A 230,686-nucleotide genomic window follows, 5' to 3' on the forward strand; every position below is an offset into this window, starting at 1 on the left:
TCCATACCTATGGGACAGAGCATATTTGTAGGTCTTGCGACAACCTCCCATAACGATGGGGTTCTAGCCGAGGCCGTTTACGAGAACGTACAGGTAATCGGCACGGTGCAAGAAAACGAGGCTCCTACGGCAGTGGCCACAGCTACTCCGTTGAGCGGAACCGCACCTTTACAAGTAAACTTTAACGGCAGTGGATCTAGCGACCCAGAAAACCCAAATGGACTTGTCTATGCTTGGGATTTCGGAAACGGCGATACCTCGTCTGCTACCAACCCGGTTTACACCTATACTACCGTTGGCAACTATACGGCCATACTTACGGTAACCGACCCGGAAGGTCTTCAGGACACCGATTCTGTTCCCATACAAGTGGATGAGGATGTGGTTGTTGACTGTACTCCGGTACCTTCTCCATGGACAAATTCCGATATCGGAAACGTTGCCGCAAATGGTGAGGCATGTTACGACAATGGCCGTTTCGAGATCAGCGCATCAGGAGCGGATATCTTCGGAAGTGCAGACGAGTTCCACTATGTATATCAGGAACTGCAGGGAGACGGTGAGATCATAGCCCAGCTAATGAGCCTGGAACAGACCAACGCATGGGCCAAGGCAGGGGTGATGATGAGAGGAGATCTTACTAGCAATTCAGCCATGGCCATGATGATCATGGCCCCCAACCCCAATAATACAGGGGTGCCAGCATATAGCTTCCAGTACAGGCCTACCAAAGGAGGGAACCTTGGCACTGGTAACTATACCGCCCCAGCACCGGCTCCCGGAGGGTTCCCACATTACCTAAGACTGGTACGTTCGGGCAATACCTTTACTGCCTACGTATCCGAGACCAATGGAAGTTGGGTTCAGGTAGGAAACACCTCCATACCTATGGGACAGAGCATATTTGTAGGTCTTGCGACAACCTCACATAACGATGGGGTTCTAGCCCAGGCCGTTTACGAGAACGTACAGGTCATTGGTGCCGGTGAAGAAAATAACAACTTTGCCCTAAGGATTAATGCAGGTGGTCCTGAATTGACCTTTGAAGGTAATGTATATGCCGCAGATCAGAATTTTGCCGGTGGCAAGGTGTACACAAATACAAGTGCACAGGTACCAAGCTTGTACCAGACCGAACGTAGTGCTTCCCCGCCAACCTTCAGTTATAATATTCCTTTGGAGGATGGTGATTACAATGTGACCCTTCATTTTGCTGAGATCTATTGGGGTGCTACGGGTGGCGGAGCAACAGGTACAGGAAAACGTGTTTTCGATGTAGTGATGGAAGGCACCACCGTACTGAACAATTTTGATATCAATGCAGAAGTTGGTCCACAAACAGCAGTAACCAAAACCTTTGCGATTACCGTAGCAGATGGTGTACTGAATATGAATTTCAATGCCAATGACGGCGTGGATCAACCAAAGATATCCGCTATAGAAATTTTAGCGGCTCCTGCATCAGCCCCATTAGGTCCTGTGACCGTGGAAGATTCAGAAGTAGGTATTCCAACAACACAGGCAACAGGCGCATCTAATAAATTTAGTATTACGCCCAACCCTACATCAGTGGAGACATCCCTAAGTTTTGAATTGCCGACCACCATAGAAATCATACATATCTATGATTTGTCGGGAAGGATCGTACAAACAATCAATGGAGGTATTATCGACGATAATGGCAGACCCTTGAATGTACAGGAACTGCCGGTTGGTGTCTATATTGTGAAAGCTAAGGACGAAGATGGCACGGAATACCAACAGAAATTGCTAATTACCGGCAATTAAGTTTACATCTTGATCATTCTAAAAAGGGCCGGCTGCAAAAAATGCAGCCGGCCCTTTTATTATAAACCAAAGGATGACTTTATTCCTTCCGAAGGAATGCCAATAATTACTTGGGTCAAATTTATCTAAATACAAAAAGCCTCGAGGGATTATCTTAGCATGAATTTATATTTGCACGGTGAATTCCACTAAAGTTCCTTACAAATACTATCGGCTTGCATGGTATCTGCAAACCGACATTGACTTTCCGTTATTTTTATAACTTTGGAGGGATGAATAATATAACCCAAATTCCGGCAAGTTTTATAGAGCAAAACACTAATTTTCTTAGCCTTATCAATGCATTAAGGGCTGCATTTTCCAATCAGGAAACCTTGGTTCCTATGAGACATCATCACGATTTCCCCAATCCCGAAGTACATGAGGATTCCACCTTGTTATTGATGCCTGCTTGGAAGCCCGGAAAACAGGCTGGCGTAAAAATTGCCACTGTGAGTCCCAAAAACGGTCAATTTAACCTACCGGCCATTCAGGGTACGTATATTTATTTGGATGCCCTAAAGGGCAGCATCCTTGCACTTTTGGAGGCCAAGAGTTTAACCGTAAAAAGAACTGCCGCTGCATCTGCTTTGGCATCACAATATTTATCGAGGGATAATTCCAGCTCCCTATTAATGATCGGCACTGGAGCCCTTGCTCCCAATTTAATAATGGCCCATGCCAGTGTACGTCCAATTGAAACAGTCTATGTTTGGGGCAGGGATTATTCCAAGGCGGTTAAACTTTGCGAAGAACTAAAGAATGCACCCTTCCAGTTACAACCCATACAGGCAATTGAAGATACAATTTCTAAAGTCGATATTATATCTTCGGCCACCTTGTCCAAAACGCCCCTTGTTTTGGGAAAATATCTACAGCCTGGTCAACATGTTGATCTGGTAGGAGCTTACAAGGTGGATATGCGGGAGGCTGATGATGAAACAGTTAAAAGACCGGAAGTGTATGTTGACACCTATCAAGGCGGATTAAAAGAAAGTGGGGATATCGTTATTCCTTTAAAAAATGGAGTTTTGAAGGAGACGGATATTAAGGCCGATTTGTTTGAACTAGCTTCCCAAAAGAAAACTGGAAGGAAGAACGACGAGGACATTTCAATGTTTAAGTCGGTCGGACATGCCTTGGAAGATCTGGCCGCCGCCACCTATTATTACAATATGTACCAAAATAAATGATAATCGTATAGGCAAGAAAGTACAGCCCAAATCAAGCAAAATTAAAATATGTACCACGTTGTTTAACAACCAAAAAAAACGCGAAAAATACATTCGTAAATTAGGAACATCCAAAAAATGAGTAAAACTTTTTATTCGGCATTAAATAAGTCAAACGTCGTGCTTTTACTTTTAGCAATGACCGTCTCGGGGACACTGAAGGCCCAAAAATTACCTCTCCCTCCACGTGCAAATGATGCTATTTCCGGTAGCACTTTTAAAAATCAGATCGAAACCCTAAATTTGGAAGACAGGGAAAAGCACATTTACCAACAAATTTTGAGCGGAAATGTGCCTAACTTTTTACGCGAGCTGACTCCCATTTCATTTTCAAAAACCATCAAGGATTCCACATATGTTGTAACCTATTTTGTACTTCCAGATTATTTGGCTGTTGGCTCAGATGCCGATTATTTCCTTATGCCAATGACCCCTATTCTGGCCCAAAAAATAGCCGAGGCTATCGGTTTCACCCTCCCAACCAAGCAAATAGTAGATCAAATTTGGACCAACGCCCAAGTAAAACTGGCTCCCTCTCCCATTCCTCCCACTGCCCAAATGACAACCATTCCGGTTATGTGGGAACACAATAATAGACTAAAAGGGCAAAGAAAAGTAACACTTAAACAGGCACCATTGAATGTTTTGGTGGCCGGACAAAAAAAGGATGTTATAATCTCGAACAAAATCTATGAAAAATCGTCCAAGCCAGTTGTAATTTACGGCTGGCATTACCAAAATGGAACCCCCATCCAACCCGTCTACTCCGGTCATAGTGATACTTACGCAGATTATAGTCACGGTATAAGATTAGTACAGGACAGTGTCTTGATCAATAACAAAGTCCATCTTATTACAAAGGTCCTTCAAGATATTCAGAAATCTTCCTTATTTAGTGATGAAGGGGTTATTGGGAAGCCATTTTATCCTTTAGACAAAGCACAGTAGCGACTTTCCCGAGTTTTTTTGATTGGATCAACTAGAATCTTTGCATAAACACACCAATTGGCCCGGATCCAAGATAATTTCGAACATATAAAATTCAATCCAAGGTGCTTTTAGGCTCTAATTCCTTATTGAGATATGTTATTTATACGTTTTTAAGGCATTGGCACTATATACTTTATCAACTACAGAAACAGGCAACCCTAAACCTTTGAACTTTCCATTTACCTTCCGAACCGTCATCCATTCATTTTCTGTAAAATATTTCATGTGGTTTTGATATCTCTCATTCATGTACTGGATCAGAACATCATCTGAGAGACTATTATCTACCACAATATCAGATCCATAAATAATACGGTCCTGATAAGTGATAAAAAAATCATATATCTTTTTCCAATGATCAATTGTCTGGTACTGCAAATGACATATCCTTTCGGCAAGGTCTACCATAGCATTAGGAAATTGATCTAAGAAAGCTCCTACTTCGTTGGTGTCCCATTCCTGACTTGCCAAATGCAACCCAACAAATCGTAAATTTGGATGTCTTTTTAGTAGATTATTCCTGGCCCTAAGTTGTGCTTCATAATTAGGTATTTCAGGATGATGAAACATATGATATTCGGGATGAGCCATAAAATAAGCCTTGTCCGACTCCACTGTCATATCCTTCGTTGGCAACCAACAATTTTTAGGCTCTCCATTGTGCCCTAAAAGAAGTATATTGTTATCTTCTAAAAATTGAAAGATCGGCTCAAAGGATGGATGGTCGATCATTACATAATTACCTTTATCATCTTTTAAGGACATTCCTATATTCTTCCAAACCTTGACTCCAACTGCCCCCAAATTCATGGATCTGTCTATGTTATCAAGGCTTTTTGAAAGCCAATCGGAACCTCCCCAATCTTTACATGAAAAAGTAGTAGCAAAATCAATTTGGCCCGGATAAATCTTCTTTATTTTTAATATGGTGGTAAGCTGATCTTTTACGGAAGGAAAAAACGGCATATCCGTAACAATGGATAGAAAGCGCATCTCATTCTCGATTCCATAATTGAGAAACGATTCATTTAAAGAATTGAAATGTACATGTGCATCAAATCTCATTTTAATAAAAAACATTGGGATAAAATACTACGGCTAAATCGGAATGGTAGTCCAATAAACATTTATTTGAAAAATCTATCAATTCAATATACAAATATTTCATCACATTGTAATGGCGCGTCTTAAATTGAGTATAATGATGGCTCAATCTCAAAAGTTGTGTGTGAATTGAAAAAGGAATCCCAACTTTAAATGAACACGCGCGGTATTGGAATTATCTATACAAATTTAAAGAATATATAACCTACCCCGTTATTATAAACAGTTTAAAAAGCAATTGTTTTTTTGCCGTGAACTCCTCCCGTAAAGTGGCACCTTCCATGACCGGAAACAATGGGCTATTTTCATTTACCTCAGCTATTGATTATGGACATACCCCTTGATCGTACTGTGCGCTAATGTTCGAATTAAAACAGGTGCAATTCCGTTTCCAGGTATTAAATTTTTTGTATTTTTAGAAAGAAAGAATGCATCTATAATTAGGCAATCGTTCTGAAAAAAGCCGCTGATACTTTCCAAATTAGGATTGTTAGACAGTTTAGATTTATTTGATCAAGTTCCTCCTTGATAATAACATTTTTCTTTTAATTCTAATTAGATGACACCATCATCCCAAGCCCATTTCAAAAAAGTATTTTTCTTGCTCGCCCTCTTATTGGTAATAAGTTCAATGTGTTTTGGACAGATTAAAATCATTTATGAAACGGATATGGAAACTGACTGTGATGATGCAGGGGCTCTTGCCATGTTACATGCGCTTCAAGACAATGGTGAGGTAGATTTACTCGCCGTGATGCACAACACCTCCGACGATTTTAGTGTGGGCTATATCGATGCGGTAAACACATATTATGGTCACCCTGATTTGCCAATTGGATCATATAAAAAAGATGATACTTATTCTAGGGATATTGCTATCCTATTAAAATGTTGCACGGATTATACACAGCAAATTGTCAAGGATATTCGCTTCGTACATGATGTTGACACAAGAAAGGATGTACCTGATGCTGTGGACCTGTACAAAGAAATATTACAACAACAACCCGACAGCTCGGTAGTTATCGTTTCCGTTGGTTATCTTCTAAATCTAAAAAATCTCATCAAAGATGATTGGGGGTTGCAATTGGTTAGAAAAAAAGTAAAGGAATTAATAATTATTGGTAGGACTTGGTTTCCCAAAGACACCATGTTACCGCTTAGCATGAACTTAGGCGGTCAGCAGATTAACCATACTGCCGGCATGGCTTCTATGGAAGTTTTTGAACATTGGCCTACGCCGATCCATGTCGCCGGTAATTTTATCACTAAACCCTATCATAGGGGAAAGGAATTGATAAATACGCCTGAAAATAACCCTGTTAGGGAGGCGTATAGAATTTATCGGGAAAGATATGGAGATTGGGACCATCATCTAGCCGATTTGGAAACGGTGTACTATGCCATTTACAGGGATCAAAAAGCAGAATATTTTTCTTTGGGAACAGCAGGCACTCCAAAAATAGGGTTGCATAGTGAGCCGAACGGAATCCGGTATTTTTACAATCTATGGGATACCTCCGAAGATTCCCACCATGTATATTGGTTGACCAAAGAAGATAAATTCTCCGAAATTTCGGAGCGAATTGGTGAGTTGATGGTTCAAACTCCAAAACAATAAGAACCGCACAGTGAACGACCTATTTCTGAAAGTATATACCTATCTCGGTTTAGTAATAGTTCAATGCATCTAAATCCCTATTAGACACTGAACTATTGGGGAAATTAATTCAATTATAAATCACTCTGCAGAAAACGAAAAAAGCCCTCAACTTGCGTTGAAGGCTTTAAGCGGTCCGGACGGGACTCGAACCCGCGACCCCCTGCGTGACAGACGATTAAAATCCATTTTCATGTAGCGCTATTTATCGTCATATAGTCTGATTATCAACACTTTATGATTTTTTATTTTGCAGCAAACTTCTTTAATTATAACTTTAAGTGTCCATTTGTTGTACCTATGTTGTACCCATTATTGAACTATTATGTCAAGTATCAAAACAGTTTTAAGAAAAAAAGCATTTTCTGATGGCACTTATCCAGTTTGTTTGAGGGTGACCAAAAATAGAAAAACCAAATACTTTAATACCATATTTAGGACCGCTGAAAATGAGTGGAATTTTTCTTCCGGTTGTTTTAATAGAAAGAGTTCAAATTACATACAAAATAATAGGTTGTTGCTAAAATTTAAAGACCGTGCCTTAAAAATATACTCCGATCTTCAAATGGAAAAAGAGTATTTTAATCTTGACGATTTTAGTAAACGTTTCCGAGTAGACAACAATCCGACAAATGATTATGTATTTCCTTTCTGGGAAGAGATAATCTCAGAAATGAAACTAGGAGGTAGAATGGGAAATGCTACCATGTATGAAGAAACAATGAAGTCTATAAAACAGTTTTGCAAATTTAGAAAAATAAGATTTCAGGATATTACAAATACCTTCTTAAATAAATATGAGGCATGGCTCCGCTCTAGGGGTGGAACGGATGGTGGAATCAGTATTAAGCAGCGAACATTAAGAGCATTGTACAATAAAGCCATTGAGCGGAACATCATAAGAGACATCAACCATCCATTCAAGACGTATAAGATTTCAAAATTAAAAGGTCAGGGCATCAAAAAGGCATTGGATTTTGATCAGGTAACCAAAATCATCAACTTTGATATATCCGAATATCCACAATTAACGGATGCCAGAAATTATTTTGTGTTCAGCTTTTATACCAGGGGAATGAATTATACGGATATGATGGTTCTCAAATGGCAAGATGTTGATGCCTCCACCATTTCCTATATTCGAAATAAAACTAAGGGCAGGTTTGTAATTACTATTCTTCCGCCAGTGCGAGAAATCCTCAATTATTACAAGCAACATTCTTTACCTACTAAATACGTGTTTCCCATACTATTAAAGGATGGTCTAACTCCGGCCCAAATTGATAATCGCAAAAAGAAGACCCTGGCCAAATATAATAGGGACTTAAAAGAAATAGCCCGCCTCTGTGACATAAACAAATCTTTGTCAAGTTATGTAGCACGACATAGTTTTGCCAATTGCTTAAAACAAAAGGGAGTAGCTACAGATGTTATTGGTGAATCATTGGGGCATAAAGACTTAACTACTACTCAAGTCTATTTAAAGGAATTGGGGAGTACCGTACTTGACGATGCAGCGGCTTTGCTGCTTTGACCGATTTTGATTATGTAGCTAGCAAAGTGAATTCAAAGACATGTATTAAAGTTGAAACGAATTGTCCCAAATCTTACCCTTAAACTTTGCGCATGGATCCTGTCCGATTTTTGTAGTGTTCGGGAAGATAATCGTAAAGCAAAAATCGGACAGGGCGCACTTGCTTAAGTAAATTTGGAACGGCATTTTTTTGATCCATGGCAATAACCGAGCGTTGGCAAGGATAAAGGCATGGGGCGTTTTTTCTAGGCCCCATGCTTTTATGAGCGGTTCCGAGGAGGTTGTAAAATCCAGAGGTTTTTCAACTTCCACAAGGATTGGATTTGTTTTACGGAATCATCCAATAGGGCAATTCTATTGCAATTCTTTTTCTATTTTTATTTTAAGCTTTTCGAACTCTTCAGGGCTCATGTCCAATTGTAACCTGGGCTTCCCAAATCTGCTCTTCACCAATTGTACCTTGTTCAAAAGGGCAATAAATTCTGCCCTGTTCTGCCTTAGGTCGCGTTTTAGATTGGTATATTCTCTTTCCATAACAAGCGCCTCCTCCACCTTTTTAAAAAACCTGTCCCTTTCTGGATCGTCTTCCCGACCCTCCAATAACAAGGGAGCTTGCCCCCGTTTCTTTCTTGGCGAGTGTTCAAATAAAAGTTCTATCATCGCCTTTGTCGGAAGTACTCCATTCTTTTCCATATTCTTCATCATGGCCGCCATCGCATCGAACCTTTTCTTTATCAGGTTAGTTATGGTCCTCCCGTTGGGACCAAGTGATTCCTTTGGGGAAATCTCGTTATAGATAAAGAAATCCAGCATTGTCTGCAAGGCCTCCGTATGGGTCTTGAAAGTCCTCCGCGAAAACGTCTGGAACTGCTTCGCTATATCTTTCTTAAAACGAATACCTATAAATGGTTTCATAATTTTCTGTTTTGTCGCAAATTCTCCCCTTAAAATGGGCGTTTACATGCCGTTTGTCGCAAATTTTTCCAGATTTAGAAGTAAAACAATTTTCAATTCATTGAAAATCAACAACTTAAAAATCGTAACGTGGCCTTGGCCCGTTACCCTCTTGCTATTCCTTTGCTCCGTTTTACTTCGCCGCGGAAGACCTTCCTTTAAACTTCTAAAAAGCTTCTCACTAGTTATGATTTTTTTAATGTCCTTTCCAAACGGTACATCCACTCCAATAGGTGCTCTTTTTTCTTTCACCAGCTATTTTCTTCGGCTCGGGCCATCCAACTTTAGCCGGTTGAACATCCTTACGGACCTATCCGATATCTGTGTTCCATAGCGATTCCCAATCTGGGAAAGGCTCAAATTGGTGGTGATATGTGTTTTTGTCCAAAGGGTTTCAAAGTTCCGCTAGCATTTGATCCGGATCTGAAGTGAGCAACCCTTTTTTAAGCGATATGATCCATACATTTTTAAATTCGGGATCTTGGTTCCGATACCTGTAAAAATGCCCTAAGAAACTCTTATTCGTTGCGTTCACTTCGAAATCAAGATCGGCATAGGCAACCTATTCTTTGCCTACTTAAAAAATCTATTTTTAAAAGCTCTGGAGCGCGTAGCGGTTTTGGCCCTGTTTGCTTTTCAATACATTGATCTGACCATCCCTTTTCCATATCACCCCTTCCAATATTGAATTCAATTTTCTTTCTCTCTGTTTAGAGCTAAATTGTTTTTTTATCTTTTTTTATTACTTGTTTATTATGTTGGACACTTATGTCCATGCCGCCCGGTCAAAAGTGTCCAGACTGCCATGAAAGTATTGTCTGGTCAGGGTCGCCAGTGTCATATTCAAAATACAACATACTTCTCAGGTAGCGCTTTCTTCCATTAAAGGAGGTTTCCTCTATCCAGCCCAAGGACTTTAGTTGGGAAATGTACCTGCTTACCTGTCGTTCGGAAATATTTAGAAAGGAAGCAATGTACTTGTTGGACATGTAACACTCCATACCGTTTTCGGTAAAACTGTGTATCTCCATGAACAAGATCTTGGCATACCAGTTCACCTCCGTGTTCAGATAGATCGATCTGGGTATCCAGATCCCCTGAAAATTTCTCTCAGTAGGTTTCATGACAGAGCAGTTATCTCTTGTTCTTGACTAGTGAATCATTGAAACGGTGTTCCAAGGTCTCGTCCGATAGATCGGGTTCCCCCAACAACCAGGCATCAATGGTATCTTTGTCAAAGAATTTCTGGCGGATATGGGGATTGTTCCCCATGGGAATCAACTTTAGCTGGGTCAGCTTGTAGATCTTGCTTTTGGAGAGTCCGGTGTATGCGGCCAGATCTTCCACGTTCATTGTTTTCTTGGTGTGGGACAACAGACCCTTGATGTCGGATAGCAGCCCCACTACGTTTTCGTTTTCTTCCATGATATTTGCTTTAAGATTTTCCTCAAATTAGTAGTGCGTTTATCACTAAAAGAAATCGAAGGAAATTTTAACGTTTGTAAGTGGTGTTTTTTGAAGAATTGTTGGAAGTTCGAACGATTTACTAAAAATAATTGAATAAGTGGTTTTAAGCCAATATTACAAAGTCTTATAAAACGTTGATTTTATGAAACTACCCCTTTCAATAGATTAATCAATCTAACTTCTTAAAGTCCAAACAGATGATTTTTGTCATTTGAATGCCATCACATATTCTCGATATTTGATACTAGTTTAAAACATTTTATACTAGTTTAAAACCTGAAGATGTCTAGTAGTTTTATTTTTAAATCCGCCATACAACTTGCCGAGCTTATTCGTAACGGAAAAGCTACTTCCACAGAGGTAGTACAAGAACACATCGCGCATATCAAAAAGCATAATCCCTCATTAAATGCTGTTATTCTGTTATTGGAAGAAGAAGCATTAAGAGAAGCACTGACTTGTGACGAGGAAGCAAAAAAAGGGCAATTTAGAGGCCCTCTGCATGGGGTACCCATGACCATCAAAGAACAATTTTGGCTAAAAGGTTACAAATCAACATTGAATAGTAATCGCTTAAAGGACTGGATAGCCCCGGAAGATGCTTTGGTTGTTACCCGCTTAAAGGAAGCAGGTGCAATAATATTGGGGAAAACCAATATTTCCAAGGAGATGTTGGACTACCAAGTTGATGGGGACATCTATCCCACATGTGTTAACCCGTACAATGAAGCCTATTCTCCCGGTGGAAGTTCAGGGGGTTCCGCGGTCGCTTTGGCCACAGGAATGGTTCCTATTGAATTGGGCGGTGATCTGGGAGGTTCAGTTCGTATACCTCCAAACTTTTGTGGTGTTTACGGTTTGAAGACCACTGAAAATACGATACCCACCCATGGGCTGATTCCGAAACCTGAAGCAGTCAAAGGTTTTCTGAACGATATGGCAGTGGTGGGGCCTATGGCGAGAACACCCCAAGACCTGGAGTTGTCATGGAACATTCTGAAGGGTGCAGATAAAACGGATAGAAGAATTCCTTCGATCCATTGGAAGATACACAATCAAAGGAGAATAAGTGATTACAAAGTGGCATGGGTCAATGGATGGAAAGATTATGACACCAGTAAGCAGACCAAACAAGTAATCGAGAAATTTATAAGGTTGATCAGGGACCAAGGCGGAAGTACTCGGCAATTAATCCCTAAGGAAAATCTTCATCGCCGAACACTTGAGTTGCATCAAAGGTTGTCATTCATGACCATTATGCAAGATCTTCCCTGGTTTGTGAAACCTTTAATGATAAAAGAATTGAAGAACGGATATTTAAAAGGCATGGAAAATATCCCTTGGAAATTCAAAGATACATTTTCCGATTATTCACAGCTCATAGGGCTAAGGATGCAAATTATCAACGAATGGGAAACCTATTTCGAAGAATTCGATTTTTTGGTATGCCCGTCCGGCTTTGGTCCTGCATATAAGCGATGTAAAATTGGAACACCAATTATTTATGAGGGAAAAACTATGAAATACATTGATTATGTATATCCGTACAATGCTTGTTTCAATGCAAGCGGTCATCCGGCTATAAGTATCCCATTGGGTCTTGGTAAAGAAGGATTGCCTGTTGGAGTTCAAGTGGTTGGCCCCTATTGGAGTGAAACTAATCTGCTATATTTTGCAAAATTGGTATCCAGACATACCGAAGGTTTTATAAAACACCACAGTTATTAAATACATTTTATTGACCCAACTTGTACTGTTTTAAGAGCTAGGTTTGTAACCAAACCGATACTACGGTGACTTCTATCGAATGGGCTACAAAAGGCTGATATCATCCCCTAATATCCAAAGCGTCCTGCATGTAACGCAGAAATTCCTGTTCGTATCGCAATAAGTAGTAATCCAATCCATAAAACGACCGGTTGATAGGACGGATTTGGAAATTGGAAGTGTCTTAAGAATATATCCTTTCCGGGAACTTTCTAAAAATTAAGATGTAATGGTTGAACGATGGCAAGTAGGGTTCCTCAAAAAAAGTTCATTAGACTGATATTCATCATTTTATAATTGATTTTTCGAAGTTATTTTAAACCTTAAAACTAACATATCACGGGAAAGTTCGTGCCATTCTTTTGTGTTTTCTTACAGGACATTATCTAGATTGCAACCGGATACCTACCTGCCCGTCTAATTAGCAATTAAACTGAACTAGTATGAAATACAATACTATTATCATCGGAGGTGGCTTATCAGGATTAACTGCCGGAGCTACCCTTTCAAAATTCGGAAAAAAAGTTCTGTTACTAGAGCAACACCACAAGCCTGGTGGCTGTGCCACTACCTTCAAGCGAGGCGATTTCATCGTTGAAGTCGGTCTGCATGAAATGAGCGGCGTACTGGAGAATGGTACGATTCCACAAATATTCGAAATGCTTGATATCGATCAAGAGGTCGACCTACTGAAAGTACCCGAATTCTATGCTGCCTATTCAGATCGTGGAAAATTCGTGTTCCCGCACGGCTATGATGCAGCGACCAAGGCGCTGATCGACAAATACCCCGAGGATGCAAAAGGCATCAAGCGCTTTTTGAAAGTGCTTGCAGGAATTCGAAAGGAAGGGACCAATCAACCGCGTTCTAAATTGGTAAAGAAGCTCATCTATCCATTGATGCCCTTGCTGTATCCGAATCTTGTCGAAGCCGATCGACATACCGTAGGATCTTGGTTGGATAAGTACATCACGAATGAAAATGCAAAGATCGATCTGGTAGCACACCTTGTGTATTGGGGCGACGATCCCTATACATTATCGATGTTCTACTATGGGCTACCCTTTTCTGGATTCATCGAGAATGGAGGTCATTTCATAAAAGGAGGGTCTCAACAGCTTTCCGACCATCTCGCAGCATACATTGAAAAGAAGGGTGGCACTGTTCTATTGGGAAAAAAGGCAGAGAAAATCGTCACTGAGAACGGCCGAGTGACGGGAGTCACCTTCCGGGATAGTTTCAATGAAAACCTGGATCCCGTCACTATTTCTTGTGATAATGCAATCGCCAACTGCGCCATTCCCGTAGTACCAGCTTTGCTGGATGAGCCCTTTGCCAGCTCCTTGAAAAAAAGCATCGGTGACAAAATCAATTCTTGCTCGCTGTTGTGTATATACCTCGGTTTCAGTCAGGATTTGGAGGAATTCGGGGTAAAACATTATTCAAATGTCATCGAGGGTGAAGACGTTAAATCATTAAAGGACGTGAAGCCCAACCACCAGGGCGATTGGTCGAAGCGCAGATTCATTTTCGTTGACTATGGCAAGGTAGATTCCCAACTGGCACCACCTGATAAATCAGAGGGAGTTATCTGTACGGTCGACTATATCGAGGATTGGAAAGATTTGAACGAAGATGACTACAAGGCGAAGAAGGAAGAAGTGGCCCAGATACTATTACAGCGATTGGAGAAGCAGTTTCCTGGAATTCGGGACAGCATTGAATACTACGAGGTTTCTACCTCTAAAACGATCCAGCGATATACCTCGAATCCCGGTGGATCGGTGTACGGTTATGCACAAACCAAGAAGCAAACAGGAGACAAGCGATTCAGAAACAATTTCTTGATTCCCAACTTGTATTTCGCATCTGCTTGGGCATTCCCTGGTGGCGGATTTGAAGGTTCCATCATGGCCGGCTTTTTGGCCGCTTTGCAAATGAACAAAGACAAAATATGGTCAGAACGTGATGATTCGAAGTATGTTGACCAGCGGATTGTTCCACTCTTGGGGCGTAAAAAAATCGATGCCAAAACGCTCGCATTGAGTTTTGAAAAACCAGAAGGATTCCAATATCAAAAAGGACAGTATGCCATTCTTAATCTCATGAATCCGAAAGTGACCGAATTGGATTTGCCCTATCGTTGGCTTCCTGTTGTTTCTTCTACGGAGGAAGAGAGCATACGGTTTCATATTGAACTTGATGCCAGCAGCTTTTCTAAAAGTTGTGAGCTATTGGAGATGGGTGATAAGGCTATTGTATTTGGAACCATGGGATAGTACAATTATGATTTTTAGGTCAAAAAAAGAGATATCATGCAATCTAATAAACTAATTGCTAGAATTGTCGGAATATTATTTATAGCAGCTACGGCTACTTCATCACTGAGCATTTGGATTACCGAACCCATTCTTGAAGCAACGAATGTACTTGAGGCATTTTCAGATAAATCAAATCAAATTTCAGGAGCAGCCATTCTCATGTTTATAGATGCTATTTCAGTGGTATTTATCGCGATACTCTTATTTCCTATTCTTAAAATGAAAAGTGAAAGGTTGGCGCTAGGATATGTTGGAATGCGAATTATGGAAGGTCTCCTATTCGCAGCTTATGTCGCTTTATTGCTAGCTGTTTTGTATATAAGCAAAGACTACTCAGCCAGTAATGTTCAAAAGGCAAGTAACTTCAACCAAATAGGTGAATCGTTTTTGATCTTAGCAGAATGGACATTCGACATCGGACTAGGCATCGTTTTTACTATTTCTGCCATGATATTGAATTATATGTTATATCGATTTTCACTCGTACCCAGATGGTTGTCAGCTTGGGGGTTTCTTGGTGCTCTTGTATCAATGATTATAGTACTCTTGAAATTTTATGATATTCAAGTAACTGAAGCCCTTGATTCTATAATAGGAATACAGGAAATGGTATTTGCAGTATGGTTGATTGTTAAAGGATTCAAAGAATCTGCAATGGTTTCGGAGCCTACCCTAACAGATAATTAATTCTGAAAAATGAAAAATGTAACCTCAAATATATTACATCATAGATCTGCAAGAATTGCGGGTTTTATGTTCCTATTTATTTTAACTACTATTTTGCTAAACTCATTTGTATTCTCAAAACTTATTGTCACAGAAAATGCCTTGGCAACTGCTGATACTATATTAACCAACACTTGGTTATTCCGTTTGGGAATTATAAACGAACTCATACTGTCGGTCTGTGCGATACTATTGGCACTTGCTTTATATATAACGCTTAAACAAGTAAATCGGCATCTAGCGTTATTGGCACTTTATTTAAAGTTGGTAGAAGGGATTCTATCGGCAGTAATTGCACTACTTAATTTTATTGGCTTACAGGTTTTACTTGGAAAGGACCAAATAACTACAATATCAGAACAATCTCGGGCATTGGTCGGATTATTTCTCAATATGCATGATACGCTTTATGCTATTCCGATGGTATTTCTAGGTTTGAACTTGGTACTGTTTTCTTATTTGTTTTTGAAATCGAGATATGTCCCAAAGAGTTTGGCTGTTTTTGGAATGGTTTCGTATGCATTGGTACTCGGATTCGCTTTAGTGAGTATTTTATTCCCTAAACTCTCCGCTTTGGCCTTAACAGTTCCGAGCATTCTTTTTGAACTAATAATTGGTGTTTGGCTGCTGACAAAAGGAATAAAGGAACCTGATATCATTTCAGAAGCTAATCAGACAAAGCATTAATAAAAAAACACGGTAAACAATTAAATATAACTATGGAAGCGCTTGAAGAATTTCTCGTTCCCTATGTAATTTCACAAATTGTAAGTATTGTGATACTCATTGTGGCATTAAAAAATACAAGAACCGCAAGAGGTATACTTTCAGTATTGTTTTTATGGGCTTCGGCAACCAATATGTATTATGGTTTATCAAAACCAGAAATTTATCTGGAATATGGGGATATGGCCTTACCATTTTACCGGGATTTTATTGAAGGTTGGTTTAGTCATAATAAACATATTCTAATCCCATTAATTGCTTTTGGGCAATTCTTTATTGGAATAGGGATGCTTCTGAAAGGTTGGTTCGTGAAATTGGCTTGCTTTGGAGCAATCATTTTTTTTATTGCCATATCACCACTTATGGTAGGATCCGCGTTTCCATTCTCAATTACAGTTTCCATCGCAGTCTATATAGTTTTAAAAAAAGATGGTCTTAATTATTTATGGCGCAAAAAAAGTACTACTAAAGTTAATTGATACCCATGAAAATAAAACATTTATAAGATGAAAAAATGTTTCAATTGCGATAAAAATGGTAAAAACATGTATGGCTATTCCATATGTGATTCATGCAGGTCCAAATTACGATTATTTACAAAGGACACCATAAAAAAATATTCTGAAAATCCTGAAAATTTCCCCAAGGAAATTCAAAGAAGATTAGATTTTTTAGATAAAAATTATATCAAAAAAAGAATTAAACTTCTTCATATTCAAGAATAAATGAAAACATTTTAAAGATTGTGAAACTTGAAGAAAAGAACAGTACTCTTCAAAACTATTTTAAATAAAAAGAGCTCAAATACCAATAAGTATGAATAATTATAGCAGATAAATTGAACAAAAAAAATAACGTATAACAATTTAAGGGATGAAAACTATAAAAATTATTCTAGTAGTATTAGCAATCCTAGTAATTGCTCTGGCTGGGTTTTATGCATATTATGGCGGATTTAAGAAGATTAACATTTCAGTTTCTAAAACCGGCGGAGACATCTTGATTTATGAAGAAATACAAGGAGATTATAAGCAAAGTGGTGTAATTATGGATAAGATTTATTATGCGCTGTTGAATGAAGACAACATTGAAACTTTTAAAGGTTTTGGTCTTTATTTTGATAATCCTCAGAAAGTTGAAAAGAGCAAGTTACGCTCTGAAGCAGGTTGTATACTTGAAAAAAAGGACATTGATAAGCTTCCAATTCTTGAAAACAAATATACTGTTCGAACATTTCCCGAAAAGGAATACCTAATAACAGAATTTCCATACAAGGGGAAAATGTCAATATTTTTAGGCATTATGAAAGTTTACCCTGCACTGAATAAATTCTCAAAGCTAAATGGATACAAAGAAGATAGTCCTGTAATGGAATTATATGATGTTCCAAATAACAAAATTTTATATCGAAAAGAAATGATTAAGGAATGAGGAAACAAGAACATCAAACAAAACCGTACTAAAGAAAAGACCACATGGGATACTATATTGATTTAAAAAGCATAAGTATTGATGCTTATAAAGACATTCTAAAAAATAAAACACTTATCCCCAGTTGGAAAGTTTTAGAAAATGATATTGATGAAAATCTGAGCATTCTAAAAACACACAACATTAATAATCTTGATGAATTATTAATAACACTAAAGGAAAAAACTAAAATTCAGGAATTTTCAAGACAAAGTGGTTTGCCAGAGAATTATTTAGCGGTTCTTAAAAGAGTTGTAAAAGGGTATCGACCAAAACCCAATAGAATAAAGGATTTCGCATGTATTGGTAAAGATATCGTTCTTAAACTTGAAAAAATAGGAATCAAAAACACATTAAAATTATATGATGAAATTCTGACTAATGAAAAAAGGAATCAACTTTCACGAAAATCAGGAATTAATGATAACGAAATAATGAAACTTACTAAACTAACGGACCTTTCTAGGATAAGATGGGTAAATCACACATTCGCTTATGTATTATTAAAAGCGGGGTATGATACTGTTGAAAAAGTTGCAAATGCGGATTACAAGGAGATGTATGATACAATAAAGAAACTTAATGAAGAAAGAAAAATATATAAAGCTCATATCGGAGCAAATGATATGAAAATGGTTATTGAATCTGCTCAAAATTTGGAACTTGAAATCGAATATTGAAGTTTTTACAGAAAACACAAAGACACAACAATGTAAATAGGAAACAGCATTAACATGAAAAAATATAATATCCCGGATACGATGACAGTGGTTGTTTTGAATTCTTATTCTGGTGCTGATGCCTTGAGTATCGAGCAACGACCGGTACCAACTCCAGGAAGGAACGAAGTTTTGGTCAAAGTTGCCTTCGCTCCGATAAATCCTTCAGATTTGGCAACTTTGACGGGTTATTATGGCTTTAAGGACCCCACGCCTATTGTTCCTGGTGGAGAAGGTTCTGGAGAAGTTGTTTCTTCCGGATCCGGATTTATGGCAAGGTATTTCCTCGGTAAAAGAGTTGCCTGTACGGGTTGGGGAACAGGCGGAGGCGTATGGTCGGAGTATGTGGTTAAAAGTGTTAAAGGAGGTGTATTGTCGTTGAATAAATCATTGAGTTTAGAGCAAGGATCAATGTCCTTTATTAACCCACTTACGGCCAGTGCATTTATAGACATTTCAAAGAAAGGTGGACATAAAGCAATTTTATTGACAGCCGCGGCAAGCTCATTGGGCCAAAAGGTGAACCGTCTGGGGCGAAGGGAAGGAATTCAAATCGTAAATGTTGTTCGCAGGGATGCACAAGTAGAACTTCTCAAAGCTCAAGGTGCTGACATTGTGCTGAATAGCAATGATGAAAGATTTGAACAACAACTGCATGAGGTATGTCATCAAACGAAGACACATCTAGCATTTGATGCGGTTGCAGGTCCATTAACGAATCAGCTATTAAAAGCTATGCCCCCAAACAGCAAGGTTACCGTTTTTAGCGCGCTGTCTCGTCAATCTGTTCAAGCGAGTCCTGACCTTTTAATATTTGAGAATAAGAGGATTGACAATTTCTGGCTTGGCCCTTGGATGAGCCAACAAAATTTATTAAAAACGATGCTGATGTGGAAACGTACACAAAAACAAATTCCAAACCATCTAAAAAGTGACATCAGAAAGATCTATCCGCTTCAAGAAGTGAAAGAAGCTATACACGATTATAGGAGCCAAATGACTGGAGGAAAAATTTTGTTAAGAATGTCTTGATGAAAATAGATGAGAAAATGGGAGTTAAGTCAACTAGAGTAAAAAATGAAATCTATCTTTTCTAAACATCCAGTACTTATTTACTTTGCGCTAGTATTTATCATTTCTTGGTCAATGGTTGTTCTATTGTTCGGGACTAAAGGTATTCCAGCTACAGGAGAACTTCAAGAATCAATTGGTATGACCATTTTATTGGGACCTAGCATTTCAGGCATTCTTCTAACATTGATCTATGATAAACGGAAAGGATTACAAATTATGTTCTCCAAACTGCTTAAATGGAAGATTGGATTAAAATGGTACTTCATTGCATTATTAACAGCACCGCTCACAACATTATTAGGAATTCTGCTTTTTTCATTTTTTTCAGAAAATTATAGTCCAAATTTCGTTACATCTGACGACTTATTCAGTCTGATTTCCTTAGGAATCATTGGAGGTGTATTTGTTGCAATTTTCGAAGAGTTAGGATGGACTGGATTTGCCATACCAAAATTAAAGAGTCGTTTTGGTGTTTTTAATACTGGAATGATTGTAGGGATTCTTTGGGGAGCATGGCACTTTATTCTCTTTTGGGAAAAGGACAGTTTTTCAAAAACGCTGCCTTTTTTATTATTGATTCTTCGTCTCTTTATATGGTTGCCCGCATATAGAATTATCATGGTTTGGCTTTATGATAACACCAGTAGCCTTCTAATTATAGTTTTAATGCATACAAGTCTAGTCGCAAGTTTAGTAATTATTGACCCTACGCTATCAAACACTGAACTTATGATTTATATTCTGATTAGGGCAATTATTCTGTGGGCTATTGTAGGATCTATTTTCCTTTGGAAACCAATTAAAAATAAAAAAACAATGAGTGAAATGGGCTAGCAAAATTTTGAAAAATCAATAACTAAAGCAAAACATTATGAAAGGTGCAATTTTCTTCTCAGGTAAGTACGGCAGTACGGAACAATACGCCAATTGGATCGGCAAGGCTACAGGATTGCCGGTATTCGACATTAAAGATGCCCATGCCGCCGATTTATCAGAATACGATTTTTTAGTATTGGGTAGTTCAATTGTCTATTTTAAGCTTACTATCCGAAAATGGGCAAGTGCAAATTTATCTAAACTTAATGGCAGATCAAAAATCTTATTCTCGGTCTCCGGTGCAGGACCCAGCGACAAACTCGAAAGATGGGTTGCCGCTTCCTTTCCTAGTCAATTATTGACACAAATGGAACATGTGGCACTTCGTGGCAAGTTAGACCATTCAAAACTCAGTTGGTGGCTTCGAAAAATCTTGTGGATGGGTTCGCTCTTTAACCCCGACCCTCAAGCCAGAAAGGAAGAACGTGGTGGATTTGACTATATGGACAAATCTAGTATTGAACCAATTCTAAAAATTATTGAGCAATTTCAATACAGTGGGCATAACACATGAATTTTAGCTAAAAAAGTACATCTAGTCTGATGCTGCCCCAGATTATATGCCAAAAAAGGTAATATACCAAACGAAGTGTCAACATCAATATAAAACCATACTGCTTAAAAGCTACTAACTGGACCCAATTGAATAGATACAAGTTCATCCAAACAACCATGGCTGCCCACAGGGGATAGTCATCCATAAACACTTGATAAGAAGGTTCGAGGAGCGCCACAATGCCCAGTACGATCCAAACTGGTTTTAGAAGTCCTATGGCCGGTAAGAACCTGTTAAGAACAATCATCAACACGGCCAAGGGCACTACATGAAATAACATTTCGACCAAAAAGGCGATGGCAGGATAGAACAAGAGAGATTCAGGAAGTAGGATGTTCATCCCTTGTGGAAATACAATGGCCAAGTCTACAAAAATTGCAATGGTTACGAATAGAAGCACAGTCAGGGAAAATTTTATGAAAATCTGAGGCTTTACTTTCCGGTGGATGTCAAACCATTTGTTGTAGAACAAGAAAGTCAAGGCCAAGCTTCCGGAAACTGCAGTGACCCCAAAAAGTGTCAATGGATTAAAATTTTTGAAAAACCTGGAAAATATATCATCGTTGAGATGGTACAAAGTGACCGTAATGATTGTAGATACAAACAAAAGAGTAAGAAGGATCACAAATTGTTTGCTTTGGGAAGCAAAGAGGGTCTTAAAATCTTTCATTTATTGACTTCCTTTGCGAGTTTTTAAATGACGTCTGGCTATCCAGACCACGATAACCCCGATTACTCCCAATATTGACATAATCGCTGCAAAATATATCCAAGTTCGGTCAGAATATTGCAACGGCCTGTATTCAGGTCGATAATCAAAGTCAATCCAAGGTCCAACTCGTCCCAATATAAAAATCAGTACCCGTATTGCGTGTAGTATAATCGCTGTAGCCGCGAGGCGCAATGTTATTTTAAGCCACTTTCTTTTATTGGATATCCACCATAGTATGGAGGAGAACAACCAGCCCAAATCAAAAAGAAACTCCATGAAGAGCAAAGCTGCCACCCAGCCTACCATGGATATCATTGAATTTTGCGATAACATAATGATAGTTCGGACAAGTAGGATGCTAGCTCCGGCGACGAAGAAAAAGGCGTCTAACCTATGCTTGAATGAAAAATTATCTTTCATGTTGCCAACTCTCCAAACAGCACCATATAATTTTGTCCCCTTTCCTTGGCACATTTTGGGCAATAAGCATAGTGTACATAGAAGTCTTTGACCTCTTTGCCCTCTTCGGCCAAATCTGCTTCCAATTGTTTCATGAACTTAGGTGTGTCCTTAAAGGGGCCATCAAATACGCGACTCTTGAATGTTCCTGAAAGGGTTATGTTTTGGGCATCGGGGACTATATCGGAGACTGATAGGTACATCTCAGTTTTGAAAGCTGTTGGATCCCTGAACAGCAGTAGTATTTCCTCCTTATTTTCAGCGAGTTTATTGGCAACTTCTGCTAAATTCATCATTTTGGTTACCCTTTTGCCTATCATGGGTGGCAAAGGAATATGAAACAGTGTGGGCACCGATGCTTTTATAAATTTTTTTCGATTCCAATTTAAGGTTTTGTTCTCCCACTTTTCAGGATAGAATGTGGGACAACATTCCTCTGTTACTTTTTTTGCATTTTGTATTTGTCTCATAGCAATAACTTTTTTGAATTTCTAAATCTTACTATTTATTTGTTCTTTCAAGATATTCCGAAAACGGGTGGCGCTGAGATAATGGTCTTCCAACAATTTACCATTGTGTAACAGACTGAACACGCCAAAACCAGAAGGTGCCATTTTTGCTTCTTTTACGGTATTTATTTTTGAAACTTTCAAATCAACATTATAATCCATCGCAACATTTAGTATAGCAGCAACAGACTTCTCGTTCCAAGGACACTGGTCAGCATAAAGTAGATGCCAGCCTTTGTAGTTTTTTTGTTGGTCCGTCCAATTGTAAAATTTAGGATAACCAGCATTGCTGTTCCATGTTTTCGATAAAAGTTCGAACCTGTCTTTAGTTTCAATTTGTTCAAACCCATTTTTCTCAAAAATGTTTTTATTGGCAAGCCAACCACCTTTACTTGTTATAACACATACACCATCCATACATTTGGCTTTTCCTTCTTTTTCCGCTTCTTCAATAAGTATAGAGCCATACCCTTTACTCCGATCATTTTTAGAGTAGATATAGGTACAATGAATAAACATATAATTATCGGCATCTATTGGTCGCCAAGCATTTTTGGCCGGAACATATTCAATAAAGCCGATCATCTTGTCTTCTTCGCTTTTCAAGATTTTGATTCTTAACCCTTCTTTATGACGTTTTATAAACCAGTTTAATTTATCCTTAAATCCTTGTCTTTTGGTATCCTTTATACAAAAGAAAGTTTCCTTGATTGCATTCTCCGGCGTAACCTCGACTATTTTCATTGTTTTTCTTTAACAGTTGTTATAATTTTCGCTGTATGAGCAATAGGTATATCCCAAGCTTCTTTAATCATACCGTCGATAATACACCACACAACAACTGCATCAATCTCGATTGGTTTACTTTCTAATGACAAAGAATCTATAACATGTGTAATAATTAGTTCATCTCCTATAGGCATTATGGATATGGGATTTACTTTAAAAGAACCCTTGGTGAGATCTTTTATTTTTTGGAAGAAATCCGTTAAACCAGAGAGTCCGAAATAGTCTCCTTCTAACTCGGATAGCTTAGGATTAATATAGTGCCAAACGAAATCTTCGGCTAACACCTCAGCCAAAGAATTAGGGTCTTCAGGGTTGAACCTCTTTAAAATACTGATATTCAAATGTTGTTTATTCACGATGTCAACTTATAACTAGCTGTTTTTTTAGACTAAATTACCTTCATTCTCCTTTAGGCAAAAAGAGACTATTGAGCAAAGTCACCTAAATTAAATTGCTATAGTTTTAACTTTACACTTTTAAGCTTCTAACACTAAATATACTGACCATCAATTACTTAAGAAATGACATAAATCACTAAAGATTTCTTATTTCGGTTACTTGCCAATCGCATTCACTGTTTTCACCTATTGAACATGCGAAATTATTAATGCACGTATAAAGAAAGTGTTTATCAGATTTATGTTCTGATCGATGATAACCCCATTTTCAATCAATTTCTCATCTGGAAAACCTATAGCACATCTTTTCATAACCATGCTTAACCTGATGAATATCATTGATTCGTTTTTATTTGAGAGATACATTTACTTAAGGACCATATAGTTAGAAAATTTTAAAGCGTTAGCGTCGTAGATATGAATGTGAATACTACTATAAGAAGGGCTAAGAAGAAAGTATAGATAAGGCTTGGTATAAAACTCATTTAGCGGTTTGCATTTCACTATATAACAGTAGAATATAATCATGTTGGAAAATCTAAAAATTAATGTGAAAATCAAGCTTGCTTTGTATTGGATAGCTCTGATGTTCTTATATATCTATAACGATATATTGTCTTTGTATCAGCCTGGTCATGTTGCAGAACTCGCAGAAGGCCACTCGCAAGGGGTGCAATTTACCCCGCCAATCTTGATTGGTGCGGCCGTGCTCATGGCTCTTCCAGGCATAATGGTATTACTTTCAGTAACGATAAAGGCGCGAGCAAATCGCTTGGTGAACATTATTATGGCCATATTTCATATTCTTGTGCTAATCGCCACACAATTTATTGGCGAGGGGGAAACCTGGTTGTATTGGCGGTTATATGAGATATTGGAATTGACACTTTTATTGCTGATTATCAGATTGGCCTGGAAGTGGCCACACACTACAAAGAACCTTGAATAAAAATGGCTCAAATTGAAATATATTTTATTCAATCGGAAAAGGGAAAAAAGTAAAGGTGAAAAAGCTATTATAGTGTGAAGCCCACAAGTAAAAATATGAAATATGAAAATTGGTATTCTAAATCTATCACTAAGAAAAGCAGCTGTAATCGTTGGCATTGCCTTCATCACTTCAGTTTTTATCGTAACTATAGTTGATGATTTTCTTTTAGCCAATTTTGTAGTCCCGGGCGATACCGAAGCATTAGCCCAAGATATTGAGGGTAATGGAAGACTATTTGGTTTTGCTGTTATAGGTTATCTACTAGTACTTACCCTTGATGCTATTATTGGTCTCGCCCTATATGTAGTTCTGAAACCGGCCAATAAGGATCTTGCGTCGCTAACGGCAGTTCTAAGGTTGCTCTACGCCTTTACTGTGATCATTGGAGTGTTTGCCCTGGCATTTCAAACAATCGATGTTTACGGCTATGCATCCCTAAAACTTGTAGGATACATATTTTTTACCTTACATATCCTTGTTCTTGGTTATACGGTTCTCAAGTCGGGCTATATCCCAAAAAGCCTTGGCATTTTGTTGGTTGTTGCATCGTTTACATATATTGTGTTTTTTGTAGATCTTCATCTACCTGAAACACTTAATTTAACAATAATGTTAATGATGTTTATGGCGGAACTTTCACTAAGCATCTGGCTTATAGTGAAAAGAAAAAGACTCCCTGAAAATTAATTTTAGTGAAATTACAATTAGAGCCTCGAGGTATTGTTAATTAGGAATGAAAAAAAACTTGATTGGTTTAAGTGAAAGTATGAAAAATCAAGAAAATAGCAGTTATCGATGAATAGGAGATATCTTTAAAGAAAAGCAAACGACATATAACACAGGCTTTTATGAAAAGCCTTATGTCAGTACCGTAAAACGGCCGTTTTCTGATACACTTTTCCCAGAGCGGAGCATCTTGGATGAGAGTGTCCCATTTCTGGTCTTTTTTAGTAGTCTCCTTAATTAGCATTTTATGGGACAACTATTTAATCAAGAAAGTGACAAAAGAAGTTATTCAACTAAGAAATTATCGTAATTAAAAAAATGAAAATTTGTTGTACCTATGTTGTACCCATCTGAAAACAAAAAGGCCTCCAATCTCTTGAAGGCCTTTGTTTACTAAGCGGTCCGGACGGGACTCGAACCCGCGACCCCCTGCGTGACAGGCAGGTATTCTAACCAACTGAACTACCGAACCGTGGCGTTTAGCGAGTGCAAATATACACCCCTTATTTAATTGCACAAACAAATTTTTAAAAATAATGCAAGTTTCTACATAAATTTTTGGCGCTCCACCATAAAGGTGTTCATTATCAGGGAGAAACTATCCTTTACATCTACCTCCACATATTTAATTTTATATTGGGCACATTTTAGTCGCAATTCTGAAAAATAGGATCCTACTTCTTTTTCATAGGCCTCTTTTACCGAATCGGCATAAAGATCAATATGATTCCCTGTTTCCACATCCAGAAAACGCTTGGGAGTATTTTCAAAATCAAAGGAGTATTCGGTTTCCTTGTCCATGATATGGAAAAGAATAACCTCATGTTTATTGTACTTTAAATGCCGTAAGGCATCGAACAATTGTCCGTCATCCCCAGAAGATTGAAACATGTCGGTAAAAAGTACAATTAAACTCCTTCTTTTTATCTTTTCGGCAATCTGGTGCAAATAGGTATAGGTCTCGGTCTGCTGAGCCGGTTTTGTTTCCTGACTAATCTCGCTTAATTTTGCCAACAACATTTGGTGATGCCTTTCACTACTCTTTTCCGAAGAATAGAAATTATATTGGTCGCTATAAACACTTAAGCCCACAGCATCGCGCTGTCTTTTAAGTATGTTCATCAATGAGGCAATGGCCAGGACCCCAAAACCAATTTTATTAAGGTTTTCAAGACTTAACTTACCAACCTCCGGGTAATACATAGAGGCCGAATTGTCCAAGATCATATGACATCGCAAATTGGTCTCCTCCTCGTAACGCTTTGTATATAGCTTATCCGTCTTGGCATACAGCTTCCAATCTATATGCTTGGTGCTTTCCCCATTATTATAGATTTTGTGCTCTGCAAATTCTGCGGAAAATCCATGAAAGGGACTTTTGTGAATACCACTGATAAATCCTTCCACCACTTGGCCTGCCAATAATTCCAGATTCTGGAACAAACTCGCCTTATGTAGTTCGGATTGTAGGTTCATTTAGCTAAGATAATGAAGATATCGACTTATTGGAAAATAGAAGCCCTCAAAAAAAGGCAGGCCATATAAAATAAGCTATAGTGAACTCCAATTTTCTGGAGTTTCAAACATTTTTTCGTTAGAAATTAGACATAAAAAAATCCCGCTAAAAGCAGGATTTTTTTATCATTTATATTCCCCTTCGGGAATCAGTGAAGACTAAAGTAATGCATCAATAGCATCGGTATATACCTTTTTAGGGGAAACACCAACCTGTCTGTTAACGATTTCACCATTTTTAAATACCAATACCGTAGGAATATTTCTTACCCCGTATTTCGCGGCAAATTCTTGGTTGGCATCCACATCTACCTTACCAACAACGGCCTTACCATCATACTCGGTACTTACCTCATCGATTATTGGACCTACCATTCTACAAGGACCACACCACGCTGCCCAAAAATCCACTACTACTGGTTTATCACTTTTTAAAACTACCTCATCAAAAGTAGCATCTGTTATTTCTAATGCCATGTTTCGTTGTTTTTAAATATTATACAAATTTAGACAATTATTTTGCCTTTTCCTTACTAAGACTATATTCGTTTTGACTATGGTTAAATTGATAAAACCTATTGTTTTTTAACATATTGGACTTTAGTGCAATTTCCAACCCTTACATCAGCTTTAAAACCTTTAGTTCAACTTGTAATGTACGTCTTTTTCATTGAGCTGAAGGAGTAATTCACTCGATATTTGAATTTTTTGTTTTCTACAGGTCATGTTTACTTTTATCTGCTCCTCCATCTCATATACCACAAAACTTAAGGGATGATCGCCCTTATGCGATACCAAAGTATCCTTAAGGTCCAATATGCTTTCCTCCTTCAATTGGGAAATATCCAACTTAATGGTGAGTTTTTTGGCAAAGGTTTCCATAACGTCCTGCAGCATCATAATCATATTAAACTGCATCCTGGGATCTCCTTTTTTTCCGGTATCACGGTTCATCCAGCCTTCGCGTACAAACACCTTGACGTATGCAAAAGAATTGATCATCAGGAAATGGCGATACTTCAAGTACTCTTCCCCGAACATTCTAAATTCAAAAGTGTCAGTATAATCCTCCATGGTGAACATGGCCCATCCTTTTCCATTTTTGGAAACCCTATGCTGCACATCGGTAATTACCCCAGCAAAGGACACCTCTCTATTTATTATCGTCTCCAAATCATTTAAAGCGGAAAGACTCGCATTGCAGAAGGCCTTTATCTCTGCATTATAATCGTCCAAGGGGTGACCGGAAATATAGATTCCTACTACTTCTTTTTCCCTTCGTAATTTTCCCATGGTACCCCATTCCTCACAGGGTGGCACCACAGGTTCTGGAATCTGAACGTCACTGGCCTCTCCAAAAAGACTTACTTGTGAAGAATTCTCATTCTCTTGAAATTTGGCCCCATACTTCACGGCCTTTTCCAAAAAGGTTATGCCGTCCCCCTCATCATAAAAATATTGTGCCCTATGGGTGTCCCCAAAGGAATCGAAACCTCCTGCAACCGCAAGATTCTCAAAAGCCTTTTTGTTGGCTGCCCTTAAATCGATGCGTTTGGCCAAATCAAAGACAGATTTATATGGTCCGTCTTTCTTTCTATTCTCTACGATGGTTTCCACCGCTCCACGGCCAACCCCTTTTACGGCCCCCATACCAAAACGGACAGCCCCGGCATCGTTCACCGCAAACTTATAGTAGGATTCATTCACATCTGGACCCAATACTTCCAGCCCCATGCGCTTACACTCTTCCATAAAGAAGGTAACCTGCTTTATATCGTTCATGTTGTTGGAAAGTACCGCTGCCATGTATTCCGCAGGGTAATGCGCCTTACAGTATGCGGTCTGATAGGCAATCCAGGCGTAACAGGTAGAGTGCGACTTGTTAAATGCATAGGCTGCAAATGCCTCCCAATCCTTCCAAATTTTCTCTAATTTGTCAACGGCATGACCTTTTTCAGAAGCCTGCTTTATAAACTGAGGCTTCATTTTATCCAGTACATACTTCTGCTTTTTCCCCATCGCCTTACGCAAAACATCGGCCTCACCCTTGGTGAAATCTGCCAGCTTCTGCGAAAGGAGCATCACCTGCTCCTGGTAGACCGTAATCCCGTATGTTTCCGCTAAATACTCTTCACAGGCATCCAGGTCATATATAATTTCTTCGGTACCATGTTTACGGGCAATAAAACTGGGAATATATTCCATGGGACCGGGACGGTACAAAGCATTCATGGCGATAAGATCCGCAAAAACGGTAGGTTTTAACGCCCGCAGGTGTTTTTGCATCCCGGGAGATTCATACTGGAACACCCCAACGGTTTCCCCACGCTGGAAAAGCTCGTAAGTCTTTTCATCGTCCAAGGGAAAATTCTCTGGATCCAATTCTATACCGTGTTTGGCCTTTACTATTTTAACGGTATCCTTGATCAGGGTCAAAGTTTTTAACCCCAAGAAATCCATTTTTAGCAAGCCGGCACTTTCTACCACAGAGTTGTCGAACTGGGTACAATACATTTCGGAATCTTTTGCCAAGGCTACCGGAACGAACTTGGTAATGTCATCAGGCGTAATTATTACCCCACAGGCATGTATACCGGTGTTACGCACGGAGCCTTCCAAAATATAAGCCTGGTTAAGTGTTTCCGATTCCAGACCATCACCTTCGGAAATAGCTAGCAGCTCATTGATCTTGATCAGTTCCTCGCTATTGAATTTTTCTTTTAAGGTTTTTTCATCGACCCCAATAATCTTTTTCAACTTGGACATATTGGGAATAAGCTTGGCCATACGATCCGCATCCCCAAGCGGCAGATCCAATGCCCGTGCCGTATCCCTGATAGATGACTTTGCCGCCATGGTACCATAGGTGATGATCTGGGCCACCTGATTGGCACCGTATTTATCGATTACATAATCCATTACCCTACCACGGCCTTCATCATCAAAATCAATATCGATATCGGGCATGGATACACGATCCGGATTTAAGAATCTCTCAAAAAGTAGATCGTACTTAATAGGATCCAAATTGGTTATCCATAGGCAATAAGCAACTGCGGAACCCGCTGCGGAACCCCGACCGGGACCAACGGACACATCCATTCTACGTGCGGCCCTAATAAAATCTTCCACAATCAAGAAATAACCCGGATATCCGGTCTTCTCAATTACCTTAAGCTCAAAATCGAGTCGCTCATCAATTTCAGGGGTAATTTCACCATATCTCTTTTTGGCCCCTTCATAGGTTATATGACGCAGATATTTATTCTCTCCACGTTTTCCTCCATCCAATTTATCCTCTTCGAACCTAAACTCCTCGGGAATATCAAAAGCAGGTAACAACACGTCGCGGGCAAGGGTAAATGTTTCTACTTTATCTATAACCTCCTGAATATTGGTAATCGCCTCAGGAATATCCTTGAACAGGTCCTTCATTTCATCGGAGGACTTAAAGTAATATTCCTTATTGGGCAAGCCATATCGGTAACCGCGACCGCGACCTATAGGCGTGGCCTGTTTTTCACCATCTTTTACACAAAGTAGAATATCATGCGCATGCGCATTCTCCTTTTCCTGATAATAGGTATTGTTGGTGGCAACCAATTTAACATTGTGCTTTTGCGCAAACTGTATCAATACCTGGTTTACGCGGTCTTCATCCTCCTGACCGTGACGCATAATTTCCATATACAGGTCATCCCCAAAAGTCTCCTTCCACCAAAGCAAGGCTTCCTCTGCCTGATTCTCCCCAACGTTCAACACCTTACTGGGCACTTCACCGTAAAGGTTTCCCGTTAGTACAATGATATCCTCTTTGTATTGCTCTATCACCTTCTTATCTATTCGCGGAACATAATACTTCCCATCTACAAAGGCAATAGATGACATTTTTGCCAAATTTAAATACCCATTTTTGTTTTTGGCAAGCATTACAATTTGATACCCATTATCCTTCTGGGATTTGTTGGTGTGATCTTCACAAACCTGAAATTCACAACCTATAATCGGCGTAATCTCCACCTCTGGTTCCGGAAGTTCCTGCAAGGGCTCTTGGCCTTCTTCCAAGGTTCCGTTTACAGTGGCTTCATAGCGCTTTAAATTTTCTTCGTTTCTAGCAACAACTCCCTTGTTATGGTTAATGACCCCATTAACAAAATGAAAGGCCCCCATCATATTCGCGTGGTCCGTCATCGCCACCGCTGGCATTTTAGCTTTTGCAGTTGCCGAGATCAAAGCGGGAATACTAATGGTAGATTGCAGAATGGAAAACTGGGTATGGTTATGGAGATGGGCAAAGTTTGCCGTTTCCAAAGTGGCCAAATTTTCCTTTATTTCTTCCTTGGATATTCCACCTGTATCCTTTTCCCATAGGGCATCGGCTATTTTTTTTGATGCCTTTTTTAGGTTGATGTGCTTTAAACCTATTAATTGTATTTCTTGCGGATTGGCCTCGGAGAAATTTTTAAAATAATCGGGCTTAACATCCAATTGCTCGGCCGTGAATTCCTTTTTACGAACCAATTCCAAGAAGCAACGGGTAGTTGCCTCCACATCCGCGGTGGCATTGTGCGCTTCTCCAAAAGGTTCTCCAAACAAGTATTGATGCAGTTCTGTTAAGGTCGGTAATTTAAACTTACCACCCCTTCCACCGGGAATCTGGCATAATTGCGCCGTATGCTCTGTACAGGTATCCAACACTGGCAATTCCTGCAAAGAGTTCTCTACCTGGTACCTGTGGAACTCGGCCCCCATAATGTTAAGGTCGAATCCCACATTCTGGCCTACAACAAACTTTGTTTTGGAAAGCGCCGTATTAAATTTTTCCAATACCTCCCCGATAGGAACCCCTTGTTGCTGGGCCAACTCCGTAGAAATCCCATGAATTTGTTCCGCATCATAGGGAATATTAAATCCATCCGGCTGCACCAAATAATCCTGGCTCTCCACCAAATTGCCCATGGCATCGTGCAATTGCCAAGCAATTTGTATACAACGCGGCCAATTGTCGGTGTCCGTGTAAGGGGCATCCCAACGTTTGGGTAATCCTGTGGTTTCCGTATCAAAAATAAGGTACATAGAGTGGGTTTATGTGATGGGATTGGAAGTGGTAAAAATAAGGAAATAGCCCATAAAGGGAAAGGGCATTTATCAGGAGTTATCAACGTTACAAAAAGCAAAGAACCAGATGTTTCCATCTGGTTCCTCTATATTAACTTTAAACTCTTGGATCTTATGCTATTCGTTCATGAATATTGGCCACGGTCAAGGAAGATCTTATGGCGTCCCTCTGCCTTATCAACATACTTTCCGTGGATGGCGGAAGTACAACTCCCTTATCATATAAAATCTCGTTATATTCCTCAAGACTTGCCTTTTCCCCACGCTCTACTTCTTCCAGTAGCTGTTCTTTTTCATTGGAGGCCACGGCCGCTTTAAGATTCATCCACGCTCTGTGCATGTCCCCTTTTATGCTTCCGTCCTCTTCCGGCAATTCCCCATATTGCAAAATTTCATTTTTAAGCTCTTGGGCAAATTCTCCACGTTGTGCCGCCCTGTCCTTTAAGAATGTATGGATCGTTGGATTGTCTATTTTATCCATTGCCAATTTAAATCCTTTTTCGGCATCATAATTTTTTACCAATAGATTATTTAATCCGTCTGAAATTTTTTCTGAATACTTCATATTATCTCTCTTCATTTTTAATTAGTTATTATGGGTAGCGACTTTCGCCAACCCATGTAATAAACTATAAAAATTGCAAACAACGCCAAATCTGAATGTAGCTTTAGCCCAAGTTTAACAGCTTTTCTTAAGAAATGTTAAACTATTTGCGGACAATAATTGAATTTTAGCCCAAATTTTTGATAACCACATAAAAAGAAATATTATATTTGCACCCGCTTAGGAAGAACCTAGCGAAAAAAGAATTAATAACCAAGGGTCGGGCACCCTACAAATTAATGTGATATGCCAGTTAGAATTAGACTACAAAGACACGGAAAAAAAGGAAAACCTTTTTATTGGGTAGTAGCTGCGGATTCCCGCGCTAAAAGAGACGGTAAATACTTGGAAAAATTAGGTATTTACAACCCAAACACAAACCCTGCAACCATTGAATTGGATGTTGATGGTTCTGTGAAATGGCTACAGAACGGTGCACAACCTTCTGAAACTGCAAAGAGAATTTTGTCTTACAAAGGAGTACTTTTAAAACATCATTTATTGGGTGGTGTTCGTAAAGGTGCCCTGACCGAAGAGCAAGTTGAAGAAAAATTCAATGCTTGGTTGGAAGAAAAAGCAAACATAGTTGGCTCTAAGGTAGATGGTTTGGCAAAAGCGGAAGCCGATGCTAGAGCCAAGGCCTTAAAAGCTGAGAAAGAGGTTAACGAAAAACGTATGGCCGCTGCTGCAGAAGCAGAAGCCCCAGCTGCTGAAGAAGTAATTGAAGAAGCTGCTCCTGTAGTAGAAGAAGTTGCTGAAGTGGCTGCTCCTGAAGTAGTATCCGAAGATACTGCTGCACCGGCTGAAGCTCCAGAAGAGACAAAAGAAACAGAATAGCTAATAGCAAACGATGACAAAGGAAGAGTGTTTCTACCTCGGTAAAATCGTTTCTAAACATAGCTTTAAGGGAGAGGTACTCATTAAATTGGATACCGACGAACCCGAATTGTACGAAAAACTGGAATCAGTATTCGTTTCCCTCGGAAGCAATCTGGTTCCTTTTTTTATTGAAAAAAGTCAACTTCACAAATCCAGCCTATTGCGCGTGCGATTTGAGGAGGTTGCCGATGAATCGGACGCAGATAAGGTAATGGGCTCCGAAATATATCTCCCCCTTAAATTTTTGCCCAAACTAAAAGGCAATAAGTTCTATTACCACGAGGTAATTGGCTTTGCCATGGAAGACAAGGTCCATGGAAATATAGGAAATATCCAAAGCATTAACGACACCACGTCCCAAGCCCTATTTGAGGTTGAAAAAGGGGACAAACAATTACTTATTCCGGTAAGGGATGAGATAATAGTTAAAGTGGACCGTGAAAACAAGACTATTTTTATTGACACCCCGGAAGGATTGGTCGACCTTTATTTATCCTAAACTACCCCCCATTTTAATTTTTCTCCCGCTATAAAACGAATGATAATTTTACCTATCTTTCTTTATTGCATTACTGATTGATCGGGCCAAATCCAAAAATATTTTACTATTTGGATTTAGCTAGTCAAATTGTTTATAGGAGGAAACTCTTTAAGGCATTATGATATGTAAATGGAAATAATTATTCAGTATTCACGAGATTATTTTATGCGTTAAAATGATTCATCCTAAAACAGAATTACAATTCATCAATAAGGAAATTGGCTATGGAGTAGTAGCCACAGAATTTATTCCAGCCGGAACCATAACCTGGGTATTGGATAAGCTGGACCGCGAATTTGCCCCGGCCGAATTGGAATCCTTGGAACCCCTTTATCAGTCCATTTTGGATACTTACACCTTTAGGGACAATAAGGGAAGATATATACTTTGCTGGGACAATGCCAGATACGTAAACCACAGCTTTAATTCCAACTGCCTTACTACGGCCTATGATTTTGAGGTGGCCATAAGGGATATCCATGTAGGGGAACAACTAACGGATGATTACGGATATTTGAACATTCCACAACCCTTTAGGGGAATTGATGAGGGAACAAAACGAAAGGTTGTATATCCGGATGACCTATTAAAATATTACAAAGTATGGGACAAAAAACTACAACTCGTGTTTCCGAAAATCCCAAAGCTGGACCAACCCTTAAAGCCCCTGATTACAGAAAATCTCTGGAATTTGATAAGCTCTATTTCCGAAGGCAAAAAAATGATGGACTCCATTAAAAACAACTATTACAACGGGGATTAGCGATAACTACGACCTCCCCTATACTGCACCGTTAAATGTTTGGTTTCGGCACTTTCAGCTATTAGGGCATAACATTTCAAAATATTATTTTAGCTTTATCAAATCTGTACTACAGACATTCATTTAAAACTAAAATAATGCACAAGAATCTACACTTGCTTATACTTTCTTTGGTTTTATTTTCCTGTACGGAAAAGAAAAAAGAATCGCAACCCAAAGTTCCACCCAATGTAATTTTGATTTTTACCGATGATCAAGGGTATCAGGATATAGGTACTTTTGGTTCGCCCAATATTGAAACCCCGCATTTGGACCAAATGGCAAAAGAAGGGGTAAAACTTACCAGCTTTTACTCCGCACAACCCATTTGTTCCGCTTCAAGGGCAGGAATATTGACCGGCTGCTACCCCAACCGTATTGGCATACACAATGCCTTGGGACCAGGTAGCCCCATAGGAATAAATGCATCGGAGATGACCATAGCGGAAATGTTGAAAAACATTGGATATAAAACCGCCATTTTTGGAAAATGGCATTTGGGCGATAGCCCTAAATTCTTGCCTACAAGACATGGTTTTGATGAATTTTTCGGCATCCCCTACTCCAATGATATGTGGCCCTACCACCCACAGCAGGGCACCGTATTCAATTTTGGGCCGCTTCAATTATTTGAAAATGAAACCGTACTGGACACGCTTACAGATCAGTCTCAACTTACAACCCAAATAACAGAAAAAAGTGTCGATTTTATCAACAGAAATAAAAACAATCCTTTCTTTCTATATGTGCCCCATCCACAGCCGCATGTACCGCTTTTTGTCTCCGACAAATTCAAAGGGAAATCTAAAAGGGGACTATACGGTGATGTCATTATGGAGATCGACTGGTCTGTGGGTGAAATACTGGCTGCTTTAAAAGAGAATGGACTGGAAGATAATACTTTAGTAATCTTTACTTCGGACAATGGACCCTGGTTGTCCTATGGCAATCATGCCGGAAGTGCATTGCCGTTTAGGGAGGGCAAAGGTACGGCTTGGGAAGGTGCACAGCGAGAGCCCTTTATTATGCGATACCCCAAAAAGTTAGCTCCTGGAAAAACCATAGACGTACCAGTAATGGCTATAGATATTTTACCTACCATTGCAGAAATTACCGGTGCCCGACTGCCAAATTTAACTATCGACGGAAAAAGCGCCTTGACCGTGTTCACAGGGGAAAGCCAAGAGAGTCCGCAAGAAGCTTATTTCTTTTACTATAGAATAAACGAACTAATGGGGGTCCGCTATGATAAATGGAAAATGTATTTCCCCCATACTTACAGGACCATGGATAGACAAGAGCCGGGCAAGGACGGACTTCCGGGAGAGTACCGAATGATAGAGATGGAAGAAATAGAACTTTATGACGTTACAACGGATATAGGCGAGACCAACAACGTGGCCGAAGAATACCCCGAAGTGGTAGATAAAATTAAGATCCTTGCGAATGACATACGCCACGAATTAGGCGATTCACTTCTCGATCTGGAAGGCACCAAAAACAGGGAGGCAGGAAAAGCAGAGTAAACAAACCCATCTTCCAACAGCTAACTAGAAATCCAAAATAAAAGAATTTTTATGGCCAAGCCCTTCCTATTTAAACAATTCCAAATACATCAGGATCGCTGTGCCATGAAAATAGGAACCGATGGAGTTTTGTTGGGAGCCTGGACCTCCCTACAGCAGCAACCGCAGTCTATTTTGGATATAGGTGCTGGGACTGGGCTTATTGCTTTGATGTTGGCACAAAGAAGCCATGCAGAAACCATTGACGCTATAGAGATCAATGAAGATGCCTATGAGCAATGTGTGGACAATTTTGAAAGCTCCGAATGGGCCGATCGCCTATTCTGTTACCACGCCTCCCTGGGTGAGTTTGTTGATGAAATGGACGACAAATACGACCTTATTGTTTCCAATCCACCTTTCTATTCGGAAATGGTTTCTAGTGGAGATGAATCCCGGGATATGGCAAGACAGAATCAATCCCTCCCTTTTGATGGTCTTCTGGGCGGAGTTGCCCAACTAATGTCCCTCAACGGAACCTTTTCAACTATTATCCCTTACAAGGAAGAGGAGGGCTTTTTGGAAATGGCCCAAAAGCTCGACCTTTTTCCAAAACGGGTAACAAGGGTGAAAGGAAATCCTAAATCAGAAATAAAACGCAGTTTAATTGAATTCCAGTTTGGGGATATAGCAGGTACTACTAGCGATCTAACTATAGAATTGGAGCGACATAAGTACACCCAGGATTACATTGATTTGACCAAAGATTTTTATTTAAAAATGTAACAACTATAGTTTCTGGTGTTATATTTTTAAATAAATCCTTTAATTGTTTATTTTTGATTCTAAAATTTATTCTATGCGACCCGATTTGTTTGAAGCTCCTGACTATTACAACTTAGACGACCTTTTATCCGAAGAACATAAATTGGTGCGCGATGCTGCCAGACAGTGGGTTAAAAGGGATATTTCCCCCATCATAGAAGAATATGCCCAAAAAGCAGAATTCCCTAAGCAAATTATTAAGGGCTTATCCGAAATTGGTGCTTTCGGACCCTATATCCCAGAAGAATATGGAGGTGCCGGTCTGGACCAAATTAGCTACGGGTTAATAATGCAGGAAATAGAACGAGGCGATAGTGGGGTACGTTCTACTGCCTCGGTACAATCTTCTTTAGTGATGTATCCTATTTTCGCATATGGCAACGAGGAACAGCGCCAAAAATACTTGCCTAAACTGGCCTCTGGGGAATATATGGGTTGTTTTGGATTAACGGAACCCAACCATGGTTCCAACCCTAGTGGCATGGAAACAAGGTTTAAGGATAAAGGCGATCATTATCTGTTGAACGGTGCCAAACTTTGGATTTCAAATTCTCCTTTTGCGGACATTGCCGTAGTATGGGCCAAAAATGAAGAAGGGCGTATCCATGGACTAATTGTAGAGCGGGGCATGGAAGGTTTTTCCACACCCGAAACCCACAATAAATGGTCATTACGTGCTTCTGCTACGGGAGAATTAATTTTTGACAACGTAAAAGTCCCTAAGAAAAATCTCTTGGCTGGAAAAAGTGGACTTGGCGCACCACTTGGTTGTCTGGATTCTGCCCGTTACGGAATTGCCTGGGGAGCCATTGGTGCTGCGATGGATTGCTATGACACCGCTTTGAGATACGCCAAGGAACGTATCCAGTTTGGAAAACCTATAGCTGCCACCCAATTGCAACAAAAAAAATTGGCCGAGATGATTACAGAAATCACCAAAGCACAATTATTGGCCTTCCGATTGGGGCAATTGAAAAATGAAGGAAGGGCCACCACGGCACAAATCTCAATGGCCAAGCGCAATAACGTGGAAATGGCGATCAAGATAGCCCGGGAAGCCCGACAGGTTTTGGGAGGCATGGGCATAACTGGTGAATATAGTATTATGCGCCATATGATGAATCTTGAAAGTGTCATCACCTATGAGGGCACACATGACATCCACCTACTGATTACAGGTGCGGACATTACCGGATTACCAGCTTTTCAATAGGCATGTTATGCCCCAATACAATAATTAAATTGGAAGCTCTGAGAAATCCCTTTACCCAGCTATGTAAATTTAGTTGTTGCTATACCCTATTTTGTTGGCCTAGGCTTCCTTACCAAACTATCCGCAGGATAAGTAGTCTTTAAATATGCCATTTGCGCCTTGGACCAATCCAAAATTTTATCCCGTTGTTCAGGGGTGAGCTTAGCCTCTGGATGAAGTCCAAAATAAGTATATGAGGGTATTGGCATTTCTTTTTCATCCACCATTTCTACAATTTCTTCGAATTTGTGGTATTGAATGGCCAAAGGTAACTTTGTGAAATTGGAAAAATTCAAATGTCTTTTACCGTCTACAACATGACTGTTTAAGAACCAAGCTGCTGGCTGAAAGTTGGAATACCAAGGATATTCTGTTTTATTGGAATGACAATCATTACAGGAAACTTTCAACAAATGGTTTACATCCCCAGGAACCTGGTAGTTCTTGGAAATGTCATAAGCATTGTCGTTCGATTCATTTTTTTCGGGTCGGATAAACTGGATCAGGATCAATACTACTCCCAGCCCTATCAAAATTTTTTTAAGCATAATAAAAAATATTGGTTAATGATTAATAAAGTAAATTATAAGTTGTAGGCCGTGTACTAAGGTAATATATTTTTGGTATTGACGCTCATTTCAGAAAATGGTTTAATAATTAATATTAAACTAACTAATTGAATATCTTATGATAACATCTTCAATAACATTAAAACTTAATTTTACCCTAACCTAATAAAGGATACGTTCTTATAATTTGATTTGAGTTAGCTACTCTAAACCGATGGTCTCATCGGTTTTTTTGTTTCCCAAAGTCAAGCTCTTTTTCTGGTCGAAAAATTCCGATGTAGTCATAAAACCTTTTCCAAAAAAAATGAAATCTGCTGAGCATTATTTAGAAGAAGACCTTTTAATACAAAATCTTTATGGAAGCCAGAAAATCGCTAAACCATTGTCCCGAAGACTTTATAATTCTTTTCTGATTTTCAAAATCGATATAAACCAGCCCAAATCTTGGGTGATACCCTTCGGCCCATTCAAAATTGTCCGTAAACGTCCATACAAAATATCCGTCTACCCTAAGTCCTTCCCTTTGTGCTTTGTGCACCTGCTTCAAATAAGCCTGTAGATAGGCAAGCCTTTCTTTGTCGTGTACCCCACCTTTGTAGATTTCATCTGCAAAGGCAGCTCCGTTTTCAGTAATTACTATTTTTTTTACTCCTTCATAGCCATTAAATCGTTTTATCATTTTAAAAATACTGGGCGGATAGACTTCCCAGTCCATTAGGGTAGCCCTAACCTTGCGCTTACTCGCCTTTACTATTTTAGCCCTGATATAGGGAACAAAATAGGAATGCTTTACTTTTTCGCGGGTGTAATTTTGGACCCCTACAAAATCGAAATCAAATACGGAATTTTCAGCGTCCCCCGGCAATATATATGGCTGTATACGTTTTAAAACTGGGATCGTATCCCAAGGGTACCCCATTCCCAAAGAAGGTTCTATAAAGAGTCGGTTGAGCATGGCATCTGCCCTTTCTGCCGCCTTAAGATCCCTGCTATTGTTCCTATAAGGTGATATTTGGGAACAGGAGAAGGTAGTGCCAATATTGGCATTGGCCACCAAATTGCGTAAAATCCTACCTCCTGCAGCCTGACATAATACAGCGTGGTGAACCGAGGGCAAAAAATTTCTTAAGCCTTTCCTACCCGGCGCATGTACCCCTAGAAAATACCCAGCACCCGTAAAAACCATAGGTTCGTTCAATACCATCCAATTCTTGACCCTATCCCCAAAGCTGTTGGCGCAGACGGTTGCATATTCCTGGAACCACCCCAGAATTTCACGATTGGTCCACCCCCCTTTTTTCTCCAGCGCAAGGGGCAGATCCCAGTGATATAAAGTCACCCAAGGCGTTATACCACATTCCAGACAAAAGTTGATAACATCATTATAAAACTGAATTCCTTTTGAACTTATGGTTCCTGTTCCATTTGGCAGTATCCGGGACCAGGACAAGGAGAACCTAAAGTGGTCAATATTCATTTTTCTCATCAAGAGGATATCCTCTTGAAACTTGTGATAAAATTCACAGGCATCATTACCGTGCTGATTTTGGTAGGTATTCCCTTTCTTTGAGGTAAAATCGTCCCAAATGGAGGGCCCTTTGTCATGAACATCATGTGCCCCCTCTATCTGATATGCCGCCGTAGCTACGCCCCAAATAAAATCTTCTCCAAAGTCATTTGCTTGTAAATCAAAATAATCTGAATTTTTCGACATAATATAGCTAAGATTGCTTAACCAAGAACGGCCTCTTCAAGCAACTGGTCAATAATCTGTTCTGTGATATCCGGATAGTCTACCTCTATTTTAGCCTCGCTATCTACCCACTCTCTTAATTTGTCCACATGCTTATTTTTTAGGGATTTGATTACGGGAATCCCCAATTCTTTCAAGGCAGCGGAATTGCACTGCTGTTCATATTGTCCCTTCATGGGGATTACCATCAACTTCTTGCCCAGGTACAAAGCCTCGGCAGGGGTTTCAAAACCTGCACCGCACAATATGCCCTTGGCCGTGACCATGCTATTCACAAATGCTTCGTTGGTTATTGGCCTAATACTTATATTCTTGCCAAAAAATTCTACCTTATTGTGTTTGGAAAAAACTTCCCATTTAATATTGGAAATCTCTGAAAGGGTTTTCAATATCCTACCATCGCTGTAAGACGGCAGATACACGGTATAATGATTCCCCTCCTTAGCCTCGGCCGTTCTAATATCCTGTCTTATGATAGGGGTATAGATCCTATCCCCATAGGCTCTAAAATGCAGACCATACTGTTGGGTTGTGGGCGCATAGTTTTTTAGGATAAATTTCCCCATTAAGTCATTTTTGTCCGGCTTAGGGGAATTGGGTGAAAGTACCGCCGCCTGATGGCTAAAACTTATGGAAGGCTTATTTTTCAGTTTACATGCCCAGGCAGAAACGGGCTCAAAATCATTTATGACCAAGTCATAATCCTCTATAGGTACACTCTTTATCTCTCGCTGCAATCTAGCGGCATTGGACTTGAGATAGGTCCTCCATAAATTAACATTTCCTTGTTTGCCAAAAATAAAACTAAGTCCTTGAAGCTGATACTTCACCGAATGGGGAATCTGAATATCTGCTTGTATTCCACTTACGAGTATATCCAATTCCAATCCTTTTTTCTGTAGTGCGGGAATAACATCGCGCGCCCTACTTAAATGACCATTGCCAGTTCCCTGGATGGCATATAGTACTTTCATATTATTAGTGTTTTAAGAGATCAAATGAAGAGGACCATCATTTGTTCTCGGCGGAAGTCAAAAATTGAAATTCCCTCACCAAATTTTGAAAAAGTTGGTTTTTATCCAGGATCTCCATTGGCTCCATCATATTTTCATCATCATTGATAACCAAAACATCCTCCATGTAGTGGTATAACTTCCACTCCCCATTATTATATTCCAAACTAGTTAAATTCTCTATCCAATCCCCTGAATTAAGGTACATAACAGAACCCTTGGAAGTAGATATTTCCCTCATTTCTGGCTGGTGAATATGCCCACAAACCACATAATCATATTCATTTTCTATGGCGATATCGGCCGCAATCTGTTCAAAATCATTAATAAACTTAATGGCCGATTTAACACTGTTTTTTATCTTCTTGGACATGGAAACCGGTCCTTTTCCCATTTTTTTACTGCAATAATTTATGGCACTGTTCAACAAAATCAACATATCATAACCTGTAGCGCCCAACCTTGCGATCCATTTGGAATGTTGCATGGTAACATCAAAAACATCCCCATGAAACATCCAGGCCTTGCTACCATTGATCTCTAAAACCACTTTGTTGACAATACTAAAAGAGCCCAACTTAAAGCCTAGAAATTTCCTTAGCATTTCATCATGGTTGCCCGCTACATAGTGCACGGGGATTCCTTCCGCCACCCATTGCATAATGATCTTTACCACCTTCATGTGCGATTTTGGCCAGTAGCGCTTGCTAAATTGCCATATATCAATAATATCGCCGTTCAAAACCACTTCTTTTGGTTTTATCGACTTTAGATATTTTACCAATTCCTTGGCATGGCATCCGTAGGTACCCAAATGCACATCGGACAAAACCACTAGTTCCACAGGTCTTTTTTTCATGAAGTAATATTTGGTCGGTTTATTATTCGAAACTTGAAAGGAGAGCAAAAGGACCTGGATCCCGCGTTTAATAATTGGACCATGGTGGTCAATAATGAATCAGAAATAATTTTCATGCACAGAAAATCAATATAAATTCAAAGATTGCCATTTCAGGCTGATAATAAACTAAATATGACTTTAAAATTAGGTTATATGATTGTTAACAGACTGTTTTTCAAAGAGGCTGAAAGTACAATTAAGCTCCGCAATTATCACAAAAAGTAGCATAATGGAAGTTGTAAAGAAGAGTAAACAACTAAAGTTCAAGATTAGGAAATAGGCCTCAGGACAAAAAAATGGGGCTAAGGATACTAAACCCGAACAAGATATTTGGACAAATTCTGTCTAAGTTTATCAAATGTTATTGGCTTGGTATAATAATCGTTCATCCCAACCTCTTTGGCTCCTTGGATTGTTTCCTTGGTAACATCAGCCGAGAAACCAATAATAATAAGGTCTTTTTGGGTTTTTCTTATTTCCTCCGTAGCCTCAAAACCATCCATTTCGGGCATATGGATATCCATGAAGACCAAATCGTATTGGTTTTCGGCCACCGCCGTTACGGCCTCTTTACCATTGCCCACCCAATAGGTGTTTATACCAAAAGCATCCAAGGTCTTTTTGAGTACCATTACATTTATCTTGTTGTCGTCCACGATCAAAACCTTAAACCCGGTCAAATCTATACTATTGGAAATGGGCGCATTTGTTTCTGGTTGCATCTCGGTAATAGGGAAGGTAAGCGAAATCTTAAATTCCGTACCAACACTTTCTGTGCTGTCCACCTCAATATGACCCTCCAGTAGTTCTATGAGCAGATAAGTAATATACAGGCCTAGACCACTACCCTCATGTCTTTTGGTTATACCGGAATCTATTTGTGTAAATCTATCAAAAATGGTTTTTAGTTTACTTTTCGGAATTCCGATTCCAGTATCCCTAATGCCTATACTTATGTTTAAGTCACTATTTAGTATGGTCTCTTCGTACGTAATATCTATTCCACCCTTCTCTGTAAACTTTAGGGCATTTCTTAAAAGATTGGTGAGAATCTGATCAAACTTACCTATGTCCGCAATAACGTGGGTCTTGGAATCCGAGACGACATCCAAATTAGCGTAAAGCCCCTTAGCCTCAATACTGGGCTTATAAATACTAATAATATTCTGCAACTCTTCCGATGGGGAAAAGATGTCCTTTTTAAAGCTTATTTGGCCCGATTCTATTTTATCTATTTCCAGTATATCGTTCACCAGTAGAAGCAATTTTTTGGAAGAAACGTCCATCAAAGAAAGATATTCATGTAGGGAACTATCTATTTTGGACTCCTTTAGCACCTCAATAAAACCCATAATAGCATTTAAAGGAGTTCTAATTTCATGGCTCATATTGGAGACAAACTCGGTTTTTGCCTTGGAAGCTTTCTCCGCCTTGGTTCGTTCTTCCCTCAAGCTTCTATTGGCTACACGGAGCTTAATATTTAAATCCCTAAAACGTGTGTTTTCATTTCTGGAAGTTTGATAAAAATATGTCAACAAACTCATAAGTAGGGATATTAGGATCCCAAAAATTAAAATACTGGAAGAAGACTTATTTCTTTCGGCCAAAACGTCCTTATTGCGGGGCATTAAGTAAAAGGTCCATACCTGTTTATCATCCTGGTCCACCTCATAAGACCTAACATAGACCAAATCATCGCTAAAGTCGCTGGGTGAGGGGTCATTGAGACTATAAAAAGTGGTTCCCTTATCATCCTTTATTTCAATGGCATAATTATCCATTCCAGCGGACAACTTATCAAACGTATTCGTAAAATCCATTCCAGCGGTTATGGTTCCCTGAAATTTACCCTCAAAAAAAACAGGTACATCGAGTAATATGGAACTTCCGCCCTGTATCAAAGGTATCCAAGAGGTTAAGTTGGTCGTGGTATCACGCACATGCCTTAACCATTCATCACGTCGCGGATGGTTGGATAAAGTTCTGCCTACCACGGCCTCGTTACCCTTATTTGGTACAATCCTTTTGATAACCAGAGAACTATCGATCCATTCTACGAATTTAAAAGATTGATCTTCTTTTAGGATAAGTCTGGCGTCCTCTTCCCAATACTCAAAATAATCACCATTGGTCATCTCCAGCCTCTCCATAAGATTCTCCAGGACTATAATGCTTTTTTGGCCCGAAGACAAAAATCCCTGTGATTGGATATTCCCATTCACCTCTATGTCTTTCTTGAGCAGTTCCCTATTGGAATCCAAAGAGTTCTTCCAAAGTGCAATTACCACAATCATCAATAGGACAAAAACAGAAAAAGGATATATTATTTCTTTCTTTGGAATCTTAATGGACATATTAGGGGTGCTCTAAAGCTTAATTAATACAATTAGCAGTTGATATAGTCAAAGATATCACAATAAATAAAAAACACGTCTTTTTATTCGGCTTATAATATAAGGGTATTTAAAAAAGGCTTACCCCGCAAAAATTTAATAATGGAAATCGGCCAATTACGTACTAAATCCTGTTAATTAGATATTTACAACTATCTGTTGAAAGAAAATTCCATTTTACCAAGGTTTTGGGCCATCAGGTAGTACCAACCTCAAGGCAAAAAAATACATGTCGGCAAGTTAAATATACTTACCCTTGAATGGCTTGGGCAAACTGCTCTTTTTGACCAAAATTCCTAACACTTAGCCCCATGGCCGCAAGCTTCGGGAATGAAACCCCAATGAAATAATTAAAGAAATTCATAAATAAACTTTTCTAAAAATTTATATTTGTTGTAAATAAATATTATGAATATGTCTTATGTTGATTTATATAGTAGTGGTGCGCACAGAAGAAATTTAGCGCATTTTGCATCCATTGCTACTTTGGCCGCCATTGACGGCGAAATAAACTCCAAGGAAAAGGAATTATTGGACCGTTTTGCCAATAAGCTTGATATTACGGAGGATGAATATAAAGAGGTAATGAAATCGGATAACAAATATCCTATTAATCCACCTGCCAGTTCTGAAGAGCGTTTGGAAAGGTTATTCGATTTGTTCAGAATTATTTTCGTTGACAATGTAATTGATGAAGAGGAAAGAGCCCTAATCACCAAATACGCCATAGGTTTGGGGTACAGGTCGGAAAGTGCCAATCTCATTATTAAAAGATCTATAGATATTTTTACTGGAAAAATAGATTTCGAGGATTATTTGTACCTTTTGAAACACTAGGGTATTCCGATTGATATAATTTAGAAAAGGAGCTTTTGGCTCCTTTTCCTATTTTGTAGCCTGCATAAACTCCTCGGCCTTTTCTACCATTTTTTTGCTTCCACAGAAAAAGGGCACCCTTTGATGCAGTTCGGTAGGTTTAATGTCCATAATGGCGCCAAACCCATTACTGGCCTTCCCTTTGGCCTGCTCGGCAATAAACGCCATTGGATTACATTCGTAGAGCAAACGCAATTTACCTTCGGCTGCAACACTGCTCTTTGGATATAAATAAATTCCGCCCTTGATCATATTTCTATGGAAATCAGAAACCAGGGAACCAATGTATCTTGAGGTATACGGCCTATCCCCTTCCTCCTTTTGGCAATATTTTATGTAATCCTTTACACCTTGGGGGAAATGCACATAATTACCTTCGTTCACAGAGTAAATTTTGCCTGTTTCGGGAAACTCCATATTGGGATGCGAAAGATAAAAAGTTCCCAGGGCCGGATTTAAGGTAAATCCGTTTACCCCATCCCCAGTGGTATATACCAACATAGTGGAAGTTCCATAAACAATATAACCGGCCGCTATTTGTGCCCTGCCAGGTTGCAAAAAATCCTCAAGGGCAACAGGGGTACCAATAGGGGTAACCCTTCTATAGATGGAGAAAATAGTTCCTACCGAAACATTCACATCTATATTGGAAGACCCATCCAAGGGATCTATCAACACAATGTATTTATTTTGGTGCTGGTTATCACTACTATTAATACTGATAAAATCATCTTCTTCCTCAGAGGCGATCCCGCAGACAATTTCACGATTAATCAAAGTCTGAATAAATTTTTCGTTGGCCAAAACATCCAATTTTTGTTGGTCCTCGCCCTGAATATTGGTATCCCCTGCGGCCCCAATAATATCTACCAGTCCCGCCTTATTTACCTCGTGGTTTACTACTTTTGCCGCCAATCTAATAGCGTTTATAAGTTTGGAAAGTTCTCCGGAAGAATATTGGAAAGAAGTTTGGTTTTCAATAATGAATTCACCCAGGGTGGTATTTTTTCTATGCATTACAAAAGCTTTGTTTATTTGAGCACAAATATCGGTTAATTTGTGAAACTACAACGTTTTCGTAAAATATTGATTTTTTAAATTTATAACTTTGTGTTTTATTTGTAACAATTATGAAATACATTATTCGAGATGCCGAAGCTAAGGACATGGCCCAGGTACATAAACTGATCAAGGAGTTGGCCGTTTTCGAAAAAGAGGACAATGCCGTAGAGGTTACGGTCGAGGATTTAAAAAGAGATGGATTTGGCACTGATAAATTGTTTCATTGCTATGTTGCGGAAGCTGGCGGGGATGTGGTAGGGATGGCCCTTTTGTACAGCAGGTACTCCACTTGGAAAGGCCCCATTATACACTTGGAAGATCTGATAGTTACCGAAGCTATGAGAGGTAGCGGTCTCGGTGCGGCCTTGTTGGCAAAAGTAGTGGAGCACGGATACCAACTTGGCGTTAAGCGTATTAGCTGGGAGGTCTTGGACTGGAACGAACCGGCCATTTCATTTTACGAAGGTAATGGCGCCAAAGTTTTAAGGGATTGGAATGTAGTTCATTTGGACGAAAAAGGAATAAAAACATTTTTAAATAAGTTATGAGGGTTTTTAAATTTGGAGGAGCATCGGTAAAAGATGCAAGCAGTGTAAAAAACGTTGTTAGGGTTTTAGAGGAAGTTGGTCACGACAACACCCTTTTGGTCGTTTCGGCCATGGGAAAGACGACCAATGCCATGGAAGATATTGTAAACGCCTATTTCAAGGATAAGTCCTTATTACCGGCAGCTGTGCATGAAGTTGTTCAATATCACAACAATATTCTGCACGACTTGTTTCCCAATGACCAGCATCCGGTTTTTACTAAGGTAAAAACACTTTTTGATGAAGTACAGGGGTTTTTAGTCTGGAACAAATCCCCCAAACACGGATTTGTTTATGATCAGGTTGTAGGATATGGCGAATTGGTTTCCACCACCATTCTAAGTGCCTATTTAAATGAAATTGGAATAGCCAATCAATGGCTGGACGTGCGCACTCTGATCAAGACCAACGATGATTATCGTGATGCCATTGTAAACTGGGAGAAAACACAAAAAAACGTTACTGAAAAAGTAGACAAGAGCAAGCTCAATATTACCCAAGGCTTTTTAGGTAGTGATGACAACAACTTTACCACTACTTTAGGACGAGAGGGTTCCGACTATACCGCGGCCATTTTAGCCTATTGTCTAAATGCAGAGGAGGTTACTATATGGAAGGATGTTCCAGGGGTTTTGAACGCGGATCCCAGATATTTTGAAAAAACGGAATTGTTGAACAAAATTTCATATCGCGAAGCCATTGAACTGGCCTTTTATGGGGCTTCCGTAATTCACCCAAAAACTTTGCAGCCTTTACAGAGAAAGGAAATACCATTACACGTAAAATCCTTCATCAACCCTAAGGATAAAGGTACCACAGTTGGAAAAGGCATAGGGATAGAGCCAAAGGTTCCCTGTTTTATTGTAAAAAAGAACCTGGTGCTAATGAAACTTTCTTCCCTGGATTTTTCTTTCATCGTGGAAGATAGTATTAGCGAACTATTTAAATTGTTGCACGATCATCAGATGAAAGTAGATCTGATCCAAAATTCCGCCATTAGTTTTTCTGTATGTGTTGATAATAAATTTGACAAATTACAGGAGCTTTTAAACCTATTAAAAAGCAGGTTCAAGGTAGTGCATCAGGAAGGCGTTTCCCTTTATACCATAAGGCATTTTGATACAGAAGCCTTAACAAGTCTACAAAATGGCAAGGAAATCCTGCTTGAACAACGCGGCAAGGAAACAGTGCAATTGGTAGTACAATAAGGAAATGAAATAATTTGTTGGAAACTATAAATAAGGTTAGCTGTAGCGATTTTCCTATCTTAGCGGTTACCAAATTACACTAAGGCATGGGTTTAGTAACCGCAAAGGAAGTAGCGCAGGCTATTAACTTGGATAAATACGGCTTTCTGGGAACGTTCATTGGATGGGTGCTTATGAAAGTAACCAAAATTTCCAGCATTAACCACTTTTACGACCAACACAAGCATTTGGACGGACTGGCCTTTTTGGATGCCATTTTGGACCATTACGAAATTAAATTCGAGATTCCCGAGGAAGATTTTAAACGTTTGCCCAAACAAGGTTGCTACATTACCATTTCCAATCATCCACTCGGCGGAATAGATGGCGTGCTCCTATTAAAATTACTATTACACCATAGATCCGATTTTAAGATAATCGCCAACTTCCTGTTGAACAGGATAGAACCTATGTCGCCCTATATACTGCCCGTAAATCCTTTTGAGACCCACAAGGATGCCAAGAGCAGTATTTCCGGGTTCAAGAGTGCCATGAAGCATTTACAGGAAGGCCACCCCTTGGGAATTTTTCCAGCCGGGGAAGTTTCTACCTATAGGGATGGAAAATTAATTGTGGACAAACCTTGGGAGGAAGCTGCCCTAAAACTAATACGACGGGCAGAGGTACCCGTGGTACCTATCTATTTTCACGCTAAAAACAGTAGGTTGTTTTATCGTCTATCCAAGATAAGCGACATATTCCGCACGGCCAAACTACCTTCTGAAGTAACCACTCAAAAGAACAGAATTATTAAGGTACGTATTGGGCAACCTATTTCCGTCCAAACCCAGAACGAACAGGAAAATTTAGCAGAATTTGCGGACCTTTTAAGGCGCAAGACTTATATGCTTTCCAATGCCTATGAGAAGGAAAGGCTATTGGACCAGATTCCAACCAGTTTAAAAATACCTAAAGCCCCAAGAAAAATAGCCACAGCCGTACGCACTGAAGTTATACAGGAGGAAATTGAACGTTTAAGGGAAAAAGACTGCAGGCTGTTGCAAAGCAAAAATTATGAGGTCTTTTTGGCCAAGGCTGGGGACATGCCCTTTATTTTAAAGGAAATAGGCAGACAGCGGGAAGTTACTTTTAGGGCCATAGGGGAAGGCACCAATAATGCTATTGATCTTGATAAGTTTGATAATTATTACCGACACCTCTTCCTATGGGACGACGAGGATAAAGTAATCGTTGGGGCCTACCGTATGGGTATGGGTTCGGAAATATTCGAAGAATACGGAATAGACGGGTTTTACTTGCAGGACCTATTTAGATTTGAGCCTGAACTTTACGGCATGATGTCCCAATCAATAGAAATGGGCAGGGCCTACATCATTAAGGAATATCAACAGAAACCAATGCCACTATTTCTTTTATGGAAAGGCATTGTTCATACTACCTTGCGATTCCCGGACCACAAATTTTTAATTGGAGGGGTAAGTATCAGTAATCAGTTTTCCAACTTTTCCAAGTCATTGATGATAGAGTTTATGAAAAGTAATTATTGGGATCCCTATGTGGCCCAATACATCAGGCCCAAAAAAGAATTTAAGGTGAAGCTAAACGATGCTGACAAAGACTTTATTTTTGATGAAACCGAAGCCGATCTTAACAAATTCGACAGGCTTATTGAAGAAGTGGAGCCAGGAAGTTTAAGACTACCCGTATTGATCAAAAAATATATTAAACAGAATGCCAAAGTAGTGGCCTTTAACGTGGACCCTTTATTCAATAACTCAGTGGATGGTTTAATGTACATTAAAATAGCCGACTTACCTGAAAGCACGGTAAAACCGGTTATGGAAGAGTTTCAGGCGGAATTGGAACGAAAATTGGCCGAGGGACAACAGGATGAAGGAAACCCAGCTTAAGGTTCTCTCCCTTAGGCAATCATTAAAGCGGCCGCACAGGCTTAATCCACGCCTACAACAGTACTTCTTCTCTCAAAAAGAAGATTATCCTTCCAGACATTATCCCGTTTGCCAACGCGCTCCCTTTTACCAATAAAACGGAACCCCATTTTGAGATGTAACTCCACACTCCCCTCATTTTCCGGAAATATTCCCGATTGCAGGGTCCATAGACCCGCTTTTTCACTTTCAACAATCAACTCCTGCATAAGCATTTTCCCTACACCTTGGCCTCTACTGCCCTGTCCTATATAAACACTCACCTCCGCCACTCCACCGTAAACACATCGGCTTGATACAGGAGAAAGAGCAGCCCAGCCCAAAATGCTATCCCCTTTGGCAGCCACCAATCTTCCTATCTGTAGATGACCTGCATCCCAAACCTCAAAGGAAGGGACCACTTTCTCGAAGGTAGCAAAACCAGTATCCATTCCCTGCTGGTATATTTGGGCTACCGATGGCCAATCGCTATTTTCCATTTTCCGAATCTCCATGAAAATACTTTTTAGAACAAACCTAAGTTGTATACAGACCCTTGGATTACCCTTTCAATTTATCGTAATATTACGATAAATATTGATAAAAATAAAGTCAGACCATAAAAATCTGACTTCATATTATTCTTAGAACCAAGGTTTCTTTCCTACCTGATAGGTATTGTAAAAATCCTCATCGCTTTTGGTAAGATAAATAATGCCTTCTATAACTCCAACTATAAATGTTGCCATAACAATAAAACTGCCAATTATAAAACACATAGTAGCGTAACCGACTACGGTTGCCACCAACATGATGATACCTTCTTTTTGATACCCAAGGATAAACTTATGGACGCCAAATTGCCCAAAAAGTATAGCCAGGACCCCTACCAATATCTTCTTATTTTCCCCTCCGGCACTCGCCAAACCTTCTTTAAATTCACTAGCTGACTTCTTGGCTTCCTCTTTAAAATCCTTGGCAGCTTCCTTAGTGTCTTCGGTAAATTCTTTGGCAGCCTCTTTGGTATCATCCGCAAATTCCTTTGCAGATTCCTTAGCTTCTTTGGCAAACTCTTTGGCAGATTCTTTGGCCCCTTTAGCAGCGTCTTTGGCCTTATCTCCTAAATCTTTATTTTCTTCTGACATGGTTGTATTTTAGTTGATTAATAATAGTACTAAATGTAATAATTATTTCTTAATCAAAGAAACGCTTTATCAATGGGTTCCCACAACTCCAGCTTGTTACCATCAGGGTCCAAAATCCAGCCGAATTTACCGTAATTGTACTCCTCGATTTCGCCTACAATGGTAACCCCTTCTTGCTCTAAAACTTTGAGGAGTTCTTCCAAATTTTCTACCCGGAAGTTCATCATAAAAGGGGATTCACTAGGCTTAAAATAATTGGTATCCTCTTTCATAGGGCTCCATTGGGTAGAGCAGTCCTGTCCTTCCTTGTCTTTCCACCAAAAAGTACAGCCAAATTGATCCGTATTAAGTCCTAGATGTTTATTGTACCATTGCTTAATTGCGTTGGGGTCTTTGGTCTTAAAGAAAAACCCACCCAATCCTGTAACTCTATTTTTCATGATCTTCTATTTTTGATACCTCAACTCCACTGGCAATTACCTGGAACAATAACAAAATGCCATTGTAGTTTAAAAGACCATTATCTGCGTTTACAGTCCTTGCTTAGCAGAATTTTTCCTTGATCTTGTCTACCACCGTCTGTGCTAATTTTATTTTACTCTCCACCGTCCATCCTGCCACGTGAGGAGTAAGCAGTACATTATTGGCCTTGATCAAATAGGTAAAGGCCTCTGGCAATTCTGACCCGCTGAACATATCTTCAAAAGATTTTTTTTCATATTCAAGTACATCCAAACCGGCACCGAGCACCTTGCCCTCTTTCATTGCAGAAACAAGGTCTTCCGTAACCACGCATTTCCCCCTTGCGGTGTTGATCAACCAAAGGGGATTCTTGAAATCTTTTAGAAAATCGGCATTGATCATATTAATGGTTGCAGGAGTTTGGGGTACGTGAAGACTAATAACTTGGGACCTTTGTTTAAATTCCATTATCCCAACCTGTCTGGCGTTCTCATCCCCTACACCACCAACAATGTCGTAGCATATAACTTCCACATCAAAGCCCTTTAATTTTTTGGCAAAGGCCTTGCCCATATTTCCATAGCCAATGATGCCTACCGTTTTGCCTTCCAGCTCTGTACCACGGTTACCTTCCCGGTCCCATTTCCCATTTCTTACCTCTATGTCCGCCTTGTTCAATTTATTAAAGAGCGACAATAGCATTCCCAGGGCGTGTTCCCCTACAGCATTGCGATTGCCTTCTGGGGCAGCCGCTAAAAAGATTCCCAGTTGCTTGGCATGATCGGTATCTATATTTTCCAAACCGGCACCTAAACGGCCAATAAACTTAAGGTTGACGGCCTTATCCAAAAAGGCCTCATCAATAGTGAACCTACTTCTGATGATGACGCCCTCATAATCCCCTATTTTCTTTTCAATTTCCTCCTTGGAGGAGGTATAATCTTCATCATTCTGAAACCCCAAGGCATTAAACTGTTCAATGATCAAGGGATGATTTACATCTAAATGGAGAACTTTCATAAACTAAATATTAAAAGACAAAGATACAAGTCCGCTTGGCTACTGGAAACAAGAAACCGGACTATTTTCAGGTTTAAATATAAAACTTTAGGACGTATTTGCACTAGGGATTGCAGCTGGCTACCGTGTAGCGCGGAAAGCCCGCCGCCGCCAAAGAAGGCGGAGTGCCCTAAATGCCCAAAATAACCTTGGCGATAGAAAAATATATCAAAATCCCGAAAATATCGTTGCTTGTGGTAATAAACGGTCCCGTAGCAATGGCGGGATCTATACCCCTTTTGTGCAGAAACAGCGGTATAAAGGTCCCTATAATCCCTGCCACCACCGTTACGGTGATCAAGGAAATGGAAATTGCCAGGGAGGTAAGAAAACTTCCTTTCCACAGCCAGGTAAAAAATAATAGTATGGACGCCAAAACGGTCCCATTTAACAAGGCTAGCAACATTTCCTTTATAAGTCTTCCACTAATACTTCCTTTTAGGTCGTCATTGGCCAATCCCTGCACCATAATAGCACTGGATTGCACCCCTACGTTCCCGGCCATGGCAGCTATTAGCGGGGTGAAAAAGAATAGCACTCCATAATCGCTCATCAGGGTCTCGAAGCCGCCCATGATAGCCGCAGCCCCTACACCTCCCAAAAGGCCCAAAAACAACCAGGGCAATCTGGCACGGGTCAGGTCCCAAATACTGTCGTCTGCCTCCACATCTTGGGAAATACCGGCAGCCAATTGATAATCCTTTTCTGCCTCTTCCCTAATAACATCCACAATATCGTCTATGGTAATACGGCCAACCAGCCTGCCAATTTCATCCACTACTGGAATGGCTTCCAAATCATATTTGGACATTATTTTGGCTACTTCCTCTGGTTTTTCATTTACGTTAACGGCATCTACCTTGGGAATATATACTTCACTGATATGGGTCTTGGTGGAGGTGGTAAGCAAATCCTTTAGGGAAAGTCGCCCTTTAAGTTTACCTTCATCATCTACCACATAAATGGAATGCACCCTAGTAACATTTTCCGCCTGTGCCCTCATTTCCTTTACGCAGGTAAGTACGTTCCAATTCTCATTGACTTTCACCAACTCCTTGGCCATTAATCCACCCGCCGAATTTTCATCATAGCGCAACAGGTCAACAATATGCTTGGCATGCTCCCTGTCCTCTAATTCGGAAATTACCTCCTGGACCATATTTTTTGGTAGTTCCCCAATGATGTCGGCGGCATCATCCGTATCCAACTCGTCCAATTCCCCGGCAATTTCCTTGGCAGAAAGATTGGCAAGAATAGCCTCCCTAACATCAACATCCAGCTCCGTAAGGGTTTCCGATGTTTTTTCGCTATCCAGAAGTTTAATTAGATAGGTGGCATGGTCCTCGTCCAATTCGTTGATGATCTCCGCCACATCCGCATAATGCACCTCAGCCAACAAGGCCGACAATTGCCCGTCCTGATGGCTGTCTATTAGCTGTTCTATTTCAGCTAAATATTCCTCGGTGAGTTTAAATGGTATCATTTGCTATCTTCTGTGTCAACGAAATGAAGTCCGCAACGCTTAATTGCTCCGGACGCAGGCCAAATATAGCATCTTCTCTGAGAACATCTGAAAGATTGAATGTTTTTAAACTGTTACGAATGGTCTTTCTGCGCTGGTTAAACGCTGCCTTGACCACCTGTTTGAACAATCTTTCATCTACGCCCAAATGAAAATTTTCCTTTCTGGTTAGTCGCAACACTCCGGACTGCACTTTAGGAGGCGGATCAAAAACTTGGGGCGAAACTGTAAATAAATATTCCGCATCATAAAATGCCTGTACCAAAACTGACAGTATCCCATATGCCTTGCTGCCTTCCTTTTCACATATCCTTTCGGCCACCTCTTTTTGGAACATTCCGCTGAATTCCGGAATCTGATCCTTAAATTCCAACATCTTAAAAACAATCTGGGTGGAAATGTTATAGGGAAAATTCCCGGTTATAGCGAATTGCTCTTCCCCAAAAAGGGTCCATAGATCAAACTTTAAAAAATCGGCCTCCAAAACCTTGAACTCCCCCTTGCGCTGCATTAAATTATTGTGCTCCAAAGGAAAGCTGTGATTAAGATAAATGATAGATTCCTCATCCAGATCCATAGCCACCAAATCGATATCCCTTTCCAACAAATATTTGGTGAGCACCCCGGTACCAGGCCCTATCTCTATAACATTGCGATATCCGTTCAACTTTAGTGTTTCCCCAATTTTTTGAGCAACGGCCTCATCTTTCAAAAAATGTTGGCCTAAATGTTTTTTTGCTTTTACCGGACTTTCCTCCTGCCAAGGTCTACTGAACTTTTCCTTCTTGGAATGAAAGGTTTTTTTCCCTTTTTTGCTCATAGCGCTGCGTATTTAATTAATGTTCGCTAATGATCGCCAACTCTGTCCTAAAGGCAACAAACTTGCCTGCAAAGAGTTCCATCACTTTTTTACGCAGTCTTTCTGCATCTTCGGCGTAATATTTTTGAAGGGTTTCTTTGGAATCGGTGGTATATTGAATGGAATAAGTAATTCCTCCCATCTCCTCCTCCACCAAAACCTGGGACATTAGAGCCTTGGTAAACTTTCCGGTTTCCAACATCTCGGGGATATGTATCTCCTTCATCCAGGACAGCCACTGTCCTTGGATCGATTCTTCAATATTCATGGTAACATTGTAAATATACATGCTTCGTCATTGCATTCCCAAACGGGAATATTTATATTCATTTATGGATGGGCCAGGGCATTAAACACTAATTAATACTGTCTCCCCGCAACATCCTAAAATTCCTTCTTGCCAGTGGAAAAAAATAACTATCCTGATAATTATAGATAATTTTCTCGTAATGCGCCTTGGCCTTTTCAGGCTGATCCAGGATGTTCCGATACAATTCCGCCAGGGCAAAATTGGCATCATCGGCCAAAATATCGTTGGCATAGAATTCCACTATTTTAAGGTAGTTAAATTCCGCCTTTTCATAATCCTTTAATTCGATTAAAATTTCGGCCTGTTTCAAAAGTGCCTCATCCTCAATTTTTTCCCCTTTATGATTTTGGAGTATGTCTTCCAATAGCTCCACTGCCTCCTTTTTTTTATTTTGATAGGCCAAAAAATCGGCACGGGCGTACTTCTTTAAAGCTGTTTGGGTAGAATCTTCCAAGGAGTTATCGGAAATTAACAGACTTAATTGCATGGCATCATTGGCAATCAATTGCGAGGTAGATCCCCGTAGTATCTTTAATTGCGTTAAAGCCCAATCGAAATCGCCTTTATAGAAACTAGTTTGCGCCACTTTAAAACGCGCATCCTGACCAAGGACATCATTTTTTAAATCTTTCTGGATCTGGGAAAAATAGATCAAGGCCTGATTAAACTGCCGATCATAGACCAAAATATCGCCCAAAGTACTTTTAATATAGGATTTGCTGTAATTATTTAGAGGCAGCTCCAAACTTTGACCTAATATCTTAATAGCGGGCTCGGGGTTATTCTTATTGAAGGTTAAAAATTTGGCGTAGGCTATCTGAAGCTGCAAGGTTTCCATTTCGTAACCGTAGACGCCCAATAATTCATCAAATTTCTTTTGGACCTTCTCCAGGACCTTATCATCGGCTTCCAACAAATCTATTTCAATAAGATTTAGCTGGGCATCCAGGGCCACTACGGCGTCTGCACTATTTTCGGATATATACATAAACACCTCTTTTGCCGTATCTACATCCTGTTCCTCCATGGCCATTTTTCCCAATCCTTGCAAACGTTGCAAAGAGGTCTCCCCGCCCCTTTTGTAAATAGCCTTTTCTTGGTTAAAGGCACTCTTAAATTGCTTTTGTTGAACAAAAAGCCAACTCAACAATTCGTTCCATAGTATATCCGGGCTTCTTTGCGCATTCTGAAGCAATACCTTTTTAAATTTAATGTTATTTGGGTTCTCCGCTTCCGAACTAATAAAATCGTTAATATTGCGCAGCACATTTGCCTGGGAAGCCTTGCCTTCACTTATTAATTTTAAATAGGATTCGTACATCTGCTCTATGTTGCCCTGCTCCCCATAGATCCTGGCTTTTTGAAAATTATAATCCAATCGGGGATTTAGCTCCATTGCGATGGAGTAAGCCTTTATGGCATAATCCAGCAAGGCATATTTCTGAAACCTATATCCAAGACCATAGCCAAAATTAGGGTTCTCGCTTATTTTTTGAAGCGCCGCATTGTAATACTCGGTCGCCTTTTCAGCTTGATCCTGTAAGGTATAATTGTACCCCAGCTCAATGAGCATAGTAGGATAAATATTTTGCTCGTTCACCGCCTTCAACAAGAATTCTTCGGCCTTATCATATTGTTCCAATTGCTGGTAACAGGCCACTAGACCTTCCCCATAATCTGTCCGCATCGGATTTTTGGCGACCAACTTTTCATAGAACACTACGGCCTTATCAAAAGCACCATCCTCAAAATACTGTTTCGCCAAAAAGTCTTCCTGGGAAAGCAACAGTTGGGAACAAGAAAAAATAAGTATGAATATAAGTAGTCGCAAAGATTCTTTTTTTTCAAAGATACATAGAATGTACAAAGTGGGTGTTAAGGCCAATATAAAGAATTTTAAGTAGGACAAACTTTAAATTCAGCTTAGATTTAAGGTGTAACTTTGTGTATTATTTTTTTTGGATGAAACTATTAATTGCAGAGGACGAAATTTCGTTACAACAATCCATTGTCACCTATTTGGAAAGGGATGGGAATGTTTGCGAATGTGCTTCCAATTATGAAGAGGCCATTTACAAAGTATCCCTATACGATTATGACGTAATTATCCTGGATGTTAATTTAGTCACCGGAAGCGGTCTGGAAGTCCTAAAGCAATTAAAAAAGGAAAAGAAAAAAGCGGGTGTAATCATTATTTCGGCCAATAATTCCTTGAACGATAAACTTGAAGGACTGGATTTGGGAGCAGATGATTACATAACCAAGCCTTTTCATTTGGCAGAGCTTAATTCGCGCATTAAAGCTGTTTTGAGAAGGGGCAAATTTGGCGGTGATGAAAACATTGTATTTAATGAAATAAGGGTAGATACAGGAGCAAAATCAGCCTATGTCCTGGACAAACCTTTGACCCTGACCCGCAAGGAATACGATTTATTGCTTTTCTTTATTACCAATAAAAACAGGATCCTCTCCAAAGAAATTATAGCAGAACATCTCTGGGGGGACAATAGCGATCTGGCAGATAATTTCGATTTTATATATGTCCATATCAACAACCTACGAAAAAAATTAACGTCTGAAGGCGCAAAATACATCAAGACAGCCTACGGAAGTGGTTATAAATTCACAGAAGAATAAAATTTGGCCAAAAAGAACATAAAAATACCTTTATTGCGAAAAGCGTCCAAATCATTTCTTTGGGCCAGCATGCTATTGATGGTCCTTAGTACCATTGCCCTATTCTTTTATGTACGATGGTTGCTTGAACAAGAAGTAGAAGAGGAATTGTTTTCAGCAGAAGCTAGAATAGAAAGTGCACTATCGGCAGGGCAACACCCCAGTTCTTTGGCCCCCATAATAGAGATTAATGAAGTAGACGAATTAAAAACACCTTTTACCAAGGATACGGTTATCTACGACCCTTCCCAAGATGAAATGGAATTGTTCCGGGAACTTTCTACCTATAAAAGAATCAACAATAAATCGTATAAGATATCTGTGCGCGTTCTTGTTGTGGAAACCAACCAAATTTTATGGGCCATAATTCTTTCCTATATAGTCATAATATTCCTGGTCTTTGTTTTCCAATTCTACCTTAACAAATCCAGTAACAAGAAAATATGGAATCCGTTCTTTCATAATTTGGAACAAATGAAAAAGTTTTCATTGTTGTCCAAGGAACCGATACAGCTATTGGACAGTGAAATCCTGGAGTTTTCCGAACTAAACAAAGAGATTGCCTTATTAACGGGCAAAGTCCGTGACGATTATGAAAACTTAAAGCAATATACAGAGGATGTTTCCCATGAACTACAGACCCCTCTGGCCATTATACAGGCCAAAATTGAAAATATAATTAACGACCAAACGGTAACGGAGGTACAATTTAACCAGTTGGCGTCCATACAAAAAGACATACAGCGACTAACACAATTAAATAAACGCTTGGCATTGTTGACCAAGTTGGAGAACCACCAATTCACGCACAGGGCGAATATTGATATCACCGATTTAATAGCCCAAATCATTTCCAATTTTAATGAGATTTCCACGATTAGCTTAACCTTCGAAAAAGCCAGTAACATCATGGCCAATATTGACCCCTATTTGGCGGAAATATTATGTAATAACATCATTTCCAATGCCATAAAACACAGCTCCCATAGAAAACCCATAAACATAGAAGCGAAAGACATGGTTCTTTCCGTCTACAATTACGGCCCCACTCCCATTGTCAATCCGCAATATCTTTTTACAAGGTTTTACAGGGAAAACAAGGAATTTAAATCGACCGGACTGGGTCTTGCCATAGTTAAGAAAATATGTGAACTTTACGGTTACGAAATTACTTACGCCTACATAAACGAGCATCACTGTTTTTCTATAGATTTTGGCTCCACCAAGTCTACAAGGAAATTGTCGAGCTAAGTTATCGGGCTTTAAATTCTCTTTAGATTGCTCCCTTACTTTTCGGGCAAAATTGAATTCTGACTACCAAAATGAACAAGAATATCACCTTCTTACTAACATTTATACTTTTCAGCCTTTCTATGGTTTCCGCCCAAAAATCCATTAGTATCACCGGGCAATTGCTAGACGCCTCCACCAATGAACCGATGCCTTTTGCCAATGTAGCTGTTAACCAGTTTCCGGATAATTCTTTGGTAACCGGAGGTATAACGGAAGAAGATGGAAAATTTTTTATTGAAAATATCCCTGTAGGCACCTACACCATTTATTTTACCTACATAGGATTTGCCTCCACCTCACAAAAAATTACCACCAGTGGTCTTAACACCGTTTTCGATCTAGGTCGGATAGAATTATCCCCGGACGCCGAAATGCTGAATGAAATAGAAGTAACGGGAAAACAGGCAACCACCAATTCTGAATTGAATAAAAAATCCTTTAATCTAAGCGATAATATTGCCCAATCTGGGGGCTCTGTCCTGGATGCTATGAAAACTATGCCCGGGGTAACCTTTGATCAGGACGGAAAGGTAATACTTCGGGGAAGTGACAAGGTAGTTATTTTAATAGACGGAAAACAATCCAGTCTCACAGGATTTGGCAATCAGAAGGGATTGGGCAATATCCCCGCGGCCAATATTGAAAAAATAGAGATAATTAATAATCCATCGGCCAAATATGACGCCAATGGTTTCGCTGGAATCGTAAATATCATTTATAAAAAGGAAAAAAAGACAGGATTTAATGGCGATGCCGGACTCTCCTTTGGTTTGGGGGCTTTGGGCAAAAAGAAGGAAGATACCAGAACCGATCTTGGGTCCTACTCCCTTAACCCCAAACTTATTCCCAGTCTAAATTTCAATTACAAGGCCAATAAATTGAACTATTTTTTACTGTCGGAATTTATTTTGCAGGAGGCCCTACCGAATAACGAATTTACCACGAGACACTATGACGACGGTAAAAATACCTTATCACAGGTGCCGGAAAACCGCAGGCAGTTCCGCGCCATTATAAATGGGGGCATAGACTGGGAATTAAATAACAATGATGCCATTACGGTTTCAGGTATGTACGACCGTGAAAAGCATATAGACACTTCACAGGTTGCCTTTATAAATTTGAACACCAATAGCCGGGAAAGGTATTACAATTGGCAGGAGGAAGAAGTTACAAGTTATATAAATGTGGCTGTAAATTACAAGCATAAATTTTCGAAGATAGGCCACACCCTTAGCGCAAATGCCCAATATACAAGGGGACTGGAAGATGAAAGCTATTTCCTGAACGACAGTTCTGCCATAAGGGTCGGACGGGATGCTACCAATATTTTGGCCATTGAGCATACAACCAGCCTATCTGCAGACTACTCCAGAGCCCTTAAGCATGGGAAAATAGAATTGGGATCCAAAGTAAGAATTAGAAGGTTGCCGGTAGAGTACACTATAACTCCGGGAAACAATAGTATTATATATCCCGATATGGGTACCTATTCCGACTGGGGCGAAAACCTCTACGCCCTTTATACCAACTATTTGCTTGAGAAAGAAAAATTTGACATAGAAGCAGGCCTGCGAGCAGAACATACCGATGTATTTTATGACATAGATCCGGCTAACAACTATTACCAGAACAACGACGCCTACAATTATTTTGAACTTTTCCCCAGTTTGCGCTTCACCTATAAATTAAATGATTACAATAGGCTATCCATGTTTTACAATAGACGGGTAGACAGACCAGGCGAACCCGAACTGCGTATTTTTCCCAAATATGATGATCCGGAACTCTTAAAAGTGGGCAATCCGTATTTACGCCCGCAATTTACGGACGCCGTGGAGGTTGCACATAAATACAGCTGGGGGACCGGTTCCCTTTTTTCTGCCCTTTATCACAGAATGATAAAAGATCAATATATGCGTATTTTTAGCATAGACGATTCCAATCCTGACTATGATATTGTAAACAAAATATATCAGAATACAGGTAATGCTACCAATACCGGTATTGAATTACTGATGAGTCAGGATATTACCAGAAATTGGAAACTATCCGCAAGTATAAATTGGTATGTAAACAGCATAGACAATTATACCGGCACTTTGTTATTCCCTTATGTACGGCCATTCTATATTGAAAAATCATCCGATAATGCTGGCGATTTTAAAATTAATAATGAATTTACCCTGCCCAAAAACTGGGCACTGCAGCTTACGGGTCTTTATTACTCGGACAAGAATATTCCCCAAGGCAAACAACTATCTCGATCCTCGATTGATGCCGGTATAAAGAAAATAGTTTGGGATGGCCATGGAGAGTTTACCCTCTCCGCCTCGGACATTTTTAACACCTTTGGCCTGCGGCAAGAAGTTGTAAGTGACGGCTTTACCGCTATGTATGAAAACTATTTTGAAACGCAGATAATAAGGGCCGGATTTAAGTATAAGTTTTAACTGGTGCAAAGACCCAAGTCCTTGATACTTTAAAATTTCTTTAGAATGTTATCCTAATATTGATTTATAATTATACATTTAAAATGTGGCAAAAACTTTTCCCCGACCGATTTGCACTGCTAAAAACCTTTATCTGCATTTTCCTAATACTGTCCTTCTTAGTTAGGACCGTATTTTTATTTTGGAGCTTTGGGGAAATTGACACCTCGATCACAACACTACTCTCCACCTTTGGTATCGGGTTTTTATTCGATGTAGGCACTGTTTCCTTCTTTGCTCTGCCCTACTCTTTATATTTACTGCTGATGCCCCAAAAATTTTACGGAAGTATCGTAGACAAATCAATCACCTATTTTGCTTATACCATAGGCCTAATAATATTCCTGTTTTCGTTCTTTGCAGAAATCACTTTTTGGGACGAATTTAAAAATAGGTTCAATTTTATTGCGGTAGATTATTTGGTCTATTCCTACGAGGTGGTCAAAAATATAAACGAATCCTACCCCATCCCCTATTTGGTCGGCCTGATTTTAATCGCAGTTGGGGTATTGATATTTATTACCTACAAAAAAGCGGCATTCAACAAAACATTTAAAAGCACCACCCCCTTTAAAGCCAAGTTATTACCCTTCCTTGCCGTTATATTTATTGCTATTATTTCTGGATTATTTATTAAGAACAAACAGGCAGAACAGTTTGCCAACAGGTACAACAACGAATTGTCCAAGGCCGGAATCTATTCCTTTTTTGCCGCCTTCAGGAACAACGAACTTTCTTTCGACGATTTTTATAAGACTATAAATACCGATAAGGCTTTTGATCTGGTGAAAGCATCCTACAAAAATGAAAAGGCAACTTTCCTAAAACCAAAAGACCATTCCATACTTAGAACAATTCAAAATACAGATTCATTAGCCAAGTCCATTAAGCCGAACATTATTTTCATTTGTATAGAAAGCTTGAGCGGCAAATATTTGAACACCCTTGGTGGCGATTACAACATTACCCCGACCCTGGACAGTTTGGCATCTAACGGCATATTTTTCACCAATCTGTATGCCACTGGAACAAGAACAGTCCGTGGTATGGAAGCCATAACCCTATCCATTCCTCCTACACAGGGAAGAAGTATTGTGAAAAGAACAGACAATATAGGACTATTTACTATTGGGGAAGTATTTAAAAACATGGGGTATAGCCGTAATTTCTTTTACGGGGGAGATGGTTATTTCGATAATATGAACACCTACTTTGGTGGCAACGGATTTAATATCGTAGACCGTGGCAGAGGTTTTCTACTGGACAAGGAAATAAAAACCACAAGAACCAACATTGAGGATGACGAAGTAACATTTGAAAATGCTTGGGGCGTATGTGATGAGGACATTTATAGAAAGGTGATAAAGGAAGCCGATATGGCCCACGAAAACAACAAACCCTTTTTCGATTTTGTGATGACCACCTCCAATCACAAACCTTACACTTATCCTGAAGGCTCAATAGATATCCCCTCTGGGACCAGCAGACAAGGGGCAGTAAAGTATACCGATTATGCTATAGCCCAATTCTTGAAAATTGCCAAGACAAGGCCATGGTTTAAGAACACTGTTCTGGTTATTATGAGCGATCATTGTGCCAGCAGTGCCGGAAGAGGGGAACTGGATATCAACAATTACCACATCCCGGCCATGATTTGCAATTTTCAGGATACTGCACCGCAAAAAATAAATAAGCTTTGTTCCCAAATAGATATGTTTCCCACGGTATTTTCGTTATTAAACTGGGATTACACCAGTAATTTGTTCGGAAAAAATATCTTTACCATGAAACAGGAGGACGAAAGGGCGTTTATTGGCAATTACAGGAAATTGGGCCTTTTAAAAGGAAATAAAGTAATGGTTTTGGGAGATCAAAAGAAGTTTAACTTTTACGAATGGAATTCCACCAATAATAACCTAACCCTAATTCCTACAGACAAAAATTATTTGGACACCACCATAGCATTTTACCAGGCAGCCAATTATTTGTACGCCCACAACGGGCTAAAGACACAGCAATAAATATTTTGAGAAATATTCATTTTATAATCAATCCAAAAGCCGGTTCCGGTAACAATTTTTTGGAAAAGGAATTCCTTAGATCTTACTTTAAGGAAACTGAATATCTCCTTTCCGTTAAATACTCCAAATATAAAAAACAGGCTATTTCACTTACCAAAGATTCCATCAAAGAAGGTGCCCAAACCATTGTAGCTTGTGGAGGGGACGGTACCATCAATGAGGTTGCCTCTTGTCTGGTTGGCACAAATATAATGCTGGGAATTATTCCTATAGGATCGGGAAACGGACTGGCCTCCAATCTTATGATTCCCTCAATAATTGAAAAAGCTATTGAAATAATTAAAAAGAACGATATAGTAACTATAGATGTTGGAAAAGTAAATGAATCCTATTTTTTCAGTAATACGGGAATGGGTTTCGATGCCAATGTCATAAAAAACTATGAAGCTTTAAAAAAGAGAACCCTAATTGGGTACCTAAAGGCCTCCCTTAGATCCTTTAACGAGTTTAAAAAAGGACGGGAAGTAAGAATATCCATAGATGAGGACCATACCATATATAACCCATTTTTAGTATTCGTTTCCAACTCCAATGAACTGGGATTCAACATTAGTTTAACCCCGAAAGCCTCTTTAATGGATGGCCAGTTGGACGTACTAATAGTTCCCGAACTAAGTAAATTAAAAATGTTGTTGTTCGGCGCATTAATGTTGGTCCGTAAGTACCATTGGCTAAAGGAGATCAAAACCTATCAAACCAAAACATTACAAATTTACAGGAATGACGGGTTATTTTTGGATTCGCAAATAGATGGGGAATTCCACAAAATGGAAGACAAACATATTAATATTTCCATATTGGAAAAATCCTTGGACATTCTTGCCCCTAAGAACATTGAACTCCGGCTTTAGTTTATCCTTAGATTCATTCATTTAATTTGGTTATTTGGTATGCCAAGAAAATCCCATTCTTTTTAACGCTCATAAAACATGGCTTCCAACTTAAGTCGGGGAATATTAAAACTCCATCACCATTTCAAAACCCTGTTATTTTTGCTGGCAATACTATTCAGCACTTTGCTGAAGGCCCAGGACAAAACAATTACTACATTGGGGGATGTTTTAATATTTACCATGCCCGCCACGGCCTTGGGCTCTTCTATAATCATCGGAGATCAAAAGGGAACATGGCAATTTACCAAGGGGTTCCTCTTGAACCAGGCACTGACCATTGGTTTAAAAACAGCCATAGATAAGCCCAGACCAGATTTAAGCAATAATTCCTCCTTTCCCTCAGGCCATACCTCCATCACTTTTCAAAGTGCAGCTTTCATCCAAAAACGCTATGGTTGGAAATATGGTGCTGCAGCCTATGCGCTGGCCGGTTTTACCGGTTATTCCAGAATACAGGCCGATAAACACGATGGTTGGGATGTTTTGGCAGGAGCCATAATTGGGGTGGGAAGCTCGTATATTTTCACTACCCCATATCAAAAGGAACATATGGAAATCACCTTTAACAGTAATGATGGCCACTATCTACTAGGCTGTAAATACAAATTTTAATACGGCTAGTTTTAGCTGATTTTATCAAAACCCGTATAAGGGACAAGGACTTCGGGAATTTGGATTCCATCCTCTGTCTGATAATTTTCCAATATTCCGGCCAATACCCTGGGCAAGGCCAATGAGCTACCATTTAAGGTATGTGCCAATTGACTTTTTCCATTTTCGTCCTTATAGCGCAATTTTAATCTATTGGCCTGGAAGGTTTCAAAATTGGAGACCGAACTAATTTCCAACCAGCGATCTTGGGCCGTTGAAAAGACCTCAAAATCATAGGTAAGGGCAGAAGTAAAGCCCAAATCCCCTCCACAAAGACGCAAGATCCTGTAGGGCAATTTTAGTTCCCTAAGTATATTTTTCACATGCTCTACCATACCATCCAAGGCTTCGTATGATTTAGCGGGATGCTCTACTCGTACAATTTCTACCTTGTCAAATTGATGCAAGCGGTTCAGTCCGCGCACATGGGCACCGTAACTCCCGGCCTCCCTCCTAAAACAAGGAGTATATGCCGTGTGGGTAATGGGAAAATCGGCCTCGTTTAGAATAACATCCCTAAAAATATTGGTTACCGGCACCTCGGCCGTTGGAATCAGATAAAGATCATCCTCGCCTACGTGATACATTTGTCCCTCTTTATCGGGCAACTGGCCCGTACCATAACCTGATGCCTCATTTACCAAATGGGGCACTTGAATTTCATTATATCCAGCAGCTGCATTCCTATCCAAAAAGTAGGAAATAAGGGCTCTTTGCAATCGGGCACCTTTTCCCTTGTACACCGGAAATCCGGCGCCAGCAATCTTTACTCCCAGTTCAAAATCAATAATATCATATTTCTTTGCCAATTCCCAATGTGGCAGCGCACCCTCTTTTAGGGTTGGGATATCCCCTTCCCTGAAGACCTCTTCATTATCCTCCTCCGTGCTACCTGCCGGAACTGACGTATGCGGAACATTTGGAATTTGGTACAGTAAATTTTGAAGATCGGTTGAGGTTGCGGTCAAGGCCTCGTTCAATTCCTTGGACTCCTCCTTTAGACTACCGGTCCTTTCCTTTAAAACGTTGGCTTCCGCTGCCTTTCCGCTTTTATAAAGATTACCGATTTCCTTTGAAATACTATTGGATTCGGCAAGTGTATTATCCAGGAGTGTCTGCAGGGATCGTCGCTTTTCATCCAATTGAAGTACGTTCTCAATTAGTGGAAGGGCCTCAATATTACGCTTTTTTAAAGCCTCAACAATTTGTTCCTTATCCTCACGGATAGCCTGTAACTGCAACATTTTTTTTGATTTTTATCGTGCAAATTTAACCTAATCTTCGGATTTTCGGCATAAATTTAGCCTAGATATAAAACGTAAATCTGAAAAATATGGTTTTTGAACACATCGCCTTAAACGTAAAAAACATCAAGGACATTAAGGATTGGTATGTTGCCAATGTGGGGTTGAAGGTAGTAAGCGAGCAAACGGAGGCTCCCTTCATGACTTTTTTTGCAGATTCATCCGGACGAGTAATTTTGGAACTATACTATAGATCAGACGAAGAAATTACAGATTTTAAAACAAAACATCCACTCACTTTTCATATGGCATTTGTTTCCCAAAACGCCGTAACTGATAAAATTAGGCTATTGGATAAAGGCGCCAGTTTTGTTGAGGAAATAACTAAGGAAGACGGCAGCCATTTGGTAATGCTCCGTGACCCATGGGGCATGCCTTTGCAACTTTGCCAGAGGACCAAACCGTTTTAGAAAACCTAGAATATTCCTATTCCTCTAATTTTTGGATGGGGAAGGCAAGATCCAATTGTTATGCTCAAAATAATTCCAGGACACACTGCCAAGGTCTATTTTTGGGTCAATAAATTCTTGGTATGGTTTTCCATTTACGCTCACCCTGGAATTTACAAAAACCGAGATATCCTCCCCCTTTTCAGCGTATTCCCTTTTTAAGCGTTGGGCAAACTGCCACATAAAATCCGGATAGGATTTAATTTTACTTTTCTGTCCCCTTGATAGATAATCGTCCAAATTTACCAGATAAGAATTTCCGCTGGTATGGTTCACTATTTTAAATGTTGTAATCCCGGTACGGCTCCTCAACATCATTCTCCAACTCATCCTATGCCCCTCTTCTGTCCATAAAACATCGTCTTTTATAAAATGATGACGTATCGGCAGGGCCAATTGGATCAAAAAATAAAGGGACAAAATTCCCAAAACCAATTCTCTTCGGGGAGGCACAACAAGAGAGTCCCCTTGGTAAGGTGCCTTTTTTTTAAAAAACAACCTCCGAATGGTTTCCGGTTCAAAAAAGAATACCGTAAAAGCCAAGGCCAAATAGGGAAAGATGCCTATCTGAAAAACAATTGAATTAAATAAGTGAAAAAACAGGGAAGCTACAAAAGCCCATTTTCTAGTAGGCTTCCACAAGAGGGCCGGCACAATAAGCAAATCGAACAGAATACCTGAAATACCTACCACCCTATGAACCAATGGTTCTTGAAGTAGTCCGCCAATGATGGGATAGGACTTTTTATTTTTAAAAAGAATCTCTATAATACTGAAATCCACCCAATCCCCATACAACTTGGCCACAGAGGCATAGGTATATACAATAAACAACTGTAAAATAATTATCCAATTTAAATAAGCGGACATATGATTGGTCCTTATGGAAGGATTTCTCCTGGCATCCAATGAATAATACCTGTTTGCCGGCATAAAAGCCATTATCAACGCAATCAATATCAGCAGGTAATAATGATTGTTGTACGCTGTTTTTTGCATAAGGTAAACGCCGGTCCAGAGCAAGGTAAAGGCCGCAGCGCTCAATCGGTATCTATATCCCAAGGCAATAAAAATCCCTAAGGTGCCCATTGCAATAAAGTACAAATACATACCTATTCCGGGCAAAGGCTGCAACCAATCGAAACCAATAAAATTAAAGGTAAATTGAGGATCTATCAGATTTTTTTTGACCCAACCTGTTGCAATGGCCCCATAGCATTCAAGGCTTATCAGAATGCCAAAAAATATCCTGAAAATTAGGAGCGGACTATTATCGATTTGCTTGAAAAGAAACCGATCCAACATTTACTTGGAGATTATGGAAAGGGAAGTCTCCCGATCTTTTTTCAATTGCGTCTTGAGGCCTTCCAGGGAATTGAATTTTTTTTCATCCCTTATGCGATCAATTATATCGATCTGAATTTTTTTCCCGTAAAGATCCTGATCAAAATCGAAGAAATTAATTTCGATACTTTTTGTCTTGCCATCCACGGTAGGGTTAAAACCTATGTTCATCATTCCATATACAGTTTTGTTGCCCAATACACTGCTCACCACATAGACGCCGTTCTTAGGTATTAGCTTATATTCTTCGGGAATGGATAAATTGGCAGTTGGAAAGTTTAATTTTCTACCTAATCCTTTTCCTTTTACAATACTCCCTGTTAGCATATAATTATATCCCAAATACATATTGGCCGTTTTCATGTCCCCCTCTTCCAAGGCCTTCCTGATTTTTGTGGAACTAACCGAAACGTCATCCACTTCTTGGGCAGATATCTCTTCCACCTCAAAATCCAAGGCATTCCCGAACGCCATTAAATCGTTTATATTGGCATTCCTATTTCTGCCAAATCTATGATCGTAACCAATAATGATTTTTTTGGTCTTTAAATCATTGACCAATATATCCCTGACGAACTGTGTTGCCGACAAGCGGGAAAATTCTTTGGTGAACGGGTGTACAATTAAATAATCGATACCCAATTCCTCCAAAATTTTAATCTTTTCATCAATGGTATTCAAAAGCTTGATAGAGACATCTTTTTGAAGCACCATTCTAGGATGGGGGAAAAAAGTAAGTACCGTAGATTTCAACTCCAGCACTTTGGCACTATTTATGAGACGTTCCAATATTTTACGGTGACCAATATGCACCCCATCAAAAGTGCCAATGGTAATGGCAGTAGGGTGCGCTTTATCGTAATTGGAGATGCTTTGAACTGTTATCACAAATTCGAATAATAAAAAAACTTATCTTTGAGTTTGTACAAAAACCCGCTTGATGGTTGTAAAATTACGTCTTGTTTTTTCAATATCCATATTTTTTCTTTGCTATTGCGGATTTGGGCAAGCCAAGTATTGGCAAAAAACCGATTCTAGGAGCAAGAAGTCCCAAAGACAAACGGCGGAGTTAAGGGTAAATCATGGCCTTACTTTTTCTTTGGAAAAAGACGTCTTTATCAATGAACTAAAGGCAACCCATATCCAAAAATCTTCAAAAATAGTAAGTTTTCCGGATGAAGACGGAGACCTGATACCTTTCGTTGTCCAAGAAGCTTCCGTACTTTCTCCTGAACTTTCCAAGAAATACCCCCAAATAAAATCCTATGTCGGCAGGGGTTTAAAGAATAAAAATGACAGGGTAAGGTTTAGTGTTTCCCAAAACGGGATACAAAGCATGATCGTGTATGGTGAAAGCAAAAATGCCACCTACATGCAGAAAGTGTCAGATTCCGACAATGAATATATAGTGTACAATAGGAAAGACGCCTTAATGATGAACACCAATTTCATTTGCGAGACCACTTCCTTGATCGAAAAGGACAAAGGACCCACCGCTTTAAAATTGGTGGATGGGCAAGTGTTAAGAAAATTCAGGGTGGCCATCTCGGCAACAGGGGAATATACCGAGTTCCACGGTGGAACCATACCGAATGCCCTAGCGGCGATAAATGCTACCATTACACGGGTAAATGAAATTTTCGAAACCGATTTGGGAATCAGTTTAGAGATTGTTACCAATACCGATCAGGTAATCTTCACCGACAAGGACAATGATCCCTATGGAACAAATCTGAATTCTGAAGTACAAAATACCTTAACAACGGTTATTGGTGCTGAAAACTACGATGTAGGCCATTTGTTCCAAAAGGATGAAAATGGGGGCAATGCCGGATTTATTGCATCTGTGTGTATAGATTCCAGAAAAGGCAGTGCCTATTCATCTGCCTTAGTTCCACAAGGGGACATATTTGACCTAGATTTTGTGGCACATGAAATGGGACATCAGTTTGGTGCCAACCACACCTGGTCCTTTGAATCCGAGGGCACTCTGGTACAGGCCGAACCAGGAAGTGGAACAACAATTATGGGGTATGCAGGTATTTCCGGCAACAACAATGTGGCCTTGAACGGAGATGACTACTTTCATTACTACAGCATATTTCAGATACTGGAATATATAAAAACAACGAGTTGTGCCCAGGAAATCTCCTTGCTGAACAATCCACCTGAAATTGTACCCACTGGCAACTTTACCATTCCGAAATCTACTGCCTTTAGGTTAAAAGGCAATGCAACCGATGTGGATGAAGATGATATAATTACATACAATTGGGAACAAATAAATGACGGCATAGTTACCCATAACACCTTTGGGCCAACAAATCTTAGTGGCGCCAATTTTAGATCCCTAAAACCAACGGTAACACCAACCAGGTATTTCCCTAGGCTCAGCAGCATCGTATCGGGCAATCTTACCCAAACCAATCCCAATGTTAATACCACTTGGGAAACCGTTTCCGATGTAGAACGCGAACTGGACTTTGCACTAACCGTCAGGGACAATTCCCTAGGGGGAGGACAAGTTACATCGGACTTGGTCAAAGTTATGGTCATAGACAATGCAGGGCCCTTTGTGATAACTTCCCAGGCCGCCAACGAGATTTATACTGCAGGGACACGACAAGAGGTTACCTGGGATGTAGCGAAAACAAATCAGGGTCCGGTAAACGCCCAAAAAGTAGATATCTTTTTTTCAGCCAATGGAGGCGCTTCCTTTCCCATAAAATTGGCGGATAGCGTACCCAATGACGGGCAACAGGACATATTGATCCCTGGATTTGCCACTCCTACAGGCCGAATAATGGTCAGCGCACACGACAATATCTTTTTGGCGGTAAACACTTCCAATTTTACGATATCACCATCAGATATAGTGTTGAACTTTGCACAATTGCAGCACGAAGTTTGCCAAGGCAACGATTTAATAGTCCCCTTCACCTACCAAACCTATAATGATTTTTCCGAGGAGGCCACCTTTTCCGCTACTGGTATGCCCCCCGGATTGGCCATTGATTTTTCACCTGCCTCCACCATGGTGAACGACACTCTGGTCAATATTACCTTTTCCAATACGGATTTGGCAACCCCAGGCAATTACCCCATAAATATAGTGGCCACTACAGAAAATGTAACCAAGGAGGTTGTTATAGATCTAAAGATATTGGAAACTGCATTTACGGATGTTGTCCTGCAATTGCCTACCAATGGCTCCACAAGTGCACGTATAACATCAGAATTGGAATGGGAATCCAATAGTTCCTATACCTCCTATGATGTTGAGATTGCGGATGACGCAGCCTTCACCAATATTATTGATACGGCCACTGTTATTTTCAACTCCTATTTAACCACCGATCTGGAAGAGGAAACCACTTATTATTGGCACGTTAAACCCAAAAACAGCTGTGGGGAGGGAACCTTTGGTCCCGCCTTTAGTTTTACCACCTTGGAATTGAACTGTGCATTGGAGGCCGCCAAGGATTTGCCCATTACCATACCAACAATCGGGGCACCCACATTAACTTCCACCATCACCCTTTTGAACGATCTGCCAGTGGCAGACATAAATGTTAATTTGGACATAACCCATACCTTTCTTGCCGATTTGGAAATAACCCTTATATCACCTGCCGGCACACGGGTAATTCTCGTATCCAATTCCTGTGGTGGAAATCAGGATATACTGGCAACATTTGATGATAGCGCAGAAGGATTCATATGCGGCACAACTCCTGCCATACAAGGCATTGTAAGGCCCTTAGGTGCTTTGGCAGCGTTTAATGGGGAATCTACCTACGGAGATTGGATATTGGAAGTCAAGGACATTGCAGCCTCGGATGGCGGAACCATAAATGCGTTCTCCATGGACATCTGTGTAGAAGGCACCTTTAGAGCGGACGAAGATAAAGATGGGGTTTTTGATGATGGCGATGACCTATGTTTAAACACCCCCATGGGGGCCACAGTGGATTTAAACGGCTGTGCCGTTTATATTTTACCTGCGGATAATTTTGAAGTGGAAATTAACAGCGAATCCTGCAGTAATCAAAATAATGGTTCTATACGTATCGTAGCCGGAATCAATATGGATTACGACTTTACCCTTAGCGGCAATGGAATAAATGAAAGCAATAGTTTTACCAATTTCTTTTTTAAAGAAGGCCTTCCGGCCGGTACTTATGAAATATGTATTATTGGAACGGAAGATGACAAGGTTTACGAACCGTATTGTTTTCAAGCTATCATTACAGAGCCCCCACCCTTAACCGTTACTTCAAAACTAACGGCCTCGGGAAGTCAGACCATATTGAACCTGGAAGGCGGCGACTTGTACAATGTGGAATTAAATGGTATTGTTACGCAAACCAAATCTTCCAGCATTACATTGGACCTTAAACAAGGTTCCAACCAACTTAAGGTGTCTACCAATCTGTCATGCCAAGGTGTCTATGAAGATCAATTGTTCCTTATGGACGAACCTGTTGTATTCCCCAACCCATTTGAGGAGGAAGTCAACATGTTTATCAATAATGGACCGGATACTATAAATGCCCAGATTTTTAACTATGTCGGCCAATTGATAAGCGATAAGGATTATACCCTTGACAGCAATGAAATTAGGATAAATTTTACAGGCTTGCCCTCGGGTATTTATATCCTTAAGGTTAAAGGAGAAGGTATAAATAGTAATTTTAAGGTAGTAAAAAAATAAACGGATGAAACCAATAGCCATAATTTTATGTTTTTTGGCCCTAGTGGGATGCGGAGGAAAAGACTCTCCCAAACCACCATTGTCCGCCCTGTTGGTCTATCCCCAAAAAAACTCGGAATGCACAACCGGCATAAATGTAACAGGAACCAATAATTCAAAAGTGGAATTTAGATGGCAAGCATCGGACCACACGGAATCCTATGAATTAAGGGCCACCAATTTGAATACCAACACCACCCAAACCATTGTGGTAGGCGGTACTTCGGCAAATTTGAATATTGAAAGAGGAGCCCCATATTCTTGGCTTGTAGTTTCCAAAAATACTGAGGTGTCACAAACGGCACGTAGCGAATCATGGAGGTTTTTTAATGCGGGGGTAGAAACCACCCATGCCCCATTTCCCGCAGAGGTTATATCTCCCAAAACAGGATCAAACATAGCTAGAGATATTAATAATGAAGTTCTTTTGGAATGGGAGGGCGCCGATGTGGATAATGACCTGGAAGGATACGAGGTATATTTTTCAACCGAAAACCCACCAACTACTTTAATAAGCACGTTAACATCTGGGAAATCTGATCTAAAGGTAAGTGTTGAAGCCAACACTGTTTATTATTGGAGAATAATTACCTTGGATAGGGAAGGAAATACCGCCACAAATAGCATTTCCGAGTTTAGAGTACGCTAAAAGCCTTAGGTTCCATTGTATTCGTTCATTGTCCTATTTACTCCAGAAAGCACAAATGAACGGATAAGCGCATTGACTCTTTCATATCGTTCAATCAAAGTATCCTTTTCCTCTTGGTTCCATTCTCCCAAGACATAATCTATTTGTTTGCCTTTTCCGAAATCCGATCCAACACCAAACCTTAATCTATTGTAATTAGTAGTAAGCAGGTACTGCTGAATATCCTTTAATCCATTATGGCCTCCGTCACTTCCCTTGGTCTTTAAACGGATAGTCCCGAAAGATAGATTAATATCATCTGTGATAATAAGTACATTTTCTAGGGGAATATTTTCCTTGTCCATCCAATATTTTACAGCTTTTCCGCTTCGGTTCATATAGGTAGATGGCTTAAGACAGATTATACTTCTTCCCTTAACCTTAAAAGTACCCACATCTCCCAACTTTGCCGTTTCAAAAGTGAAATCCTCCTCTAGGGCTAGGGAATCCAATATTTTAAAACCGATGTTATGTCGGGTTTCCGCGTATTCCTCCCCAATATTACCAAGTCCTACAACTAAAAATTTCTTCATGGCGTCTTTTTCATCCAACAATGCCCCGTTCATTTTAAAAAAAGATTCTAAAAACTGGAACATAGCACTATAATTGAAATTCATAAAAATACAAAAGCATCCCGCAGATACGGGATGCTTTTACACTTATTTTAGATAAAATCTATTCTTCACCACCTTCAGCTGGTGCTTCTGCAGCAGCTTCTGCTCCCTCTTCAGTTTCTTCATCCTCTTCCTCTGTCAAGACTGCATTACGTGCAGCTTTAACCTGAACAACCACAGTATTTTCTGGGTGAAGAATGGTAAACTCATCTTTCAACAATGTTGATACGGAAATATTTCCTCCGATTTTCAATTTAGAGATATCTATATCAAAGAAATCCGGCAAATTGCCTGGTAATGCCTTAATGGCAAGTTTTCTTTTCCTAAACAATAATCTACCACCATTTCTAACCCCTGGAGAATTACCCAACAACCTTACAGGAATGTCCATTGTAACTTCCTTATCCTTGAACAACTGATAAAAGTCCACATGTAAAATACTATCACTTACAGGGTGAAATTGAATATCCTGCATTACCGCATCGTACTTTTTACCACCATCCAAATCAACCACAACAGTGTGTGCGTTTGGAGTGTACACTAAATCCTTGAACGATAGTTCCTCTGCTGCAAAGTGTAATGGTTTTTCCCCTCCGTAAATAACGCAAGGAACCTTTCCAGCATTACGTAAGGCCTTTGTTGCTTTTTTGCCTACGCTTTCTCTTTCTGATCCTTTAATTGTAATTGACTTCATTGTATTTATTTAATATTAATTAAATTACTTTCTTGTATTATACCTCTACATTAGAAACTTGGAACTAATGGAAGTATTGTGATGTACCCTGTGCATTACATCGGCAAACAACTCGGCACAGCTTATTACCCTAATTTTTTTGCTTTCCTTTTTTAATGGTATGGAATCGGTTACAATAAGTTCCGATAATTTCGATTTTTCAATTTTCTCATAGGCATCCCCTGATAGAAGTGCATGTGTGGTAATTGCCCTTACACTTAAAGCTCCCCTTTCCATCATTAGATCTGCCGCTTTTGTCAAAGTTCCGGCCGTATCTACCATATCATCTACCAAAACCACATTTTTCCCCTGCACATCACCAATAAGTTCCATATGCGAAATTACGTTGGCTTGTGCCCTTTGTTTATAACATATAACCACATCGCAATTAAGTGCCTTTGAATAAGCATAGGCCCTTTTGGATCCACCCATATCCGGTGAGGCTATAGTGAGGTCTTTAAGGTTGAGACTGTTCAAATAAGGTAAAAACAAGGTGGACGCAAATAAATGGTCTACAGGTTTTTCAAAAAATCCTTGTATTTGATCGGCATGCAGGTCCATGGTAATGATGCGGGTAGCACCTGCTGCCTCCAACATTTTGGCTACCAATTTGGCCGCTATAGGAACCCTGGGCTTGTCTTTTCTATCCTGTCTGGCCCATCCAAAATAAGGCATTACTGCAGTTATGTGCCTTGCAGATGCCCTTTTTGCAGCATCCAACATCAACAACATTTCCATCAGGTTTTCAGAACTAGGATTCGTAGAACCAATAATAAATACACGCATTCCACGTATAGATTCCTCAAAGGATGGCTGAAACTCCCCATCGCTGTATCGGGAAAAAATAACATTGCCTAAATTGGAACCAAAATGCTCAGCTATTTTTTCGGATAGCTTGGTACTTTGGGTACAGGTAAAAATTTTAGGCTCCGGTACTTGATATGGCATTGTTAATGTATTGTTTATTAGTTTATTGGAACTCCTTTTTATAAGGAGGTGCAAATTTAGAAATTAATTTGGGTTGCTAAAGTATAAATGTTGTTATTTTTTTGGTGATATAAAGAAAATATTTTTTAGTTTTGCAGTCTCAAATGAAACCGGGAGTTAAAGAACAATCGGGGAAATTGAAAACTAAGAAATAATTACCTTGCTCGAGTGGCGGAACTGGTAGACGCGCTGGATTCAAAATCCAGTTCTTCGGAGTGCGGGTTCGATTCCCGCCTCGAGTACAAACAAAACCCCGTGAATCATATGATTCACGGGGTTTTTCGTTGTACACAACTACTGTACAAGCCGACCAGAGTTTTGATATTTTGTCCACAGTTCTTTATTTGGCATAGGCCCCTGAAGAATAGGTGAGCTCATAGCTATGGGTATAGACTTCAAACACTATCCCAAAGGGATCCTCTACATAACACATTTTATAGGGCTTGTCATTGGGATAATATTCCCTAATGGGCATTCTTTGCTTCCCGCCATTGGCCACAATCTTTGCTACAAGCTCCTCAATATTAGGATCCTGTATACAAAAATGAAAAAGACCCGTATTAAAAGGACTAAACTCCGGCGCCTCCTTAACCCCATGCGGAAAGGAAAACAACTCAATACCAATACCGTCCGAAGTTGCCAAATGGGCAATTTCAAATTCCTGCCAGTCCTCCCCAAAAACATCGATACATATTTGACCAATGGCTGTTTCCCTCTCCTTTTTTACTGTGGAGGGCTCCATAATTACGTACCAGCCCATAACCTCTGAATAAAATTTTGTGGCTTCCCTAATATTTGGAACGGTAATACCAATGTGAGAAAATGATTTTGGATAAGTTTTATTTGTTTTCATGTATTCTATTTTAGACCGCTAAATTAATTTATATTTGCCCAAATGGCAATAACTTACCCAAAAGTTATATAGTTGCCTAAAAGAGTATTTTAATGATTATCAACAATTTATACTACAAAAATGATTAAAAATAATTGCCCTTTGCAACATACCTTGAACCTAATTGGCACAAAGTGGAAGCCTTTAATACTGTTTCATCTCTTGGAAGGCCCTTTGAGATCTGGAGTTTTACAGAAGAAAATTTCAGGAGTATCCAATAAAATGTTTACCCAGACCGTCAGGGAATTGGAGCAGGACAAACTAATTGAACGGAAAGTTTTTCCTGTTGTCCCCCCCAAGGTGGAGTACAGCTTGACCCTGAAGGGAAAATCCCTAGAGAACATTTTAACAAGTATGGATAAATGGGGAGCTGCTTTCTACGAGGACTAAAACATTTTTATTGGAACAGTTTTATGGTATAGTCCAATAATTCGATTCCCCCAGCAATTCCGTGTCCCGGTATTACAATTTTGGCAGTAGGATATTTTTGCTTTAGTTTTCTAACGGTATTGGACCAAGCCATTATATTGGCATCCTCCAAATTGCCTTTGCTGGCATCTACTTCCTTTATAAGGCATCCACCGAAGATCGCATTGTCCAAGGGAACATAACCTACAACATTATCCTTAGTATGGCCCTCCCCAAAATATTGTACATATGCCTTTCCGCTCCCAATATTTAAAGAAAGGCTATCTGCGAAACCGATCATGGGTTTGGAGAAGACTTTGCCCTTGGTTCCCAACAATTCTATAGTATGATTGGATGCGTACGCTGGAATGTTGTATTTATAGAAGGTTTCCAACCCCCCTACACAATCCCCGTGAAAATGCGTTGGCACCACTGCTTTTATTTCAGAATTAAGATTTTTGGTCACATAGTTTATCAATTCCAGAGAACTTTCATCATCCGTTGGCGTGTCAAAAATAAGGGCTTCATTTTCATTTACGACCAACATCCCATTACAGGCTACCCTGCCAAAATCATTGGTATTTAAGAATGAAATATGTTGGTAGATATGGTTTGATAACCGATGTACAATTATATTATCTGTTTTATAAACTATAGTACTGTCCGCCAATGAAGCTTTAACGGTTTGATCGATAACTTTCTGATCAGTTTGGTTTCGTTTGTTTGAGACATTATTGCATGAAACGAGCATTAAGCCCACAAATGAAAAGATGACTAATGTGTATTTGGCCATAATGGAGATATATCGGAATATTCGAATAGAGCAAATATAGGATACACAATTTTATTATTCTTAACGGATGCCTTCTTTATGGCCTATTATTTTGCAATTTGGAACAAGTATTTTACACCAGATCATCAGACTGGTGGCAGGAGCTATATTCAAACCCAATCAGAATATAGATTGTTTTAACTGCACAACTCTAGGCTACTCTAAGTTCCTCCTCACAATTTCTTTTCCAGTTTCCCCAAAATATTCCGGGATAATTTTTTGCCACAGCACCATGCCGTTTTCAAAATTAGAAAACAATACCAAACCTTGTTTTGAGTTCTTTAAAAACATAGCAATTGTTTTGGTTCCGTAATCCCCAAGAGGTTCAATGGGGATAAACAACAAACCCAAAAAATAAATCGGTCAAAAACCCATCCTAGATTATCAATCTAGCAAAAAGGATTGTGGATTAATTTTTTATGGATAAAATTTTGACCTATATGCATTTAATGGAGGGGATTCCTGATTTTAGTGCTTATCTTAGGGCATATTGAAAATATGATTGTCCCATGGCATTAAAAGTAGCAATATCACATAAAACCGTTTATAAATATGATCGAAGGGTAAACCTTTCACCACATATTTTTAGGTTAAGGCCTGCGCCGCATAGCAGAACGCCCATTGAGGCGTATTCCATAAAAATTAAACCTGAAAATCATTTTTTCAATTGGCAGCAAGACCCTTTTGGAAATTACTTGGCCCGTATTGTTTTTCCCGAAAAAACCTCGGAACTATCAGTAGAGGTTGAAATTATAGCAGACTTAAAGACCATTAATCCCTTTGATTTTTTTGTAGAGGAATCCGTTGAGAATTTTCCGTTTACCTATTCGGAAGATCTAAAGAAAGAACTTCTGCCCTATTTGGAAGTAACGGAAAAGGGTCCGTTGCTACAGGATTGGTTGGAAAAGTTAGACCTAACTCCAGTGCGGAGCATTGATTTTCTTATAGGCCTCAATCAAAAATTATACACCTACCTCAACTACACCATCCGTATGGAGCCTGGCGTGCAAAGTTGTGAGGAAACCTTGGACAGGAAGTTAGGTTCATGTAGGGATTTTGCTTGGCTATTGGTACAGACGCTTCGTCATTTGGGATTGGCGGCCCGTTTTGTGTCAGGATATCTGGTACAGCTAAAGTCGGATGAAAAATCCTTGGACGGCCCTTCCGGCCCTGAGGAGGACTTTACGGATTTACATGCTTGGGCAGAAGTATATTTGCCAGGTGCTGGTTGGATCGGGTTGGATGCTACCTCCGGGCTTTTGGCAGGGGAAGGCCATATCCCCCTGGCATGTACACCTTCCTTTGAAAGTGCCGCTCCGGTGTATGGATTAACGGATCCCTGTGAAACGGAATTTGAATTCGACAACTCAGTAACCCGGATTTTTGAGTCGCCCCGTGTAACCAAGCCCTATACCGAAGATCAGTGGAAAGCCATTTATAATTTAGGCTTTGCCGTAGAAGAGGAGCTGCAATTAAATGATGTAAGATTAACTATGGGCGGCGAACCCACCTTTGTTTCCGTAGATGATATGGAAGCTGAAGAATGGAATACATCTGCCGATGGGGAACACAAACGCGCATTGGCAAGTTCCCTTTCCTTAAGGTTATTGGATGCCTTTGGCAAAGGAGGAATGTTGCACCATGCCCAGGGGAAATGGTACCCGGGCGAACCCTTGCCACGCTGGCTTATTGGCATTCATTGGCGCAAGGACGGAGAATCTATATGGAAAGAACCAAAATGGCTGGCTTCCTTTACGAAGACCTATACCATCCCAAAGGATATTACAGGTACCTTTCTAAAAACATTGACCAAATATTTGGCCTGTCCCAATGAAAGTATAATTCCAGCATATGAAGATGCTTTCTATTTTCTGTGGGAAGAAGGAAAACTGCCAGTAGATGTGGAGCCAAAAGATTATAACAAAAAAGACACGGCTTTAAGAAAGAAGCTTGGAGAAGTACTGGAGCAGGGCATAGGTAAAACCATTGGCCACGTTTTACCTTTAGCCAAAAACAATGACCAATGGATTACCAATCCTTGGGAGTTTAGGGGCAAACATCTGTTTTTAACGCCAGGAAATTCCCCAATTGGATTACGACTTCCTTTGGAATCCTTGCCCAAAGAACCGGAAGTACCTTCAGAGCCTACTGCAGAACCCGAGCTGTTCGAGGAGAAGCCTGTATTAAAAGCTTACGGAAAAGAATTACAGGATCGAATAGAGTCCAAGACATCAAAATCATCTGCCAAAAAACAACCTTTTGTACGTACTGCTTTATGCGCTGAGGTGCGGGATGATAAATTATTCCTTTTCCTACCCCCTTTGAACAGCGCGGAAGACTTCTTGGATTTAACAGCAAGTATTGAGGCAACGGCCAAGGAACTGGAAATTCCGGTAATATTGGAGGGTTATGAGCCCCCTAGGGACAATCGTTTGGAAGTCCTGAAAATTACTCCGGACCCTGGTGTAATAGAGGTAAATGTGCATCCCGCCAAGAATTGGCAAGAACTTACGGACAATACCTTGAAGCTATATGAAGAAGCAAAAAAATCCCGTTTAGGGACCGAAAAATTTATGTTGGATGGCAAGCATACCGGTACCGGAGGTGGCAACCATGTTACTTTGGGTGGGGCCACTCCCGCAGATAGTCCGTTGCTTCGAAATCCGCAACTGCTGCGTAGTCTACTTACATTTTGGCAGCACCACCCAGGGCTTTCCTATTTATTCTCTGGTGCATTTATAGGCCCTACCAGTCAGGCTCCACGTGTAGACGAGGCGCGATTGGAAAATCTCTATGAATTGGAAATTGCATTTTCCCAAATTCCTGAGGATAAAGAGGTACCTTTTTGGCTAACGGACCGATTATTTCGCCATTTACTTACCGATATTACCGGTAATACCCACAGGGCCGAGTTCTGCATCGATAAATTATATTCCCCAGATTCTTCCTCGGGCAGATTGGGCATCTTGGAACTGCGAGCTTTTGATATGCCACCCCATGCACAGATGAGCCTCTTGCAAATGTTACTAGTGCGCACTTTGGTGTCTTGGTTTTGGAAAAATCCATACAAACATGACTTGGTACGTTGGGGTACGGAATTGCACGATAAATTTTTGTTGGAACATTACGTAAAAGAAGATCTAAGGGATATTGTTGCCCAATTAAATGATGCCGGTTATCCCTTTAAGCTGGATTGGTTCGACCCATTTTTTGAATTCAGGTTTCCCTTATACGGATTGGTAGAGATCAATTCCATGCAGATAGAACTTCGCATGGCCATAGAACCGTGGAATGTATTGGGCGAAGAAATGTCCGGCAGGGGAACGGCAAGATACGTTGATTCCTCCTTGGAAAGAGTGCAGATAAAAGTGAAAAACTTTACGGAAGAGCGTTATAGCCTAACCTGTAACGGTGTAAAAATAGCCCTGAGCCCTACAGGTATCAAAGGCGAATATGTGGCAGGAGTCCGTTATAAAGCATGGGACCCTTGGTCTGCGCTGCACCCCACCATTGCGGTAGATGTACCTTTGGTATTTGATATTGTAGATATGTGGAATAAAAAATCCATTGGTGGATGCACCTATTTTGTAGCCCATCCCGGCGGACGTTCCTATGATACCTACCCTGTAAACAGTTACGAGGCCGAATCTAGAAGAATTAACCGATTTTGGGATTTTGGACACTCCCAGGGTGAGGCAACACCGATGGAAATGGGCCCTACAACAAATTTTTCCGGTAGAATGGTAGAACCTAAGTCTGCTTCCAATACATTTGTATACAAAGAGGTCCCAATAAATCCTGAATATCCACATGTGCTGGATTTAAGGAAGAAGTAATTCAAAAATTATTATGCCAATAACAAGTACCAGCTGGTTAAGTAATTATATTACAGAATATAAGAATGATGAAATGTTTACACCACAAAATGGTGTAAAGCCTTATTGGAACAAACTCCTTACGGAATTTGATAAATTGGGTTATGACGGATTAATGGCCCGCCAAAGGGATATAGATTGGCTACTTTCAGAAAATGGCGTTACCTACAATGTTTATAACGACCCTCAGGGATTGCACCGCCCATGGAACTTGAATGTGGTTCCTTTTTTGCTCCGCCAGGCCGAATGGCAAACGGTAGAGAACGGTTTAAAACAACGGGCACAGCTTTTAAATTTGGTCTTGAAGGATATTTATGGCGAAGGCAATCTCATAAAAAATGGTATTGTGCCACATGAAGTAATTCACGGACATCGTGGTTTTTTAAGACAATGTAGTGGTATTGAATATAGTACGGAAAAATTTCTTTCCATTTACGCTGCCGACCTTTCCCGCGGAACGGACGGTAGGCTTTGGGTAGTGAACGACCGTGCAGAAGCACCTTCAGGAATGGGATATGCCTTAGAAAATAGATCTACTACCAGTAGAATTCTCCCGGAGATGTATGCCAAAATGAATGTGAAGCGACTTTCTGGTTTCTTTAAAGAATTTAACCAGATGCTCGTTGATGCATCCCCTATAAAAAAAGATAATCCCAATATTGCCATATTGACCCCGGGATCGCACAATGAAACCTATTTTGAACATGCCTATCTATCTTCCTTCTTGGGCTACCCCTTGGTACAAGGGAACGACCTGGTGGTAAGGGACGGTTATGTTTGGATGAAATCCTTGCAGGGACTTAAGCAGATTGACGTTATTTTACGCAGGGTAGATGACGCATTTACCGACCCCTTAGAGCTAAGGGAAGATTCCCAGTTAGGAGTTGCAGGATTGTTGGATGTAGTGCGCAGAAAAAATGTTTCCATTATTAACCCGGTAGGTAGTGGTGTAATTGAAAACCCAGGCCTGATTCCTTTTATGCCGGCTATATCCAGATACCTTCTTAAAGAGGAGTTGATCCTACCACAAATTGCATCATGGTGGTGCGGACAGGAACAGGAAAGAAAATTTGTTTTGGAGAATATATCCCAATTGGTGATCAAAAGAATTGATAGGACCAATAGGGAAAGTATCCATTTCGCAGAGTTCATGACCACACTGCAGTTAAATGACCTGAAAAAGGAAATTGAACTAACTCCCTATCGTTTTGTAGCTCAGGAGAAAATAAGCTTTTCCACGGCTCCAAACTTAGTTGATGGAACTATAGAGTCTAGAAATTTGGTAACCCGTACCTTTTGTATTGCATCAAATAAAGATTACAGTGTAATGCCCGGTGGCCTGGTACGTGTAGCTCCGGACAGGGAAACTATTAGGGTTTCCAACCAAAGGGGTGGCACAAGTAAGGATTTTTGGGTATTGGAAGACAGCCCGGTAAAGGAAGATATAACTAGGCACTGGCAAAAACGGAGTTCCTTGGCGGCATCCGGTTTAAACGATCTGCCCAGTCTTACGGCCGAAAACTTATATTGGGCGGGACGTTATGTAGGCCGCACTTTGGTCAATGCCCGGTTTTTACGAATGGTTATGCGGCAAATGGCCTTGGTACAGAACAAAAATGAAAAACCAGATTCTGTTAAACTCCAAGTCCTGTTCAAAGCCGTTACCCACTTAACGGGCACCTATCCTGGCTTCGCCGAGAAAAGCTCCAAAGGCAAAATGGCTATGGAAGACCCAATGCAGGAAATGTTATCCGTAATACTGGATAAAGACAGACCCGGAAGTTTAGCGCATAACCTTGCCATGTTCGGTAATTCCTATTATTCCATCCGCAATCTGTGGTCTTCGGATATGTGGAGGGTTTTCGAAAATATTCAAAAAATATGGCAATCCTTTGAGGAAGGCCAGGACCGTTCCATTAATAAAATTTTAAAAGTACTCAACCAACTAATCACCCGTTTAATTGCTTTTATGGGCCTTATAGAAGAGAGTATTTTAGTACAACAGGGGTTACTACTCTATTTTATCGGCCTACAATTGGAACAGAGCATGTTGACCATTACCAAATGTCGCTCCCTGCTTACCATTAAATATGAGGAACAGGTAGAGTATGACCTTTTGGAATATTTGTTGACCAGTCATGAAAGCCTTAATATTTACAGATATAGCTATAGGTCCCACATTCAATTGGAGCACTTATTGGACCTGGTGGTGTTGGATTTGGAATATCCAAGGTCGTTGACATTTATGTTGAACAGGATCCAAAAAGACATCGCGCGTTTACCGCATTCCCGAAAGGACAATAATTTAAGTAATTATCAAAAATATGTTTTTGACGCTTTCTCCAAATTGCGATTGGCGGAGTCTTCCAATTTAGTAAAGACTAAATCCGATACCGATTATTTTAGGAAAGATCTTGATGAACTATTGGAACAGCTCTCAGAACTATTATACAAAACATCCCAATCCATAAGCAGTACTTATTTTAATCATACGGACAAACAAAATCAATTGGTTACCCAATCCTTTCCTTTTTGATATGATTTTTAACGTAAAACATACTACCAAGTACGAATACAATGCTCCGGTAATCTATTGTCACAATATTGCTACGCTGCGCCCAAGGGAATCTAAAGGGCAACAGTTATTGGACTATAAAATACAGATAACACCGCAACCGGCAGAAATTTCGGAACGCATAGATTTTTTTGGAAACTATATTACCCGTTTTTCCATACAAACAGAACATAGAGAGTTAAAAGTAACTACAAAAAGTAAAATAGTGCGGGATTATGCCCAATTCCAAGATTCTTTTTTTTCCGAGGCATGTAGGGGAATTACCTTAAACCAAACCCTTTTGGCATTAAAAAGTACGGATCCTGCTATATTGGATGCCAAGCAATACATCTTGGAATCTATTTTTATTAGACGTGCAGATGACAATATACGGGACTATGCCGAGGTTTCCTTTAAAAGAAATCGTTCAGTTTTTGATGCCGCCTATGAATTGATGCAGCGTATTTATACCGATTTTCAGTTTGTACCCGGGTTTACCACCATTTCCACTCCTGTTGCGGAAGTGATGAAGGAAAAAAAAGGGGTTTGCCAAGACTTTGCCCAAATAGCGATTGCCTGTATAAGGTCTGTAGGACTACCTGCCAGGTATGTTAGCGGTTATATAGAAACCGTACCTCCTAAAGGCAAAGAAAAATTGGTGGGGGCGGATGCCTCCCATGCTTGGTTCGCCATATTTATACCCGGCTTTGGATGGGTAGATTTTGACCCCACAAACAATCTTATACCCATGGATCAGCATATAGTGGTAGGCTGGGGCAGGGATTACTACGACGTACCACCTTTAAAAGGCGTAGTGTATGGCAGCGGCAAAAGCAAGCTTAAAGTGGCTGTAGATATAGAAGCTGCAATTTAAAGTCCATGGTGCGTTGCCAGCTGTTGCAAAAACAGACATTTGGATTTTCATCCCATAGAACGATCTTGGAACTTTCGTTATTCTATCAGCATATAACCCCACATTTAACCAGACTACTAAAGGATATCGTCATCTAAAATTGATTATGATACCACTCGGTTGTTGGAAAATGACTAATAAGGCTTTTGATTCCCTCCTTTGATATCGGCTTTACCAAATAACCCGAAAGTTCACTGATTTCTCTGGCCATGGCTATATCATTGGGGTTATTGGAGGATGTTAGCAGGTATATATTAATATCCTTTTTTATTTGGGTTTGAAGTGATTTATATTCCTTGAGAAACTCCCATCCATCCATAAAAGGCATGTTTACGTCCAAAAGGATAATATCCGGAAGATTGGTGGCAGCACCGAGATTCTGTTTAAGGAAATCCATTCCCTTTTCACCATCGGAAAAAAACTTAATCTTTATGTCTGGACTTATTTCGGCAATGGTATTCTTCATTATAAACTGAAAAATCTCATCGTCATCGATTAGAAAAAAACTTAAGTCATTCATAGCTGTCAAATATTATTTTAAATGTGGTTCCCTTTCCCAATTCACTGTTTACTTCAATATTGGCATTCAATGATTCCAATTGTGTTTTCACCAGAAACAACCCCATACCTTTACCGGATAGTCCACGATGAAATCTTTTATATAATTTAAAAATATCACTGCCATAGCGATTTAGATCCACCCCTACGCCATTGTCCTCCACTACTAAAACTTTCTTGTCGTCCTCCCATAAGGTACGGATAATAATGACGGACCTTTTGTTGGGATCCCTATATTTTATGGCATTGGATATTAGATTTTGAATCACACTCTGTAAATAGATTCTTGAAAACTTTATTTCGTTCCATGCAGTCAAATCTGTCTTCACTTCTATGGTTTCATTATCCAAAGTTTCAACATGCAGATCCAAGGTGGCCTCTAATAAAGGCTCCAATGCTATATTTTCCAATTTAACCTGGTCGTCATCGTTCAGAATCCTAACGTAAATCAGAAGATCATCCACCAAGGTGTTAATAGCGTGGGTTATTTTTTGCAATTTAGGAAAATAACTTTTAGACTCTTCATAATCCTTGGCTTCCTCTAACATGGATACCAAAGCAGAAATACTTGTAGTAGGAGCTCTTAAGTTATGGGCAACAATATTGTTATACTCCATAAGTTGGGCATTGCGCAGCTCCAACTTATTCTGTATGGCTACCAAAGCGTTGTTTTTATTTTCAAGCTCTGTGCTTTTGCTTTCCAGCTCCTTATTAATTACTTCAAGAGCCTGCATATACTTCTTTTTGGAAGTATCACTTTTCGCCTCAAGATATGACAGGCATAAAATAACAGCTATTGCCAATAAATTGATTAGGAATATTGAAAAAATCTCGCTTTTCAGCCTCGCATTTAAAGTATGTGAATCCAGATGTTTTAAAAGCACCCATTTATTATTGGTTTTAATATCCGCAAATTTATGCCGAAATAAAGGGGTTTGGGCAAGTTCGGTTTTAAAATCCAATTCGGTTTTTATCCACAGATCCCCGTTCTGAAACAAAGAAGTAGTTTCTTTCCTGCTCAATGAATCCACTAACTCAGGGTATTCCTCATAAAAGGTAATATTTCTACTATTTGGAATTAAATGGGCAAACTCTTTTGCACTATCCTTACTTACCAGATAATTGCCAAAACGATCCAACAACATAAAGGAATAATGGTTGTCCTTTTTCAGCAGCTCCAAGAACCTCTCTGCGCTAAAATTAATGACCACTATGCCCAATTTGTTGCCAAGAGCGTCGAATATAGGTGCTACCCCACGAATCATTGGTTTATATGGCAATTCCAGGATACCGTTTTCTTGATTCAGATTTAAGGGGGACAAATAAATTTGACTTTTCTTGAGATCAGTGGTAGTCTGATAATAATCCCTAGTGGCCTTATCCTGAAGAGCTATACTCTTTACTATTTTGCCATCGTCCTGTCTATTGAGTCTATATACTTCCTTTCCAGATAAATTGATAAGTCTGAATTGACTATAACTGTCCATTCCAACAACAAAATCCCTAATTCTATCGTCTAAGTAGGCATTCTTGTCAGGATCAAAGTCGCTTTCACTAAAACCATATTGCTCCCAATAATAGAGATTGGCTATCATGGGTTTTAAAAGTTCAACGATCAGTTGTTTTTTATTTGAGAGTTCATCTTGCTGTAAGGAAATCAGCTTTTTGTGTTCCATTTTATATAACCATAAAACAGCCAAAACGCTCAAAATGAGAATTGGGAGGTAGTATTTGACAAACTTTAATAGTAATCTTTTAAGCAAATTTTAAGCTATTAATGGTTAAAACCAGAGTTGGAATCCAAACACCGACCAATGCACATACAATCTTTTTGGGGGAAAGTTTTAATAGTCCAGTTTAGCAATAAACTGGAAATCAAATATAACTAAAATTAAAACTCAACAATCATTTTAAATTTTAATGTTACCAAAAAAAGCCTTCTATAGGCTCGATTAAACTTGATATCCTAAAATTCATTATTTAATAAAACCTAAAAGATAATATTGATTTATTGATGACCAAATTCCAATAATGTTTACAAAATGGAAATACGAATATTAGCCCGACTTCATAATTACCTTTAAAAGTTAAAACTAATTTCATACTTTTAATAAATACTGTTTGTAACAATGCTTCATTTTGCAATAATTAAGATTGATTAAAGCAATGAAGTTCAAGAAAATCCTTTCAAAAGCGTCTTCCCCGATACGTCCGTTAATTAGCTGAAAAGGAAGTTTTTGAATCGGATCTGATAGAACCTAAAGTGTAAAAGGCACGTTCAACCATAAATCAACGCCCATGAGACCATTGAAAAAAGAAGATATTAAACAAGAAGTTTTTGACCTTTATGATGACTACGCCCACAATAGGGTAAGCAGAAGGCTGTTTATGGATAAATTATCCACCTATGCCGTTGGTGGGTTAACGGTAGCTTCGCTGCTTAGCTTTATTTCCCCTGATTATGTGAAAAAAATCCAGATAAAGTCCGATGATCCAAAATTAAAATCAGAATATATCCACTACGATTCCCCCAAAGGAGGTGGTTCCATAAAGGGTTTGCTTTCTAGACCGGCCGATACCAAGGTAAAACTTCCAGGAATAATAGTGGTCCACGAAAACCGTGGACTTAATCCGCACATAGAAGATGTGGGCCGAAGGGCCGGCCTGGCAGGATTCATCTCTTTGGCCCCAGATGCTTTAACACCTCTGGGCGGTTATCCCGGCAATGACGACGATGGCCGTGAACTGCAAAGCAAGCGAAATCGCGATGAGATGTTGGAGGATTTTATTGCGGCCTTTGAATATTTGAAAGCCCATCCTGAATGCTCCGGTAAAGTTGGTGTGGTAGGATTTTGTTTTGGAGGTTGGATTTCCAATATGATGGCGGTAAAGGTTCCAAGTTTAGCAGCTTCAGTTCCTTTTTACGGGGGTCAGCCAACTGAAGATATTGAAAAAATAAACGCCCCTTTAATGCTTCATTTTGGTGAATTGGATACACGAGTAAACGAAGGGTGGCCGGCCTATGAAGAAGCCCTTAAAAAGTATGGCAAGGAATATAAGGCCTATATATACCCTAAGGCAAACCACGGTTTTCACAATGATACCACCCCGAGATATGACCGGGAAGCCGCTGAATTGGCCTGGGGAAGGACCATCGATTTTTTCAAGGAAAAACTCGCTTAAGACCAGGCTATAAATATTGTTCCAACATTCATTACAAAGATAGCGTACTAAACGATATCATGATATATAGCACAATGAGCACCACCAAAACCGATGCTACTATATCCCAAATAGTATAGCTCGACTTGTTGTCAGCCTTTTGTTTTTCCGTAACCGTTCCAAAGGTTAGTCCGGACAATTGCGCCTCAGAGGGGGCCGGATAAAACATACTTACAATCACTGCTATGGCCACACAGAGGGCAAAGAAATAGGCTGCAAATACCAACCAGTTCACGTCGGCGAGGTTAAAAAGAAAGCTTCCTTCGGAAAAACTGGATTTCATAATTTCCAAGGTCAGTTTGGAAAACCCTATGATCAATCCGCCTACCAAGGTAGCTATGGCCCCATTGGCATTAATTCGCTTATAAAAAATCCCTAAAAGAAATACCGCAGTAATCGGCGGGGAAATATAGGCCTGCACATTCTGCAGGTATTCGTATAATCCATCAGAAAGTCTTGTTATTACCGGAATCCACAGTAGACCCAAACCTACTACAAAAAAAGTGGCGGTTCTTCCGGTTTTCACCAATTCCTCCTCAGGTTTATTGGGCTTCAATTTTTTATAAATATCCAGGGTAAACAAGGTGGAACAGGAATTAAACACGGAAGCCAAGGAACTCATAAGGGCAGCCAGCAATCCTGCGGCTACCAATCCACGTAAGCCGGAAGGCAAAAGGTTGCTCATTAGTACGGGAAAGGCCTCATCAGGATTGTCCCAATGCAATTTCCCCTGCATTTTAAGTCCCAAGGCGACTACTCCCGGTATTAGAAATAGAAAAACGGGCATCAGTTTTAGAAGTGCCCCAAAAATACTTCCACGCCTACCTGCCTTGATACTTTTGGCAGTAAGGACCCGTTGTACGATTACCTGATCGGTACACCAATACCAGATTCCCACAATGGTACTGGTCAGAAAAAGGGGCAACCAGGGATAATCCGGGTCCGAATTGGGTCGCCACATATTAAAATAATCCACTCCTATGGTTTCCTTCAGCTCCCCCCAACCACCGACAGCTTCAAGCCCCATAAAACTCAAGATTCCGGCACCAAGGACCAAAACTATTGCCTGTATGGTCTCTGTATACACCACGGCCCGCATTCCTCCTAAAATAGTGTATAGTCCTGTAAGCGCAACAGTTGCAACCGCACCGACCCAAAAAGGAATTCCCAAAAGGGCAGATACCACTACCCCACCGGCGTATATGGTTACGGATACTTTGGTAAGTATATAAGCGATTAAAGAAACAATGGAAAGTACCCATCTAGAGCGGGCATCGAAACGCTTTTCCAAAAATTCCGGCATGGTAAATACACCACTCCTGGCGTAAAAAGGCAGAAAAACCCAGCCCAACATTAAAACTATCCAGGCATGGAGCTCATAAATCAATAATGGCATTTTATCCCCAGCACCATTGCCCGCCAATCCCACTACATGCTCAGACCCTATGTTGGAGGCAAAAATTGAAGCTCCTACCATAAACCATCCAATGTTTCGTCCGGCCAAAAAGTAGTCCTCCGTATTCTTTTGTTTTTGTTTTATTACCCACCAGGCAACCCCAAGCAATATCACAAAATAGGCGCTGATCACCACCCAATCCAATGTGTCCAATCCTTTCATTCTAACTTAATTTGGTTTCGTTGGTTTATATTATTCGCAATTTTCGTAGATAGATATGAATGAAACTTATATTAGGTTGAACTCTTAAATTGATAAGCAGGGAGTCCTTTATGGCCACAATTCCTGACTACAAATAAAGACCCTGCCAAGGGCTGTTTCTTCAGTTCCAATTCACTAAGCCCCTTCTTGGCAGAAGTTATATACAGATCTTCCATGGTCTCACCCCCAAAGGCGCAAGAAGTAACTTGGGCAACCGGCATGGTAATGGACAATAATTTTTTTCCGGTTCCAGGGTCGTAGCGGGCTACCTGCCATCCTCCCCAATGAGCTACCCATATCATTCCCTCGTTATCTATGGTCATCCCATCCGGAAAGCCGTCTTCCACGGCAATAGTGATGACCGTTCTTTTGTTGGCCAATTCCCCACTGGCCTTATCGTAATCGTAAGCTACAACTTTGCGGGTCGGGGAATCTATGAAGTACAATGTTTTATGATCCAAACTCCAAGCCAGACCGTTGGAAATGCTAATATTGGATTCCTTTTTCCCAACATTTAATGAAGCATCCAGCACATAAAGGCTACCAGAAGATTTATCTTCTGCAATGGGCATGGTCCCTGCCCAAAATCGACCTACAGGATCACATTTCCCATCATTAAACCTGTTTTCCGGCAAATCTTTCTCCGGATTGGTTATCATATCGACTTTCCCAGTTTTCCGGTTTACATAGCCGAATCCGTCCTTCATGGCAGCAAGGTAATTCCCATTGTCAGAAATCGCCATAGCGCCGATCATTTGGCCTACCGAAATGGTATTGGAAGTACCGGTTTTTGGAGACCATTCATGGATATTTCCATTTAAAATATCTACCCAACATATCTGTTTTTTGGAGTCATCCCAAAGCGGACCTTCCCCCAATTCGCATATAATTCCACTAACAACTTCTGGACCCATATCTTTTAGAATCTATTATAATTTATTGGTTACCGCAGGCATCATGAATATTCAATGAGCCCATTAATTTTTATAGGGAGAAGGGCTCACCGATGTCCAACCCCCATCGATCACCAAACTTTGTCCCGTTATGTGTTTGGAATTATCGGAAACTAAGAACAAAACAGCCTGGGCTATATCATTGACAGATGCCGGTCTACCCAAGGGCGTAATATTTTCCCAGGTTCCGAAATAGTCTTTATCCCTCAGGGTCCTCTCGGTAAGGGTGGCTCCCGGGGCTACCGTATTGATATTTATTTTATAGGGCGATAGCTCTATGACCAAGTTCTTGGCCAACATTTCCAATGCGGCCTTGCTCATCCCGTAGGCCGCTAAATTTTCATGTGCCTGATGCCCTGTTACCGAGGACATAAAAAGGATAGACCCGCCAAAACCTTGCTTTTTCATTTGATTCGCCGCTGCTTGGGCCAAAAAGAAACTCCCGCCCAAATTAACTTTCATCACCTCAAAAAAAGATTCCGGCGGATAGCTAAGGAATTCCCCAAAGAGGGTAATCCCCGCATTGGCTACCACTATATCCAATTTTCCAAATTCTTCAACCGCCTTATCCACCATTTGTTTTATGACCGCTATATCCCCTGAATCACCTGCAAAAGGAATACATTTTCCATTCTTCCGGTCCATTTTTACAACTGCCTCCTCAGCGAGAACGGCATCCAAATCATTCAAAATAACATTGGCCCCATGGGCCACCAACTGCCTACAGATTTCCAGGCCAATACCCTGCCCGGCTCCTGTAACAATCGCAACTTTATCCTTAAAATCCATAATAGAAGGTATTCGATTTAATGGGAATCCCTAGTGACCTCGCTCCCGGATTTTCCCCTTAAAAAATCCATGTCCGCTCCCAAATGGGCTTGCTGCACATGGTTTACATATAAATTAACATAGCCTCGGTCAACGATAGGAGGAATTACTTTTCTGTTTTTCTTACGCTTTTCCAATTCCTCATCCGAGATGGCTACGGTCAGACTTCGATTCTGCACATCCAAACTGATCATGTCCCCATTTTCTATCACCGAAAAATTTCCACCCATGGCGGCTTCTGGGGATACATGTAATACCACTGTTCCAAAACCGGTTCCACTCATACGGCCATCCGAAATACGGACCATATCCTTGACTTCTTTTTCCAAAAGTTTTTTGGGGAGGCCCATATTCCCAACTTCTGGCATTCCCGGGTATCCCCTGGGACCTACATTCTTTAGCACCAAAATACAGCTTTCATCCACTTCCAAAGCGTCTGTATCTATCCTGGCCTTGTAATCCTCAATATTCTCAAAGACTACGGCCTTGCCAGTATGTTTCATTAAGTGGGCACTTGCCGCCGAGGGTTTTATTACTGCTCCATTTTCGGCAAGGTTGCCACTAAGGATGGCCAAACCTGTTGCATCGTTAAAGGGCCGGCCCACACTTCCTATGACGTCATTGTCATAATTTTGCGCTTTCTGATAATTCTCCCCAACAGTTTTACCATTTACGGTAATTACATCATTGTTGAGGATGTCTTTTAGTTCCTTCAGCACTGCAGGCAAGCCACCGGCATAAAATAAATCCTCCATAAAATGCTTGCCTGAAGGTTGCAAATTGGCAATAAGGGGAATATTGGCCGAAAGCCTATTAAAATCTTCCAGCTTTAAAGGGACACCAATTCTTCCAGCTATGGCCAAAAGATGGATCACAAAGTTTGTGGAGCCTCCTATGGCCGCATTGACCTTAATGGCATTTTCAAAGGCCTTAATGGTCAAAATATCAGATAGTTTAAGATCTTCCTTCACCATTTCAACTATTCGGATTCCGCTCAACTGTGCCAATACTTTTCTTCGGGCATCGGCTGCAGGGATAGCAGCATTTTCGGGTAAACTAAGTCCCAGTGCCTCCACCATACACGCCATGGATGATGCCGTACCCATAACGGCACAGTGTCCGTCACTTCTGCACATGGCCGCTTCTATATTCCGCAACTCGGCATTCTCAAGTTTTCCTTCCCTAACATCGTCATGATAGCGCCAAATATCGCTGGTGCCAATATTTTTCCCCCTGTACTTTCCCGTAAGCATAGGACCTCCCGACACCACTATGGTCGGGATATCCACACTACAGGCCCCCATTACCAAGGAAGGGGTGGTCTTGTCGCAACCACATAGCAAGACAACACCGTCCAAAGGATTTGCACGTATGCTCTCCTCCACATCCATACTTGCCAAATTTCTATAAAGCATGGCCGTTGGTTTCATAATGGTTTCCCCCAAGGACATTACCGGAAATTCCACTGGGAATCCCCCGGCCTCCCAAATGCCTTTTTTCACGGATTCTGCCAGCTCCCTAAAATGCCCGTTACAGGGAGTAAGCTCTGACCAGGTATTACAGATGCCAATTACCGGTTTGTTGTTAAACTCGTAATCCGGTATTCCCTGGTTCTTCATCCAGGCCCTATAGATAAATCCGTCTTTACCTGTACGGCCAAACCAGTTGCTGCTTCGCAGCTTTTTCTTGTCATCTTTTTCCATTGGTCTTTTGGTTTTTATGAATCCGCTAATATTGAATTCAGCTAGGTTTACAAGGTAAAGTACAGATTTTCATATTAATATTTTTTTATGACCTATACACTTAATTTCAATTTGCAGGCATCAATATCGTGAACTTTTCCGAATTAAAAACTTCATTTTTTAAGGAATTTGTAATTATGATCTTGGGAAGACCACATTTATATGGATTATAAAGGTTAACAACTTTTTAAACCCAGTCCGCCGTCATGCATGTTCTATATCGCAAAATAAATTATTCTTTGGGCTTTCACTGGCCATAGAGGTCTCAACTACAATGGACCTAAAAAATTTCATAGGACAACTTCAATCAAAAACAATGTCCTAATTAGCATTAGGACTGGTATTTTTATACACCCAGCATAATTTAGTATTTGCAATTGACCCTTGTAAAACACCTAAGTTCAGTACTTAATTTTAAACATGACAACTGTCATGTTTTTATTTATCAATGGCAATTATTTTTGCCCCTATAAAGGACAAAAAAGTCCTTTATTTTTCAATATGCAACCAAAACAAAACATTATGAATGCAAAATCGACAAAAAAAATATTCCTCCTTCTCGTATTGATGGCAGGAATGGGCAGCCTTATCCTCTCATGTGCCAAAAAAGAAAAGATTGTTTATGAAAGCACCGCAGACATCCCTGCAAATCGCGAAATGATCGCAGAATTAACGGCACCTCCGCATGTCCCTACACCTGTTGGGGATAGAAAAGCGAAACTGCTAAAGGTAGATATGGAAATCTTGGAACAGGAAGGAGAAATGACCAATGGGGTGCGGTATGTATACTGGACCTTTGGTGGTTCGGTACCGGGCAGTTTTATAAGAACAAGAGTTGGGGATGAAGTTGAATTTCACCTAAAAAATCACCCTGAAAATAAATTGCCACACAATATCGACCTGCATGCAGTTACCGGTCCGGGCGGGGGCGCAGAGTCCTCCTTTGTAGCACCTGGTCACGAAAAGGTTTTTTCCTTTAAAACCCTAAATCCCGGCCTTTATGTGTACCACTGTGCCACTGCCCCGGTAGGGATGCACATTGCCAACGGAATGTACGGGTTGATATTGGTAGAACCAGAAGGAGGCTTGCCCTTGGTAGATAAGGAATATTACATTATGCAAGGCGATTTTTACACCAAAGGTGCCAATGGAGAAAGAGGTTTACAGCCTTTTGATATGCAAAAAGCAGTGGATGAAAAGGCAGATTATGTAGTATTTAATGGAAAAATGGGAGCCTTGACAGGAGACAATGCCATTACCGCCAAAGTAGGCGAAACCGTTCGTTTATTCGTGGGCAATGGTGGGCCCAACCTAGTATCTTCCTTTCATGTTATTGGTGAAATATTCGACAAAGTACATGTAGAAGGTGGCGATATGATCAATGAAAATGTGCAAACCACCCTAATCCCAGCAGGAGGAGCGGCTATCGTGGAATTTAAGGTTGATGTGCCAGGCACTTTTATCCTAGTAGACCATTCCATATTCAGGGCCTTTAATAAGGGAGCCCTGGGAATGCTTAAAGTAGAAGGTGAGAAAAACAAGACCATCTATTCCGGTGAACTGGAAGACGGTATTTACCTGCCTGAAGGTAGTGGAATTCAAAAAATGCCGTCTACAAACGGAGTTGTGGAATCTGAAATCCCTGCCAAATCTATGGAAGAAAAAATGACCTTTGGTAAAGCTACCTATATGCAGACCTGTTTTGCCTGTCACCAGGGAGAGGGACAAGGAATTGCCAATGCATTTCCTCCTTTGGCCAATTCGGATTACTTAAACGCCGATGTTAATCGCGCCATTGACATTGTTTTACATGGTAAAACAGGTGAAATAACTGTAAACGGACAAAAGTATAATAGTGTAATGACAGCACAGACCTTATCAGATGAAGAGGTGGCCAATGTACTTACCTATGTTTACAATAGTTGGGGTAATTCCAAAAAGGATGTAACCCCGGCTATGGTCAAAAGCGTAAGAAACAAATAAAATTAAAAAACAAAAAGACAATTATGGGTCCCTTCTTTAAATTAGCACTTACCCTTTTAGGCATTATTAGCAGCATTAGCAATTTTGCACAATCGGAGCAAATGGTTAGCGTAAAAGGAGGGACTTATATTCCACTTTACGGAGTAGACTCAACCGCGGTCACCGTAGATGAATTTACTATGGACGTATACCCCGTAACAAACAAGGAGTACTTAAAGTTTGTACAGGAATATCCTGAATGGAAAAAAAGCAAGGTCAAGAAATTGTTTGCAGATGGTAATTATTTAGTGAATTGGGAGGATGATGACTCCTATGGCAGCCAGTTGGCCGCCGATGCTGCGGTTACCAACGTTTCTTGGTTTGCAGCCAAGAAATACTGTGAATGCCAAGGTAAAAGATTGCCAACCGTAGATGAATGGGAATATGCAGCCATGGCCGATCAAAATAATCCGGACGCCCGTACAAAGGAAACCTACAATCAACTTATATTGGACTGGTACGAAGCTCCTAAAACATTTAATAATTCCATAGGTTCCACCTTTAAAAATTACTGGGGAATTTATGATCTGCATGGACTTGTTTGGGAATGGACCATGGATTTCAATTCGGTCCTTATTTCCGGTGAATCCAGAAAAGATGTGGATAAAGACAGTAATCTTTTTTGTGGTAGTGCTGCTGTTGGAGCATCGGACTTAATGAACTATGCCGCCTTTATGCGCTATGCATTTAGAGGAAGCTTAAAAGCAAATTACGCCATACGCAACTTAGGATTCCGATGTGTACAAACAACAGAATCGAATAATAAAAACCTAACTTATTAAGGATATGAAAAAAATTCTCAATACCGGATTGTTATGCCTTATGCTCATCAATCTGATAGCGTGTAACACCAAGAATTCCGACAAAACAACGGCGGAAAAATACCAATGTCCCATGCATTGCGAAGGTGGCAAGACCTACGATCAACCAGGTACTTGCAGTGTTTGCAAAATGGAACTTCAGCCACTGGCCCTAAACAACAAAAAAAAGGGGGAAATCTCGGAGCTATCCATTTATAATCTTCCATCCAAATGGACCAATCAGAACAATGAGGAAATACAACTTAAAGCCTTGCAAGGGGATGTCTTGGTCATGGTCATGATCTATACCTCCTGTCAAACGGCCTGCCCCAGATTGGTCGCCGATATGCGTGGCATAGAAGAGCAGATCCCTGCCGATAAGAAAGACAATGTTACGCTTGTTTTCGTAAGCATCGACCCACAAACCGATACCCCCCAACGCCTTAAGGAATTCGCAAAGGAAAACCAAATGGATACTGAAAAATGGGTATTTCTAAGGGGCTCCGAAGAGGACACCAGGGAATTTTCAGCGGTATTGGCGGTAAGTTATAAAAAAATATCCCCTATGGATTTCTCGCATTCCAACATCATCAGCGTTTTTGATCAAGGAGGGGAATTGGCATATCAACAGGAAGGCTTGGGAATTAACAATGAAGAAACGGTCTCTAAGATTATAGAATTGGTGAATTAGGACACATTCATTTTTTAAATCCTTATCATCTTTTGTAAAAAGGATAATCAAGGTTTATATTTGCATAAAAATTTACGGTTGACAAAATCTTCAATGTTACAACTGTTCGCACAGTCTCCCCAACTGGGAAAACTGAGGGCTACTATTGCCAGTTTCCAAGAAAATGCCGCTGCGACATCCAGACCAAAAACGAATATAAAAGGCCTAACAGGGTCTGCCCTGTCCTTCGTTATTGCAGAAATCTTCCATAAATCCGAAGCTCCATTTTTGTTTATTTTGAACGATAAGGAGGAAGCCGCTTATTATCTGAACGACTTAGAGCAACTCATAGGAGATAATGATGTCCTATTTTATCCCGGTAGTTACAGAAGGCCCTACCAGATTGAGGAAACAGATAATGCCAACGTGCTTTTGCGTGCAGAAGTACTGAACCGTATCAACTCCAAGAAAAAACCCGCCATCATCGTTACCTATGCCGATGCACTTTTTGAGAAAGTGGTGACCAGAAAGGAACTGGAGAAAAATACCCTAAAAATTAAATTGGACGATACTCTTTCCCTCGATTTTTTAAATGAAGTGTTGTTCGAATACAAGTTTAAAAGGGTCGATTTTGTTACCGAACCAGGTGAATTCTCGGTTCGCGGTGGCATAATGGACGTATTTTCTTTTTCTCACGATGAACCTTATAGAATTGAATTCTTTGGGGACGAGGTAGACAGTATCAGAACCTTTGACGTTGAAACCCAATTGTCTACCCAAAAGGTGAATAAGATCACCATCATCCCCAACGTGGAAAACAAGTTCCTGGACGAAAACCGGGAAAGCTTTCTTAAGTACATATCGCCAAACACCCTGATTTTTAGTAAAAACCTGAGCTTGTTATACGCTAGGTTGGATTCATTTTTTGAGAAAGCAGAAGTGGCATTTACCAAACTGTCCAAAGAAATAAAGCATTCCAAACCCCAGGAATTGTTTACCAATTCCGTTTTATTAAAACAAGAGCTGGCCGGTTTTGGCCTAGTGGAGATCGATGGTAGCACTAAAGCTTCGGGTGATCCGGAAACCATCGTTTTTAATACAAAACCACAACCATCCTTCAATAAAAAATTCGATTTATTAATCGAAAACCTCAACGATAATTACAAAAACGGGTTTACTAATTATCTCTTTTGCGCCACCGACCAACAGGCCAAACGATTTCACGATATTTTTGATGAGGTAGGAAAGGAAGTCCATTATAAGACCATTGTCCTCCCCCTTTATCAAGGTTTTTTGGACCACGATTTAAAGATTGCGTGTTATACGGACCATCAGATTTTTGAGCGCTACTTAAAATTCCATTTAAAAAATGGCTATGCCAAAAAACAGGCCATAACCTTAAAGGACCTGAACAAATTGGAAATTGGGGACTATGTTACCCATATAGACCACGGAATTGGAAAATTTGGAGGCCTCCAAAAAATAGATGTAGAAGGCAAGAAACAGGAAGCCATAAAACTGATGTACGGCGAAAGGGACATTCTTTATGTCAGCATACATTCCCTGCACAAAATTTCGAAGTTCAATGGGAAGGACGGTGCTCCCCCAAAAATATACAAACTTGGTTCCGGAGCATGGAAAAAAATCAAGGACAAGGCAAAATCGCGCGTTAAAAAAATTGCCTTCGACCTTATACAGCTCTATGCCAAGCGCAGATTGGAAAAAGGCTTTCAATATGGCCCTGACAGCTACTTACAGCTGGAATTGGAGGCTTCGTTTATTTACGAAGATACCCCGGATCAAAGCAAGTCTACTGAAGATATCAAAAAGGACATGGAAAGCGAAAGACCTATGGACCGACTCGTTTGTGGGGATGTAGGTTTTGGCAAAACGGAGGTGGCCATTAGAGCTGCATTTAAAGCTGTGGACAACGGCAAGCAGGTAGCCGTATTGGTTCCTACGACCATTTTGGCTTTTCAACACCACCGGACCTTTTCGGAGCGTTTGAAAGATATGCCGGTTACTGTAGATTACTTAAATCGGTTTAGGACGGCCAAGGAGAAAAAAGAGACCTTGGAAAACCTGGCTGCCGGCAAGGTAGATATCATCATTGGCACCCATCAGTTGGTAAACAAGAACGTAAAGTTCAAAGACCTAGGTTTGTTAGTAGTGGATGAGGAACAGAAATTTGGGGTATCGGTCAAGGACAAATTAAAAGCCATTAAAGAGAACGTAGATGTCCTTACGCTTACCGCAACACCAATCCCAAGAACGCTTCAATTCAGTTTAATGGCAGCTAGGGACCTATCGGTCATCAATACGGCACCGCCCAATAGATACCCTATAGAAAGCGAGGTAATCCGATTTAACGAAGAAACCATTCGCGATGCTATTTCCTACGAAATCCAACGGGGCGGACAAGTCTTCTTTATCCACAATAGAATTGAAAATATCAAAGAAGTTGCCGGAATGATCCAAAGGTTGGTGCCGGATGCCAGAATTGGTATCGGCCACGGACAAATGGAAGGTAAAAAATTGGAAACCCTTATGCTGGCCTTTATGAACGGAGAGTTCGATGTACTGATTTCTACGACCATTGTGGAAAGCGGTCTGGATGTTACCAACGCCAACACCATTTTTATTAACAATGCCAATAATTTTGGTCTTAGCGACCTGCATCAAATGAGGGGGCGTGTTGGGCGAAGCAATAAAAAGGCTTTCTGTTACTTTATTACCCCACCCTATGATGTAATGACCAACGATGCAAGGAAAAGAATTCAGGCCTTGGAGCAATTTACGGATCTGGGCAGCGGTTTCAATATTGCAATGAAAGATTTGGAAATTAGGGGTGCCGGGGATTTGCTTGGAGGCGAACAAAGTGGTTTTATCAATGAAATTGGTTTTGATGCCTATCAAAAAATATTGGCCGAAGCCATAGACGAACTTAAGGAAAACGAATTCAAGGAACTGTATGAGGAAGTTGGCGGTAAACAAAAAATATTTGTCAAGGAAACTCAAATAGATTCCGATTTTGAATTGCTATTCCCTGATGATTATATCAACAATATTACGGAACGCTTAAATCTCTATACCGAACTGAACCAGGTTTCAGATGAGGAAGGTTTACAAAAATTTGAGACGGAATTAATAGACAGATTTGGGGGACTACCAACCCAGGCCGAGGATTTATTGAATTCGGTCCGAATTAAATGGATCGCCAATAGTATAGGTCTGGAGAAAATAGTGATGAAGAAGGGCAAAATGATCGGCTATTTTATAGCCGACCAGCAATCCGATTTTTACCAAAGCAGTTCCTTTACGGCCGTATTGCAATTTGTTCAAAGCCATCCCAACCTGGCAAAATTAAAGGAAAAGCAGACCCGCAATGGTTTGCGTTTATTGTTGGTCTTTGAACATATTAATTCTATAGATAAGGCCTATAAATCAATGCAACCATTTAATTCAGTTATCCCTAAAACAGGAATAACAGTACCATAAAAAAAGCCCCTATATAGATGAATCCAAAAAACACATTTTTCGTATTAATCCTATGTTTTACTCTATTTTCGGAAGCCCAACACAGCGTTTCGGGAAGTTTATCCCCGGCCGACGAATACAAATGGTTAATTGCCTACAAATTAAATCCTGACCATCAGAATTATATCGTCGACACGGCTGTTAAGAACGGGACTTTCTCCTTAGATATTCCGGCCAATGCCCAACCCGGCATGTATAGGCTGGTATATGCAGTGCCACAGGAGGAGTTCTATTTTGATTTTATCTATAACGGCAAGGAAGATATTGCACTCTCCTTTGATTCCCAAAAAGGCCTGTCTTTTACATCCTCCACCGAAAACCTGCTATATACCAGGTACTTTAATGAAATACATGGGTTGGAGAAACAAATTGCTCAATTTTATTCGGAACAAAAGAAGGACCGAAGCCTACTTTTAAACCTGAACAAGAAATTGGCCGCTGTGCAACAATCATTCGAAACCCAATCTCAGGGTTTGTTAAGCGGACATTTTATTTCGGCAAATAGGCCTTATATCCCTTCGGATTATGAAGATGTTGCAACCTATGTGAAACATAAAAGGGAACACTATTTTGATGCCTTGGACTTTAACGATCATGTACTACAGGGATCGGACTTTTTAAAGGACAAAGTGGTTAATTACGTATTTACGGCCCTGCCCCATCATCAAATTGCCTCTAAAGAAAAGGAGCCGGAAATAATAGAGAATGTTAAGGAACTTGCCCAATTACTGGATGATGTAAGCGCCACCAACAAGGTGCAGTTATTCAACAGTTTATGGACACAGGCGTCCAATGATAATTTAAATAAAGTGGCCGATTTTATTTACGATTATTATCTAAAATCCCTGGCAACCGAAACCAATAAATCCGAATTAATAAAAAAGATCGAAATCCAAAATCGCCTTCGAATGGGAGCTGTAGCTCCTGAAATTACATGGAATGATGGCAGTAATACCAAAAAACTTAGTGGTCTTTCCGGAGCAAAAAATTATGTTATTGTTTTTTGGAGCAGTACCTGTTCGCACTGCCTACAGCAACTTCCTGAATTTCATAAGGCTTTAAAGGACATATCCAGCACAAAGGTCCTGGCCATTGGCCTAGAGGATGATGATGTAACTTGGAAAAAGGAATCGGCTAAACTCCCGGACTTTATTCACGGCATTGCCTTGGGGAAATGGGAAAGTCCGTATGCGGATATTTATGATATTCATCAAACCCCCACCTTTTATATTTTGGACAACGAAAAGCGCATAGTTGCCAGACCGGAGGATTACATAGGGGTCGTGAAATTTTTAAAAGAGGAGAAATAACACACTGCAATTGGAGTAATTGTGTTTTAAGATTACCCTATTTACCTATTAAGATATTGAAAAATTACTCCACTAAACACTTGGTAAATTTTCACATTAACCAATTGCTACACTTATTAATTGGTCCATTGTTACTTTCCCACATTACAAGGTTTTAAGGTCCTTAATAGTCTTAAAGGCCACATCTACCTGCTCATCGTTTACGATGATGGTAAATTCATTGGTTGTAGATATCACTTCGTATAGAACGATACCCTCCCATGCCAAACGTTGAAAAATAAAATAATAGATACCGGGTACGGAAACGTTTTCCGCCGGCAACTTTACGGTAATCGAGGAAAGGTTTTCGGCCTTTTGCGTACATTTCTCGTTCTTAAACAACTCTTCCACTGCCTCGTCCAATATATTGCTGACAACGATATTAAGTTCGTTGACCCCTCTTGACGAAGTATAGAAAACATCCTTATTCCTATTTACCTCATTCAACAAAACAGTCTGATTTTCCAAAATGGATTCGGATACCAAAAAGGTGAAATCGGTCAATGATGACCTTACCGTGATTTCTCCTATATTTTTTAAAACCTTAATAATTTTATGGGTAGCACGGAACTCCAAATCATCGGAAAGTCGTTTTAAGGCCATTACAATAGCGCCGTTCCGAATATCCTTCCCCAACTCACTTTCTATTTCCGGTTTTACGATTCTAGAAAGCGACGTTAAGTTTATAATACCTTGAGCCAAAGCACTTTGCAAAAATGGTTTCTTTTTAATGTAGTCTTCCACGACCGATGAAATAGTCTTCATTTTCTTAAACTTTTGGTAAAAATAACAAATTGTTACAAATAAAACAAATAATTAAAAGTGATAAAACGCATTTTCCAAATGTTCTATGCCAAAATTTGTCCCTTTTTTATGAATGGTAATGATATCGAACCTGGCCTCCACATCAAGATCCTTGCTTATAATATAATGATCGGCCGCCGAGACCAAGAGTTTTATTTTCTTTTCGGTAACCGTGTCGGCAATTGGTTGCATGTAGTCAGAGCTACGCGATTTTACTTCAACAATGGCCAAAATATCCCCTTTTCTTGCAATTATATCGATCTCTGCTTTCAAATACCTATAATTCCTATGAACTACCTTATAGCCATTTTCAGTTAAATAGTCGACCGCCAATTGCTCTCCCTTTTTCCCAAATTCGTTATGCTTTGCCATGCCTTTTCAATTCTATTTACCAAAAAACGTGCATTTTGTCGAAAAACCTAACATACTGTCGTCCAAATTTCTATAAACCACGTAATTTGTTATGCATTATAGCGAATATTTTGTAAGAGCGATAATTTCTTATTAAAATCTGCGTTATGCAATGACCCCTTACTAGTAACCTATCAAATGCGGAATAAATTATGGAATTTTTCATAAACTGTAATACTTCTAGTTTGGCCCCCTATACCACCCCATTGGATGGTCAAAGGGCTCAACATCTATATAGAAGATTGGGTTTTAGCGCCTCCGTTCAGACGATTAATCAAGCTATTGGCCAAACCGCCGGCAATTTGGTTGATTCCCTTATTCTCGAAGCGCAAAATATGCCCCCCTTGGCTGCCCCACTCTGGGCAGACTGGAACAATAGCAATTATCCTGAAGACGATGACCTGCGTGGACAATTAATGAGGTCGCAACAAGAAGAATTCAAGTTGGCCTATACCAATTCCTTACTTGACAATAATCTTCGAGATCGTCTTAGTTTTTTTTGGAGCAATCATTTTGTAACAGAACTGGACGTATACAATTGTAATTCTTTCCTTTATCATTATATCAACTGTCTACAGCGCAATGCTATTGGCAATTTCAAAACCTTTGTCAGCGAAATCGGCCTTACCAGTGCCATGCTCTACTATTTGGACGGCGTGTACAACAATGGTAACAACCCCAATGAGAATTATGCCCGTGAACTTTATGAGCTTTTTACCTTAGGCGAAGGAAATGGATATACTGAACAGGATATCATTGAAACCGCCAAGGCCATTTCCGGTTATGTTGAAAGAGGGGAACTAGGCTGTGAACAGGTAGTGTTCGATGCTTCCAAATTCAATACCGAAAGTAAAACAATTTTTGGGCGCACTGGAAATTGGGGATATGATGACGTTATCGATATTCTTTTTGAAGAAAGAGGTAACGAAATAGGCTATTTCATCTGTAAAAAATTATACGAATTTTTTGTACACCCGGATGCTACAGATGAAGCCAACAATGCAAAGACCATTATTGACGGCTTAACCGCAACCTTTATCAGCAGCGATTTTGATTTGGCACCAGTATTACGCCAACTCTTTAAAAGTCAACACTTTTTTGACGATGAAGCCATAGGTGTTATCATTAAAAGTCCGTTCGATTTATACCTTAACATCACTAAAGAAACTGGCTTTGCATATAACGACACTACTATTGGAAGTGCCATAAATTATAGTGGAATGCTGGGGCAAGATCTTTTTGATCCTTTTGATGTTGCCGGATGGCAACGAAACAGGGACTGGATCAATACCAATTTCATGATTGGCCGTTGGCTTACCATGGAGACCATTGTAGATGGTTTTTACCAAGACAACCCTGAACAATTCAGGACATTTGCCATGGACGCCGTTGGACCCGCCAACAGCAATACAAGTAACCCAGAGATTGTTGTAAGGGCTATCGTAGACAAAATTACGCCCAAGGGAATGTTTACCCAACAGGATTTTGACAATGCCATGTCGGCATTTAAAATAGAAGATGTACCGGAAGATTATTATGGCCCGGATTATATCCCCGGCGGACAATCGTTATGGATTTTAAGCGTAAGCCAAGAGGTTCCCTCCCAGGTTCATCTGCTTATAAGACACCTTACCAGACAACCCGAATTTCAACTTAAATAAAACCGACCATTATGTGCGATACTCATCATAAATCACCCCATAAAGGCAAAGACCATGATGGTCACGATTTGGAACATAAGACATGGAGTCGACGTTCCTTTCTTCAGGCCTTAGGTATTGCCGGTTCTGGATCCATGATGCTGGGCAGTAATTATCTGACCGCATCGGCCCCATCCCCTTTGACCTCGGCAATAGCCATGGCGGAAACCGATAATATTTTAATTTTAATTCGCTTGTCAGGAGGAAACGATGGTCTTAGTACCATTATCCCCATTGAACAATACGACATTTATGCCAATGCACGACCCAATATTTATCTACCGGAAAGTAAAATACTTAGACTAACGGATGAATTTGGGGTACCTACCTATATGAAATCATTGGAGCCCATGTGGGGCGAAGGCCAATTTAAAGCAGTTCATGGCGTAGGTTATGAAGGCCAAAGCCTATCCCATTTTACAGGTTCTGATATTTTTGCCAATACAGACCTTAGCACTACAGGTTTCAGTGGAAGGGATACCGGTTGGATGGGAAGGCATTTCGAATACCTTTACCCTGATTATTTATCGGATTTTCCCGGTAGCCGACCAGAGGGCCCTGCCGCTATCCAAGTTGGAAACTACGGCAGTTTGGTTTTTGAAGGAGAAGAGACCAATTACGCCTTTGTAACCAACAATATAGATCAGTTGGAACAGATTGCGGAAACAGGACTGCAATATTCTATAGAGGATTCACTATTTGATAATTGTATGTACAGCGATCAGATTAAGTTTCTTAGAGGTGTATCCAACGTAACCAACGAATATGCAGGTACTATACATGAAGCATATATGCGCGGTGCAAACCAAATTGAGTATCAAAACAATGGTTTTGCCAGACAATTGGCATTGTTGGCCAGATTGATAAAAGGAAACCTTGGCACCAAGGTCTACATGATCAGTATGGGAGGTTTTGATACCCATGGAAATCAACCTTTGGCACACGAACGCCTAATGACACAGCTGTCCATTGCCGTTGATAATTTTTATGATGATCTGGCCTTTACCCAGCAGGATGACAAGGTATTGAGCATGACTTTTTCCGAATTTGGTAGAAGAATTTTCGAAAACGGATCCAATGGAACCGACCATGGAAAAGCTGCCCCCACCTTATTTTTTGGTTCTGGATTAAATGGCAGTGCTTTTGTGGGCGACCATCCCTCGTTGGATGAGCCAAATGGCAGAGGTAACTTGGAATACACAATGGACTTTAGGAACCTGTATGCCACTGTATTGGCAGAATGGCTATGTGTAGATATTCCACTCGTGGAGCAACATATCATGGACGGATATACCTATACCCCTGTAAACCTAGGCTTTAATTGTAGCGGAGTAGATTTCCCGGATATAGTTTATAGTGACGGTGAACCCACTCCTCCAACACCAACAGATCCAATTATGGAAAATCCAACTCCGGATTTGATAAATGCCATTGTACACAAACCTTTTTACCCTACAGATTCAACTCCGCACATTTATTTGGAAATGCCTTTTAGTGCACACGTAGACATACAACTGTTCAACATTATGGGCCAATATTTGGGATCGGTGTTTAACGAAATTATGTTCGAAGGATCTGTTGAAATCAATATTAGAGAGCGACTTTCGACTTATTTGGCCTCTGGAAAATACATTTATAGAATACAGGTTCAAGATCAAAAACTTAGTAAATCCATAATGGTAGCTTAAAGTCACCCCCTACTTACTATGCGAGAAGGCCTTCGTAAATTCTGAATTCTTTTCAGGGTAACGAAGGCTTATTTTTTGAAGGAATACGCCAGCTGCAAGTAAAAATCTTTATTTTTGCAGCCTAATCCAAAAATAATGTCGCAGAACTTTCAGAAGCCAGCAAGATATACTATAACAGCAGCCCTTCCTTACACCAACGGACCTATACATATAGGGCATCTGGCAGGAGTTTATGTGCCAGCGGATATCTATGCCAGATACTTGAGATTAAATGGAAATGATGTGGCCTTTGTTTGTGGGAGCGACGAACACGGGGTTGCCATTTCCATGAAAGCCAAAAAAGAAGGTGTAAGCCCACAAAACATTATAGATAAATACCACGGTATTATTAAGCAATCCTTTCAGGATTTTGGAATTACCTTCAACAACTATTCAAGGACATCCGCGGAAGTCCATCATAAAACGGCCTCCGATTTCTTTCTAAAACTATATGAACAGGGAGATTTTATAGAGGAAACTACCGAACAATTATATGACGAAGAAGCAAAACAATTTTTGGCCGATCGTTTTGTAATCGGTACTTGCCCTAAATGTGGACATGAAGAGGCTTATGGGGATCAGTGCGAAAATTGCGGTTCCACCTTAAATGCCACCGACCTCATTAATCCAAAATCTACCATTTCAGGAGCAATACCCTCCCTAAAAGAAACTAAACACTGGTTTTTACCTTTGGACAGGTACGAAGATTTCCTAAGGACCTGGATTTTGGAAGGCCATAAAAATGACTGGAAACCCAATGTATATGGACAATGCAAATCATGGATCGATGACGGACTAAAGCCAAGGGCGGTAACCCGTGATCTTGACTGGGGAATCCCGGTACCGGTAGAAGGCGGGGAAGGCAAGGTATTGTATGTTTGGTTCGATGCCCCAATAGGCTACATTTCCTCTACCAAAGAATGGGCAGCAAGGGAAGGAAAGGACTGGAAACCCTATTGGATGTCCAAGGATACGAAGATGGTACATTTTATCGGCAAGGATAATATTGTATTCCACTGTATTATATTCCCGAGTATGCTAAAGGCACATGGCGATTTTATTTTACCGGAAAACGTGCCTGCGAACGAATTTTTAAATTTGGAAGGCAACAAATTGTCCACTTCCAAGAATTGGGCGGTGTGGCTGCATGAGTATTTGGAAGAATTTCCCAATATGCAGGATGTACTTAGATATACCCTGACCGCCAATGCCCCGGAAACCAAGGACAACGATTTTACCTGGAAGGACTTTCAGGCTAGGAACAACAATGAATTAGTAGCCATTTACGGTAACTTCATCAACCGTGTAGTAGTACTTACCAACAAGTATTACAATGGAATTGTCCCCACTCCTGGCACTTATAGCCAAGTAGATAAGGAAACTTTGGCCGAGCTTAAAAAATATCCCGAGATCATTGCCAGTTCCATAGAAAGATATCGTTTCCGTGAAGCGGGACAGGAAGTAATGAATTTGGCGCGACTTGGCAATAAATATCTGGCCGACGAAGAACCTTGGAAAGTAATTAAACAGGATGAGGAAAGGGTAAAGACGATTATGTTTGTCGCCCTTCAAATAGCATCTGCTTTGGCGGTGTTAAGCGAGCCATTTTTACCATTCACTTCAAGTAAACTTAAGACCATACTGGGAATTGATCCACTGGATACCGACTTAACATGGGAAACCGTGGCTACTAAAGAAAACTTACTTCCAGCAGGGAAAAAGATAAATGAGGCTGAGTTATTGTTCAGCAAAGTTGAGGACGAAACCATTCAGGCCCAATTGGACAAATTGGAAGCTACCAAAAAAGAAAATGAAAACATGAATAAAGTTGTTAGCCCGCAAAAAGACACCATTACTTTTGATGATTTCACTAAGTTGGATATGCGTGTAGGTACCATTATTGAAGCCGAGAAAATGCCGAAAGCAAAAAAACTTTTGGTTTTAAAAGTGGATACCGGCCTGGATGTGAGAACCATAGTATCTGGAATTGCGGAAAGCTTTTCTCCAGAGGACATAATTGGAAAAAAGGTAACTGTTCTAGTGAATTTGGCTCCTAGGGCCTTACGTGGCGTGGATAGCGAAGGTATGATCCTAATGACGGAAAATGCGGATGGCAAACTGGTTTTCATCAATCCTGACGAAGATGGGGTTGGGAATGGCGAGACCATCAATTAAGGTTTCGACTCCTCTGGACCTGACGAACATGTAGAAGGTTCAAATCATGTTGCTTTTGTATTGAAATAGTTATATTGAATATTGATGTCCGGTCGAACGCAGTTAAGACCTCCCTTAAAACAAAATGCCCCATGAATCTTATATCCTACATCACAAAAAACACCCAACTCCCATTAAAAGGCATAGAAAATACGGTGGCCCTATTAAATGAGGATTGTACAGTACCCTTTATTTCCCGTTACCGAAAAGAAAGGACCGGAAATTTGGACGAGGTGCAAATTGGCGCCATTGTACAGCACAAATCACAGTTTGAAGCTTTGGAAAAACGCAAGTCGGCCATCCTTAAATCTATAGAGGAACAGGAAGAGCTAAGCCCTGAATTGGCCAAAAAAATAAGTGATGCCGAGGACCTCACCACTTTGGAGGACCTATATCTACCCTTTAAGAAAAAGCGTAAAACCAAGGCGGAAACAGCTAAAAAAAATGGCTTGGAGCCCTTGGCTAAAATTATTTTGGCCCAGCGGACCGATGAAATCGATTTTGAGTCATCAAAATACATCAATGATGCCGTACCTAATGAAGATGAAGCCCTGGAGGGAGCACGACATATAATTTCTGAATGGATCAATGAGCGCAGTGATATCCGAAATCAGATCAGGACGCAATTGGAAAAATTCGCCCTTATTTCAACCAAGGTTGTTACCAACAAAAAAGACGATGAGAAAGCCCAAAAATTTAGGGACTATTTTGAATGGAGCGAACCCCTGAACCGATGTCCGTCGCACCGACTCCTGGCCATACTACGAGCGGAAAACGAAGGTTTTATACGTGTTAAAATTGAAATTGATGATGAAAAAGCCGTCTCCAATATGGAGTATAGGATCATCAAAAACAATAATGCAACCGCTCCCCATCTTCAAATGGCCATACAGGATGCCTATAAGAGGTTGCTATTCCCTTCCCTTTCCAATGAAATTCTAAAATCTGCCAAGGAAAAAGCGGATGAATCCGCCATTCAGGTATTTTCCAAAAACCTGAAACAACTCTTGTTGGGGTCACCTTTGGGCGAAAAAAGAATTTTGGCTATAGATCCCGGGTTTAGAAGTGGCTGTAAAGTAGTTTGCCTTAGCGCACAAGGCGATTTGGAGCACAATGAGACCATTTATCCCCATGCACCTCAAAACGACAGTACCGGCGCCATAAAGAAAATAAGTTCTTTGGCAGACGCCTATAAGACTGAAGCCATAGCCATAGGAAACGGTACCGCGTCCAGGGAAACGGAGCAATTAATAAAGCGGATTCAATTCAAAAACAACATCGAGGTGTTCGTAGTTAGTGAGGCCGGTGCCTCCATTTATTCCGCTTCCAAAATTGCCCGGGAGGAATTCCCCAATTACGATGTTACCGTTAGGGGTGCCGTATCAATCGGGAGACGCTTGGCAGATCCCCTGGCAGAATTGGTAAAAATAGATGCCAAATCTATCGGAGTTGGACAATATCAGCATGATGTAGATCAGAATCTATTAAAAAACTCCTTGGACACAGTGGTGGAAAGTTGTGTAAATACAGTGGGCGTAAACATTAATACGGCCAGTGTTCCCCTGCTAAGTTATGTTTCCGGAATTGGCCCCAAACTGGCGGAAAATATTGTAGCCTATAGGAACGAAAATGGTGCCTTTACCAGTAGGAGTGAAATAAAAAAGGTTCCCCGTTTGGGAGAAAAGGCCTTTGAACAGGGAGCGGCATTTTTACGTATCAGGCAAGCAAAAAATCCTTTGGATGATTCTGCCGTACACCCTGAAAGCTACTCATTGGTGCAAAAAATGGTGAAAGACCAAGGGGTTCCCCTTTCCCAAATAATAGGAAACAAGGAAGTCCTAAAAAAAATCGATCTAAAACAATACTGTACCGAAAATGTGGGATTGCCCACCTTACAGGATATTGTAAAGGAATTGGAGAAACCGGGTCTGGACGTTAGGGAAAAGGCAAAGGTATTTACCTTTAATCAGAACATAAGGACCATTTCAGATCTAAAAGAGGGACAATTACTGCCGGGAATAGTGAACAACATAACCAATTTTGGCTGTTTTGTTGATGTAGGCATCAAGGAAAGTGGACTGATCCATATCTCCAATCTATCCGATAATTTCGTAAAAGATGTGAACGAACATGTTAGCCTGCACCAACAAATTATTGTTAAGGTGCTGGAAGTGGACATTCCCAGAAAACGGATACAGTTGGCTTTGCATAAATAACTCCAAATCTTAAGTCAAGAGCTGGCAAAAAGAACCTTTTATTTGTAACTTTAGTTAAAATTTGAAACTTATGTTGTCCGAAAAATTAGAGAAAGCATTGAATGAACAGGTCCGTATAGAGGCCGAATCTTCACAAGTATATTTATCCATGGCCTCTTGGGCCGAAGGCAAAGGCTTGGAGGGTATTGCACAATTTATGTACACCCAGTCGGATGAGGAGCGTTTACATATGCTCAAGTTGGTAAAATACATCAATGAAAGGGGCGGGCACGCTTATGTATCTGCACTAAACGCACCAAAAACCGACTTTGGAAGTTTTCAGAAAATGTTCCACGAATTATTGGAGCACGAAGTTTTTGTTTCCAATAGCATCAACGAATTGGTACATGTAACCCTTCAGGAAAAGGATTATGCTACCCATAATTTTCTTCAATGGTATGTAGCGGAACAAATCGAGGAAGAGGCCTTGGCCCGTAATATTTTGGACAAGATCAATCTTATTGGAAATGACAAAGGCGGACTCTACTTATTTGATCGTGATATTCAGCAAATTACAGCCAACAGCGCTGCCATTACCCCGAAATAAGCGGCGTAAATTTAGTATAAGAGCTCTTTGATGGACCCGTACAGGCCATAGGTTATAGAACAACCCCACCTTTTTTGGAGGGGTTCATTTTATCATGACATTTCAATACCCCAATGTGAAACCCGAATAATTTTAACATTTAATCTTATTTAGATTTAATTAAAATAAATACTTTTGCCATGTTATCATTCTAATCTCCAGTGGGCAAAAAGAAGAAACAGGACAAGAAAGTTGAAAAAAAGCTGAAAAAAGCTTTAAAAAAAGAGCAAAAAGCGGCTCTTAAAGAAATGGTTCCACACGGCTGTAAAACCAAATGCTGTGATAAGTACAAAAAGTCGGAATCCAAAAGGTGCAATCGCTGTCCTTGTTTTGATCTAATGAAGAAAGTGGCGTAATAAGTTTTACTGCTATTGCTAACGGGGCTATCGAAAGACAAGTCAAATGAAGCAATCTCTCCATAGCATGCACCAAACCTTCAGATTGCAACATCACTAACGCTCCTCAGCACGAGGTTCCATAATTTAATTTATAATCCAACCTTCCGTCATTGGCAACTTGACTGTCCGCAGGCAGGCATAGTGAAGTAATCTCTTGAAGGGGGCATATATGTTTCTTATACTATTCGATCTAAATAAAACAACCATCCTTTAGCTAAATCCTTCCAATTTGGATTCTCCCTATTGACTAATTGTTCCTTACGCTTCCTGCTACCTGCCTTTATTTGTTTCTCCCTTTCAATAGCTTTGTGTATATCACTAAATTCTTCAAAATAAATCAGTTTATTACCATTATAACGAGAAGTAAAACCATGAAATATACCAGTTTTATGCTCATAAATACGCTTAACTAGATTGTGGTAACCCCGACATAGATGACGGTATTATTTTTATTAGTTAGTAAATATACATATGACTTTTTCATGATTTATATTTTGATCAACACTGTCAGACAGGAACAAAAAGATTGCTTCTTCACTTGCGCTCCTCCCAATGACGCCTCAATAGGACTGGTGAAATGCAAAGCTTTAACAACCATAGTTGCAGGTCATTGCGAACTTGACTGTCCGCAGGCAGACATAGTGAAGCAATCTCTTATTTGTGGGGCCAAAACAAACAGATTGCCACGTCACTAACGTTCCCTGTCTACCGATAGGCAGGCTCGCAATAACTTTTATAAATTCATTTGCAATTCTCAAATTAGTGGTCTCTAGGAAATACGCCCCAAAAAAGCAATAGAAGCAACCCCATAGATCCTGAAACTGACCAATAGGATTACTTCTTGCTACCCGACTATATCCGGTATAAACATCCGGATTTGATAAGCCGGTTTATTTTCCCAACATCAGGAGTTCATTACATCGAATTTCCGTGATGTACCTTTTTTCCCCTTCTTTGGTTTCATAAGACCGTGTGGTCAATTTACCTTCAACGGCTACCTCCTTACCTTTGTTGAGATAGTTTTCCACAATTTCAGCGGTCTTGCCCCAGGCCACCACATTATGCCATTGGGTATCCGTAACCTTTTCGCCTTTGGCATTCTTGTAGGTCTCATTGGTAGCAATGGCAAATTTGGCCAATTTACCACCCCCGTCTAGATTAATAATTTCTGGATCGTTACCCAAGTTCCCAATCAACTGTACTCTGTTTCTAAGTGCGTTCATAATACATAATTTTTAAATCCCGAATCCACTCCGGGAAAGGTTAAACAGTTAATGATTTTTGATGGAACAAACTTAGCTAGCCCTCCAAATGTTATTCGGTTGAAAAGTATTTAATTTCGTTTGTTATCGTTTGTAGTCGTTTGTAAATGTATATAGTTCCCCCCTAATGGTTCATAAACCCCTCCAAAATGCACTGACTTGCAACAACGATAAATCAATTGAATCCCCTATATTTAAAACAAAATAATCCTTTCAAAAATCAAAATATGGAGATCGTATTAAAAATCCTTATAGGCATTATAGCCCTAGAACACCTATATATTTTATATATGGAAATGTTTGCCTGGGAAACCCTGGGCAAAAAAACATTTAGAAAAGCACTTCCGGAGCATATGTTTAAACCAACCAAAGCCCTAGCTGCCAATCAAGGGCTATACAACGGATTTCTGGCCGCCGGGCTTATTTGGACATTTTTTATCAAAGACCCGGCTTGGAGCATCAATATCTCCATTTTTTTTCTAAGCTGTGTGGCCATTGCGGGCATTTATGGCGCTTGGTCCGCCAGTAAAAAAATATTCGTGGTGCAGGCCTTACCAGCTCTAATAGCACTTTTATTACAGTGGTTTGTTTCTTACTTTTAATCATAGAACCATGGACCAACTAAAATCAAAATAAGCAGTATCCTATTCCGCTAGTTATAATATTCTTTCCTTTGCACTTTCTTTCCCTAAAGATTATTTAATTGCCAAAAATTCGAATAATAGTATGAGCACTCCATTTATTTCGGACCAAACCTTTAAAGGAATCGACTTTACCTCCAAGCGCCTATCCAAAGGAGATTATGAAAACTGTATTTTCGACTCCTGTACCTTTTCCAAAGGAGATATATCCAACATCGTTTTTATGGAATGCATTTTTACCGATTGTGATCTTAGCAATGTAAACTTAAAGAATACCACCTTTAAGGAAACCGTTTTTAAAAGGAGTAAACTTTTGGGAATACGTTTTGACCATTGCAATGATTTTCTACTGTCCTTCAATTTCCATGACTGCACCTTGGACCTGTCCTCTTTTTATACATTAAAACTCAAAAATACTACCTTCAATAATTGCAAAATGATTTCGGTCGATTTTACGGAGTCCGACCTAACCCAAACAACATTCGATTCTTGCAATCTTGAAGGGGCCGTCTTTGAGCATTGCAACCTAGAGAAGGCCGATTTTCAGACGGCTTTTAACTTTACCCTGGATCCGGAAAGGAATAAAATTGCCAAAGCCAAGTTTTCCAAGGAAGGAGCCCTGGGTCTATTAAAGAAGCACAATATCCAGATCAGCTAAGGCACAACAAAGATTTATCGATTGTAATCGGATAATTTGTACCTTATTGGTCCTAAAACACCATCCAACTTCCTAAAATGACCTTAAATAAAGTACACCACATTGCCATAATTTGCTCGGATTATAAGAAATCCAAAAAATTCTATGTGGAAGATTTATGCCTGGAGCCCTTGCAGGAAATTTATAGGGAGGAACGGGGCTCCTACAAACTGGATTTGGCATTGAACGGTGAATACATCATAGAACTATTCTCATTTCCCAAACCACCCTCCAGATCCTCTAGGCCAGAAGCAACCGGTTTAAGACACTTGGCCTTTGAGGTGGATGATTTGGATACCAGCTTATTGGAATTGTCCCAAAAAGGGATTGAGGCAGAACCTGTTCGCACTGACGAGTTTACCCAAAAAAAATTCACTTTTATATTCGACCCGGACAATTTACCCATAGAACTATACCAAAAATGACCCCTATAAATACATACATAGCGCAATTTTACACCCATTTTCCCAGCCAGAAAGGAGTGCATCCCTGGGAAATAACCCAATCCATATCTTCCCTAATATCAAAGAAGATCCTTGAGCTTAATACTGACGATTATACCCTTGCAAACGGAATTGCGATCCATAAAACTGCCGTTATCGAAAAAGGGGCTATTTTAAAAGAGCCCCTCATTATATCCGGAAACTGCTTTATTGCCAGCCACGCTTATCTTCGGGGAGGAGTGTTTTTGGGCGAGGGGGTGCAAATAGGTCCGGGAAGTGAGATCAAATCCAGTATTATTGGTAATCATTCGGCCATGGCCCATTTTAATTTTATAGGAGATAGTATTATTGGTGAACATGTGAATTTTGAGGCGGGGGCACTTATTGCCAACCACTATAACGAAAGGCAGGACAAGACCATTTGGACCCAAGTAAAGGGCATAAAGACCAATACTGGCACCGTTAAATTTGGTGCCTTGGTCGGGGACGATTCAAAAATAGGCGCCAATGCCGTACTTTCTCCAGGTACCATATTGTCCAAGAGATCTGTAGTAAAACGATTGGAGCTTATAGAACAAAACAACTGAACGAACCATGGAAAAAAAATGCTTGGAATGCGGAGATAAAATTTTGGGCAGAATAGACAAGAAATTCTGCTCGGACTATTGTAGAAATGCCTACAATAATAAGCTGAACAAAGACAGTAAAAACCTGGTCAGGAACATCAATAACCGTTTGCGCAAAAATTACAGAATCCTGGATGGATATCCCCTAACCGAAGGCAAGACCAAAACTACCAAGACCAGATTAATGGACAAGGGTTTCGATTTTGAATATATCACCAATTTATATACCACCAAAAAAGGAACCACTTACTATTTTGTATATGATTTGGGGTATCTACCCTTGGACAATGACTATTATATGATCGTGAAAAGGGAATAGGGGCTAATTTAATAAAGAATGCCCTTGAACAATTGCTATAAGCTGTTCAAAGGCATAAAAAGTATGCGTGTCGTTGTTTTGTTAGCTATCAGCTTCCAAGGGGAAGTGAAAAGAGTTTCTACTTATAGTTATGTCCGCTTAATTTAAGGGCTGCAATTACAATATCCTTGCGACTAATTTGCCCTACCAATATCCCGTTTTTCATAACTGGCAATCTTCTTCTTTTATGCTTGTCAAAAATGCCGGCGGCATCAAAAATAGACATATCATGAGGTATGGTCTCTACCTCCTTTGTCATGAATCGCTCAACACTCTTATCCAAGATAGGTTGATTAAAATAGCGGCTTTCAGAAATCTGTTTCATACAATCCGCTTCGGAGATTATACCGACCAAAAATCCGTTGTTGTCCAATACCGGACCTCCGGAGATATGGTATTTGGCCAAATGCTCCATAACCGTTAAAATAGATTGATCAGGACTAAAGGTGATCAGTTTTTTTGTCATATAGTCCTCTACTAAAATGGGAGCATCAAATTCCTTTTTTACGACCTTGCGCACTCCCTGAAAACTTTTTATTCCCATACCGTTTATTTTTAGGTTAATCTGAAAGATAGCATTTTTTAGATAATTAAACAACTATTTAAGATTTAATCGGTTGTATTGACAATTATTCGTTAAAATTATTGCTTTTAATTGAATTCTGTTAAACCCTGAAAACAACAAAATATTGGTTATACTGCACTCTATAATGTAATACAGGGATAATTTCTTACTTTTAAGTTTTTACCAAATACTATGAAGCGATATTCTTCTGCCATCACCCTTCTCCTTGTTCTGCTTGCCATCTATTGGAGCTTCGAAGACTCCATGCCAAGCTACACTCCGGATGCCAATATTGAAAATATTTTATTTTCCACGGATAGGGCCCTTATCCATGTAAAAAATATGTCCGAAAAACCACATGCTGTTGGTTTTCCGGCACATTCCGAGGTTAGGGATTATGTTATATCGGAATTGACCAAGCTGGGATTGGAAACATCTACCCAACAAGGTTATACCGCTGGGGACTGGGGAAATTTTAGCAGTGCAACCAATATATTGGCCAGGATAAAAGGCAGCGATAAGGGAAAGGCCCTTCTTTTACTTTCACATTATGATAGCAATCCCCATTCATCTTTGGGCGCCAGCGATGCCGCCAGTGGGGTGGCAACCATATTGGAAGGTGTAAGAGCTTTCCTAGAACAAAACAATACGCCTAAAAACGATATCATTATTCTAATTTCCGATGCTGAGGAATTAGGACTTAACGGAGCGGATCTATTTGTAAACCATCATCCATGGGTAAAGGAAGTAGGATTGGTATTGAATTTTGAGGCACGGGGCAGTGGAGGACCCTCCTATATGTTACTAGAAACCAATAGGGGAAATTCCAAGGTTATAGATGAGTTTATTAAGGCCAATCCAAAATACCCTGCAGCCAATAGCTTGGTATATAGTGTTTACAAAATGCTTCCCAATGATACCGACCTTACCGTGTTCCGGGAAGACATGGACATAGAAGGGCTCAATTTTGCCTTTATTGACGACCATTATGACTACCATACCGCCCGCGATAATTATGATCGTTTGGACCGCAATACCCTTGCCCACCAAGGCAGTTATCTAATGCCCTTGTTGGAGCATTTTAGCAATTCTGACCTGACCAACCTGAAAAGCCCCAACGATTCCATATATTTCAATATTCCATTTTTTAGATTGGTCTCATATCCCTTCGATTGGATTTACCCTATGCTGGCACTTGCCATAGTAGGCTTTTTAGCACTTTTGTTCCTAGGATTTAGAAATAGTTCCTTGGAAATTAAAGAAATTGGAAAGGGCTTTGTTCCCCTGTTCTTAATTTTGGTTATTAACGGGCTGGTTGGTTATTTTGGCTGGACCATACTTAAAAATATCTACCCGCAATACCAGGATATCCTTCATGGTTTCACTTATAACGGTTATGCATACATAGCGGCCTTTGTACTATTTTCAGTGGCAGTCGGTTTTTGGGCCTATCATAAATTTGGAAAGGCTCAGACCCAAAACCTCTTAATTGCTCCTTTGTTGCTGTGGCTAATTCTGTGTATTCTTGTTGCAGTATATTTAAAAGGTGCCAGCTTTTTTGTTATCCCCGTATTTGCATTGCTCGCCTCCTTGCTTATCCTAACACACCAAAAATTACCCAGTCCCTACGTGTTACTGTTTTTGGCTTTGCCTGCCATATGGATATACACGCCACTAATTAAAATGTTTCCTGTAGGTCTTGGTTTAAAAATGATGATTACCGCTACCCTTTTAACCTCTTTGACCTTTTTCCTATTGCTTCCGGTTTTTGGTCCCTTAAAAAACAAAAACCGCTTGGCCTATTTATTTCTGTTGCTCTGTTTTGGTTTTCTTTTGTCCGCCCACTTTTCATCGGGTTTTAATAAAGAAAATGCGAAACCCACGAGTTTGGTCTATATTCTTGACGCCGACAAAAACACTGCGGAATGGGCTACCTATGACCATGTTCTATCCAGTTGGACATCCCAGTACGTAGATGTGAACAAGGCACAGCCCAAAAATCCAAGCTATGATGCCCTAAGCAGTAAATATGGAACAGGGTTTAGCTACACTTCTGAAGCTCCAGTAAAAAATATTGCTCCCCCAAAAATAGAAACGACCCTAGATACTATTATAGGGGGCCAAAGAAAATTAGAAATATGCATTACGCCCCAGCGCAATACTAACCGTTTGGAAATATTTACGAATGATGTAGAAATTATTAAGGCCAATATAAATAAAATTGAACTGTCTGACTTCTATCTTAAAAATAGGAAAAACAATAAGTTGGTTACCCACTATGTAAGCAATAACGATTATACCGAATTACAGATCACTATCCCCAAGGAGAGTGTTTTGGAGCTGACACTATATGAGGCTTCCAACGATCTATTGAACAATCCCTTATTTACAGTGCCCCCTAGGCCAGAAGACAATATTCCTATGCCATTTGTCCTAAACGATGCCATTGTGATTAGCAAAAAGATAGAATTTTGAACACAAAGATCGGCGTTCTAGGTTGTGGGTGGCTAGGGTTACCTTTGGCCAAATCTCTTATCGATGATAAGGAAACCGTCTTGGGAACAACTACCTCCGATTCCAAAATAGAGGTGTTGCAGAAAGTGAATATTATCCCATATACCATTAGTATACGAGAGCATGGAATTGAAGGACCCATTGAAAAATTTTTAGGGGAATTGGACCTCTTGATTATAAATGTTCCACCAAAGCTGCGTTCCGCTCCCAAAGAAAGCTATATTAAAAAAATGCTCCTTCTATTTGATAAAATAAAAAACACCCCCCTGACCCGTATAATTTTTATTAGCAGCACCTCTGTATATGGCGACATCAACGGACTGGTTACAGAAGACTCCCCCACCCGACCCAATACGGAATCGGGAAGGCAACTTTTGGCTGCGGAAAATGTTTTTTTGAACGATGGGGACCTCTATACCACCATTATAAGATTTGGGGGCCTAATTGGCCCTTCAAGGCACCCGGTAACATTTCTTGCCGGCAAAACCGAACTTACCAATGGCAATGACCCGGTAAATCTCATACATCTTTACGATTGTATTGGTATAATAAAAATGGCCCTAAATGGGAAGTGGGAAAATAAAATTATTAATGGCGTGTACCCCCTTCATCCTACAAAGGAGGCCTATTATACCTCTGAAGCTGTAAAAAGAGGTCTTTTGCCACCCAGTTACAGCAAGAATTCAGATAAAATAGGAAACAAAAGCATTGAAAGTAAGTATTTTAATGTTAAAATATACCCTTATAATACTTCAATTGTAAGTTAATTCACCACACTTTTTTGAACTTTCACAACAAAGTCACCTACTTTAAGTTAAATTACAGCCTTGATTATTAACCGTTTATCGATTAGTATGTACCTTTAAGTAAACGAATAAATTCAATTATCATGGAAAATTCAGGTCTAAAAACAAGAGTACTTACCGAAATTGAAAATTTAATTTCCATAAGCTGCTCCAAAAGCAAAATGTCCCAAAAATTTCAAAATCTGCATGTTGCAATATTGAAAAAATATTACAATGCCGCAGATGTATCTATCGACTATCACCGAAAGAGAGTCATTATGGATATTGTTATGGACGACAGCAGTTATGACCCCAAAAAAGTAAATTCCAGCCTTCCAATTCTTAGGGCAAATTTACTTTTTAAGAATTTAAAGGAGTTTTTAAGTTCTAGCTTGGACAAGGACAATGTGAGCATTGCATTTTATGCCAGACTTATTCGGGCATACGAAAACAGGAATGTTACGCTTACCGTTGTTTAAACAAGACCCAGACCAACCATATTAGAAAAAAGGATGCCGATCGGCATCCTTTTTTATTGCCTATCTAAGGTTTAAGACATTCCTTAACAAAAGGTTAGAAATAATTTACTAGTTTTGGCACACTAAAAATTAGAACAATGAAGAAAATTGTACTGATCCTGCTAGTTATGGTAGGATTTACAGCAAATTCACAGACAAAAAGTGAGTTGCTTAAACATTATGAGGCCTATTATGACCAAATGAGACAACAGGGGGATATAAATGGTGTAATTAGCGCCATAACCCACCTGAACATACTTTCCCCAAGCAAAGAGCGCAATGATACCTTGGCTTACATTTACACCACGGACAATCAACATTTACAAGCGTTAAACACAATTGGGATAGAAAAAAACGAATCTGACTCGGATTTGGCGGTTCAGGTAAAAGCTATTTCCTTAAAGGCGTTGAATCAGCCAAAGAGGGCCTTGGAACAGTTTGAAATTCTTAATAAGAGAGGACCAAATCCGTATTTAGCATACGAATTGGCCGATTTAAAAATTCAGACCGGCGACAATGAAGGTGCCGCTGCCAATATCGAATTTGGAATAGCCAATGCCAAAGACGATATGAAATATGCATTCTACGAAAGACAACAACCTTACGAAGTTGCTTTAAAGGCGGCGTTTATCCATTTGAAGGCCCTGGTAGAATTCAACAAAGATCAAAACGATATAGATGGTGCCCTGGCTACCATTGATGAAGCTTTAAAAATAGACCCCAATTTTAATTTGGCCAGTCTAAGTAGGCAAGCTTTACAGTCGAGAAAGGACAAACTTGAAAATAAAGAAACCAAGGAATAGTCCAATAATTTTCTACTCCAATTTATGAGCAAAAAAAAACCACTGTAAAACAGTGGTTTTTTTTGCTCTAAAGTATATACCCCCATTTTTAAAGAAGTCTATTGTTTAATTAAATTTTCGATAATCCTGTCGTCCTTTTCCTGTTTGATCAGGATTACCTCGGAGACATTTTCATTGGGAATTACAATAGACAACACATAATGCGCTATTTTCCATTCCCCTGACTCTTTCCTGAGTACCCCGGAACCGCGACATAGTTTCATCTGGGTATCCAATAATTCATCGAACCAGGCATAATCCCCCTCCTCATTGACATAAACATTTCGTTCCACGGCCTTAAAGTTCCACGCCTTGCCCTTATCAAAATGGGGCTTTGCATAGGCCTTAAATTCATCGATTTTCCAATTCTCGGAAGCATCTGTACCTATAAAAACGGCATCGGAAGTCATTAAATTAAAATAGGCATCAAAATCAGCGCTCCCTGCCGCTCTGTGCCAACTATCCAAAATGTTATCTACTTCCAATTTATCCACTTGTGTCTGGGAGCTGAGCTGAAAGGACAAAAGGACCGCCAACATAAACATCAGGGCCCTACTCACTTAAAATTAGAATAGTGTCCAACTTGCTATTGACTATAACATTGAACTGGTTCCTAAATGCGTTGTAAGCATTGATCATTTCTACGGTGGACGCTTTGGTACCCACCCTATACTCCAAATTTCCCTTTGTTTTAAGAATATAGGTCTTAAATACCTTTTGCCTGCTCTTAATCTGGGCCTTATCAAATGTTCCCGGATATGTAGATGCTTCCAGCGTTTTTTGTTTCTCGATCAAATCTTCAATGACCAATTCCAAATCCTGCCTATTCGCCACCCGATACAATGATTCAAAAGTAGTTTCCAATCCGTTGAACTCCTGCCATTCCTTTAAAATTGTCAGAGCCTGTTCATTGATTTCATTGGGCTTGGGGAGTGAATCTACACTGAAAAACTCCTCCACTTTTTCTTCAACGGCCGCAGTGCTTGCCTGCTGTTTACAAGATCCCAACAATATGAAAGCAATGAGGTAAAACAATATTCTTCCCATAGGGCGAAGGTACAAATTTTAATAAACGCTAGCTTTGGCAGCATTTAAATTTAACTAGGTTTTAATTTAAGAATCAGTCCCAATCATTGGGTCAAATAGCCAAATTGGGAAGGCATGAACATTGTCCACACCTTCCCAATTTATTCTATTTCCTATTAAAACTAGGGACTAGGAATTAAATTTAATCTTACTCTCTATAGCCCTGATCATAATACTGGCAATATCCTTGCCGGTAGCATTTTCAATTCCCTCCAATCCAGGGGACGAATTTACTTCAAGCAGCAAGGGGCCTTTATTGGAACGGATGATGTCCACACCGGCAACGGCGAGATTTAGTACTTTGGCCGCCTTTACGGCCAACTTCCTTTCTTCGGATGTTATTCTTATTATGGATGCCTTCCCCCCTTGATGCAGGTTTGCACGGAATTCCCCTTTTTCGGCTTGGCGCTGTATGGAGGCCACTACTTTTCCGTTTACCACAAAACAACGGATATCCTGGCCGTTTGCTTCTTTTATGAACTCTTGTACCAAAATATTGGTCTGAACACTTTTAAAGGCGTTGATAACACTTTCTGCGGCCTTGTTCGTTTCTGCCAAAACTACACCCTTACCTTGGGTACTTTCCAGCAATTTTATAATCAAGGGCGCACCGTTGACCATCCTGATAAGATCTTTGGTATCCATGGGAGATTTGGCAAATCCGGTAATGGGAATATGTATGTCATTTTTGGAAAAAAGCTGGGATGCAAACAATTTATCCCTGGACTGGGTTATGGCCTCTGCCGAATTTAAACAGTACACCCCAAGATTGTCGAATTGCCTTATCAAGGCACAACCGTAAAAGGTAACTGCAGGTTTTATTCTGGGTATAATGGCATCGAACTCATTTAATATGTTACCTCCCCTATATCTGATCTCCGGGGAATTGGCATCCAATTTCATATAGGCGTGCTCCACATTTAAAAACACCATATCATGACCCAAAGCCTCACCTGCCTCCATTATTCTCTTGTTGCTGTACAACAATGGATTACTGGCCAGCAATGCAATTTTAAGCCCTGTCTTTTCTTTAAAATGAGAGGCATATCTTTCATTTATTTCTGTTGCCGAGAATTCCCCCATATTAAAACTTATCGATGGGTTTACCACAAAACGTTCATTTAGAGCCTCCCTGCCCAAAAGCATACGGTATTCCATAGTATCCCTATTGGCCAAGGTGAGTTCTATTTCAAAAGTAAGACTGCCAACACGTACTGGGGTCTTTATCACAAAACGCTCCTCGGATATCCCTGAAGAACTCTTTACCGTTCTGCGGTCTACCAAACGGGCCTTGCAGTATATATTGATGCCCCTATTCTCCTGTAGGGGATTAACTTCGAACTTTACCCATTCGTGTGCCCCTTTGGTATACACTTTTATATTATTTGCCTGTATGGACGAGGTTTTTGCCCCGGAGTCTACCCTGGCCTTTATAGCAGGAATCTCCAAATCCTCAAATACACACCATTCCTCACTACCAATAATATCCAGGTCCTTATACTTCATTTCTGTATCTAAATTTCTTTTTAATTAACTGCAAAATAAAACACTTGACCCCTGGGAATCAAGAATAATTGATTATTAATTTAATAAATGACGTAAGGCTTTGTAAAACAATCCAGAAAATCAGGACAAGAACATCTCTTTTTGTTTTTTGAAACATTTAAATTCTACCATGTGCCCATTGGGATCCTGAATAAAAAAGGACTTATGCTCGCCTATCTTGTCCTTTAAAAATACGACCTCGGTCGTAAGTTCATATTCCGACTTGGTTAATTTGGCATGCAAATTATTCCAAGTGCTTTCATCCACAATTACCCCAAAGTGGAAAGATGGCAACACTGTATCTTCAAACTTATAGGTCTTAAAGGTGAAATTAAAAATGCCGGCTTTGGTAAACGTAATCTGGTTCCCAAAGAGATTGATATCCAGCCATCGGGAAGAGTGCCTTCCCAATTCGGCACCGATGACGTCTACGTAGAAATCTTCTGTTTTGCTTATGCTTAAGCAGGGCAATGACATATGGAAAGGTGCATTTTTCATCTGTTCATATTTAATTTTTAATAATTGAAGTCATCCCGACACCTATCGGGTGCAATTCGCCATTAAACATCCATTCCCGATAGTTATTCGGGTTTTTTAAAAGAATTATTATGGCTAATTTCATATGGCTTTATAATGGTAATGATCCTTTAACTAAGGTAGTAAAAAGATCAATTACAATTTACTCCACAATCTAAATACAAAAAGATCCAAAACCTCTACCAAAATCAGGATAATAATGACCCACTCCAATCTACTGCTTTCCCTATGGTCCCAGATATCTTTAAACAACTCCAGGTTTTCTTTAATGATCCCTAATTGCTCGTGTATATTTCTATACCTTATCTTTAGGTCGAACGTCTGTTTAAGTTCCAGGTTTAACCTGTTCAGCTGCTCATTTTCCCAAGTACTGTCCGGCTCATCAAAAATATATAGGTTTTCCGATATCTGATTTTTAATATTCAGTACCTTCCCTATAAACTGCTTGAGCCTAATTCCCGAAATATTTAGCTTACCCTTCTTTTCCAAATATTGGGTGTGTTCATTGGTCTCCTCCAATAGCTGTTGTGTAATTTCCGAATATTGGTCCAATGCCACCGATTGCGAAGTATTCAACATTACCAATCTAATAAACTCGGCATCAAAACTGGGCAGGATTACTTTATCGAAAGCCACCTTTTGGTGGCCTTCGATTATTTCTACTTGTATTGTATCTGTAAATTGGGGAGCAATTTTCTCCTTGGTAATTGCGGATAGGGCATCTAGAATCTTCGCTTTTTCATCCTCGGAATGATTAAAAAAGGATACTAGACCATATTGGAAGATATAGACGAATTTTTTTTCGCCGTTTTTCAAATAGAGCTCATCACTGTCCGAAAACAATATTTTTAAAGGCAATTGAGATTTACATTGCCTTATATTGATCGAAGAAGCTATATGAACGGCAGCGACCTCAAACATCACAGGTTAATCATCGTCATCATCTCCCTCCACTCCTTCCAGATCCACATCTGGAATGGCCTCTGGATCGTCATCGTCAAAATCCTCATAATCATCCTCATCGTAATTGGCCATAGTCTTTTCCAACTTGGCACTTATCTTGACAAGATATTTGGTGTCCTCGGTGGTTACCTCAACGGCCTCAATACGCTCCCCTTGCGCGTTCTTGAAGGAGATGATATTAAGATCGTCGTACCCATCCGGATACTTCTCTACCAATAGTTTCAAAACTTCGGGAGTAAGTTTTTTAAAGTCAACAATAACTCTTTTTAAATTGTCCATATATTACATGTCTAATAGGTACGCAAAAATTAAGGGCGCAACAATGGTTGCATCACTTTCAATAATAAACTTAGGGGTGTTTATATCCAATTTCCCCCAAGTAATTTTCTCATTTGGCACTGCCCCGGAGTAGGAACCATAACTTGTGGTAGAGTCACTGATTTGGCAAAAATAACTCCAAAACGGTGTATCTGTCCTTTCAAGATCCTGGTACAACATGGGCACTACGCAAATTGGGAAATCTCCGGCAATTCCACCACCTATCTGAAAAAATCCGATTCCTTTTTCAGAATTGGCGGTATACCAATCTGCCAAAAAGGTCATATATTCAATCCCGGACTTCATGGTACTGGCCTTTAACTCACCTTTTACCACATAGGAGGCAAAGATATTCCCCATGGTGCTGTCTTCCCAACCTGGGCAAACTATAGGTAAATTCTTCTCGGCCGCGGCATACATCCACGAATCCTTTAGATCTATCTCATAATATTCTTCCAAAACTCCGGAAAGCAACAATTTGTACATAAACTCATGTGGCAAATATCTTTCCCCGGCGTCTTCAGCATTTTTCCAAATTTCAAAAATATGCTTTTGCAACCTTCGGAAGGCTTCGTGCTCCGGAATACAGGTATCCGTTACCCTATTTAGTCCTTTCTCCAACAGATCCCACTCGTCCTGAGGGGTTAGATCACGGTAATTGGGCACACGCTTGTAATGGGAGTGGGCTACCAGGTTCATGATATCCTCTTCCAAATTGGCCCCGGTGCAGGATATGATATGCACCTTGTCCTGACGGATAACCTCAGCGAAAATCTTTCCCAGTTCTGCTGTACTCATGGCTCCCGCCAAAGAGACCAACATTTTGGAACCCTGCTTTAGTTGATCTTCATATCCTTTTGCGGCATCCACCAAAGCGGCCGCATTAAAATGTAAATAATACTTTTCAATAAAATTGGAAATCTCTCCTTTAGTCTTCGTCATCGTCGAATTTTGAATTATTGTTGCCTCCCACTTTGGAATCAACGTCATAAGTGTTGTCGTATTCGTCCTCTACGGCCTCACCCATAAATTTATAGCTAAGCATTTTGTAATATAATTTGGCTGCAAGGAAATCGGAAGTTTTATCCGCTTTATTGGGACAAAGTTCCACAATATCAAATCCTACAACATTTTTATCCTCGAACACCTGCTTTAGAAACTCCAAGGTCTCATAGTAAAACAAGCCACCAGGTTCCGGGGTCCCCGTAGATGGCATAATGGACGGATCCAATGCATCCAAGTCAAAAGTTATGAAGACATTGTCTGTCATAAGATCTATTACCTTATCCGTCCAATACTCATCGTTCACCATATCATGAGCGAAAAATGTTTTTTCTTCATCGATAAAGGTTTTTTCAATGGCATCCATACTGCGTATCCCAACTTGGATAAGGTTAGTGGTCTGACTTGCCTCATGAACAGCACAGGCATGATTGAATTTACTGCCATTATATGATTTCCTAATATCTGCATGAGCGTCTATATGCAAAACGGTAAGGTTGTCAAAACACTCATTAAAGGCCCTAATGGTACCTATGGAAATTGAATGCTCGCCTCCGAAAAGGGTAACAAACTTATTCCGTTTAATATACTCTTTGGTTACCTTGTGTACCGCATTTACCATAGCCTCTGGAGAACTGTCCTCCTCTATGGCATTTGCCAAATATATCCCTTGCTGATAGACCTCCGTATCGGTTTCTATATCATACCATTCCATATTTTCCGATGCTTCCAAAAAAGCCTTTGGCCCCTTGTCAGCGCCTTTTCCCCAGGTACTGGTTCCATCATAAGGCACAGGTATCAAAACTACCTTAGCCTTTTCCAATTGCGCAAACTCGTCTGGTATGCCAGCGTAATTGTTAGTTGTGTTCATTTGTTTAAAGTTTATTGATTTTAAAGGTCAGATTTAATTTGCTTCTCAGTGCTTTGGCCAACTTTGGCTTTGGCACTGGGTTTCATTTCATATCCCAAAATTTTAAGCAGGTCCTCTGCCTTTTGTTGTTCACTAAATAAATTGGTCGTTATATTTCCGTTTTCGTCCCTATCTATTAAAATATGTTTTGGATGAGGTATTAAACAGTGCTGCAACCCGCCATATCCTCCAATAGTTTCCTGATAGGCCCCTGTATTGAAAAATCCAATATACAGCGGTTTATCCTTTCTATACTTGGGCAAATAAATGGCATTCATGTTTTGCTCACTATTGTAATAATCATCACTATCGCAGGTTAGTCCACCCAACAATACCCGCTCATATTCATCTTGCCAGCGGTTAATGGCCAACATAATAAAGCGTTTGTTAATGGCCCAGGTATCCGGCAATGTGGTTATGAAGGAGGAATCGATCATATTCCACTTTTCACGATCGTTCTGCTGCTTCTGATATAGTATTTCATAAATGGCCCCACCACTCTCACCTACCGTAAAACTTCCAAATTCGGTAAATATATTTGGCACTGCAACATCCGCTTCCTGACAGGCGATATTAATTTGGTTAATGATCTCATCTATCATGTATTGATAATCGTAATCAAAAGCCAAAGAGTTTTTTATGGGGAAACCACCACCAATATTAAGACTGTCCAAGGATGGACAAATCTTTTTAAGCCTCACGTACACCTTTAAACACTTAACCAATTCGTTCCAATAATAGGCGTTGTCACGTATACCGGTATTAATGAAAAAGTGTAGCATTTTTAACTCTACCTTGTCATTGTCCTTAATTTGATTCTCATAAAAAGGTACAATATTTTTGTATCCGATCCCCAGTCGTGAGGTATAAAATTCGAATTTAGGCTCCTCCTCGGATGCAATTCTGATCCCAACTTTAAAAGTATCGTGGATAGCATCCGACAAAAGGTCTATTTCCTCGTAATTGTCGATAATAGGAATACAATTCTGGTGTCCCCCGTTTATCAGATTGGCTATATTGGTAATATATTGATCCCTTTTAAACCCGTTACATATGATATAGGTATTGTCCTTGATCTTACCCTTTTCCTTTAATTTTTCAACGATATTTATATCAAAGGCCGAAGAGGTCTCTATATGAATATCATTTTTTAAGGCCTCGTTCAGAACCGGTTTAAAATGGGAACTTTTGGTACAGTAGCAATAATGGTATTTTCCCTTGTAGTTATTTTTTTCCATGGCTATTTTAAACCACTCCTTTGCCTTGTTTATATTTTCGGAAATTTTAGGCAAATAGGTAAACTTCAAAGGACTACCGTATTCCTCCACCAAATCCATTAGTGGAATTCCATGGAACTTTAGGTTTTCACCCTCCAAAGTAAACTCCTCCTGTGGGAAATAGTAAGTTTGATCTATAAGATTAATGTACTTCGTGTTCATTTAAATAAATATATGAATTGTAAATAAGTAAATAGCATCGCCAAATGCAAATAATATTAGTAATTATAACTAAATCGCTAAACAATTATCTGCTTTTCAGTGGTGGGTATAAAAAAATAGTCGTGCTGACTGCACACGATAGAAGAAAAATTTGGAATACCAAGTAAATTTTGGCTACCTATACCTTTAAATTTCAGTTGCCTGAATCTTTCTGTTGCCAGAAGCCCAAATTTGTAAATATGGTTCATTGTACTCAACTAGATGCTAATATCAAGATAAAATTTAAGGCTAAATTGATGTGACAAATGAAAACAAAAAAAATGAAAAAACAAGCGTTTTGAAAAATTTTACGTTGAAGTAAAAAATGAATTCACCCAATGGTGAAAAATTAACTAAAAATTAAATTTAAACCGTTGATTTTTAACCTTTTCTTGACTATTTTTAAATAAAAACCAGATAGTCATGAAGCTTACAAAAATTAGTGTTTTTATTGGTCTTATTCTTTTCCTCTCTTTTTTTGATAAAATTACGGCCCAAATTCCGGCCAACGTATATCATTTTGAGGAAAAAAGCAAGGATGGAACCCTTCATCACGAGTTGAAATTGGACGCGGATTATTATGTGCATACCATCTATAAGGAGTCCCCTGCAGAATTTATAAAAACGATGGGGGGCTACTACAAGACCTCGGGCAATAACCTAATGGTTGATCTTGAATTTAATTCCAACCATAAAGAAGACAAAATTACCAGTTTAAATATACCCTATAAGCTAAAAAAAGGAAACTTGATTCTCGAAGGGGCCAAGCCCATGACTTTTACGCCCACTACTCTTGGCACCCAAGATCTTGACGGTAAATGGCTAATGAGCGGCCGGGTAACGGACCAGGGGGAAGAAAAAAGGGATACTTCCAGGCCAAGAAAGACTATGAAATATTTATTGAACGGACATTTTCAATGGATTGCATACAATACCGAGACCTTTGAGTTTTTTGGTAGCGGAGGCGGAACCTACGACGCTACCAATGGTAAATACACAGAAAATATAGGCTACTTCTCCAGGGACAATTCCCGAGTGGGAGCTGCTTTATCTTTCAATTACGAATTAAACGGCAAGGATTGGCACCATACCGGCAAAAGCAGTAAGGGCGACCCCTTAAATGAAATCTGGACAATACGGGACTAATTCTTAATCCTTTCCGCCCAAGAGTATATCATATAAAAAAGAGCAATCCGTATTCCGAAAGGTCTATTTTCCAAAATACAGATTGCTCTTTACTCGATAATCGAGATTAAAATGCTCAGACGCTTGCGTCGAAATCTAAAATAAGGGTTCTTTCAATGCTTCGCGGGCTTGCTCCGAAGTAGTTTACTAAGCCGACTAATAAAAACCTAAAAAATTAGGCCACCTGAGCCCTTTTAATGTTTGTTTTTAAAGCACCAGTGATGGCAGTATTCCATTTTTCGGCTCGGACAAGTTCATAATCCTCCATGTAAATACTGTTGATGTCATAAAAATTAAGGGTCATAGTGGGCTTTTCATGGTCTAAAAAGCTGATCTCCAAATCCAATTTCTCCAATACGGTCTCCTTCTTATTCTTTGACCTTATCTCATATGTTTTCTTTATGATTTTGGTTTTGGACACGTCATTAAGGTCAATATTTTCCAGCGCCACAACGCCATCAAATACTTTGGAAAAAACAAGCTTCTTATTGTTTGAATCCAGGGCGATGAACGAATTGCCCCAACTTTCCTTTAAATCGAATTTCAATTTTGATTCGATCATTATGTTTTTAATTTCTTTGGACATTATTTTCAAATCCCCTTTTCCTGATTTATTAAGGATTACGAAAGGTATGATGGTGCAAAGCACCAATAAAGCTGATACCAACAACATTGATATATTCATTGTGTATTTTTTAAATTATTCCATTTATTAATTACATCCCCACTTACCAAGTTTAATGTATGGCACGGGAAAATTTCCAAAATTGGTTATTCTGGAATTACATATGATTAAAGGAAAAATTTACAAAAAGGTGTGAAAGGGATAGATAATGGTAAGCGCGTCCAAACTAGCAATAATTTGGACCTCCCTTTTTAAGGACATAAGCTCCTTTTCCTTGAGTACGGAGAGGCAACTTATAACATTGGGATAAAATAAATTGAGATTTGGCCTTAGTTCGTTGACCGTTGGCAATTTATAATTGCCTTCTGCCAGGAGCATGGTATGCCCAGAGTTCGGCATCTCGTAGGTTAAATGATGGTCCGTTTGGATCTCACCATTAACCCCGGCTTTAACTTCTTTGACTTCCTTGGCGGTAGCCAACGAGACCTGGCCTATACCAAATAAGAGTATAAAAACCAGAAACCTCATAAAATGTAAGCACCTTGATACTTTCATACCACAAATATATATAGAGTTATTCTAAAATATTTGTTAAAAATTATAGGTGTGGATTATTCATTTGTACCAATATCCGACTTACCCCCCGTTTTCCTCAACAACCTAATATTTTGAATTTCAATGCCTTTGTCTATAGGCTTTAGCATATCGTACATATTTAGGGCCACTATACTTGCCCCATGCATGGCCTCTACTTCTACCCCGGTCTTGTAAATGGTCTTCACCGTAATCAATACCGTAATCTGCAGACCTTTTATGGAGTATGATATATCCGTGTATTCTATGGGCAAGGGATGACAGTCCGGCAATAGGTCCGCCGTCTTCTTTACTCCCAATAGCCCGGCAGCCTTGCTCATGGCGAAAACATCACCCTTGGGTACCGTGTTATTTTTTATGGCCAATATAGTATCCTCTGAACTTACTTGGACAATTGCTTGGGCAATTGCGGTGCGTAACGTAGCCTTTTTATGGGTAATATCTACCATTTTTATTTATTTACTTTCCATTGATAGGAATCATCCTTAAAAACTTCCTTACCAAAAATAGGAACCTGGTTTTTTATTTCCTCCACAACATGGTGTAAGGCCTCAAAAACTTCTTTTCGATGGGGCGAAGACACAAAAACAAACAGGCATATTTCTCCCGCGTTTACCCTTCCCAAACTGTGATATATATGCATACAGCTTAAGTTATATTTGGCAAAGGTAGCCTCCCTAATTTCATGAAACTTTATATTGGCCATTTCCTTATAGGCCGTATATTCTATTGCGGCCACTTCCTGCCCGTCAATTAGATCTGCCCGTACCTGGCCCAAAAAAATATCGTGGGCCCCAATCGTGGTTTTGGACTGGTGCTTTGCAATGGAATTGGCAATGAACTCCGGGCTTATTGCACCTTCTACAAATACATTTTTGATTTTGCTCTTTTCCATAAGCAGTAAATTTAAGAAAAACAACCCGTAGTAGTATCAATGGGCGACCTGAATCTACTCCTCAATACATTGGACAAATCCCTAGCTAATTCCAATCCTATGTGCGTAACCACAAACTCCATCTTATGTACAAACCAGGAGTTCATAGGACTAAGCCCTGGATTATCCTCTTTTCTATAATTGAGCTCTATACCTTGGACATCTTTGGGGTATCCAAATTTTGAGGAAAAAAGGAGGAAAGCCTTAACTCCTATAAACCTTGATATGCAAATTATTCGTCATCGTTTCATCAAAAAAAAGTATATGCCACAGGACCTCTTATTTGGTTAACCATTTTAGGAGGAAAATGATAAAAATCCTCATCTATTTCCCCTAAAACTACGTTTCAAGGACCCATGAGTAGACAAGAGCCGGAAAAGTGCCTACTAAAGCATTAGCCTAAGGCAAAAGACTTATATATTAACTACCGCTTAACAGGAGTTTAATTGTATGTTTTTAACTTTGAGACAATCTCAGAACCAATAATTTCTATTGACTTCATTAACATCTTATGGTCCGAAATGGCATCCATTTGAAGTGTAATTTTTTCTAGACCTCCTAAAGCTTCACTATGCCGCCATATTTTATCAACTATTTCTTGAGGGTCGCCCACTAATAAAGCTCCATTTAAACTATTTTGAGCATCAAATCCGGCTTTTGAAACCGGGGGGAAACCTCTTTCCTTACCTATTTTATCAAACATTTCCTTATAACTAGGGTAGAAATCTGAAACGGCTTCTTGTTTAGTTTTCCCAATATATCCTATTGAGTGCATTCCCACTTTCAGCTCGCTTTGAGCAAATCCTGATTTTTTGCCGGCTTCTCTGTATAAATCAACCAAAGGTCTAAAGCGATGGGTCTCTCCTCCAATAATTGCCACCATTAAAGGCAATCCCAGCCTACCTGCTCTTTCAAAAGAGGATGGTGTACCACCCACTCCTACCCAAATAGGCAATTTGTCTTGTTTAGGACGAGGATAAATCGCTTGATTATTTAATGCAGGCCTGTATTTTCCTGACCAGTTGACCACTTCATTATCTCTAATTCTTAAAAGTAGATTTAGCTTTTCCTCAAATAGTTCGTTATAATCTTGAAGGTTTAATCCAAATAATGGATACGCATCGGTAAAAGACCCTCTCCCTGCAACTATCTCGGCTCTTCCTCCTGAAAGCAGGTCTAAAGTAGCATAATTTTGAAATACCCGCACCGGGTCCGACGCGCTTAATACAGTAACTGCACTACCTAATCTTATATTTTTGGTCTTGGCTGCCGCTGCGGCCAAGATCATAGACGGGGCGGAGTCCAAGAAGTCTTTTCGGTGATGTTCTCCTATACCAAAAAAACTCAAACCTGCTTGGTCTGCTAGCTCTATTCTCTCCAACAGCTCTTGTAGCGCTTTAGAACCATCTTTGTGATTATTGGGCGATGCCGCAAAACTATCAATACCTATTTCCATATTTTGCTATTTCTAAAACTATAATAAAACCTACACATTGAAACTACCTTTTACTTTAAGCAGTTCTTGCTATTTGCCGTCTGATAAAGATAATAAGACTAACAATACCAATAATTTATTCTACAATAGTTGCTTTTAATAGGGATTCAGTAGGTATTCCATCAACTAATTTAACGAGCACTCGAGAAAGTCCGATAGAGTGATAAACTAAACTTGATGGTGTATTAGAAAAGAACTATGCTCTTTTTACTTTGCTAGAATTGGTGTTTTTTTACTCCTTCCCCAAGTGATAAATAGGGCAAAAGCAAGTAACACAATGTTCATTCCTATAGCCGTAAATTCACCTCTTGAAACATGAAAAATAGCAGCTAACACCATTATCACGGCAAGACCTATGGCTGCCCAAACAGTTAAAAAAGGTTTGAATCGAAAAATGGAAGGTATTAATAAACCTAAGCCCCCTAATACTTCACTTATTCCAATAAAACGCACCAATCCTACAGGTGTGGATGTTACCCACGGAAGTGATTCTGCCAACGCATCCAAGGGTTGGGAAGCTTTCATTAATCCTGCCATAATAAACATAGCGGCCAATATTCCTTGTGCAACCCACAATGCTATATGAATTGCTTTGTTCTTTTTATAATTTGTCATTTCTCTTTTATTTAATTGATGTACAAAATTCAATCTTTTAGAGAACCTATGCCTTGATGTACATCAAGAAAAAAAAATGACTATTTTCTATGGGAAAGTTCATTTCGAACACGACTCAATGCTTCGGGTGTAATACCTAAATAGGAGGCTATCATTTTTAAAGGAACCCTTTGAATAATGTTTGGATAGGTTTGAATAAAATGCTCATATCTATCTATGGCATTAGAACTCATTAACATTATAATCCTAGCCTGCATTGTATTTAATCGTCTCAATAGAGCATCAATGTCCGGACCTCTTTCCATTAATTCCTCTTTGGAAGCCACTTCCAGGACAGCGTCTTCAATGACGTCTATATAAAGTTGACAAGGGGTGTTGGTCTCGCAAATGTCGGCTACCAACCAATTTTCAGGTCCAAACATATAAATATGTTCCTTGCCTTTATCATCAATAGTATAGCTACGCAGTAAACCACTTTCAACAATATACGCTTTGGTGTTTATGTCCCCCTTGCGTTGTAAAATGTCTCCCTTTTTTACCGTTATTTTTTTCAATGGTAGTTCTATTTTTGGTCGGTCCAAAATGGCATAAGCCAATTTGATCATATACCAGTAACTATATATCTACTTTAGAATAACTAATCTAAGGGATTTTAAAGACTTTTAATAATAATTAATATAGAACATAAGAATATAGAACCCTGTTATAATCAAATAGCTCTAGCTATGATACATTACACAGTTCTTGCACATACGGCAAAAACTAAAATAGAAAAAAAAGATTATCTGAGAGCTTAAAAAAAGTAACTATAGCCTAAAGAAGTATTACAAAAAAAGTAAACGTATTACTTCTGCTCCACTAAGTTCAGGCTTCGATCCGAAAGCTATCGCTTTTTGTGCTGCGCACATTTGGTTCGTGACCTCACCAAGAATCACTTCGTCTCCGCTCAGCACAGGCTTCGATTCAAAAGCTATCGCTTTTGGTGCTGCGCACCTTTGGTTCGTGACCTCACCAAGAATCGAACTTGGATCTAAAGTTTAGGAAACTTCTATTCTATCCGTTGAACTATGAGGCCATTCGCAGTTCAATATTTAAAACCGCGGGTGCAAAAGTAAAATTTATTTGATAAAAAAACTCGATACTTTATGGATAGTTTTTGAATAATTGCAATGGACTGCGATTTTTCGATGTCTTTTTACCTTAAAACAGCTCGAAAATCCAGTTTTTAAGCCTCAAAATGCCGCATTTACTCACCAATACCCCCATTTGTTAAAATGTCAAATTTATAACAGGAGTATGGAGATAATTTTTTACATTGCTTGCTTAAACGTTTAAATTAATTTAAATAACTCATCCAAACCACTTATGCAAAACCGGAAATATACCCTTGGGGTCGACTATGGAACGGATTCTGTAAGGACCATGATAATAGATACCAGCAATGGTAAGATTATGGGTCAGGCAGTTGCCTTATACGAAAGATGGGGCAAAGGCATGTACTGCCAACCGGAAACCAATCAGTTTAGACAACATCCCTTGGATTACATTGATGGCCTAAAAAAAGCAGTTAAAGAGGCCATAGCTCCCCTTTCCCAGGAAGTCATAAACGGCATAGCCGCTATTTCCGCTGCCACCACCGGCTCAACTCCCATAGCTATCAACCAGGAGGGTACCCCCTTGGCAATGCTACCTGGCTTTGAAGAAAATCCCCACGCCATGTTTATCCTTTGGAAAGACCATACAGCCGTTGGGGAAGCGAAAGAAATCAACGAATTGGCACACCACGAAAATGGCATTGACTATACCAAATACAGTGGTGGGGAATATTCCTCGGAATGGTTTTGGGCCAAGATCCTACACACCCTGAGAGTTGATGAAACAGTTCGCCAAGCAGCCTATTCCTGGATAGAACACTGCGACTGGATTCCGGCCCTCCTTACAGGAAACACCGACCCCCTAAGTTTAAAAAGAAGCAGGTGCGCGGCAGGACACAAGGCCATGTGGCACCCCGACTGGGACGGGTTACCTCCCGACGCGTTTTGGACAGAACTGGACCCTCTATTGACCGGATTAAGGGATAGGTTATATGCCGATACCTACACTTCCGACCATGCCGTGGGCATAATTTCCGAAGAATGGTCGCAAATACTGGGCCTGCCCAAGGATGTCATTATTGGCACCGGTTCTATTGACGCCCATATTGGGGCCATTGGCAGTGCCATAAAACCATATCATATGGTAAAAGTGATTGGCACCTCTACCTGCGATATGATTGTTGCTCCCACCGAAGAAATAGGAAAAAAAGCCATCCGCGGCATCTGTGGACAGGTAGACGGATCCATAATTCCACATATGATAGGGCTGGAAGCCGGGCAATCTGCCTTCGGCGATCTTTATGCCTGGTATAGGGAATTGTTGCTGTGGCCCGCAAACAAAATTATTGGGGACAGCAACTTATTGGATAGGGAAACCAAATCAAAATTGTTGGAAGAAATGGCCGATGGCATCCTTACCGAATTGACTTTGGCTGCCAGTAAAATAGAAATCGACACTTCTGGAATAATTGCGCTCGACTGGATGAACGGCAGGAGAACGCCGGACTCCAATCAAAATCTTAAAGGAGCCATACAAGGCCTTACCTTGGGAACTACGGCCCCACATATCTTTAGGGCCCTGGTAGAAGCTACGGCATTTGGTTCCAAAAAAATAGTAGAACAATTCCAAGCGGAGGGTGTCCGTATAGACGGTATTATCGCGATGGGCGGAGTGGCCCAAAAGTCCGAATTCGTAATGCAGATCCTGGCCGATGTACTCAACTTCCCCATTCGCATAATTAAATCGGAACAGACCTGTGCCCTTGGTGCTGCCATGGCAGCAGCGGTAGCCTCGGGAATCCACAACACCTTTCTTGAAGCACAAAATGCTATGGGCAGCGGATTTCAAAAAGAATATTACCCCATCCCCGAAAATGCAAAAAAATATATGGAGCTATATGACAATTACAACGCATTGGGCCACTTTGTAGAAACCCAAGAATTAGAGAAAGCCTAAAAAAATAATAATTAATACAAGAAAATTTAAGTAATGCAAAACAAACACAACCATCTAGGAGCAATACCCAAAGTAGGGATAAGACCGGTAATCGATGCCCGTTTGGGCGGTATAAGGGAGTCATTGGAACAGACCACCATGGCCATGGCCCAACGAGTCGCCGATTTTCTTTCCAACAATCTAAGAAACTATAACGGAACAAAAGTAGAATGTGTCATTGCGGACACCACTATTGGACGCGTACCGGAAGCACAAAAATGTGAGGAAAAATTTCTTAGAGAAGGGGTAGGACTTTCCATCACAGTAACGTCATGCTGGTGTTACGGAACGGAAACTATAGATATGAACCCCACGCGACCAAAAGCCATTTGGGGATTTAATGGTACGGAAAGACCAGGGGCAGTATACTTAGCGGCCGCCTTGGCCGGACATGCCCAAAAAGGGGTGCCTGCCTTTAGTATTTACGGAAAAGAAGTGCAGGACAGCGATGACGAGAACATCCCTGAAGATATTCAAAAACTGTTATTGCAATTTACCAAAGCCGGATTGGCGGTGGCCATGATGAACGGTAAATCGTACCTATCCATAGGTTCTGTTTCCATGGGGATAGCCGGTTCCATAGTCAATGAAAGTTTTTTCCAGGATTACTTAGGGATGCGCAACGAATATGTAGATATGAGCGAGGTAAACCGTAGAATGCAAAACGGCATATTTGATCCGGAAGAATTTAAAAAAGCATTAAAATGGACCAAGGAGAACTGCAAGGAAGGTAAAAATTACAATGCAATAGACCTACAGAAATCCAGGGAACGCATGGATGAAGAATGGGAAACCGTTGTTAAAATGACCTTGATTTCCAGAGATTTAATGATCGGAAACCCCAAATTGGCCGAATTGGGCTTCGGAGAGGAAGCGCTAGGGCACGGCGCCATTGCAGCAGGATTCCAAGGGCAACGACAATGGAACGATTATATGCCCAATGGCGATTTTATGGAAGCCATCCTAAACTCTTCCTTCGATTGGAGCGGAATTCGACCACCATTTATGATGGCCACCGAAAATGACAGTTTAAACGGCATCTCCATGTTATTTGGTTATCTATTGACCAACCAGGCACAGATGTTCTCCGATGTAAGAACCTTTTGGAGTCCAGCTTCCATAGAAAGGGTTACTGGTCATAAGCTTAAGGGCAAAGCAGCCAATGGTATAATCCACTTGATCAATTCTGGATCTTCAACGTTGGACGGTACAGGACAACAAGAAATAAATGGGAAACCGGCTATGAAACCCTTCTGGGAGATTTCGGAATCAGAAGCTAAAAAATGCCTGGAAGCCACAGACTGGCCACCAGCTATGTACGAGTATTTTGGGGGAGGCGGATACTCCTCCCATTTTGTTACCAAAGGCGAAATGCCCGTAACCATGTGTAGGATCAATGTGGTAAAAGGATTGGGACCTGTAATGCAAATAGTGGAAGGATGGACGGTAGAACTACCTGAGGAAGTACATAAAACTTTAGATGAGAGGACCAATCCTACCTGGCCCACTACTTGGTTCGCACCGAGATTGAACCAAGATCAAGCATTTAAGGATGTCTATAGCGTTATGAACAATTGGGGAGCCAATCACGGCGCTTTCAGTTATGGCCATTTTGGGGACGAAATAATAACACTTTGTTCCATGCTCAGGATTCCGGTAAATATGCACAATGTTGAACCCGATCGTATTTTTAGACCAAAGGACTGGGCTTCGTTTGGCATGGATCAGGAAGCTGCCGATTACAGGGCATGTAAGAATTACGGCCCGCTTTATTAGGCCTGTAAAAAGTTATTGGGACTTTATGGAACGACCATATTTTATATATTGAAGGAAATTAAAATTATGACCTCATCCTAAAACTAAACATATGATTACCAATAAAGGCACCTGGATTATTGCGCTGCTGTACTTTTTCTTGACTCTAAATCTTAATGCCCAGCTGGCACAAGGATCGGTGAAACATGTAAAAGTTTATTATGAACCGGGCATGTTCGGTGGCTGGCCGGCCAATCATGGGGTGTGGAATTGGGGCAATGAGATTTTGGTTGGATTTTCCAAGGGTAATTACAAGGATATGGGCCCCGATCATCATAATTTCGACAAAGAAAATCCGGAGCTTCATGTGCTGGCACGAAGTCTTGATGGGGGAGAAACTTGGAAGTTGGAAGACCCTGGAGCTATAGACGGTGATCTAATAGTTCCTGATAACGGAAGTTACCATGGGCTTATAAGAAAAGATGTCGAGGCCCCGGAATTTATTCCTGCCCAAAAAATTGACTTTAAAAATCCTAACTTAGCATTTACTGTGCGTATGACGGACCACCACGGTGCCGAATCACGAATTTGGTATTCCTACGACAGGGGACATGACTGGGAAGGACCGTATAACTTGCCCAATTTTAATACGCCTGGTATTGGAGCTCGGACCGACTATATAATTGATGGTAAAAATGAATGTATGCTATTTCTTACTGCGGCCAAAGCCAACGGAAAAGAGGGTAGGGTTATGTGTGTGAAAACAGTTGATGGCGGTAAAAATTGGGACTTCGTTTCTTGGATCGGACCTGAACCAGAAGGATTTTCCATTATGCCGGCTTCCGTTAGAATATCCGATAAAGAAATTTTGGTAACTACTCGAAGAAGGGAAGAATCAGGCCGATATATCGATGCCTACCTTTCCCAAGATAATGGGTTAACTTGGAACCCCCTGCCCAACCCAGTGGAAAATTGCGGACAGGGCAATCCGCCCGCCATGGTAAAAATGAAAGACGGAAGAATATGCCTGATATATGGATACAGGGCATTGGAGAAGGATATCAAAAACAAGCGGGACAAAAGTGAGATCAGGGCAAAAATCAGTACAGACAATGGACGTACATGGAGCAAGGATTACGTGCTGCGCGATGACGGTTCGGGAAAAGACTTGGGCTACCCACGGGTAGTACAACGCGCAGACGGCAAAATAGTAGCCCTCTATTATTTTATGGACAAGGAAACAGGTCCCGAACGCTTTATTGCGGCCACCATTTGGGATCCTCCATCAATTGAAGAATAAAGTTCATTATTTTAAGCATACAAACTGAGTTATAAGTCCCCCATTTATTGATTGTCAAATAGGTAAAACAAAAATCACCATGAAAAGCATTTACTATTATCTAACAGTACTGACTTTTATCATTTTCTCCTGCAAGGATAAGGCAGAAAAAACCGCTCCGAACGAAGCGGTTAAAAGTGGCAACGACATCACCGGAAATTTTACCTTGCCTCCCTTGGCCCAACCAGGTCAAGGAGCCTATCTAAGTGGCGAGCTTATCTACCCCTTGGATAATAAACCCACTCCGGAATGCCATGCCTCTACCATAGTGGAAACACCTACTGGGCTGGTGAGTGCATTTTTTGCGGGTACCCATGAAAAAAATCCCGATGTCGGGATCCGGGTATCCAGAATGGTGGATGGTAAATGGACCTGGCCGGAAGAAGTGGTAAATGGGGTGCAAAACGACACATTGCGTTACCCCCTATGGAATCCGGTGCTATTTCAGCCCAAGGAAGGGCCACTCTTATTATTTTATAAAGAGGGACCGGACCCAAGGACTTGGTGGGGCATGTTAATAACCTCATCCGATGGCGGAAAAACATGGTCCAAACCGGAAAAAATGGGAACGGACGAAAAAATTGGCCACTTGCTGGGCCCCGTAAAGAACAAGCCTATACAGTTGGAAGACGGAACTATCATTAGCCCTACTAGTACAGAAATTAAGTTGGAGGATGGCGATGTGGATTGGATGGTACATTTCGAAATAAGCAAGGACAATGGTAAGACCTGGGAGGTAGTAGGCCCCATTAACGACGGGAAGGAGTTTGATGCCATTCAGCCCAGCATCCTTACCTATCCCAATGGGAAAATGCAGGTATTGTGCAGAACAAGGCAAAATGTAATTTCCCAAAGCTGGTCAGAGGATCATGGCCAGACCTGGAGCAAAATGACGGCTACAGAGCTTCCAAACCCCAATTCGGGAACAGATGCTGTGACCCTAAAAGACAACAGACAATTACTTATATACAATCACACCACAAAAGAGGGAGAAGAACCCAAGGGGAGAAATATGATCAATCTGGCGATATCCGATGACGGCATCAATTGGAAGCCTGTAATGACCTTGGAAAATGTACCGGCCGAATCAGGATATTCATACCCTGCCATTATTCAAACAGCTGATGGCTTGGTTCATATCACCTATACCTATTTAAGGCAATCTGTAAAACATGTGGTAATAGACCCAAAGCAGTTGTAGTCTGTAAATAGTAATTGGTCCAAAGAACAACTGACAAGATATTTGTTATAAAGAACACTTATGACATCCAAAAGATAAGCATGGAGAATTATAAAATATTTAAAAAGTGGCCGTCTATTGTTGTCATGTTGTTGATGTTCCTTATACCAATTACATTCTTTGGATGTAAAGAGGATAAAACCGAAGATTATCCGAATCCGGTTTCCAATCCCACATCTAATTTGATGCTGCAGGGAGAATGGCTCCATGATCCGCATAAAATAGATTTTGATAAACTGCCTAAAATCCCAGTGGAGCATGCAGTGGTAAGCGATGTTACCCCGGATGGGGTTAACCAACACAATTATTTGGCCTATCATGACAATCGCTATTGGATAATGTGGAGCGATGGCCCAGGGGTTGAAGATAGAGTGGGTCAGGTAGTTAAATATTCCACCAGCACCGATGGTCTGCAATGGGACAAACCAAAATTCCTAACTACATATCCTGAAGGCTCTGGCCCAGAATCCCCCAATTACAACACTAGAACAGATCAGGGCCTCAGGTGGATTTCGAGAGGCTTTTGGGAATACAAAGGTGAATTTTTGGCATTGGCCTCATTGGACGAGGCCAAAGGCTTTTTTGGTCCAACCTTGGCCCTCCATGCCTTTAAATGGAACAAAGAATCAGAATCATGGGAGCACCATGGCATAGTTATGGAAAATGCAATCAATAATTTTCCGCCCAAGAAATTGCCTTCCGGCGAGTGGTTAATGTCGCGCAGGTCTTTTGATTATGTTGAAAGAGGGGTCGATTTTATGGTAGGAGCAGAAAACCGTTTTGACCAATGGGAAGTCTACCCAGTTTTTGGAACAAGTACGCATCTGGAAGCGGAGGAACCCTACTGGTGGATCTTGCCCGACAATAAAAACCTGATGGCGCTTTTTAGGGATAATCGCAAAAGCGGGTACTTGTATCGCTCCTTTTCAACAGACAATGGTCGTACTTGGAGCTCACCTGTGCAAACCAACTTTCCGGATGCCCGATCCAAATTCCACGGCCTACGGTTACAAGATGGAAGATATGTTCTTGTTTCCAATTCCAACTATAAAAAAAGGGACCCTTTAACCTTGGCTATAAGTGACGATGGCATGGTATTTACCAAAATGGGGTACTTGGTCGGAGGTAGACACATAGATTACCCCCATGTGTTGGAGCATAATGGATATTTATTGATAGCCTTTGCCGGGGACGCCAAACAGAAAATAGAAGTAGTGAAAGTGAAGGTGTCTGATTTGGATAAAATCATGAGGGACAACAAATAAAATTCATCCTATAGTGTGCAATGTAATTTAAATCTCCCTGAGAAGCATTCCCTCAAAATAAACCCACTTTCTTTTGAAATCACGAAATAATTAATTATCATTGCTTAATCGATAAAGCAAAAACTAATAGTCTAAAAATCAGTTTTGTTTCTTGAGACCTATTGATCTATTATTTTTACTATTAAAGTAAATTGAGGATTTTACAATTAACCAACACTTAAGTAGAGCGAATATCCTACTTTTAGAGCTTATACCAAATAACCTAAATAGCCAACAATAATGAACAGTTTAGATTTAATCGTATTCTTCATTTACATAGGAGGAATAGCCCTTTTCGGAGGTTCGTTTTTTAAGAAAAGTAGAACTTCCTCCTCCTACACCATGGGCAACAACGATATCCCGGGCTGGGTAGTTACCATGTCCATTTTTGCCACCTTTGTGAGTAGCATAAGTTACCTGGCCCTTCCAGGAAATGCCTACCAATCCAATTGGAATGCCTTGGCTTTTAGCCTTTCCCTTCCCATTGCCTCCTTGATAGCAGTAAAATATTTTGTCCCCCTTTACAGAAAGATAAATAGTCCATCGGCCTACACCTATATGGAACAACGTTTCGGAGCCTGGGCGAGAATCTATGTCTCCCTTTGCTATTTACTGACCCAATTGATGCGGATCGGGACCATTTTATACCTCCTGGCCCTTACCTTGAATGCCATTGTTGGTTGGGACATGATCACCATAATTATATTTACAGGTCTGGTAGTATCCGTTTACTCCATGTTGGGCGGAATTACAGCGGTATTATGGACTGATGCCATACAGGGCATTATATTGATCGTTGGTGCCGTGGTCTGTGTTGGCTTTATTCTCTTTAATATGCCAGAAGGTCCGGGACAAGTTTTCGAAATTGCTGCAGAGAATGATAAATTTGGGCTGGGAAGTTTCAGTCTAAGTTTAACTGAACCTACCTTTTGGGTGGTGCTTGTTTACGGTGTATTCATTAACCTACAGAATTACGGTATAGACCAAAATTATGTACAGCGCTATATGGCCTCGAAATCTGATAAAGAGGCCCAGAAATCAGCCTTGATCGGTGGACTGATCTATCTGCCCATTTCTGCCGTATTCCTTTTTATAGGTACTTCTCTTTTTGCCTATTACCATTCCGCCGCTACCCTGCCCGTTGAGTTACAGGACATAAATAAGAGCGACAGTGTATTCCCTTATTTCATTGTAAATGCCCTGCCTGCAGGGATAACCGGACTAATGATCGCCTCTATCTTTGCGGCCGGAATGAGCACCATATCCACAAGTTTTAATAGTTCCGCAACCGTTTTTCTTACGGATTATTACAATAAATATTTTAAAAAGACGGCGTCCGACAAAGAAGGAATGCGCGTGCTCTATATTTCATCCGCTATCATTAGCGTAATCGGGATCGTTATTGCCATTGCTATGATCAATGTAAAAAGTGCCTTGGATGCATGGTGGAAACTCTCTTCAATTTTTAGCGGGGGCATGTTGGGACTTCTACTTTTGGGACTATTCTCCAAAACAAAAAATGTAAAAGGAGCCCTTGTAGGGGTATTGGTCGGTATTTTGGTCATTGTTTGGATGAGCCTATCCGGTACCATTTTCGGAGAGGATTCCCTTGGTGCTTCCTTCCACACCTATTTGACCATTGTATTTGGGACCGCTGCCATATTCATCGTGGGCTTCCTGATATCTATATTCAATAAAAAAACCGATGAAATCTATGAAAATTAAATAAGGAAGAAGCTTAATTGGGTTGAAAGGGCACAATAGGATTTTGTCTTCAAATACTAAATAATGACGAGTATCTCTGTTTAGTGTGAATTTCGTAATTTTAACATCTTGAAGATATTTACCTCTAAACCCTGTAACTTTCAGATTAACAACATATTACATACAAGATTGGCATTAAACAGCCCATTTTAACCCAAGACGAAGATGAAACCAAAAACATCATTAAAGGATATCGCAAAAATTGTTGGTGTTTCCATACCCTTGGTTTCATATGTTCTTAGCAATAAAGGCAAGGAGAACAGGGTATCCGAAAAGACCGCAAAAAGAATAAGGGAGGTAGCCAAGGAATTGAACTATCATCCCAATTGGAATGCGAGAAGCCTTAAAACCAATAAAACGAGATCCATAGGAGTTATTGTCGCCGATATTTCCAACCCCTTCTTTTCCAATTTGGCCCGGACTATAGAGGACGAAGCATTTTCCCAAGACTATACGGTAATATTTGGCTCCTCGGACGAAAAGGTAGAAAAATTCAACAAGGTTTTGGATTTTCTTAAAATGAGACAGGTCGATGGTTTTATCATCGCAGCCCCCGAAGGTTCCAAAGATATTATTGCCGATCTGGCAAAAGCAGGTATTCCCTTTGTTCTGATAGATAGATTCTTCAATGATCTTAAAACCAATTACGTCACCGTAGACAATTTTAAGGCCTCTATGCAAGCTACCAATTATTTACTGGGAAAGGGAAATAAGAAAATTGGGGCAGTACTTTACAACTCAACCTTGGACCACTACAAAGAAAGGCATCAGGGCTACGTAGAGGCTCTTAAACAGGCCGGCTTGCCCGTGGATACCGAATTGATAAAAAAAATTAATCACAGGTCCCTAAAAGCAGATATGAAAAGGGTCGTAAAAGAATTGGTACAGGATGCCGGAGTAGATGCCATCTATTTTCATACCAACACCTTGGCCGAGGAAGGATTAACGCAAATGTTGGGCTTGGACAGAAAAATACTTAAGAAGGTCGATGTGGTCGTATTTGATCAAAATTCGTCCTACAATTTCTTGGAAGACCCTATCCCCTATCTCCATCAACCTATAAAGGAAATTGGGCAAAAAGCATTGCGTATCCTTATAGATCAGATCCAGGAACCTACCCAGGAGCTGCAACAGATATCTTTTGATGCCAGATTGGAAAGCAGCTCATTGGAACCCTAAATTCCTTTAGGGTTCCAATGCCTACTAGTCCTATAAAACTCCTCAAAGAAAAGAACTCCTATGAAATAAGATGCTTTGGAAAGTCCTTTACGTCTTCACAACAAATCTGTTCCATTACCTGTTGTAGTTCTGTTTTTAAAAGTGAAATGGTATGGTCACCACCTTTGGCGCCCAGTGCCGCTACCCCGTACATAAAGGAACGCCCCATAAAAGTAAATTCGGCACCACTGGCCATGGTCCTGGCGATATCCGGACCACCCCTTAGGCCACTGTCCATCATTACCTTTATTTGGTCACCGTATTTTGCAGCTATTCTTGTTAAAGGCTTTATGGTAGATTCACCAGCATCCAATTGCCTACCCCCGTGATTGGAAACTATAATACCATCCAATCCGAGTTTAATGGCGCTTTCCGCATCAGCCTCATTCGCAACTCCCTTAATCACCAATTTGCCCTTCCACATATCCCTTATAGGTTTAATCTTCTCCTCATTTAATCTTCCGGAAAAGGTCTTGTCCATGAATTTGCCTAATTGTGCCAGATCCAAGCCTTTGGGCATATAAGGTTTAAGGGTTTCAAAGTTGGGCTGACCGTGTATTAGGGTCTGCATGGCCCAATTTGGCTTGCCCAATATCTGAAGTATATTCTTTACCGACATTTTTGGGGGCATGGCCAATCCGTTGCGTACATCCCTAGGACGGAAACCGAAGGTAGGCACATCGCACAAAATAACCAGCACCGGACATTCCGCAGCTTCGGCCCTTTTAATAATGTCATCCCTTACGGCATCCTCTGTAGGATGATAAAGCTGAAACCAAGCCTTTCCCTCGGTAATCTCACTTATGCGTTCTATACTACTGGTGGTTACCGTACTTAAAATAAACGGAATATTATGTTCAAAGGCCGATTTAGCCAATATTTCAGGGGCATTGGGCCACATTAATCCTTGGAGTCCCACTGGAGCAATTCCAAAAGGGGCATCATATACATGTCCGAACAATTCGGTCTTCATACTGGAACCGGTATGCTTGCTAAGGTAATAGGGCAATAACTCTATATCCCTAATTTCAGCAGTATTCTTATGTAGGTTTACATCTTCATTACAGCCTCCATCCAAGTATTCAAAAGCGAACTTGGGAATCCTTTTTTGGGCTCTCTTCCTTAAATCTACAACGGATGGATACTTGCTGTTGATCTTTATTTCTTTTTTTTTCTCCATGGCATTTTAATCTGCAATTGTTCTTGAATATTTATCTTTTATTTTTCCCCTCCCCATCTATCTAATACAATCTAAAGGGAGGAGATATTTTATTTATTATTCCCCAGATAATTCTTTAATGGACACCCCCAAAATTCCTTGAGCTAGCTTTTCCAACTCGTCCTCGTCACCTACAAAATGAAAAGTTTGGTGGATATGGCTACTGCTTTCATTGGCTTTTAGATCCATTGCAGGGGATGAACTTTCCAATTCATAGAATGGCCCTAAATCCCCACTATCGTTATAAGCATTTACCGCATCACCCGAATATGGAAACTCCTGTAACTCCCATAAAGAATTAACATAATCGGTAGCGCCTTCACGTAGACTAAATTTGGCAATGGTAAGTACTTTGCTCTTGGCATCGTAGCTTCCCATGACAGGCAGCGCCCTCTGGGGGGAAATTCCAATTTTACCACGCTCTTTACCGTCCGCCTTGAAGAATAGGACACTATCCCCGACCTGTAATCGCTCCTTTGGAATCTTCCCAAAATAATCGTCCGTTACCTTCTTGCCCAAAATGTCCTCATCCCCTTTTTTAAAAGGTACAATTATGGTGGTATGGTCCGAGGAGTTGAACATGCTCAATATCCAAATAGACATTAAGCCTGTTTTCTTATCCCAATCTTCCGGTCCTATATTGGTCAAGTTGTTTTCAGAGGCAAATCCTACCATTTTTAGAGTTTCAGGAATATTGAGTCCAAGAATTTCAGCGGCATCTTCCTTGTCCAAAAGAGTAATATTCCTTTGCACGCGTAAATCGAAAGTAGTTCCGGTATAATTCACCAATTTCATGTCCCTTTCAAAATACGCCTTATCTTCAGTTCTCCTCACCAAATTAAAGGCTTCGGTATCCAATTCCTGGGGTACGTACCAGTTGTCCAACTCGAAGTTGGAATCCTTTTCAAAGAAAAGGGAGTACTGTCCACCTTCAGGTCCCAACCAGAAACGCTCTTCACCCCCTGTGGGATTAAAGTGTTCTTTTATTTCTCCGGACTTAATGAGTTCATGGTTGATCCATCCAAAACTATGACCTTCGTCGCCAGAGGCCGTACTCGTCATAACACGGCCCTGAAGTTCCGGGGAAATCAAAATGCTCGACTCCCCATTTTCCAGAACCACCATGTTTTTGTAGTGTTTGGACAAAAATTCCCTGTCATATCCAAATGACCCCATGGAAAATGCTACCTCATCATTTGCCAAGGTATTTGCACTTTGTTCACTTTTAGTTTTACAACTCAAAGCACATAGGAGAGCACATAGCGCTATTGATCTTAGGACAGTTCCGGATCTAAAAATATTTACTATACTTTCCATGCTCCTATCATTTAGTTTTTGCCTGTTGTTTTTGGTTTTTACAATTGAAAAACCTTTTCCATGAGCATCCATTTTTCCCCAGGTTTTGCAAATGGTAGTGCCTGTTGGTATTTCCACATCAATTCCTCCCACTTTTCGTTTTCGGGATACTTGGCATCAATCTTCGCCTTTTTTTCAAAGGAAAAACTGTCATCCGCATCAATGATCATAAACATACGGTTCCTCACCCTATATATTTCCATATCCTGTATACCGGACTCCCTAAGACTTTGAAGGATCTCCGGCCATACTTCCTTATGGTAATCGTCATAAGCCTTTATCAACTCTGGATCATCCTTAAGATCCAATGCCAAACAATATCTTTTCATTACTTTACATTTTTTAGTTAATTATTAAAAACCACACAAAGGACCAATCCGATTCCTTAGGCCTGTAGTTCATACTTTTTAAATACACGCAATCCATACCATGCTATATATACAAAACAAAGCGCTGGAAGGATGAAGGAAAAATTCACTTCGGTAGCACCCATAATTTGTATGTCGTTCACGGCATTGCCACCGGCATCAATGATCATTCCTTGAAGCTTTGGCATTAGGGCCCCGCCTACAATTGCCATTACAAGACCGGCAGCACCAATCTTGGATTCCTCCTCATTAAGTCCATTCAAAGCAATTCCGTAGATGGTAGGGAACATAAGGGACATAAAAAAGGTAATCCCTACCAAGCAGTACAAGCCTATTATACCTTCAATATAAATAGTACCAATACAGCACAGCGTTGCAAAAACGGCAAAGTACATCAATAGTTTACCTGGGCTCATAAATCTCAGCATATAGGTGCCAATGGCCCTACCCACCAAGAACAGGATGAAGGCCGCGAACTGGTAATTGGCAGCATCCTCACTGGAAATCCCTATGGCCTCGGCATATTGATAAATATAGGTCCAGCACATAATCTGGGCACCAACGTAAAATATTTGGGCCACAACACCAAGCACATATTTCTTGTTCTTGAACAAACCGTTAAACGTATCCCCCAAACTTGGAATACCACCTTCATCCTTGGCCTGTGGCATTTTACTAATAACAATTAGAACAAAAACGGCTAGAATCACCAATCCCAGAATAACATAGGGGTCCCTAATCACCATTAGGTCCGTTGTCCTGATCAAGGCCTTTTGCGCCTCCTCCAAAGAGGAATAATCTGCTATATCATCCGACTGTAATTTTTTAAGAACAAATTGCTGTGCCACCAATAGGCCCAACAACAATCCCACTGGATTAAAGGCCTGGGCCAAATTTAAACGCTGCGTAGCCGTTTCTGGCGCTCCCATAGCCAAAATATAAGGGTTGGCAGTGGTTTCCAAAAATGCCAACCCAAAGGTAAGCACATAAAGTCCCAAGCAAAAGAACCAAAATTGTTCGGTTATGGCCGCAGGATAAAACAATAGAGCCCCTCCTGCATACAAGGCCAATCCAATTAAAACCCCTACTTTATACGAGTATTTACGCACGAAAAGTGCAGCTGGCAACGCCATACAAAAGTAACCGCCATAAAACGCCATTTGTACCCAAGCAGCCTGGGAATTGGACAGTTCCAATACTTTTTTAAATGCCTGTACCATGGGATCGGTAACGGCATTTGCAAAACCCCAAAGGGCGAAAAGGGAGGTAATCAAAATAAAGGGAATAAGCACCTTCTTAGATACTACTGGTGGTCTTTGGTCTTTCATTGAATTGTTGATTATTGTTAATTGATTATTATCTGGTTTACCTTGTTGTTTATTATATTTAAGCGATTAAGAAATTGACCTGTCCAAATGGGTATATCCGCCATCTACAAAGAGCAATTGCCCAGTGGTGTGACTAGACCTATTGGAAAGCAAAAAGGCCACCGTACTTGCGATTTCCTCTGCCGTAGTCATTCTTTGTCCCAACGGAATTTTATCGGTGATGCTCTTTAATTTTTCTTCTGGATTGTCGAAGGTCTTTATCCATCGATCGTATAAAGGGGTATAACATTCGGCCACGATAACTGCATTGACCCTTATATTATATGGCAATAGTTCCACGGCCCATTCCCTTGTTATTGCATTGCGCCCTCCATTGGAAGCAGCATAGCCCGAAGTACCCCCTTGCCCGGTTACCGAGGTCTTGGATCCTATATTTACAATAGATCCCTGGGTTTTCTTTAGTTCGGGCAACGCATAATGTGCCATTAAATAATAATGGGTAAGGTTTCGATTTATAGATCTTAGAAAATCTTCATAATTCCCATTTTCCAGCCCCACTCCGTCATTTATGCCGGCATTGTTTACCACACCATCAATCTTCCCATATTTTTCAACAGCAGTTTCCACTGCAAGTCTGCATTGTTCCGGATCTGTAAGTTCGGCCATTGAATAAGATGCTTTTCCACCATTGTTCTCAATATCGGCAACCACCTCCAACATACTATTTTCATCCCTTCCAATAATAACGGGGATAGCGCCTTCGGCCGCCAAGATCATACTTATACCGTGCCCGATTCCTTTGGAACCTCCAGTTACTAAAATTACTTTATCCTTGAGTTGTAAATCCATTTTGTTATTGTTTAAATTCCATTATCCTCAACAAAATAGGCGCTAAAATCCCTAATCTGCCATAAACCGTCCGAATCTATAATTTTTATTCGTAATCTACTTAATTTTACGGCATCAAATTTCTCAATTCTTTTATTCCCTATGCTCTCCCCATTGGCCAAAGTAATCCATTGACCACCTGAATACCCTTCAATTTCATATTTTCTTATACGTTCGCCCATGGCAATGTCCTCCCGAATTATTACATGGTTCACTGCAAGGGATTCCTTAAACTTCAATTCCAGCACCTTTCCTTTGCCCCTTGTGGATGCCAAAGGATTAGAAAATCTTCTTTTTATCTCATCTCCCCATTCCTTTAAGCGCTGCACATCCGGCTCTGGAAGTAGTCCGTCCGGGTCAGGGGTAAGGCCCATTATCAAAGTGGCGTTTCTTCCAACCGATTTATAGTACATATCCATTAAATTATCCAAGGGAAATATATGGTCCTCATCCCCAGGCTCCCAAAACCATTCGTGTCGGCCGTTATATCCCCTTAATGGGGCATCGGCCATGGCAGGCACCCAATACTTGCCCTTGGCATCCCCTTCTTTCAACAATTGAAAATTGTTTTCCGCTATATTCTTCTTGGCACTTTCTCCAGCTCCTGTAGCCCTGTATGGAAAGGTTGACCAATTGGGATAAGCAACTGTTCCCGATTCTGATCCTCCCCATCGGGCTTCTGCCAATTGCCCGTTATGATAGAACAAACAATTTGGTTGGTACTGCCTTACAATGGGCAAAACGTCCGGGGCACCATTTTTCGGATGGTCAGCACCACCATCGAACCAAATTTCGAACAATTCCCCATAGTTGGTACATATTTCCTTGACCATACCCTCTACCATCTTATTGTACCATTTTTGTCGATTTTTCTTAAAATCGCCCTCTCCATTTACTTTGAAGTCGTGTACCCCCAAAAATGAATTCCATCTAATCCCCAGATAAATGCCAGGTTTAATTCCATACTTTCTGCATGAGGCTACAAAATCTGCCACAACGTCCCCTTTTCCGTCCCTCCAATTTAGAGCCTTAACACTGTATGGGTTTACTTTGGATTGAAACAATGCAAAGCCAGTCTCATGGGTAGCCGTTAGAATGGCAAATTTGGCACCGGCATCCTTTGCAGCCTTTGCCCATTGATCGGTATCCAATTTTTCTGGATTAAAAATTTGATAGTCTTCTACCGGATCGATTCTATTGTTTCCCTGCCCATATTTTACCCCGTCAAACACATGCAGGTCATAATGAAACACCACACCGAGCTCTGCCTCCTGCCAGGCCAATTGCCGCTTGTTGGGGACCGGGAGTTCATTCTCAATAATGGGTATGAAAACGGTATAGGATTCCTCCCCTTTCTTTACCGCTACGGACAATACTTTAGGTTGGCCGTTCTCATGATAAACAAAGGGACGTTCCATTCTATCCGGACCGATGACCGTACCATCTTCCAATAAAATTTCTTTATTCTTAAGAACAAACTCATTGGCCTTTTCCCAGTCGGTTCCATTCACCGAAGTCACCAAGCCAATATAATTATGGGCATGGAAAACGCCATAGAACCTATTTCGATTTTCATCGTACCAAATAGACATATCTTCGGTGTCCATATAATCTATTACCGGTTTCTCCTGAATCTCAAAGGGGCCATCGGGATGTTCCGAAACCCCTACCGCCTGGTTCCTGATAAATCTTTTTTCGTTGGGCTTATCTCCTTTTATGATCAAATAATATTTGCCATCCTTGCCCTTGTCAATAGCGGGATTAACGGTAAGTGTGGCAATGGGTCCTGAGGGTTCCACCAAGGGTTTATCCATTCTCGTCCAGGGTCCGTTCAAGGAATTCGACACCGCCACCCCCGTACGCTGGTTCGGACGCAATATCTTCCAATTGGGATGGGCATAACCTGTTTTGGCGGTTTCTACCAATTCCCCATCGGTATAATCCTTGCCACCCATATTGGTCCCTATATAGTACAAATAATATTTACCTTCAAAATATTTGATTTTCGGGTTGTGCGCTGTTATGGCATCCCAGTTGCCCCGACCACTACCACTTAGTGCAGTTTCCTTATACTTCCATGGTCCGGCCGGACTTTTACTAGTGGCATGGGCAATTTCAGAGTGCGTAAGCCATCCATGAAACCCGTATTGTTTTTTCCAGCGGGAATAAAATAGATGGTATTTGCCATCCCTTTCCTTGATTATGGAACTTCCCCAATTATAATAACCTTCTGTTTTATAAATGTTGTCACTGGACACTCTTCCGAAGTTATCGAATAAGTATAAGTCGTCTTCCCCATTTTGGGCAAATGCCGAAACAAAACAAAAGCAACACAGTACAAACAATCTTAACTTCATATTCCTTTTAGCTTTTGTAAGTATTTAAAATCATATCCGGATAGGCAATCTGTTCCCCTGTATCTTTTCTGGAAGGTATCTGGGCCTCCACTTTCCTTAAGTAATCCGATAATATCTTGGCCAACTCCCTTGCTTTTTCTGGCTGCTCTTTTACCAAATTCCTGGTTTCCCCAATATCCTCCTTGATATTGAACAACTCCATACTACTGTCATTGTAGTAGTAAATAAATTTCCAGTCGCCCACCCTAGTGCTACTGGAAGCTCCGATTCCCGGTCCGGATGGCCCCCATTCATTGGGATAGTGCCAAAATAATGGTCTAGTAACACCACTAGTGTTCCCGGAAAGCGTTGGCAGAAAACTAACACCGTCTACCTTTTGTACCGTTTCATAGTTCTTAATGCCTGCCATTTCCAAAATGGTTGGGTAAAAATCTTCTATTATCACTTGCTGGTCTACCACCGAATTAGGTTTAATTTTCCCTGGCCACTTTACCAACATTGGCTCGCGGATACCCCCTTCATGAGCTGAACCTTTTCCACTGCTCAAAGGTTTGTTATGGGTGTGTTTTTCCCCTCCCCTGGCCACAGCACTCAGTCCGCCGTTATCCGACATGAACAGGATAATAGTATTGTCCGAAATCTTTTTATTATCCAGATAATCCATTATATCGCCCAAACTCTTGTCCATTCCCTCTACCAAAGCAGCGTATTTGGCCTCTGTGGAATCCAGACCTTTGTCATAATATTTCTGAACAAATCTGCGGTCGGCCATAATGGGCGTATGCACGGCATAATGGGCCATATACAAAAAGAAAGGTTTGTTTTTTTCCAAGGCAGCGTCCATGGCCAATTGCGCTTCTTGGGTAATGGCCTCCGTTAAAAATATATCCTTTCCATAATATTTCTCCAATCCGGGAACAGCCCAAACTTTCCTTCCTTCCTTTCCATTTCCAAAATTCTCGGTTCCCAAATAACTCCCGGGAGCCCCTGCTGCGTGACCGGCTATATTTATTTCAAAACCAAGCTTCAAAGGGTCTTCCCCTGGGGTACCGATAGCTCCCAAATGCGCCTTTCCGGAATGTATGGTAACATAGCCCGCCTCCTTCAAAACTTGTGGCAGGGGCGTGGCATATACCGCCTTGTCTACCCCGGCAACCGGACTCAAACCATTTACGTTCCACTCTGGAAATTTTAGGGTTTTGTGGTTGGTTTCCATAGGCTGTAATTTGTCCTTGTACAATGTCCAGTTGGTAACCCTGTGTCTGGCCGCATTCATCCCTGTCATTAGACTTACCCTGGTCGGTGAACATACCGCCGTGGAATAGGCCTGGGTAAATTTCATTCCTTCCTTTGCCAAACGCTCCATATTTGGGGTGTGGTAGCGATCATTATATAGGGTTCTTTCACTCCAAAAAGGGACTGAAGTATCCTGCCAGCCCATATCATCCACGAAAAAAAGTACAATATTGGGGGTCGCGGGTACATCAACGCCTTTAGGAATCACTTTCTCCTTACAGCCTAATGCCAGAAGGGCAATACTTAAACACCACAATACATATCCTTTCATCTGTGTACTTTTTCCAACAATGGCCTAATTACTTTCTATTATCGAGCCATCCTCGCGATATAGATCCACCTTACCATCTAGCATAACAGCCAGAACGGTCATGTTCTCGTCCAGAACATGTTCCGGCAACTTTATATAATTGATTCCTGGGTAATGGCTCCAATAAATCTTGCCAATAACCTGATGTGAGAGCTTGGTTCCCTCGCCCACTACATAAATGCGGTTGATCTTATTTTTAAGTCCACGTATAACTACCTCCCCATTCGAATTGCCTTTTACGAACAAATAAAGGATGTTCTGGTCTTCCGATAAGGTAGTAGGGCCATAAAAATGTTCTTTTGGAATCCCGGACCGGGTACCGTAAATAGCTTCCTTGTGCTTGTTTGTCCACCTGCCCATACCTTCCAAGATGGCTACCTGCTCTTCTGGAATACTGCCATCTCCTTTGGGACCTATGTCCAACAACATATTGCCCCCATTACCTATGACATCGGCAAAAATTCCAATAATTTGGTCCGTAGTTTTGTAGTTGTGATCATTTTTTTGAAAACCCCAAGAATCGTTCATGGTAAGACATAATTCCCAATATTTGTTCTTGGGCCTGGTAATCGGCATCCCCTGTTCCGGAGTGGCGTAATCCCCTTGTTCCCTCAGTCTGGAATTCAAAATGGTATTGGGATTTTTGTCAAAAAGCATTTGCCTTACCTTAGGCACTTGCCATTCCTCCGAATTGTGTTCCCAGTCCCCATCAAACCAATACAGATCGGGATTGTAATTATCCGAAAGTTCCTTTAACTGACCTTGATAGTAGTTTAGGAACTTGTTCCACCGCTTAGGTTCTTCTGAAATTTTATATCTAATGGAATCCCTTGTAAAGTGGGTATAATCATGGTAGGACCAATCGGGCAACGAATAATAAATACCCACTTTTAAATTATTTTTTCGGAGTTCGGAGACAAAAGGGGTTAACACATCCTTGTTGGCCGCAGAACTTTTAACAGTATTAAAATCACCAAATTTAGTATCCCAAAGGGCAAAGCCTTCGTGATGTTTGGAAGTAATTACCGAATATTTGGCGCCACTGCGCTTTATCAGATCGGCCCAAGCTGTTGGGTCGTACTTTTTGGCGGTGAACCCCTTGGTTTGATTTACATAATCTTCATGTGAAATATAGCCATTGTAAAACGACCAGGATTCATCTATTCCATTTACGGAATATAAGCCCCAGTGGATAAAAATTCCAAGCTTGGCGTCCTTGAACCATTGCATCTTTTGTTCGTTCTGCAAAACGGTATCCACAACCTGTTCCTGGGCAAAATTTGTCGTAATCGTCAATAAAAATAAAGAGGTAATAAGTTTCTTCATGTATAAAAAATATGTAATTTAAATTATTTCAATTCCCAATTGTCCGTCCTAAAAGCGGAGGCAGGCAAGCCCTCTGAATTGAATAGATTGGGCAATGCCCCATTGGTAAAAGCAAACCGAACCGCTGCCGGTTTTTTTACTTTTGAACAGGACACTTCTACCGTATTACCACTAATCTTGGCCTTGGCGGGATAAAATACCCCGTCCTCCGCGGCAATAAAAAATTCCCGTAGATCCTTGCCCTTTTGCATTAAACCCTTGTTGGCATGATCAAAACTGAGGATAATTTTTTTATTCTTAATTTCCTTTGACCTATATACAGGTCCTGAATATTCCAACCCATCCTTCCCATAGGTTTTACCCAAGGCCCAAAGTGCCAAACGATGTCCTACATCCTGTTTGTTAGTGGGATGTATGTTCTCCAGATTCCCGATATCATTGGTGACCACCATGCCCGTATTGTCCAAATTTTGCATGGTATACAATTGTGCGTCCCTTACATGTGCCGCATCAGTGTCCATGGGATCGTCATATTTATAAGGGGCTATCTGCACAAAATAAAATGGCAGATCCTTGCCCCATTCTTCCCTCCAGGACTCGATCATCAAGGGAAAAGATTTGTAATAGGAAACAGGATTTACCCTATTGGATTCCCCTTGGTACCAAATACAACCCGCTATATTAAATTTAGTAATAGGGTGTATCATGGCATTGTAGGCCAAGCCCGGATTGCTGGGCCACCAAGCAACCTCATTCAATTTTTTCGCCGCTTCCGCTAAATGAGTATCCTCGGTTATCAATTCCTTTTTTAACCAAACTTCCACTGGCGTACCTCCCCAACTGGAGTTGATAATACCCACAGGAACGTCCAAATTTTGATGTAGTTCCTTACCAAAAAAATAAGCCACAGAACTAAACTGGGCCATAGTTTCAGGAGTACAAACCTCCCATTTACCCTTTAGTTGGTCTTGGGGATGATCCGATATCTGCTGCGCCACCTGAAAGAAACGTATTTCAGGGAAATTGGCAGTTTTGATCTCTTCTTCCGCGTTGTCCAAACCATGTTTTGGAGTCCATTGCATATTGCTTTGTCCAGAACCCAACCAAACTTCCCCTATCAGTACATTTATCAACTCCAATTTCTCATGGCCTTCCACGATTACACTGTAAGTGCCCCCAGCTTTGGGAGTAGGCAATTGCAGGGACCAAACTCCCTGAAAGGCCTTGGTCGTTACTTTTTCATTGTTCCAAGTCCCATATACGCTAATATCCTCGCTAGTACTTGTTGTCCATCCCCAAATGGTGACATTCGAATCTTGTTGCAGTACCATATTATCCGAAAGAATGGAAGGAAGCCAAATTTCTCCATAAGTATTGGCTACGGATAGCAGTAGCAGTAATCCTAAGAATTTTTTCATATTATTTCTATTTAGTGGCTATAAAATAATTATCTCTAATAAATTTTCCCCAAACCTTATATCCTTCGGGTAATAAATGTATGCCATCCTGTGAAAACAAATGGGATTTCAAAAATCCCTTTTCATTAGAAAATTCATTAATCAGATTGTAATAGAATACATTTTTTTCATTTCCAAGATGCTTGATCAAGTCATGGATTTTATTGTATTTCTTCCTTCTATCCGAACTTGGATCCAAACCCGTTGGCAGGGGACCGAATAACATTATTTTTGTTCGGGCCGAAAATTTTTTCTTAGTCACCTCCAGTACCTTCCTTATGCCGTTGGCTATTTCGTCTGCACTGTTATCCCCAAAATTGTTGACACCAATAGCCAGCACCACCATATTTGGCCGAGCGGCTTCATAGTTTCCATTATTTAAACGATACAAAATGTGTTGGGTACGGTCACCTGAAATTCCGGCACCGACCCAATTTAAATCTTTAAAATATAGTTCTGCAGCTTCTTTACCTGGGGCATAAGTGACATTAGGTCTATTTCCACCCCAACCTTGGGTAATGGAATTCCCAATAAGTAGTAGATCAATTTCTTTTGATGCTAGGCACAGGGAATCAATATCATTGGCCTGGGCCCACCAACCCTTTCCTTCCTTCCAACCCGCAGCCGATCTAAATTCGGCACTCGGGGCTGGAATTTGAGCAAAGTTCACCTTTTGATGGGTTGCGCTTAGAATAAAGTCGACAATCGGAGTTGGATTTTCCAAACTATGGGGATGATGTCCCACACCCTCCTTATAAATAACGCTAATTGTACCCCCATTAGCCTTAATTGCTTCTTCGAAAGGTTTTGTGTTCTCCTCAATGGGCACTACCTCATCGGCAGCACCACAAACATGCATCATGGGGAAGCCTCCCTGCGCAATCGATTTAATTTTATGGATAGGATTCCCTTTAAAATCGGCAATATCCTTTTCACTTTTTAAGCCGTATATTGTTTTGAATACCTCCCAATCCGCTGCGCTTCCCTTCCCCTTCCATAAACCGCCAGGCCAACTTTTTCCATCCAGAACAGGAGCATCGGCATACACACAGGCCACTTTTTCCGAATTTTTCTCGGCCCAATTATAAATAATCAGTCCTCCTCGACTCATTCCTTCCAACACCACTTTTTTGGAGAGCCCGGCCTGGGTCATAAACCCATAAAAACGGTCCCATCGCTTCAACGCCTCAGGACCACCAAACAAATTGGCCACATCGCAATAAGCAATATGAAAGCCCCTTTCCAATAAGGCAATATCCGTTTGTGGTTCATGACCCCAAAAGCGTGCTCTCAATACCCATGGAGCTCCTGGAGCCACTTTTTTGGGCTTCACCACTTTGCATGTAATACCTTTATATTCAAAATCTGTGAGATCATAACCATAGAAATTTCCAGTTTCCAAAACTTTAACTTCCTTGGATTTTAGAATATCTATTTTTCCAATTTCATTTTGGATTACAGCTTCATATATTCTTTTGGCTATAACCGTCGCCCCAAGGGAGGAAGGGTGTATCTTATCGGGCAATAGTCCAGGTTGATCTATAAACAACTGGTAAAGATCCAACACCTCCGAATTTGTTTTATACGCGACAGTGCGGGTTATAGGGGTAATTTTATTTTTGATAACCTCATTCCAAATCCGCGTAGTATCGCTAGTAAATGCAGGAACTGGTAGCAAAAGAATTATTCTGGCATTCCTATTATCCTTTTTAAAGCTATTGATCAAGTCTATATAATCTCCCTCGAAATTGTCCAAATGAATCCGATTTGAAAGCTTACTATCATTGGTGCCCAATTTTATAAAAACAACATCGGGCTTAAACTCCAGCGCATTGGAATAGGCCTCCGTTTCTATATAAGGTCTGTCCCCATTTTTTAAAAGGGTACTTCCGCTGACCCCAAAATTCCGTACCTGATATGTGTTCCCAAGCATGGACTGTAATTGTTCTGGGTAAGCATTTTTTTCCCTATTGGCCACTCCCGAACCATAGGTAATACTGTTTCCTACGCAGGCAATTTTAATGGGGTCCTGAAAAGTGGTCCCCATGGATTCAGCTATTGAAAATAACCCTAAAATTAAAAGTATTAATTGCTTCCCAATCATATAATGCCGTTACCCACCGTATTTTTGGATGGATTTTATTTGGTTTTAAATTCCCAAGTCACCTTTTTGTTGTAGCCATATGGCTTCCCTTTTTCCGGGCTACCTATTGTGCCAACAAGTTTTCCTTTCCGGTCTTTTTTTACTCCTATTTTGACATTGGAAAATTGTCCCTTCTCAAAATCAAAACTCAACCCATCATCATCGTAAAGTGTATATTCCCCTTCCTTTGTCCCGTAGTGACGAATAATCAGGTCTACCTTTTCACCCATTTTTGGAGCCTGTCTCTGGATTGGGCGCATAGGAACAATACCCCCATCCCTAACAAATAGCGGTATTTTTTCTAATCCGGGAGTTACGGTAATTAGCTCGTTTTCCCCAACGAATTCCCCATTGTAGAAATCGAACCATTTTCCTTTTGGAAGGATTACCTTTCTCTCATCTTCACCTTCGAACATGGGAGCCACCAAAATATTGTCGCCCATCATATACTGATCCTTTATTTCACTTTTAATGGCTACTTTATAGGGATTGTCCGTGGAGTCCAGCTCCCCTTCCGCAACCTTTGGGTCATAAGAAAAGCCATCTACCAAGTTCATTGCCCTAAAGGGAGGCAAGCCCTCAAAATGATATTGGGAAAAAGTGGAATAAATATAAGGCAATAACTGCATCCTTAAATTGGCCACATCCCTGACAGCCTCTTCCACCTCGGGAAAGGACCAAGGTTTGGTACCGTCCGCCCAAGCATTGAGCATGGCCATGGGAGAAAAGCAAACAGATTGCATTCTTCTTAACCACTCCTCGGCAGTTTTTGAAGCACGGACCTCAGGTGTCCAGAGCACGCCAATAAAGCTACTATTGACCAGGGCCGTTATAAAATCCTTGTGACTGTAGTAATCATTGTAAATCACATAGGGCAGGGCACTGGCTCCAGCATTGGATGCCCTTACCAAACCATAGGTTCTCTGATTTTTTTCTTTGAACCATTTTGAGGTCATATCCTGAATTAGAAGGCCATAAACCTGCCGCATTTGCTCCCCACTATAGCCAGAGGGAAATGTGGCTACATCCGGCCATACCCAGAAGTCAAAGCCATCAACCTCATCTATCTTGTACCCACTGACTCCTATATTCAAATGATTTTGAACAAAGTGTTCCTTAAAAATATCCCGGGTTTCGGGAAGCATCAAATCGGGCACAATTCCGTTCCACACCGTATGGGAAGCGGAAAGACCTTTTAATTTAGGATATAAGGAACCTACTGGGGACACATAGGGATTCAACCATAAATTGGTTCTTATCCCATCTGCCAATAATTCGTTATTGAACTTTTTTGGATCTGGGAATCTTGTCTTGTCCCATTCAAAAGTACAGGGATAAGCCATACTATGCCAGCCTGGTTCCACTCCAATAAAATCTAAAGGAAAATCGTGATCTTCAAACTCCTGGGCTTCCTTGGCAATATCATCCTGACTGTAAAGCGTAGGTACTCTCTGGGTAAATCCAAGACCCCATTTCGGAGGAATATAACCACCACCGTTATATAAATTATAGCGTTGTACGGCCTCCATTGGTTTAGACCCTCCATATACATAAACATCGGTTCCCTTGGCAGGTACCAAAATTTCTACGGCATCGGAATAGGGTTGCGCCTGCCATTGGGGATCAGTGTTCCTGTCCCTCAAAACCGGTTTGTCGTCGGCATCTACCCTGATACCCGTCCCGGCATAAACGGTAATATATCTGGCGGCGTCTATCAACACTCCATAGCCTTTGGAAGACACATAAAAAGGAACTGGGGCGTGCGTACGACCATCATCGCGACCCCCGTAATGATCCACATGCAATTGCATTATACGGCCTCTCTGATGTACTGTTTTAAAATTTAGACCCAAGCCATAAATTTGTTCTTCCCTGCTTAACGGAAATTGCAAATAGGTCTTCCCATCCATTATTTTTGTCTTGATCCTATCCTTTGGAAAAGGAAAATCGGCGGCGGGAAGCCTGTTTAGAGCCGTCACCTTGGGCTGTATATCCGCAGCGCTTAGCAAGCTTATATCCTCTGGCTCCCCAACACTGGCTTTCCAAATTCCATTTTCAATCTCGGTCCACTTCAATTCTTGCCCATTAGCACTAGGACAATACATCGAAAACAGGGCGCATAAAACGATGAAACGGAATTTGGAAATCATGCCGGTTGGATTGGTTGGTTGGTTTAACTGCTTCTTATTTCCCGCTATAGGCCTTTGCCGTTTGCTTGGAACTACCAAGTCCCTCAATTCCCAATTCTACTACATCCCCAGCTTTTAAATATTTAGGAGGATTAAATCCTAATCCCACTCCAAAAGGAGTTCCTGTTGAAATAATATCACCTGGCAATAAGCTCATAAACTGACTGATATAGCTCACTACCTTTTGTACATTGAAGATAAAATCGGAAGTTGAGCTATCCTGTACTGTTTCCCCGTTTAATTTTAACCACAAGTGCAAATTGTTAGGGTCTTTTATTTCATCTTTGGTGGCAATAAAAGGTCCTACAGGAGCAAAGGTGTCACAACTTTTTCCTTTTACCCATTGTCCTTCCCTTTCTATTTGAAATGCCCTTTCACTGTAGTCGTTGTGCAAGACGTAACCAGCAACATGATCCAAAGCGTCAGCCTCTGATACATAAGATGCCTTTTTCCCAATAACCACGGCCAACTCCACTTCCCAATCGGTTTTTTCGCTTCCTTTTGGAATAACCACATCATCATTGGGACCAACGATTGCAGAGGTAGCCTTAAAGAACAATACAGGCTCCTTAGGTACTGCCATTCCACTTTCTGCCGCGTGCTTAGCATAGTTAAGACCAACACAAACAATTTTTGATGGTCTCACCAATGGTGCGCCCAAACGTACGCTATTGTCCACTTTAGGACAACTGCTTTCATTTTTTGCCAACCAAGTTTTTAGCTGGGCCAGGCCATCCGTTCCAAAGAAATCTTCGTTGTAATCCCTTCCAAAGGCCGATACGTCCAATCGGGTACCATTTTCCAATTGCACTCCCGGTTTTTCCTTTCCTACTGCTCCAAATCTTATTAGTTTCATTTGTTTCTATTTATTGAATTACTATTTATATAATTATTGTTTCAGGTTTCTAAAAATAAATGCTCAAATTAAACAATTTTCAAATATTCAAATCAATTGTAAAATACCTTCAATTGTTTCCAATCCTTACTGCCATAACCTTCAGGCTCGTTCTTTTGCTTTTCGCCGACCCTACTTCTGCCATTTTCAATATAGGTGACCATTAGTCTGGTCAGGGCGCTTTCCACTTCATGGAACTGACCATAAACATTATTCTTCTCCTGGGGATCCTTACTTAGGTCGTACAGCTGAAATTTCGGAAGATCCCCAATCCCTTCCGAATTCGGTTTGGGATCGCTCCATCCACCCGACCCTGGGCAAAAAATCATTTTCCAATTATCCTTTCTTATGGCAAAACTCCCATTGATGGAATGATGCACAGTAGCTTCCCGGAGATAATCTTTAGAAGTTGGATTGGTCAACAGCGGTAAAAAAGAAAAGCTATCCTCCCCTTCATCATCAGCCAATTCAGTCCCCACTATATCTGCGCAGGTAGCCAACAAATCTGTTGTGCATATGGTCTTATCAGATTTGGAATCCGGCTTAATTTTGTTGGGCCATTTCACGATAAAAGGCACTCGATGTCCTCCTTCAAAAATATCTGCCTTATGGCCTCTTAAAATCCCGTTGGGACTATGCCCTTTGGCCAACATTTCATCAATCTTGGCTGCAGGGGAACAACCATTATCGCTCGTAAAGATCACCATGGTATTATCTTCTATTCCTGCCTGCCTTATTACCTCGGTCAATTGTCCCATATACGCATCTATCATCATCATAAAATCCCCGTAAGGATTTAGATCACTTTTTCCCTTCCATTCCTCGGTTGGCAATATAGGCGTATGGGGTGAGGGCAAGGCCAGATACAAAAAGAATGGAGATTTACCTTTTGCCTTTTCTTTGATGTAACCGAAGGATTTTCTAAAAAAGTTCGGGGTAACATCATCAAAATCAAAATCCCGGGCGGTAGGCCCCTTGCGCCACCAACCATATTTGGTCTTGCTTTCGGTAACGGTATCCGGCACCATGGTCGGCATACCGTTTTCCACGTACACATATGGCGCCATATCCAATGAACCACAATGCCCATAGGAGTATTTAAACCCAAGGGTGTTGGGTGAATTCTTAACTTTTTTGGAGAAATCTATATTATCAAAATCCTCTGGATTCCAACCTTCACCAGATTCTAAAGCGGGATTCTTAAGTGCCCAGTCCCACCCCAAATGCCATTTTCCAATGAATGCGGTTTCGTAGCCCTCTTTTTTAAGCAAGGAGGCCACTGTAGTTCTGTTTTTAGGAATCAATGCCTTGGAATTTCCGGTAAGCACCGAACTTTTTAATGGACTTCTCCAATTATACCTTCCGGTAATAATTCCATATCGGGTGGGGGTACAAACGGCAGAAGAGGTATGGGCATCCGTAAAAATCATTCCTGCGGATCCCATAGCATCCAGATTGGGAGTTTTTATTTTACCTTCTGGATTATAAATGGCTATATCACCATAACCTAGATCATCAGCCAAAACATAAATAATATTTGGACGCTTTTCCTCAATAGTGTTTGTTTTAACATTAATGCCATAAATGGTTCCACCTATCAATACCGCAACAATAAAATACTTATACCAACCCTTCATAATTCTATTTCATTATTTTTTAGTTGTCAATGATATCTGCTTTTCTTTTTGATTCCTAAATATAGTTAGATTCAATTTCCCTTTCCAATTATTATTTTGGTAAGTTTTCATTAAATCTGCTACCGTATTTATTTCATCACCTTCAGCGGATATTATAACATCCCCTACCTCAAGCGGGGAATTTCCTATAACAGTCTGTGGCTCTATGGCCAATATTAGAGCACCTGCTGTCTTGTTTAGACCAGAAGCCGACCTCTCGGCCATAGTGGCAATACTTTTTATTTGCGCACCCAGCCATTCTACCACTGCATCCTTTTCACTGCTATCACCAAAAAACATAGTGGGAATGGTAGGGGTTTTGGCCATGGACTTTAGCCTAGTATTGGTAACCCCAAAACTATCCATAGCAATGTTTTTAAACCCTATTTTAAAGGCGGGCGATTCCTCTTTTACCGTATAGTTCCCAAATTTGGCATCAACAAATAATACATCACCAAAAATGCTATTATTATCCACCCCCTTTTTTTGGGTTGCCATCAGCGTCGCCTCATCCGGAAATAAATTATAATCTACTTCCTTGCCCCAATCCTCTAATCTTATATCCTTGTGCTCGGTGAAAACGATATTGTGCTTAAAAACGTCCCCACTGTTCTTAAACCATACATGTGGATGAAAACCGTTATTTATCATAATGTTGTTTTCCACGGTGCGATAAAATCCTTCACGCAATTTAATACCACCATTTAAACACAGATTGTTATAAATATGGTAATTGGAGGATCCGTCGTCCAGATCTATATCCCAGCCATGATCACAACGAAACCTATTATTTCTGATTACCGTAGTGTGGATGGCATCCAATTTGGGCATTTCCGGGTTGGCGGCCACTATTTCATTTAAAGTCTCACGATTAGGGTGCCAAAATCTGTCCCTTCCCCAAGAATTAAAGGCCCCATGATCTCCAGATTCCAGTACGGTATTAAAAACATCATTGTATTCAATTATATGTCCGCCCCAAGTGCCATCCCCAATATTGATCCCGGCCCTGGGAACATCATATATACTGTTGTGACTTACCGTAATATCCATGGCCATGGCAATCTGTACCCCAGCTGTTTGCTTTTCCACCCTACCTATGCGATAAATTAGATTATTCTCCGCTACAGAATTACTGGGATATTTGTTTGATTTAGGTCCGGGAACAGTATCCATTTTCGCCAAAGGAACAAATTCCTCATACTGAAACGAAGGTGACCGCACCGCTTCGGGACTACCCACAAAACTGATGCCCGATGCCCCGCAATCGTGTATATGATTATCAGCAATGTTTAGCTCCCTATTGAAGTTACTTGCCAATATAGCATTACCTCCTAAATTGGTAAGTTCACAATTTCTAATTTGCACATTTTGTGTCCCTTCAAGAAAAAGGGCCGCCCCTCTATAAATGGTCCAATCGCTTCTTAGCAATGGCTCATACTTTTCCATAAAAGTGCGCTTGGCATGTTCAAATCGTATTCCGCTTATTTCTATATCCCTAACAGGATTCTCCTCGGAGCCCACTATTTCCACCAAGTGTTTTTGTTGGACCCCTTCTACCAAGACATTGCCAATATCCGTCCCCTCGGTCGGCCAATAGAATAATTTATGGTCCCCATCCAAGAACCACTCTCCCGGGGCATCCAATTCTTCAAATACATTTTCTACCATACGGTACTTGGCATGCATTTTTGAGGGACGATTATTCTGATAGCCTCCTGCCAATATAAGCTCGCCATTTTCATCTACTCCTGTGGAAATATAGTGAAATCCACCCCACTCCCCGCTATGCATAGCATGCGCAATGGCTCCTTTGGGGTTGGTCCATGTTTTAACCCTTTCCGGCGCAATGGCATCCTCGGCATGACCCTGCCAGTGGCCTCCATTTTCATCATAATTGGGGTAACGTGCCAATATTTGTTTATGTCCGTTAACAAAGAGCTGATCAAAACTGTCCTCTTTCTGTAATTGCGCCACCCAAATATGGTCATTGTACTTTTCCCATTTAGGGTTGAGCAATTTGGATCCCTTAACTACGGACTTGCCATCACCTTCCCCAATAAGATTTAAAGATCCAAGTTCCGGTGTTATCCTTATGGGATCGCTAATCCTATATTCCCCTTCCATAAGATGAAGGGTCAGGGTATTTTTGTTGCCCTCCTTTCTCAGTTGGGCCACAGCGCTTATTGCTTCATTAATTGAACCAAAAACCAACTCCCCATTGTTATAGGCTTCTTTATTGGCTGTTATATAAATATCCGTGACTGTTGGTGAGCAACCAATCACGGATAGGGCAAATACAAAATAATACAGTGCTTTCAGTTTCATTAAATTTTAATAAGAATCGTATCTAGTCTGTTAATCCAATAAAAAATCCAATTCGGCAATGGCCGAAGTTTTGCCATTTCCGGCAATCACTTTAGATTCAATTCCGATATATCTGGCCTTGATCTTGGACTTGAACATATGGGTTCTGGTGGTTGGGTCGTTTATTAAGTTTCCAAACTGAAAATCTTCAACATTTTCCCAGGATTTTCCATCTGTACTTATTCTAACCACACCCCTTTCAATCATCCCTTCGGAAGAAGAAGTTTGTGGGGTGTAAGTAAATCCAGTTATGGCATATTCCTTTCCGAGGTCAATATTGATATAATTTTTTCTAGATTTATCAGCAGAGCTCCAGTAGGTTTCGGGATTACCATCAAAGGCGTTTATAGCAGCATGATCCCCCTCAAAACTATCCTCCCCTACAGGCTTCCAATCCTTTTTTACAATTCCGAAAAGCTCCGAAGTAACACTTCCCAATTTTCCATTTACCTCTGCTACCGCCTTAACCTCACCCGAAGGAATTATAAAAGATAAATTATAAATTTCTGAAGCTGTAGTAGGTTCGCTACCATCAGTAGAAAAACGAATGTTGTACCCCGAATTAATATTTCCTGCAATATCTTCCCCGTGCGGTTTCCAACCAAAGCTATCCTTTTTGGGAGATATGGTTACCGCCCCCTCTACCGATCTTTCAATACTGAGCTGCGGTGGCCTTGCCTTATAATAATGGGCGGATACGCTTGCAATAGCGGGGTGAAATCGGGATTCCAAGATTCTAATGCGCAATTTTTGGGTAGTAACTTCGGGGAAACGCAAAATTCGTTTATAACCAATATTGGTAGCTGCAGCTATTTCTTTCCAAGTATTGTCCACCCAAGCGTCCAAGGCATGCTTTTCCACACGTTCACTATGAGTGTTTATAGCTTCCTGAATTGCCAACCTGTTTAAAGTGATCGGAGCATTGGTTTCAATAACCACCTCTTGGGCACCAGGACCCAAAAGTTCAAAACTTGCTAGGTCATTGCCCAAGATTCCCTTAGGACCCTTGGCACCAATCAACAAATTGGAACCATAGGTTTCGCTGATCCTTTGACCAACTTCTTCCAATACTGTTACATCGGTAGGTGAAAACTCACCATCCCTATTAGGTGGAATGTTGAGTAGGAAAGTAGAATTCCCCCCTACTGATCTTTCATAAATATCAAAAACATCGTCCGTACTACGTACTTTCTGGTCTTCATCATCCCTATAAAACCAGCCTTCTCGGATAGAAGTATTGGTTTCCGCCTGTTGGTAATGAAGAAATTTGCCCTTATAAAGGTCCTCCCTATTCCCTAAGGATTCATCGGTCAAATCTGCAAAGCTGTTCATTTGATCGGGGTCATCCTGATAGGGAATTACATTCCATTCCGTATCCCTGGTCTTGCCGGCTTCGTTACCGCACCAACGAATATCCTCTTTCCCAAAAATAACCGCCTTGGGGGCTAAAGCCCTTATCAATTCCTTCCAGGCCAAATAATTGTAGGTCTGACCACCTTTCCTTTTAGGATGGGCACCATCGAACCAAACTTCATGGATAGGTCCATACTCGGTAAGCAGCTCAAAGAGCTGGTTTAAAAAATATTCATTGTAATCGTCCACTCTAAAAGTGAAAGTTGTTTTGTTTTCAAAAGGCCTGCCTTCCACTTGCCTTGGAATGGTTCTTTCCGTATAGTCGCTTAAATTTCCATAAAGGCCATCCTTGTTTTCAATTTGGAACAGATCTGCCGGGGATAGGTACACCCCTAATTTTAGCCCATATTTTTTACAGGATTCGGACAATTCCATGAGGACATCCCCTTTTCCATCTTTAAATGGTGAAGACATTATCCCGTGTTCTGTATAGCGGCTCTGCCACAATACAAAACCATCGTGATGCTTGGCGGTAAAAATCACCATTTTCATACCGGCATCCTTCATAGCCTTGCACCATTGATCCGTATCCAAATTCTGCAGGTCGAATATTTTAGGATCTTCCATCCCATTTCCCCATTCCATTCTGGTAAATGTATTGGGACCAAAATGAATGAAAGCTATAAACTCGTTTTGTAGTGCCTCGTACTGATTAGCTGTAGGCACCACATGGGCCGCCTTGAGCAAAATGGAATCGTTACTGTCCGTATTTGTGACTTCAATAGTATTGGACACCGGCAACACCAAAGCATTTGGCTCCGATTTTTGGGAACAGGCCGCCAAAAGAGATACCATGGCTACGTATTGAACTAATTTAATCATTGAGTAATATTTGTTTGAATATAATTCCAAATAATGCTGGAATTGGCGTTACTGGTTTCATAAAATGGAACTAAAGCATCAAATTGACATTTAGTTCCATTTTTATATCGGCCCAAAAACAGATTTTTAGAGCAAACCTATCCGTTTAATTTAATATAACCTCCATCAATAGGGAAATCGGTTCCTGTTATAAAGGAAGCCTCGTCCGAACAGAGATAAACTGCCAAGTTTGCCACTTCCTCAGGTTTGCCCATCCTTCCTATAGGTTGGGATTTGGATAATTTCTCGAACATTTCCGCTTCCTTACCAGGGTAATTTTTATTAATAAATCCGTCAACAAAAGGCGTATGAATCCTGGCAGGGGAAATAGTATTGCAACGAATACCCTTATCCAAATAATCCTTTGCCACAGAATAACTCATAGTGAGCACCGCGCCCTTAGACATGGAGTAGGCAAATCTGTCCGAAATACCTACAGATGAGGCAATGGAAGCCATATTTAAAATGACCCCACCTTTCTCCTTCATCTTGGATATAACGGCATGCATACAGTTATAGACCCCCTTAACATTTACATTGTAAATGCGATCCATATCGTCTACGGCCGTTCCTTCCAAATTTCCTACGTGGGCTATCCCGGCATTGTTCACCAAAATATTGATATACTTCTTGGCACTTATAGCGGAAATTATTTCGGCTACCTGTGCATTATTGGAAACATCACAAGCGTGAAAATTGGCCTTTCCGCCCTTGGCTTCTATTTCCCCCACAACACGTTCTCCATTTTCCGCATTAAATTCCAAAATGTGCACATGGGCACCTTGGCCAGCAAACGCTTTGGAAATAGCTTCACCAATACCACTGGCACCACCGGTAACAACCGCTGTTTTGTTTTCTAGACTAAAAAGTGACATATTATTCTTTAGATTAATTATCTTATTTACTATTATACTTTTTCACTACTATTTGGCCATTACCTCATCCTTCCAAATTACACCATCCGGAAAACTATAGTCCTCCAAAGATTGCTCTTTCATAGTTATACTGTAACCGGGCATGGACGGCGGCATATAGGCCCCATTTCTTATTACCACAGGATCATAAAAATGTTCGTGCAAATGATCCACATATTCTATAATCCTATTCTCCAAGGAGCCGCTTATAGCAATATAATCTATCATAGATAGGTGTTGTACATATTCACATAGTCCAACTCCCCCTGCGTGCGGACAAACAGGAATATTGAATTTTGCGGCCATTAAAAGGATGGCCAATATTTCATTTACCCCTCCTACCCTGCAGCTATCGATCTGACAAATACCAATGGCGTTTGCCTGCATTAATTGTTTAAACACAACCCTGTTCTGACAGTGTTCTCCTGTCGCCACTTTTATAGGATGAACGGCTTTCGCAATTTTTGCATGGCCCAAAATATCGTCCGGACTTGTTGGCTCCTCAATCCACCATGGATCAAACTTTTTAAGCTCCGCCATATTGGCAATAGCCTCATCCACATCCCATTTCTGGTTGGCATCCATCATCAGTTTTAAGTCGGTACCGATCTCTTCCCTGATAATTCCTGCACGTCGCATATCATCCTTTAAATCGGACCCAACTTTTATTTTCATATGTTTAAAACCAGAGGCCTTGGCTTCTTTGCAAAGTCTCCTCATTTTGTCATCCGAATAACCAAGCCATCCGGCAGATGTCGTATATGCGGGATATCCATCCTTCAAAAGTTTGTCTATGCGCTCCTGCTTGGAGGCAGCCTTACCCTTAAGAAGCTCCAAGGCTTCCGCAGGCGTAATGGCATCCGTAATGTAAGTAAAATCTACACAGGAAATCAATTCTTCAGGTGTCATGTCCGCCAAAAGTTTCCACAAAGGTTTCTTTTCCACTTTGGCATAAAGATCCCAAACGGCGTTGACCACAGCACCCGTAGCCAAATGAATAACACCTTTTTCAGGGCCCAACCAGCGCAATTGGCTGTCCCCAGTTATCATCTTCCAAAATGCCCCCATATTGGCAGTAAAACTCTCCAAAGATTTCCCCTTTACCAAGGGTGCCAATGAGTGGATGGCCGCAGCACATAATTCATTTCCCCTACCAATGGTAAAGGTTAATCCGTGCCCCTCGAGTCCGTCTGGATGGTCGGTTTTTAGTATTACATAGGCCGCGGAATAGTCCGGATCCGGATTCATGGCATCTGATCCATCCAACGACTTGCTCGTAGGAAATCGGACGTCTTTTACCAGAACATCCGTAATTATAATTTTGCTTTTCATTATTTATAATATTAATAAAACAAAACTAACTGCAAACCTTTTCTATAACAACCACAAGAATCACGAATTTAGATACTTTTTTTGCCAATATTAAGATTATTATCAATTTTGAGTATGAAGTTTAATATAATCGGATGGCGACATCCCAGTTATGGACTTAAAATGTCGGTTAAAATTTGAAATATTGTTAAACCCGGATTCATAGCACACCGGAGTAATGTTATTCTTATTCTCTATCAACAATTTACAGGCATAACCAATTCGTATTTCATTTAAATACCGGGTAAATGTTTTTCTGTGGATACGTTTAAAAAACCTACTAAAGGCAGAAGGATTCATTTTGGCTATTTCCGCCACATCCTTGGAGCCGATAGGTTGATTAAAATTTTTAAAGACAAACTCATAAATTTCATCCAACCCTTTATTATCCGTCTTATTAAAGGAATTCAAAAATCCTGGACTTGACATCAACTGATACTCCTCATGATTTGCCAGTTTGTACAAAATCTCAACCAGCTTTATAGTTTTTTCAAAAGGTTCATGGCTATGGAGTTTCTTAATTTTTTCGATAAGTTTAGCATCAATATTGGAAAACTTAACCCCTTGGGCAGCCCTTTTGATCAATTGCAGTATTGGTTTCATTTCTATGGCATTTAGAAATTCCAACCCTAAAAAATCTTCCTTAAAATGTATGGCAATTGCCTCCGAGACCAAGCCCGAATCAGCCTCAAAATAAACCTCGTCATTGAGCCACATATGTGGAAGGTTTTTACCGATCAAAACAAGATCCCCTTCGGAGAATTTCTCAATTCCATCCCCAATAAAACGGGTCCCAGTACTTTTGGCAATGTAAACCAATTCCAATTCCGGGTGGTAATGCCAAATTTTTAAAAAATGGGAATACTTGTTATGTGTAACGGTAAAAGAACTGTTCTGTAAACTGGCCCTATTAAGAAGGTGTAATTTCATAAAAAATAAATAACAAAAGACACAATTGAGATTTTAAATATACATCTTTTTTTATTCGGATAAGGAATTGGCAAAAAAAGTATTGCTAAATGTGTAATTTTTAGTTGAATTGAAAGAAATTACATCTTATTTTCGGACGTTAGCTAAAGAGGTTATTTTTTATAGTGGGAAATAACGTACCTTACATTGTTCTAAACAAAACTCAAATCATTTAATTGCTCACGAAATGTCAGGAAAACCCTTAGACCAGTTGATTGCTTCCTTGATTAAAGGAAACAGGGCGGCATTCAAGACCATATTTGAACTGTATGAAAAAAGGTTGTACTATTTCATACATTCAATTACTAAGTCGGATTATGCCTCCGAGGAAATACTTCAAGAAGTGTTTATAAAGATTTGGACAAAAAAAGAAACCATTGATGTAAGACATTCTTTTGAGGCATTTCTTTTTACTATTGCAAAAAATTCAACATACAACTATTTAAGGAGTATTGCCTGCCAAGAATCCTTAAAAAAGGAATACTATAAAAACATTAGTTCATTAAACGATGAAACGGAAAATAGTATTCTGCTTGCCGAATATGAAGATTTGGTAAACGATATCCTAGAAACTATTCCCACTCAAAAACGCAGCATTTTCATTTTGTCCAAACAACATGGAAAAAGCAATGAGGAAATAGCAGATCTTTTGGGAATAACACAGAAAACAGTGAAAAACCATCTGTGGAAAACCTTGCAAATTATCAGGACAGAATTAAAACCTCATATGGCGGACACCATATATTTTTTTCTAACATTCCTCCTGATTACGGCATAATTTATCTATTTCGTAAAAAAAACACATCTAATTTGGGACTTTTGCATTTTTGAGGTGTATTACTTATACAGCCCGTAATACGGCTAATAAAATACTTTAGATGCACAACGAGAACAAATTGGATAAACTCTTCCAGAAATTGGTGGACAATAACATTTCCGAAAAGGAATTGGATTGTTTAATGGAGCTTATCAATAGTTCTGATCCAGATGAATTTAAAAACGGGATATTGGCCAAGCACTGGGAAAACGTAAAAACAGGAAACTTGGCCATTAAGAAAAGAATAAAAGGCGATTCCGAAGTTTTATTACAGAAGATTTTATACAAAATAGAGGACATTGAAAAGAAAAAAAAAGTTAAAACATTTTTTCCACAACCAAATATTGGATTTTGGTCAGGTATTGCAGCAACCTTCTTATTGCTCGTGGGGATTTACTTTTACAATCAAAATACTGTAGAAATATCCAACACGCCAATTACCATTGAAAACGACCCGAATTCCGGGGTAATTACATTACAATTGAGCAATGGTACTGTTGAAACCATTTCCGAGAACGGGGAGCGAAAAATTACCACTGCCCACGGCAATTTGGTTGCTTCACAGCAGGGCAACACTTTGAAATATGCTACCGCCGAAGCTGAAGATAAATTGGTGTACAACACCCTTAATATACCGTTTGGGCGACAATTCGACCTGGTTCTGTCCGATGGCACCAAAGTAAAATTGAATTCCGGAAGCTCCATCAAATATCCGGTCCGTTTCCTTAAGGGACAAGACAGGAAAGTCTTTTTAAAAGGTGAAGCATACTTTGACGTTACCACAGATAAGGCACATCCTTTTATAGTAAATGCGGACGAAATGAACATAAGGGTTTTGGGTACTCAATTTAACCTCTCCTTCTATGCTGAAGATGAGGACATCAGTACCGTGTTGGTGGAAGGGGCCGTAGTCCTTTACAAGGAAGGAGCCGACGTAAATACAAATTCTTCCTCCCAACTGATACCAGGTCAACGGGCGGCATGGAACAAGGTCAACAATACCATGACCATTAAAGAAGTGGATACAAACATTTACACGGCATGGAAAGACGGCTATCTTTTATTCAAGGCCTTACCTTTCTACACCATTAGATCAAAATTGGAACGTCATTTCAACATTACCATCGAAGATAGAAGCGGCCGATTGGCAAACCAAATATACACAGCTACATTTAGAAATGAGACAATTGAAGAAATCTTGGAAGCTTTCAAAGAAGATACTCACTTTGAATATATACACGAAGGTTCCAAAATTACAATACTCGATACTAATATTAACTTAAAGAAGATGCCAATGAAAACTAACTGATAACATGAGCACTAGACGTATCACTTTTACAAAAAAACCGGAAAATGTTGGCGCATTCCCCGGCATAAGAAAGTGATATAAACAAACGAAATGTTTAATCACCAAACCTTTACAAAAGTATGAAAAAATTAAATTTAGTAGGGCCTTTCCATTCGGATTGGCTAAGCAAACATCATTTAAAGATGAAACTAACGACCTTATTATTAATAGTTTCTCTATTTAAAATTCAGGCCAATACCTATGGACAGAACACAAAAATCACATTAAACCTAAATAACGTAAGCGTTCAACAGGTTTTTGATGAAATAGAATCCCTTTCGGATTTTAGGTTTTTGTACAACCATGAAAAGGTGAATTTAAAGAGAACTGTTTCCGTAAATGTGAAGAAAGAACCTATTTCAAATATTCTGGACAGAATATTTGAAGCAACGGATGTTTATTTCACCGTTAAGAACAAGCAGATTATCTTAAATACTGGAAAATTGGATAAATCCGTTGTTCCAATTAAGAATACTGTTGACCAAAATACCGTAAGCGGAACTATTTCCGATGCGGATGGCAACCCCTTACCTGGGGCAAACATAGTGGAAAAAGGAACTACCAATGGGGTTACTGCAGATTTTGACGGTAACTTTACACTTGATGTAGCCAATGAAAATGCAACCTTGGTGGTAAGCTATATTGGATTTGCATCAAAAGAAGTGCCTCTTAATGGACAATCCTCTATTTCCGTTAGTTTGGAAGAGAGTGCTGCAGGATTGGATGAGGTAGTATTGATCGGATATGGTACTCAGAAGAAAAGTGACCTTACCGGTGCTGTGGGCTCTATTAAGTCCGAAGAATTGGCAGAAAGACCGGCAGCTTCCTTGAACCAGGCCATGGCCGGTAAGGTAGCAGGTGTAAACATAACTTCCGGATCTGGACGACCAGGTGGGAGAACTGTAGTACGAATCCGTGGTAACACCTCGGTAAGTATCGCCAATACACCACTTTATGTAATAGACGGTGTAATCCTTAATGCGACCGGATTATCTAACGGTAGTACCCCAATAGATTATCTGAACCCTAATGATATAGCATCCATTGAAGTTTTAAAAGATGCTTCCGCGACTGCTATATACGGTGCCAGAGGTGCCAATGGTGTAATTTTAGTATCTACCAAAAAAGGAACCACTTCTGGTGAAACCCGACTTAATTACGATGTGGATTTCAGTATAGGAACCTTACCTAAAAAGCTTGAACTGTTGAATTCGGAAGAGTTTCTTCGTGTTGAGGAAATTGCATATGCCAATGCTGAAAAATTTGACCCGGAAGGATGGGCCGGTGGAAGATATACCGACCCTAGATTAAAAAGAACCGACCCTAGACTCTTTGATGCCAGTGGCAACCCACTTTATGATACCGATTGGCAAGATGAAGCTATTAGGGACGCTATTACCCAAAATCACCAACTTTCATTTACAGGTGGTAACCAAAAATCCAATTTTGGACTGTTTATGGGTTTTAGAGATGAAGAAGGACTTATTGTGGAATCATGGCTGAAGCGCTATTCAGGTAGATTTACTTTGGATACGGAGGTTAACGATTGGTTAAAAGTTGGGGGTAGCCTAAGCTACAATGACCAAGACGAAAAGCAAGTAGATCAACTTGGAGGTGGTGGTATCACCACAATGCGTCAAGTTTATGAGGCCCTACCTATTATACCGGTCCGTTATGAAGATGGCACTTGGGGATCTAACATACACTATCCTGGAATGGAAGGTGGCGGCAGCCCAGTGGCGGTTGCGAACGATCGTAGGTATTACCTCAAGACCCAGACAGTTTTGGGTAGCTTCTACGGCAATATTGAATTCAATAAAAACCTGGTATTACGAACTACCTTAGGAACCAATATCATTAACCAAAGAAACGATTATTACGGAGGTAAGGACCTAAGATATATAGCCTTGCCCGATGGTGCCGCAAGTGTCTCAAACTCACGTTATAATTCTTGGCAATTTGAAAACTATTTGACCTATAACAAAGATTTTGACAGCAATAATTCCTTAACGGCCATGGCAGGACTTTCCTGGCAACATGTTGATCAATTCAGTTCACTGGCATCGACCCGAGGGTTTGCCGATGACTTTTATGGCTTTAACAACCTTGGTGCAGGGTCTAACCCCCAGACGCCAACTTCGAGCAAAATTGCTTACGGGCTAAACTCATATTTTGGGCGTGTCAACTATAACTATATGAACAAATATTTGTTGACACTTACAGGTAGAGCAGACGGATCTTCTAAATTTGGACCGGAAAATCAGTTTGCCTTTTTCCCATCAGCTGCATTGGCGTGGAGGGCTTCCGAAGAGGATTTTCTCTCGGCGAACGAAACCATTTCCAATCTTAAAATTAGAGCTAGTTACGGTACAACAGGTAACTCTGAATTACCAGCTTACCAAGGTTTAGCCGGCTTGTCCAATGGTTCGGTAATTTTTAATGGCGCCCGCTCCGCCTATACTGTCCCAGGTCGTATGGCCAATCCCGATTTGAAATGGGAAAAAACGGAACAGGTAGACGCCGGTGTTGAATTGGGTCTCTTTAATAATCGTATAGGGTTGGAGATTGATCTTTACCGAAAGTTGACTTCAGATATGCTCCTTAATGCTCCGGTACCCTCTTCAAGTGGTTTTACCAATGTATTTAGAAACGTTGGGAGTTTGGAAAACAAGGGTATCGAAATTAATTTGAATACTGTCAATTTTGATAATGAACTTTTTGGATGGAGCAGTAACTTCAATATTTCAATCAATAAAAACGAAGTAAAAGCTCTTTCAGGTGGTGCCGATATTTTCTTAGGGTCTACCTTGATCCGTGTTGGCGAACCCGTAGGTACTTTCTTTGGATATATTGATGAAGGTACATGGAATACCGATGAGGCAGCCCAGGCGGCCATCTACGATAGATTACCAGGTGACATCAAATACCGTGACCTTAACAATGATGGGGCCATCAATAGCGATGACCGTGCTATCATCGGAAAAGGTATTGCCGATGGTTTTGGAACTTTTTCAAACACCTTCACATATGGCAATCTTGAGCTACTGGTAGACTTGCAGTTTCAATATGGCAATAGTGTAATGTACCGTGACGAACACTCTGCTGAAGACCGTCAAACAATTGCCAATAGCTTTAAGACTGTACTTAATGCCTGGACTCCGGACAATCAAGATACCGACATTGCACAGATAAGACCAATTGCTGCTGGATATGACACCAATAACGACTCTGGAAAGTTAAAGAATGGTTCCTTTTTAAGAGGAAGAAACTTGATGCTTTCCTATGTCTTCAAACCTGAATTGGTGGAGCGTTTACACTTGAATCGTCTAAGGGTATATACCTCGGTGCAGAACTTTTTTGTAGCAACGAAATATCCGGGATATGACCCTGAAAGTTCGAATGGAAGTCAAGCTTTCGATCAAGGATTCTCCCTTTACGATTATCCGAGACCTCGAACTTTTATGCTAGGATTAAATGTTGGACTATAACCATATAAAAGATAAAAAAATGAAAATCTATAGAAACTTTATAAGAGCTATAGCCGTCGTAACCGCAATATCAAGTATAACGGCATGTAGTAATTTTTTGGATGAAGAAGATGAATCCAACTTTACAACCGACACTTACTTTACCACGGCTGCACATGCCCAGAGTGCCGTTAATGGTGCATATGAACCATTGATTTCAATTACCAACAGTGGTTTTGGTGGAGGTACATGGATGATGCTAGAATTTGCCACAGGTTTGGCTAACACCTCATTGGGACAGGCTACCAACATTTACTTGGTAAAGGATTTAATTAATAATTCGGACAATGGATATGGAAGCAGTTACTGGACCGGATATTATTTAGGCATCTCTAGGGCCAACTTGGCAATTGAAAAAATCCCGGACATAAATATGGACGAAGCTCTTAAGCAAAAGTATTTGGCCGAAGCCAAATTCTTTAGAGCCTACTATTATTTTGGTTTGGTAAGAATGTTCGGAAACATTCCTATCATTACCAATTCGGTAGATTTGGGATCGGAGCAATTGTACCCTGAACAATCCTCTCCTGAAGCGGTCTATGACTTAATTGTTAGCGATCTTACAGCAGCAGAAAGCGCTGGCCTTGCTTGGAGAGATCTAACTGGCAGAGTTTCTCTGGGAGCAGTTAAAACCTTATTGGCAGATGTATATTTGACCATGGCAGGCTACCCTCTCCAAAAAACAGAGAATTACGCGCTTGCCGCCGCCAAGGCTAAAGAGGTCATGGACTCGGACGAATTTGGTCTTTTTGACACCTATGACGAGTTGCATGACCCTGCCACCAAAAACACAGGGGAATACATCTTTATGACCCAATTCGCGGCAGGTATTCAAGATGGAAACTGGCAGCCAGGAATTTTGCCATATAACTTGGGAATTTCGGCCTATTCGGCACAAACCGGTGGTATCTTTTCAACGAACGCCTTTGTGGACTCCTACGAGTTGGGAGACAAACGGGCGGAAGAAAAGCAATTCTATTTTAACAGCTATACTTTAGATTCCGATCGCAACACAAGTGTCAATCTTGGAGCCCCGTATATCTTCAAACATTTTGATATTGCAGCGCAAGAAGGAAGCGCACAATCCGATTTGAATTGGTGCCTATATCGCTATGCAGATGTATTGCTTATGTATGCAGAAGCTGTGAACGAAGCCCAAAGCGGACCTACAACAGAGGCATATGATGCCGTAAATCTGGTCAGAGATCGTGCCGAACTTGTGGGCTTAACAGGTCTTTCACAAGATGCTTTTAGAGAAGCGGTACGAATAGAGCGTATTCATGAGTTGAGTTTTGAAAACAAGACCTGGTACGACATGGTAAGATGGAGAAAAGCGTATAACACTGAAACCAATGTATTGGAAGATTTTGTTGGCCATAACTTTTCTTACTTGCCAAATAAGGCACTAACGGCAAGGGAACTTTTGTTTCCGATACCAACATCCGAAATGCAGAACAATCCTAATTTGACACAAAATACAGGATACTAATTAATACACTTTTTTGAAAACCCAAAAGGTTCAATAAAAAAGGTAACTAAACAAGACACGGGCAGGAAATTTCCACCCGTGTCTTTGTTTATTACACCTTATACGACCAAGGTTGAATTGTACTTTTATCAAGTAATTTAAATACCACCCGAACCCTTGGTAATGTTTGGCCAAACCCTACTTTATAGCCTTAAAACTACCCAATAGCCGGTATCTGCCCCAAACGTTATTTACTTCCCATAAGCTACGTTTTCATAGAATATATGCCTAAACCTTCTGAATTAAAAGTGGAGCTAGGCCTTAGGGCCCATAAAACCACTAATTGCATTAAATAACCATTAAAATTGTTCTTCCTACTTTTTTCAAAATATATACCGCAAACAATCCAATAAAGCGAAAAATGCACAAAAAATACCAGTGTTTGTCAGGAAATTGGTAGCTTAGAAGAGCCTAACCTCTTATCTTGCATAAGATTTCATTAATGATTTAATAAAATATTAGAGTTTTGATAATTTTCAGGTTCACTTCAAGTTCCTCTAAATGAACCTGATAAAATTGAGTTGAGTTAGTTTTGAAAAATCCGGACACCATATTGGTTCCGGATTTTTTTATTTGAAGTGGCGAGGGCTTAATTTATGTTTGATTAACCACTTTGCATACTGATATAAGATCTGGGTGTAGACCCCGTAAACTTTTTAAAAGTGGTAGCAAAATACTGGGAGGAACCAAAACCCAAACCAAATGCCACTTCAGTAACAGAGCCGGAAGCCAACAGATCTATTTTGGCCTGTTCAATCTTGAGTCGGTTTACATACTCCCTCGGCGGCATCCCCGATTTCGATTTAAACCAAAATTTAAAATAGCCAACGGACATACCTGCTAAATTTGCCATTTCATCCACATAAATCATCCTATGTAGATTTTTATGTATAAACCTGTCCAGTTCATCCAGCTTTAGGGACGGCGGACTTTGTTGAGGTTTATTGGAAAGTATAACGGTTTCCAACAATAATTGGGTAATCAACTGATCGACCATTATCCTAGATAACAAGGAATTGGAATTCTCTAGTTGACCTATCAATTTTTCCAAAATAAATTTTAACTGAAATGAGCCCATGAAAATTTGTTGGGATTTATCCAGAAGTGCACCTAGTAAAAAATCAGATTGATTATTGGGCATATTGCATAGTTTCCCTTTTGAACTGTCCACTAGCAATTGAATCCAAAATAATTCTCCCTTATCTTCCGGAAATTCTCCCGTACTATGCGTGGTGTTTGGTGGTACCACAAAAATATCATTTCCATTAAGTTCATAAAATTGCTCGCCGATCTTATAGTGTTGTTGCCCCTTCATACAATAACAAATTTCCAAGGCTCCCATATGCTGATGGTTCTCAAGACCAGGTTTAACATGTTTATAACGATAATGTCCAAAGGCCAATCCCCTCTTAATCCCAAAGTCCTTTAAATTGAATACCCTTCTATCTTGATTATCAAAATCCTTCATAAAATGTATAAAAAAGTAATATAGTACAAAATTGAAAGATATTTATGTATTTTAACTACATCTTTGAAGCCTATAAAAAAGCGCCATGGAAACCAAAAGATCAAAGTTCATGAAAGATGGATTTATTAAAATAGATCCTTTAATCACGCCAGAGGAAGTGGACACCCTCAGGACCATATACGATAAATTGTTACAGGACAAAGTAAAAACTGCCCACCTAAGAAGTGATCTTGCCGGAGCGGAAAATAGTGCCGATAGAAAGGTGGAGCGTATTACCCAAATTATGAGACCCAGCACCATAGCACAGGAACTTATTAAAAATAGTGCTTATAAAAAAGCGGAACAATGGGCCAAAGATCTACTTGGCGAGGATATGGAACTGGATTTTGACATGATGATCAACAAGGCCCCAAATACCAATACCCCAACTCCCTGGCACCAAGACGCTGCCTATTGGATAGCTATGCCGGACAAAAGATCGGCTAGTTGTTGGATTGCGTTGGACAAGGTGTTTGAGGAAAACGGATGTATGTGGTTTATCCCTAAAACAGAAGGCAAACCCATTCTCCCCCACAAAAACCTACCCAATGGGGGAGCACTATATTGCGAAACCGACAGCACAAAGGCATTAAGTATTCCCTTAAATCCAGGTGGATGTACTTTTCATGATGGCTTTACGCTTCACTTTAGCCAAGGCAATACTACCGAAACTCAAAGAAGAGCCTTAATTTTAAACTTTAGACCCAAAAAAATGATCGAATTTGAGAGGGAACAAGGGGTAGATCATGTTGGGGAAAGAAAGCAGAGAAATTAAAATAATACAAGGCATGCAAATTAAATTCATATATCCACGCTGGGGAAGTTCTCAATTACCTTGGTCCGTTTTTTTAAACAAGATAAAAAAAGCGGGCTATCATGGCGTAGAAATAGATCTTCCCCTAGAAAGGGTTAAAAAGAATGAAATATGTTCCATGCTGAAGGATTTGGAACTGGATTTTGTGGCACAGCATTGGGAAACCCAGGAGGTAGATTTTACGAAGCATAAAGAACAGTACAAAAGGCATTTGTACAACCTTGTGGAAGCCAATCCCCTATTCGTGAATTCGCATACTGGGATGGACTTTTTTACACGCCACCAAAACTCAGCCCTAATTGAAACGGCCCAGGAAATACAATTGGAAACCGGGGTCACCATTACCCATGAAACCCATCGCTCGCGTTTTTCATTTGCCGCCCACGCCTGTTTACCCTATTTGGAGGAATATCCTTTTCTGAAACTAACTTCAGACCTGTCCCATTGGTGTTGCGTAGCCGAATCCTTATTGGAAAATCAGGCCTATGCGGTTCAAAAAGCCATTGAACACACCTATCATATTCATGCTAGGGTAGGGTCGGCCCAGAGTCCACAGGTCATAGACCCTAGGGATGGGAATTATAAAACTGAGTTGGATCTATTTACAGAATGGTGGGGTTTGATGATCAAAAAGGCCTTGGAAAAAAAACGCCCCTATTTAACCATCACCCCTGAATATGGCCCATACCCCTACTCCCTTTACAAATCCAATACTCAAATACCGCTTGGGGACCAATGGGAAATTAATAATTTTATCAAGAAACATCTTACGGAATCCATCAAGCATATTCCTAAGATTATATGCCAATAGTTATTCCAAATATTCCTTACACTTTCAGATACCTTACCAAAAAGACGTCATTAAACCAACAAATCAAGGCCAATTTGGTCACATTCATTATTAAGTCACTTCTATCCCAGATTTCATAACCCAAGGACTATTGCCAATATTCCGTTACTAAGCCTTTCGAAATCGCTATTTGTCGATATATTTATAGCCTCTTAACAAATAGTTAATATTTTTAATAATGCATAGAGTGGAATTTTTCACCTTAATACCAATAGTTACAAAATTTAAGAAGCTATTAGCCCGCGATGGCCAACCCACTGCTACAAGATCTCTGTTATAAAAATATACTTTTATTGAACCGTAAGAACCTAAAAAACACCATAATTAAGATATAAATCCCAATGCAATACCTAAAAATATATTTACCGTTATTCTTGTTATTCTCTATGGCCTCCCGTTCTCAACACACGGTAAAAGGGACAATGAGCCTTTCAGAATTGGATGTTGATAGACCAGAACAAGCATGGTGGCCTGCCCAAAAAGACAAGGCCATAAACGGATTACCTATACAAATAGGTGGTGAAACTTTTAAAAAGGGAATTGGAACCCTATCCGGAAGTAAGCTATTCTTCTTCTTGGGCGGCAAGAGCCAAAGATTTCGCACTCGAGTAGGAATACAGGATAAGCAGGACTATCCACAGGATGTTGAATTCAATGCCCTAAGTGATGGCAATAAACTATTCTACTCCCAAAATAATGATGTCAAGACCTTTGTAGGGGTAGCCAATTCAGAGGAGAACATAGGCAAAGGCAGTGTAAAATTTATAATAAAGGGAGATGGCAAAGTATTGTGGCAAAGCAAAAGAATAAGCGGTGGAACCAAAGTCGTGGATGCTGATCTTGAACTCACAGGAATTCAAGTCTTGGAACTCGCCGTTGAGGATATGGGCGATGGTATCTCTGGCGACCATGCCGTCTGGGCCGAACCCACAATACATTACAGTAACTTCAAACCCCAGTTGGTAGACGCCGATTATTTCAATAAATTAAAAACCGTTGACGCCTCTTTTAATAAGCACATAAAACCTTTAATACAAAAGTTGCCCCTTGGCCAAAAAGTATATGAACATGGGGTAAATACCGATTGGTTAATAACCAAAGTAGATCTGCCATCCCTTGTTTATAAACAGGCCAATGAAAAGGAGATTGTAATGTCCAACGGCTTGATCAGTAGAACTTTCCGACTTACTCCAAATTGTGCCACGGTCGAATTTAAAAACCTGGTGAATGGAGAATCGCTTTTGAGAGGGGTGAGCCCGGAGGCCATGCTTACCATAGACGGCCAGGAATATAACGTTGGTGGTTTGGACGGACAAATTGAATACGGTTATTTAAAAGAGGAGTGGTTGGACCAAATGTGGAGTCCGGCCGGATCGTTTCAACTAACCGACTTTATTGTTCATGACATACAGGAACGTATCAAATGGCCCAACAAAAGATGGTCTTCACAACCCAAAACACCGACCAAAGGAAAACAAATTTCCTTTTCCTATGCCCATCCGGAATTTCCAGATTTGGAAGTGAAGGTACATTATGAAATCTATGATGGCGTTCCTTTGATCAGTAAATGGTTCACCATTGATAACCATGGAAATAAGTCCATTGTTCTGAATAATTTTAAGAGCGAACTTCTTGCCATGGTAGAGGCGGAAAGCGCTGTAGAAAAACAAAAAGAATGGGAAACTCCCAACATGCATGTGGAAAGCGATTTTGAGTTTCATTCCATGTCCATGAAAAATGCGAATAAAGTAGTGCATTGGGAAAAAGATCCACGTTACACTTCGCAGGCCAGTTATTTATTATCCACGCCCTGTTTATTGGAATGTAAATTACCAATCGGACCCAATGAAACCATAACTCCAGGTACCAATTTTGAATCCTTCAGAATCTGGGAAATGCCTTTTGACAGTCACGACAGGCAGCGTAAAGGCCTTTATACCAATGCCATGTATAAGTTAATAGCCCCTTGGACTACTGAAAATCCCTTGTTTTTACACCTGACTACCACTGACGATGAAAAAGTAAAGGCCGCTATAGATCAATGCGTGGAAACAGGCTACGAAATGGTCATTTTAAGTTTTGGCAGCGGCTTGAATATGGAAGATCTATCCGATGCCAATACAAGCAAATTCCGGGCCTTGGCAGACTACGCCCACTCCAGGGGCATAGAATTGGGTGGATATTCCTTGTTGTCCAGTAGGTGGATAAGTGAGGAAGTAGACGTTATAAATCCTGAAACTGGTAAGAGGGGTGGCGTAATTCATGGTAGTTCGCCCTGCCTAAACAGCCAATGGGGAATAGATTATTTTGAAAAATTGAGGACTTTCTTCGAAAAAACAGGTTTTGACCTTTTGGAACACGATGGTTCCTACCCGGGTCAATTATGTGCCTCCACAGCACATGTAGGCCATAGAGGGGTTGAAGATTCGCAATGGAAATCTTGGAAGCGAATTACCGATTTCTACAAATGGTGCAACGAAAAAGGAATTTCCCTAAATATCCCGGATTGGTATTATCTTAGTGGCAGTACTAAAAACGGTATTGGATATAGGGAAGTCAATTGGTCTCTACCCCGAGAACGTCAATTGGTGCTTGGGAGACAAAATATGTACGATGGTACTTTTGACCGACTTCCGAGTATGAGTTGGACCTTTGTGCCCCTTACTGAATATCATGGCGGGGGAGCGGATGCCACCATTGAGCCTTTGGATACCCATTTAAACGCATATAAGGCACATATGGTACAAAATTACGGGATGGGAGTACAAGCCTGCTACAGGGGGCCACGATTATATGACACCCCAAAAACGAAGGAGACAGTAATTGAAGTCGTAGATTGGTACAAAAAATACCGGAACATACTTAACGCGCCTATTATCCATTTAAAAAGGGCTAATGGAACGGAAATCGATGGAATTATGCATGTAGATCCGAAATTGAACGAAAAAGGGATGGCATTGTTCTTTAACCCGACCAACGAGACCTTGACCCAAACCATAAAACTTCCCCTTTACTATACTGGGCATACCCATACGGTAAGTATTCAGGAAAAAGAAGGAAAAAGAACAGACTATGAATTGGCAAGGGATTATTCCGTTGAATTAAAAGTGGAAATTCCCGCCAATGATAGCACTTGGTTTGTAATATATTGAACAATAAAACAATACAAATGAAAGCTAAAACAATATGCCTCCTGGCCATAGTTATCAGCTTATGGAGTTGCGAATCTGAAAGAAACAAACTGGAACTAGACCGACTTCCTAAATACAAACTGGAGTTCAATCAATTAGCCACTAGTTGGGATGAAGCAATTCCCTTGGGAAATGGAACTGTGGGAGCCTTGGTTTGGGAAAATGACGGAAAGCTCCGATTATCCTTGGACAGAGTGGATCTGTGGGATCTCCGTCCCATGGAAAATCTAGATTTCGCGAAATACGGCTTTGATTGGGTAAAGGAGCAATGGGAAAAAGACACCTATAAAAATGTACAGGATCGTTATGATGTGCCCTATGATCAATTACCTGCGCCTTCCAAAATTCCCGGCGGAGCCTTGGAATTTGACGTGAAGGCTTTGGGGGAGGTAGAATCGGTTAAGCTTAATTTGGATTCAGCAATTTGCGAAGTAAAATGGAAGAATGGCGCCATACTTAAAACCTTTGTCCATGCCACTGAACCTTTGGGCTGGTATACCTTTGAAAACATTAACGGAGATTTGAATCCCACCATTATTCCACCTGCCTATGTATCGGTAAAACAAGAAGGTGCCAACGACCCGGTAACAGGGCAAGATCTTCGAAGATTAAATTATGATGGGGGCAGGGTTACCCAAAAAGACCATATTATTACCTATGATCAGAAAGGATGGTCCAATTTTCAATTTCAGGTCCACACCCAGTGGAAACCTACACCAAAAGGATTACAGGGTAGTTGGAGCATAAGCTCAAAAACCTCCGATAAAGAACCCATTGAAACTGCAGCACAACTGGTAACAAAAGCGTTTCAGTCAGGAATGGCATCATATATGGAAAGTCATATAGCTTGGTGGAATTCATTCTGGAACCAATCTACTATAAAAGTTCCAGATCCTGTATTGCAGAATCAATGGTATATGGAAATGTACAAGTTGGGATCGGCAGCCAGACAAGGGGCGCCACCCATATCCCTGCAAAGTGTATGGACAGCGGATAATGGCAAATTACCGCCCTGGAAAGGCGATTACCATCATGATCTTAATACACAATTAAGTTATTGGCCTACCTATTCCGCTAACCATTTGGATTTGGAACAAGGGTTTATCGACTGGCTTACCCAATATAAACCTACTTTTAAAAAATATACCAGAGATTTCTATGGCACTAACGGACTTAATGTACCCGGGGTTACCACTCTAACGGGAGACCCTATGGGAGGTTGGATCCAATATTCTTTCGGCCCAACGGTCGGGGCTTGGTTAGGGCAACATTTTTACCTGCATTGGCGCTATACCATGGATCGTGATTTCCTCAAGAACGAGGCCTATCCGTGGATCAAGGAGGTCGCTATTCATTTTAATGAATTGTCGGTTTTGGGTGAGGATGGAAAACGAAAACTACCGTTGAGTTCCAGCCCTGAAATACATAATAATTCTCGGGAAGCCTGGTTTGGGGAAATAACAAATTTTGACCTTTCCCTTGTCAGATGGACCTATTCCCATGCTGCCGAACTTGCCCTTGAATTGGGACTAAAAGAGGAAGCAAATCAATGGAAATCTGCCTTAAAAGAATGGCCGGATTATGCTGTGAATGAACATGGCCTTATGTTTTCCCCTAGCCTACCTTTCAACGAATCGCACCGGCACTTCTCCCATTTAATGGCCATTCACCCCCTTGGGTTAATAGACCCGGCAAACGGCGCAAAGGATATGGAGATCATTGAAAAGACCATCGACAACTTGGACGCCATTGGATCCAGTCAATGGGTCGGCTATTCCTTTAGCTGGCTGGGAAATCTAAAGGCCAGGGCTTTTAATGGGGAAGGAGCGGCAAAAGCATTAAAGGATTTTGCCACCTCCTTTGTACTGCCCAATAGTTTTCACGTCAACGGTGACCAATCCGGTACCGGAAAATCAAATTTCACTTATAGGCCATTTACCTTGGAGGGCAACTTTGCCTTTGCTTCGGGCCTACAGGAGATGCTGATACAGAGTCACACTGGAACCGTACACCTTTTTCCCGCTATTCCCGCTGATTGGAAAAACGTTGGATTTAGCAAATTACGGACAGAAGGTGCTTTTTTGATTTCTGCTCAGAAACAGGACGGGAAACTAAAATGGGTTAAGATTTTTTCAGAAAAAGGTGGGGAAATGCGACTTAACAATCCCTTTACCAATAAAGAATTTTCAATTAAAGATGAGGTAGACACCCAATGGGATGGGGATATATTAATAATTGAAACCCAACCTGGTCAAGAAATATGGTTAACCCCATAAGCCGACATGGCTTCTAATATGTAACTATGGAAAGAAATAAAGAACTAATAAAGGCAAAATGGGAATTCTGATTGACCCCTAATACCGAAAAACAAAAACCAACCCAAGTAATTGCCGGATTTTCTAGGGAGGACCTTTATTTTGATTATTATGAAATCAACAAAAAGAATGCACAGTAAAAAATACCTAACCATAATGGCCATGGCAACTTTTGCTCTGTGGATAAATTGCTCAGCAGCACAGCAAATAAAGGAAATATATGTTTCGCCCTTGGGATCCGACACTAATTCCGGGACGTATGACAAACCCTTTAAAACTCTTCATAAGGCCACAGAACAATTGGGGTCTAAGATTTCCAAGGCCCAACAGAAGATTGTAATATGGCTAAATGATGGTACATATCGCATTAAAGATCCCATAAAAATTGATTCCCAAATAAATAAGAACAAAGTCCCCATTGAATTCAGATCGGTCCAAGGCTCGGTACCCATAATATCCGGATCCGTAGCAATTAATAACTGGACTTCTTTGAGTGAGGGAATGTGGGAGGCGAAAATTCCCAAATATATTGGTAATTTCCGGGAGTTGTTCGTCCAAGGCAAACGAGCCGTTCGTGCCAGACATCCCAATAAGGAATATTTAAGGGTAAAGCAAGTGGGAGCCGACAGAAGAACCAATTTTACGTTTTATCCAGAAGATTTCCCCCTTCCCAAAAATCCTAAGGAAGTGGAACTCGTTTTGCTGCACGATTGGTCCATAACAAGAATACCAATTAAAAATATAGCATTGGAAACCCACACTATTTCTGCTGTGGATTCGATAGGGGCAAAAGGTTTAAATTTTTTTAATTTGGATAATTGGGAACCCAATCCACGTTATTACCTAGAAAATTCAATTGAATTTTTGGATGTGGATTATGAGTGGTATTTGGATACCGCAATGTCTAAAATATACCTCAAACTACCACTCAATAAGAACCCAAACCAATTTACCATAGAAGCCCCCGTTGCGGAATCCTTAGTGCTTTTGGATGGCACAGAAAAGGAACCCATATCCAATATTAGTTTTGAAGGGATAAGTTTTGAACATTGCAGATATAATATCCCTAACAAAATCTACGCAGGTATTCAGGCATGCCATTTTGATACCCAAGGGGGTGCAAAAGAATGGGCGGTAGTCCCGGCAGCCGTAAGGACGCACTGGGCCAAAAATATCAAATTTGAAAATTGTAAATTCTCCTCCTTGGGAGGAAGTGGTATCTGGTTGGGAACCGGTAGTAGCAATTGCACCATAAATAGATGCACCCTTTGGGATATTTCTGGAAACGGGATAATGATCGGTGAGGGTCAAGATCGATTGGTCTCTGGAGAACCTTGGTGGAAAATTGCCCCGGAACAGGCAGCGCTTGGGAACAAGGTGCAAGACAGTAATATTTCAGATTGCGGGGTGCAATTCTACGGTGCTGTTGGAATCTGGTGTGGCCTAACCTCTGAAACACAACTTAGAAACAACGAAATTTACAACCTTCCTTACACCGGTATTTCCATTGGTTGGATGTGGAGCCCTCAGGCAACCCCTTGTAGGGACAATACTATTGCAGAAAACCACATTCATCATGTAATGCAAACTCTAAGTGATGGAGGCGGAATTTATATGTTGGGCCTGCAACCAGGAAGCAAATTGGTCGGCAACCATATTCATGATATTTCCGTGAATACCGGAAGAGCTGAAAGTAATGGGATGTTCTTGGATGAAGGTACCAAGAATGTGCTTGTGGAAAACAACCTTATCTACAACATTGCCAAATCTCCGATTCGCTTCCATAGGGCCTCAACCAATGTTGTGAGAAACAACTACCTATTTTCCAAAGGAAGCACGCCTAGTATCGCCTATAACAATACCTTGGCCGAGAATATATCCCAAGAGGGAAACTATGAAATAAGCACGGATAACCAGGATTATAAAGATTTATTAAAAGAAGCCGTATCCATACACATCCCAACCCCTAACAAACAATTACAAAACCCTCGGCCGTAACATATAAAACATGGTCCATAACCCTTGCATAAAGGTAATTTAATGTTGGGTTATCCAAAAGTTTTAACGTTATTTATATACCTAAAACAAACCAAAAAAAACCAACTCCTAAAAACCATATAGTGCCACAAGTAAAACAGCTGTTCTTTAACCTCTTTATGCTTTTCCTTGGACTTAGCTCCCTTGCCCAACTATCTGAAAACCCCTATAATCCGGAGTTAAAAATGGATGAATTAAGGATTAGAAAAGGGAAAAAGCCTGTGCAAGTGTACTTCTTGGTGTTTGGGAATTCCAAGAGATCGGAACATTTTTTAATTGTTTTAAAAAGGGCTGATATTTTACGGACCGATTTCTGCCTTACCACTGCCGATCTGGTAAACCGAGTTGCTGGTGATCAAGGCAAGATAGACTACAAAACCTTGGACGAGGATTGGGGCTGATTTATTTACACCCGAAATTAAAATAATAAAAGGTTATGAAAACAATTAAAACTGGAGTAATTGCCAATCCCGATAGAAGAAAATTTCTAGGCACCACATTACTGGGCAGCAGTACCTTGGCCTTAGTCCCATATTTTGCTTTGGCAAATATACCGGCCGTAGATAAAAAGGTCAGGATCGGTATTGTTGGAGGAAGGTTTGGTGCCAGTTTTTATTTCCATGAACACCCCAATTGCATTGTAGAAGCAGTAAGTGATCTTCGTTCCGATCGCCGTAACCATCTTATGGAGGTATATTCATGCAAAAAAAGTTATGAATCGTTGGAGAAATTGTTGCAGGACCCAAAAATCGAAGCTGTATTTATTGCCACTCCCGCTCCGGATCACGCTAAGCATGTTTTGGCCAGCCTAAACGCGGGGAAGCATGTTTTGTGCGCTGTGCCCGCCGCTTGGACCTTGGAGGAATGTTATCAATTAAAGGAGGCGGTGAGCCAAACTGGACTTACCTATATGATGGCCGAAACCAGCGTTTACAGACAAGCTACCATATCGGCAAAAAAGTTTTATAAGGAAGGAGCTTTCGGGAAGGTGTTCAGTGCTGCAGCGGAATATAATCATCCGGGGTTGGAAGAGCTATTTTTTGAGGATGGCAAGGCCACTTGGAGACATGGGGTACCACCAATGTTATACCCTACCCACTGTACCTCGTTCTTAATTTCCGTAACAGGGGAGCGGCTAACCCAAGTTAGCGCTATGGGTTGGGGAGATGATAGTCCATTATTGCAAAACAATCCATACAACAACCCTTTTTGGAACGAAACAGCTTTTTTTAAAACCAACAGAGGAACAGCTTTTCGTGTAGAAGTAAACTGGAAAGGAGCACTGCGCGAAGTTGAAAGGGGAGAATGGCGGGGCGATAAAATGAGTTTTTATATGTCCGAGCATGGAGGTGGGGATTCCACATTAGTATGGGCATCCAATGAAATTGGCAAGGATGATGCAGGTTTTAAAAACAAAAAAAATAGGGTAGAAACATATGAACAACCTCTGTGGTGGGAGACGGATATGTTACCTGCAGCACTTAGACATGCTAGTGGGCATGATGGTTCCCATACTTTTATAACCCATGAGTTTATCGATGCTATTGTACATAACCGTGACCCTGAAATCAACATTTATGAATCCCTAGCGTATACTGCTCCAGGGATTGTTGCGCATAAATCCGCACTACAGGGAGGTGAATCTTTGAATATACCTAGTTTTGATTAGTAAATACACGCCATCATTATCTTAAAATAGACCTGATTCTAGCATATTACAAATCCCCTAGTTATTTTATTAGGTTAGGATTAATTAAAACCTTCAAGTCCTTAATCTAGTGTCAAGGACTTGAAAGTTTAATCTTGCGCTACATGAAAAATAGCATCGCCCTGATTTACTATCGGAGATTGGTTGATACATATGATATGTCCATCGTTCAACGCATTTACTCTCCGTTCAAAGTTGCCAAACGGATCGGATATATTCCCTAAAAGATCTCCTTTTGACACTTTACTCCCTAAAGAAATAGAGGGGTGAAACATACCAGAATATTTTGCCCTGATCCACTGGGATGACTCAATGGTCACTGGGTGTGGAGACCTAGCCTCCATTAGCTTTAACTCTCCTTTAAAATTCCTCATTCCCAAATGATCCATTACCCTAAGCGCACCTGAAATCCCCATCTTTGTAATCTGGTTATTTATATCCAAGGATTTTCCCCCTTCAAAAAGCAATACTTTCTTACCCATTTTGGCCAATGCTTCCCGAAACGACTTCTCCCTAGTTTTTGCCAATACAACAAATGGTGCGCCAAATACTTTTGCCAATTCCATACATTGTTCATCGTCTTTATTAATCCTGGTCTGTGGTGCATTAAATCGGCTTTCAGCTCCCGTATGATAATCGATACAATAATCTACTTTTGGCGCAATTTCTTTCATAAGATGATAGGCAAACCTACTGGCCAAGGAGCCACGGGGACTCCCGGGAAAAACCCTATTTAGATCACGCCCATCAGGGAACTGCCTTGACTGGTTCAGAAAACCGAATATATTGACCACTGGAATACATATGACCGTTCCATAATCCGGCCTGTTATATTTTTTGGAAATCAATTTGCGAATGATCTCTACCCCGTTAATTTCATTCCCATGTATGCCTCCCGTTATTAATAAAACAGGACCTGGATTTTTTCCTCGTTGAACAATGATAGGAACTTCAATTTTTGTCCCTGTATGCAATTTGGCTATATCCAGATTTAGCAACATCCCCTTTCCTGGCAAAATGGTTTGGCCTAATAATACATTTTTCTTATTCAGCATGTCTTTCCACATATTTAATCATAAGACCCGCAATATCTTTTCCGGTGGCGGCCTCAATACCTTCCAAACCTGGGGAGGAATTTACCTCTAAAATCAATGGCCCCCTGGCGGATTGAAGCATATCTACCCCGGCCACTCCAAGTCCCATTGCCCTGGCCGCTTTTATGGCCGCATTTTCTTCTTCATCTGTCAATTCTATGATATTGGCAGAACCACCTCGGTGCAAATTGGATCGGAATTCTCCTTCCTTGCCTTGGCGTTTCATGGCCCCGACCACAACTCCATCTATAACAAAGGCGCGAATATCCGCTCCCTTGGCCTCTTTGATAAATTCCTGTACAATTACCCTTGCCTTTAGACCATTAAAGGCCTCTAGGATCGATTCGGCCGAATTCCTATTGTCCGCCAGTACCACCCCAAGACCTTGGGTACCTTCCAATAATTTAATGACCACTGGCGCACCACCGGCATTATCTATAATGGTTCCAACATCCCTGGAATAATTGCTGAATACCGTCTTAGGAAGTCCCAAACCGGCACGCGATAAAATTTGTAGGCTTCGCAGTTTATCCCTTGAACGGACCAGGGCCTGTGACTCAACGGCGGTAAAGACTTTCATCATTTCAAATTGCCTTACCACAGCCGTACCATAAAAGGTTATAGATGCCCCTATCCTAGGTATTACTCCCGAAACGCCAGTGATTTCTTGCCCTTGATAAATAAGTCCAGGTTTCTTCTTTTCTATGACGAGATCACACTTGCCATGGTCTACGACCAACATTTCATGCCCTTTCTTTTTTCCTGCTTCGACCAGGCGATTGGTGGAATAAAGATTTGGGTTCTGAGAGAGAATTACGATTTTCATGTTTATAGACTAACCAATTAATAATTCTGTGGAAAGTAGGTTTTAATATTCAAATAATACTTTAAACCCCAACAAATAATATACACCAATAATTTCGCTTTTGTATTATTGATTCCGATAATAATTCTAAGGCTACCAAGGCCTTAAAACTATTTCAGCAACAAACATTGTTTAAATAAAGTTTATTTTGCGTTAAGGATTGAAGTGAAAAGCCCGCAGTTCTGAAATTCAGGACGAGGACTTATAGCGTAAAGCCTGACGGCCACGGCCGTAACGCCCAACCACCTTGAAGGATAAAAAATTCTAGCTAAAAAAATCAACAATGTCCCCTCTACACGTCTCCTTTTCTTAGACGAGCATTTTAGTTCTAGAAACAAAACATTGAAAATACTTAATATGCTCATTATTAGTTTTTTATAAAATTATAAATGATCTTAAAGTATCAAAAACTTCATTTTAATAACCAATGAGTATCAAAATTATAGGTTTTTTAGCAGTAAAAATAACTATTATGAAGTCATTTTAACGGTCTGGGAAGCGCTTGAAAACAATGTCCTTTTTGTTCAACGATATTTTCTATCTTTAACCATATCAACCTATTCAAAAATTAAAATGAAACCATTCTTTTTCCTATTTAGCTGTTTATTTTCTATGACCATTTTCGCACAAAACACCGTACTTCCTCTTTGGCCCAACAACATCCCCAACTCCATCAAAACAGATGAAAAAGAAGAGGTGATAAGCGCGGACATTGTAAGGATAGCCAAGGTACAGGTGCCTCAGATCGAGGTGTATCTACCCGCCAAAAAAAATGCCACTGGGCAGGCGGTATTAATTTTCCCAGGAGGTGGTTACGGTATACTGGCTTATGACTGGGAAGGAACCGATTTTGCAAAATTCCTTAATGGCAAGGGCATTGCCGGAATCGTTGTAAAATATCGTTTGCCAAGTGCAAAATCACAAACAGATATTCACGTAGTACCCCTACAAGATGCACAACGAGCAATAAGGATGGTGCGGTCCAAAGCTATTGAATGGAATATTGATCCCAACAACGTTGGTATAATTGGCTTTTCAGCTGGTGGGCATTTGGCTTCCACCTTGGGTACCCACTATAATGAAGAGGTGTATCCTAAAAAAGATACCATTGATAACCTAAGTGCACGACCCGACTTTATGACCTTGGCCTATCCCGTAATCACTATGGGCGAACCAAATACCCATGGAGGCTCCAGAAAAAACTTATTGGGAGAAAACCCTACCCAAAAAATGGTAGATCATTTCTCCAACGAATTACAGGTTACTGCCGATACCCCTCCCACTTTTTTGCTGCACGCCTCGGATGATAAAGGAGTCCCAGTAGAAAACAGCCTTTTATTCTATACTGCATTGGTAAAGAACCAGGTTCCCGCCGAAATGCATATCTATCCAACCGGCGGTCACGGATTTGCCTTGGGCCTGCAAGAAGCGCATTTGGCTACATGGACCGATCAATGGGTAGGATGGTTAACTAATTTTAAAAGATAATTCCTTATTCCATTATGAATAAATATTGCATTAACAGTGTTCTTGGATAAATAAATGCTGTAAGGAATTAATTTATGCCCGACAAAATGTACTGATAGTTATCATGTTTTGATATACCCAAAAGCTATACTTTTATCACTTAAACATTCTAAATGAAGAAGTGGACTTTAATAATGGCCCTATTTTTGTCAAGTTTCCTAACCGCGCAAAAATGGGAAAGTAATTGGTCGGACGCAGCTGCCCTGGCCAAACAAAAAAATCAAAATGTAGTGTTGGTCTTTTCTGGCTCCGATTGGTGCGCTCCCTGCATAAAATTAGACAAGAGCATTTGGCAATCCTCGGAATTTCAGGATTACGCCAAAGACCATTGGACTATGCTTAGAGCAGATTTTCCTAGAAAAAAAGCCAACCAGCTCCCAGAGGAGCAAAAGAATAAAAATGCCCAACTCGCAGAAAAGTATAATAAAAACGGATACTTTCCCTTGGTCCTAGTATTAGATCCCAGTGGAAATATCTTGGGCCAAACTGGATTCAAAAATATATCCGTCAAAGAATATATTGCACTTTTAAAATCGTTCGAAGGTTGAAGAACCCCTTATTAATCGCAATTGCAATTTTAATCCCATGTTTCGTTTTTGCTCAGGAAATAGCACATAGACGGACCACAAAATTAATGGGAAGTAGGTTCGATATTACCATAGTTGCCCAAGATGAAGCTACCTCTAACCGCTATATAGATAAGGCCATCGACGAGATCTCTAGAATTGAAAAATTGATTTCCTCATGGATTCCCAGCTCACAGACCTCAGCGATCAATCTAAATGCCGGGATTAAACCTGTAAAAGTTGATCAAGAATTAATAGACCTTATTGAGCGCTGCATCACCGTCTCAAAGATTACGGACGGCGCCTTCGATATCACCTATGCCTCCATTGATAAGGTTTGGAGATATGATGGCAGCATGAAAGAAATGCCCGCCAAGGAAGCCATAGAAAATTCCGTTGCCAAGATCGGCTATCAAAATATTGTCCTGGACAAGAAGTTACAAACGGTGTTCCTAAGATTGGAGGGTATGAAAATAGGTTTCGGTGCCATTGGGAAAGGATATGCCGCCGATAAGGTAAGAAGTATGCTAAAAGCAGAAGGTGTTAAGTCAGGAATTATCAATGCCTCAGGGGACCTCACCACTTGGGGAAAACAACCTGATGGTACGGATTGGATGGTGGGCATAACCAACCCTCTTAACAAAGACAACATATTCTCTTGGTTCCCTGTAGTCAATGCAGCTGTTGCCACCTCCGGTAATTATGAAAAATACGTCACTTTTAATGGGGTAAAATATAGCCATATTATTGACCCCCGAACCGGTTACCCCTCAACGGGTATACTAAGTGTTACCATTTTTGCCCCTAGTGCTGAATTATGTGATGCGCTGGCCACCTCCGTTTTTATTACCGGGACAGAAACTGGCCTTAACATGATAAACCAAATTAAAGGAGTGGAATGCATTATTATTGATGATCACAATCATATACACACTTCTGAAAACATTGAACTTAACAAAACCCAATAACGCCATGCGACATTTTATCATACTTATTATTGGCATTTTATCACTATCCTCCTGTGTTGCGGTAAGGGAATACGACAAAGTATACCTCAACGATGAAGAAATGGACTTGGCCACCAAAAGCTTGGAACGGTTCGAAACTAATTTTCACATATATCGGGAAGCCGCTGCAGGTGCCAATGGAGGCAAAACAGGTGGTGGGTGCGGATGCAATTAAAATAGAATGAAAGGAATAGGATTTATAGTATTTTTCGGATTGATTTCCTGGGGCGCATTTTCCCAAGGCAATAATCAAGAGTATATAAAAAAAGTGTTGGAGACCCCTGAGGTGGAATTGCTGTATAGCTATTACAGCCAGGACGGAGACAATGCCGCTGTAACCGGGGGGGAAGGAACGGAAAAATTAACGGATATGACCCCTACGATTATTGTTAGCATCCCCATCGGGGAGGATAACGTACTAAGTCTGGATGCAGGAATATCTGCCTATACCTCGGCCTCCTCCAGTAATATTAACCCTTTCGACGGTAGCAAAGCAGCCAGTCCCTGGGTAGAATCTTCGGGCGCATCCCGTAGTGATGCCCTAACCTATTTTCACCCCACCTTTACCCATAGTTCCAAGGACCGAAATAAAATCGTCAGCGGTAATATTGCGGTATCTGCCGAATACGATTACTTTTCACTGGGTTTTGGAGGTGGTTATACCCATCTTATGAACGAAAAAAATACGGAACTGGGAATAAGCGGGCAGGTATATTTGGACACCTATAAACCGCAGTACCCCATTGAACTGCGTCAAGGTTTTTTTGATAATCGAATTACTGGCACGGGTACCTATTCTCCATTATTTACTGAGTTTAACGACTTAAACCGAAATTCTTATTCCCTATCCCTTAATTTTTCCCAGATTATCAGCAAGCGCTTTCAGGCGTCACTGTCGCTAGATTTTGTTCTTCAGGACGGACTATTATCCACCCCGCACCAAAGGGTATATTTACAGGATAGGAGCGATTTTTTTATAGAGGATTTTCAATTGGCGGACAATGTTGAATTATTGCCTACTTCAAGGTTTAAATTACCCATTGGAGGAAGGCTTTCATACTATATAAACGATCAGTTTAGCCTTCGTACCTATTTTAGATATTATTATGACGACTGGGGGGTTACCGCTTATACCGGAAGTTTGGAAGTACCTATAAAAGTATCGGAGAAGTTTACGGTATTTCCTATGTACCGCTATTATACCCAAACTGCCTCCGATTATTTTTACCCCAAGGAATCGGCTTTATCCACATATCAATTCTATACCTCGGATTATGACCTTTCGGCTTTCAACAGCAACCAATACGGTTTTGGCATTACCTACAAGGATATTTTTACCCAGAGCAAAGTCTGGAAATTCGGTTTAAAGAGTATTAGTTTTAGGTTTAACCAATACGAAAGAACCACCGGGTTAAGTGCCAGCATCTTTGAATTGGGAGCTAAGTTTATAATGGATTAATTTTTATAGTTACTAAGGATTTCAATAAATTAAACATCTTATAACCAATGTTTTGATATAATATCGTTTTAGCGGCCGAAAGTTATTTCAATTCTAATTTGGAAACAAGGCTAGTCACTTCGACAGAGTCCCTTTTCGGGACGACGAGAAGTCGCACATACTGGATGAGAGCTAGATGTGTGATTTCTCATATACATTCGAAATGATAACCTCAAAACCTTCGACTTATAACCTAAAACTGCCACTATCCCACAACCATGGTCGTCTTTATTAAGTGCCTCCAAATCAAATTTTTGAAAAAATGTCATTTTAGCAGCTTGAAAAATAAAATTTCTCATGTCTCATCCTAACAATAATGATGTTTATTTAGTTAATTAGGTACCATCTCTTACAATTTCATAAAATCTTCGGCCATAATCTTCTTGAGGTAAAAAACCAGTTCCTCTGCATTTTCCTGGGAAAAGACCATTGGGGGTTTAATTTTAAGAACGTTGTGGTCCGGACCATCAGTACTCATAAGAATACCGTGGTCTTTCATACGGTTGGCCAAATAATCGGTCTGGGCAGCCAAAGGTTCCCTTCTAGCGTTCACCAACTCGATCCCTAAAAAAAGACCCTGTCCCCTTACATCTCCGATAATAGGAAAGTTCAATGCCAAAGCCATAAGTTCCTTCTTCAGATAGTTTCCGACCTCCAAGGCATGTGACTGCAACTTTTCACGTTTTACAACTCTCAAGACCTCAGCACCTATGGCACAGGATACGGGATTCCCCCCAAAGGTGTTAAAATACTCCATTCCGTTGGCAAATTTATCCGCAATTTCCTGGGTACAGGCTACCGCGGCCAAGGGATGTCCATTGCCCAAAGGTTTCCCAATGGTCACAATATCGGGTACTACCCCGTGGAGCTGAAAGCCCCAAAAGGTACTGCCCATACGCCCGCAACCTACCTGCACCTCATCGGAAATACATAATCCATCAGCTTCCCTTACGTATTGATATGCTTTTGCCAAGAACCCCTCCGGCAACTCTATTTGTCCTCCACAGCTAATTATTGGCTCTATGATGAAACCGCCTACTCCCCGTCCCTTGGCATGAATCTTATCTATTTGCACCTTCACCTCCTCTGCATAATGCCCGTCTATGTTTTTCCCGCGGTATTTTCCCCTAAAAGCATCGGGAAGCGGAAAAATATGGGTGTGTTCAGGGGCGCCCTTGCCTCCTTTGCCATCAAACTTATATGAACTGATATCGATACACATATTGGAATTTCCATGATATCCCACCTCGGAGGCTATAACGTCCCGTTCACCGGTGACCGCCTTGACCATACGGATGGCCAACTCGTTGGCCTCACTGCCAGAATTCACAAAATGGAGCACGCTTAATTCTGGTGGTAAGGTCTCCAGCAGTTCTTTGGCCAACTCATTGATGTTTTCATGCAGATAGCGACTATTGGTATTGATCAAGGCCATTTGTTCCTGACCAACCCTTACCACCTCAGGATGTTCATGGCCCACATGGGCAACATTGTTTACGGTGTCCAAATATTTTCTTCCATATTGGTCCATTAGGTACTGCCCTGCCCCACGTACCATTTTTATAGGCACCTTGTATTGCAAGCTCAAACTTTTGCCCAGATGCTGTTTTCTATAGTCTATGATGTCCGAATTGGAGGTAGCTTGACTTCCCTCCAATCCCTTGGTCTTAAACAAAAGGTTGGGGTCTGGACAAAGGCTTTTCCATACGGAAATCTGATTATGGTACGCTACTCCTGGAAAATCGATCTTATAATGCAGCATGGACAGCATAATCTGAAAATGCAAATGTGGTGCCCAATTGCCGTTCTCTGGCCAATTCCCCAAAACGCCTATGACATCGCCAGCCTTTATTTTGGTTCCAACCTCATATTTTGTAGCACTGGCTACGGACAAATGTCCGTAAAGCGTATAAAACTCTAGGCCTTCTTCCTGATGTTTTAAAATGACCAATCCACCATATTCCTTGTCCCCCGCATCATTTACAGCAGTTACCACTTCCCCATCAAAAAGTGCATGCACGGCAGAACTGGCCGGCAACCAAAAATCGACCCCTAAATGAATACTCCTAGACTCCCGCCCGTTGTTCCCTATTTTATCATAAGAGGATGTAGTGTAAATTGGCCTCGGCTCCAAATAACCTCCAGCCAAAATGTTTGCAAGGTATTTGCGCTGCAATTTATTAAGCTTATACTGAAAAAAATCCAGGTCATTAAAGTCCTTTTCATGTCCTAACCATTTACTGGAAACGCTCAAATCCAGAGCATGTACTTCGTTAAAACCTATACTGGGGAAAAGCTTTCCTAGGGAAAAGGATTGCCCTTGGGACCAAAGCTTGAATTTTCCCTCCATGGGATGGGCAGTAAATCCACATGCCTCCCTAAAACTATAGTGTGCAAAATCTGCATTTATATCCTTCCACTTCCGCAATAACTCCCATGCCGGTTTTTCACTGATCAGGAGATATGTATTGTCCGGTTCCTTCTCTTTATTTATGGCCGATTTGGTTACGGATATCACCAAACGCATTGCAATGGCCATATACAAATGCTCCAGTTCGTTTTCCAACAAGGGAAATGCATTATTGTAGCCCCTAATAATCGGCAAAGAGGCCTGAAGCGGATCATTGTGGTGCATTATGGCATAGGCACATACCACGGCCAAATCATTGATAATTTGAGTATAAACGGAATCCCCGAAATCTATGGCGCAAACTACCTTGGGAGCGATTAGGTCCGAGGAAACAATAACATTGTTGTCATTGGCATCGTTGTGAACCACAGCCTGCCTTAGTCCGGCATAACTGGGTTGTGCCAGATGAAATTGGTCCTGAAAATAGGAAATGACTTCTTTGTCCACATTCCTAAAGAGGTTCAGATATTCTGTGGTCCAATCCCCTTCTGATATATCCCAAACAAATTTCCGATGGGCCTGGGGATGATCAAAACCCTGCAATGCCCGAGTCAGTCTCCCACATTGTTCACCTAGACTATACCGAAGATTGTCCAATTGTGGGTTTACCCCACTCCAAACCCTCCCTGATATCCAAGACAACAGCCGCACCTTCCTAATTCGACCTGCTTCGTCCTTAGTCTCCGAAATTGAGCTCCCGTTTTTATCTGAAATGACCCTGGGAACAGTTAAATCCAAACCATTTTTAGCGGCATATTGCAATAATTTCTGCTGAAAACCCAAATAATCCGTGTTCTCGTCCGGACGGGATATTTTTAGAATATAGGCCTTCCCATTCGGTGTATCAATTTTAAAATTAAAATCGATTTCCCCAGGCAATGGTTTGGCCGTACCTTGAATGTTAAAGTTTTCAAGGGCAATTCTGATGGCTTGATCCGCAGTAATTCGAATTTTATTGTACTCCATTAGCTTGGTTCCTTTTTCCTGTGCGCTCCTATGAACAAATAATCCAACAACCAAAATAAGCATATTATTTTCACAAGACCATTAGTAAAAAGAATTAAAACACTTGAACAACTGAGGCCAAATTTGGTTTTTTTTCCAAAAAATAAGATTGATATGCTATCTTTAGCCCTTGATCCAACCATACTAAATAATATTCATGAAGAACACAATTTCCTTCCCTCTACTTAAGTCATTATCCGTGATTGTTTTGTTGGGGACTCTTACAACCCAATGCAAGCAAAATTCCAAAGAAAAAGTAGCAGCTGTAATCAATGAAACCGATATAGTGATCCCCGATGGATTTTCCATTGAACTAGTGGCCAAGGATTTGGGGAATCTAAGACATATGACCGTCTCAAAAAATGGGGATATCTATGTAAATAGATCCAAGCTAAAGGACGAAAAAGGTATAATCCTTTTAAAGGATACGGACAATGACGGCAAAATTGATGAGGAACAACAATTCGGCAATCTCCCAGGGACAGGCATATTGATTAAAAATGGTTATTTATATACCTCCTCCAATTCTGGGATCTATCGCTATAAATTAAATGAAAATGATGAAATTATCGATATTGAAAATCCAGAAAATATAGTGGACGGATTGGCAGATAAAGGCCGGGATAATGCAAAATCATTTGTAATGGATGATAATGCCAACATTTATGTAACCATAGGCTCTTGGAACGATTCCTGTCGTGAGGAAGGCAATGGAAACGGTATTATGCCCTGTGCTATCTTGGATTCTGCAGGGGGTATATGGCAATTTAAGGCCGATAAATTAAACCAATCATTTTCTGATGGAATACGTTATGCCACCGGAGTTAAAAATGCCGTCGGGACAGCTTGGAATTACAAGACCAACTCTTTATTCGCTGTTGTTCATGGCAGGGGTGCTTTCCATGATTTTTATCCTGAATACTATACGGCCAAACACAGTGAAGAACTTCCTGCAGAAACTCTATATGAGCTTCATGAAGGTGATGATGCTGGTTGGCCCTATATCTATTACGATCAGTTTAAGAAGAAGAATATCCTTGCTCCAGAATATGGGGGCGACGGTGAAAAAACAGGAAGCGAAAATGCCATTGAACCTATAATGGCATTCCCGGCACATTTGGCTCCCAACGACCTGCTTTTTTACACCGGGACAATGTTCCCGGAAAAATATAGAAATGGCGCTTTTATCGCCTTCCACGGGCAGTCCCCGGAGTTAAAAAAAGGATATTTCGTTGCCTTCGTACCTTTTAAGGATGGCAAGCCAAATGGAAATTGGGAAATATTTGTAGATAACTTTTCCGGTATAGACCTAGCAAATCCCAATGGCCCAATTCAGCACAGACCCTGTGGATTAGCACAAGGTCCTGACGGTGAATTGTATGTAAGTGAAGATCTAAACGGTACCGTATACAAAATAACCTATTGATCTTCAAGGCAATACCCAAAATGCTACTGCTATTACTCAAAGTGAAAGGACAGTGTTGGCCCAAAACGGCAATATTCTTTTAATGTAGTCATCATATAATCAAGATCCCTTAAGGCTTTTTCTAGAGGGATCTTTTTTTACCCAATTCCCAATCATTTAATAAACCCTAACTATTGGATTAGAGCATTTTAGCACCGGAATCAAACAATTTACAATTTCGCCATCCGTCAATTACAAAGATATCGGTGGATTCCACCAAACAATCTGTGTAAGATGACCGGCTCTCCATTTAAACATTTACAGGCTCCGATTTATGAAAATCTTAAGAAAATAAATATTTCATAATTATTATTTTTAGGGCGGTAAAAATGATTAAACAATTAAAAAACACCTGTAAAACTATGAAAACAGTATTAACAGCACTTTATTTCTTTTTGGGAATTACATTACTGCAAGCATCAACTACAACAAACGAAATTGATGATTTGGAAGTAGGTTCAGTATTAATGATTGGAAGTCCTTCAGCAAATCTGTATGAACATATAGAAGTGCCAAGGATGAATTTTATCATTAAGAAAGGAGGAATCCCGAACTACAAAACACTTTTCCAGAGCAAAGTGATCGTTTCTAAAATGAAAGTGATGCCAGATGGTAGTAAGGTAGTACACCTGAAGAGACAAAATGGAAAACGCTTTTTTAATAGCCATAGCTATATAAAGGCCAGACTTAAAGAAGCCATTGACACAGAAGAGCTGGTCAGACTTTAGTCGGCATGTATAACGCTTAGGCTGCCAAAACTTTGTGGTGTAGCAAGGCAAAAAAGCATACAAGTAAATTAAAAGCCCTTAGTTCTAAGGGCTTTTTTTATTACCAATTTTGGAATAAAATACATGGCAGTTCTTTACCATCTTTCCCATACCCAAATTTATACCTAAACATATAGTGGGCCGGACATACCGTTCCACTACCCATCTTAAATGCCAATCCCCTGTAGCATCGGCATATGACCTATATCATTGTTTTAGCTTGATAATTGCTCTACATTAATAAATGTCGGTATAGTCCCCAACTACACTTACCAATCCTAAATGGCCACCATCCCTAACTTAAGATCGTTGAGGACAAAAGTTGGGGCGACTAGGAACAGTTCCTGAAAAAGACCCCAAGACTACTCAATATATGATAGCATTATGATGTTAGAAAAAGAAAAAAATAAGGCCATTTCCATCCCCCTAAAGCACCTAACTTTAAAGGCTAATTTGTACATCCCTGAAAATGCCAAGGGGTTGGTCATATTTTCCCACGGTAGTGGTAGCAGTAGGTTTAGCCCCAGAAATAATTTCGTTGCCAACATACTTAATAAAAAGGGATTGGCTACCTTATTGCTCGACTTATTGACAGAAAGAGAAGACGAGAACTATGAAACACGGTTCAACATTAACCTTTTAACGAGTCGCCTTATAGCGGCAACTAAATGGGTACAACAACAACGGGAAACCGAGCAAATTTCCCTGGGCTATTTCGGGGCCAGTACCGGGGCCGCATCGGCAATAAGAGCGGCTGCCTTTTTTAAGGATGATATAAAGGCCATAGTTTCCAGAGGCGGAAGACCGGACCTTGCCCTCAATGAAATTTCCGAGGTTACAGCTTCCACCTTATTTATTGTTGGCGGAAAGGATTCCGCAGTCTTGGAATTGAATATCACGGCCTATGCTAAAATGGAAAGTGAAAAAAAATTTGAAATCATACCAGGGGCAAGCCATCTTTTTGAGGAAGCGGGAAAGCTGGAGAAGGTGGCCGAACTCTCCGCATCTTGGTTCAAGAAATGGCTGATAACTAAAAAACCATAAAAAATGTTTACGAATAGAATCGATGCCGGACTACAACTAGCTAAAAAGCTAAAGGCATATAAAGACAAAGAGAATGTAGTGATCTTGGCCATCCCAAGGGGCGGGTTGCCTTTGGGAGCTATTGTAGCCAAATCAATAAATGCAAAATTGGATGTTGCCCTTTCCAAAAAAATAGGCCATCCGTTCAACAAGGAATTTGCCATCGGGGCCGTTAGTCTCAACAATATTGTCCTAGACGATAACATTGAAATTTCCATCGGTTATATCGAGAAAGAAAAGAAACGACTTCGCGAAAAACTAAAAAAAAGAGAGGCCCAATATTATAGGAATAGGTCTCCCTTAGCCTTAAAGGATAAAATCGTAATCATTATTGACGACGGCATCGCCACAGGGAATACCATAAGGGTCACCGCACAACTGGTACATGACCGAAAGCCGGAAAAAATTGTGATCGCCATCCCGGTAGCCCCTAAGTCAACAGTACAGAAATTAAATGCCGCCTCCTATATTGATGAAGTGGTATGCCTGGAGACACCCTTTAATTTTCAGGCAGTAGGACAATTTTATATGGATTTTGATCAGGTGTCCGATGAAGAAGCCATAAAAATATTGGAAGAATTTTATTCCTAATACATTGGTAAAAACAATTCTAGAGATCAAAAATCCATTACTATTTCAAAACCTATCTATACCAAAGAATGGGTGTGGTCAAAGTTAATATGCACCCCTCATATTATCCATGTTCCAAAAAATCAAACTAAAAACTTAAAAAAAAAGCTTAAACTGATCCAGGTCATTTTGCACATGGAAAGTATATCATATTTTAGCAGTGTTCTTAAAAGTTAAATAGTTCTTTGAAAATAAATAAAGAGGAATTTTAAATTACAAGGCTTAAAATTCCCAAGATATAGAAACGGTCAAGGGCACCCTTTATACCATTTGAATTGCGAACGGATCTAGTGATAGCTCCTATTAGGGATCAGTGTAAGAGGTCATTGGGCAGAATTGAAAGTTTCTTGGAAACCGGAACATTTAGGTGTTCCGGTTTCTTTAAAGCATTAATTTATTGGTCGTTATCATCGTAAGATGTTAACGATCGTAATAAAGAAGTGGCCAAGGTTGGCCCCGTAACTGATCAACCATGGTGTTCTAGCAATGGAATAACATGAAAGTCCATTAGTCGGCAAAAACGTAGTCCATTTTTTTATGGGAAACAGGAGGTTTCGGCCTCCTGTTTTTTTCTTAATCCATTAAATCTACAAACTTCTAAGCAGTAATGCCTTAGAGGTCATATATAGGTATTGCGATTTTTTTCGTCTGTCATACAAACATTGCAATAACGTAGCTAGTACGTTCCATACAGGATTTTGTTGACAAGTAGGAATTTAATTAAAATACCTGAAGGACCGGGATATCCAGAATATTCCGGTCCTTTTAATTTAACAATTCCCTAGAAACAACATCGTAAATACTAAGCCAAGACCATTCAATGTGCCCTATTGTGCTCAGCCAATATATACGAAGTGGCTTATTTCTTATTGTGCACCAACTACTTGGCCTGCAATAGGCATCAAAAAAAGTTCCCTTTAGGAACTATTTTGGAAAAAGTACACCTTGAAAAAAAAATCTAATTACAAAATTAAAGGGTAATTATATCATCGACACCCATTTTGATCGCCAAATATCCTCTATTATTAAAGACTTCTCCACAAAACAGATTTCTTTGTATTTTTAACTAGGACGCCTCATCTTTAACGGAAAAAGGTGGATACTGATTTTAATCATTGAAGCACTGAACTTGCTTTATTACATTTGGCTAACTTTTAAAGTGCCCCGCATAAGCGATTATTACAATACCATGACAAAACAAAATACGACCAATATTAACTCGACCCATAAAAAAAAAGCTCCCATAAAAAAGAGAGGAGTAAATCCAGATAAGGAAAATAATTTCCCTATAGTAGGCATGGGTGCCTCTGCAGGCGGATTGGAGGCTTTCAAAGAATTTTTTGAAGCCATGCCGCCAAACTCAGGAATGGCTTTCGTCTTGGTACAACATTTAGATCCTACCCATAAAAGTCTTATGGTTCATTTATTGGGAAACCATACCAAAATGGAAGTAACCCAGGTAAGGGACAATACAAGAGTGCTCCCTAACCACGTTTATATTATACCTCCCAACAAGGACATGGCCATTTTTCAGGGGGTATTGCATCTTATGGAGCCAATGGCTCCTAGGGGCTTTCGTAAACCAATAGATTTTTTCCTGAGATCTTTGGCTGAAGACCAGACCGATCGGGCTATAGGAATTATCTTGTCCGGTACAGGAAGTGAGGGGACGCTTAGCTTAAAGGCCATAAAAGGCAATGGGGGACTATCTATAGTCCAAGACCCCGAAACTGCCAAATACGACGGTATGCCAAGAAGTGCCATAGAAGCCGGGGTGGAGGATTTTGTGCTACCGGTTAAGCAAATGCCGGATGTACTCTTAAAATATGCCAAGAATAGGAAATTTGAACCCGAGGGTATTCCACTACAACTACAACCAACCAACCAGCTCCTTGAAAAGGTTTTTATTTTATTGCGCAATGAAACCGGTTGTAACTTCGCCGATTACAAAAGTAGTACCGTTGTACGCCGTATTGATAAACGCATGGCCCTCAATCAGGTTCCAAAACTGGAAGACTATATAAAATACCTTCAAGCAAACAAAGAGGAAATACGAAAACTTTTTAAGGAACTGCTTATTGGCGTTACGAGTTTTTTTAGGGACAAGGAAATTTTTGATAGTCTTCAAGAAAAAGTTATTCCTGAGATTGTTGCCAACAAAAATGATGGGGATACCATCCGATTGTGGGTCCCTGGATGCTCTACCGGGGAAGAAGCGTATTCACTTGCCATACTATTTGATGAAATTATAAAAAAACAGTCCAAGGCTCTAAAGGTTCAAATATTTGCATCTGACTTGGATGAAAATGCCATTTATAACGCCAGACAGGGAATTTATCCAGAAACCATTGCAGCCGATATAGGACCCGATAGATTGTCCTATTATTTTCAAGGTGACAAAAATACCTATAGAATAAAAAAAGGAATACGAGATCAAATCATATTTGCGGAACACAATATTATAAAAGATCCTCCCTTTTCCAAACTGGATTTGATAAGCTGCAGGAATTTGCTTATTTATCTTAATGTGGAAGCACAAAAAAAGGTTTTTGCCATATTCCATTATGCCCTGAATCCCGAAGGCATATTACTTCTGGGCAATTCGGAATCCTTGGGCGAATATGCTCGATTCTTTGAGGTCTTGGATAGAAAGTATAAAATTTTCAAATTCAAGGAGGCCCAAAGGGCGGATATGCCAGATATTGGACATCTTTTCCAAGAACCCATCCCTTTAAAAACCGTAAGCATCCCTGCCCAAAAACGGGAATGGCAGTCCAGTTTGGCCAATATTACCTCTAAAGTATTGCTGGCCAACTATGCCCCTGCCTGTGCTATTATTAATTATAAGGGCGATGCACTTTATTTTTCTGGCAACACTGGTAAATACCTACAACCCTCCCCGGGAGAGGCTAGATTGAATATTATAGACATGGCACGAGAAGGGCTTAAAAGCGATCTTAGTGCCCTAATCTCAAACTGTCGCAAGATCACAACAACGGAGGTTAGAAAAAATGTCCTGGTTAAAACCAATGGTACTCTACAGGCCATCGACCTAACAATCCGGCATCTATCCCAATTGGATTTGAACATGGAATATTGGATGGTAACCTTCGAAGATGTAGATACCCCAACAGAGAAGCCAAAAGCAACACTAGAAAAAAAACCTGAAGATTTTACAGAAATTCAGGCATTGGAGCAAGAACTGACCGCTACCAAAGAGTATTTGCGTTCTACCATAGAACAATTGGAAATATCCAATGAGGAACTGAAATCCTCCAACGAAGAACTCCAATCCAGCAATGAGGAGTTACAGAGCACCAATGAGGAAATGGAAACCTCCAAAGAAGAATTACAAAGCGTAAACGAAGAAATAGTAACCGTAAATACAGAACTCCAAGGTAAAATAGACGAGTTGGCCAGGGCCTATGACGACATGAACAATTTACTTGCCAGCACCGAAATTGGCACTATTTTTTTGGATTCAGACCTAAAAATAAAACGGTTTACACCTGCTATGTCCAAAATAATTAATCTTATTAATTCGGACGTAGGCAGACCTATAGACCATTTGTCCTCCAATCTCATCTATAATGGCTTTACCAAAGATGCCCAAACCGTGCTCGACAAATTAACCCCCTATAAAACAACGGTAAAAAGTAGTGACGGACTTTGGTACCAAATGCAGATTATGCCCTATCGCACCACGGAAAATGTTATTGCAGGCGTTGTAATAACTTTTGTGGACATTACACAAGAAAAGAAGTTGGGAGAACAATTGCTCGACTTCAAAAAAGAGTACGAGCATATCCTGGAAATGACTAAAACAGTGGTGTATACCCAAAACGATCAGCTCATTTACACCAGTATAGCCAACATACATTCAGATTTTCAATTTAGGAATATGATCGGAAAAAAGGATGAAGATTTTTTTTCCAAGGAAGATGCCAGAAAATTGGAAGATATAAAACGAAAAGTACTTAAAACGGGCAAACCCGAAAGGGCTACATTAGAGTTAAAAGTAAGTGGTGAAGCCAGATTTTATGACCTAATGGTCCGCCCCATAAGCGAAGCCAAAAAAATAATGGGCATAGCTTGCTCTTCCATTGACATTACAGATCTTGTCTCTGCCGAAAAAGAATTAAAAATCCTAAAAGATCACAAAAATGGTTGAGAAAGGTTCCCATTCCAGCAACTTGCGTTCCAAAGCAGAGGCCAAGGTAGGCACATCACCATTGGGTGGGCCGGAACTAACCATGGACAAGGCCAAGGAACTAATGCACGAACTTGAAGTGCATCAGGTAGAACTGGAAATGCAGAACCAAGAATTACGGGAAGCCCAGCATCGCTTAGAAGACATTCGCGATCAATATACCGATCTGTTCGATTTTGCTCCCATAGGATATATCATATTAAATAAAAAAGGAAAGGTAGAAAAAATAAACCTTACCGCATGTACACTGATGGGTATTGATAGGACACAAATTATAAAAAGACCCCTATCCGCCTTTATGAGTGCAAACGAGGCTCGCGTACTATTTCTTAAATTGCAGGAAGCCTTCCAAAAAGGTGTACTAAAACCCTTTGAACTGGAAATTAACCGAAACGACAGTGGTTCTTTTCCTGCACTTGTACATGGGACCATTTCAAAAAATATAATGGGGCAATTACAATGTCGCCTGTCCATGCAGAATATAACGGAGGTTAAACAAGCCAGAATTCTGCAACGACAACATAAAGCCCTTCAAAACGAAAAGGAAAAAATTCAACAGTATTTAGATCTTGCCCCAATTGTTTTTTTACTGATAGACAAGGATCAAAAGATTCAAATGATCAATCAAAAGGGATGTAACCTATTTGGTTATGAAAGGGTGGAATTATTGGGTCAGAACTGGTTCGATTTTTTAATATGCAACGAAAATGGCAAGGAAGACGATTCAAATCAAATCGAATTTGAACGCAAAATAAAATTATTGTCCCCGGCATTGGAATGCAAAGTAAGGTGTAAAAACGGGGAAGAACTTATAATGTCCTGGCGCAATACAACCCTATTGGGCAAGAATGGTGACCAAATAGGGGTATTAAGTGCAGGAGAGGACATTACTGTCCGAACAAAACTGGAAGAGGATAATCAGACCTATACCGCTAATCTAGAATTAAAAATTGAAGAACGTACCAAAGAGTTGATTAAAGCCTTGGAAGCGGAAAAAAGGATCAATGATTTAAAAAGCAACTTTATCACCATTGCGTCGCACGAATTGCGCACCCCCATTACCATTGTAATGTCGTCCATAATTCTAATTGAAAGATATAATAACTTGGGACAATATGAAAAATCCGAAAAACATATTGCCCGAATTAAATCTTCCGTAGATCATTTTGTAAATATTTTGGATGATTTTTTATCCTTGCATCAGTTGGATAAGGGAATTATTCAGATTAATAAGGAAGTCTTTGACTTGGAGCCATTTGTTGAAGGTATTGTCACCGACATGAAAGGCCTTCTCAAAAAAGGTCAGCATATTATCTACACGCATACAGGATCAAAAAAGTTAAATTTAGATCCAAAAATTTTAAGGAATATTATCCTAAACTTGCTGTCCAACGCCTTGAAATACTCTAGTGACCAAGTAAAAATCAAAAGCTTTCTTAAGAAGGATAATCTTAAAATATCCATTGAGGACCAAGGTTTGGGTATCCCCGATGAAGACCAAGAAAATCTTTTTACAAGTTTTTATAGGGCTAAGAATGTGGAACATATTCAGGGCACAGGCCTAGGACTTAGTATCGTTCAGCGATATCTTGAATTATTCGGAGGAAATATAAAATATAAGAGTGTTTTGGGAGAAGGCAGCATTTTCACCATTGAAATTCCAATTTACTAAAACCCTTATAAAAATCACCTTACCCTTAAATACTTAGCCTTTTATTACAAAAATCATTATCTTAAGGTTATCATAATTACTACTGTTTAAAATCGAATAACGAATAATGGCTACTATTCTAGTTGTTGAAGACAACCGTACCATACTTGAAAACACCTCCGAACTATTGGAGATGGAAGGTTATAGTGTAATAACCGCCTCAAATGGGAAAGATGGCTTTGAGAAAATTTTAAAATCCTTGCCAGACCTTATTGTCTGTGATATCTGGATGCCTGAAATGGATGGCTTTGAACTTTTGGAAAAATTGGGAACCTATGCCGACCTAAAAAATATCCCTTTGATTTTTTTCAGTGCTAGAAGTGAAAAAAAGGATATCAAAAAAGGACTTGAACTAGGAGCCTACGACTTTATTGTAAAACCATCTGACCTATCAGATCTCCTAATCTCGATAAAAAATTGTTTACTGAGCAAAAAACTTATTTAAGTTGTAAAAGTACTTACCTGCCCCAGTCCAATAAAAAAATCAATATCTATATAGGGCATTAATTTTGGAAAACGGATTTGGCATATCTTCCTTTTCCAATAGATAGACCTTTCCCCCGTCCAAAAACGTTTTCATGGCTACCTTATTTAAGAGGGATACGTTGGACGGAAGCATTTCATTGTCTACCCTGACCGTTCCTTGTTTTGGCTCATAAATTCCCCATATATCTTCATTTTTTTGGATGAACAAAGTATCTATTATTCCTTGCATGGCCGATGGTACTATGTGCTCAATATCTGAAGATGTTCTCGGGGTACCGTCAAACTTCTTAAAATTATCAATTTTATCTAGGCGTTCCTTATCAAACACGGGGCTCAACTTTTTCCATGCCAATTCCCGTAACTTGGACTCATGCGCTTCATTAGGATCTAAAGTAATATGATCTGCCAAAAGGTATTTGTAGGTATTTACTTTTTGATAAATTGGAAATAGAAAGTCTTGACAGGCAATAATCAAAGGCTTGTTGTCATTTTTTATCAAGGTCATTAGGCCCCTGTCCAAAGCCGAAAAATATCTCTCGATCTCATTCTTCCGGTCTCGGTCTGCCTCTCCATGACCATGAAACGCTGCCGCTCCATGACCTTCCTGCTGACTTCTGAACTGTAGGCCCTTTTGCTCATAATCATACCCTACCCTTTCCTCCATCCGGCTGGGAATTTTGTCCTCAATATGTATCTCTGCACTATTATAGCGGGTTTTCTTATACAATTTCACCTTTTCCAATTGCAACCATAGCAAAAAAAACGAATCGTCCCCAGTAAACATTGGCAACAAAGGGGTGAGGTACAAACTGTTGGCTACGTGGTTAAAGGGTTCAAAAGAAATTGGAAGGGTATATTTTTTAACAATTCCATTGGTTATAAAAAGTGCCAGTCCATTGGATTGGTGCCTCCAAAACTCCCCGTCGTGGATCAGCTCTTGTATAGGGGCAATCAATTCTGCAATTTCCCTTTTACCCAAAGGTTCCCGCTCCAATTTATTTTTAACTTCCTTTAAATGATTTTTAAGCATTTTTGCATCCTCCTGCTGTAAAACCTCTTCGCCCTTTTGATGGGTTGGCATATAAATAGATATGCAATGCACATTGCGAATGCTTTCTAAGTCCTGTATCTCTTTTTTGGTTATAAATGTCATTTTACGATGTTTTTTCGGATTATTTTCTTTCAAAACAAGGTAATTGTTCTTGGAAATTTTTGAAATGATTTAGGTCAGGAATACCCACATTTATTAGTAATGCCCCTTAGATTTAGGTACCCAATAGTATAAATAACAGTAGTCACAAATACCACGGTATTTTATTCCCCAACCATAGGCCGCAAAGAAAATTGAACAAAATGATTTCCTACTATATCAAAAAGGGCATTGCTCATCTTACTTCAATTGTTGAAACAAAATAGCTATATTTAGAAAGATTAAGATATCCAGACCAACTCCATGAAAAATAAAGTTCGTACGGCCCCTTACCCACTTATATGTGCCGTACTAGTCTTCATAATATTTCTGTTCGTCAATTGTGGGCCAGAAAAAAAAGAACCCGAATTTTTAATGCGGACCGCTCTGTTGGTCAATGAAGACCATTCCTGGTACAAGGCTTTTGCCTATTTTGCGGAAATCGTAGAGGAACGTTCCAAAGGACGTATCAAGGTGGAGCTTTACCCCTCGGAACAATTGGCCAAAGAGATCGAGGCCATTCGACTGATCCAGGCCGAAGTTATCGATATGACCACTACAGGATCCACCCTGACCAATTGGTTCGAAGTAGCCACATTTTGCGAGCTGCCGTTCCTAATGCGGGACTCTACCGATATGAATCGCTACATTAAAGGTCCGGTCGGAAAATTAATGGAAGAGGAAATGATAAAGAAGGCAGGCTTACGTGCTCTTGGCCATTTTGAAAGGGGGCCACGGCATTTAACATCCAATAGACCAATACGCCACCCAGACGACCTAAAAGGCCTTATTATTAGGGTACCCAATGTACCCGCATTTGTAACCACTTGGAGTGCTCTAGGCGCCAAACCAACTCCAATGGCGTTTTCCGAAGTGTTTACTTCACTGCAACAAGGGACCATACAGGCACAGGAAAATCCATTTGCTATGATACATAACGCAGGTTTCTCCGAGGTACAGAAATACCTCAACTTAACAGGCCATGTCATAAGTTGGGTGTACCCAGTGGTGGGTGAAAAGCAATTTCAAAAGCTGCCCACGGACCTTCAGGAAATCTTTCTGCAGGCAGGGAAGGAAATGCAGGACTACGAACACCAGCTCTATCTTGAAAACGAAAAAAATGTACAGGAAGAATTGAAGGCAGAAGGCATGGAATTTATAGAGGTGGACCAAGAAGCCTTTGCAAAAAAAAGCGAGAAGGCCATTTATGAAAGCCTCTCCCCCGAAATTCAAAAAATATATAGAGAACTTAAAAAAGACTAAGACGATGCTAAATAAAACCATTGGCCGACTGCTCAAAATTGGTACCTTATTAAGTACATATGGCCTGCTTTTTACTGTTCTGCTTCAAATAATTTGTCGTTTTACTCCTATCAATACTCCTCCTTGGACAGAGGAGGCCTCACGAATTTTGTTTATTTATGCCATGTCGTTCGCCGCAGGTCTTGCAATGAAGAATGAGTTTTACGTGCATTTGGACATGTTTTACGATCGATTCCCAGAAAGGCTCAAAAAAATATTAAACCTGGCAGTACCGACAATTACCCTGGTCCTTTTTGTTGTCACGGCCATATACGCCATTAAATTCGTGATTTTGGGAATCCCGGAAAAGTCCCCGAGTATGGGCTTTAATATGGGCATAGCCTTCTTTAGCATCTTTATAATGTCCGCATCAATTAGTTATTACCTCGTAAGAAAAATTGTGAAAATTATGAAAAATTCTAGACCATGATTTGGATATTGGTTATCGTTTTTATTCTTGGTCTGATACTTCGGTTTCCTATTGCCTTCGCCTTAGGACTTGCCTGCTTAAGCTATCTGGTTATCAAAGGGGTTCCATTGATCATTGTACCCATGAAAATGTACTCTGGCATAGATGTCTTTGTACTGCTCAGTGTTCCGGGATTTATACTTGCCGGAAATCTGATGAACCAAGGCGGGCTCACTGAAAAAATAATTAAGTTCTGCAACCATCTTTTAGGTCATATTCGCGGTGGACTTTCCTTAGTCAATATTGGTGCTTCCATGCTTTTTGCAGGAATTTCCGGTACGGCCATTTCGGATACGGCCAGTATGGGCTCCATTATGATCCCTGCCATGAAAAAGGAAGGTTACGATACGGACTTTTCATGTGCCGTTACAGCAGCCTCCTCCACCATAGGGCCTATAATTCCCCCTAGTGTGCCCATGATCATAGCGGCGACCTTAAGCGGCCTGTCCGTAGGAAAATTGTTTTTGGCAGGAGCACTCCCAGGTTTGTTATTGGGCGTTGGTCTTATGTTTACCGCCTATTTTATATCCAAGCGAAAAAATTATCCAAAACACAAGCGCAGCAGTCTAAGGGATGTGGCGCGCAGTTTTGTAGATACCTTTTGGTCGCTATTGATGACCTTTATTATCCTTTATGGAATTGTAGGCGGAATATTTACTCCAACAGAGGCCTCGATTATCGCTGTAGTCTATGCTATGATTATTGGAAAGTTCGTTTATAAAAAATTGAATTTGAAAAACACACAGGTCATTATCCTGGACAGCATGAAGACTTCTGCCTCCTTGATGGTCTTGGTTGGTTTTGCCAATCTTTTTGGATATATATTGATTACAGAGCAAATTCCACAAGAGATATCAGCGGAAATTTTGGGATTCTCGGACAATAAATATGTGGTTTTACTACTGATCAACCTGTTATTGATCATAGTTGGCACCTTTATGGAAACCATCGCCGCCTTATTGATACTTTTTCCAATCCTATTGAAAGTGGCAGTTGCCGTAGATGTTGATCCCATACATTTTGCCGTGATAGCCGTGCTGAATTTAATTATAGGATTAACGACTCCACCCGTTGGGGTCTGTCTTTTTGTGGCTTCCAGTATTGGAAAGATTTCCATAGGTGCCGTAAGTAAAGCTGGCCTGCCATTTTTGTTGGTCAGTTTTTTAGTGTTGATTTTGGTTACCTTATTTCCGTGGTTATCACTGGCATTGCCCAACCTGTTTATAGATTGACCAAGAAAGTTCATGGTTCATTTTGAAATTGCTTGGGAATAGAGCATTATTATTGAAAACTTATTTATAATTATTAAAACTTTTAAAACAATGAAACCTATAAACACAGCTTTATGCTCTTTCGGAATGAGTGGATACGTTTTTCACGCTCCCTTCATTGAGGTACATCCAGGCTTCAATTTATACGGGGTTTGGGAAAGAACGAAAAACAACGCCCAGGCCAAATATCCAAACATAAAAACCTTCCGCTCCTTGGAAGAAATGTTGGCAGACCAAAATATTGAACTGGTAGTTGTTAATACCCCAAGTGTTACTCATTATGATTTTACCAAACAGGTCATAAATTCAGGGAAAAATGTAATAGTGGAAAAGCCGTTTACTGCAACTGTGCAACAGGCAGAAGAACTGATAAAGCTGGCCAAGGAAAAAAATGTAACACTTACCGTATACCACAATAGAAGATATGACAGTGATTTTAAAACAGTTAAAAAAATCCTGAACGAGGGATGGCTGGGAGAAATTGTTGAGGCGGAGATCCATTATGATCGTTATGACCCCGGGTTGAGTTATAAGGTTCATAAGGAAATGCCCACGGCCGCCGTTGGAAGTATATACGACTTGGGTTCACATTTAATAGATCAGGCATTAGTGTTGTTCGGTATGCCAAATGCCGTCTTCGCCGATCTGCATACCTATCGCCCCAATTCCAAAGTAGGGGACTACTTCGACATAAAATTATTCTATGGCACCCACCGGGTTATATTAAAATCCAGCTATTATGTTCGTGAGGCTTTGCCAGGAAATATTCTGAACGGAACCAAGGGCTCCTTCATTAAATCCAAGGCCGACATTCAGGAAGCAGAACTTCAAGCCGGAAAAATACCGGGTTCAAAAGATTGGGGCGCCGAACCGGATAAGGAAAAAGGATTATTGCATACCGAGAAGGACGGCAAAATCATTAGGGAACAGGTCCCTACCGTAAATGGGGATTATATGGAATACTATGAAGGTATTTACCAAGCCTTGCGAAATAATGGGTCGGTCCCGGTCACAGGAACGGAAGGAATGAATGTAATCAGAGTAATTGAAGCAGCCCTTGAAAGCAACAAGGATAGGAAAGTAATACAATTATAAGTCCTCCAGTTTACTGCCTTATCCCCCTAGCTAAAAATAAAAATATCCGAAGCAGGATGGAAATAATTGGATATGAAATAAATTACAGTACTTTTGTGTAATCGATTACATTTTTTAGAAAAGATAACTTTAAAGGGTTTTTATCGTCTCCTCCCAATAAATGGAAACGTCCAAAAAATTTAGAATGTGAGCCATAACATAAAAGCCTTTGATTAAGAAGTAAACAATTATATATGGCCAAGAACAATCAATAAATTTGAAAACATGAAAATATTAAACAGAACAAACACCAATTTACAATCGACCCCTCCAATTAAAGTCGTACAATTTGGCGAAGGCAACTTTTTAAGGGCCTTTGTGGATTATGCCTTCCAAAAATTGAATGAAGCAGTCAATTTTGATGCGGGAATAGCAGTGGTGCAGCCCATTGACCGGGGCATGGTAAAAATGCTGAACGACCAAGATGGACTATACACCCTGTTCTTGAAAGGCATTCAGAAAGGCAAGGAGATTCAACATAAAGAACTTATTACCAATATTGTAAAAGGAATTGACCCCTATAGCAATTTTAAAGACTATCTAAATTTGGCAAAGGAGGAAGCCCTTCAGTTTATTATTTCCAATACTACAGAAGCCGGTATTGCCTATGTTTCCACCGACACCTTGGATATGCAGCCACCAACTTCGTTTCCTGCCAAATTAACGGTGTTGTTATATGAGCGCTTTAAGCATTTTAAAGGTGATGCCAATAAAGGTCTAACCATAATTCCCTGTGAGCTGATCAATCATAATTCAGACACATTAAAGGAAATAATATTACAATACTCCGATGACTGGAACTTAGGCCAAGACTTCACCAATTGGCTTACCTCCAACTCTACATTCCATAACACCCTGGTAGACCGTATAGTACCTGGATACCCCAAGGATGAAATTGACGAATACAATGCCCAATTGTCCTATAAGGACAATTTAATAGTCGCCGCCGAAACATTTCTTCTATGGGTCATTGAAGGAGATGATACGCTAAAACAAAAATTACCCTTTCATAAAACGTCTCTGGACGTTAAGATTGTAAAGGATATGCAGCCCTATAGGACCAGGAAGGTCCGGATATTAAACGGTGCACATACTGCCATGGTACCATTTTCATTATTGTACGGGAATACAACTGTTAAGCAAACGGTAGATAATGTCTTTACCGGTAAGTTTGTGAATGATGCCATTTTTAATGAAATAAACCCTACGCTTCCAATGGGCAAAGAAGAGCTCGACAGCTTTGCTGAAGAGGTTTTGGACCGATTTAGAAATCCCTTTATTATTCATAACTTATCCAGTATTGCTTTAAATTCAATTTCAAAATTTAAGGTAAGGGTATTGCCAAGTTTATTGGAATACGTGGATATTCATAAAAAAATACCCACCAATTTAACTTTCGCCTTTGCAGCTTTAATTAGATTTTATAAAGGAACCTGGAAGGGCGGCGACCTGCCCGTTAACGACAGTGCGGAAATAGTAGATGCCTTTGCCGAAATATGGAAGTCCAGTAATTATGCGGAAATAGCAACAAAAACCTTAGGCAATACAGGCTATTGGGGAGAGGATCTAAACCAAATTGAAAACCTTTCCAATGCGGTTGCATTGGCCCTTGAAGAAATTGACACCAACGGAATAGAAGTAGGCTTTGCCAATTTCAGCAAAAGTTATTAAGCTTTAAACAAAACGAACTATACCTCATTACAATGAAAAGTAAAATTATAAAAGTAAATTCATCGGACAACGTTGCCGTTGCTTTGGTCAATTTAAAGGCGGGAGAGGTAATATCTTTTGAAGGCCGGGACATCACAGTGCTTTCGGATATCAAATCCAAACACAAGATTGCTTTGCAAAAATTTGAATCCGGGGACAGGATCACAATGTACGGTGTACTTGTTGGAAGTGCCAATGGCATTATTGAAAAAGGGGATGTACTCACCACCGAAAATGTTAAGCACCAGAGCGAAAAAGTTTTTCGAAAAACAGAAACCATTGGTTGGACGGCGCCCAATGTGGAAAAATGGAAGGACCGAACATTCTTAGGGTACCATCGGGAAGACGGACAGGTTGGTACGGAAAACGTATGGTTATTTTTTCCCTTAGTTTTTTGTGAAAACAGGAACATAGAAATCTTAAAGGAAGTTTTTGAAAAGGAGCTTATAAAACAAAAAGTGAATCCCCATCAAATGTTACTTCGTTCCTTGGTGAACAATACTACGGAAGAAGCTTCGGTCGAAAATAATTCCTATAATGTATTCGAGAATATCGATGTAAAATTTATAACCCACCCAGGGGGTTGTGGTGGTATAAGGCAAGATTCCGAAAGTTTGGCCAAATTATTGGCGGGCTACGTAAACAATCCCAATGTGGCCGGTGCCACGGTATTGAGCTTGGGCTGCCAGAACCTGCAGATAAGTGTTTTTAAGGAAGCCTTGAACACTATTAACCCCAACCTGAACAAACCGGTACTCATATTTGAGCAACAACAAATGGGTACGGTCAATGAAATGTTGTCGGCCATTGTAAAAGAGTCCTTTGAAGCCATTAAAAAAGCTAATAACACCGCGCGTAAACCTGCTCCATTATCCAAATTACGGGTTGGATTGGAATGTGGTGGATCGGACGGTTTTTCCGGTATATCCGCGAATCCTACTCTGGGAGCAGTTTCAGATTTATTGGCGGCACTCAATGGGACGGCAATATTATCCGAATTTCCGGAATTATGCGGGGTAGAGCAGGAATTGGTAAACCGATGTGTGGAAGATGATAAGGGACAGAAATTCTTGAAGTTAATGAAAGCCTACGAAAAATCGGTGGTGGATGCGGGTTCAGGTTTTGACATGAACCCTTCGCCAGGAAATATTAAAGACGGCTTAATTACCGATGCCATGAAATCTGCCGGAGCCGCAAAAAAAGGAGGTACCTCCCCCATCCAAGATGTCCTGGATTATGGTGAATACATTACCAAACCCGGCCTTAACCTATTGTGCACCCCAGGAAACGATGTAGAAAGCACAACGGCCATGGTAGGTTCGGGAGCCAATGTGGTCCTGTTTACAACCGGTTTGGGAACACCAACAGGAAATCCCATTGCGCCGATCATAAAAGTTTCTTCCAATACAGAACTTATGGAAAGAATGCCCGATATAATCGATATTGAAACCGGAGCGGTAATACGTGGTGAAAAAACCATTGAGGAAATGGCAGATGAAATGTTGAACTTTATAATCGAGGTAGCCAGCGGCAAGGTTCAAACCAAGGCAAAATTATTAAATCAGAATGATTTTATTCCATGGCGTAGAGGGGTGTCTTTATAATATTTTTTGGACTATTGCCCTAATTAATAAATAATGGAAGGTTGAAGAATTGAAATAATTTCTTTAACCTTCTTTATGTTTTAACGAGGATTTTCTAATAATCAGCTGGGGTGTCAACACCACGTTTTTGGTTATTTTAGTGTCCCCAGTATTGCTTACTTCTTCCAAAAAAACCTGAGCGGCGGTTCTTCCCATTTCCAGGGGAAATTGATCTACAGTCGTAATGGCAGTAAGTTCCATAAATCTGGTAAAGGGTTCATTGGAAAAACCTACAACGCAAATATCCTCTGGAATATTAAATCCACTTTCCTTTATTTCCTGAATAGCTCCCAAAGCAGCGAAATCACTGGAAGAAAATATTGCGTCTGGTGGTGTTTCCATATCCAAAAGTAACCGCGCGACCCTTCTACCATCAAGAACGTTGCTCTGTGTCTCAATGACCAAACTTTCATCAAATTCAATTCCATTATCGGACAAGGCCTGCTTATAACCCAAATATCTATTTCTAAATATTTCAAAGTTCCGATCGTTGGACAAATGTGCTATTCGCTTACAACCTTGGTCCAACAAATGTTTGGTAGCGTCGTAACCACCTTTAAAATCATCTATGGTTACAGAACTGATACCTTTTATATCTTTCTTCCTGTCAAAAAAGACCAATGGCGTTTTTTTATTTTTTAGAAGTTTATTAAACCCCTTATTTTCCTCCAGATTGGCATTGGAAATAGACATTAATATGCCATCCACTTGTACATTTACAAGAGAATTTATTTTTTCGTTTTCTATATTTTCCTGATTGTGGGTCTGACAGATTATTACGTGGTAACCCTTGGGGTACAATTCTTCTTCAATACCACGTATAACCGATGAAAAGAAATTACTATCTATTCTAGGAACAATGACACCTACATTATAACTCTTGCCGCTTTTAAGGGCCAAAGCCAACTTATTCTGCTCATAATTCATTTCCAAGGCGGTATCCAGAACCAGTTTACGCGTATTTAAACTTATTTTGGTATTGTTGTTTAGAGCCCTAGAGACGGTTGCAGCGGTGAGACCAAGTTTTTCCGCTATGTCATATATGGTCGTTTTCTTCTTCATGAATTATTTAACTTGGTACTTATAACAATAACAATACCACAATTGTTCGTTGAAAATTGATAACTTAGTTTCCTATTTAATCTAGATTTTGGTGTAAAATTAATTGATATAAACAACACATTTTATATTCTTCACCAATAACTACGATGAAGCTTCCGATAAAACCTATTTTTATATAACATTGGCAAGATATAATATTTCAGCTATTATGTTGTAATCGATTGCATATAAACCTTTTCCCTTACACTATAATTCTAACAATTCTTATAGTGCTGTCCATTTCAGCTCAAAACAACACAAAAGAATGGAGAAAATGCCTTAGGCCAAATGGCGTTGAGGACAATACCCACCTATCGGTAACAGGAGCAACCTTGGTCGGTCAACTAGCCCTTGATGAAATGGAAAAGCAAAAAATAAAATTCTAAGCGAATTCAAGTAAGAATGGATTTATGAATACTTAACCCCTTCCATTACTTCGCCATATTATTGTTTATCAACCAATGTTTCAAGGATTCTGGCCAATATGTATTGGTACCTTCCCTACCCAATCCGAAACCATGTCCTCCACTCTCATAAATATGTAATTCGGCGGGAACATTATTCTCTTTTAGCCTTAACAAGTAATTAATACTATTTTCCACGGGAACAGCCTTATCATCCACCGCATGAATTAGAAAAGCAGGAGGAGTGTTGATATCTATTTGCCTTTCATTGGAATATTTATCTAACAAGTCAGCACTTACATTTTCTCCCAACAAATTTTTTCTGGAACCTTTGTGTGTAATGCCATCCTCCATTGAAATTACCGGATAGATCAAAATGGAAAAATCCGGGCGGGCACTTAGGGGTTCGGAATCATAAACTTTTTCACTATAAAGGGTGGAAAGCGTGGAAGCAAGATGACCGCCAGCTGAGAAGCCCATAATTCCTATTTTGTTAGGATCTAGCTTCCATTTAACGGCATTGCGCCTTACCAATCTAATGGCTTCCTGTGCATCTTGTAAAGGCCCTATAGATTTATCTTTCATAATCAAATCATCGGGTAGTCGGTATTTTAAAACGAATGCTGAGACCCCTATACTATTAAACCATTTAGCTACCTTATAACCTTCCTTATAAATAGCCAAATGCGAATAACCCCCTCCTGGGCAAATAACCACGGAAGCACCACTGGATTTATCCCCATCCGCTAAATAAACAGTCAAACTAGGGTAGGTCACTTTACTAACCCCTCTAACTTCGTTGGCATCATCATATGTCAGTACCTCTTTATACTCCTTGTTCTGAATCGAATTTGGTACCGCATTGGGCCAAACAGGAAGAACCTCTTGAGCATATAAGCTTACATCTCCAAAAAAAGTAAAATATAGTATTGTTAAATAGGCAAATAATTTTACTCCACTTTTCTGAATCATATTTTCATTTTATATATTTCGCTTCCCGCCAATAAAAAACAACCTAGTCCATAGTCCTCAAAATCAGGGACCTTGTCATAGGATAAGGGTTGACCATCTTTTGGTTCTTTACCTGTAGACTGTAAATATCCCAAAAATCCATTCGTATGCAAGCCTTCTTCTATCATGGCTTTCCAACCTTTTTCTATTATGGGAAGATAGGTCTCCTTGTCCAAAATTCCGTTGTTTACGCCATATGTTATACCATAAATAAACAAGGCGGTGCCCGATAGTTCCTTTCCCCCATAATGCTTGGGGTCGTGCAAACTTACATTCCAAAAGCCGTCTTTTCTCTGGATGGGGACCAAGGCTTCCGCCATAGATTTCAGGTCTTTAATATACTGATCTCTATGGGGGGCATTATCAGGAATAATACTTAAAACTTTTGCCAAGGCCGCAATCACCCAACCGTTTCCACGACTCCAATAAGAATCCTCACCATTGGGTTCTGTGTAGGGTGGATCAAAATCGGCATCCCGCCACCATAGTCCATCCTTGGGGTTATAAAGCCCCTTATCGCCATGCTTGTTCCTTGTATACATATACATCCCGTACATTTTTTCATAGTAGCGATCATCCTTCTCCAAAACACCCAATTTTGCAAAAACGGGCATGCCCATTTGAATGGCATCGATCCAAGACCAATCGTCCAATTGTGGGGTGTTCAGGAGCATATTAATACATGCCTTTGTGTTCTTCAGTTTTTTGGGATCCGGCTCCAAATTGTATAAATCTATATAAGTTTGGGCAGCACAATAATCGTCGGCGTTGCGATTGGCATTGCCATTTCTAAAACCCCATCCGTGAAATTCCGCCCAATCATAGGCGTAATCGTAATACACTTCTTTTGGGTAAATTTCATGCAATGCCATAAGGCCTTCATAATATACTCCCCGTGTCCAAATATTACTTGGGCGCTCCTTATTTGTAATGATCGTTTTCCCTACGTCTGGCCATTTATTCATAAAATATTCATTGGCCAGTTGCATGTGCTCCAATACTTTGGGCTTATCGGTAATTTGGGCAAATATCGCTTGCAACGATATAAGGGTAACGCCAATAAATAAGAGTTGTTTTTTCATTTTGTCACTGTTTTATTTCTATTAATTCATTTTTAAAGGAGTCAAGGTAACAGGCCCTAAAATACCGGAGGGCATAGGCTCCCATAGAGTAGCATCGAACTTTTTATAATCTTTATCCACCATATTTATTTCGTAGAAATTTTTCCATTCCTCTCCCCTCAGTTCTTTTGCTCGAATCCTGTTGGCAGAGAGATTTGTGACCTCCAAGGTTATTTTGTTATTCCCTTTCTTTAGGGATCCAATATTGATCTCAAAAGGATTGGCCCATACGGTTCCCACATAGATATCGTTTATCCAAATTTTGGCACTTTCCCTTACGTCTCCCAATTTTAATAGCCAGGCCTCCGTTTTAGTGTCCGGATTTTGAAACTCCAGTTCATACTTGGCCGTACCTGAAAATTCCTCAGCTTTTTTACTAAATTTTGTCCAAGATTTCAGGTTTGAAATAGTGGTGTTTTCAGGTAAAATTGGACCGCCCCTTAAAAACGATATTTGCCAATCCCTTTTGATCTCGTGGGATTCACCTGTGGTTTCAAAGTATTCCCAGTGCTTGGTATTAGATTGTTTACCAGTTATTATAAAGAGTGCGTCTCCAGGCTTAATCTGAACTTTAACCCTAGTTTTGTTGCCTTCATTTTCAATTTTGGCCTTCCCCGTTATATCGATATTGGGGTCAAATATATCCACCTCCTTGTAACTACCATTTATTGGAATGTATTGGTCAACCATTTTTGATGTATGGTTTACTAGATAATATATTTTATCGCCATTATTATCCCTTCTGATAAATTTCAAGCCAGTTTCAACCAATTTCTCGGGTTCAACCTGGGCCATTTCCAAATCTGAAAATATATTTTTGGACGGATTAATAAGTGATCTATTATCCAATAGCAATTGCTGCATTTCACTATGTTGCAATTTAAAGTCCTTAAACCCGGGTACAGTTTCCGGAAGATTTTGAAAGATGATATTTGCCCCCTGTTTTTTAAGCGCAATTAATTTTTTTAAAGTGCCCAATGGCATATACTTGCTGGTAGGAATGATTAAACTTTTATAACTACCACCCGGCAATTTTATTTCACCATTTTCAATTGTTGCCTTTTCAATAAAATTATCCGAAACAAAATCAAGGCCGTACCCTTTTTGCATTAGACTTCTCGTAGTTTCATAAAACGGCTGATTCTGTAGCCATTCGTCCAAGGAATGTATCTTGAATTGAAAAAAGAGTGCACCGTTCAAGTAGCTGTTCCACACATCGTGTACCGGCCAATAAAGTAAAGTTTCATTATCAGGTTTGCCAGCTTGTAAAAAAGACTGGCAATTGGTGATATACGAAAATAATTGTGATTCGTCCTCTCCCAGAGATAGATTGGGGTTGAAATTTACCGAGGCGTAAAATTTCCATCCTGGCCATGGGGCGCGAGTGGGAGAATAGGTGGTGCCATGTAAAAAGACATGATTTACCCCATTTAAAAATAAATCTTCCACTTCAGGTTTACATTGGGAAAGGGCTGTTTTAAAATGATCCCGCAACCAAGTAAAAGTCTCCGATGAGGTTAGTGGCTTTCCTGCGATATGTGCTGACGAAGACGAGAATTTTAGCATAACTGGATCAGCATCGCCTTCCCGAATATCCTCCTTTTCCCTGCGCAACCCAGGTATATCATAAGGCATGGACCCGAAAGTTTCACACTCGGGAATATCGGCCGAGGCGTATAGATCGATCAAATTTCCCGGTGAACCATGTGCTTGAAGTCGTGACTTAAAACCTTTGCTATGAGCCCAATCCGTCCAAGGATTATCAAAATCCAACAATAACAAATCGGACAAGGTTTCCCTATAATCACTTTTTAACCTATTGGCTTCTTCATTATCCTCCTCACTTAATAATAACGGCAGATAGGGTTTCAGATCATAACCGCGATACTTTTCAAAAGCTTTAAAAAAGTGAGGAGTGAAATCGGTTCCATAAACCTCATAGCTATCATTAAAAATGGAGCGTATTCTACCTTCAAACCCAGTTAAAGCTTCATCAAAAGGTTTTAAATAAGCTTTCAGGGCATTTGTGGAATAATGATCAAGGGTAAAACCACCACCACCTGGAGCTGCCCGTTTTACTTCTTGCCCGGTTTTACCAACAAATACGGCATAAATAGTGAAATCTTCCTCTTTTGCTTTCCAATTTATCCAGTTCCCTCTAAGTTGTGGAGTCAAGTCTAAATAAGTACCCTCATTTCCATAGGCCAACAAATATTGTAAATGGGCCGGTTGTTTTTCTGTGTTATCCTTAACAAGTATATGCTGTGAAAATTTCTCACCCCTATTTACGGTATAGGTTTGTGTTATTAATTTTGTAGCAGCAAATTCCGGAGTTACTTGCGGACCACCATAGGGCCATCCTGTACCCAATGTTAAGTCTACCTGCATTCCCAAACTATCCGCTGTCTTAATAGTGTAGTCCAACATTTGCAGCCATTTGGGGGATAAGTAATTCAAAAAATTACTTTCTTCTCCTTTTACACCATAAATAGGTGCAATTTCGACACCTCCAATCCCCACTTTTTGCAAGTCGATTAAATTCTGTTTTAAATTTAAAGTATCCACAGCGCTAGCCATCCACCACCATCGGGTCCATGGCTGGGTCGTATTGATTTTCCCAGGGGGTAAGTCGTTGTTTTCCTGCGCACTAACAAAGAACAAAGGGATGTACAATAGAAGTAATGTTAATCCAATATTTTTTGGTAATAGATTATTCATTGGAGTATAATTTTCAATTTTCATTTGGTACTTTAGGTAATTCTATCGGTTGATCTTAGCCTTTTTTTTAACTGTAAATTACCCTAAGCCCCTTATCAATCACACTTCCACATTGTAATCGATTACCTTATTACCGGGATTGGGTAAATTGGATTCGCTTTAAATACTAAAAATAATAACTTAATTAAGATCTGGCATCCTGTGGCATCCTGTATTTTTTAAAATGAAATTGATTGATAAACACTGTTGCCCATTACAGCTTAACATTTCGGTTACAGCATAGCACAGGATACTAATACAGAACCAAACAATTATCTTTAGCCATGCCGCAATGCAATAGTATGTTCTATTTTTTTATGTTTTTCTTTCCATATTAGGTGGTTCAAAAGCTTAAAATACACTAGGCTATTATGGAAAATTAATCCCCCCAATTGGAACCAACTAAAATTGAATGTCGAGTTTGGCCAAGAGGATTGTTATCTGCAAATAATTGGGTAATTTACAGTTAAAGTAACCAATTCACAGGTCAGTAAAGAATCGGACCGTTATTAAGCCCTAA

189 protein-coding genes and 3 tRNA genes are annotated in these 230,686 nt (G+C 40.3%); 100 read left to right on the plus strand and 92 right to left on the minus strand.

The window, feature by feature from the left end; genetic code table 11:
* From LV92_RS11970 to LV92_RS11980, 3 genes are all read left to right on the plus strand, one after another.
* On the plus strand, positions 1-1,788 hold a 1,788-nt coding region (locus LV92_RS11970; protein ID WP_170126315.1), incomplete at its 5' end, for a malectin domain-containing carbohydrate-binding protein.
* A 272-nt stretch (positions 1,789-2,060) separates the two neighbouring features.
* Positions 2,061-3,020 (plus strand): ornithine cyclodeaminase family protein, encoded by a 960-nt coding sequence (locus tag LV92_RS11975; RefSeq protein ID WP_111623882.1) that lies wholly within the window; start codon positions 2,061-2,063, stop codon positions 3,018-3,020.
* A gap of 117 nt (positions 3,021-3,137) precedes the next feature.
* Positions 3,138-4,007 carry a hypothetical protein gene (locus tag LV92_RS11980; protein WP_211322968.1) on the plus strand — a complete coding sequence of 290 codons (870 nt, stop codon included), beginning with the start codon at positions 3,138-3,140 and terminating at the stop codon, positions 4,005-4,007.
* Between the two features lie 138 nt (positions 4,008-4,145).
* Here the strand turns inward: LV92_RS11980 and LV92_RS11985 are convergent, their stop codons facing one another.
* The gene (locus LV92_RS11985) at positions 4,146-5,129 is read right to left on the minus strand and encodes an amidohydrolase family protein (RefSeq protein WP_111623884.1); all 984 of its coding nucleotides are present in this window, start codon (positions 5,127-5,129) and stop codon (positions 4,146-4,148) included.
* Between the two features lie 583 nt (positions 5,130-5,712).
* Between LV92_RS11985 and LV92_RS11990 the strand changes: the two genes are divergently transcribed.
* Together LV92_RS11990 and LV92_RS11995 are read left to right on the plus strand one after the other, a co-directional pair.
* Positions 5,713-6,774, plus strand: a complete 1,062-nt coding sequence (locus LV92_RS11990; RefSeq protein WP_111623885.1) for a nucleoside hydrolase — start codon at positions 5,713-5,715, stop codon at positions 6,772-6,774.
* Positions 6,775-7,138: 364 nt separating this feature from the next.
* Positions 7,139-8,347 (plus strand): site-specific integrase, encoded by a 1,209-nt coding sequence (locus tag LV92_RS11995; protein WP_111623886.1) that lies wholly within the window; start codon positions 7,139-7,141, stop codon positions 8,345-8,347.
* A gap of 354 nt (positions 8,348-8,701) precedes the next feature.
* Here LV92_RS11995 and LV92_RS21995 read toward each other — a convergent pair whose 3' ends face one another.
* The 4 genes from LV92_RS21995 to LV92_RS12020 form a co-directional block, all read right to left on the minus strand.
* The gene (locus tag LV92_RS21995; protein WP_245946368.1) at positions 8,702-9,262 is read right to left on the minus strand and encodes a BfmA/BtgA family mobilization protein; all 561 of its coding nucleotides are present in this window, start codon (positions 9,260-9,262) and stop codon (positions 8,702-8,704) included.
* Positions 9,263-9,304: 42 nt separating this feature from the next.
* Entirely contained in the window at positions 9,305-9,553 is a 249-nt protein-coding gene (locus LV92_RS12010) for a hypothetical protein (RefSeq protein WP_111623888.1), read from the minus strand.
* 533 nt (positions 9,554-10,086) lie between these two features.
* Positions 10,087-10,425 (minus strand): helix-turn-helix domain-containing protein, encoded by a 339-nt coding sequence (locus LV92_RS12015; protein WP_111623889.1) that lies wholly within the window; start codon positions 10,423-10,425, stop codon positions 10,087-10,089.
* A gap of 10 nt (positions 10,426-10,435) precedes the next feature.
* Positions 10,436-10,726 (minus strand): helix-turn-helix transcriptional regulator, encoded by a 291-nt coding sequence (locus LV92_RS12020; protein ID WP_111623890.1) that lies wholly within the window; start codon positions 10,724-10,726, stop codon positions 10,436-10,438.
* A gap of 324 nt (positions 10,727-11,050) precedes the next feature.
* Here LV92_RS12020 and LV92_RS12025 point away from each other — a divergent pair, with 324 nt between their 5' ends.
* The 11 genes from LV92_RS12025 (at position 11,051) to LV92_RS12075 (ending at position 20,961) form a co-directional block, all read left to right on the plus strand.
* Positions 11,051-12,496: an amidase gene (locus LV92_RS12025; RefSeq protein ID WP_111623891.1), complete on the plus strand. Its 1,446-nt coding sequence runs from the start codon at positions 11,051-11,053 to the stop codon at positions 12,494-12,496.
* A 482-nt stretch (positions 12,497-12,978) separates the two neighbouring features.
* Entirely contained in the window at positions 12,979-14,814 is a 1,836-nt protein-coding gene (locus tag LV92_RS12030) for a phytoene desaturase family protein (RefSeq protein WP_111623892.1), read from the plus strand.
* A 36-nt stretch (positions 14,815-14,850) separates the two neighbouring features.
* Positions 14,851-15,543 (plus strand): DUF4386 domain-containing protein, encoded by a 693-nt coding sequence (locus LV92_RS12035; protein ID WP_111623893.1) that lies wholly within the window; start codon positions 14,851-14,853, stop codon positions 15,541-15,543.
* A 9-nt stretch (positions 15,544-15,552) separates the two neighbouring features.
* A complete protein-coding gene (locus LV92_RS12040) occupies positions 15,553-16,269 on the plus strand; it encodes a DUF4386 domain-containing protein (protein WP_111623894.1) in 717 nt (238 codons plus the stop codon).
* Positions 16,270-16,301: 32 nt separating this feature from the next.
* Positions 16,302-16,787, plus strand: a complete 486-nt coding sequence (locus LV92_RS12045) for a hypothetical protein (RefSeq protein ID WP_111623895.1) — start codon at positions 16,302-16,304, stop codon at positions 16,785-16,787.
* 27 nt (positions 16,788-16,814) lie between these two features.
* Positions 16,815-17,033, plus strand: coding sequence for a hypothetical protein (locus tag LV92_RS12050; RefSeq protein ID WP_111623896.1), 219 nt, complete (start codon positions 16,815-16,817; stop codon positions 17,031-17,033).
* 148 nt (positions 17,034-17,181) lie between these two features.
* Positions 17,182-17,739, plus strand: coding sequence for a hypothetical protein (locus tag LV92_RS12055; RefSeq protein ID WP_111623897.1), 558 nt, complete (start codon positions 17,182-17,184; stop codon positions 17,737-17,739).
* A gap of 44 nt (positions 17,740-17,783) precedes the next feature.
* Positions 17,784-18,458: a DUF4332 domain-containing protein gene (locus LV92_RS12060; RefSeq protein WP_111623898.1), complete on the plus strand. Its 675-nt coding sequence runs from the start codon at positions 17,784-17,786 to the stop codon at positions 18,456-18,458.
* A 54-nt stretch (positions 18,459-18,512) separates the two neighbouring features.
* Positions 18,513-19,529, plus strand: a complete 1,017-nt coding sequence (locus LV92_RS12065; RefSeq protein WP_111623899.1) for an alcohol dehydrogenase catalytic domain-containing protein — start codon at positions 18,513-18,515, stop codon at positions 19,527-19,529.
* A gap of 45 nt (positions 19,530-19,574) precedes the next feature.
* Complete coding sequence (locus tag LV92_RS12070) at positions 19,575-20,405, plus strand: CPBP family intramembrane glutamic endopeptidase (protein ID WP_111623900.1); 831 nt, start codon at positions 19,575-19,577, stop codon at positions 20,403-20,405.
* A gap of 37 nt (positions 20,406-20,442) precedes the next feature.
* Entirely contained in the window at positions 20,443-20,961 is a 519-nt protein-coding gene (locus tag LV92_RS12075; RefSeq protein WP_111623901.1) for a flavodoxin domain-containing protein, read from the plus strand.
* Positions 20,962-20,968: 7 nt separating this feature from the next.
* On the opposite strand, the gene LV92_RS12080 is transcribed toward LV92_RS12075, so the two are convergent.
* The 5 genes from LV92_RS12080 to LV92_RS12100 form a co-directional block, all read right to left on the minus strand.
* The gene (locus LV92_RS12080; RefSeq protein WP_111623902.1) at positions 20,969-21,673 is read right to left on the minus strand and encodes a hypothetical protein; all 705 of its coding nucleotides are present in this window, start codon (positions 21,671-21,673) and stop codon (positions 20,969-20,971) included.
* Positions 21,674-22,030, minus strand: a complete 357-nt coding sequence (locus LV92_RS12085) for a hypothetical protein (protein ID WP_146613541.1) — start codon at positions 22,028-22,030, stop codon at positions 21,674-21,676.
* A 101-nt stretch (positions 22,031-22,131) separates the two neighbouring features.
* Positions 22,132-22,644: a hydrolase gene (locus LV92_RS12090; RefSeq protein ID WP_111623904.1), complete on the minus strand. Its 513-nt coding sequence runs from the start codon at positions 22,642-22,644 to the stop codon at positions 22,132-22,134.
* 21 nt (positions 22,645-22,665) lie between these two features.
* Positions 22,666-23,427, minus strand: a complete 762-nt coding sequence (locus LV92_RS12095) for a GNAT family N-acetyltransferase (protein ID WP_111623905.1) — start codon at positions 23,425-23,427, stop codon at positions 22,666-22,668.
* Positions 23,424-23,828: a nuclear transport factor 2 family protein gene (locus LV92_RS12100; protein ID WP_245946369.1), complete on the minus strand. Its 405-nt coding sequence runs from the start codon at positions 23,826-23,828 to the stop codon at positions 23,424-23,426. The genes LV92_RS12095 and LV92_RS12100 overlap by 4 nt, the downstream gene beginning before the upstream one ends.
* A 568-nt stretch (positions 23,829-24,396) precedes the next feature.
* Here LV92_RS12100 and LV92_RS12110 point away from each other — a divergent pair.
* Positions 24,397-24,819 carry a DUF6326 family protein gene (locus LV92_RS12110; protein WP_111623907.1) on the plus strand — a complete coding sequence of 141 codons (423 nt, stop codon included), beginning with the start codon at positions 24,397-24,399 and terminating at the stop codon, positions 24,817-24,819.
* 102 nt (positions 24,820-24,921) lie between these two features.
* Positions 24,922-25,548, plus strand: a complete 627-nt coding sequence (locus LV92_RS12115; protein WP_111623908.1) for a DUF4386 domain-containing protein — start codon at positions 24,922-24,924, stop codon at positions 25,546-25,548.
* A gap of 437 nt (positions 25,549-25,985) precedes the next feature.
* Here LV92_RS12115 and LV92_RS12125 read toward each other — a convergent pair.
* The 5 genes from LV92_RS12125 to LV92_RS12145 all read right to left on the minus strand — a co-directional run bounded on the left by LV92_RS12125 (position 25,986) and on the right by LV92_RS12145 (position 32,800).
* A tRNA-Asp gene (locus LV92_RS12125) sits at positions 25,986-26,059 on the minus strand.
* Positions 26,060-26,133: 74 nt separating this feature from the next.
* On the minus strand, positions 26,134-27,063 hold the full coding sequence (locus LV92_RS12130; RefSeq protein ID WP_111623910.1) for a DUF58 domain-containing protein: 930 nt from the start codon (positions 27,061-27,063) through the stop codon (positions 26,134-26,136).
* A gap of 198 nt (positions 27,064-27,261) precedes the next feature.
* Entirely contained in the window at positions 27,262-27,579 is a 318-nt protein-coding gene (trxA, locus tag LV92_RS12135; protein ID WP_031442126.1) for a thioredoxin, read from the minus strand.
* Between the two features lie 162 nt (positions 27,580-27,741).
* The gene (gene dnaE / locus LV92_RS12140; RefSeq protein ID WP_111623911.1) at positions 27,742-32,178 is read right to left on the minus strand and encodes a DNA polymerase III subunit alpha; all 4,437 of its coding nucleotides are present in this window, start codon (positions 32,176-32,178) and stop codon (positions 27,742-27,744) included.
* Between the two features lie 154 nt (positions 32,179-32,332).
* A complete protein-coding gene (locus LV92_RS12145) occupies positions 32,333-32,800 on the minus strand; it encodes a ferritin-like domain-containing protein (RefSeq protein ID WP_245946370.1) in 468 nt (155 codons plus the stop codon).
* Between the two features lie 270 nt (positions 32,801-33,070).
* On the opposite strand from LV92_RS12145, the gene LV92_RS12150 reads away from it, so the two are divergent.
* The 6 genes from LV92_RS12150 (at position 33,071) to LV92_RS12175 (ending at position 38,589) form a co-directional block, all read left to right on the plus strand.
* Positions 33,071-33,661, plus strand: coding sequence for a 30S ribosomal protein S16 (locus tag LV92_RS12150; protein ID WP_111623912.1), 591 nt, complete (start codon positions 33,071-33,073; stop codon positions 33,659-33,661).
* Positions 33,662-33,674: 13 nt separating this feature from the next.
* The gene (gene rimM, locus LV92_RS12155) at positions 33,675-34,202 is read left to right on the plus strand and encodes a ribosome maturation factor RimM (protein WP_111623913.1); all 528 of its coding nucleotides are present in this window, start codon (positions 33,675-33,677) and stop codon (positions 34,200-34,202) included.
* Between the two features lie 217 nt (positions 34,203-34,419).
* Positions 34,420-35,007, plus strand: a complete 588-nt coding sequence (locus LV92_RS12160) for an SET domain-containing protein (protein WP_111623914.1) — start codon at positions 34,420-34,422, stop codon at positions 35,005-35,007.
* Positions 35,008-35,144: 137 nt separating this feature from the next.
* Positions 35,145-36,572: a sulfatase family protein gene (locus tag LV92_RS12165; RefSeq protein WP_111623915.1), complete on the plus strand. Its 1,428-nt coding sequence runs from the start codon at positions 35,145-35,147 to the stop codon at positions 36,570-36,572.
* A 51-nt stretch (positions 36,573-36,623) separates the two neighbouring features.
* Positions 36,624-37,337 (plus strand): tRNA1(Val) (adenine(37)-N6)-methyltransferase, encoded by a 714-nt coding sequence (locus LV92_RS12170; RefSeq protein WP_111623916.1) that lies wholly within the window; start codon positions 36,624-36,626, stop codon positions 37,335-37,337.
* 73 nt (positions 37,338-37,410) lie between these two features.
* Entirely contained in the window at positions 37,411-38,589 is a 1,179-nt protein-coding gene (locus LV92_RS12175; protein WP_111623917.1) for an acyl-CoA dehydrogenase family protein, read from the plus strand.
* Between the two features lie 86 nt (positions 38,590-38,675).
* Here LV92_RS12175 and LV92_RS12180 read toward each other — a convergent pair whose 3' ends face one another.
* The 5 genes from LV92_RS12180 to LV92_RS12200 all read right to left on the minus strand — a co-directional run bounded on the left by LV92_RS12180 (position 38,676) and on the right by LV92_RS12200 (position 45,218).
* Entirely contained in the window at positions 38,676-39,176 is a 501-nt protein-coding gene (locus LV92_RS12180) for a heme-binding domain-containing protein (RefSeq protein ID WP_111623918.1), read from the minus strand.
* Between the two features lie 361 nt (positions 39,177-39,537).
* Positions 39,538-40,911, minus strand: a complete 1,374-nt coding sequence (locus tag LV92_RS12185; RefSeq protein WP_111623919.1) for a GH1 family beta-glucosidase — start codon at positions 40,909-40,911, stop codon at positions 39,538-39,540.
* 17 nt (positions 40,912-40,928) lie between these two features.
* Complete coding sequence (locus LV92_RS12190; RefSeq protein WP_111623920.1) at positions 40,929-41,924, minus strand: glycosyltransferase family protein; 996 nt, start codon at positions 41,922-41,924, stop codon at positions 40,929-40,931.
* Positions 41,925-41,961: 37 nt separating this feature from the next.
* Positions 41,962-42,822, minus strand: coding sequence for a UDP-2,3-diacylglucosamine diphosphatase (locus LV92_RS12195; protein WP_111623921.1), 861 nt, complete (start codon positions 42,820-42,822; stop codon positions 41,962-41,964).
* A gap of 353 nt (positions 42,823-43,175) precedes the next feature.
* Positions 43,176-45,218, minus strand: a complete 2,043-nt coding sequence (locus LV92_RS12200; protein WP_111623922.1) for a response regulator — start codon at positions 45,216-45,218, stop codon at positions 43,176-43,178.
* A 453-nt stretch (positions 45,219-45,671) separates the two neighbouring features.
* On the opposite strand from LV92_RS12200, the gene LV92_RS12205 reads away from it, so the two are divergent.
* Positions 45,672-46,094 carry a tellurite resistance TerB family protein gene (locus LV92_RS12205; RefSeq protein ID WP_111623923.1) on the plus strand — a complete coding sequence of 141 codons (423 nt, stop codon included), beginning with the start codon at positions 45,672-45,674 and terminating at the stop codon, positions 46,092-46,094.
* Positions 46,095-46,142: 48 nt separating this feature from the next.
* Here the strand turns inward: LV92_RS12205 and fbp are convergent, their stop codons facing one another.
* Positions 46,143-47,150, minus strand: a complete 1,008-nt coding sequence (fbp, locus tag LV92_RS12210; protein WP_111623924.1) for a class 1 fructose-bisphosphatase — start codon at positions 47,148-47,150, stop codon at positions 46,143-46,145.
* A gap of 113 nt (positions 47,151-47,263) precedes the next feature.
* Between fbp and LV92_RS12215 the strand changes: the two genes are divergently transcribed.
* The 3 genes from LV92_RS12215 (at position 47,264) to LV92_RS12225 (ending at position 50,900) form a co-directional block, all read left to right on the plus strand.
* Positions 47,264-47,743, plus strand: a complete 480-nt coding sequence (locus LV92_RS12215) for a GNAT family N-acetyltransferase (protein WP_111623925.1) — start codon at positions 47,264-47,266, stop codon at positions 47,741-47,743.
* The gene (locus LV92_RS12220; RefSeq protein WP_111623926.1) at positions 47,740-48,990 is read left to right on the plus strand and encodes an aspartate kinase; all 1,251 of its coding nucleotides are present in this window, start codon (positions 47,740-47,742) and stop codon (positions 48,988-48,990) included. Before LV92_RS12215 ends, LV92_RS12220 begins: the two co-directional genes overlap by 4 nt.
* Positions 48,991-49,076: 86 nt before the next feature.
* Positions 49,077-50,900 (plus strand): GNAT family N-acyltransferase, encoded by a 1,824-nt coding sequence (locus tag LV92_RS12225; RefSeq protein ID WP_111623927.1) that lies wholly within the window; start codon positions 49,077-49,079, stop codon positions 50,898-50,900.
* 41 nt (positions 50,901-50,941) lie between these two features.
* Here the strand turns inward: LV92_RS12225 and LV92_RS12230 are convergent, their stop codons facing one another.
* The 8 genes from LV92_RS12230 to LV92_RS12265 all read right to left on the minus strand — a co-directional run bounded on the left by LV92_RS12230 (position 50,942) and on the right by LV92_RS12265 (position 58,106).
* The gene (locus tag LV92_RS12230; RefSeq protein WP_111623928.1) at positions 50,942-51,433 is read right to left on the minus strand and encodes a GNAT family N-acetyltransferase; all 492 of its coding nucleotides are present in this window, start codon (positions 51,431-51,433) and stop codon (positions 50,942-50,944) included.
* 129 nt (positions 51,434-51,562) lie between these two features.
* Positions 51,563-52,063, minus strand: a complete 501-nt coding sequence (locus tag LV92_RS12235) for a TM2 domain-containing protein (RefSeq protein ID WP_111623929.1) — start codon at positions 52,061-52,063, stop codon at positions 51,563-51,565.
* 53 nt (positions 52,064-52,116) lie between these two features.
* Entirely contained in the window at positions 52,117-52,503 is a 387-nt protein-coding gene (locus LV92_RS12240; RefSeq protein WP_111623930.1) for a VOC family protein, read from the minus strand.
* A 103-nt stretch (positions 52,504-52,606) separates the two neighbouring features.
* Positions 52,607-53,545 carry a 2-hydroxyacid dehydrogenase gene (locus LV92_RS12245; RefSeq protein ID WP_111623931.1) on the minus strand — a complete coding sequence of 313 codons (939 nt, stop codon included), beginning with the start codon at positions 53,543-53,545 and terminating at the stop codon, positions 52,607-52,609.
* Between the two features lie 169 nt (positions 53,546-53,714).
* Complete coding sequence (gene mgtE / locus LV92_RS12250; RefSeq protein WP_111623932.1) at positions 53,715-55,067, minus strand: magnesium transporter; 1,353 nt, start codon at positions 55,065-55,067, stop codon at positions 53,715-53,717.
* On the minus strand, positions 55,054-55,926 hold the full coding sequence (gene rsmA, locus LV92_RS12255) for a 16S rRNA (adenine(1518)-N(6)/adenine(1519)-N(6))-dimethyltransferase RsmA (RefSeq protein ID WP_111623933.1): 873 nt from the start codon (positions 55,924-55,926) through the stop codon (positions 55,054-55,056). Before rsmA ends, mgtE begins: the two co-directional genes overlap by 14 nt.
* A gap of 16 nt (positions 55,927-55,942) precedes the next feature.
* A complete protein-coding gene (locus tag LV92_RS12260; RefSeq protein ID WP_111623934.1) occupies positions 55,943-56,254 on the minus strand; it encodes a DUF4286 family protein in 312 nt (103 codons plus the stop codon).
* Positions 56,255-56,321: 67 nt separating this feature from the next.
* Complete coding sequence (locus tag LV92_RS12265; protein ID WP_111624130.1) at positions 56,322-58,106, minus strand: tetratricopeptide repeat protein; 1,785 nt, start codon at positions 58,104-58,106, stop codon at positions 56,322-56,324.
* 131 nt (positions 58,107-58,237) lie between these two features.
* Here LV92_RS12265 and LV92_RS12270 point away from each other — a divergent pair, with 131 nt between their 5' ends.
* The 6 genes from LV92_RS12270 to LV92_RS12295 all read left to right on the plus strand — a co-directional run bounded on the left by LV92_RS12270 (position 58,238) and on the right by LV92_RS12295 (position 66,322).
* Entirely contained in the window at positions 58,238-58,912 is a 675-nt protein-coding gene (locus LV92_RS12270) for a response regulator transcription factor (RefSeq protein ID WP_111623935.1), read from the plus strand.
* A gap of 33 nt (positions 58,913-58,945) precedes the next feature.
* Positions 58,946-60,202 (plus strand): sensor histidine kinase, encoded by a 1,257-nt coding sequence (locus LV92_RS12275; protein ID WP_245946371.1) that lies wholly within the window; start codon positions 58,946-58,948, stop codon positions 60,200-60,202.
* Positions 60,203-60,273: 71 nt separating this feature from the next.
* Positions 60,274-62,697 carry an outer membrane beta-barrel family protein gene (locus LV92_RS12280; RefSeq protein WP_111623937.1) on the plus strand — a complete coding sequence of 808 codons (2,424 nt, stop codon included), beginning with the start codon at positions 60,274-60,276 and terminating at the stop codon, positions 62,695-62,697.
* An 83-nt stretch (positions 62,698-62,780) separates the two neighbouring features.
* Positions 62,781-64,757 (plus strand): LTA synthase family protein, encoded by a 1,977-nt coding sequence (locus tag LV92_RS12285; RefSeq protein ID WP_111623938.1) that lies wholly within the window; start codon positions 62,781-62,783, stop codon positions 64,755-64,757.
* A gap of 5 nt (positions 64,758-64,762) precedes the next feature.
* A complete protein-coding gene (locus tag LV92_RS12290) occupies positions 64,763-65,668 on the plus strand; it encodes a diacylglycerol/lipid kinase family protein (protein WP_111623939.1) in 906 nt (301 codons plus the stop codon).
* Positions 65,669-65,809: 141 nt separating this feature from the next.
* A complete protein-coding gene (locus LV92_RS12295) occupies positions 65,810-66,322 on the plus strand; it encodes a phosphatase PAP2 family protein (RefSeq protein WP_245946372.1) in 513 nt (170 codons plus the stop codon).
* Between the two features lie 11 nt (positions 66,323-66,333).
* On the opposite strand, the gene serS is transcribed toward LV92_RS12295, so the two are convergent.
* Positions 66,334-67,605, minus strand: a complete 1,272-nt coding sequence (gene serS, locus LV92_RS12300; RefSeq protein WP_111623941.1) for a serine--tRNA ligase — start codon at positions 67,603-67,605, stop codon at positions 66,334-66,336.
* Positions 67,606-67,694: 89 nt separating this feature from the next.
* On the opposite strand from serS, the gene LV92_RS12305 reads away from it, so the two are divergent.
* Positions 67,695-68,075, plus strand: coding sequence for a VOC family protein (locus LV92_RS12305; RefSeq protein WP_111623942.1), 381 nt, complete (start codon positions 67,695-67,697; stop codon positions 68,073-68,075).
* Positions 68,076-68,099: 24 nt separating this feature from the next.
* Here LV92_RS12305 and LV92_RS12310 read toward each other — a convergent pair whose 3' ends face one another.
* The gene (locus LV92_RS12310) at positions 68,100-69,419 is read right to left on the minus strand and encodes an HTTM domain-containing protein (RefSeq protein ID WP_111623943.1); all 1,320 of its coding nucleotides are present in this window, start codon (positions 69,417-69,419) and stop codon (positions 68,100-68,102) included.
* The gene (locus tag LV92_RS12315) at positions 69,420-70,346 is read right to left on the minus strand and encodes a bifunctional riboflavin kinase/FAD synthetase (RefSeq protein ID WP_111623944.1); all 927 of its coding nucleotides are present in this window, start codon (positions 70,344-70,346) and stop codon (positions 69,420-69,422) included.
* Positions 70,347-70,398: 52 nt separating this feature from the next.
* On the opposite strand from LV92_RS12315, the gene LV92_RS12320 reads away from it, so the two are divergent.
* Together LV92_RS12320 and LV92_RS12325 are read left to right on the plus strand one after the other, a co-directional pair.
* On the plus strand, positions 70,399-74,172 hold the full coding sequence (locus LV92_RS12320; RefSeq protein WP_111623945.1) for a reprolysin-like metallopeptidase: 3,774 nt from the start codon (positions 70,399-70,401) through the stop codon (positions 74,170-74,172).
* Positions 74,173-74,176: 4 nt separating this feature from the next.
* Entirely contained in the window at positions 74,177-74,860 is a 684-nt protein-coding gene (locus LV92_RS12325) for a hypothetical protein (RefSeq protein WP_111623946.1), read from the plus strand.
* A gap of 5 nt (positions 74,861-74,865) precedes the next feature.
* Here the strand turns inward: LV92_RS12325 and pth are convergent, their stop codons facing one another.
* The 3 genes from pth to LV92_RS12340 form a co-directional block, all read right to left on the minus strand.
* Complete coding sequence (gene pth, locus LV92_RS12330; protein WP_111624131.1) at positions 74,866-75,495, minus strand: aminoacyl-tRNA hydrolase; 630 nt, start codon at positions 75,493-75,495, stop codon at positions 74,866-74,868.
* Positions 75,496-75,574: 79 nt separating this feature from the next.
* Entirely contained in the window at positions 75,575-76,207 is a 633-nt protein-coding gene (locus tag LV92_RS12335; protein ID WP_111623947.1) for a 50S ribosomal protein L25/general stress protein Ctc, read from the minus strand.
* A gap of 45 nt (positions 76,208-76,252) precedes the next feature.
* On the minus strand, positions 76,253-77,194 hold the full coding sequence (locus LV92_RS12340; RefSeq protein ID WP_111623948.1) for a ribose-phosphate pyrophosphokinase: 942 nt from the start codon (positions 77,192-77,194) through the stop codon (positions 76,253-76,255).
* Positions 77,195-77,395: 201 nt separating this feature from the next.
* Between LV92_RS12340 and LV92_RS12345 the strand changes: the two genes are divergently transcribed.
* A tRNA-Leu gene (locus LV92_RS12345) sits at positions 77,396-77,475 on the plus strand.
* A gap of 98 nt (positions 77,476-77,573) precedes the next feature.
* Here LV92_RS12345 and LV92_RS12350 read toward each other — a convergent pair.
* Positions 77,574-78,086 carry a VOC family protein gene (locus tag LV92_RS12350; protein WP_111623949.1) on the minus strand — a complete coding sequence of 171 codons (513 nt, stop codon included), beginning with the start codon at positions 78,084-78,086 and terminating at the stop codon, positions 77,574-77,576.
* Between the two features lie 120 nt (positions 78,087-78,206).
* On the opposite strand from LV92_RS12350, the gene LV92_RS12355 reads away from it, so the two are divergent.
* Positions 78,207-78,515 (plus strand): winged helix-turn-helix transcriptional regulator, encoded by a 309-nt coding sequence (locus tag LV92_RS12355; RefSeq protein ID WP_111623950.1) that lies wholly within the window; start codon positions 78,207-78,209, stop codon positions 78,513-78,515.
* Positions 78,516-78,522: 7 nt separating this feature from the next.
* Here the strand turns inward: LV92_RS12355 and bla are convergent, their stop codons facing one another.
* Complete coding sequence (bla, locus tag LV92_RS12360) at positions 78,523-79,326, minus strand: subclass B1 metallo-beta-lactamase (RefSeq protein ID WP_111623951.1); 804 nt, start codon at positions 79,324-79,326, stop codon at positions 78,523-78,525.
* Positions 79,327-79,874: 548 nt separating this feature from the next.
* On the opposite strand from bla, the gene LV92_RS12370 reads away from it, so the two are divergent.
* From LV92_RS12370 to LV92_RS12380, 3 genes are read left to right on the plus strand one after another with little or no spacing between them, the layout of a single operon-like run.
* Positions 79,875-83,201 (plus strand): transglutaminase family protein, encoded by a 3,327-nt coding sequence (locus LV92_RS12370; protein WP_111623953.1) that lies wholly within the window; start codon positions 79,875-79,877, stop codon positions 83,199-83,201.
* Positions 83,202-83,214: 13 nt separating this feature from the next.
* On the plus strand, positions 83,215-85,776 hold the full coding sequence (locus tag LV92_RS12375; RefSeq protein WP_111623954.1) for a circularly permuted type 2 ATP-grasp protein: 2,562 nt from the start codon (positions 83,215-83,217) through the stop codon (positions 85,774-85,776).
* A 1-nt stretch (position 85,777) separates the two neighbouring features.
* Positions 85,778-86,668, plus strand: a complete 891-nt coding sequence (locus LV92_RS12380) for a transglutaminase family protein (RefSeq protein ID WP_111623955.1) — start codon at positions 85,778-85,780, stop codon at positions 86,666-86,668.
* 133 nt (positions 86,669-86,801) lie between these two features.
* On the opposite strand, the gene LV92_RS12385 is transcribed toward LV92_RS12380, so the two are convergent.
* Together LV92_RS12385 and LV92_RS12390 are read right to left on the minus strand one after the other, a co-directional pair.
* Entirely contained in the window at positions 86,802-87,227 is a 426-nt protein-coding gene (locus tag LV92_RS12385; protein WP_111623956.1) for a response regulator, read from the minus strand.
* On the minus strand, positions 87,220-88,941 hold the full coding sequence (locus tag LV92_RS12390; RefSeq protein ID WP_111623957.1) for a sensor histidine kinase: 1,722 nt from the start codon (positions 88,939-88,941) through the stop codon (positions 87,220-87,222). Before LV92_RS12390 ends, LV92_RS12385 begins: the two co-directional genes overlap by 8 nt.
* 622 nt (positions 88,942-89,563) lie before the next feature.
* Between LV92_RS12390 and LV92_RS12395 the strand changes: the two genes are divergently transcribed.
* On the plus strand, positions 89,564-90,448 hold the full coding sequence (locus LV92_RS12395; RefSeq protein WP_111623958.1) for a dienelactone hydrolase family protein: 885 nt from the start codon (positions 89,564-89,566) through the stop codon (positions 90,446-90,448).
* A 31-nt stretch (positions 90,449-90,479) separates the two neighbouring features.
* Here LV92_RS12395 and LV92_RS12400 read toward each other — a convergent pair whose 3' ends face one another.
* The 4 genes from LV92_RS12400 to LV92_RS12415 form a co-directional block, all read right to left on the minus strand.
* Positions 90,480-92,105 carry a sodium:solute symporter gene (locus LV92_RS12400; RefSeq protein ID WP_111623959.1) on the minus strand — a complete coding sequence of 542 codons (1,626 nt, stop codon included), beginning with the start codon at positions 92,103-92,105 and terminating at the stop codon, positions 90,480-90,482.
* Positions 92,106-92,176: 71 nt separating this feature from the next.
* The gene (locus tag LV92_RS12405; protein ID WP_111623960.1) at positions 92,177-93,058 is read right to left on the minus strand and encodes an SMP-30/gluconolactonase/LRE family protein; all 882 of its coding nucleotides are present in this window, start codon (positions 93,056-93,058) and stop codon (positions 92,177-92,179) included.
* Positions 93,059-93,121: 63 nt separating this feature from the next.
* Positions 93,122-93,886: an SDR family NAD(P)-dependent oxidoreductase gene (locus LV92_RS12410; protein WP_111623961.1), complete on the minus strand. Its 765-nt coding sequence runs from the start codon at positions 93,884-93,886 to the stop codon at positions 93,122-93,124.
* 17 nt (positions 93,887-93,903) lie between these two features.
* Positions 93,904-95,628, minus strand: coding sequence for an IlvD/Edd family dehydratase (locus LV92_RS12415; RefSeq protein ID WP_111623962.1), 1,725 nt, complete (start codon positions 95,626-95,628; stop codon positions 93,904-93,906).
* 561 nt (positions 95,629-96,189) lie between these two features.
* Here LV92_RS12415 and nirK point away from each other — a divergent pair.
* The 5 genes from nirK (at position 96,190) to LV92_RS12440 (ending at position 104,006) form a co-directional block, all read left to right on the plus strand.
* A complete protein-coding gene (nirK, locus tag LV92_RS12420; RefSeq protein ID WP_211322969.1) occupies positions 96,190-97,650 on the plus strand; it encodes a copper-containing nitrite reductase in 1,461 nt (486 codons plus the stop codon).
* A gap of 23 nt (positions 97,651-97,673) precedes the next feature.
* Entirely contained in the window at positions 97,674-98,471 is a 798-nt protein-coding gene (locus LV92_RS12425; protein ID WP_394336264.1) for a formylglycine-generating enzyme family protein, read from the plus strand.
* Positions 98,472-98,475: 4 nt separating this feature from the next.
* Complete coding sequence (locus LV92_RS12430) at positions 98,476-99,180, plus strand: SCO family protein (RefSeq protein ID WP_111623963.1); 705 nt, start codon at positions 98,476-98,478, stop codon at positions 99,178-99,180.
* 93 nt (positions 99,181-99,273) lie between these two features.
* Positions 99,274-102,657 carry a transcription-repair coupling factor gene (gene mfd, locus LV92_RS12435; RefSeq protein ID WP_394336265.1) on the plus strand — a complete coding sequence of 1,128 codons (3,384 nt, stop codon included), beginning with the start codon at positions 99,274-99,276 and terminating at the stop codon, positions 102,655-102,657.
* A 17-nt stretch (positions 102,658-102,674) separates the two neighbouring features.
* Complete coding sequence (locus tag LV92_RS12440) at positions 102,675-104,006, plus strand: redoxin domain-containing protein (protein ID WP_111623965.1); 1,332 nt, start codon at positions 102,675-102,677, stop codon at positions 104,004-104,006.
* Between the two features lie 144 nt (positions 104,007-104,150).
* Here LV92_RS12440 and LV92_RS12445 read toward each other — a convergent pair whose 3' ends face one another.
* Both LV92_RS12445 and LV92_RS12450 read right to left on the minus strand, forming a co-directional pair.
* On the minus strand, positions 104,151-104,810 hold the full coding sequence (locus LV92_RS12445; protein ID WP_031442049.1) for an aspartate kinase: 660 nt from the start codon (positions 104,808-104,810) through the stop codon (positions 104,151-104,153).
* A 51-nt stretch (positions 104,811-104,861) separates the two neighbouring features.
* Entirely contained in the window at positions 104,862-105,221 is a 360-nt protein-coding gene (locus LV92_RS12450; RefSeq protein WP_111623966.1) for a YraN family protein, read from the minus strand.
* A 191-nt stretch (positions 105,222-105,412) separates the two neighbouring features.
* On the opposite strand from LV92_RS12450, the gene LV92_RS12455 reads away from it, so the two are divergent.
* The 5 genes from LV92_RS12455 (at position 105,413) to LV92_RS12475 (ending at position 113,703) form a co-directional block, all read left to right on the plus strand.
* Positions 105,413-106,921, plus strand: coding sequence for a DUF1800 domain-containing protein (locus tag LV92_RS12455; protein WP_111623967.1), 1,509 nt, complete (start codon positions 105,413-105,415; stop codon positions 106,919-106,921).
* 11 nt (positions 106,922-106,932) lie between these two features.
* Complete coding sequence (locus tag LV92_RS12460; RefSeq protein ID WP_111623968.1) at positions 106,933-108,648, plus strand: DUF1501 domain-containing protein; 1,716 nt, start codon at positions 106,933-106,935, stop codon at positions 108,646-108,648.
* 135 nt (positions 108,649-108,783) lie between these two features.
* Positions 108,784-110,862 (plus strand): methionine--tRNA ligase, encoded by a 2,079-nt coding sequence (metG, locus tag LV92_RS12465; protein ID WP_111623969.1) that lies wholly within the window; start codon positions 108,784-108,786, stop codon positions 110,860-110,862.
* A gap of 131 nt (positions 110,863-110,993) precedes the next feature.
* The gene (locus tag LV92_RS12470; RefSeq protein WP_111623970.1) at positions 110,994-113,117 is read left to right on the plus strand and encodes a Tex family protein; all 2,124 of its coding nucleotides are present in this window, start codon (positions 110,994-110,996) and stop codon (positions 113,115-113,117) included.
* A gap of 70 nt (positions 113,118-113,187) precedes the next feature.
* The gene (locus tag LV92_RS12475) at positions 113,188-113,703 is read left to right on the plus strand and encodes a ferritin (protein WP_111623971.1); all 516 of its coding nucleotides are present in this window, start codon (positions 113,188-113,190) and stop codon (positions 113,701-113,703) included.
* 613 nt (positions 113,704-114,316) lie between these two features.
* On the opposite strand, the gene LV92_RS12485 is transcribed toward LV92_RS12475, so the two are convergent.
* Entirely contained in the window at positions 114,317-114,541 is a 225-nt protein-coding gene (locus LV92_RS12485; RefSeq protein WP_317046768.1) for a GIY-YIG nuclease family protein, read from the minus strand.
* A 489-nt stretch (positions 114,542-115,030) separates the two neighbouring features.
* On the minus strand, positions 115,031-115,363 hold the full coding sequence (locus LV92_RS12490) for a single-stranded DNA-binding protein (protein ID WP_031442041.1): 333 nt from the start codon (positions 115,361-115,363) through the stop codon (positions 115,031-115,033).
* Positions 115,364-115,629: 266 nt separating this feature from the next.
* Here LV92_RS12490 and LV92_RS12495 point away from each other — a divergent pair, with 266 nt between their 5' ends.
* The 5 genes from LV92_RS12495 to LV92_RS12515 all read left to right on the plus strand — a co-directional run bounded on the left by LV92_RS12495 (position 115,630) and on the right by LV92_RS12515 (position 118,128).
* Positions 115,630-116,004 (plus strand): DUF1304 domain-containing protein, encoded by a 375-nt coding sequence (locus tag LV92_RS12495; protein WP_111623972.1) that lies wholly within the window; start codon positions 115,630-115,632, stop codon positions 116,002-116,004.
* 124 nt (positions 116,005-116,128) lie between these two features.
* Positions 116,129-116,701: a pentapeptide repeat-containing protein gene (locus LV92_RS12500; RefSeq protein ID WP_111623973.1), complete on the plus strand. Its 573-nt coding sequence runs from the start codon at positions 116,129-116,131 to the stop codon at positions 116,699-116,701.
* 77 nt (positions 116,702-116,778) lie between these two features.
* Positions 116,779-117,165 carry an SMU1112c/YaeR family gloxylase I-like metalloprotein gene (gene gloA2, locus LV92_RS12505; protein ID WP_111623974.1) on the plus strand — a complete coding sequence of 129 codons (387 nt, stop codon included), beginning with the start codon at positions 116,779-116,781 and terminating at the stop codon, positions 117,163-117,165.
* Positions 117,162-117,770 (plus strand): LbetaH domain-containing protein, encoded by a 609-nt coding sequence (locus LV92_RS12510; protein WP_111623975.1) that lies wholly within the window; start codon positions 117,162-117,164, stop codon positions 117,768-117,770. Before gloA2 ends, LV92_RS12510 begins: the two co-directional genes overlap by 4 nt.
* Positions 117,771-117,777: 7 nt before the next feature.
* Complete coding sequence (locus tag LV92_RS12515; protein ID WP_111623976.1) at positions 117,778-118,128, plus strand: hypothetical protein; 351 nt, start codon at positions 117,778-117,780, stop codon at positions 118,126-118,128.
* Between the two features lie 118 nt (positions 118,129-118,246).
* Here LV92_RS12515 and LV92_RS12520 read toward each other — a convergent pair whose 3' ends face one another.
* Positions 118,247-118,711: a CBS domain-containing protein gene (locus tag LV92_RS12520; RefSeq protein ID WP_069859037.1), complete on the minus strand. Its 465-nt coding sequence runs from the start codon at positions 118,709-118,711 to the stop codon at positions 118,247-118,249.
* Positions 118,712-118,924: 213 nt separating this feature from the next.
* Here LV92_RS12520 and LV92_RS12525 point away from each other — a divergent pair, with 213 nt between their 5' ends.
* From LV92_RS12525 to LV92_RS12540, 4 genes are all read left to right on the plus strand, one after another.
* On the plus strand, positions 118,925-121,207 hold the full coding sequence (locus LV92_RS12525; protein WP_111623977.1) for a M28 family peptidase: 2,283 nt from the start codon (positions 118,925-118,927) through the stop codon (positions 121,205-121,207).
* Complete coding sequence (locus tag LV92_RS12530) at positions 121,204-122,013, plus strand: NAD-dependent epimerase/dehydratase family protein (protein WP_111623978.1); 810 nt, start codon at positions 121,204-121,206, stop codon at positions 122,011-122,013. Before LV92_RS12525 ends, LV92_RS12530 begins: the two co-directional genes overlap by 4 nt.
* Before the next feature lie 122 nt (positions 122,014-122,135).
* On the plus strand, positions 122,136-122,510 hold the full coding sequence (locus LV92_RS12535; RefSeq protein ID WP_111623979.1) for a hypothetical protein: 375 nt from the start codon (positions 122,136-122,138) through the stop codon (positions 122,508-122,510).
* A 137-nt stretch (positions 122,511-122,647) separates the two neighbouring features.
* Positions 122,648-123,352 (plus strand): tetratricopeptide repeat protein, encoded by a 705-nt coding sequence (locus LV92_RS12540; RefSeq protein WP_111623980.1) that lies wholly within the window; start codon positions 122,648-122,650, stop codon positions 123,350-123,352.
* A 98-nt stretch (positions 123,353-123,450) separates the two neighbouring features.
* On the opposite strand, the gene LV92_RS12545 is transcribed toward LV92_RS12540, so the two are convergent.
* The 9 genes from LV92_RS12545 to LV92_RS12585 form a co-directional block, all read right to left on the minus strand.
* A complete protein-coding gene (locus LV92_RS12545; protein ID WP_245946373.1) occupies positions 123,451-123,951 on the minus strand; it encodes a nuclear transport factor 2 family protein in 501 nt (166 codons plus the stop codon).
* Positions 123,944-124,438: a hypothetical protein gene (locus LV92_RS12550; protein ID WP_111623982.1), complete on the minus strand. Its 495-nt coding sequence runs from the start codon at positions 124,436-124,438 to the stop codon at positions 123,944-123,946. Before LV92_RS12550 ends, LV92_RS12545 begins: the two co-directional genes overlap by 8 nt.
* Positions 124,439-124,606: 168 nt before the next feature.
* Entirely contained in the window at positions 124,607-125,983 is a 1,377-nt protein-coding gene (rimK, locus tag LV92_RS12555; RefSeq protein WP_111623983.1) for a 30S ribosomal protein S6--L-glutamate ligase, read from the minus strand.
* A 120-nt stretch (positions 125,984-126,103) separates the two neighbouring features.
* Positions 126,104-126,520 carry a VOC family protein gene (locus tag LV92_RS12560; RefSeq protein ID WP_111623984.1) on the minus strand — a complete coding sequence of 139 codons (417 nt, stop codon included), beginning with the start codon at positions 126,518-126,520 and terminating at the stop codon, positions 126,104-126,106.
* 174 nt (positions 126,521-126,694) lie between these two features.
* Positions 126,695-127,480, minus strand: a complete 786-nt coding sequence (locus tag LV92_RS12565) for an RMD1 family protein (RefSeq protein ID WP_111623985.1) — start codon at positions 127,478-127,480, stop codon at positions 126,695-126,697.
* Between the two features lie 6 nt (positions 127,481-127,486).
* Positions 127,487-127,801 carry a hypothetical protein gene (locus tag LV92_RS12570; protein ID WP_031442019.1) on the minus strand — a complete coding sequence of 105 codons (315 nt, stop codon included), beginning with the start codon at positions 127,799-127,801 and terminating at the stop codon, positions 127,487-127,489.
* Positions 127,802-127,804: 3 nt separating this feature from the next.
* Positions 127,805-128,782 (minus strand): deoxyhypusine synthase family protein, encoded by a 978-nt coding sequence (locus LV92_RS12575; RefSeq protein ID WP_111623986.1) that lies wholly within the window; start codon positions 128,780-128,782, stop codon positions 127,805-127,807.
* Complete coding sequence (speB, locus tag LV92_RS12580) at positions 128,769-129,713, minus strand: agmatinase (protein ID WP_031442017.1); 945 nt, start codon at positions 129,711-129,713, stop codon at positions 128,769-128,771. The genes LV92_RS12575 and speB overlap by 14 nt, the downstream gene beginning before the upstream one ends.
* A 20-nt stretch (positions 129,714-129,733) precedes the next feature.
* Positions 129,734-131,191 (minus strand): type III PLP-dependent enzyme domain-containing protein, encoded by a 1,458-nt coding sequence (locus LV92_RS12585; protein WP_111623987.1) that lies wholly within the window; start codon positions 131,189-131,191, stop codon positions 129,734-129,736.
* A gap of 462 nt (positions 131,192-131,653) precedes the next feature.
* Here LV92_RS12585 and LV92_RS12590 point away from each other — a divergent pair, with 462 nt between their 5' ends.
* Positions 131,654-132,376, plus strand: coding sequence for a hypothetical protein (locus LV92_RS12590; protein WP_111623988.1), 723 nt, complete (start codon positions 131,654-131,656; stop codon positions 132,374-132,376).
* 214 nt (positions 132,377-132,590) lie between these two features.
* Here LV92_RS12590 and LV92_RS12595 read toward each other — a convergent pair whose 3' ends face one another.
* The 8 genes from LV92_RS12595 to LV92_RS12630 form a co-directional block, all read right to left on the minus strand.
* A complete protein-coding gene (locus tag LV92_RS12595) occupies positions 132,591-133,100 on the minus strand; it encodes a hypothetical protein (protein WP_146613542.1) in 510 nt (169 codons plus the stop codon).
* 120 nt (positions 133,101-133,220) lie between these two features.
* Entirely contained in the window at positions 133,221-133,568 is a 348-nt protein-coding gene (locus tag LV92_RS12600; protein WP_111623990.1) for a hypothetical protein, read from the minus strand.
* Between the two features lie 83 nt (positions 133,569-133,651).
* The gene (moaC, locus tag LV92_RS12605; protein ID WP_111623991.1) at positions 133,652-134,083 is read right to left on the minus strand and encodes a cyclic pyranopterin monophosphate synthase MoaC; all 432 of its coding nucleotides are present in this window, start codon (positions 134,081-134,083) and stop codon (positions 133,652-133,654) included.
* A 2-nt stretch (positions 134,084-134,085) separates the two neighbouring features.
* Complete coding sequence (locus tag LV92_RS12610; RefSeq protein WP_111623992.1) at positions 134,086-134,529, minus strand: molybdenum cofactor biosynthesis protein MoaE; 444 nt, start codon at positions 134,527-134,529, stop codon at positions 134,086-134,088.
* Between the two features lie 481 nt (positions 134,530-135,010).
* On the minus strand, positions 135,011-136,024 hold the full coding sequence (locus LV92_RS12615; protein WP_111623993.1) for an LLM class flavin-dependent oxidoreductase: 1,014 nt from the start codon (positions 136,022-136,024) through the stop codon (positions 135,011-135,013).
* Positions 136,025-136,270: 246 nt separating this feature from the next.
* Entirely contained in the window at positions 136,271-136,678 is a 408-nt protein-coding gene (locus LV92_RS12620; RefSeq protein WP_111623994.1) for a DoxX family protein, read from the minus strand.
* An 80-nt stretch (positions 136,679-136,758) separates the two neighbouring features.
* The gene (locus LV92_RS12625; RefSeq protein WP_245946374.1) at positions 136,759-137,283 is read right to left on the minus strand and encodes a Crp/Fnr family transcriptional regulator; all 525 of its coding nucleotides are present in this window, start codon (positions 137,281-137,283) and stop codon (positions 136,759-136,761) included.
* Between the two features lie 398 nt (positions 137,284-137,681).
* A tRNA-Arg gene (locus tag LV92_RS12630) sits at positions 137,682-137,753 on the minus strand.
* Positions 137,754-138,043: 290 nt separating this feature from the next.
* Between LV92_RS12630 and LV92_RS12635 the strand changes: the two genes are divergently transcribed.
* The 7 genes from LV92_RS12635 (at position 138,044) to LV92_RS12665 (ending at position 148,349) form a co-directional block, all read left to right on the plus strand.
* The gene (locus LV92_RS12635) at positions 138,044-139,729 is read left to right on the plus strand and encodes a ribulokinase (RefSeq protein ID WP_111623995.1); all 1,686 of its coding nucleotides are present in this window, start codon (positions 138,044-138,046) and stop codon (positions 139,727-139,729) included.
* Positions 139,730-139,762: 33 nt separating this feature from the next.
* Positions 139,763-141,544, plus strand: a complete 1,782-nt coding sequence (locus LV92_RS12640) for an L-fucose isomerase (protein WP_111623996.1) — start codon at positions 139,763-139,765, stop codon at positions 141,542-141,544.
* Positions 141,545-141,635: 91 nt separating this feature from the next.
* A complete protein-coding gene (locus tag LV92_RS12645) occupies positions 141,636-142,823 on the plus strand; it encodes a sialidase family protein (protein WP_111623997.1) in 1,188 nt (395 codons plus the stop codon).
* Positions 142,824-142,902: 79 nt separating this feature from the next.
* The gene (locus LV92_RS12650; RefSeq protein ID WP_111623998.1) at positions 142,903-144,063 is read left to right on the plus strand and encodes a sialidase family protein; all 1,161 of its coding nucleotides are present in this window, start codon (positions 142,903-142,905) and stop codon (positions 144,061-144,063) included.
* An 80-nt stretch (positions 144,064-144,143) separates the two neighbouring features.
* Positions 144,144-145,367 (plus strand): exo-alpha-sialidase, encoded by a 1,224-nt coding sequence (locus LV92_RS12655; RefSeq protein ID WP_111623999.1) that lies wholly within the window; start codon positions 144,144-144,146, stop codon positions 145,365-145,367.
* 279 nt (positions 145,368-145,646) lie between these two features.
* Positions 145,647-147,131 carry a sodium:solute symporter gene (locus LV92_RS12660; protein WP_111624000.1) on the plus strand — a complete coding sequence of 495 codons (1,485 nt, stop codon included), beginning with the start codon at positions 145,647-145,649 and terminating at the stop codon, positions 147,129-147,131.
* 204 nt (positions 147,132-147,335) lie between these two features.
* Positions 147,336-148,349 (plus strand): LacI family DNA-binding transcriptional regulator, encoded by a 1,014-nt coding sequence (locus LV92_RS12665; RefSeq protein WP_111624001.1) that lies wholly within the window; start codon positions 147,336-147,338, stop codon positions 148,347-148,349.
* Positions 148,350-148,407: 58 nt separating this feature from the next.
* Here the strand turns inward: LV92_RS12665 and LV92_RS12670 are convergent, their stop codons facing one another.
* The 18 genes from LV92_RS12670 to LV92_RS12755 all read right to left on the minus strand — a co-directional run bounded on the left by LV92_RS12670 (position 148,408) and on the right by LV92_RS12755 (position 175,049).
* Positions 148,408-149,568, minus strand: coding sequence for an alpha-hydroxy acid oxidase (locus LV92_RS12670; protein ID WP_111624002.1), 1,161 nt, complete (start codon positions 149,566-149,568; stop codon positions 148,408-148,410).
* Between the two features lie 96 nt (positions 149,569-149,664).
* Positions 149,665-150,924, minus strand: a complete 1,260-nt coding sequence (locus tag LV92_RS12675) for a DUF6786 family protein (protein ID WP_211322970.1) — start codon at positions 150,922-150,924, stop codon at positions 149,665-149,667.
* Positions 150,925-150,962: 38 nt separating this feature from the next.
* Positions 150,963-151,292, minus strand: coding sequence for an L-rhamnose mutarotase (locus tag LV92_RS12680; RefSeq protein WP_072859875.1), 330 nt, complete (start codon positions 151,290-151,292; stop codon positions 150,963-150,965).
* Positions 151,293-151,348: 56 nt separating this feature from the next.
* Positions 151,349-152,659, minus strand: coding sequence for an L-fucose:H+ symporter permease (gene fucP / locus LV92_RS12685; protein WP_111624003.1), 1,311 nt, complete (start codon positions 152,657-152,659; stop codon positions 151,349-151,351).
* A gap of 66 nt (positions 152,660-152,725) precedes the next feature.
* Positions 152,726-153,508, minus strand: a complete 783-nt coding sequence (locus LV92_RS12690) for an L-fucose dehydrogenase (RefSeq protein ID WP_111624004.1) — start codon at positions 153,506-153,508, stop codon at positions 152,726-152,728.
* An 11-nt stretch (positions 153,509-153,519) separates the two neighbouring features.
* The gene (locus LV92_RS22005) at positions 153,520-155,904 is read right to left on the minus strand and encodes an alpha-L-fucosidase (protein ID WP_245946375.1); all 2,385 of its coding nucleotides are present in this window, start codon (positions 155,902-155,904) and stop codon (positions 153,520-153,522) included.
* Between the two features lie 7 nt (positions 155,905-155,911).
* Complete coding sequence (locus LV92_RS12700) at positions 155,912-157,471, minus strand: sulfatase (protein ID WP_111624005.1); 1,560 nt, start codon at positions 157,469-157,471, stop codon at positions 155,912-155,914.
* 24 nt (positions 157,472-157,495) lie between these two features.
* The gene (locus tag LV92_RS12705; protein WP_111624006.1) at positions 157,496-158,836 is read right to left on the minus strand and encodes an alpha-L-fucosidase; all 1,341 of its coding nucleotides are present in this window, start codon (positions 158,834-158,836) and stop codon (positions 157,496-157,498) included.
* 23 nt (positions 158,837-158,859) lie between these two features.
* Positions 158,860-160,254, minus strand: a complete 1,395-nt coding sequence (locus tag LV92_RS12710) for a sialate O-acetylesterase (RefSeq protein WP_111624007.1) — start codon at positions 160,252-160,254, stop codon at positions 158,860-158,862.
* 7 nt (positions 160,255-160,261) lie between these two features.
* Entirely contained in the window at positions 160,262-162,340 is a 2,079-nt protein-coding gene (locus tag LV92_RS12715) for a GDSL-type esterase/lipase family protein (protein WP_111624008.1), read from the minus strand.
* 92 nt (positions 162,341-162,432) lie between these two features.
* A complete protein-coding gene (locus LV92_RS12720; RefSeq protein WP_211322971.1) occupies positions 162,433-164,586 on the minus strand; it encodes a glycoside hydrolase family 31 protein in 2,154 nt (717 codons plus the stop codon).
* 34 nt (positions 164,587-164,620) lie between these two features.
* A complete protein-coding gene (locus tag LV92_RS12725; RefSeq protein ID WP_111624010.1) occupies positions 164,621-165,481 on the minus strand; it encodes a fumarylacetoacetate hydrolase family protein in 861 nt (286 codons plus the stop codon).
* A gap of 92 nt (positions 165,482-165,573) precedes the next feature.
* Positions 165,574-167,157: a sulfatase family protein gene (locus LV92_RS12730; protein ID WP_111624011.1), complete on the minus strand. Its 1,584-nt coding sequence runs from the start codon at positions 167,155-167,157 to the stop codon at positions 165,574-165,576.
* Between the two features lie 12 nt (positions 167,158-167,169).
* A complete protein-coding gene (locus LV92_RS12735) occupies positions 167,170-169,521 on the minus strand; it encodes a PDZ domain-containing protein (protein ID WP_111624012.1) in 2,352 nt (783 codons plus the stop codon).
* Positions 169,522-169,551: 30 nt separating this feature from the next.
* Positions 169,552-171,795, minus strand: a complete 2,244-nt coding sequence (locus LV92_RS12740; protein ID WP_111624013.1) for an alpha-L-fucosidase — start codon at positions 171,793-171,795, stop codon at positions 169,552-169,554.
* A 137-nt stretch (positions 171,796-171,932) separates the two neighbouring features.
* On the minus strand, positions 171,933-172,709 hold the full coding sequence (locus LV92_RS12745; RefSeq protein ID WP_111624014.1) for an SDR family NAD(P)-dependent oxidoreductase: 777 nt from the start codon (positions 172,707-172,709) through the stop codon (positions 171,933-171,935).
* Positions 172,710-172,757: 48 nt separating this feature from the next.
* Positions 172,758-174,080 carry an L-fuconate dehydratase gene (locus LV92_RS12750; RefSeq protein WP_111624015.1) on the minus strand — a complete coding sequence of 441 codons (1,323 nt, stop codon included), beginning with the start codon at positions 174,078-174,080 and terminating at the stop codon, positions 172,758-172,760.
* Between the two features lie 102 nt (positions 174,081-174,182).
* A complete protein-coding gene (locus tag LV92_RS12755) occupies positions 174,183-175,049 on the minus strand; it encodes an AraC family transcriptional regulator (RefSeq protein ID WP_111624016.1) in 867 nt (288 codons plus the stop codon).
* Between the two features lie 226 nt (positions 175,050-175,275).
* On the opposite strand from LV92_RS12755, the gene LV92_RS12760 reads away from it, so the two are divergent.
* From LV92_RS12760 to LV92_RS12775, 4 genes are all read left to right on the plus strand, one after another.
* Complete coding sequence (locus tag LV92_RS12760) at positions 175,276-175,866, plus strand: RNA polymerase sigma factor (protein ID WP_111624017.1); 591 nt, start codon at positions 175,276-175,278, stop codon at positions 175,864-175,866.
* Positions 175,867-175,966: 100 nt separating this feature from the next.
* Positions 175,967-177,214 (plus strand): FecR family protein, encoded by a 1,248-nt coding sequence (locus LV92_RS12765; RefSeq protein WP_111624018.1) that lies wholly within the window; start codon positions 175,967-175,969, stop codon positions 177,212-177,214.
* A gap of 119 nt (positions 177,215-177,333) precedes the next feature.
* Positions 177,334-180,741 carry a TonB-dependent receptor gene (locus LV92_RS12770; protein ID WP_111624019.1) on the plus strand — a complete coding sequence of 1,136 codons (3,408 nt, stop codon included), beginning with the start codon at positions 177,334-177,336 and terminating at the stop codon, positions 180,739-180,741.
* Positions 180,742-180,760: 19 nt separating this feature from the next.
* Positions 180,761-182,269 (plus strand): RagB/SusD family nutrient uptake outer membrane protein, encoded by a 1,509-nt coding sequence (locus LV92_RS12775; protein ID WP_111624137.1) that lies wholly within the window; start codon positions 180,761-180,763, stop codon positions 182,267-182,269.
* Between the two features lie 643 nt (positions 182,270-182,912).
* Here the strand turns inward: LV92_RS12775 and LV92_RS12780 are convergent.
* On the minus strand, positions 182,913-183,776 hold the full coding sequence (locus tag LV92_RS12780) for an AraC family transcriptional regulator (protein ID WP_111624020.1): 864 nt from the start codon (positions 183,774-183,776) through the stop codon (positions 182,913-182,915).
* A gap of 85 nt (positions 183,777-183,861) precedes the next feature.
* Between LV92_RS12780 and LV92_RS12785 the strand changes: the two genes are divergently transcribed.
* From LV92_RS12785 to LV92_RS12815, 7 genes are all read left to right on the plus strand, one after another.
* A complete protein-coding gene (locus LV92_RS12785) occupies positions 183,862-184,590 on the plus strand; it encodes a phytanoyl-CoA dioxygenase family protein (RefSeq protein WP_111624021.1) in 729 nt (242 codons plus the stop codon).
* A 13-nt stretch (positions 184,591-184,603) separates the two neighbouring features.
* Positions 184,604-185,440, plus strand: a complete 837-nt coding sequence (locus tag LV92_RS12790; RefSeq protein ID WP_111624138.1) for a sugar phosphate isomerase/epimerase family protein — start codon at positions 184,604-184,606, stop codon at positions 185,438-185,440.
* A 461-nt stretch (positions 185,441-185,901) separates the two neighbouring features.
* A complete protein-coding gene (locus LV92_RS12795) occupies positions 185,902-188,631 on the plus strand; it encodes an NPCBM/NEW2 domain-containing protein (RefSeq protein WP_111624139.1) in 2,730 nt (909 codons plus the stop codon).
* A 17-nt stretch (positions 188,632-188,648) separates the two neighbouring features.
* Positions 188,649-190,946, plus strand: a complete 2,298-nt coding sequence (locus LV92_RS12800; RefSeq protein WP_111624022.1) for a glycosyl hydrolase family 95 catalytic domain-containing protein — start codon at positions 188,649-188,651, stop codon at positions 190,944-190,946.
* A gap of 150 nt (positions 190,947-191,096) precedes the next feature.
* The gene (locus tag LV92_RS12805) at positions 191,097-192,983 is read left to right on the plus strand and encodes a right-handed parallel beta-helix repeat-containing protein (RefSeq protein ID WP_111624023.1); all 1,887 of its coding nucleotides are present in this window, start codon (positions 191,097-191,099) and stop codon (positions 192,981-192,983) included.
* A gap of 122 nt (positions 192,984-193,105) precedes the next feature.
* Positions 193,106-193,423, plus strand: a complete 318-nt coding sequence (locus LV92_RS12810) for a hypothetical protein (RefSeq protein ID WP_146613543.1) — start codon at positions 193,106-193,108, stop codon at positions 193,421-193,423.
* Between the two features lie 35 nt (positions 193,424-193,458).
* Complete coding sequence (locus tag LV92_RS12815) at positions 193,459-194,691, plus strand: Gfo/Idh/MocA family protein (protein ID WP_211322972.1); 1,233 nt, start codon at positions 193,459-193,461, stop codon at positions 194,689-194,691.
* Between the two features lie 128 nt (positions 194,692-194,819).
* Here the strand turns inward: LV92_RS12815 and LV92_RS12820 are convergent, their stop codons facing one another.
* Positions 194,820-195,785, minus strand: a complete 966-nt coding sequence (locus tag LV92_RS12820) for a succinylglutamate desuccinylase/aspartoacylase family protein (RefSeq protein WP_111624025.1) — start codon at positions 195,783-195,785, stop codon at positions 194,820-194,822.
* The gene (rimK, locus tag LV92_RS12825; protein ID WP_111624026.1) at positions 195,775-196,650 is read right to left on the minus strand and encodes a 30S ribosomal protein S6--L-glutamate ligase; all 876 of its coding nucleotides are present in this window, start codon (positions 196,648-196,650) and stop codon (positions 195,775-195,777) included. The genes LV92_RS12820 and rimK (LV92_RS12825) overlap by 11 nt, the downstream gene beginning before the upstream one ends.
* 612 nt (positions 196,651-197,262) lie before the next feature.
* Here rimK (LV92_RS12825) and LV92_RS12830 point away from each other — a divergent pair.
* From LV92_RS12830 to LV92_RS12850, 5 genes are all read left to right on the plus strand, one after another.
* Entirely contained in the window at positions 197,263-198,177 is a 915-nt protein-coding gene (locus tag LV92_RS12830) for an alpha/beta hydrolase (protein ID WP_111624027.1), read from the plus strand.
* A gap of 152 nt (positions 198,178-198,329) precedes the next feature.
* Positions 198,330-198,764: a thioredoxin family protein gene (locus LV92_RS12835; RefSeq protein WP_111624028.1), complete on the plus strand. Its 435-nt coding sequence runs from the start codon at positions 198,330-198,332 to the stop codon at positions 198,762-198,764.
* An 86-nt stretch (positions 198,765-198,850) separates the two neighbouring features.
* Positions 198,851-199,750, plus strand: a complete 900-nt coding sequence (locus LV92_RS12840) for an FAD:protein FMN transferase (protein WP_111624029.1) — start codon at positions 198,851-198,853, stop codon at positions 199,748-199,750.
* Between the two features lie 4 nt (positions 199,751-199,754).
* Positions 199,755-199,964, plus strand: a complete 210-nt coding sequence (locus LV92_RS12845; protein ID WP_111624030.1) for a DUF4266 domain-containing protein — start codon at positions 199,755-199,757, stop codon at positions 199,962-199,964.
* Positions 199,965-199,970: 6 nt separating this feature from the next.
* Entirely contained in the window at positions 199,971-201,248 is a 1,278-nt protein-coding gene (locus tag LV92_RS12850; protein ID WP_111624031.1) for a DUF3570 domain-containing protein, read from the plus strand.
* Positions 201,249-201,636: 388 nt separating this feature from the next.
* Here LV92_RS12850 and LV92_RS12855 read toward each other — a convergent pair whose 3' ends face one another.
* Positions 201,637-204,726 carry an aminotransferase class III-fold pyridoxal phosphate-dependent enzyme gene (locus tag LV92_RS12855; protein WP_245946376.1) on the minus strand — a complete coding sequence of 1,030 codons (3,090 nt, stop codon included), beginning with the start codon at positions 204,724-204,726 and terminating at the stop codon, positions 201,637-201,639.
* A 133-nt stretch (positions 204,727-204,859) separates the two neighbouring features.
* Here LV92_RS12855 and LV92_RS12860 point away from each other — a divergent pair, with 133 nt between their 5' ends.
* The 7 genes from LV92_RS12860 to LV92_RS12890 all read left to right on the plus strand — a co-directional run bounded on the left by LV92_RS12860 (position 204,860) and on the right by LV92_RS12890 (position 215,013).
* Positions 204,860-206,128 carry a PQQ-dependent sugar dehydrogenase gene (locus LV92_RS12860; protein ID WP_111624032.1) on the plus strand — a complete coding sequence of 423 codons (1,269 nt, stop codon included), beginning with the start codon at positions 204,860-204,862 and terminating at the stop codon, positions 206,126-206,128.
* 401 nt (positions 206,129-206,529) lie between these two features.
* A complete protein-coding gene (locus LV92_RS12865) occupies positions 206,530-206,895 on the plus strand; it encodes a hypothetical protein (RefSeq protein WP_146613544.1) in 366 nt (121 codons plus the stop codon).
* Positions 206,896-207,318: 423 nt separating this feature from the next.
* On the plus strand, positions 207,319-207,978 hold the full coding sequence (locus tag LV92_RS12870) for a dienelactone hydrolase family protein (protein ID WP_245946377.1): 660 nt from the start codon (positions 207,319-207,321) through the stop codon (positions 207,976-207,978).
* A 3-nt stretch (positions 207,979-207,981) separates the two neighbouring features.
* Complete coding sequence (locus tag LV92_RS12875; protein WP_111624035.1) at positions 207,982-208,608, plus strand: phosphoribosyltransferase; 627 nt, start codon at positions 207,982-207,984, stop codon at positions 208,606-208,608.
* A 1,228-nt stretch (positions 208,609-209,836) separates the two neighbouring features.
* Positions 209,837-212,818, plus strand: a complete 2,982-nt coding sequence (locus tag LV92_RS12880; protein ID WP_170126317.1) for a chemotaxis protein CheB — start codon at positions 209,837-209,839, stop codon at positions 212,816-212,818.
* Positions 212,811-214,529: a sensor histidine kinase gene (locus tag LV92_RS12885; RefSeq protein ID WP_111624036.1), complete on the plus strand. Its 1,719-nt coding sequence runs from the start codon at positions 212,811-212,813 to the stop codon at positions 214,527-214,529. The genes LV92_RS12880 and LV92_RS12885 overlap by 8 nt, the downstream gene beginning before the upstream one ends.
* Before the next feature lie 106 nt (positions 214,530-214,635).
* Positions 214,636-215,013: a response regulator transcription factor gene (locus tag LV92_RS12890; RefSeq protein WP_111624037.1), complete on the plus strand. Its 378-nt coding sequence runs from the start codon at positions 214,636-214,638 to the stop codon at positions 215,011-215,013.
* Between the two features lie 39 nt (positions 215,014-215,052).
* On the opposite strand, the gene LV92_RS12895 is transcribed toward LV92_RS12890, so the two are convergent.
* On the minus strand, positions 215,053-216,207 hold the full coding sequence (locus tag LV92_RS12895; RefSeq protein WP_111624038.1) for a baeRF7 domain-containing protein: 1,155 nt from the start codon (positions 216,205-216,207) through the stop codon (positions 215,053-215,055).
* 300 nt (positions 216,208-216,507) lie between these two features.
* On the opposite strand from LV92_RS12895, the gene LV92_RS12900 reads away from it, so the two are divergent.
* The 6 genes from LV92_RS12900 (at position 216,508) to LV92_RS12925 (ending at position 223,733) form a co-directional block, all read left to right on the plus strand.
* Complete coding sequence (locus LV92_RS12900) at positions 216,508-217,506, plus strand: TRAP transporter substrate-binding protein (RefSeq protein ID WP_111624039.1); 999 nt, start codon at positions 216,508-216,510, stop codon at positions 217,504-217,506.
* A gap of 4 nt (positions 217,507-217,510) precedes the next feature.
* The gene (locus LV92_RS12905; protein WP_170126318.1) at positions 217,511-217,975 is read left to right on the plus strand and encodes a TRAP transporter small permease; all 465 of its coding nucleotides are present in this window, start codon (positions 217,511-217,513) and stop codon (positions 217,973-217,975) included.
* A complete protein-coding gene (locus tag LV92_RS12910) occupies positions 217,972-219,246 on the plus strand; it encodes a TRAP transporter large permease (RefSeq protein ID WP_111624041.1) in 1,275 nt (424 codons plus the stop codon). Before LV92_RS12905 ends, LV92_RS12910 begins: the two co-directional genes overlap by 4 nt.
* Before the next feature lie 90 nt (positions 219,247-219,336).
* Entirely contained in the window at positions 219,337-220,380 is a 1,044-nt protein-coding gene (locus LV92_RS12915) for a Gfo/Idh/MocA family oxidoreductase (RefSeq protein WP_111624042.1), read from the plus strand.
* 264 nt (positions 220,381-220,644) lie between these two features.
* Positions 220,645-222,090, plus strand: coding sequence for a tagaturonate reductase (locus tag LV92_RS12920; RefSeq protein ID WP_111624043.1), 1,446 nt, complete (start codon positions 220,645-220,647; stop codon positions 222,088-222,090).
* Positions 222,091-222,122: 32 nt separating this feature from the next.
* Positions 222,123-223,733 carry a UxaA family hydrolase gene (locus LV92_RS12925; RefSeq protein WP_111624044.1) on the plus strand — a complete coding sequence of 537 codons (1,611 nt, stop codon included), beginning with the start codon at positions 222,123-222,125 and terminating at the stop codon, positions 223,731-223,733.
* A gap of 63 nt (positions 223,734-223,796) precedes the next feature.
* Here the strand turns inward: LV92_RS12925 and LV92_RS12930 are convergent, their stop codons facing one another.
* Entirely contained in the window at positions 223,797-224,834 is a 1,038-nt protein-coding gene (locus LV92_RS12930; RefSeq protein WP_111624045.1) for a LacI family DNA-binding transcriptional regulator, read from the minus strand.
* A gap of 269 nt (positions 224,835-225,103) precedes the next feature.
* On the opposite strand from LV92_RS12930, the gene LV92_RS21790 reads away from it, so the two are divergent.
* Entirely contained in the window at positions 225,104-225,259 is a 156-nt protein-coding gene (locus tag LV92_RS21790) for a hypothetical protein (RefSeq protein ID WP_170126319.1), read from the plus strand.
* Between the two features lie 45 nt (positions 225,260-225,304).
* Here LV92_RS21790 and LV92_RS12935 read toward each other — a convergent pair whose 3' ends face one another.
* From LV92_RS12935 to LV92_RS12945, 3 genes are read right to left on the minus strand one after another with little or no spacing between them, the layout of a single operon-like run.
* Positions 225,305-226,249: an alpha/beta hydrolase gene (locus LV92_RS12935; RefSeq protein WP_111624046.1), complete on the minus strand. Its 945-nt coding sequence runs from the start codon at positions 226,247-226,249 to the stop codon at positions 225,305-225,307.
* Positions 226,246-227,370: a glycoside hydrolase family 88/105 protein gene (locus LV92_RS12940; protein ID WP_111624047.1), complete on the minus strand. Its 1,125-nt coding sequence runs from the start codon at positions 227,368-227,370 to the stop codon at positions 226,246-226,248. The genes LV92_RS12935 and LV92_RS12940 overlap by 4 nt, the downstream gene beginning before the upstream one ends.
* Positions 227,371-227,391: 21 nt before the next feature.
* Positions 227,392-230,127 carry a glycosyl hydrolase gene (locus tag LV92_RS12945; RefSeq protein WP_111624142.1) on the minus strand — a complete coding sequence of 912 codons (2,736 nt, stop codon included), beginning with the start codon at positions 230,125-230,127 and terminating at the stop codon, positions 227,392-227,394.
* Positions 230,128-230,686: the final 559 nt, after the last annotated feature.

It is taken from the genome of Arenibacter echinorum, assembly GCF_003259375.1.
Classification (GTDB): domain Bacteria; phylum Bacteroidota; class Bacteroidia; order Flavobacteriales; family Flavobacteriaceae; genus Arenibacter; species Arenibacter echinorum.

What these genes read in the sequence shown, in the direction of transcription:
- LV92_RS12690 (WP_111624004.1), bottom strand. Translation starts at nt 153,508, where the DNA reads ATGGATTTACAACTCAAGGATAAAGTAATTTTAGTAACTGGAGGTTCC.
- LV92_RS12655 (WP_111623999.1), top strand. Translation starts at nt 144,144, where the DNA reads ATGGAGAATTATAAAATATTTAAAAAGTGGCCGTCTATTGTTGTCATG.
- LV92_RS12755 (WP_111624016.1), bottom strand. Translation starts at nt 175,049, where the DNA reads ATGAAATTACACCTTCTTAATAGGGCCAGTTTACAGAACAGTTCTTTT.
- LV92_RS12115 (WP_111623908.1), top strand. Translation starts at nt 24,922, where the DNA reads ATGAAAATTGGTATTCTAAATCTATCACTAAGAAAAGCAGCTGTAATC.
- LV92_RS12180 (WP_111623918.1), bottom strand. Translation starts at nt 39,176, where the DNA reads ATGCTTAAAAAAATTTTGATAGGGCTGGGAGTAGTATTGATCCTGATC.
- rimK (WP_111623983.1), bottom strand. Translation starts at nt 125,983, where the DNA reads ATGAAGTATAAGGACCTGGATATTATTGGTAGTGAGGAATGGTGTGTA.
- metG (WP_111623969.1), top strand. Translation starts at nt 108,784, where the DNA reads ATGTCGCAGAACTTTCAGAAGCCAGCAAGATATACTATAACAGCAGCC.
- LV92_RS12900 (WP_111624039.1), top strand. Translation starts at nt 216,508, where the DNA reads ATGAAAAATAAAGTTCGTACGGCCCCTTACCCACTTATATGTGCCGTA.
- LV92_RS12850 (WP_111624031.1), top strand. Translation starts at nt 199,971, where the DNA reads ATGAAAGGAATAGGATTTATAGTATTTTTCGGATTGATTTCCTGGGGC.
- LV92_RS12405 (WP_111623960.1), bottom strand. Translation starts at nt 93,058, where the DNA reads ATGGGTCCAGAAGTTGTTAGTGGAATTATATGCGAATTGGGGGAAGGT.
- LV92_RS12525 (WP_111623977.1), top strand. Translation starts at nt 118,925, where the DNA reads ATGAAGCGATATTCTTCTGCCATCACCCTTCTCCTTGTTCTGCTTGCC.
- LV92_RS12805 (WP_111624023.1), top strand. Translation starts at nt 191,097, where the DNA reads ATGAAATCAACAAAAAGAATGCACAGTAAAAAATACCTAACCATAATG.
- LV92_RS12575 (WP_111623986.1), bottom strand. Translation starts at nt 128,782, where the DNA reads ATGACGAAGACTAAAGGAGAGATTTCCAATTTTATTGAAAAGTATTAT.
- LV92_RS12635 (WP_111623995.1), top strand. Translation starts at nt 138,044, where the DNA reads ATGCAAAACCGGAAATATACCCTTGGGGTCGACTATGGAACGGATTCT.
- LV92_RS12425 (WP_394336264.1), top strand. Translation starts at nt 97,674, where the DNA reads ATGGGTCCCTTCTTTAAATTAGCACTTACCCTTTTAGGCATTATTAGC.
- LV92_RS12820 (WP_111624025.1), bottom strand. Translation starts at nt 195,785, where the DNA reads ATGCTGAATAAGAAAAATGTATTATTAGGCCAAACCATTTTGCCAGGA.
- LV92_RS12175 (WP_111623917.1), top strand. Translation starts at nt 37,411, where the DNA reads ATGCGACCCGATTTGTTTGAAGCTCCTGACTATTACAACTTAGACGAC.
- LV92_RS12395 (WP_111623958.1), top strand. Translation starts at nt 89,564, where the DNA reads ATGAGACCATTGAAAAAAGAAGATATTAAACAAGAAGTTTTTGACCTT.
- LV92_RS12075 (WP_111623901.1), top strand. Translation starts at nt 20,443, where the DNA reads ATGAAAGGTGCAATTTTCTTCTCAGGTAAGTACGGCAGTACGGAACAA.
- LV92_RS12410 (WP_111623961.1), bottom strand. Translation starts at nt 93,886, where the DNA reads ATGGATTTTAAGGATAAAGTTGCGATTGTTACAGGAGCCGGGCAGGGT.
- LV92_RS12080 (WP_111623902.1), bottom strand. Translation starts at nt 21,673, where the DNA reads ATGAAAGATTTTAAGACCCTCTTTGCTTCCCAAAGCAAACAATTTGTG.
- LV92_RS12680 (WP_072859875.1), bottom strand. Translation starts at nt 151,292, where the DNA reads ATGAAAAGATATTGTTTGGCATTGGATCTTAAGGATGATCCAGAGTTG.
- LV92_RS12620 (WP_111623994.1), bottom strand. Translation starts at nt 136,678, where the DNA reads ATGACAAATTATAAAAAGAACAAAGCAATTCATATAGCATTGTGGGTT.
- LV92_RS11990 (WP_111623885.1), top strand. Translation starts at nt 5,713, where the DNA reads ATGACACCATCATCCCAAGCCCATTTCAAAAAAGTATTTTTCTTGCTC.
- LV92_RS12020 (WP_111623890.1), bottom strand. Translation starts at nt 10,726, where the DNA reads ATGGAAGAAAACGAAAACGTAGTGGGGCTGCTATCCGACATCAAGGGT.
- LV92_RS12220 (WP_111623926.1), top strand. Translation starts at nt 47,740, where the DNA reads ATGAGGGTTTTTAAATTTGGAGGAGCATCGGTAAAAGATGCAAGCAGT.
- LV92_RS12665 (WP_111624001.1), top strand. Translation starts at nt 147,336, where the DNA reads ATGAAACCAAAAACATCATTAAAGGATATCGCAAAAATTGTTGGTGTT.
- LV92_RS12090 (WP_111623904.1), bottom strand. Translation starts at nt 22,644, where the DNA reads ATGAGACAAATACAAAATGCAAAAAAAGTAACAGAGGAATGTTGTCCC.
- LV92_RS12035 (WP_111623893.1), top strand. Translation starts at nt 14,851, where the DNA reads ATGCAATCTAATAAACTAATTGCTAGAATTGTCGGAATATTATTTATA.
- LV92_RS12415 (WP_111623962.1), bottom strand. Translation starts at nt 95,628, where the DNA reads ATGGAAAAAGATGACAAGAAAAAGCTGCGAAGCAGCAACTGGTTTGGC.
- LV92_RS12490 (WP_031442041.1), bottom strand. Translation starts at nt 115,363, where the DNA reads ATGAACGCACTTAGAAACAGAGTACAGTTGATTGGGAACTTGGGTAAC.
- LV92_RS11995 (WP_111623886.1), top strand. Translation starts at nt 7,139, where the DNA reads ATGTCAAGTATCAAAACAGTTTTAAGAAAAAAAGCATTTTCTGATGGC.
- LV92_RS12935 (WP_111624046.1), bottom strand. Translation starts at nt 226,249, where the DNA reads ATGATTCAGAAAAGTGGAGTAAAATTATTTGCCTATTTAACAATACTA.
- LV92_RS12600 (WP_111623990.1), bottom strand. Translation starts at nt 133,568, where the DNA reads ATGAGGTTTCTGGTTTTTATACTCTTATTTGGTATAGGCCAGGTCTCG.
- LV92_RS12310 (WP_111623943.1), bottom strand. Translation starts at nt 69,419, where the DNA reads ATGTTGGATCGGTTTCTTTTCAAGCAAATCGATAATAGTCCGCTCCTA.
- LV92_RS12240 (WP_111623930.1), bottom strand. Translation starts at nt 52,503, where the DNA reads ATGAAAAATAGAGTTACAGGATTGGGTGGGTTTTTCTTTAAGACCAAA.
- LV92_RS12840 (WP_111624029.1), top strand. Translation starts at nt 198,851, where the DNA reads ATGGGAAGTAGGTTCGATATTACCATAGTTGCCCAAGATGAAGCTACC.
- LV92_RS12190 (WP_111623920.1), bottom strand. Translation starts at nt 41,924, where the DNA reads ATGAAAGTACTATATGCCATCCAGGGAACTGGCAATGGTCATTTAAGT.
- LV92_RS12945 (WP_111624142.1), bottom strand. Translation starts at nt 230,127, where the DNA reads ATGAATAATCTATTACCAAAAAATATTGGATTAACATTACTTCTATTG.
- LV92_RS12920 (WP_111624043.1), top strand. Translation starts at nt 220,645, where the DNA reads ATGAAAATATTAAACAGAACAAACACCAATTTACAATCGACCCCTCCA.
- LV92_RS12400 (WP_111623959.1), bottom strand. Translation starts at nt 92,105, where the DNA reads ATGAAAGGATTGGACACATTGGATTGGGTGGTGATCAGCGCCTATTTT.
- LV92_RS12450 (WP_111623966.1), bottom strand. Translation starts at nt 105,221, where the DNA reads ATGGCAAAGCATAACGAATTTGGGAAAAAGGGAGAGCAATTGGCGGTC.
- LV92_RS12870 (WP_245946377.1), top strand. Translation starts at nt 207,319, where the DNA reads ATGATGTTAGAAAAAGAAAAAAATAAGGCCATTTCCATCCCCCTAAAG.
- LV92_RS12215 (WP_111623925.1), top strand. Translation starts at nt 47,264, where the DNA reads ATGAAATACATTATTCGAGATGCCGAAGCTAAGGACATGGCCCAGGTA.
- LV92_RS12455 (WP_111623967.1), top strand. Translation starts at nt 105,413, where the DNA reads ATGGAATTTTTCATAAACTGTAATACTTCTAGTTTGGCCCCCTATACC.
- LV92_RS12535 (WP_111623979.1), top strand. Translation starts at nt 122,136, where the DNA reads ATGGAAAATTCAGGTCTAAAAACAAGAGTACTTACCGAAATTGAAAAT.
- LV92_RS12350 (WP_111623949.1), bottom strand. Translation starts at nt 78,086, where the DNA reads ATGAAAACAAATAAAACTTATCCAAAATCATTTTCTCACATTGGTATT.
- LV92_RS12440 (WP_111623965.1), top strand. Translation starts at nt 102,675, where the DNA reads ATGAATCCAAAAAACACATTTTTCGTATTAATCCTATGTTTTACTCTA.
- LV92_RS12730 (WP_111624011.1), bottom strand. Translation starts at nt 167,157, where the DNA reads ATGAAGGGTTGGTATAAGTATTTTATTGTTGCGGTATTGATAGGTGGA.
- LV92_RS12070 (WP_111623900.1), top strand. Translation starts at nt 19,575, where the DNA reads ATGAAATCTATCTTTTCTAAACATCCAGTACTTATTTACTTTGCGCTA.
- LV92_RS12890 (WP_111624037.1), top strand. Translation starts at nt 214,636, where the DNA reads ATGGCTACTATTCTAGTTGTTGAAGACAACCGTACCATACTTGAAAAC.
- LV92_RS12235 (WP_111623929.1), bottom strand. Translation starts at nt 52,063, where the DNA reads ATGTCAGAAGAAAATAAAGATTTAGGAGATAAGGCCAAAGACGCTGCT.
- LV92_RS12925 (WP_111624044.1), top strand. Translation starts at nt 222,123, where the DNA reads ATGAAAAGTAAAATTATAAAAGTAAATTCATCGGACAACGTTGCCGTT.
- moaC (WP_111623991.1), bottom strand. Translation starts at nt 134,083, where the DNA reads ATGGTAGATATTACCCATAAAAAGGCTACGTTACGCACCGCAATTGCC.
- LV92_RS12150 (WP_111623912.1), top strand. Translation starts at nt 33,071, where the DNA reads ATGCCAGTTAGAATTAGACTACAAAGACACGGAAAAAAAGGAAAACCT.
- LV92_RS12765 (WP_111624018.1), top strand. Translation starts at nt 175,967, where the DNA reads ATGCACAACGAGAACAAATTGGATAAACTCTTCCAGAAATTGGTGGAC.
- LV92_RS12040 (WP_111623894.1), top strand. Translation starts at nt 15,553, where the DNA reads ATGAAAAATGTAACCTCAAATATATTACATCATAGATCTGCAAGAATT.
- LV92_RS12670 (WP_111624002.1), bottom strand. Translation starts at nt 149,568, where the DNA reads ATGGAGAAAAAAAAAGAAATAAAGATCAACAGCAAGTATCCATCCGTT.
- LV92_RS12445 (WP_031442049.1), bottom strand. Translation starts at nt 104,810, where the DNA reads ATGAAGACTATTTCATCGGTCGTGGAAGACTACATTAAAAAGAAACCA.
- mfd (WP_394336265.1), top strand. Translation starts at nt 99,274, where the DNA reads ATGTTACAACTGTTCGCACAGTCTCCCCAACTGGGAAAACTGAGGGCT.
- LV92_RS12305 (WP_111623942.1), top strand. Translation starts at nt 67,695, where the DNA reads ATGGTTTTTGAACACATCGCCTTAAACGTAAAAAACATCAAGGACATT.
- speB (WP_031442017.1), bottom strand. Translation starts at nt 129,713, where the DNA reads ATGAACACAACTAACAATTACGCTGGCATACCAGACGAGTTTGCGCAA.
- LV92_RS12775 (WP_111624137.1), top strand. Translation starts at nt 180,761, where the DNA reads ATGAAAATCTATAGAAACTTTATAAGAGCTATAGCCGTCGTAACCGCA.
- LV92_RS12880 (WP_170126317.1), top strand. Translation starts at nt 209,837, where the DNA reads ATGACAAAACAAAATACGACCAATATTAACTCGACCCATAAAAAAAAA.
- LV92_RS12460 (WP_111623968.1), top strand. Translation starts at nt 106,933, where the DNA reads ATGTGCGATACTCATCATAAATCACCCCATAAAGGCAAAGACCATGAT.
- LV92_RS12160 (WP_111623914.1), top strand. Translation starts at nt 34,420, where the DNA reads ATGATTCATCCTAAAACAGAATTACAATTCATCAATAAGGAAATTGGC.
- LV92_RS12905 (WP_170126318.1), top strand. Translation starts at nt 217,511, where the DNA reads ATGCTAAATAAAACCATTGGCCGACTGCTCAAAATTGGTACCTTATTA.
- LV92_RS12855 (WP_245946376.1), bottom strand. Translation starts at nt 204,726, where the DNA reads ATGCTTATTTTGGTTGTTGGATTATTTGTTCATAGGAGCGCACAGGAA.
- LV92_RS12340 (WP_111623948.1), bottom strand. Translation starts at nt 77,194, where the DNA reads ATGCCATATCAAGTACCGGAGCCTAAAATTTTTACCTGTACCCAAAGT.
- fbp (WP_111623924.1), bottom strand. Translation starts at nt 47,150, where the DNA reads ATGCATAGAAAAAATACCACCCTGGGTGAATTCATTATTGAAAACCAA.
- LV92_RS12625 (WP_245946374.1), bottom strand. Translation starts at nt 137,283, where the DNA reads ATGATCAAATTGGCTTATGCCATTTTGGACCGACCAAAAATAGAACTA.
- LV92_RS12375 (WP_111623954.1), top strand. Translation starts at nt 83,215, where the DNA reads ATGCCAATAACAAGTACCAGCTGGTTAAGTAATTATATTACAGAATAT.
- LV92_RS12615 (WP_111623993.1), bottom strand. Translation starts at nt 136,024, where the DNA reads ATGGAAATAGGTATTGATAGTTTTGCGGCATCGCCCAATAATCACAAA.
- LV92_RS12745 (WP_111624014.1), bottom strand. Translation starts at nt 172,709, where the DNA reads ATGTCACTTTTTAGTCTAGAAAACAAAACAGCGGTTGTTACCGGTGGT.
- LV92_RS12865 (WP_146613544.1), top strand. Translation starts at nt 206,530, where the DNA reads ATGAAAACAGTATTAACAGCACTTTATTTCTTTTTGGGAATTACATTA.
- LV92_RS12230 (WP_111623928.1), bottom strand. Translation starts at nt 51,433, where the DNA reads ATGGAGATTCGGAAAATGGAAAATAGCGATTGGCCATCGGTAGCCCAA.
- mgtE (WP_111623932.1), bottom strand. Translation starts at nt 55,067, where the DNA reads ATGATACCATTTAAACTCACCGAGGAATATTTAGCTGAAATAGAACAG.
- LV92_RS12085 (WP_146613541.1), bottom strand. Translation starts at nt 22,030, where the DNA reads ATGATATCCATGGTAGGCTGGGTGGCAGCTTTGCTCTTCATGGAGTTT.
- LV92_RS12270 (WP_111623935.1), top strand. Translation starts at nt 58,238, where the DNA reads ATGAAACTATTAATTGCAGAGGACGAAATTTCGTTACAACAATCCATT.
- LV92_RS12860 (WP_111624032.1), top strand. Translation starts at nt 204,860, where the DNA reads ATGAAGAACACAATTTCCTTCCCTCTACTTAAGTCATTATCCGTGATT.
- LV92_RS12185 (WP_111623919.1), bottom strand. Translation starts at nt 40,911, where the DNA reads ATGTCGAAAAATTCAGATTATTTTGATTTACAAGCAAATGACTTTGGA.
- LV92_RS12385 (WP_111623956.1), bottom strand. Translation starts at nt 87,227, where the DNA reads ATGAATGACTTAAGTTTTTTTCTAATCGATGACGATGAGATTTTTCAG.
- LV92_RS12030 (WP_111623892.1), top strand. Translation starts at nt 12,979, where the DNA reads ATGAAATACAATACTATTATCATCGGAGGTGGCTTATCAGGATTAACT.
- LV92_RS12370 (WP_111623953.1), top strand. Translation starts at nt 79,875, where the DNA reads ATGGCATTAAAAGTAGCAATATCACATAAAACCGTTTATAAATATGAT.
- LV92_RS12050 (WP_111623896.1), top strand. Translation starts at nt 16,815, where the DNA reads ATGAAAAAATGTTTCAATTGCGATAAAAATGGTAAAAACATGTATGGC.
- rsmA (WP_111623933.1), bottom strand. Translation starts at nt 55,926, where the DNA reads ATGAGCAAAAAAGGGAAAAAAACCTTTCATTCCAAGAAGGAAAAGTTC.
- LV92_RS12720 (WP_211322971.1), bottom strand. Translation starts at nt 164,586, where the DNA reads ATGATTTCCAAATTCCGTTTCATCGTTTTATGCGCCCTGTTTTCGATG.
- rimM (WP_111623913.1), top strand. Translation starts at nt 33,675, where the DNA reads ATGACAAAGGAAGAGTGTTTCTACCTCGGTAAAATCGTTTCTAAACAT.
- LV92_RS12725 (WP_111624010.1), bottom strand. Translation starts at nt 165,481, where the DNA reads ATGAAACTAATAAGATTTGGAGCAGTAGGAAAGGAAAAACCGGGAGTG.
- trxA (WP_031442126.1), bottom strand. Translation starts at nt 27,579, where the DNA reads ATGGCATTAGAAATAACAGATGCTACTTTTGATGAGGTAGTTTTAAAA.
- LV92_RS12560 (WP_111623984.1), bottom strand. Translation starts at nt 126,520, where the DNA reads ATGAAAAATGCACCTTTCCATATGTCATTGCCCTGCTTAAGCATAAGC.
- nirK (WP_211322969.1), top strand. Translation starts at nt 96,190, where the DNA reads ATGAATGCAAAATCGACAAAAAAAATATTCCTCCTTCTCGTATTGATG.
- LV92_RS12610 (WP_111623992.1), bottom strand. Translation starts at nt 134,529, where the DNA reads ATGGAAAAGAGCAAAATCAAAAATGTATTTGTAGAAGGTGCAATAAGC.
- LV92_RS12200 (WP_111623922.1), bottom strand. Translation starts at nt 45,218, where the DNA reads ATGTCCATTAAGATTCCAAAGAAAGAAATAATATATCCTTTTTCTGTT.
- LV92_RS12640 (WP_111623996.1), top strand. Translation starts at nt 139,763, where the DNA reads ATGCAAAACAAACACAACCATCTAGGAGCAATACCCAAAGTAGGGATA.
- dnaE (WP_111623911.1), bottom strand. Translation starts at nt 32,178, where the DNA reads ATGTACCTTATTTTTGATACGGAAACCACAGGATTACCCAAACGTTGG.
- pth (WP_111624131.1), bottom strand. Translation starts at nt 75,495, where the DNA reads ATGTTCCAGTTTTTAGAATCTTTTTTTAAAATGAACGGGGCATTGTTG.
- LV92_RS12060 (WP_111623898.1), top strand. Translation starts at nt 17,784, where the DNA reads ATGGGATACTATATTGATTTAAAAAGCATAAGTATTGATGCTTATAAA.
- LV92_RS12515 (WP_111623976.1), top strand. Translation starts at nt 117,778, where the DNA reads ATGGAAAAAAAATGCTTGGAATGCGGAGATAAAATTTTGGGCAGAATA.
- LV92_RS22005 (WP_245946375.1), bottom strand. Translation starts at nt 155,904, where the DNA reads ATGAAGTTAAGATTGTTTGTACTGTGTTGCTTTTGTTTTGTTTCGGCA.
- serS (WP_111623941.1), bottom strand. Translation starts at nt 67,605, where the DNA reads ATGTTGCAGTTACAGGCTATCCGTGAGGATAAGGAACAAATTGTTGAG.
- LV92_RS12500 (WP_111623973.1), top strand. Translation starts at nt 116,129, where the DNA reads ATGAGCACTCCATTTATTTCGGACCAAACCTTTAAAGGAATCGACTTT.
- LV92_RS12540 (WP_111623980.1), top strand. Translation starts at nt 122,648, where the DNA reads ATGAAGAAAATTGTACTGATCCTGCTAGTTATGGTAGGATTTACAGCA.
- LV92_RS12705 (WP_111624006.1), bottom strand. Translation starts at nt 158,836, where the DNA reads ATGAAGAAACTTATTACCTCTTTATTTTTATTGACGATTACGACAAAT.
- LV92_RS11975 (WP_111623882.1), top strand. Translation starts at nt 2,061, where the DNA reads ATGAATAATATAACCCAAATTCCGGCAAGTTTTATAGAGCAAAACACT.
- LV92_RS12660 (WP_111624000.1), top strand. Translation starts at nt 145,647, where the DNA reads ATGAACAGTTTAGATTTAATCGTATTCTTCATTTACATAGGAGGAATA.
- LV92_RS12750 (WP_111624015.1), bottom strand. Translation starts at nt 174,080, where the DNA reads ATGAAAAGCAAAATTATAATTACGGATGTTCTGGTAAAAGACGTCCGA.
- LV92_RS12205 (WP_111623923.1), top strand. Translation starts at nt 45,672, where the DNA reads ATGTCTTATGTTGATTTATATAGTAGTGGTGCGCACAGAAGAAATTTA.
- LV92_RS12110 (WP_111623907.1), top strand. Translation starts at nt 24,397, where the DNA reads ATGTTGGAAAATCTAAAAATTAATGTGAAAATCAAGCTTGCTTTGTAT.
- LV92_RS12815 (WP_211322972.1), top strand. Translation starts at nt 193,459, where the DNA reads ATGAAAACAATTAAAACTGGAGTAATTGCCAATCCCGATAGAAGAAAA.
- LV92_RS12015 (WP_111623889.1), bottom strand. Translation starts at nt 10,425, where the DNA reads ATGAAACCTACTGAGAGAAATTTTCAGGGGATCTGGATACCCAGATCG.
- LV92_RS12325 (WP_111623946.1), top strand. Translation starts at nt 74,177, where the DNA reads ATGAAACCAATAGCCATAATTTTATGTTTTTTGGCCCTAGTGGGATGC.
- LV92_RS12760 (WP_111624017.1), top strand. Translation starts at nt 175,276, where the DNA reads ATGTCAGGAAAACCCTTAGACCAGTTGATTGCTTCCTTGATTAAAGGA.
- LV92_RS12470 (WP_111623970.1), top strand. Translation starts at nt 110,994, where the DNA reads ATGAATCTTATATCCTACATCACAAAAAACACCCAACTCCCATTAAAA.
- LV92_RS21995 (WP_245946368.1), bottom strand. Translation starts at nt 9,262, where the DNA reads ATGAAACCATTTATAGGTATTCGTTTTAAGAAAGATATAGCGAAGCAG.
- LV92_RS12800 (WP_111624022.1), top strand. Translation starts at nt 188,649, where the DNA reads ATGAAAGCTAAAACAATATGCCTCCTGGCCATAGTTATCAGCTTATGG.
- rimK (WP_111624026.1), bottom strand. Translation starts at nt 196,650, where the DNA reads ATGAAAATCGTAATTCTCTCTCAGAACCCAAATCTTTATTCCACCAAT.
- LV92_RS12510 (WP_111623975.1), top strand. Translation starts at nt 117,162, where the DNA reads ATGACCCCTATAAATACATACATAGCGCAATTTTACACCCATTTTCCC.
- LV92_RS12715 (WP_111624008.1), bottom strand. Translation starts at nt 162,340, where the DNA reads ATGGGGACCACTTTTCAGGACCCCATTAAAATTGCCTGCGTAGGAAAC.
- LV92_RS12830 (WP_111624027.1), top strand. Translation starts at nt 197,263, where the DNA reads ATGAAACCATTCTTTTTCCTATTTAGCTGTTTATTTTCTATGACCATT.
- LV92_RS12475 (WP_111623971.1), top strand. Translation starts at nt 113,188, where the DNA reads ATGTTGTCCGAAAAATTAGAGAAAGCATTGAATGAACAGGTCCGTATA.
- fucP (WP_111624003.1), bottom strand. Translation starts at nt 152,659, where the DNA reads ATGAAAGACCAAAGACCACCAGTAGTATCTAAGAAGGTGCTTATTCCC.
- LV92_RS12585 (WP_111623987.1), bottom strand. Translation starts at nt 131,191, where the DNA reads ATGAACACGAAGTACATTAATCTTATAGATCAAACTTACTATTTCCCA.
- LV92_RS12380 (WP_111623955.1), top strand. Translation starts at nt 85,778, where the DNA reads ATGATTTTTAACGTAAAACATACTACCAAGTACGAATACAATGCTCCG.
- LV92_RS12495 (WP_111623972.1), top strand. Translation starts at nt 115,630, where the DNA reads ATGGAGATCGTATTAAAAATCCTTATAGGCATTATAGCCCTAGAACAC.
- LV92_RS12700 (WP_111624005.1), bottom strand. Translation starts at nt 157,471, where the DNA reads ATGAAAGGATATGTATTGTGGTGTTTAAGTATTGCCCTTCTGGCATTA.
- LV92_RS12095 (WP_111623905.1), bottom strand. Translation starts at nt 23,427, where the DNA reads ATGAAAATAGTCGAGGTTACGCCGGAGAATGCAATCAAGGAAACTTTC.
- LV92_RS12875 (WP_111624035.1), top strand. Translation starts at nt 207,982, where the DNA reads ATGTTTACGAATAGAATCGATGCCGGACTACAACTAGCTAAAAAGCTA.
- LV92_RS12355 (WP_111623950.1), top strand. Translation starts at nt 78,207, where the DNA reads ATGATTAAAAATAATTGCCCTTTGCAACATACCTTGAACCTAATTGGC.
- LV92_RS12170 (WP_111623916.1), top strand. Translation starts at nt 36,624, where the DNA reads ATGGCCAAGCCCTTCCTATTTAAACAATTCCAAATACATCAGGATCGC.
- LV92_RS12130 (WP_111623910.1), bottom strand. Translation starts at nt 27,063, where the DNA reads ATGAACCTACAATCCGAACTACATAAGGCGAGTTTGTTCCAGAATCTG.
- LV92_RS12390 (WP_111623957.1), bottom strand. Translation starts at nt 88,941, where the DNA reads ATGGAACACAAAAAGCTGATTTCCTTACAGCAAGATGAACTCTCAAAT.
- LV92_RS12835 (WP_111624028.1), top strand. Translation starts at nt 198,330, where the DNA reads ATGAAGAAGTGGACTTTAATAATGGCCCTATTTTTGTCAAGTTTCCTA.
- LV92_RS12260 (WP_111623934.1), bottom strand. Translation starts at nt 56,254, where the DNA reads ATGTATATTTACAATGTTACCATGAATATTGAAGAATCGATCCAAGGA.
- LV92_RS12675 (WP_211322970.1), bottom strand. Translation starts at nt 150,924, where the DNA reads ATGGAAAGTATAGTAAATATTTTTAGATCCGGAACTGTCCTAAGATCA.
- LV92_RS12025 (WP_111623891.1), top strand. Translation starts at nt 11,051, where the DNA reads ATGTCTAGTAGTTTTATTTTTAAATCCGCCATACAACTTGCCGAGCTT.
- LV92_RS12225 (WP_111623927.1), top strand. Translation starts at nt 49,077, where the DNA reads ATGGGTTTAGTAACCGCAAAGGAAGTAGCGCAGGCTATTAACTTGGAT.
- LV92_RS12565 (WP_111623985.1), bottom strand. Translation starts at nt 127,480, where the DNA reads ATGTTTGAGGTCGCTGCCGTTCATATAGCTTCTTCGATCAATATAAGG.
- LV92_RS11985 (WP_111623884.1), bottom strand. Translation starts at nt 5,129, where the DNA reads ATGTTTTTTATTAAAATGAGATTTGATGCACATGTACATTTCAATTCT.
- LV92_RS12550 (WP_111623982.1), bottom strand. Translation starts at nt 124,438, where the DNA reads ATGGGAAGAATATTGTTTTACCTCATTGCTTTCATATTGTTGGGATCT.
- LV92_RS12280 (WP_111623937.1), top strand. Translation starts at nt 60,274, where the DNA reads ATGAACAAGAATATCACCTTCTTACTAACATTTATACTTTTCAGCCTT.
- LV92_RS12430 (WP_111623963.1), top strand. Translation starts at nt 98,476, where the DNA reads ATGAAAAAAATTCTCAATACCGGATTGTTATGCCTTATGCTCATCAAT.
- LV92_RS12245 (WP_111623931.1), bottom strand. Translation starts at nt 53,545, where the DNA reads ATGAAAGTTCTCCATTTAGATGTAAATCATCCCTTGATCATTGAACAG.
- LV92_RS12570 (WP_031442019.1), bottom strand. Translation starts at nt 127,801, where the DNA reads ATGGACAATTTAAAAAGAGTTATTGTTGACTTTAAAAAACTTACTCCC.
- LV92_RS12590 (WP_111623988.1), top strand. Translation starts at nt 131,654, where the DNA reads ATGAAGCTTACAAAAATTAGTGTTTTTATTGGTCTTATTCTTTTCCTC.
- LV92_RS12770 (WP_111624019.1), top strand. Translation starts at nt 177,334, where the DNA reads ATGAAAAAATTAAATTTAGTAGGGCCTTTCCATTCGGATTGGCTAAGC.
- LV92_RS11980 (WP_211322968.1), top strand. Translation starts at nt 3,138, where the DNA reads ATGAGTAAAACTTTTTATTCGGCATTAAATAAGTCAAACGTCGTGCTT.
- LV92_RS12780 (WP_111624020.1), bottom strand. Translation starts at nt 183,776, where the DNA reads ATGAAGGATTTTGATAATCAAGATAGAAGGGTATTCAATTTAAAGGAC.
- LV92_RS12885 (WP_111624036.1), top strand. Translation starts at nt 212,811, where the DNA reads ATGGTTGAGAAAGGTTCCCATTCCAGCAACTTGCGTTCCAAAGCAGAG.
- LV92_RS12595 (WP_146613542.1), bottom strand. Translation starts at nt 133,100, where the DNA reads ATGAATATATCAATGTTGTTGGTATCAGCTTTATTGGTGCTTTGCACC.
- LV92_RS12795 (WP_111624139.1), top strand. Translation starts at nt 185,902, where the DNA reads ATGAGCCTTTCAGAATTGGATGTTGATAGACCAGAACAAGCATGGTGG.
- LV92_RS12940 (WP_111624047.1), bottom strand. Translation starts at nt 227,370, where the DNA reads ATGAAAAAACAACTCTTATTTATTGGCGTTACCCTTATATCGTTGCAA.
- LV92_RS12165 (WP_111623915.1), top strand. Translation starts at nt 35,145, where the DNA reads ATGCACAAGAATCTACACTTGCTTATACTTTCTTTGGTTTTATTTTCC.
- LV92_RS12910 (WP_111624041.1), top strand. Translation starts at nt 217,972, where the DNA reads ATGATTTGGATATTGGTTATCGTTTTTATTCTTGGTCTGATACTTCGG.
- LV92_RS12195 (WP_111623921.1), bottom strand. Translation starts at nt 42,822, where the DNA reads ATGAAAAAAAGACCTGTGGAACTAGTGGTTTTGTCCGATGTGCATTTG.
- LV92_RS12645 (WP_111623997.1), top strand. Translation starts at nt 141,636, where the DNA reads ATGATTACCAATAAAGGCACCTGGATTATTGCGCTGCTGTACTTTTTC.
- LV92_RS12930 (WP_111624045.1), bottom strand. Translation starts at nt 224,834, where the DNA reads ATGAAGAAGAAAACGACCATATATGACATAGCGGAAAAACTTGGTCTC.
- LV92_RS12045 (WP_111623895.1), top strand. Translation starts at nt 16,302, where the DNA reads ATGGAAGCGCTTGAAGAATTTCTCGTTCCCTATGTAATTTCACAAATT.
- LV92_RS12735 (WP_111624012.1), bottom strand. Translation starts at nt 169,521, where the DNA reads ATGAAACTGAAAGCACTGTATTATTTTGTATTTGCCCTATCCGTGATT.
- gloA2 (WP_111623974.1), top strand. Translation starts at nt 116,779, where the DNA reads ATGACCTTAAATAAAGTACACCACATTGCCATAATTTGCTCGGATTAT.
- LV92_RS12320 (WP_111623945.1), top strand. Translation starts at nt 70,399, where the DNA reads ATGGTTGTAAAATTACGTCTTGTTTTTTCAATATCCATATTTTTTCTT.
- LV92_RS12055 (WP_111623897.1), top strand. Translation starts at nt 17,182, where the DNA reads ATGAAAACTATAAAAATTATTCTAGTAGTATTAGCAATCCTAGTAATT.
- LV92_RS12785 (WP_111624021.1), top strand. Translation starts at nt 183,862, where the DNA reads ATGGAAACCAAAAGATCAAAGTTCATGAAAGATGGATTTATTAAAATA.
- LV92_RS12520 (WP_069859037.1), bottom strand. Translation starts at nt 118,711, where the DNA reads ATGGGAATAAAAAGTTTTCAGGGAGTGCGCAAGGTCGTAAAAAAGGAA.
- LV92_RS12335 (WP_111623947.1), bottom strand. Translation starts at nt 76,207, where the DNA reads ATGAAGTCAATTACAATTAAAGGATCAGAAAGAGAAAGCGTAGGCAAA.
- LV92_RS12145 (WP_245946370.1), bottom strand. Translation starts at nt 32,800, where the DNA reads ATGAAGAGAGATAATATGAAGTATTCAGAAAAAATTTCAGACGGATTA.
- LV92_RS12285 (WP_111623938.1), top strand. Translation starts at nt 62,781, where the DNA reads ATGTGGCAAAAACTTTTCCCCGACCGATTTGCACTGCTAAAAACCTTT.
- LV92_RS12845 (WP_111624030.1), top strand. Translation starts at nt 199,755, where the DNA reads ATGCGACATTTTATCATACTTATTATTGGCATTTTATCACTATCCTCC.
- LV92_RS12650 (WP_111623998.1), top strand. Translation starts at nt 142,903, where the DNA reads ATGAAAAGCATTTACTATTATCTAACAGTACTGACTTTTATCATTTTC.
- LV92_RS12915 (WP_111624042.1), top strand. Translation starts at nt 219,337, where the DNA reads ATGAAACCTATAAACACAGCTTTATGCTCTTTCGGAATGAGTGGATAC.
- LV92_RS12895 (WP_111624038.1), bottom strand. Translation starts at nt 216,207, where the DNA reads ATGACATTTATAACCAAAAAAGAGATACAGGACTTAGAAAGCATTCGC.
- LV92_RS12710 (WP_111624007.1), bottom strand. Translation starts at nt 160,254, where the DNA reads ATGAAAAAATTCTTAGGATTACTGCTACTGCTATCCGTAGCCAATACT.
- LV92_RS12065 (WP_111623899.1), top strand. Translation starts at nt 18,513, where the DNA reads ATGAAAAAATATAATATCCCGGATACGATGACAGTGGTTGTTTTGAAT.
- bla (WP_111623951.1), bottom strand. Translation starts at nt 79,326, where the DNA reads ATGGCCAAATACACATTAGTCATCTTTTCATTTGTGGGCTTAATGCTC.
- LV92_RS12790 (WP_111624138.1), top strand. Translation starts at nt 184,604, where the DNA reads ATGCAAATTAAATTCATATATCCACGCTGGGGAAGTTCTCAATTACCT.
- LV92_RS12740 (WP_111624013.1), bottom strand. Translation starts at nt 171,795, where the DNA reads ATGATTAAATTAGTTCAATACGTAGCCATGGTATCTCTTTTGGCGGCC.